This window comes from Agrobacterium tumefaciens (assembly GCF_017726655.1).
GTDB lineage: Bacteria > Pseudomonadota > Alphaproteobacteria > Rhizobiales > Rhizobiaceae > Agrobacterium > Agrobacterium tumefaciens_B.
This window is the reverse complement of the sequence record NZ_CP072308.1, coordinates 561,609-786,303: the sequence shown is the minus strand read 5'-3', so window position 1 is coordinate 786,303 and position 224,695 is coordinate 561,609. Positions and strand designations below refer to the sequence as shown.

The 224,695-nt window shown below is 59.3% G+C and carries 215 protein-coding genes, 3 tRNA genes, 3 pseudogenes and 1 riboswitch (1 of these 222 running past the window's edge); of the genes and pseudogenes, 120 read left to right on the top strand and 101 right to left on the bottom strand.

Annotated elements, in window-relative coordinates:
• The 3 genes from AT6N2_RS03950 to AT6N2_RS03940 form a co-directional block, all read left to right on the top strand.
• Positions 1–39, top strand: the 3' portion of a protein-coding gene (locus tag AT6N2_RS03950) for a GNAT family N-acetyltransferase (protein ID WP_063951158.1). The gene continues 435 nt to the left of window position 1, outside the view; only the last 39 of its 474 coding nucleotides appear in the window; its start codon lies beyond the left edge, outside the window; its stop codon occupies positions 37–39.
• A gap of 109 nt (positions 40–148) precedes the next feature.
• Entirely contained in the window at positions 149–547 is a 399-nt protein-coding gene (locus tag AT6N2_RS03945) for an NADH:ubiquinone oxidoreductase subunit NDUFA12 (RefSeq protein WP_209088648.1), read from the top strand.
• A gap of 131 nt (positions 548–678) precedes the next feature.
• The gene (locus tag AT6N2_RS03940) at positions 679–1,116 is read left to right on the top strand and encodes a DUF2155 domain-containing protein (RefSeq protein WP_063951157.1); all 438 of its coding nucleotides are present in this window, start codon (positions 679–681) and stop codon (positions 1,114–1,116) included.
• A gap of 15 nt (positions 1,117–1,131) precedes the next feature.
• Here AT6N2_RS03940 and aat read toward each other — a convergent pair whose 3' ends face one another.
• From aat to AT6N2_RS03915, 5 genes are all read right to left on the bottom strand, one after another.
• Positions 1,132–1,746, bottom strand: a complete 615-nt coding sequence (gene aat, locus AT6N2_RS03935; RefSeq protein WP_209088645.1) for a leucyl/phenylalanyl-tRNA--protein transferase — start codon at positions 1,744–1,746, stop codon at positions 1,132–1,134.
• Between the two features lie 6 nt (positions 1,747–1,752).
• The gene (accC, locus tag AT6N2_RS03930) at positions 1,753–3,099 is read right to left on the bottom strand and encodes an acetyl-CoA carboxylase biotin carboxylase subunit (RefSeq protein ID WP_004441425.1); all 1,347 of its coding nucleotides are present in this window, start codon (positions 3,097–3,099) and stop codon (positions 1,753–1,755) included.
• Between the two features lie 12 nt (positions 3,100–3,111).
• Positions 3,112–3,600 (bottom strand): acetyl-CoA carboxylase biotin carboxyl carrier protein, encoded by a 489-nt coding sequence (gene accB, locus AT6N2_RS03925; RefSeq protein ID WP_063951154.1) that lies wholly within the window; start codon positions 3,598–3,600, stop codon positions 3,112–3,114.
• 25 nt (positions 3,601–3,625) lie between these two features.
• Positions 3,626–4,063, bottom strand: a complete 438-nt coding sequence (aroQ, locus tag AT6N2_RS03920) for a type II 3-dehydroquinate dehydratase (protein ID WP_144574624.1) — start codon at positions 4,061–4,063, stop codon at positions 3,626–3,628.
• A gap of 126 nt (positions 4,064–4,189) precedes the next feature.
• The gene (locus tag AT6N2_RS03915; RefSeq protein WP_063951152.1) at positions 4,190–4,957 is read right to left on the bottom strand and encodes a DsbA family protein; all 768 of its coding nucleotides are present in this window, start codon (positions 4,955–4,957) and stop codon (positions 4,190–4,192) included.
• Positions 4,958–5,130: 173 nt separating this feature from the next.
• Between AT6N2_RS03915 and AT6N2_RS03910 the strand changes: the two genes are divergently transcribed.
• Positions 5,131–6,288, top strand: coding sequence for a pyridoxal phosphate-dependent aminotransferase (locus AT6N2_RS03910; RefSeq protein ID WP_063951387.1), 1,158 nt, complete (start codon positions 5,131–5,133; stop codon positions 6,286–6,288).
• Positions 6,289–6,314: 26 nt separating this feature from the next.
• On the opposite strand, the gene AT6N2_RS03905 is transcribed toward AT6N2_RS03910, so the two are convergent.
• Positions 6,315–6,998 carry an ArsR/SmtB family transcription factor gene (locus AT6N2_RS03905; protein WP_209088642.1) on the bottom strand — a complete coding sequence of 228 codons (684 nt, stop codon included), beginning with the start codon at positions 6,996–6,998 and terminating at the stop codon, positions 6,315–6,317.
• A 74-nt stretch (positions 6,999–7,072) separates the two neighbouring features.
• Between AT6N2_RS03905 and AT6N2_RS03900 the strand changes: the two genes are divergently transcribed.
• The 3 genes from AT6N2_RS03900 (at position 7,073) to AT6N2_RS03890 (ending at position 8,587) form a co-directional block, all read left to right on the top strand.
• Positions 7,073–7,399 (top strand): NIPSNAP family protein, encoded by a 327-nt coding sequence (locus AT6N2_RS03900; protein WP_209088638.1) that lies wholly within the window; start codon positions 7,073–7,075, stop codon positions 7,397–7,399.
• Positions 7,396–7,755 carry an antibiotic biosynthesis monooxygenase family protein gene (locus tag AT6N2_RS03895; RefSeq protein ID WP_209088635.1) on the top strand — a complete coding sequence of 120 codons (360 nt, stop codon included), beginning with the start codon at positions 7,396–7,398 and terminating at the stop codon, positions 7,753–7,755. The genes AT6N2_RS03900 and AT6N2_RS03895 overlap by 4 nt, the downstream gene beginning before the upstream one ends.
• A 127-nt stretch (positions 7,756–7,882) precedes the next feature.
• Positions 7,883–8,587, top strand: a complete 705-nt coding sequence (locus AT6N2_RS03890) for an SDR family oxidoreductase (protein WP_209088632.1) — start codon at positions 7,883–7,885, stop codon at positions 8,585–8,587.
• Between the two features lie 192 nt (positions 8,588–8,779).
• Here the strand turns inward: AT6N2_RS03890 and AT6N2_RS03885 are convergent, their stop codons facing one another.
• On the bottom strand, positions 8,780–11,674 hold the full coding sequence (locus tag AT6N2_RS03885; protein ID WP_209088629.1) for an Rne/Rng family ribonuclease: 2,895 nt from the start codon (positions 11,672–11,674) through the stop codon (positions 8,780–8,782).
• A gap of 645 nt (positions 11,675–12,319) precedes the next feature.
• Between AT6N2_RS03885 and AT6N2_RS03880 the strand changes: the two genes are divergently transcribed.
• From AT6N2_RS03880 to AT6N2_RS03865, 4 genes are all read left to right on the top strand, one after another.
• Entirely contained in the window at positions 12,320–13,579 is a 1,260-nt protein-coding gene (locus AT6N2_RS03880; protein ID WP_209088627.1) for an N-acetylmuramoyl-L-alanine amidase, read from the top strand.
• 325 nt (positions 13,580–13,904) lie between these two features.
• Positions 13,905–16,352, top strand: a complete 2,448-nt coding sequence (locus AT6N2_RS03875) for a penicillin-binding protein 1A (protein ID WP_063951145.1) — start codon at positions 13,905–13,907, stop codon at positions 16,350–16,352.
• Positions 16,353–16,451: 99 nt separating this feature from the next.
• A protein-coding gene (gene prfB / locus AT6N2_RS03870; protein ID WP_172801652.1) for a peptide chain release factor 2 occupies positions 16,452–17,583 on the top strand; the annotation gives its coding sequence in 2 pieces (ribosomal slippage) (positions 16,452–16,520 and positions 16,522–17,583; 1,131 coding nt in all).
• A 74-nt stretch (positions 17,584–17,657) separates the two neighbouring features.
• Complete coding sequence (locus AT6N2_RS03865) at positions 17,658–18,128, top strand: isochorismatase family protein (RefSeq protein WP_209088624.1); 471 nt, start codon at positions 17,658–17,660, stop codon at positions 18,126–18,128.
• Between the two features lie 25 nt (positions 18,129–18,153).
• Here AT6N2_RS03865 and AT6N2_RS03860 read toward each other — a convergent pair whose 3' ends face one another.
• Together AT6N2_RS03860 and AT6N2_RS03855 are read right to left on the bottom strand one after the other, a co-directional pair.
• Positions 18,154–18,654, bottom strand: a complete 501-nt coding sequence (locus tag AT6N2_RS03860) for a hypothetical protein (protein ID WP_144574599.1) — start codon at positions 18,652–18,654, stop codon at positions 18,154–18,156.
• A gap of 19 nt (positions 18,655–18,673) precedes the next feature.
• Positions 18,674–19,447, bottom strand: coding sequence for an NAD kinase (locus tag AT6N2_RS03855; protein WP_144574596.1), 774 nt, complete (start codon positions 19,445–19,447; stop codon positions 18,674–18,676).
• Positions 19,448–19,749: 302 nt separating this feature from the next.
• On the opposite strand from AT6N2_RS03855, the gene AT6N2_RS03850 reads away from it, so the two are divergent.
• Positions 19,750–20,667, top strand: a complete 918-nt coding sequence (locus AT6N2_RS03850; RefSeq protein WP_209088621.1) for a PhzF family phenazine biosynthesis protein — start codon at positions 19,750–19,752, stop codon at positions 20,665–20,667.
• Positions 20,668–20,774: 107 nt separating this feature from the next.
• On the opposite strand, the gene AT6N2_RS03845 is transcribed toward AT6N2_RS03850, so the two are convergent.
• Complete coding sequence (locus tag AT6N2_RS03845; RefSeq protein WP_209088618.1) at positions 20,775–27,338, bottom strand: hypothetical protein; 6,564 nt, start codon at positions 27,336–27,338, stop codon at positions 20,775–20,777.
• Between the two features lie 476 nt (positions 27,339–27,814).
• Here AT6N2_RS03845 and AT6N2_RS03840 point away from each other — a divergent pair, with 476 nt between their 5' ends.
• Together AT6N2_RS03840 and AT6N2_RS03835 are read left to right on the top strand one after the other, a co-directional pair.
• On the top strand, positions 27,815–28,183 hold the full coding sequence (locus tag AT6N2_RS03840; protein ID WP_209088615.1) for an Hpt domain-containing protein: 369 nt from the start codon (positions 27,815–27,817) through the stop codon (positions 28,181–28,183).
• Between the two features lie 129 nt (positions 28,184–28,312).
• Positions 28,313–28,633, top strand: a complete 321-nt coding sequence (locus AT6N2_RS03835; RefSeq protein WP_209088612.1) for a 2Fe-2S iron-sulfur cluster-binding protein — start codon at positions 28,313–28,315, stop codon at positions 28,631–28,633.
• A 301-nt stretch (positions 28,634–28,934) separates the two neighbouring features.
• Here AT6N2_RS03835 and AT6N2_RS03830 read toward each other — a convergent pair whose 3' ends face one another.
• Positions 28,935–29,561, bottom strand: a complete 627-nt coding sequence (locus tag AT6N2_RS03830; protein ID WP_209088609.1) for a DUF922 domain-containing Zn-dependent protease — start codon at positions 29,559–29,561, stop codon at positions 28,935–28,937.
• A gap of 179 nt (positions 29,562–29,740) precedes the next feature.
• Between AT6N2_RS03830 and folP the strand changes: the two genes are divergently transcribed.
• From folP to folK, 3 genes are all read left to right on the top strand, one after another.
• Positions 29,741–30,526, top strand: coding sequence for a dihydropteroate synthase (folP, locus tag AT6N2_RS03825; RefSeq protein ID WP_144576309.1), 786 nt, complete (start codon positions 29,741–29,743; stop codon positions 30,524–30,526).
• 78 nt (positions 30,527–30,604) lie between these two features.
• Complete coding sequence (gene folB, locus AT6N2_RS03820; protein ID WP_063951134.1) at positions 30,605–30,970, top strand: dihydroneopterin aldolase; 366 nt, start codon at positions 30,605–30,607, stop codon at positions 30,968–30,970.
• Positions 30,971–30,974: 4 nt separating this feature from the next.
• Entirely contained in the window at positions 30,975–31,490 is a 516-nt protein-coding gene (folK, locus tag AT6N2_RS03815) for a 2-amino-4-hydroxy-6-hydroxymethyldihydropteridine diphosphokinase (RefSeq protein ID WP_209089608.1), read from the top strand.
• Positions 31,491–31,504: 14 nt separating this feature from the next.
• Here folK and AT6N2_RS03810 read toward each other — a convergent pair whose 3' ends face one another.
• The 4 genes from AT6N2_RS03810 to AT6N2_RS03795 all read right to left on the bottom strand — a co-directional run bounded on the left by AT6N2_RS03810 (position 31,505) and on the right by AT6N2_RS03795 (position 35,388).
• Positions 31,505–32,065, bottom strand: coding sequence for a hypothetical protein (locus tag AT6N2_RS03810; protein ID WP_063951132.1), 561 nt, complete (start codon positions 32,063–32,065; stop codon positions 31,505–31,507).
• 130 nt (positions 32,066–32,195) lie between these two features.
• A complete protein-coding gene (locus AT6N2_RS03805; RefSeq protein ID WP_209088606.1) occupies positions 32,196–33,275 on the bottom strand; it encodes a YcjF family protein in 1,080 nt (359 codons plus the stop codon).
• A complete protein-coding gene (locus AT6N2_RS03800; protein ID WP_144574575.1) occupies positions 33,272–34,750 on the bottom strand; it encodes a YcjX family protein in 1,479 nt (492 codons plus the stop codon). Before AT6N2_RS03800 ends, AT6N2_RS03805 begins: the two co-directional genes overlap by 4 nt.
• Before the next feature lie 128 nt (positions 34,751–34,878).
• Complete coding sequence (locus AT6N2_RS03795) at positions 34,879–35,388, bottom strand: SixA phosphatase family protein (RefSeq protein WP_209088603.1); 510 nt, start codon at positions 35,386–35,388, stop codon at positions 34,879–34,881.
• 268 nt (positions 35,389–35,656) lie between these two features.
• Between AT6N2_RS03795 and dksA the strand changes: the two genes are divergently transcribed.
• Positions 35,657–36,076, top strand: a complete 420-nt coding sequence (dksA, locus tag AT6N2_RS03790) for an RNA polymerase-binding protein DksA (protein WP_063951129.1) — start codon at positions 35,657–35,659, stop codon at positions 36,074–36,076.
• Positions 36,077–36,181: 105 nt separating this feature from the next.
• Here dksA and AT6N2_RS03785 read toward each other — a convergent pair whose 3' ends face one another.
• Positions 36,182–37,453, bottom strand: a complete 1,272-nt coding sequence (locus AT6N2_RS03785) for a flagellar biosynthetic protein FliO (RefSeq protein ID WP_209088601.1) — start codon at positions 37,451–37,453, stop codon at positions 36,182–36,184.
• Between the two features lie 655 nt (positions 37,454–38,108).
• Between AT6N2_RS03785 and cckA the strand changes: the two genes are divergently transcribed.
• The 6 genes from cckA to AT6N2_RS03755 all read left to right on the top strand — a co-directional run bounded on the left by cckA (position 38,109) and on the right by AT6N2_RS03755 (position 46,135).
• A complete protein-coding gene (cckA, locus tag AT6N2_RS03780; protein ID WP_209088598.1) occupies positions 38,109–40,697 on the top strand; it encodes a cell cycle histidine kinase CckA in 2,589 nt (862 codons plus the stop codon).
• A 280-nt stretch (positions 40,698–40,977) separates the two neighbouring features.
• Positions 40,978–41,334, top strand: a complete 357-nt coding sequence (gene clpS / locus AT6N2_RS03775; protein ID WP_003502541.1) for an ATP-dependent Clp protease adapter ClpS — start codon at positions 40,978–40,980, stop codon at positions 41,332–41,334.
• A gap of 10 nt (positions 41,335–41,344) precedes the next feature.
• Positions 41,345–43,852: an ATP-dependent Clp protease ATP-binding subunit ClpA gene (gene clpA, locus AT6N2_RS03770; protein WP_209088595.1), complete on the top strand. Its 2,508-nt coding sequence runs from the start codon at positions 41,345–41,347 to the stop codon at positions 43,850–43,852.
• 165 nt (positions 43,853–44,017) lie between these two features.
• The gene (locus tag AT6N2_RS03765; protein ID WP_209088592.1) at positions 44,018–44,776 is read left to right on the top strand and encodes an AzlC family ABC transporter permease; all 759 of its coding nucleotides are present in this window, start codon (positions 44,018–44,020) and stop codon (positions 44,774–44,776) included.
• Positions 44,773–45,117 (top strand): AzlD domain-containing protein, encoded by a 345-nt coding sequence (locus AT6N2_RS03760; RefSeq protein ID WP_209088589.1) that lies wholly within the window; start codon positions 44,773–44,775, stop codon positions 45,115–45,117. The genes AT6N2_RS03765 and AT6N2_RS03760 overlap by 4 nt, the downstream gene beginning before the upstream one ends.
• 67 nt (positions 45,118–45,184) lie before the next feature.
• Positions 45,185–46,135 (top strand): phosphatase PAP2 family protein, encoded by a 951-nt coding sequence (locus AT6N2_RS03755; RefSeq protein ID WP_209088586.1) that lies wholly within the window; start codon positions 45,185–45,187, stop codon positions 46,133–46,135.
• Here AT6N2_RS03755 and AT6N2_RS03750 read toward each other — a convergent pair whose 3' ends face one another.
• Positions 46,136–46,999 carry a LysR family transcriptional regulator gene (locus AT6N2_RS03750; protein ID WP_209088582.1) on the bottom strand — a complete coding sequence of 288 codons (864 nt, stop codon included), beginning with the start codon at positions 46,997–46,999 and terminating at the stop codon, positions 46,136–46,138.
• Positions 47,000–47,109: 110 nt separating this feature from the next.
• Between AT6N2_RS03750 and AT6N2_RS03745 the strand changes: the two genes are divergently transcribed.
• Entirely contained in the window at positions 47,110–47,958 is an 849-nt protein-coding gene (locus AT6N2_RS03745) for an urea carboxylase-associated family protein (protein ID WP_209088578.1), read from the top strand.
• A 177-nt stretch (positions 47,959–48,135) separates the two neighbouring features.
• On the opposite strand, the gene AT6N2_RS03740 is transcribed toward AT6N2_RS03745, so the two are convergent.
• From AT6N2_RS03740 to AT6N2_RS03725, 4 genes are read right to left on the bottom strand one after another with little or no spacing between them, the layout of a single operon-like run.
• Complete coding sequence (locus AT6N2_RS03740) at positions 48,136–48,567, bottom strand: HIT family protein (RefSeq protein ID WP_063949071.1); 432 nt, start codon at positions 48,565–48,567, stop codon at positions 48,136–48,138.
• Positions 48,568–48,589: 22 nt separating this feature from the next.
• The gene (locus AT6N2_RS03735; protein ID WP_209088575.1) at positions 48,590–49,783 is read right to left on the bottom strand and encodes a GNAT family N-acetyltransferase; all 1,194 of its coding nucleotides are present in this window, start codon (positions 49,781–49,783) and stop codon (positions 48,590–48,592) included.
• The gene (locus AT6N2_RS03730) at positions 49,780–50,520 is read right to left on the bottom strand and encodes a glycerophosphodiester phosphodiesterase (RefSeq protein ID WP_209088572.1); all 741 of its coding nucleotides are present in this window, start codon (positions 50,518–50,520) and stop codon (positions 49,780–49,782) included. The genes AT6N2_RS03735 and AT6N2_RS03730 overlap by 4 nt, the downstream gene beginning before the upstream one ends.
• Complete coding sequence (locus tag AT6N2_RS03725; protein ID WP_209088569.1) at positions 50,517–50,987, bottom strand: RidA family protein; 471 nt, start codon at positions 50,985–50,987, stop codon at positions 50,517–50,519. The genes AT6N2_RS03730 and AT6N2_RS03725 overlap by 4 nt, the downstream gene beginning before the upstream one ends.
• A 116-nt stretch (positions 50,988–51,103) precedes the next feature.
• Between AT6N2_RS03725 and AT6N2_RS03720 the strand changes: the two genes are divergently transcribed.
• The 19 genes from AT6N2_RS03720 (at position 51,104) to AT6N2_RS03630 (ending at position 69,216) form a co-directional block, all read left to right on the top strand.
• Entirely contained in the window at positions 51,104–51,946 is an 843-nt protein-coding gene (locus tag AT6N2_RS03720; protein ID WP_209088566.1) for a cell envelope integrity EipB family protein, read from the top strand.
• Positions 51,947–52,138: 192 nt separating this feature from the next.
• Positions 52,139–52,906: a 30S ribosomal protein S2 gene (rpsB, locus tag AT6N2_RS03715; protein WP_063949066.1), complete on the top strand. Its 768-nt coding sequence runs from the start codon at positions 52,139–52,141 to the stop codon at positions 52,904–52,906.
• Between the two features lie 356 nt (positions 52,907–53,262).
• Complete coding sequence (gene tsf, locus AT6N2_RS03710) at positions 53,263–54,189, top strand: translation elongation factor Ts (protein WP_004441554.1); 927 nt, start codon at positions 53,263–53,265, stop codon at positions 54,187–54,189.
• Between the two features lie 97 nt (positions 54,190–54,286).
• On the top strand, positions 54,287–55,009 hold the full coding sequence (pyrH, locus tag AT6N2_RS03705) for a UMP kinase (protein WP_003502561.1): 723 nt from the start codon (positions 54,287–54,289) through the stop codon (positions 55,007–55,009).
• Positions 55,010–55,071: 62 nt separating this feature from the next.
• Positions 55,072–55,629 (top strand): ribosome recycling factor, encoded by a 558-nt coding sequence (frr, locus tag AT6N2_RS03700; protein ID WP_004441558.1) that lies wholly within the window; start codon positions 55,072–55,074, stop codon positions 55,627–55,629.
• A gap of 65 nt (positions 55,630–55,694) precedes the next feature.
• Positions 55,695–56,438 (top strand): isoprenyl transferase, encoded by a 744-nt coding sequence (locus AT6N2_RS03695; protein ID WP_063949143.1) that lies wholly within the window; start codon positions 55,695–55,697, stop codon positions 56,436–56,438.
• On the top strand, positions 56,438–57,271 hold the full coding sequence (locus tag AT6N2_RS03690) for a phosphatidate cytidylyltransferase (RefSeq protein WP_209088563.1): 834 nt from the start codon (positions 56,438–56,440) through the stop codon (positions 57,269–57,271). Before AT6N2_RS03695 ends, AT6N2_RS03690 begins: the two co-directional genes overlap by 1 nt.
• Positions 57,272–57,320: 49 nt before the next feature.
• Positions 57,321–58,442: an RIP metalloprotease RseP gene (rseP, locus tag AT6N2_RS03685; protein ID WP_209089606.1), complete on the top strand. Its 1,122-nt coding sequence runs from the start codon at positions 57,321–57,323 to the stop codon at positions 58,440–58,442.
• 199 nt (positions 58,443–58,641) lie between these two features.
• On the top strand, positions 58,642–60,966 hold the full coding sequence (gene bamA / locus AT6N2_RS03680; protein ID WP_209088560.1) for an outer membrane protein assembly factor BamA: 2,325 nt from the start codon (positions 58,642–58,644) through the stop codon (positions 60,964–60,966).
• Between the two features lie 49 nt (positions 60,967–61,015).
• Positions 61,016–62,083 (top strand): UDP-3-O-(3-hydroxymyristoyl)glucosamine N-acyltransferase, encoded by a 1,068-nt coding sequence (gene lpxD, locus AT6N2_RS03675; protein WP_209088557.1) that lies wholly within the window; start codon positions 61,016–61,018, stop codon positions 62,081–62,083.
• On the top strand, positions 62,076–62,543 hold the full coding sequence (gene fabZ / locus AT6N2_RS03670; RefSeq protein WP_063949060.1) for a 3-hydroxyacyl-ACP dehydratase FabZ: 468 nt from the start codon (positions 62,076–62,078) through the stop codon (positions 62,541–62,543). The genes lpxD and fabZ overlap by 8 nt, the downstream gene beginning before the upstream one ends.
• A complete protein-coding gene (gene lpxA / locus AT6N2_RS03665; protein WP_209088554.1) occupies positions 62,540–63,355 on the top strand; it encodes an acyl-ACP--UDP-N-acetylglucosamine O-acyltransferase in 816 nt (271 codons plus the stop codon). The genes fabZ and lpxA overlap by 4 nt, the downstream gene beginning before the upstream one ends.
• 3 nt (positions 63,356–63,358) lie before the next feature.
• On the top strand, positions 63,359–64,231 hold the full coding sequence (locus AT6N2_RS03660) for an LpxI family protein (RefSeq protein WP_209088551.1): 873 nt from the start codon (positions 63,359–63,361) through the stop codon (positions 64,229–64,231).
• Between the two features lie 4 nt (positions 64,232–64,235).
• Complete coding sequence (gene lpxB, locus AT6N2_RS03655) at positions 64,236–65,420, top strand: lipid-A-disaccharide synthase (RefSeq protein WP_209088548.1); 1,185 nt, start codon at positions 64,236–64,238, stop codon at positions 65,418–65,420.
• Positions 65,421–65,596: 176 nt separating this feature from the next.
• On the top strand, positions 65,597–66,307 hold the full coding sequence (locus AT6N2_RS03650; protein WP_144574536.1) for a GntR family transcriptional regulator: 711 nt from the start codon (positions 65,597–65,599) through the stop codon (positions 66,305–66,307).
• Positions 66,308–66,313: 6 nt separating this feature from the next.
• Positions 66,314–67,099, top strand: a complete 786-nt coding sequence (locus AT6N2_RS03645; RefSeq protein ID WP_063949055.1) for a transporter substrate-binding domain-containing protein — start codon at positions 66,314–66,316, stop codon at positions 67,097–67,099.
• 77 nt (positions 67,100–67,176) lie between these two features.
• Positions 67,177–67,848, top strand: a complete 672-nt coding sequence (locus AT6N2_RS03640; RefSeq protein ID WP_209088545.1) for an amino acid ABC transporter permease — start codon at positions 67,177–67,179, stop codon at positions 67,846–67,848.
• Positions 67,845–68,504, top strand: a complete 660-nt coding sequence (locus AT6N2_RS03635) for an amino acid ABC transporter permease (protein ID WP_144574530.1) — start codon at positions 67,845–67,847, stop codon at positions 68,502–68,504. The genes AT6N2_RS03640 and AT6N2_RS03635 overlap by 4 nt, the downstream gene beginning before the upstream one ends.
• Positions 68,482–69,216, top strand: coding sequence for an amino acid ABC transporter ATP-binding protein (locus AT6N2_RS03630; protein ID WP_144574525.1), 735 nt, complete (start codon positions 68,482–68,484; stop codon positions 69,214–69,216). The genes AT6N2_RS03635 and AT6N2_RS03630 overlap by 23 nt, the downstream gene beginning before the upstream one ends.
• A gap of 74 nt (positions 69,217–69,290) precedes the next feature.
• Here the strand turns inward: AT6N2_RS03630 and gltA are convergent, their stop codons facing one another.
• Positions 69,291–70,580, bottom strand: a complete 1,290-nt coding sequence (gene gltA / locus AT6N2_RS03625) for a citrate synthase (protein ID WP_063949051.1) — start codon at positions 70,578–70,580, stop codon at positions 69,291–69,293.
• Between the two features lie 262 nt (positions 70,581–70,842).
• Here gltA and AT6N2_RS03620 point away from each other — a divergent pair, with 262 nt between their 5' ends.
• On the top strand, positions 70,843–73,305 hold the full coding sequence (locus AT6N2_RS03620) for a ComEC/Rec2 family competence protein (protein ID WP_209088542.1): 2,463 nt from the start codon (positions 70,843–70,845) through the stop codon (positions 73,303–73,305).
• A gap of 19 nt (positions 73,306–73,324) precedes the next feature.
• On the opposite strand, the gene AT6N2_RS03615 is transcribed toward AT6N2_RS03620, so the two are convergent.
• The 10 genes and pseudogenes from AT6N2_RS03615 to AT6N2_RS03570 all read right to left on the bottom strand — a co-directional run bounded on the left by AT6N2_RS03615 (position 73,325) and on the right by AT6N2_RS03570 (position 85,242).
• Positions 73,325–74,002, bottom strand: coding sequence for a glutathione S-transferase family protein (locus AT6N2_RS03615; protein WP_209088539.1), 678 nt, complete (start codon positions 74,000–74,002; stop codon positions 73,325–73,327).
• 257 nt (positions 74,003–74,259) lie between these two features.
• Positions 74,260–74,982 (bottom strand): transcriptional repressor LexA, encoded by a 723-nt coding sequence (lexA, locus tag AT6N2_RS03610; protein WP_209088536.1) that lies wholly within the window; start codon positions 74,980–74,982, stop codon positions 74,260–74,262.
• Between the two features lie 224 nt (positions 74,983–75,206).
• Entirely contained in the window at positions 75,207–76,052 is an 846-nt protein-coding gene (purU, locus tag AT6N2_RS03605; protein WP_149741409.1) for a formyltetrahydrofolate deformylase, read from the bottom strand.
• 113 nt (positions 76,053–76,165) lie between these two features.
• Positions 76,166–76,810: an ABC transporter ATP-binding protein gene (locus AT6N2_RS03600; RefSeq protein WP_425292733.1), complete on the bottom strand. Its 645-nt coding sequence runs from the start codon at positions 76,808–76,810 to the stop codon at positions 76,166–76,168.
• A gap of 88 nt (positions 76,811–76,898) precedes the next feature.
• Positions 76,899–78,659, bottom strand: a pseudogene (locus AT6N2_RS03595) (ABC transporter permease subunit); the annotation flags it as partial.
• A gap of 1 nt (position 78,660) precedes the next feature.
• Positions 78,661–79,695 carry a branched-chain amino acid ABC transporter permease gene (locus AT6N2_RS03590; RefSeq protein ID WP_063949045.1) on the bottom strand — a complete coding sequence of 345 codons (1,035 nt, stop codon included), beginning with the start codon at positions 79,693–79,695 and terminating at the stop codon, positions 78,661–78,663.
• A 141-nt stretch (positions 79,696–79,836) separates the two neighbouring features.
• Positions 79,837–80,985 carry an ABC transporter substrate-binding protein gene (locus AT6N2_RS03585; RefSeq protein WP_144574509.1) on the bottom strand — a complete coding sequence of 383 codons (1,149 nt, stop codon included), beginning with the start codon at positions 80,983–80,985 and terminating at the stop codon, positions 79,837–79,839.
• A gap of 66 nt (positions 80,986–81,051) precedes the next feature.
• The gene (locus AT6N2_RS03580) at positions 81,052–82,644 is read right to left on the bottom strand and encodes an acyl-CoA dehydrogenase family protein (RefSeq protein ID WP_144574506.1); all 1,593 of its coding nucleotides are present in this window, start codon (positions 82,642–82,644) and stop codon (positions 81,052–81,054) included.
• Positions 82,645–82,648: 4 nt separating this feature from the next.
• Positions 82,649–83,410 carry an SDR family NAD(P)-dependent oxidoreductase gene (locus tag AT6N2_RS03575; protein WP_209088533.1) on the bottom strand — a complete coding sequence of 254 codons (762 nt, stop codon included), beginning with the start codon at positions 83,408–83,410 and terminating at the stop codon, positions 82,649–82,651.
• Positions 83,407–85,242, bottom strand: a complete 1,836-nt coding sequence (locus AT6N2_RS03570) for a feruloyl-CoA synthase (RefSeq protein WP_209088530.1) — start codon at positions 85,240–85,242, stop codon at positions 83,407–83,409. Before AT6N2_RS03570 ends, AT6N2_RS03575 begins: the two co-directional genes overlap by 4 nt.
• A gap of 144 nt (positions 85,243–85,386) precedes the next feature.
• Between AT6N2_RS03570 and AT6N2_RS03565 the strand changes: the two genes are divergently transcribed.
• Positions 85,387–86,184, top strand: a complete 798-nt coding sequence (locus AT6N2_RS03565) for a crotonase/enoyl-CoA hydratase family protein (RefSeq protein WP_063949040.1) — start codon at positions 85,387–85,389, stop codon at positions 86,182–86,184.
• 58 nt (positions 86,185–86,242) lie between these two features.
• Here AT6N2_RS03565 and AT6N2_RS03560 read toward each other — a convergent pair whose 3' ends face one another.
• Positions 86,243–87,163 (bottom strand): hypothetical protein, encoded by a 921-nt coding sequence (locus AT6N2_RS03560; RefSeq protein WP_063949039.1) that lies wholly within the window; start codon positions 87,161–87,163, stop codon positions 86,243–86,245.
• A gap of 283 nt (positions 87,164–87,446) precedes the next feature.
• Here AT6N2_RS03560 and AT6N2_RS03555 point away from each other — a divergent pair, with 283 nt between their 5' ends.
• Both AT6N2_RS03555 and ligM read left to right on the top strand, forming a co-directional pair.
• A complete protein-coding gene (locus tag AT6N2_RS03555; protein ID WP_063949038.1) occupies positions 87,447–88,178 on the top strand; it encodes a GntR family transcriptional regulator in 732 nt (243 codons plus the stop codon).
• A gap of 155 nt (positions 88,179–88,333) precedes the next feature.
• The gene (gene ligM, locus AT6N2_RS03550; protein ID WP_209089603.1) at positions 88,334–89,749 is read left to right on the top strand and encodes a vanillate/3-O-methylgallate O-demethylase; all 1,416 of its coding nucleotides are present in this window, start codon (positions 88,334–88,336) and stop codon (positions 89,747–89,749) included.
• A gap of 278 nt (positions 89,750–90,027) precedes the next feature.
• Here ligM and AT6N2_RS03545 read toward each other — a convergent pair whose 3' ends face one another.
• Positions 90,028–90,903 (bottom strand): amidohydrolase family protein, encoded by an 876-nt coding sequence (locus AT6N2_RS03545; RefSeq protein WP_144574489.1) that lies wholly within the window; start codon positions 90,901–90,903, stop codon positions 90,028–90,030.
• Positions 90,893–91,372, bottom strand: coding sequence for a MarR family winged helix-turn-helix transcriptional regulator (locus AT6N2_RS03540; protein ID WP_209088528.1), 480 nt, complete (start codon positions 91,370–91,372; stop codon positions 90,893–90,895). The genes AT6N2_RS03545 and AT6N2_RS03540 overlap by 11 nt, the downstream gene beginning before the upstream one ends.
• A 272-nt stretch (positions 91,373–91,644) precedes the next feature.
• On the opposite strand from AT6N2_RS03540, the gene AT6N2_RS03535 reads away from it, so the two are divergent.
• The 11 genes from AT6N2_RS03535 (at position 91,645) to lipA (ending at position 103,024) form a co-directional block, all read left to right on the top strand.
• The gene (locus AT6N2_RS03535) at positions 91,645–92,520 is read left to right on the top strand and encodes a VOC family protein (RefSeq protein ID WP_209088525.1); all 876 of its coding nucleotides are present in this window, start codon (positions 91,645–91,647) and stop codon (positions 92,518–92,520) included.
• The gene (gene kdsA / locus AT6N2_RS03530; protein WP_209088522.1) at positions 92,520–93,365 is read left to right on the top strand and encodes a 3-deoxy-8-phosphooctulonate synthase; all 846 of its coding nucleotides are present in this window, start codon (positions 92,520–92,522) and stop codon (positions 93,363–93,365) included. The genes AT6N2_RS03535 and kdsA overlap by 1 nt, the downstream gene beginning before the upstream one ends.
• A 135-nt stretch (positions 93,366–93,500) precedes the next feature.
• Entirely contained in the window at positions 93,501–94,775 is a 1,275-nt protein-coding gene (gene eno, locus AT6N2_RS03525) for a phosphopyruvate hydratase (RefSeq protein WP_209088519.1), read from the top strand.
• A 328-nt stretch (positions 94,776–95,103) separates the two neighbouring features.
• A complete protein-coding gene (locus tag AT6N2_RS03520) occupies positions 95,104–95,421 on the top strand; it encodes an FtsB family cell division protein (RefSeq protein WP_004441601.1) in 318 nt (105 codons plus the stop codon).
• A gap of 153 nt (positions 95,422–95,574) precedes the next feature.
• Entirely contained in the window at positions 95,575–96,618 is a 1,044-nt protein-coding gene (gene pdhA, locus AT6N2_RS03515) for a pyruvate dehydrogenase (acetyl-transferring) E1 component subunit alpha (protein WP_004441604.1), read from the top strand.
• Positions 96,619–96,635: 17 nt separating this feature from the next.
• Positions 96,636–98,057 carry a pyruvate dehydrogenase complex E1 component subunit beta gene (locus AT6N2_RS03510; protein ID WP_209088516.1) on the top strand — a complete coding sequence of 474 codons (1,422 nt, stop codon included), beginning with the start codon at positions 96,636–96,638 and terminating at the stop codon, positions 98,055–98,057.
• A 14-nt stretch (positions 98,058–98,071) separates the two neighbouring features.
• Positions 98,072–99,445, top strand: coding sequence for a pyruvate dehydrogenase complex dihydrolipoamide acetyltransferase (locus AT6N2_RS03505; RefSeq protein ID WP_209088514.1), 1,374 nt, complete (start codon positions 98,072–98,074; stop codon positions 99,443–99,445).
• A gap of 12 nt (positions 99,446–99,457) precedes the next feature.
• Positions 99,458–100,102, top strand: coding sequence for an SGNH/GDSL hydrolase family protein (locus tag AT6N2_RS03500; protein WP_209088511.1), 645 nt, complete (start codon positions 99,458–99,460; stop codon positions 100,100–100,102).
• 57 nt (positions 100,103–100,159) lie between these two features.
• On the top strand, positions 100,160–101,605 hold the full coding sequence (gene lpdA, locus AT6N2_RS03495; protein ID WP_209088508.1) for a dihydrolipoyl dehydrogenase: 1,446 nt from the start codon (positions 100,160–100,162) through the stop codon (positions 101,603–101,605).
• 96 nt (positions 101,606–101,701) lie between these two features.
• Positions 101,702–101,950 carry a GlsB/YeaQ/YmgE family stress response membrane protein gene (locus AT6N2_RS03490; protein WP_063949028.1) on the top strand — a complete coding sequence of 83 codons (249 nt, stop codon included), beginning with the start codon at positions 101,702–101,704 and terminating at the stop codon, positions 101,948–101,950.
• A 102-nt stretch (positions 101,951–102,052) separates the two neighbouring features.
• On the top strand, positions 102,053–103,024 hold the full coding sequence (gene lipA / locus AT6N2_RS03485; protein ID WP_063949027.1) for a lipoyl synthase: 972 nt from the start codon (positions 102,053–102,055) through the stop codon (positions 103,022–103,024).
• Positions 103,025–103,205: 181 nt separating this feature from the next.
• Here lipA and AT6N2_RS03480 read toward each other — a convergent pair whose 3' ends face one another.
• The 3 genes from AT6N2_RS03480 to AT6N2_RS03470 all read right to left on the bottom strand — a co-directional run bounded on the left by AT6N2_RS03480 (position 103,206) and on the right by AT6N2_RS03470 (position 105,265).
• Positions 103,206–104,135 (bottom strand): DMT family transporter, encoded by a 930-nt coding sequence (locus AT6N2_RS03480; protein WP_209088505.1) that lies wholly within the window; start codon positions 104,133–104,135, stop codon positions 103,206–103,208.
• Positions 104,136–104,228: 93 nt separating this feature from the next.
• Positions 104,229–104,963, bottom strand: coding sequence for a helix-turn-helix transcriptional regulator (locus tag AT6N2_RS03475; protein ID WP_209088502.1), 735 nt, complete (start codon positions 104,961–104,963; stop codon positions 104,229–104,231).
• Between the two features lie 125 nt (positions 104,964–105,088).
• The gene (locus AT6N2_RS03470) at positions 105,089–105,265 is read right to left on the bottom strand and encodes a hypothetical protein (protein ID WP_172801604.1); all 177 of its coding nucleotides are present in this window, start codon (positions 105,263–105,265) and stop codon (positions 105,089–105,091) included.
• A 238-nt stretch (positions 105,266–105,503) separates the two neighbouring features.
• Here AT6N2_RS03470 and AT6N2_RS03465 point away from each other — a divergent pair, with 238 nt between their 5' ends.
• Together AT6N2_RS03465 and AT6N2_RS03460 are read left to right on the top strand one after the other, a co-directional pair.
• Positions 105,504–106,073: an AAA family ATPase gene (locus tag AT6N2_RS03465; protein ID WP_209088499.1), complete on the top strand. Its 570-nt coding sequence runs from the start codon at positions 105,504–105,506 to the stop codon at positions 106,071–106,073.
• Between the two features lie 9 nt (positions 106,074–106,082).
• Complete coding sequence (locus AT6N2_RS03460; RefSeq protein ID WP_063949025.1) at positions 106,083–106,535, top strand: type II toxin-antitoxin system RatA family toxin; 453 nt, start codon at positions 106,083–106,085, stop codon at positions 106,533–106,535.
• Here AT6N2_RS03460 and AT6N2_RS03455 read toward each other — a convergent pair.
• Both AT6N2_RS03455 and AT6N2_RS03450 read right to left on the bottom strand, forming a co-directional pair.
• Positions 106,517–107,026: a CinA family protein gene (locus AT6N2_RS03455; protein ID WP_209088496.1), complete on the bottom strand. Its 510-nt coding sequence runs from the start codon at positions 107,024–107,026 to the stop codon at positions 106,517–106,519. The genes AT6N2_RS03460 and AT6N2_RS03455 overlap by 19 nt on opposite strands.
• Positions 107,023–108,210 (bottom strand): bifunctional 2-C-methyl-D-erythritol 4-phosphate cytidylyltransferase/2-C-methyl-D-erythritol 2,4-cyclodiphosphate synthase, encoded by a 1,188-nt coding sequence (locus AT6N2_RS03450; RefSeq protein WP_209088493.1) that lies wholly within the window; start codon positions 108,208–108,210, stop codon positions 107,023–107,025. The genes AT6N2_RS03455 and AT6N2_RS03450 overlap by 4 nt, the downstream gene beginning before the upstream one ends.
• Positions 108,211–108,485: 275 nt before the next feature.
• Here AT6N2_RS03450 and dusB point away from each other — a divergent pair, with 275 nt between their 5' ends.
• The 8 genes from dusB to hflX all read left to right on the top strand — a co-directional run bounded on the left by dusB (position 108,486) and on the right by hflX (position 119,232).
• A complete protein-coding gene (gene dusB, locus AT6N2_RS03445; RefSeq protein ID WP_209088490.1) occupies positions 108,486–109,502 on the top strand; it encodes a tRNA dihydrouridine synthase DusB in 1,017 nt (338 codons plus the stop codon).
• The gene (locus AT6N2_RS03440; protein ID WP_063949021.1) at positions 109,499–110,644 is read left to right on the top strand and encodes a two-component system sensor histidine kinase NtrB; all 1,146 of its coding nucleotides are present in this window, start codon (positions 109,499–109,501) and stop codon (positions 110,642–110,644) included. The genes dusB and AT6N2_RS03440 overlap by 4 nt, the downstream gene beginning before the upstream one ends.
• A complete protein-coding gene (ntrC, locus tag AT6N2_RS03435; RefSeq protein ID WP_063949020.1) occupies positions 110,641–112,092 on the top strand; it encodes a nitrogen regulation protein NR(I) in 1,452 nt (483 codons plus the stop codon). The genes AT6N2_RS03440 and ntrC overlap by 4 nt, the downstream gene beginning before the upstream one ends.
• A gap of 147 nt (positions 112,093–112,239) precedes the next feature.
• Entirely contained in the window at positions 112,240–114,501 is a 2,262-nt protein-coding gene (locus AT6N2_RS03430; protein WP_063949019.1) for a sensor histidine kinase NtrY-like, read from the top strand.
• Entirely contained in the window at positions 114,491–115,855 is a 1,365-nt protein-coding gene (locus tag AT6N2_RS03425) for a sigma-54-dependent transcriptional regulator (RefSeq protein ID WP_063949018.1), read from the top strand. The genes AT6N2_RS03430 and AT6N2_RS03425 overlap by 11 nt, the downstream gene beginning before the upstream one ends.
• Before the next feature lie 48 nt (positions 115,856–115,903).
• A complete protein-coding gene (trkA, locus tag AT6N2_RS03420; protein WP_209088487.1) occupies positions 115,904–117,280 on the top strand; it encodes a Trk system potassium transporter TrkA in 1,377 nt (458 codons plus the stop codon).
• A 184-nt stretch (positions 117,281–117,464) separates the two neighbouring features.
• Complete coding sequence (gene hfq / locus AT6N2_RS03415; RefSeq protein ID WP_003496145.1) at positions 117,465–117,707, top strand: RNA chaperone Hfq; 243 nt, start codon at positions 117,465–117,467, stop codon at positions 117,705–117,707.
• Between the two features lie 103 nt (positions 117,708–117,810).
• Entirely contained in the window at positions 117,811–119,232 is a 1,422-nt protein-coding gene (hflX, locus tag AT6N2_RS03410; protein WP_233282472.1) for a GTPase HflX, read from the top strand.
• 97 nt (positions 119,233–119,329) lie between these two features.
• Here hflX and mazG read toward each other — a convergent pair whose 3' ends face one another.
• The gene (gene mazG / locus AT6N2_RS03405; RefSeq protein WP_063949016.1) at positions 119,330–120,175 is read right to left on the bottom strand and encodes a nucleoside triphosphate pyrophosphohydrolase; all 846 of its coding nucleotides are present in this window, start codon (positions 120,173–120,175) and stop codon (positions 119,330–119,332) included.
• Positions 120,176–120,197: 22 nt separating this feature from the next.
• Positions 120,198–120,812: a deaminase gene (locus AT6N2_RS03400; protein ID WP_419188616.1), complete on the bottom strand. Its 615-nt coding sequence runs from the start codon at positions 120,810–120,812 to the stop codon at positions 120,198–120,200.
• Positions 120,813–121,048: 236 nt separating this feature from the next.
• On the opposite strand from AT6N2_RS03400, the gene cysG reads away from it, so the two are divergent.
• The 5 genes from cysG (at position 121,049) to AT6N2_RS03375 (ending at position 125,974) form a co-directional block, all read left to right on the top strand.
• Positions 121,049–122,512, top strand: coding sequence for a siroheme synthase CysG (cysG, locus tag AT6N2_RS03395; protein ID WP_209088484.1), 1,464 nt, complete (start codon positions 121,049–121,051; stop codon positions 122,510–122,512).
• Entirely contained in the window at positions 122,505–122,819 is a 315-nt protein-coding gene (locus AT6N2_RS03390; RefSeq protein ID WP_063949014.1) for a DUF2849 domain-containing protein, read from the top strand. The genes cysG and AT6N2_RS03390 overlap by 8 nt, the downstream gene beginning before the upstream one ends.
• Positions 122,820–122,827: 8 nt before the next feature.
• Positions 122,828–124,498 (top strand): nitrite/sulfite reductase, encoded by a 1,671-nt coding sequence (locus AT6N2_RS03385; RefSeq protein WP_209088481.1) that lies wholly within the window; start codon positions 122,828–122,830, stop codon positions 124,496–124,498.
• Positions 124,499–124,508: 10 nt separating this feature from the next.
• A complete protein-coding gene (locus AT6N2_RS03380) occupies positions 124,509–125,015 on the top strand; it encodes a DUF934 domain-containing protein (protein WP_209088478.1) in 507 nt (168 codons plus the stop codon).
• 146 nt (positions 125,016–125,161) lie between these two features.
• Positions 125,162–125,974, top strand: a complete 813-nt coding sequence (locus tag AT6N2_RS03375) for a ferredoxin--NADP reductase (protein ID WP_209088476.1) — start codon at positions 125,162–125,164, stop codon at positions 125,972–125,974.
• Positions 125,975–126,025: 51 nt separating this feature from the next.
• Here AT6N2_RS03375 and AT6N2_RS03370 read toward each other — a convergent pair whose 3' ends face one another.
• Positions 126,026–127,324 carry an MFS transporter gene (locus AT6N2_RS03370; RefSeq protein ID WP_209088472.1) on the bottom strand — a complete coding sequence of 433 codons (1,299 nt, stop codon included), beginning with the start codon at positions 127,322–127,324 and terminating at the stop codon, positions 126,026–126,028.
• Positions 127,325–127,515: 191 nt separating this feature from the next.
• Between AT6N2_RS03370 and AT6N2_RS03365 the strand changes: the two genes are divergently transcribed.
• Positions 127,516–128,019: a hypothetical protein gene (locus AT6N2_RS03365; protein ID WP_209088469.1), complete on the top strand. Its 504-nt coding sequence runs from the start codon at positions 127,516–127,518 to the stop codon at positions 128,017–128,019.
• Positions 128,020–128,043: 24 nt separating this feature from the next.
• Here the strand turns inward: AT6N2_RS03365 and AT6N2_RS03360 are convergent, their stop codons facing one another.
• The 5 genes from AT6N2_RS03360 to AT6N2_RS03340 form a co-directional block, all read right to left on the bottom strand.
• Positions 128,044–128,847 (bottom strand): endonuclease/exonuclease/phosphatase family protein, encoded by an 804-nt coding sequence (locus AT6N2_RS03360; RefSeq protein ID WP_209088466.1) that lies wholly within the window; start codon positions 128,845–128,847, stop codon positions 128,044–128,046.
• A gap of 152 nt (positions 128,848–128,999) precedes the next feature.
• Positions 129,000–131,864 (bottom strand): aminomethyl-transferring glycine dehydrogenase, encoded by a 2,865-nt coding sequence (gene gcvP, locus AT6N2_RS03355; RefSeq protein ID WP_209088463.1) that lies wholly within the window; start codon positions 131,862–131,864, stop codon positions 129,000–129,002.
• Positions 131,864–132,226 carry a glycine cleavage system protein GcvH gene (gcvH, locus tag AT6N2_RS03350; protein ID WP_209088460.1) on the bottom strand — a complete coding sequence of 121 codons (363 nt, stop codon included), beginning with the start codon at positions 132,224–132,226 and terminating at the stop codon, positions 131,864–131,866. Before gcvH ends, gcvP begins: the two co-directional genes overlap by 1 nt.
• Before the next feature lie 27 nt (positions 132,227–132,253).
• Positions 132,254–133,393, bottom strand: a complete 1,140-nt coding sequence (gcvT, locus tag AT6N2_RS03345; protein WP_209088458.1) for a glycine cleavage system aminomethyltransferase GcvT — start codon at positions 133,391–133,393, stop codon at positions 132,254–132,256.
• Between the two features lie 151 nt (positions 133,394–133,544).
• Positions 133,545–133,632: riboswitch (glycine riboswitch) on the bottom strand.
• Positions 133,633–133,793: 161 nt separating this feature from the next.
• Complete coding sequence (locus AT6N2_RS03340) at positions 133,794–133,979, bottom strand: DUF3008 family protein (protein ID WP_063949006.1); 186 nt, start codon at positions 133,977–133,979, stop codon at positions 133,794–133,796.
• 172 nt (positions 133,980–134,151) lie between these two features.
• On the opposite strand from AT6N2_RS03340, the gene AT6N2_RS03335 reads away from it, so the two are divergent.
• Positions 134,152–134,529, top strand: a complete 378-nt coding sequence (locus AT6N2_RS03335) for a hypothetical protein (protein WP_209088455.1) — start codon at positions 134,152–134,154, stop codon at positions 134,527–134,529.
• 84 nt (positions 134,530–134,613) lie between these two features.
• Positions 134,614–135,600 (top strand): copper chaperone PCu(A)C, encoded by a 987-nt coding sequence (locus AT6N2_RS03330; protein WP_209088452.1) that lies wholly within the window; start codon positions 134,614–134,616, stop codon positions 135,598–135,600.
• A 61-nt stretch (positions 135,601–135,661) separates the two neighbouring features.
• On the opposite strand, the gene AT6N2_RS03325 is transcribed toward AT6N2_RS03330, so the two are convergent.
• Together AT6N2_RS03325 and AT6N2_RS03320 are read right to left on the bottom strand one after the other, a co-directional pair.
• The gene (locus AT6N2_RS03325; protein WP_209088449.1) at positions 135,662–136,090 is read right to left on the bottom strand and encodes a plastocyanin/azurin family copper-binding protein; all 429 of its coding nucleotides are present in this window, start codon (positions 136,088–136,090) and stop codon (positions 135,662–135,664) included.
• Positions 136,091–136,209: 119 nt separating this feature from the next.
• Positions 136,210–136,500: a hypothetical protein gene (locus AT6N2_RS03320; protein ID WP_144574409.1), complete on the bottom strand. Its 291-nt coding sequence runs from the start codon at positions 136,498–136,500 to the stop codon at positions 136,210–136,212.
• Positions 136,501–136,698: 198 nt separating this feature from the next.
• Between AT6N2_RS03320 and crcB the strand changes: the two genes are divergently transcribed.
• From crcB to AT6N2_RS03290, 6 genes are all read left to right on the top strand, one after another.
• Complete coding sequence (gene crcB, locus AT6N2_RS03315; protein WP_209088446.1) at positions 136,699–137,076, top strand: fluoride efflux transporter CrcB; 378 nt, start codon at positions 136,699–136,701, stop codon at positions 137,074–137,076.
• A gap of 65 nt (positions 137,077–137,141) precedes the next feature.
• Entirely contained in the window at positions 137,142–138,131 is a 990-nt protein-coding gene (locus tag AT6N2_RS03310; RefSeq protein ID WP_209088443.1) for an RluA family pseudouridine synthase, read from the top strand.
• A 6-nt stretch (positions 138,132–138,137) separates the two neighbouring features.
• Complete coding sequence (locus tag AT6N2_RS03305; protein ID WP_063948999.1) at positions 138,138–138,806, top strand: HAD family hydrolase; 669 nt, start codon at positions 138,138–138,140, stop codon at positions 138,804–138,806.
• Positions 138,807–138,836: 30 nt separating this feature from the next.
• Positions 138,837–139,631, top strand: coding sequence for an ATP12 family chaperone protein (locus tag AT6N2_RS03300; protein ID WP_063948998.1), 795 nt, complete (start codon positions 138,837–138,839; stop codon positions 139,629–139,631).
• 163 nt (positions 139,632–139,794) lie between these two features.
• Positions 139,795–140,283 (top strand): hypothetical protein, encoded by a 489-nt coding sequence (locus AT6N2_RS03295; RefSeq protein WP_063948997.1) that lies wholly within the window; start codon positions 139,795–139,797, stop codon positions 140,281–140,283.
• Positions 140,284–140,434: 151 nt separating this feature from the next.
• Entirely contained in the window at positions 140,435–140,824 is a 390-nt protein-coding gene (locus tag AT6N2_RS03290) for a RidA family protein (RefSeq protein ID WP_063949134.1), read from the top strand.
• 57 nt (positions 140,825–140,881) lie between these two features.
• On the opposite strand, the gene fghA is transcribed toward AT6N2_RS03290, so the two are convergent.
• From fghA to AT6N2_RS03275, 3 genes are read right to left on the bottom strand one after another with little or no spacing between them, the layout of a single operon-like run.
• Positions 140,882–141,715 carry an S-formylglutathione hydrolase gene (gene fghA / locus AT6N2_RS03285; protein WP_063948996.1) on the bottom strand — a complete coding sequence of 278 codons (834 nt, stop codon included), beginning with the start codon at positions 141,713–141,715 and terminating at the stop codon, positions 140,882–140,884.
• Positions 141,716–141,745: 30 nt separating this feature from the next.
• Positions 141,746–142,405 (bottom strand): DUF1345 domain-containing protein, encoded by a 660-nt coding sequence (locus AT6N2_RS03280; RefSeq protein WP_063948995.1) that lies wholly within the window; start codon positions 142,403–142,405, stop codon positions 141,746–141,748.
• Between the two features lie 25 nt (positions 142,406–142,430).
• Positions 142,431–142,886, bottom strand: coding sequence for a YaiI/YqxD family protein (locus tag AT6N2_RS03275; RefSeq protein WP_063948994.1), 456 nt, complete (start codon positions 142,884–142,886; stop codon positions 142,431–142,433).
• 165 nt (positions 142,887–143,051) lie between these two features.
• On the opposite strand from AT6N2_RS03275, the gene AT6N2_RS03270 reads away from it, so the two are divergent.
• Positions 143,052–143,504: a DUF5680 domain-containing protein gene (locus AT6N2_RS03270; RefSeq protein ID WP_063948993.1), complete on the top strand. Its 453-nt coding sequence runs from the start codon at positions 143,052–143,054 to the stop codon at positions 143,502–143,504.
• Positions 143,505–143,555: 51 nt separating this feature from the next.
• Here AT6N2_RS03270 and AT6N2_RS03265 read toward each other — a convergent pair whose 3' ends face one another.
• The 11 genes and pseudogenes from AT6N2_RS03265 to AT6N2_RS03215 form a co-directional block, all read right to left on the bottom strand.
• Positions 143,556–144,212 carry a peroxiredoxin gene (locus AT6N2_RS03265; protein ID WP_063948992.1) on the bottom strand — a complete coding sequence of 219 codons (657 nt, stop codon included), beginning with the start codon at positions 144,210–144,212 and terminating at the stop codon, positions 143,556–143,558.
• A 380-nt stretch (positions 144,213–144,592) separates the two neighbouring features.
• The gene (locus tag AT6N2_RS03260) at positions 144,593–145,048 is read right to left on the bottom strand and encodes a Rid family hydrolase (protein ID WP_063948991.1); all 456 of its coding nucleotides are present in this window, start codon (positions 145,046–145,048) and stop codon (positions 144,593–144,595) included.
• 112 nt (positions 145,049–145,160) lie between these two features.
• Positions 145,161–145,531: pseudogene (locus AT6N2_RS03255) on the bottom strand (helix-turn-helix domain-containing protein); the annotation flags it as partial.
• Positions 145,532–145,806: 275 nt separating this feature from the next.
• A complete protein-coding gene (locus AT6N2_RS03250; protein ID WP_425292732.1) occupies positions 145,807–147,588 on the bottom strand; it encodes a chloride channel protein in 1,782 nt (593 codons plus the stop codon).
• A gap of 21 nt (positions 147,589–147,609) precedes the next feature.
• Positions 147,610–148,440, bottom strand: a complete 831-nt coding sequence (locus AT6N2_RS03245; RefSeq protein ID WP_209088437.1) for an MBL fold metallo-hydrolase — start codon at positions 148,438–148,440, stop codon at positions 147,610–147,612.
• A gap of 2 nt (positions 148,441–148,442) precedes the next feature.
• Positions 148,443–149,225: a TatD family hydrolase gene (locus AT6N2_RS03240; protein WP_209088434.1), complete on the bottom strand. Its 783-nt coding sequence runs from the start codon at positions 149,223–149,225 to the stop codon at positions 148,443–148,445.
• 11 nt (positions 149,226–149,236) lie between these two features.
• Positions 149,237–150,787 (bottom strand): methionine--tRNA ligase, encoded by a 1,551-nt coding sequence (gene metG / locus AT6N2_RS03235; protein ID WP_209088431.1) that lies wholly within the window; start codon positions 150,785–150,787, stop codon positions 149,237–149,239.
• 289 nt (positions 150,788–151,076) lie between these two features.
• Positions 151,077–152,102 (bottom strand): DNA polymerase III subunit delta', encoded by a 1,026-nt coding sequence (locus tag AT6N2_RS03230; protein WP_209088428.1) that lies wholly within the window; start codon positions 152,100–152,102, stop codon positions 151,077–151,079.
• A complete protein-coding gene (gene tmk / locus AT6N2_RS03225) occupies positions 152,095–152,769 on the bottom strand; it encodes a dTMP kinase (RefSeq protein WP_209088425.1) in 675 nt (224 codons plus the stop codon). The genes AT6N2_RS03230 and tmk overlap by 8 nt, the downstream gene beginning before the upstream one ends.
• Before the next feature lie 135 nt (positions 152,770–152,904).
• Positions 152,905–154,077, bottom strand: a complete 1,173-nt coding sequence (locus tag AT6N2_RS03220; RefSeq protein ID WP_209088422.1) for a D-alanyl-D-alanine carboxypeptidase family protein — start codon at positions 154,075–154,077, stop codon at positions 152,905–152,907.
• A 71-nt stretch (positions 154,078–154,148) separates the two neighbouring features.
• Positions 154,149–155,237, bottom strand: coding sequence for a septal ring lytic transglycosylase RlpA family protein (locus AT6N2_RS03215; RefSeq protein ID WP_209088419.1), 1,089 nt, complete (start codon positions 155,235–155,237; stop codon positions 154,149–154,151).
• Between the two features lie 315 nt (positions 155,238–155,552).
• On the opposite strand from AT6N2_RS03215, the gene AT6N2_RS03210 reads away from it, so the two are divergent.
• Complete coding sequence (locus tag AT6N2_RS03210; protein WP_063948985.1) at positions 155,553–155,891, top strand: hypothetical protein; 339 nt, start codon at positions 155,553–155,555, stop codon at positions 155,889–155,891.
• Positions 155,892–156,009: 118 nt separating this feature from the next.
• Here the strand turns inward: AT6N2_RS03210 and AT6N2_RS03205 are convergent.
• The 4 genes from AT6N2_RS03205 to AT6N2_RS24100 form a co-directional block, all read right to left on the bottom strand.
• Positions 156,010–156,099, bottom strand: a tRNA-Ser gene (locus AT6N2_RS03205).
• A gap of 87 nt (positions 156,100–156,186) precedes the next feature.
• Positions 156,187–156,339 carry a hypothetical protein gene (locus tag AT6N2_RS03200; RefSeq protein ID WP_209088416.1) on the bottom strand — a complete coding sequence of 51 codons (153 nt, stop codon included), beginning with the start codon at positions 156,337–156,339 and terminating at the stop codon, positions 156,187–156,189.
• A gap of 334 nt (positions 156,340–156,673) precedes the next feature.
• Positions 156,674–156,901 (bottom strand): hypothetical protein, encoded by a 228-nt coding sequence (locus tag AT6N2_RS03195; RefSeq protein WP_144574242.1) that lies wholly within the window; start codon positions 156,899–156,901, stop codon positions 156,674–156,676.
• Positions 156,902–156,916: 15 nt separating this feature from the next.
• Positions 156,917–157,180, bottom strand: a complete 264-nt coding sequence (locus AT6N2_RS24100; RefSeq protein WP_144574240.1) for a hypothetical protein — start codon at positions 157,178–157,180, stop codon at positions 156,917–156,919.
• Positions 157,181–157,327: 147 nt separating this feature from the next.
• Here AT6N2_RS24100 and AT6N2_RS03190 point away from each other — a divergent pair, with 147 nt between their 5' ends.
• The 3 genes from AT6N2_RS03190 to AT6N2_RS03180 all read left to right on the top strand — a co-directional run bounded on the left by AT6N2_RS03190 (position 157,328) and on the right by AT6N2_RS03180 (position 160,023).
• Entirely contained in the window at positions 157,328–158,047 is a 720-nt protein-coding gene (locus AT6N2_RS03190) for a hypothetical protein (protein ID WP_209088413.1), read from the top strand.
• 138 nt (positions 158,048–158,185) lie between these two features.
• Positions 158,186–159,679, top strand: coding sequence for a D-alanyl-D-alanine carboxypeptidase family protein (locus tag AT6N2_RS03185; protein ID WP_077224753.1), 1,494 nt, complete (start codon positions 158,186–158,188; stop codon positions 159,677–159,679).
• An 83-nt stretch (positions 159,680–159,762) separates the two neighbouring features.
• Positions 159,763–160,023 carry a hypothetical protein gene (locus AT6N2_RS03180; protein WP_003502750.1) on the top strand — a complete coding sequence of 87 codons (261 nt, stop codon included), beginning with the start codon at positions 159,763–159,765 and terminating at the stop codon, positions 160,021–160,023.
• Positions 160,024–160,116: 93 nt separating this feature from the next.
• On the opposite strand, the gene gyrA is transcribed toward AT6N2_RS03180, so the two are convergent.
• Positions 160,117–162,909: a DNA gyrase subunit A gene (gene gyrA / locus AT6N2_RS03175; protein ID WP_209088409.1), complete on the bottom strand. Its 2,793-nt coding sequence runs from the start codon at positions 162,907–162,909 to the stop codon at positions 160,117–160,119.
• A 215-nt stretch (positions 162,910–163,124) separates the two neighbouring features.
• Here gyrA and AT6N2_RS03170 point away from each other — a divergent pair, with 215 nt between their 5' ends.
• Positions 163,125–163,754 (top strand): MarC family protein, encoded by a 630-nt coding sequence (locus tag AT6N2_RS03170; RefSeq protein WP_063948979.1) that lies wholly within the window; start codon positions 163,125–163,127, stop codon positions 163,752–163,754.
• 129 nt (positions 163,755–163,883) lie between these two features.
• On the top strand, positions 163,884–165,032 hold the full coding sequence (locus AT6N2_RS03165) for a CBS domain-containing protein (protein WP_209088406.1): 1,149 nt from the start codon (positions 163,884–163,886) through the stop codon (positions 165,030–165,032).
• Between the two features lie 48 nt (positions 165,033–165,080).
• On the opposite strand, the gene AT6N2_RS03160 is transcribed toward AT6N2_RS03165, so the two are convergent.
• Both AT6N2_RS03160 and AT6N2_RS03155 read right to left on the bottom strand, forming a co-directional pair.
• Positions 165,081–165,338, bottom strand: a complete 258-nt coding sequence (locus tag AT6N2_RS03160; protein ID WP_209088403.1) for a hypothetical protein — start codon at positions 165,336–165,338, stop codon at positions 165,081–165,083.
• A 39-nt stretch (positions 165,339–165,377) separates the two neighbouring features.
• Positions 165,378–165,956, bottom strand: a complete 579-nt coding sequence (locus tag AT6N2_RS03155; RefSeq protein ID WP_209088400.1) for a single-stranded DNA-binding protein — start codon at positions 165,954–165,956, stop codon at positions 165,378–165,380.
• A 262-nt stretch (positions 165,957–166,218) separates the two neighbouring features.
• Here AT6N2_RS03155 and uvrA point away from each other — a divergent pair, with 262 nt between their 5' ends.
• The gene (uvrA, locus tag AT6N2_RS03150; RefSeq protein WP_209088397.1) at positions 166,219–169,140 is read left to right on the top strand and encodes an excinuclease ABC subunit UvrA; all 2,922 of its coding nucleotides are present in this window, start codon (positions 166,219–166,221) and stop codon (positions 169,138–169,140) included.
• A gap of 153 nt (positions 169,141–169,293) precedes the next feature.
• Positions 169,294–170,094: a DUF72 domain-containing protein gene (locus AT6N2_RS03145; RefSeq protein WP_209088394.1), complete on the top strand. Its 801-nt coding sequence runs from the start codon at positions 169,294–169,296 to the stop codon at positions 170,092–170,094.
• 6 nt (positions 170,095–170,100) lie between these two features.
• Here AT6N2_RS03145 and dusA read toward each other — a convergent pair whose 3' ends face one another.
• Complete coding sequence (gene dusA / locus AT6N2_RS03140) at positions 170,101–171,111, bottom strand: tRNA dihydrouridine(20/20a) synthase DusA (protein ID WP_209088392.1); 1,011 nt, start codon at positions 171,109–171,111, stop codon at positions 170,101–170,103.
• Between the two features lie 138 nt (positions 171,112–171,249).
• Here dusA and AT6N2_RS03135 point away from each other — a divergent pair, with 138 nt between their 5' ends.
• Entirely contained in the window at positions 171,250–171,939 is a 690-nt protein-coding gene (locus AT6N2_RS03135) for a fumarylacetoacetate hydrolase family protein (protein ID WP_209088389.1), read from the top strand.
• A gap of 36 nt (positions 171,940–171,975) precedes the next feature.
• Positions 171,976–172,509, top strand: a complete 534-nt coding sequence (locus tag AT6N2_RS03130) for a gamma carbonic anhydrase family protein (RefSeq protein WP_209088386.1) — start codon at positions 171,976–171,978, stop codon at positions 172,507–172,509.
• A gap of 37 nt (positions 172,510–172,546) precedes the next feature.
• Here the strand turns inward: AT6N2_RS03130 and zur are convergent, their stop codons facing one another.
• From zur to znuC, 3 genes are read right to left on the bottom strand one after another with little or no spacing between them, the layout of a single operon-like run.
• Positions 172,547–172,960: a zinc uptake transcriptional repressor Zur gene (gene zur / locus AT6N2_RS03125; protein WP_063948971.1), complete on the bottom strand. Its 414-nt coding sequence runs from the start codon at positions 172,958–172,960 to the stop codon at positions 172,547–172,549.
• On the bottom strand, positions 172,957–173,775 hold the full coding sequence (znuB, locus tag AT6N2_RS03120; protein ID WP_209088383.1) for a zinc ABC transporter permease subunit ZnuB: 819 nt from the start codon (positions 173,773–173,775) through the stop codon (positions 172,957–172,959). The genes zur and znuB overlap by 4 nt, the downstream gene beginning before the upstream one ends.
• Positions 173,768–174,715, bottom strand: coding sequence for a metal ABC transporter ATP-binding protein (znuC, locus tag AT6N2_RS03115; RefSeq protein WP_209088380.1), 948 nt, complete (start codon positions 174,713–174,715; stop codon positions 173,768–173,770). Before znuC ends, znuB begins: the two co-directional genes overlap by 8 nt.
• Before the next feature lie 104 nt (positions 174,716–174,819).
• Between znuC and znuA the strand changes: the two genes are divergently transcribed.
• Positions 174,820–175,812 carry a zinc ABC transporter substrate-binding protein ZnuA gene (gene znuA / locus AT6N2_RS03110; RefSeq protein ID WP_209088377.1) on the top strand — a complete coding sequence of 331 codons (993 nt, stop codon included), beginning with the start codon at positions 174,820–174,822 and terminating at the stop codon, positions 175,810–175,812.
• A gap of 52 nt (positions 175,813–175,864) precedes the next feature.
• On the opposite strand, the gene AT6N2_RS03105 is transcribed toward znuA, so the two are convergent.
• On the bottom strand, positions 175,865–176,917 hold the full coding sequence (locus AT6N2_RS03105; protein ID WP_144574220.1) for a LacI family transcriptional regulator: 1,053 nt from the start codon (positions 176,915–176,917) through the stop codon (positions 175,865–175,867).
• 482 nt (positions 176,918–177,399) lie between these two features.
• Between AT6N2_RS03105 and AT6N2_RS03100 the strand changes: the two genes are divergently transcribed.
• From AT6N2_RS03100 to AT6N2_RS03090, 3 genes are all read left to right on the top strand, one after another.
• The gene (locus tag AT6N2_RS03100; RefSeq protein ID WP_209088375.1) at positions 177,400–179,883 is read left to right on the top strand and encodes a beta-mannosidase; all 2,484 of its coding nucleotides are present in this window, start codon (positions 177,400–177,402) and stop codon (positions 179,881–179,883) included.
• A 103-nt stretch (positions 179,884–179,986) separates the two neighbouring features.
• On the top strand, positions 179,987–181,018 hold the full coding sequence (gene mgrA / locus AT6N2_RS03095) for an L-glyceraldehyde 3-phosphate reductase (RefSeq protein ID WP_063948965.1): 1,032 nt from the start codon (positions 179,987–179,989) through the stop codon (positions 181,016–181,018).
• Between the two features lie 189 nt (positions 181,019–181,207).
• Entirely contained in the window at positions 181,208–181,534 is a 327-nt protein-coding gene (locus AT6N2_RS03090; RefSeq protein WP_063948964.1) for an RcnB family protein, read from the top strand.
• A 68-nt stretch (positions 181,535–181,602) separates the two neighbouring features.
• Here the strand turns inward: AT6N2_RS03090 and gndA are convergent, their stop codons facing one another.
• The 5 genes from gndA to ccoG form a co-directional block, all read right to left on the bottom strand.
• Positions 181,603–183,033, bottom strand: a complete 1,431-nt coding sequence (gene gndA, locus AT6N2_RS03085) for an NADP-dependent phosphogluconate dehydrogenase (protein ID WP_063948963.1) — start codon at positions 183,031–183,033, stop codon at positions 181,603–181,605.
• 160 nt (positions 183,034–183,193) lie between these two features.
• Positions 183,194–183,355: a cbb3-type cytochrome oxidase assembly protein CcoS gene (gene ccoS, locus AT6N2_RS03080; protein ID WP_209088373.1), complete on the bottom strand. Its 162-nt coding sequence runs from the start codon at positions 183,353–183,355 to the stop codon at positions 183,194–183,196.
• The gene (locus AT6N2_RS03075; protein WP_209088371.1) at positions 183,352–185,643 is read right to left on the bottom strand and encodes a cation-translocating P-type ATPase; all 2,292 of its coding nucleotides are present in this window, start codon (positions 185,641–185,643) and stop codon (positions 183,352–183,354) included. Before AT6N2_RS03075 ends, ccoS begins: the two co-directional genes overlap by 4 nt.
• Positions 185,640–186,140, bottom strand: coding sequence for a FixH family protein (locus AT6N2_RS03070; protein ID WP_209088369.1), 501 nt, complete (start codon positions 186,138–186,140; stop codon positions 185,640–185,642). Before AT6N2_RS03070 ends, AT6N2_RS03075 begins: the two co-directional genes overlap by 4 nt.
• On the bottom strand, positions 186,137–187,720 hold the full coding sequence (gene ccoG, locus AT6N2_RS03065) for a cytochrome c oxidase accessory protein CcoG (RefSeq protein ID WP_209088366.1): 1,584 nt from the start codon (positions 187,718–187,720) through the stop codon (positions 186,137–186,139). The genes AT6N2_RS03070 and ccoG overlap by 4 nt, the downstream gene beginning before the upstream one ends.
• A 123-nt stretch (positions 187,721–187,843) precedes the next feature.
• Between ccoG and AT6N2_RS03060 the strand changes: the two genes are divergently transcribed.
• From AT6N2_RS03060 to AT6N2_RS03050, 3 genes are read left to right on the top strand one after another with little or no spacing between them, the layout of a single operon-like run.
• Entirely contained in the window at positions 187,844–188,248 is a 405-nt protein-coding gene (locus AT6N2_RS03060; protein WP_063948959.1) for a hypothetical protein, read from the top strand.
• An 11-nt stretch (positions 188,249–188,259) separates the two neighbouring features.
• Entirely contained in the window at positions 188,260–188,616 is a 357-nt protein-coding gene (locus tag AT6N2_RS03055) for a VOC family protein (RefSeq protein ID WP_209088364.1), read from the top strand.
• 16 nt (positions 188,617–188,632) lie between these two features.
• The gene (locus AT6N2_RS03050; protein ID WP_209088362.1) at positions 188,633–189,079 is read left to right on the top strand and encodes a VOC family protein; all 447 of its coding nucleotides are present in this window, start codon (positions 188,633–188,635) and stop codon (positions 189,077–189,079) included.
• Positions 189,080–189,132: 53 nt separating this feature from the next.
• Here the strand turns inward: AT6N2_RS03050 and ccoP are convergent, their stop codons facing one another.
• The 5 genes from ccoP to cobU form a co-directional block, all read right to left on the bottom strand.
• Complete coding sequence (ccoP, locus tag AT6N2_RS03045; RefSeq protein WP_209088359.1) at positions 189,133–189,996, bottom strand: cytochrome-c oxidase, cbb3-type subunit III; 864 nt, start codon at positions 189,994–189,996, stop codon at positions 189,133–189,135.
• 2 nt (positions 189,997–189,998) lie between these two features.
• Positions 189,999–190,151, bottom strand: coding sequence for a CcoQ/FixQ family Cbb3-type cytochrome c oxidase assembly chaperone (locus AT6N2_RS03040; RefSeq protein WP_004441852.1), 153 nt, complete (start codon positions 190,149–190,151; stop codon positions 189,999–190,001).
• Positions 190,152–190,163: 12 nt separating this feature from the next.
• Positions 190,164–190,895, bottom strand: coding sequence for a cytochrome-c oxidase, cbb3-type subunit II (ccoO, locus tag AT6N2_RS03035; protein WP_063948955.1), 732 nt, complete (start codon positions 190,893–190,895; stop codon positions 190,164–190,166).
• Positions 190,896–190,904: 9 nt separating this feature from the next.
• Entirely contained in the window at positions 190,905–192,527 is a 1,623-nt protein-coding gene (gene ccoN / locus AT6N2_RS03030) for a cytochrome-c oxidase, cbb3-type subunit I (protein ID WP_063948954.1), read from the bottom strand.
• A 220-nt stretch (positions 192,528–192,747) separates the two neighbouring features.
• Entirely contained in the window at positions 192,748–193,269 is a 522-nt protein-coding gene (gene cobU, locus AT6N2_RS03025; RefSeq protein WP_209088354.1) for a bifunctional adenosylcobinamide kinase/adenosylcobinamide-phosphate guanylyltransferase, read from the bottom strand.
• 495 nt (positions 193,270–193,764) lie between these two features.
• On the opposite strand from cobU, the gene AT6N2_RS03020 reads away from it, so the two are divergent.
• Positions 193,765–194,457 (top strand): DUF599 domain-containing protein, encoded by a 693-nt coding sequence (locus tag AT6N2_RS03020; RefSeq protein WP_209089597.1) that lies wholly within the window; start codon positions 193,765–193,767, stop codon positions 194,455–194,457.
• A gap of 68 nt (positions 194,458–194,525) precedes the next feature.
• On the top strand, positions 194,526–195,491 hold the full coding sequence (locus tag AT6N2_RS03015) for a heparan-alpha-glucosaminide N-acetyltransferase (RefSeq protein WP_209088351.1): 966 nt from the start codon (positions 194,526–194,528) through the stop codon (positions 195,489–195,491).
• Positions 195,492–195,633: 142 nt separating this feature from the next.
• Here AT6N2_RS03015 and AT6N2_RS03010 read toward each other — a convergent pair whose 3' ends face one another.
• Both AT6N2_RS03010 and mgtE read right to left on the bottom strand, forming a co-directional pair.
• Entirely contained in the window at positions 195,634–196,020 is a 387-nt protein-coding gene (locus AT6N2_RS03010) for a MerR family transcriptional regulator (protein ID WP_003524989.1), read from the bottom strand.
• Positions 196,021–196,089: 69 nt separating this feature from the next.
• A pseudogene (mgtE, locus tag AT6N2_RS03005) lies at positions 196,090–197,516 on the bottom strand (magnesium transporter).
• Between the two features lie 391 nt (positions 197,517–197,907).
• Here mgtE and AT6N2_RS03000 point away from each other — a divergent pair.
• From AT6N2_RS03000 to AT6N2_RS02990, 3 genes are read left to right on the top strand one after another with little or no spacing between them, the layout of a single operon-like run.
• Entirely contained in the window at positions 197,908–200,208 is a 2,301-nt protein-coding gene (locus tag AT6N2_RS03000) for an FdhF/YdeP family oxidoreductase (RefSeq protein ID WP_209088348.1), read from the top strand.
• The gene (locus AT6N2_RS02995; RefSeq protein ID WP_063948949.1) at positions 200,208–200,510 is read left to right on the top strand and encodes a hypothetical protein; all 303 of its coding nucleotides are present in this window, start codon (positions 200,208–200,210) and stop codon (positions 200,508–200,510) included. The genes AT6N2_RS03000 and AT6N2_RS02995 overlap by 1 nt, the downstream gene beginning before the upstream one ends.
• A gap of 18 nt (positions 200,511–200,528) precedes the next feature.
• Entirely contained in the window at positions 200,529–201,023 is a 495-nt protein-coding gene (locus AT6N2_RS02990) for a peptide deformylase (protein ID WP_063948948.1), read from the top strand.
• A gap of 3 nt (positions 201,024–201,026) precedes the next feature.
• Here AT6N2_RS02990 and AT6N2_RS02985 read toward each other — a convergent pair whose 3' ends face one another.
• A complete protein-coding gene (locus AT6N2_RS02985) occupies positions 201,027–201,455 on the bottom strand; it encodes an OsmC family protein (RefSeq protein ID WP_063948947.1) in 429 nt (142 codons plus the stop codon).
• A 121-nt stretch (positions 201,456–201,576) separates the two neighbouring features.
• On the opposite strand from AT6N2_RS02985, the gene AT6N2_RS02980 reads away from it, so the two are divergent.
• Positions 201,577–201,744, top strand: coding sequence for a Thivi_2564 family membrane protein (locus AT6N2_RS02980; protein ID WP_003502827.1), 168 nt, complete (start codon positions 201,577–201,579; stop codon positions 201,742–201,744).
• A 75-nt stretch (positions 201,745–201,819) separates the two neighbouring features.
• Here the strand turns inward: AT6N2_RS02980 and AT6N2_RS02975 are convergent, their stop codons facing one another.
• Positions 201,820–202,206 (bottom strand): PAS domain-containing protein, encoded by a 387-nt coding sequence (locus AT6N2_RS02975; RefSeq protein ID WP_063949127.1) that lies wholly within the window; start codon positions 202,204–202,206, stop codon positions 201,820–201,822.
• Between the two features lie 228 nt (positions 202,207–202,434).
• Here AT6N2_RS02975 and AT6N2_RS02970 point away from each other — a divergent pair, with 228 nt between their 5' ends.
• Positions 202,435–202,626 (top strand): hypothetical protein, encoded by a 192-nt coding sequence (locus AT6N2_RS02970; RefSeq protein WP_063948946.1) that lies wholly within the window; start codon positions 202,435–202,437, stop codon positions 202,624–202,626.
• Positions 202,627–202,784: 158 nt separating this feature from the next.
• Here the strand turns inward: AT6N2_RS02970 and AT6N2_RS02965 are convergent.
• Positions 202,785–202,869 (bottom strand) — tRNA-Leu (locus tag AT6N2_RS02965).
• A gap of 189 nt (positions 202,870–203,058) precedes the next feature.
• On the opposite strand from AT6N2_RS02965, the gene lipB reads away from it, so the two are divergent.
• Positions 203,059–203,802, top strand: coding sequence for a lipoyl(octanoyl) transferase LipB (gene lipB / locus AT6N2_RS02960; RefSeq protein ID WP_063949126.1), 744 nt, complete (start codon positions 203,059–203,061; stop codon positions 203,800–203,802).
• A gap of 189 nt (positions 203,803–203,991) precedes the next feature.
• The gene (locus tag AT6N2_RS02955; RefSeq protein WP_063949125.1) at positions 203,992–204,927 is read left to right on the top strand and encodes a DMT family transporter; all 936 of its coding nucleotides are present in this window, start codon (positions 203,992–203,994) and stop codon (positions 204,925–204,927) included.
• Between the two features lie 16 nt (positions 204,928–204,943).
• Here the strand turns inward: AT6N2_RS02955 and AT6N2_RS02950 are convergent, their stop codons facing one another.
• The 5 genes from AT6N2_RS02950 to yajC form a co-directional block, all read right to left on the bottom strand.
• The gene (locus tag AT6N2_RS02950) at positions 204,944–205,402 is read right to left on the bottom strand and encodes a hypothetical protein (protein WP_063948945.1); all 459 of its coding nucleotides are present in this window, start codon (positions 205,400–205,402) and stop codon (positions 204,944–204,946) included.
• A gap of 135 nt (positions 205,403–205,537) precedes the next feature.
• On the bottom strand, positions 205,538–206,383 hold the full coding sequence (locus tag AT6N2_RS02945; protein WP_209088345.1) for a phytoene/squalene synthase family protein: 846 nt from the start codon (positions 206,381–206,383) through the stop codon (positions 205,538–205,540).
• Between the two features lie 23 nt (positions 206,384–206,406).
• Positions 206,407–206,799, bottom strand: coding sequence for an Mth938-like domain-containing protein (locus AT6N2_RS02940; RefSeq protein WP_063948943.1), 393 nt, complete (start codon positions 206,797–206,799; stop codon positions 206,407–206,409).
• Complete coding sequence (gene secDF, locus AT6N2_RS02935) at positions 206,799–209,363, bottom strand: protein translocase subunit SecDF (protein WP_063948942.1); 2,565 nt, start codon at positions 209,361–209,363, stop codon at positions 206,799–206,801. Before secDF ends, AT6N2_RS02940 begins: the two co-directional genes overlap by 1 nt.
• Positions 209,364–209,443: 80 nt before the next feature.
• The gene (gene yajC / locus AT6N2_RS02930; RefSeq protein WP_063948941.1) at positions 209,444–209,791 is read right to left on the bottom strand and encodes a preprotein translocase subunit YajC; all 348 of its coding nucleotides are present in this window, start codon (positions 209,789–209,791) and stop codon (positions 209,444–209,446) included.
• Positions 209,792–209,998: 207 nt separating this feature from the next.
• Here yajC and AT6N2_RS02925 point away from each other — a divergent pair, with 207 nt between their 5' ends.
• On the top strand, positions 209,999–210,871 hold the full coding sequence (locus tag AT6N2_RS02925) for an ATP-binding protein (protein WP_209088342.1): 873 nt from the start codon (positions 209,999–210,001) through the stop codon (positions 210,869–210,871).
• A 159-nt stretch (positions 210,872–211,030) separates the two neighbouring features.
• On the top strand, positions 211,031–212,221 hold the full coding sequence (gene fdhA / locus AT6N2_RS02920; RefSeq protein ID WP_209088339.1) for a formaldehyde dehydrogenase, glutathione-independent: 1,191 nt from the start codon (positions 211,031–211,033) through the stop codon (positions 212,219–212,221).
• A gap of 94 nt (positions 212,222–212,315) precedes the next feature.
• Here the strand turns inward: fdhA and AT6N2_RS02915 are convergent, their stop codons facing one another.
• The gene (locus AT6N2_RS02915) at positions 212,316–212,981 is read right to left on the bottom strand and encodes a TetR/AcrR family transcriptional regulator (RefSeq protein ID WP_425292731.1); all 666 of its coding nucleotides are present in this window, start codon (positions 212,979–212,981) and stop codon (positions 212,316–212,318) included.
• 163 nt (positions 212,982–213,144) lie between these two features.
• On the opposite strand from AT6N2_RS02915, the gene AT6N2_RS02910 reads away from it, so the two are divergent.
• Complete coding sequence (locus tag AT6N2_RS02910; protein ID WP_209088333.1) at positions 213,145–214,485, top strand: cytochrome P450; 1,341 nt, start codon at positions 213,145–213,147, stop codon at positions 214,483–214,485.
• A 56-nt stretch (positions 214,486–214,541) separates the two neighbouring features.
• On the opposite strand, the gene AT6N2_RS02905 is transcribed toward AT6N2_RS02910, so the two are convergent.
• The 3 genes from AT6N2_RS02905 to AT6N2_RS02895 form a co-directional block, all read right to left on the bottom strand.
• Complete coding sequence (locus tag AT6N2_RS02905; RefSeq protein WP_063949122.1) at positions 214,542–214,745, bottom strand: DUF3126 family protein; 204 nt, start codon at positions 214,743–214,745, stop codon at positions 214,542–214,544.
• 120 nt (positions 214,746–214,865) lie between these two features.
• Positions 214,866–215,690 carry a serine O-acetyltransferase gene (gene cysE / locus AT6N2_RS02900; protein ID WP_063948938.1) on the bottom strand — a complete coding sequence of 275 codons (825 nt, stop codon included), beginning with the start codon at positions 215,688–215,690 and terminating at the stop codon, positions 214,866–214,868.
• Between the two features lie 200 nt (positions 215,691–215,890).
• On the bottom strand, positions 215,891–216,667 hold the full coding sequence (locus AT6N2_RS02895; RefSeq protein WP_209088331.1) for an alpha/beta fold hydrolase: 777 nt from the start codon (positions 216,665–216,667) through the stop codon (positions 215,891–215,893).
• A gap of 170 nt (positions 216,668–216,837) precedes the next feature.
• Between AT6N2_RS02895 and AT6N2_RS02890 the strand changes: the two genes are divergently transcribed.
• A complete protein-coding gene (locus tag AT6N2_RS02890; protein ID WP_035261222.1) occupies positions 216,838–217,083 on the top strand; it encodes a zinc-finger domain-containing protein in 246 nt (81 codons plus the stop codon).
• A 29-nt stretch (positions 217,084–217,112) separates the two neighbouring features.
• Entirely contained in the window at positions 217,113–218,294 is a 1,182-nt protein-coding gene (locus AT6N2_RS02885; protein ID WP_209088327.1) for an FAD-dependent monooxygenase, read from the top strand.
• Between the two features lie 16 nt (positions 218,295–218,310).
• Here AT6N2_RS02885 and AT6N2_RS02880 read toward each other — a convergent pair whose 3' ends face one another.
• Positions 218,311–219,498: a cystathionine beta-lyase gene (locus tag AT6N2_RS02880; RefSeq protein ID WP_209088326.1), complete on the bottom strand. Its 1,188-nt coding sequence runs from the start codon at positions 219,496–219,498 to the stop codon at positions 218,311–218,313.
• Between the two features lie 373 nt (positions 219,499–219,871).
• Between AT6N2_RS02880 and AT6N2_RS02875 the strand changes: the two genes are divergently transcribed.
• From AT6N2_RS02875 to AT6N2_RS02855, 5 genes are all read left to right on the top strand, one after another.
• Entirely contained in the window at positions 219,872–220,894 is a 1,023-nt protein-coding gene (locus AT6N2_RS02875; RefSeq protein ID WP_063948935.1) for an amino acid ABC transporter substrate-binding protein, read from the top strand.
• Between the two features lie 105 nt (positions 220,895–220,999).
• Positions 221,000–222,196 carry an amino acid ABC transporter permease gene (locus tag AT6N2_RS02870; RefSeq protein WP_063948934.1) on the top strand — a complete coding sequence of 399 codons (1,197 nt, stop codon included), beginning with the start codon at positions 221,000–221,002 and terminating at the stop codon, positions 222,194–222,196.
• Between the two features lie 2 nt (positions 222,197–222,198).
• Complete coding sequence (locus AT6N2_RS02865) at positions 222,199–223,356, top strand: amino acid ABC transporter permease (RefSeq protein WP_209088323.1); 1,158 nt, start codon at positions 222,199–222,201, stop codon at positions 223,354–223,356.
• A gap of 12 nt (positions 223,357–223,368) precedes the next feature.
• Positions 223,369–224,142 carry an amino acid ABC transporter ATP-binding protein gene (locus AT6N2_RS02860; RefSeq protein WP_004441935.1) on the top strand — a complete coding sequence of 258 codons (774 nt, stop codon included), beginning with the start codon at positions 223,369–223,371 and terminating at the stop codon, positions 224,140–224,142.
• 431 nt (positions 224,143–224,573) lie between these two features.
• Positions 224,574–224,648: transfer RNA gene (locus AT6N2_RS02855), tRNA-Glu, on the top strand.
• Positions 224,649–224,695: the final 47 nt, after the last annotated feature.

The window sequence follows — 224,695 nt, the reverse complement described above, 5'->3', positions numbered from 1 at the left end:
GAGAAGCGGCATCTTGGCTTCAGGATGACGCTGAAATAGCGCGGATATATCTCGAAATGCTGGACAATTGGCGTGAGGGGCGGCATAAGCATGTCTTGTGCCGTGCATGGAAAATCGCTGCGGTGCATTCAAGCCCGAGGAACGTAGAATGAAGACTCTCCTGACGCAAATCTTCACCTGGTGGAACGGCCAGACGATCGGAACGCGATTTCACACCTGGCGTTTCGGCAAGAAGGTCGGGCAGGACGAGTTTGGTAACACCTATTACGAAGGCGGCACCACCTCTTGGGGCATGCCGCGCCGCTGGGTGATCTACAACGGTTATGCCGAAGCCTCGGCCATTCCTCCCGGCTGGCACGGCTGGATGCATTACCGCACCGACGTGCCGCCGAGCCAGGAGAGCTACGCAGCACGCGACTGGCAGAAGCCGCACCAGCCGAACCTCACCGGTTCCTCCAAGGCCTATCGCCCTCAAGGCTCGCTGGCCGTTGCAGGCGAGCGCCCGCGCGTGACGGGCGACTACGACGCCTGGACACCCGGCAACTGAGTTATCGCGACGCGCGGTGTTGTGCAAAACGCCGCGCCTACTTCCGGCCTCACCGGTTTTTGCCACATTCCGCCCTTAGGCGTTGATCCGGTCGGCGGTTCGACACAGGCAAATATTTGGAGACATATCGTATGAGGAAATTCACGCGGGATCGTTCTTTGCGTGCGCTGACAGTCTCGCTGTTTGCAGCGGTCTCTGCTGTTCTCCTCGTATCACCCGTCTCCGCCGCCCGTCTGGAAAACCGCGTTGCCGTCTTTTCCGGCATCGACAAGATCACCGGCCGCATCACCTCCTTCGACGTCTATATCGATGAGACCGTGCAGTTCGGCGCGCTTCAGGTGACGCCGAAAGTCTGTTATTCCCGTGATCAGACGGAAACCCAAAAGATCGATGCTTTTGTCGAGGTTGATGAGATCACCCTCGACCGAAAGATCAAGCGGATTTTTACCGGCTGGATGTTCGCTGATAGCCCCGGCCTCAACGCTGTCGAGCACCCGATCTACGACGTGTGGCTGACAGGCTGCAAGCAGGATTCGGACGTTCCCGCTCCCTCAACGGCAAGCAAATAACCATACGTAAAGTTTTCAGAATCGCAGGCTTGGCCGGTTGACGGCGAGGTCTAGCATTTTCGCATATTCCAGCTTCGGCACGTCGATTGCACCGAATGTCTTCAGATGATCGGTCGTGAACTGCGTGTCCAGCAGCACGAAACCACCAGCTCTTAACCGTTCCACCAGATGCACGAGGCAAATCTTCGACGCATTGGTGCGGCGAGAAAACATGCTCTCGCCAAAGAAGGCAGCCCCCAGCGAGACACCGTAAAGCCCGCCGACAAGCTCATCGCCTTCCCAGGCCTCGACGCTGTGGGCGTGGCCGATCTGGTGCAGCTCGGTATAGAGTTTGCGGATGGTGGCGTTGATCCAGGTGCTCGGCCTATCCGGCGCTTCTGCGGCGCAGCCCGCCATGACAGCCTCGAAAGCGGTGTTGAAGCGTATGTCGAACGGCTTCTTTCGCATCGCCTTGGCGAGGCTTTTGGAAACGTGAAAATCGTTGAGGGGAATAATACCGCGGATTTCCGGCTCGACCCAGAACAGCTCGGGGTCATCGGCCGAGTCGGCCATGGGAAACAGGCCGGCGGCGTAGGCGCGCAGCAGAATGTCGACCGTTATGTCGTTATTTCTGCTGCGCCGCCCAGCCATATCGTCTTAGTGAGACGCGTCACCGGCCAGATATTTTTCCAGCCAGTGAATATCATAATCACCCTTCAGGATATCCTCGTTCTGGAGAAGATCCTGGAAAAGCGGCAGCGTGGTCTTGATGCCGTCGACGACGAACTCGTCGAGCGCCCGACGCAGACGGCGAATGCACTCGTCACGGTCGCGGCCGTGAACGATGAGCTTACCGATCATGCTGTCGTAATAGGGCGGAATCTTGTAGCCCTGATAGGCGCCCGAATCGACGCGCACACCAAGGCCGCCCGGCGTGTGGAAATAGGTCAGCGTGCCCGGAGAGGGAACGAAGGTGCGCGGGTCTTCGGCATTGATACGGCATTCGATGGCGTGGCCATGGAATTCGATATCCGCCTGCGTCACCGACAACCCCTGGCCAGAAGCGACCCTGATCTGTTCCTGCACGAGATCCATGCCGGTAATCGCTTCCGTCACCGGATGCTCCACCTGCAGACGCGTGTTCATTTCGATGAAGTAGAACTCGCCGTTTTCATACAGGAACTCGATGGTGCCGGCGCCGCGATATTTCAGCTTGCGCATGGCGCTCGCGCAAATCTCGCCGATCTTCATGCGCTGTTCGACCGTCAGAGCCGGAGAGTTGGCTTCTTCCAGCACCTTCTGGTGACGGCGCTGCAACGAGCAATCGCGCTCGCCGAGGTGAATGGCGTTGCCTTCACCGTCACCGAAAACCTGCACCTCGATATGGCGCGGCTTGCCGAGGTATTTTTCCATATAGACGGCGTCGTTGCCGAATGCTGCTGCCGCTTCGGAACGGGCAGTCGCAACGGCCTCTTCCAGATCGGCCTCGGTCTTCGCCACCTTCATGCCACGACCGCCGCCGCCCGCCGTCGCCTTGATGAGGACGGGGAAGCCGATCGTCCGGGCGATTTCGAGCGCGTTTTCAGGCTTCACTTCGCCATCGGAGCCGGGAACCACGGGAATGCCCAGTTCCTGCGCCGTCTGCTTGGCGGTGATCTTGTCGCCCATGATGCGGATATGTTCGGCGGTCGGTCCGATGAAGGTAATGCCGTGCGCGTCGAGAATATCGGCGAACTTGGCATTTTCCGACAGGAAGCCGTAACCGGGGTGAACGGCGTCCGCACCTGTTATCTCGCAGGCCGCAACGATCTGATGGATGTTGAGATAGCTGTCACGCGAAGGCGGCGGGCCGATGCAGACGCTCTCGTCGGCAAGGCGCACATGCATGGCATCCGCGTCGGCCGTGGAGTGTACGGCCACCGTAGGAATGCCAAGCTCCTTGGCGGCGCGCAGAACGCGCAGCGCGATCTCGCCGCGGTTGGCTATGAGGATCTTCGAAACCATGCTGAACCGCCTTTATTCGATGACCACGAGGGCTTCGCCATACTCCACGGGCTGAGCGTCGTTGACGATGATTTCCACGACCTTGCCGGACTTCGGGGCCGGGATCTGGTTCATGGTCTTCATGGCCTCAACGATGAGGATCGTCTGGCCTTCCTTCACGGTCGCACCCACTTCGATGAAGGGGCGGGCGCCGGGGGCGGGCGAGAGATAAACGGTGCCAACCATGGGCGAAGACACGGTGTTGGCCGGGTTGCGTGCCGGTGCTGCGGCGGCTGCCGGCGCAGCAGGGGCCGCGACTGCCGGTGCGGCAGGGGCTGCTGCCGGAGCGGGGGCGTAAGCGGGCGGTGCTGCGGCATAGACCGTCGCTGGGGGAGCGGCGCGGGAAACGCGGATGCGCAGGTCGTCCTGCTCCACTTCGATTTCCGAAAGGTCGGTATCGTTGAGGATATTCGCGAGTTCGCGGATCAGTTCCTTGTCGATACCCTGTTTCTTTTCAGACATGACAAACCCTATTCTTTGTTTCTTTTTATGCCGTGATGTTCTTCAGCGCATGAAGCGCCATGACGTATCCATATGGTCCGAAACCGCAGATCATGCCCTTGGCTGCGGGCGAGATCATCGATTTGTGACGGAATTCTTCCCGTGCATGGATGTTGGAGATATGCACCTCCACGACCGGAGCAGGAATTGCGCGGATGGCATCGTGCAACGCGATCGAGGTGTGGCTGTAAGCGCCGGGATTGATCACAACGCCCGCTGCCCGTTCGCCCGCCTCGTGCAGCCAGTCCACAAGCACACCTTCGTGGTTGGACTGGCGAAACTCCACCGAAAAGCCGAGTTCGGCACCGGCCTTCACACAATCGTTTTCTATGTCTTTCAGCGTTTTGCCACCGTAAATACCCGGTTCCCGTTTTCCCAGCAGATTGAGATTGGGGCCGTTGATGACGATGATGATGTTGCTCATTCGCGTTTCCATAAGAAAATCAGCGACACCTATAGACTGCGCAGCCTTTAAGGAAAAGCCCCTGCAAGCCTTAAAGCGCAGGGGGTGCTCCGTATCTCACAGGCAATGAACGCGGTTTAGTCTGAATCAGGAGCAGGTGGCTTTTCCGCAGCTGCGCATATTGGCAATTTTTTCCTTGAGCGGGTCCGCACCGACAGCGCCGAAGACAGCCTCGTCGCCAACGATGTAGGAGGGCGTTCCAGTAATGCCGAGGTTGTTTGCCAGCTTGTAGGTTTCCTGCACCTGCGCATCATTGGGGTTTTCCGCCATGGACTTGCGGATATCGGCTTCCTTCAGGCCAAGCGAAGTCGCGACTTCCATCGCGCTGTCCTCATTGGCGCGTCCACGACCGCCAAGCAGCGTGCGCTGGAATTCCGGATATTTTGCCGGCGCAAGCAGCTTCACGGCGTTCGACACGCGATGGGCAGCGACGGATTCCGGGCCGAGGATCGGAAATTCCTTCAGCACGACGCGTATTTTTTTGTCGCTCTTCAGGATGTTGTCCATGTCGCCCATGGCGCGTTTGCAGTAGCCGCAATTATAATCGAAGAACTCAACGAGTGTGACGTCGCCATCGGGATTGCCGAGCGCGAGGTCGTATTTCGATTCGAAGATCGCCTTTTTGTTCTCGGCAACGGCTTCCGCAGCCTTGGCGTTGCGCGACGCATATTGCTTGCGTTCAAGCGCGTCCTGAACCTCCAGCATGATTTCAGGGTTCTCGATCAGATACTGCTTGATGAACTCGCCCATTTCCTTCTTCTGCTGCTCATCGAGCGCATGGGCGGGCAGGGAGGCGAATACCGTCGAAAGGGCCGTCACGCTGGCAAGAAGGGTGGAACGGAGAAAATGCGCCATATCGGTCCTCATTCTATGCGGCCGGAGCCTCTTGGAATCTTATGAAGGCAATTACCTTACTTTAAGCCAAATGCCATACGGCAAAAATACTTGTCCGCATTATGGTCTCACGATTGTGAAGATTGTGATTCTGCTGCAAGTCTGCGAAATACGGTTCAGGAAAGAGCATGCCCTTGATTACGATATCGAAGCGGAGCGCAGTCGAACCCTTTCACGCCATGGATATTCTGGCGGAAGCGAACAGGCGCAGGCAGGCGGGACGTCCCGTCATCTCCATGGCGGTCGGCCAGCCTTCCCATCCGGCACCGAAGGCGTCGCTGGCAGCGGCTCAAGACGCGCTGAAACACGGGCGGATCGGTTACACCGACGCGCTCGGCCTGCGCGAGCTGCGTGAAGCGATCGCCGGCCACTACCGTCTGCGCCATCAGGTCGCGATCGATCCGGCGCGCATCGCCGTGACGACAGGGTCATCAGCCGCCTTCAACCTTGCCTTCCTCAGTTTGTTCGACGCTGGCGACTACGTCGCCATCGCACGGCCTGGTTATCCCGCCTATCGCAACATTCTGAAAGCGCTCGGCCTTAACGTGGTGGAAGTTCCGGTCACGGCAGAAACCGGCTACACGCTGACACCCGCAAGCCTCGAACGGGCGGAAACCCGGGCGGGCTGCAAACTGAAGGGCGTGCTTCTGGCAAGCCCGGCCAACCCGACCGGCACGGTCACCGGACGCGAAGCGTTGAAGCGGCTCGCCAGCTATTGCGACAGCCGCGACATGGCCTTCATTTCAGACGAAATATATCACGGCCTGACCTTTGTCGGAGAAGAGACAAGCGCGGTGGAGATCACCGACAAAGCCGTCATCATCAACTCCTTCTCCAAATATTATTGCATGACCGGCTGGCGCATCGGCTGGATGGTGCTGCCGGAGAATCTGGTTCGCCCTGTCGAATGTCTTGCCCAGAGCCTTTATATTTCGGCACCGGAACTCTCTCAGCTCGCGGCATGTGCCGCCTTTTCGGCCGCGGAGGAGCTTGATGTCTACAGGGAAAGCTATCGCACGAACCGCGATTTCCTGATGGCGCGGCTGCCGGAAATAGGCCTGCCGCTGGCGTCCCCGATGGATGGCGCGTTTTACGCCTATGTCGATACAAGCCGCTTCTCCAATGACAGCATGGATTTTGCCAAGCGCATGCTGGCGGAAATCGATGTGGCGGCGACGCCGGGAATGGATTTCGATCCCGAAGAGGGCCACAGGGCACTACGCATTTCCTATGCGGGTTCGGTATCTGACATTGCCGAGGCGGTGGGACGGATCGCTGGCTGGCTGAAATAGGCCGAAGCGCCTGGCTCGTCGGGACATCAGGCGGGCGTGCAGCCGAAGGTGCTGACAAAGGCCTTTTCGCCTTTTGCGGTGAAGGTCAGCACGCGACCGTTTCCGCGCCGCAGCCAGTCGCGCTGCTGCATGGCGTCGAGGAGAGAGGCACCCAGCCCGCCGCCGAGATGATGGCGGCGCTCGCTCCAATCAAGACAATGCAGGCACACTGGCCGGCGTGCCTTTTCGAGCGGCGAAAGGTCGATGCCGAAGCTGGAGAAGAAGTCACGCCCATCATCCGTCAGGGCAGGGTCAGCACTTGAGGTTACCAATCCTCTGGCGGTAATGGCCGCAAGCAGGGCCACGCCGCTTTCCCCGGCCAGATGATCGTAGCAGATGCGCGCTTCCCGCAGCGCCTTGTCCTTCGGTCCGGTGCGGATGCGAACCGCGCCTGTGCGTTGCGCAAGCCCCATCAAAGCTTCCAGCACATGCGCCACATCTTCGTCAGAGAGACGGAAGTAGCGATGACGCCCCTGTTTTTCCGCCTTCAGCAATTGCGCCTCTGAGAGCTTGGAAAGGTGCCCGCTGGCAGTTTGCAGGGTTACGCCGGCGGCTTCTGCAAGTTCACTTGCCGTGAGCGCGCGTCCATCCATCAGTGCCGTCAGGATGTTGGCACGGGCGGGGTCGCCTATAAGCGCAGCGACATTGGCGATAAGAGGTCCGTCTTTCATGCTTCGATGGTAGCCGAAGCATTGACGTGTCGCAACAGGGTAAACAGGTGGCGTATTACATCAGGAGAGAAATAATGCTGACCTGTTTCATTCGTTATGAGATCGACCCCTTCAAGGTCGATGCCTTCGACCTCTATGCCCGCAACTGGGGCGAGGCGATCCCGCGTTGCGGGGCCGATCTCATCGGTTATTTTGCGCCAAAGGAAGGATCGAGCACGATTGCCTATGGCGTCTACAATATTGAAGGCCTTGCCGCCTACGAAGCCTACAGGGCGCGGCTTGCTGCTGATCCCGTCGGGCGGGAGAATTACGAGTTCGCGCGCCGGGAACGGTTCATCCGACGCGAGGATCGCCTGTTTCTGCGCCTTGCCTCTGGCCCGCACGGCGGAGGCGGACAATGATCGCCGTCATCTTTGAGGTCTGGCCGGCCGACGGCGAAAAGCAGCACTATTTGGATATAGCAGCAGGCCTGCGCGCCGAGCTAGAAGACATCGATGGCTTCGTGTCAGTCGAACGATTTCAGAGCATCAGTAATCCCGAAAAGATGCTCTCCCTGTCATTTTTTCGGGACGAAACAGCGGTGATGGCCTGGCGCAACCGGCCTTCACACCGCCGGGCGCAGGTGCTCGGACGGTCCGGCACCTTTTCTGATTACCGGCTTCGTATCGCCCATGTGATCCGCGATTATGGTCTGGCGGAGCGACAGGAAGCGCCTGTCGACAGCCGCAAGGCCCATCCGGTGGGGAGTGCGGACTAGGGTTGGCCTTGCACGCATCAGTTTTTCTGCATGCCGCTGCAAGCCATTCTGGTTCGAACTCCTCGTTGAAACCCGTTATAGATGAGCCATGTGGTGCGGGGCACCCCGATCAAACGAGGAGATAGCAATGTCGGCAGAAAAAGTGGCTGTAGTAACCGCTGGAGGTAGCGGCATGGGAGCGGCTGTGGCGAAACGTCTGGCCGCGGATGGTTACAGGCTTGCGATCCTGTCTTCCTCCGGCAAAGGGGAGGCGCTCGCGAAGGAGCTGGGCGGTATCGGTGTCACAGGCTCCAACCAGTCCAATGACGATCTCCAGCGGCTGACGGATCAGACGCTCGAGAAATTCGGCCGCATCGACTTGCTGGTCAATAGTGCAGGGCACGGTCCGAGGGCCGCTATTCTCGACATCACCGACGAGCAATGGCACACGGGTCTCGACGTCTACCTGATGAACGTCATTCGCCCGACGCGGATAATCGCGCCCGTCATGGTGAAGCAGAAGGCGGGCGCGATCGTCAACATCTCGACGGCATGGGCTTTTGAACCCAGCAGCATGTTCCCGACCTCCGCCGTCTTCCGCGCGGGCCTCGCTTCCTACACCAAGATCTTTGCCGATACCTATGCGGCCGACAATGTCCGCATGAACAATGTTCTGCCGGGATGGATCGACAGCTTGCCGGCAACAGAGGAGCGCCGCGAATCTGTGCCGATGCAGCGCTACGGCAAGAGCGAGGAAATCGCTGCCACGGTGGCATTTCTCGCATCCGAAGGAGCAGGGTATATTACCGGCCAGAATATCCGGGTTGACGGAGGGCTGACACGCTCGGTTTAAGCGGCGCAGGCGTGCGTCCGCGAAATTCCGGCTCAAGCCCGGAGTGGCGGAAGAGATGGGCTCTTCTCATCCGCTTGCCGCCTCGTTCCAGTCTGAAAAGCATAGGAGCAGCGGCGACATCACACTCCGCTACCCGCAAAGCAAAACGCCCGCAACGATGTTGCGGGCGTCGTTTATGGAGTTTCTCTTCGCTTAGAAGAAGCCTTTGCGCTGCCACCAGCCGCCCTTGCGCGGCTTCGGCTCATCGCCCTCTGGCGCGGACGACGTGACGACCGGTTCGGAGCTCGAGACATTGTTGCCCCGGTTCGCGCGAACCTTCTCTTCACTTACCGGCGCTTCCGCTTCCGGTGCAACGTCGGCAGAGGCTTCGCCTGCTTCTTCGACGGCGACATCAACGACAGTCGTCTCAACGACGACCGGCTTCACCGTTTCGACAGCTTCGGCCTGCGGCGCTTCTTCGGTCTCCGTCTTGGCCTTGGCCTTGCGGGTGCGGCGTGGCTTTTTCGGCGCGGTCTCGTCAGCAACGACGGCTACATCAGCAACCGTGCCTTCCACGACCTCGGCCGCAGCCGGCTCTTCAGCGACGGCAGCCGCAGTAGCGACCTCTTCGCCTTCAGCTTCATCATCGGCAGAGTCAATTCCGTCAAGTGCCTCGTCCTCGGCGCGGTTGCGGCGGCCACCACGCTTGCCGCGACGGCGGCGCTTGCGCTTGCCGTCCTCATCGGAGCCTGCTGCTTCCGCCGTCCCGTTCTCGACATCAGCGCCGGTGTCATCCGCTTCGATACCGTCATCGTCACCCTCGGCATCATCGCCGTCCGCATCACCGGACTGGGCATCGACAGTGCCGTTCTGGTCACCCTGGCCACCCTTGCCACGACGGCGGCGACGACGCTTGCGCTTGCGCTTGCCTTCCTCGCCATTGTCGCCCTGCGGCTGCTGGCGCGGTTGGGCGCTTTCTGCCTTGACGATTTCTTCCTCGTCTTCGTCTTCTTCCACTTCAGCGACGAAATCGTCTTCTTCCTCGACGAAGTTCGGCAGCATCTGAATGAGGCTTTCGATCTTCACGGGATTTTCGACGGCATCACCGCGATCGATCGCGAAATGCTGGGCGCCGACGCCGGAGTCGGCGGCAATGATGATCGACACGCCGAAGCGGCCTTCATAATCGACGATCGTGCCACGCTTGTGGTTGAGCAGGTAGAGCGCCGTTTCCGGCGTGCACCGCACGGTGATATTGTGGGTGGTGTTGCGCAGCAGATATTCCTCGACGCCGCGCAGCACATGCAGGGCGATGGAGGATTCCGAGCGAACGTGGCCCGTGCCGCCGCAATGCTGGCAGACCTGCGTGGTCGATTCCAGCACCGAAGCGCGGATGCGCTGGCGAGACATTTCCAGAAGGCCGAAATGCGAGATGCGGCCGACCTGAATACGGGCGCGGTCGTTCTTCAGGCAATCCTTGAGCTTCTTCTCGACAGCGCGATTGTTGCGCTTTTCTTCCATGTCGATGAAGTCGATGACGACAAGACCAGCAAGGTCGCGCAGACGCAGCTGGCGCGCCACTTCTTCCGCGGCTTCGAGGTTGGTCGTCAGCGCGGTTTCCTCGATGGAATGCTCGCGTGTCGAACGGCCCGAGTTGACGTCGATCGAAACCAGCGCTTCCGTCTGGTTGATGATGAGGTAACCACCGGACTTCAGCGTGACCTGGGGCTGCAGCATGCGGTCGAGCTGCGCTTCGATGCCGGAGCGCGAGAAGATCGGGTGAATGTCGCGATAAGGCTGAACCACCTTGGCATGGCTCGGCATCAGCATCTTCATGAAGTCTTTTGCTTCACGGTAGCCTTCTTCGCCGGAAACGATGATCTCGCTGATATCCTTGTTGTAAAGGTCGCGGATCGAACGCTTTATCAGCGAGCCTTCCTCATAAACGAGGCAGGGAGCGGTGGAATTCAGCGTCAGCGTGCGGACGTTTTCCCACAGACGCATCAGATATTCGAAGTCGCGCTTGATTTCGACACGGGTGCGGTTGGCACCGGCGGTGCGCAGAATGACGCCCATGCCCTGCGGCACTTCCAGGTCGCGCGCGATTTCCTTGAGGCGCTTGCGGTCTGTCGGCTGGGTGATCTTGCGGGAAATACCGCCGCCCCGCGCCGTATTCGGCATCAGCACGGAGTATCGGCCAGCCAGCGACAGATAGGTGGTGAGTGCGGCACCCTTGTTGCCGCGTTCTTCCTTGGCGACCTGCACCAGAAGGATCTGGCGGCGCTTGATGACTTCCTGGATGCGATATTGTTTGCGCGGCTTACGGGCAACCCGGTCCGGAACCTCTTCCATGGCGTCTTCGGCGCCGACGGATTCAATGACTTCCTTTTCGTGATGATCGTCATCATCGTCGTCATCATCGTCATTGCCGCGGCGAAGGCCTTCGACTTCCTCGGAAATCGTATCGGCATCAACCATGGCGGCCATGTCGCCGCCGGTGCTGCCGTCGTCTTCGGGTGACGCTTCAGACGCGTCAACCGCTGCGGCCTCTTCTTCGGCGGTCTTCTTCTTGGCGCGGGGGCGGCGGACGCGCTTCTTCGGCTTTTCTTCCTCGGCGGGCGCTTCTTCGGCCACAACCTCGACGGCTGCTTCTTCAGAAACCGTTTCCGCAACGGGGGCTGCTTCTTCGGCTGCCACGGTTTCGACCACTTCGGGCGCCGAAACGATGCCGACGTCAGGCTGGTCCACCTGCGAAAGGTCGATCATGGGGGCGGCTGGCTCGGGAGCGTCGGCGGATTCGAAGTCGTCGCTACGGCGATGATCCTCGGCTTCTGCTTTCAGCAGTGCCTGTCGGTCAGCGAGCGGGATCTGGTAATAATCCGGGTGGATTTCCGCAAAAGCGAGAAAGCCGTGGCGATTTCCACCGTAGTCCACGAAAGCCGCCTGAAGCGAGGGCTCAACGCGGGTGACCTTGGCAAGATAGATATTGCCGCGGATTTGTTTTTTGTGCTCCGATTCAAAATCGAATTCTTCGATCCGGTTCCCACGGACAACGACTACGCGTGTCTCCTCTTCGTGGGAGGCGTCGATAAGCATTTTGTCTGCCATGTAAGCTGTGCTCCTCGGCGCAGCCTTGTTTTATACGAGAACAGGCCCGCCACACGGACGAGCCTTTCATATGAGTGCAAGGATGTGCCGGAAATGAAGTCTCCACCCGGGCCTCTGTAAACTGGCAGCATCCGGACCGACGGCGAGGCGCTTGGCCTGCTCCTGGTATCCGGTTCATGTGAAAACTGCTGCGACATCATTGGCCAGGCGGAACGACAATAATATATAGACCCCTTGGGGTCCGATGAATTTGCTCTCCTCAGAGCGGCGGTGGCATTGCCACCGGGTAGGTCTCCGGCCACGGCCGGAATTGATCGAGTTTCAGGATAAATGTAACGACGGCAGATGATTGCCCGATGTGCAGCGCCAGCGTCTTTTTCGATTGGCAGCCGGCGGGCATCTATCCCGTCAACACTTTTAACCCTCACATGCGTTGTATGTTTTCTCTGTCATAATAGCAATAGGCTGGCTAAATATGCCATATTGTTGGTGGAATTTCCGGGTTAACAATTGGTTCACCAACGCCTGCGATTGTGGGGCGCAAACGTGCAAACTATCGTACGGCGTGGTTGAAACGGCTCCGTTCGCGGCGTTTTTCATCGCTGTTTATCCAAAATGACTGAAATACGGAATTTCTCGAGGGCCATGAATTTTACGCGCAGCGCAGCGATATCAGGCGGGGCAGGGTGGCTTGGCGTGCGAATCGCGCGGGCTGCGGCTGTCCTGGCGCTTGGGGTCGCCGCCTCTTTTTCCCTTATCCCGGCAGCGCATGCGGTCGAGCCGCTCGTCGCCCATCAGGCGCGCATCATCGGCGACGAGGCTCGCACGCGTATCGTTCTCGATTTTGCGGAAGAGCCGGAGTTCGACGTTCATTACCTCGATTCGCCGGCACGAATCGTAGTCGACTTTCCGGCGGTCAATTTTAAATTCCCCGTCTCCGATCTCAAGCCAACGGGCCTTTTTTCCGATATCCGCTTTGGCACCATGGGCGAAAACAGCGCCCGCATCGTTCTGACGGCAAAAAAGCCGGTTCAGGTGGCGGTCGCAGAAACGAAGAAGGCAGATGACGGGCAGTCGTTCCGGTTTGTGCTGGACGCGGAAATCACCACCAGGGGCAAGTTTGCGGAACTGGTGAAAGACCAGCAATGGCGCGCGCCTGCGCCGGTGACGACATCGGCGATTACAGCCGACGACAAAACCTCGCGTCCCGCAGAATTCATCATCGCCGTCGATGCGGGCCACGGCGGCATCGATGCCGGCGCCACCGGTGGCACCACGGGCACGGAGGAAAAGGTCATTACCTTGACCTTTGCCAAGGAGCTTGCCGATCGTTTGAACCGGGAACCGGGCATCAAGGCCTTTCTCACGCGCGATTCCGATACCTTTCTCGCTCTGTCCGAACGGGTGACGATCGCCCGGCAGAACAATGCCAATCTCTTCATATCCCTGCATGCCGATACGCTGAAGCAGAAGGGCATCCGCGGCGCGACCGTCTATACATTGTCGGATCGTGCTTCTGACCGGCAGGCGCAGGAACTGGCGGAGCGCGAAAACAAGTCCGACCAGATTGCCGGTGTTGCCGCTTCCTCCGAACCGCCCGAGGTCGCCGACATTCTCCTCGACTTCACCCGCCGCGAGACCCAGGCCTTTTCGGTGACCCTTGCCGAAAACATCGTCTCATCCTTCGAGGGGCAGGTGGGTCTCATCAATAATCCGCATCGCTATGCCGGCTTCATGGTGCTACGCGCCCACGATGTGCCGTCGGTACTGCTGGAACTCGGTTTCCTCTCCAATCCGGAAGACGAAAAGCTGCTTCTCGATGACGCGTGGCGCAAAAAGGTTGCCGATACCTTGGCGACGGCCGTCGGGCGATACCGCGCAAAGGCCATGGCAAACGGTGGCTGACAGGCCGCCGACGGGCCAACCAAAAGTGTGGCTACGCCGCCAGAGACAGCCGAAAAGCTGTTCAATTCTTGACCCTTGGCAACGATTGCGACCGCTGAGCCCTATTTTACTCACATTCCCCGCGTTACTCGGGAAGCGGATTCGGTGGCAATCCGTAAGCTTCGATGCATGATTGCGGGCATTCGGCCCGGTAACATATCAGCGAATGCTGCCGTATCGGCTTGTCATCGAAGGTATGGTGTGCAAAACGGCACGCGATATGCAAGGATGCGCCCGTAAATCGTCGGGCGTTGATGGTTACGATTCGAATTATCGGTAGCTTGGTATGATCAGACTGATTGGATATTTTTTCGGCTTGGCCAGCGTGCTGTTTTTGTGCGCCGCCGTCGTCGGTGCGATTTATTTGCACGGCGTGACGAAGGACCTGCCGGATTACGCAGTTCTGAGCACCTATGAGCCGCCCGTAACAACCCGTGTACACGCTGGCAATGGTGAGCTCATGGCGGAATATGCGCATGAGAAGCGCCTGTTCCTGCCGATCCAGGCGATACCCGACCGCGTGAAGGCAGCCTTCCTGTCCGCTGAAGACAAGAATTTCTACAACCATCCGGGCGTCGATATCTGGGGCCTCGGTCGCGCCATCCTCGTCAATCTCCAGAATGTCGGCTCCGGCCGTCGTCCCGTCGGCGCATCGACGATCACCCAGCAGGTTGCGAAAAACTTTCTTCTGACCAACGACCAGACCATCGACCGCAAGCTCAAGGAAGCCATCCTCTCCTTCCGCATCGAGCAAACCTATTCAAAGGACAAGATCCTCGAGCTTTATCTCAACGAGATCTTTTTCGGCCTGAATTCCTACGGCATCGCCGGGGCGGCGCTGACCTATTTCAACAAATCCGTCACCGAACTGACGATTGCCGAGACGGCATATCTGGCGTCTCTGCCGAAGGGGCCGAACAATTACCATCCGATCCGCCGCGAGAAGGCTGCGCTCGAGCGTCGTGACTGGGTGATCGACCGCATGGCCGAGAATGGTTACATCACTGCCGATGACGCCGCAGACGCCAAGAAGCAGCCGCTCGGTGTCAATCTGCGTCGTGGTGGGGCGCATATTTTCGCCTCCGATTATTTCGCAGAGGAAGTTCGCCGCCAGATCGTCGAGAAATATGGCGAGGAAGCGCTGCTTGAAGGCGGGCTTTCCGTCCGCACATCGTTCGATCCGCAAATCCAGCGCGAAGCCCGCAAGGCGCTTCAGGACGGGCTTGTACAGTATGACGAGCGTCGCGGTTTCCGTGGCCCTGTCGAAAAGATCGAAACAGCTGGTGACTGGACGGCGGCATTGGCGAAGGTCAAGGGTCTGCGCGACGTTCCCGAGTGGAAGGTGGCAGTGGTACTCGCTGTTGCTGCCGATGGCGTCGATATCGGCCTTCAGGCCGATCCCGACGCGGAAGATGGCGACAAGCGCACGCGCGGGCATATCTCGGCAGAAAACATGCGCTGGGCATTTCGCGATGCAGCCGGCAAGCGCGCGACCGCCAAGTCGCCAGTTGGCGTGCTTTCCGTCGGCGACGTCGTCTATGCGCAGCCGCTCTCCGGCTCCGGCAATGAATATCGCCTGCGCCAGCCGCCGAAAGTGCAGGGCGGCATGGTAGTGATGGATCCGCATACGGGCCGTGTTCTGGCCATGGTCGGCGGATTCTCCTATGCGCAGTCAGAATTCAATCGCTCGACGCAGGCCATGCGTCAGCCCGGCTCCTCTTTCAAACCGTTCATCTACGCAGCCGCGCTCGACAATGGCTATACGCCGGCCTCGGTCATCCTCGACGCCCCGATCGAGGTCGTCTCCGGCAACCAGGTCTGGAAACCGCAGAATTACGGCGGCGGTTCGGCTGGCCCTTCGACCTTGCGTCTCGGTATCGAAAAGTCCCGTAACCTCATGACCGTGCGTCTGGCACAGGACATGGGTATGAACCTCGTGGCGGAATATGCCGAACGCTTCGGCATCTACGACAAGATGCCGCCGCTTCTGTCGATGTCCCTCGGTTCGGGTGAAACCACCGTCATGCGCATGGTCTCGGCCTATTCGGTTCTTGCCAATGGCGGCAAGCAGATCAAGCCGACGCTGATCGACCGCATCCAGGATCGCTACGGCAAGACGATCTTCCGGCACGAAGAGCGTGGATGCGAAGGCTGCAATGCGACGAGCTGGCAAAACCAGGACGAGCCCGTCATCGTCGATAATCGCGAGCAGGTCCTCGACCCGATGACCGCTTACCAGACAACCTCCATGCTGGAAGGCGTGGTGCAGCGCGGCACGGCAGCGGGCAAGATCAAGGTCGATCTACCGGTTGCCGGCAAAACGGGCACCACCAACGATGAAAAGGACGCCTGGTTCGTCGGTTACACGCCGGACATGGTGGCCGGTCTCTATATCGGCTTTGATTCTCCCGCTCCCCTCGGTCGCGGCGGCACCGGTGGCTCGCTTTCGGCACCGATTTTCGGTGAGTTCATCGCCGATGCGGCCAAGCATCTGGAGCCATCGAAGTTCATCGTTCCCGATGGCATGAAGTTCATTGCCGTCAATCGCAAGACCGGTATGGCGGCAGTAGAGGGCGAACCTGACACCATCATGGAGGCATTCAAGCCCGGCACCGGCCCGGCCGACAGCTTCTCGGTGATCGGCGCGGAGAACTACATGTCGCAGGAAGACATCCTCAAAACGTCGCCGCAAGCGCAGCAGGCCATCACTGGCGGCGGCGGCGGGCTTTATTGAGCTGAAGTTCCGGGATCATCGGGGGGCGCGGGTCTTTACATCCGCGCCCCCCGCATTTATTTGAGCAACGAGTTTTAATGAAGGTGAAGAACCAGCGAAATGCGCAATGAAATCGTGAATGTCGTCGACGAAATCAAGCAGGCCATAAGCCTGCTGAGGAGGCATCTTTGACTGGGACCAGGCGATAAGACGACTGGACTGGTTGAATAACAAGGCAGAGGATCCGACCCTCTGGAACGATGCCGCAGAGGCCCAGAAGCTGATGCGTGAGCGCCAGCAGCTGGATGACAGCATCAATGGCGTCAAGGCGCTGGAGCAGCAGCTCCGGGATAACATCGAGCTGATCGAACTCGGCGAAATGGAAGGCGATGACGAAATCGTCAAGGAAGCCGAAGACGCACTGAAGGCGCTGAAGAGCGAGGCCAACCGCCGTCAGGTGGAAGCCATGCTATCGGGCGAGGCCGACGGCAATGATACCTATCTCGAAGTGCACTCAGGTGCGGGCGGCACGGAAAGCCAGGATTGGGCGAACATGCTGCTGCGCATGTACACCCGCTGGGCGGATCGTGAAGGATTCAAGGTCGAGGTTCTGGAAGTTCACGATGGTGAAGAAGCCGGCATCAAGTCCGCGACGATCCTCGTGAAGGGTCATAATGCGTTTGGCTGGCTGAAGACGGAATCGGGGGTGCATCGTCTCGTCCGAATTTCTCCCTATGACAGCAATGCGCGCCGCCACACGTCGTTCTCTTCCGTCTGGGTCTACCCGGTCGTTGACGATTCGATCCAGATCGACATCAACGAAAGCGACTGCCGCATCGATACCTATCGTTCGTCAGGCGCGGGCGGCCAGCACGTCAACACCACGGACTCGGCCGTACGCATCACGCATATTCCGACCGGTATCGCCGTTGCCTGCCAGCAGGAGCGGTCCCAGCACAAGAACCGCGCCAAGGCGTGGGACATGCTGCGCGCCCGCCTTTATGAGGTGGAGCTGCAGAAGCGGGAAGAGGCTGCGAATGCGCAGGCCGCATCCAAGACCGATATCGGCTGGGGCCACCAGATCCGTTCCTACGTTCTGCAGCCCTATCAGCTGGTCAAGGATCTGCGCACCGGCGTCGAAAGCACGGCCCCTGGCAACGTGCTCGACGGTGACCTGAACGAGTTCATGGAAGCCGCACTCGCCCACCGGATCAGCGGCGGCGCGGATGTCGAAGTCTCGGATATCGACTGAGACTGTTGCGGAACATGGAATGAAACATCGCCCCTCGCATCCCATTGCGAGGGGCTTTTCGTTGGAGAACAGGTGTGAAACAGGCGCTCTACATCGTTGACGTCCAGCCAAGCTTTCATCCTCCGGCAGCCCTGGTGGCGGAGATTACAGCGCTTGCCGCGACCATGCCCAGCATCGCGACCGTCGAGCGTCATGATGAAAGCGTAACACCCTTCGAGCGTCAGCTCGGCTGGAAACCAAGTGCGGACGACCCGTCGCTTGTCCCCGCCGATCGCATCTTCATCAAACACGGCTATGGCCCGCCGCGGGACGTTATAGAGTACCTGCTGTCGCTGAAACTCGACAGGGTTCTCGTGTGCGGCATCCAGGCGGATACGTGCGTGCTCGCGGCCGGTTTCGCCCTTTTCGATGCGGGGTTGCACCCAACGCTTTTGCCGTGGCTAACGGTCGGCTCCAGCCTCGATCGCAGCGGCAAGCTTGGTGCGAGATTGTGGAAGCATCATTTTGGAGCGGTTCTTGCTGGGCCAGAGGCGCTGCGCGCATAAGCGTGTTCGGCCATGTGTCCGAGGATCAGTTGGACGCTTTTTCCACCTTCATCTCACCTAGCTCGTCGATGAGAATCGTCCAGCTCTCTGCCTCCTTGGCCATCGGGTCCGTCTTCAGATAGACGGTGACGAAGAGGCCGGGCGAGGTGGGGGCACCGTTCGAGCTTTCCGGGCGGATATCCGTGACGTAGGACTTCATCTGATTGAACTCGTCGAGTTCGATGTTTTCGAGAAGCTTCGGGCCTTCGGCGGTGAAGACGATACGTTGAAGATAAACCTTTGCCGTCCCATCGGTCTGGCGGATGGCGATGACCTTGTAATAGCCGCGTGTGGGCGAGGCGGGTGGCGGGTGCAATTGCCCGTCGGGACCCTTTACCGGTTCGAGATTCCTGTCCTCCCACAGGCCGCTGCTGACGACGAATATGGCCGAAACGGGCAGCGTATCGATTGCCGCCGTCTGCGCTGATACCGGGAAGGCAGCCGAGGCAAGCAAGAGAGCAGCAAGGAGGTATGTCTTGGTGTGCATGGCAATCGTGGTCACTGGCTTAGTTATTGAACTGTTCGGCTAGAACCCGGTCAGACCATGAACGATCCGGATCAGACAGAATTCTTGCCGTCCTGTCCTGTGATTGTGCAATCCTGACATGACGAACGGATTTCACCTCCGTGTGGTCGGCAACCGCGTTCACAGGCCGTTTGTCGCGCTCCAGCACATGAATATCGACGGTTACCTTATTCGGTAATAAGGCACCGCGCCATCGCCGCGGTCGGAAAGCGCTGACCGGGGTGAGCGCCAGAAGTGGCGATTCCAGCGGCAGGATGGGGCCATGGGCGGAAAAATTATAGGCTGTCGACCCTGCCGGTGTTGCCACCATCATGCCGTCGCAGATCAACTCTTCCAGTCTCACCTTGCCGTCCACTTCAACGCGAAGTTTGGCAGCCTGATGCGACTGACGAAACAGGCTCACCTCGTTCATGGCAAGGGCGGTGAATTCGTCGCCATCGGCGTCCGTCGTCGTCATGCGCAGCGGGTGAAAATCATTGCCGCTTGCCACGGCGATACGCTCCAGCAGGCCGTCCACCCGATAGTCATTCATCAGGAAGCCGACGGAGCCGCGGTTCATGCCATAGACGCGCTTTCCGGAATTCATCGTCTCGTTGAGAATTTGCAGCATGAAGCCGTCGCCGCCGAGCGCAACAATAACCTCCGCCTCCTCAAACGGCGTGTCGCCGTAAACGGCCTTCAGCTCCGTCAGCGCCGACTGCGCGTCCTCGGCTGGCGAAGCAACGAAGGAGAGTGAGTAGGTAGAATGCGACATCCGCTTCCCTCGACAGCGGGACAGAACCCGAATGGTCTGCCAGACGCTGCAACCTCTTGAAGCGGCTGGAAACCCAAGAAACCTCAGAGCGAGGTGGAGATCTAGCCGCAAGATGCACCCTTGGTACATGAAGTCTGCTGCCTGCGACAAGGTCTTTCGCTGACGCAACCGTTCGCCGAGCGCCGTACGTGTAGCTCCGGTCCACAGCTTCTTGATTTCTGCCCTTCAACAAGGGTTGCGGTGCGGGGCCGGCTGATGCAGTTTGCGATGGCTAATGACATGGCGAGTGGCAGGAGACGGACGTGGCGCTGAAATACGATATCTACGATGTCTTTACCGAGACGAAGATGGCGGGAAACCCACTCGCGGTGATGTATGACGCCGATGATCTTTCTCAGGCCACGATGCAGTCGATTGCCCGGGAAATGAACCTTTCCGAAACGGTTTTCATCAATCGCTCCACCAACCCGGCACATGCCGCGTCGCTGCGCATCTTCACGCCGTCAGGCGAGTTGCCCTTCGCCGGCCACCCGACCGTTGGTGCGGCCGTCGCCATCGCCGAGCGTAACCGCAGTAAGAGCGATGACGACATCGATATGGTTTGCGTGCTCGAGGAAAAAGTGGGTCCGGTGCGATGCGCCGTGAAGATGCGCTCAGGCGCTATCAGCTTTGCGGAATTCGATCTGCCGCGCAAATCCTCCCGCGTTGATCTGCCGCTCGATCACGCAGCGCTTGCCGACGCCTTGGGCGTGAGCGAAGGGCATCTGGGCTTCGAGAACCACGTCCCATCGATCTGGACGGCAGGCGTGCCGTTCCTGCTGGTGCCGATGCACAATATCGCCGCGATCAGGGAGATGGATTTTGACGCCAATCTGTGGCTGCGCACAGCCCCGCTGGTCGAAGGCCGGCTGACGGCCGCCTACATCTATTGTCGCGGCGGGGTCAATCATGCGGCAAAGTTCCACGCCCGCATGTTCTCCCCCGAAATGGGAATTGCCGAAGACCCGGCTACCGGCTCGGCCGCCGCCGCCCTCTCTGGCGCGATCCACCATTTCGATGGCCTGACGGATGGCCACTACCCACTGCTGATAGAGCAGGGCGTGGAGATGGAAAGACCATCCCACATCCATCTGCGCATGGACATCAAGGACAACGAAATCGCCCGGGCCCGCATCGGCGGTCACGCGATTCGTGTGGCGTCTGGCACGTTTGAGATTTAACGCCGCCATTCCCTGACATTAGGTTGTTGCAAACAACGAAGCATAGCGACGACAAATGAAAACCCCGGCCTTTCAACCGGGGTTTTCTTGTATCTGCGCTGCTGGTGTCAGTTGAACCGACCCGCGGCATGGGCGAGCATCGTATAGACCTTGCCGGTATCGGAGGTGAGGTAAGACTGGGTGACGGTCCGGTCGCGGTCGGTGCGGGCGACATCAGCAAGCAGCTTCTCGAAATCATTGATGTAGCGGTCCACGGCGGTGCGGAATTCAGCTTCCCGCTCATATTTGCGCTTGATCTCGTCAAAGGTCGTCTGCCCCTTCAGCGTGTAGAGACGACGGGTGAAGACGTCGCGCTCGCCACGCTGGTAACGGCGCCACAGTTCCACGGAGGCATCATGGTCGATGGCCCGGGCGATATCGACCGAGAGCGAGTTCAGCGATTCCACCATATGGCGCGGATTACGGGTATCGGCCGCGCGGGTCGGCTGCTGCTCGGCCGTGGCGCGCGGTGTCGAGGCGGCAGGCGTTTCCTGCGATGCGCCACGCAACAGATCGCTGATCCAGCCGCCGCCTTCTTCGCGACGTCCAGCCTGGCTGGGTGAAACCGGCTGCGACGGAGCGGGTGCCTGACGATTCTCAACTTGCCGGTTTTCGACCTGACGGTTCTCGAGTGGCAGCGTGCCGCGCAGGGCAGGTGCTGGCTGCTGCTGTACCGGGCGCTGCTGTTGAACCGCCGCCGGGGCTGCAGGCTGCGGACGCGGCTCAACGCGGCGTTCTGCGGCGGGCTGGGTTGCGGCAATGGCGCGGGCGACAGGTTCGGACACTTCCATCTGATGGGCCGAGCGGCCGACGAGCTGGGAAATATCCTGAAGCGCCTTGATCTGCTCGGAAACGGCGCGGCGCATGGCGGCCGCGCTTTCCTTGGCTTCCTCCGGCAGGTCGAACGCACCGCGTTTCAATTCCGCGCGTGTTGCATCCAGCTCGCGACGGATATCGTGGCTTGAGCGGCGGATTTCGTCCGTGGCGCCGGCGAAGCGGCTGACAGCTTCCTCGACGGCCTGACGCAACGTTTCTTTGAGGTTGGCCGCCGCGGCATTGGATTTCTCCGACGCACTGCCGAGAAGGTTGTCGACTTCCGAAAGCGAGGATTCGACGCCGCCGCGCAGGCGGTTGACCAACTCGTCGGAATATTTCTGCGCGTCCGTTAGCGTGCTTTCGATCGAACGGCTCGCATCCTGACCTGCAGCCAGCAGGGCACCGCGCATGGTCTGCGCTGCCGAGCGGGCGCGCTGCTCCGTCTCTTCGAGCGAACGGCCGATATCCGAGAAGGACGCCTGCAGATTGTCACGCAGGTTGCCGGCAACGTTCTGCGAGCGCTCCTCGGCTTCGTTGAGCGTGGTTTCAACGACGCCAACGACGTTGCGCATCGCATTTTCGATTTCTTCAGACCGCTTGACGAGACCGACAGACAGGCTGCGAAGCGCTTCCTGACGTTCTTCCAGCGTGCCGACGAGGCTCGACTGCGCTGCGTTGAGCAGTTCGGATGCCTGGCTCAGCACCTTCGAGTGTTCCTCGAAGCGACCGACGATACCGGCGACCTGGGCCAGCGTCTGGCCGGAAATGTTCGACAGGCGGTCGATCTTCCCTTCGAGCAGGCGGCTGGAACTGGAGACCATGTCGGCGGCCTGCGATGCAGACTCGGAGAAGCGTGTCGCAGAGGCATTCAATGCGGCATCAGCCGAGCCGAATTCCTGTGCAGCGCGCTCGACAGCCGAGTTGAAGTTGGTCGCCGACTGCTCGACGATTTCGGCCATGCTGTTATGGGTCTGCGACAGCATATCGGTGCTCTGGCGGGTGGCCGCGACGAGCTTGTTTGCCGCATCGCTGCCAGCGCGGGCATATTTGTCGATACCCTGTTCGACGGCGTCTGCCATGGCCGTGTGGGTTTCCGACAGCATGTCGGTGCTCTGGCGGGTGGCGGCAACGAGCTTGCTCGCCGCATCCGTTCCGGCAGCTGCGTAATCGCTGATGACCTGTTCCACCATCCCGACCATGCCGCTGTTGCTCTGGGTCAGAAGCTCGGCACTCTGCTGGGCGGCGGAAACGATCTTCTCTGCGGCCTCACGGCCAATGGTGGCGTATTCATCAACGACCGGCTTCGCTTTCTCTTCGATGAGGCGCGAGAGTTCGGCAGACCGGCTGGCCAGCATCGAGTTGAGTTCGCGGGTGCGATTATCAAGCGCCGAGCGGATCGATTCGCCGCGCGCGTCGAGGGCGGATTCCACCCCGGTCAGCGTCTCCGAGATGACGCCCACCTGCGAGCGAACGACCGCTTCGGCTTCGGCAACCTTGTTGACGATGATGTTGCCGGCTTCCGAGAAGGTCTGGGCGACGGCAGCCGCCTGCCCGGAAAGGCGCGTCTGCGCATCCGAGATGCGGTTGACGATCTCGCCGGACTTTTCTTCGATTGCCTTCGTGAAAGCTTCGTTCTGCGCCTGCACCTGTTCTGCGAATTCCGAACCGGATTTCGAAAGCAGGGCAGAGGAGCGGGCGGCTTCGTCGCCGATGCTCTGGGTGGCGGACGTCACCGCGCCGCGCAGGCTGACGGCGAGATCTGTCGCCTTGCCTTCGATCGTGCGGTTGACGTTTTCGAGGCCGATGGTGAGAGCTCGGTCCATGGTCCCGAGACGCTCGTCGATGCGGGCCGCGCCGGCATCAAATGTCTCGGCAAGACGGCTCGTGCGGCTTTCGAACGTGTCTGCAACCCGTGTGGTCTGTTCGTCCAGAATGCCGGTGATGCGCTCGGCTGCTTCGTCGCTGGTGCGGGCGAAAACGGCTGTCTTGTCTTCAAGCGCTTCAGCAAAGCGGCGGCCAGCGTCGTCGATCGAACTGTTGACGTTGGCAAGGTCGCCGCCGACTCTGGTCTGGAGAGCGTCGAGCGAGGTCTCGATGCGGGCGCCGGTCTCGTCCAGACGGGTGGTGACATTGCCGATCGAGGTCTCGATTCGCGTGGAGAGGGCATCTGTCGCCCCGCCGATCTCGCGTGCGGCTTCGCCGATCTTCACGGCTATATCGCCGGCGCTGTTACGAAGGCGCTCTTCCAGCGTCTGAGCACTACCGTCAATCGCCTTTTGCAGGGTTTCCTGCTGGGTTTCGAGCGACAGTTCGAGCATGCTGGCGCTGGAAGCAACCGTTGTGCCGATCATCATCGCCTGCTCGGAGAGCATGTCGCCCATCTGGGTCGTCGCGGAGTTAAGGGTCGCGGCGATCTCCGCCTGACGCTGCTCGAGCGTCGTGCGGATTTCATCATGTGACTGCGAGAGATTGCTTTCGAGGCGGGTCACACCCGCTTCGACTGTCTGGGCAAAGCGGCTGCTGCCGTCTTCAACGACGCTTTCGATGCGGTTGGCGGCGCCCGATACGCTCTGTTCGATGAGGCCGCTGTTGCGTTCCAGCGAACCGGCGATGCGTTCCGCCTGGGAACCGAGCATGGTTTCGAGCCGCTCATGGCCACTGGCAAGCGCGTTTTCGAGCGTGAAGGCCGTCGCTTCCAGACGCTGACCGACACCGGCAGCGGCGAGCGAAAGCGACGAGGCTCTCGCATCCATGGCCTCGGCGATCCGCTCCTCGACACCCGAAATCGTCATGTCGAGCGCCATGGTGCGGCTGTCAAGCGCCTCCGCAATGCGCTCTTCGGCGCCAGAAACGATGCCCGATAGGGCAGCGGTACGGGTGTCGAGAGCGCTCGCGATGCGGTCTTCAACGCCGGCAACGGCGCTGTTGATGGCGGCGGTGCGGCCATCGAGAATATCGGTGATCTTCTCCTCAACGCCGGAGAAGCTCATGTCGAGCGCCATGGTGCGGCTGTCGAGCACATCTGTGATCCGCTCTTCCGCACCCGAAACGATGGTCTTCAGCGAGTCCGTACGGCTGTCCAGCGCGCCGGCGATGCGGTTCTCGGCGCTGGCCACCAGATCGCCAAGGGCGGCGGTACGCGTGTCGAGCGCCTGGGCGATTTTTTCTTCCGCGCCGGAGAAGGTCATGTCGAGAGCCACGGTGCGGCTATCGAGCGCGTCGGTGATACGCTCTTCGGCACCGGAAACAACGTTCTTCAGCGAATCCGTGCGGCTGTCGAGCGCGCCGGCAATACGCGTCTCGGCGCTTGCAACCAGATCGCCGAGGGCCGCGGTGCGGGTGTCGAGGGCTTCGGCGATTTTTTCCTCTGCGCCGGAGAAGGTCATGTCGAGCGCCATGGTGCGACTGTCCAGCGCATCGGCGATGCGTTCTTCAGCGCCCGAGACAACGGCGTTGAGCGCGGCGGTGCGGCCGTCCAGCGTTTCGGCGATACGGTGCTCCGCACCGGCAACGACGTCGCCGAACAGGGCTGTCCGGCTGTCGAGCGCGCCGGCGATTTTTTCTTCGGCGGTTGCCACGATGCCTGTCAGGGCCGACGTCCGGTGGTCGAGGGTTTCGGAAAGGCGTTCCTCGACATTGGCGAAGGTCATGTCGAGCGACAGGGTACGGCTGTCCATGGCGTCTGCGATGCGTTCTTCGACGCCGGAAATCGCGCTCGTGAGGGCGGCGGTGCGGCCGTCAAGTGTATCGGCGATGCGGTTTTCCGCACCGGAGACGACATCGTGCAGCGCCGCGGTGCGGCTTTCCAGCGTGTCTGAGATGCGGTCTTCGATGCCGGAGACAGCGCCCGTGATGGCGGCGGCACGGGTTTCAAGCGTTTCGGCAAGCCGACGCTCAACATCGGCGACAACATTATTGATGGCGGCAGCGCGCTCGTCGAGCATGGCGGCAAGGCGTTCCGCCGTACCGGAGACGGAGCCAGTGATGGCCAACGAACGGCTGGCGAGGGCCTCGTCGAAGCGGTCCTGGCTGGCCGAAAGCGCGCCGAACAGGGCATTGCTGCGGTCCGCCAGCACGGCGTCGATCTTCTCATGCGAATTGGCGAAAGCATCGGTAATTTCGGCGGTGCGCTGGCCGATTGCCTCGTTGAAAGCCTGTGTGCGGCTTTCAAGGGCACTTTCCAGCATTTCTTGACCCGTGCCGAGCGCGGTGGCAAGCGCCAATGACTGATCGGTCATGGTGGCGCCGATGCGCTCGAGGCCGGAATTCAGCATCGTATCGAGGGCTTCAGAGCCACCGGCGACGGTTTCATTGATGCGGGCAAGGCTTTCCATAAGCTTGCTGTCGAGGCTGCCGGCGCGCTGATCGAAGGCGCTGGCAAATTGCGACACATGCTCGTCGAATGCGGAATTGACCTGACCGACGGTCGCCTGCAACCGCTCTTCATAGAGGCCCGAGCGAAGATCGAGGTCCATGATGGCGTCGTCAGCGGTGCTCTGCAAGCTCTGACGGAAGGAGAGACCTTTTTCTTCGAGCGTGGTGGAGAGCTTGTCGAGAACCGTATCCAGTGAGCCGCCGATGACCTGCTGGCCGCGCTCGATATTGCGGTTGAGCTCCAGCGTGCGCGTCGAGAGCGTCTCGTTAAGCTGGCGGGTGCGTTCTTCAAGAGCGCTGTTGAGGCTCTCGACACCGCTATCCAGCGTCGACGCATGGATTGCGAAACGCTCCAGCAACACTTCACCGCGCTCGTCGAGGGTCGAGGTGAGGTTATGCAGACGCATGTCGAATTCGTTCGAAATCGTCGAACCGGAGGAATTCAGCGCCTGAAGCAGGTTTTCGGTCTTGGCGGCAATCAGGCTGCCCATCGCTTCGGTCGAAGCGCGGGATTTTTCGAGGAGAGCGGCGGAACGCGTATCGATCATCGAAGCGAAAGCTTCGCCGGTCGTCGCAATCCGCATCGAAAGCTCTTCGCCGACGATGGACAGTTCTTCCTTGATCTGTTCCTGGGCGCCGACAATGGACGAGCGGATGCGCTCGGCATGGTTGACGATCGCGTCGCGTTCGGCGGTCAGCTCCTGCACGAGGCTGCGCACGCGCAGTTCATTGTCCGCATAGCTGCGCTCGAGCGCGTTGACCTCGGAATGAACAAGCGTTTCGAGCTCGGTGGCACGGGCAATCGTGCGCTCGATGCCGTCATTCATGGCCGAAACTTCGCGGCGCACCGCCTGACCGACGGACATAATGCGGTCGGAGGCGACAGTTTCCGGCTCGGCAAGACGAAGCGCGACTTCCGCCATCGAGCGGGCGGCGTTGCGCAGGTCGCGCGCGCGCGCCATCATGATCGCGAAGGCAAAGAACAGCATGATCGGCACAAGTATGCCGACGACGATGGCCATCAGGCCCGGAATTGCTGTGAGATCAGCCAGCGAGCCGATGTTCCAAAGGGCGTTGCCATAAAGAAGGTGGGCGACGCCGAGGCCGCCGAGCGCCCAGATGATTGACATGATCGTGGCGTTGCGAAGCGCGCCGCCGATCGATCCGCCCTCCAGCGATTTCAGGATCATGGCCGGGCTGCGCTTGGATCCGTCATTGGCGGCTTCGAGATTGGGCGAGCGGGGTGTCTGTTCGACAGGCGCGCGTGCGGCCTCGGGAGCAGGGGACGGTCTGCTTGCTTCCTTCACTCTGGCCTCCGGCTGCTTCGGCGCTGCAGGTTTCCGCGTCTCCGGCTTCTCTTCGAAAGCGCCAAGCTGCAGGGCATCTTCCAACGCCTGAAAAGCAGTCTCGTCGACAGAGTCGCTGATCTTGTTATTCGCCATGCGGTTACGCCTCGTTACACTTACGCCCGGCTTCATGCCGTTGACCCACCTGCGATACGCAAGCAGACTGCCGCCATCATGCCAGCGGAACTCGACCCTCAAGAGAGAACAGTCCCGCCATTTACCAAATCCCGACTGCTGGTGACCCAGCTTTCGGGCGAAATTACATCACCATGCCGCAATAACAAAGCTTGAGCTTAAGCCCTGAGAGAACGGCAGTACCGTAGTGACACATTTAGGTGTTCGAAACAATTAATGCGGATTTGCGGCAGGGGCGAAGTGTCGGCTTTTTAACAGTTTTTAAACCGGAGTTTCGCGCTGAACGCCTTGTTTCGCCTAAGTTTAACATAAATTAACCATAGCAGAAGATTTTCGCCAGCGTCACGCCGTAATTTAAGCCGATAGCAGCTGCCACAATGCGTGAATACGACACAGATGTGACACGAAACAGGAAATGGTGAGACAGGATTCCAGCCATGGCAGCGGTCAGTATTGTTTTCGAAGCGCCCGATAATTACGGCGGCATGCCTGCCGCCAGTCAAAAGCCGATCGATTTCGATCATCTTTCCAGACAGACAATGGGCGACAAGGATTTGGAAATCGAGGTGTTGCAGCTCTTCAGCCGCAACGCGCGTGCCGCCCTGCACGAGATGATTGGAGCGGATGACAAGTCGGTTATTGCGACGGCGCACCGGCTGAAGGGTTCGGCTCAGTCGGTCGGCGCATCCGCAGTTTCGGCTGCCGCGACTTCGGTAGAAGAAAAGGGCAATGACACCGCGGCAATCGCGAAACTCGCAGCTGCCATTGTCGAGGCCGAAAATTTCATTTTGAAACTTTGCCGATAAGGCGGTTCTTATACAATTGCCGTTTCGCCCAAGCCGGTCATGCCTGAAGCTCGTGAAGCGGGTTGCCAAGGCGGGCCGGCCTTTCTATGTGTTTAGAACAGTTCTCAGACCAGATTTTGGATTTCCAGCATGACAAAACTCACCATCGTTGCCTTTGACGGCACGCCTCATGAACTCGACGTCAGCAATGGCTCCACCGTCATGGAGAACGCGGTTCGCAACTCCATCCCCGGCATCGATGCGGAGTGCGGTGGCGCCTGTGCCTGTGCGACCTGTCATGTCTACGTCGATGACGCCTGGGCCGAGCGTGTCGGCGGACCGGAACCGATGGAAGAGGATATGCTCGACTTCGCTTTCGACGTTCGGCCGACATCCCGGCTTTCCTGTCAGATCAAGATGAATGACGACCTTGATGGTCTCGTCGTTCACGTTCCCGAACGCCAGGGCTGAAGCCGTCAAGCGCTGGTTCCCGACAGAAAAAGCCCCGCTCACCTGGTAGCGGGGAGCGGGGCGAGGCGGGTACGCAGCATGCAGGCGAGGGAGGAAACACCTGCGAGCCCTCAAGTGCGTACCGGGAGAACCGGAGGCGGCATGTCCCCGAGGCCGCCTGGCTGCAAGGTCCTATACCGTACGAAGAACGTACAATGAGTCTTGGCGCCCGCACCATGGCGAGAATTCACGGGTGAGATAGGACATGACGTAACGTCATGCCCCATCACTCAGGGTGATAAATGGGACTGCCTGGGGCTGTTCAGCGGCGCGTCTGACCCTGGGCCAACCGGTTCTTCAGAAGCCGGGTCATGCGCGCATCGAAGTTCTTCGACTCCACCATGTCGAACCGCATCTGGTCCTTGTCATGCTCGTCCATGACGGTCTGGGTGATCTTGCCGACCATGCCCTGCAGAGTTTCGCAGCTCTTTTGCGGCCGGAGCGACGTCAGCTGCCGTTCGAGAGAGCGGGCATAGTAGCGGGCAATTTCCGCGTGACGCTCCTCGTGGCGCTTGATGTCTGCAAGCAGCGTATCCCAGATGAAGGCGAGTTCCGCCGTGGTGCGGCGGCGGTTCTTCCACTGCGGCAGCAGAATGCGCGTGTTCAGGAGAACCTTCGCCGTGCCGACGCTGCAAAGGCCGTTCTTCTCGACATAGGTCAGTTCGCCACCGAATTTGATTTCCGTCGCGCCGGGATGACGTGCGCCGGTATTGCGGGTCAGCGGACCGTGTTTGGATAGCTGTTGATCGAGATCGGCCGCCGTCTTGCCGCCGATCGAGAAATAGGAATAGGTCTTGCGGACGATGGTATCGGAAAAAGCCGGTCCGGGGAGGGAAAGCGCTGCTACGACCGCCATTGCGGCGCAAAGAGCACGTGATGATTTGGTCATGACCCGGCCTTCCGGTTGAACTTGAAAAAGGTTTGCTGCATAGGCGGAGTGGAACTTATAAGAATTGGCATAACACTCCGTTATTCCCGAAAGGCGCGTGTTACGTGATAACAGTCGGCAGCAACGCCTGGCAAGCGGCCCATGGCCGCTCCCTGAAACTTGATGGGCGTGGCCGTATTATGGCCATCGTGAACGCCACCCCTGATTCCTTTTCCGATGGCGGCCGTTATCTCGCCATCGATGCGGCCTTTTCCCATGCGCTGACCTGCGTGGAGGAGGGCGCTGACATCATCGATATCGGCGGCGAATCAACCCGTCCGGGTGCAGCGGCGGTGACGGAAGCCGAAGAGCAGGACCGCGTCCTGCCCGTCATCGAAAAATTGCGTCGCGAGACGGATGCGCTGATTTCCATCGACACGTATCGCGCCTCAACGGCAAGGCTGGCGATCGCAGCGGGCGCGCATATCGTCAACGATGTCTTCGGGCTGCAGAAAGATCCTGACATGGCCGGCGTTGTTGCCGCGTTTCGCGCCGGCGTCTGCATCATGCATACCGGCCGCGACAGGCAGAAGCTTGCCGACGTCATCAAGGATCAGTTCGAATTTCTCGACCGATCGCTTGAGATCGCTGATAATGCCGGCATCAGCCGCGAGGCCGTCGTGCTTGATCCGGGATTTGGCTTCGCGAAGGACGAGGAAGAGAATGTCGCACTGATGGCGCGCTTCGGTGAACTCTCGGCGTTCGGGCTGCCGGTTCTGGCCGGCACGTCGCGGAAGCGTTTCATCGGGTCGCTGACGGGCCGGGATTCCGCTGCGGATCGCGATATCGGAACGGCAGCGACAACGGTCGTGCTAAGGCTGGCCGGCGCTGCCGTTTTCCGCGTGCACAATGTCGCCGCGACGCGTGATGCCCTGGCAATTGCCGATGCGGTCCTTGCCAAAACCACTGCAAAGGCCGATGCCTAGTTTAACGAGTGCGGGAATGCCGTCCCCCGAAGATGGGACGATGTTGCTGCAAAACAGTCCTGCCATGGAGGCGATGCGATGAGCCGCTATACCATCATCCTGAAAAACTGTTCCTTTTTCGCCCGTCATGGTCTCCTCGAGCAGGAAGAGGTGCTGGGCCAGCGCTTTTTCGTGGATGCCGAGATGGAAGTCGAAGCGGGCGATGCGCTGGAAACGGACGATATCGAAAACACTGTCGATTACGGCGTGGCTTTCGCCGTCATCGAAAAGATTGTCGTGGGACAGCGCCGTTACCTGATCGAGGCCTTGGCGAACGATATCGCCAAGGCGCTGCGCGCGCGCTACCCGCAGATCGTCTGGCTCAAGATCACCGTGCGTAAACCCTCTGCGCCCGTTCCCGGCATTCTCGATTACGCCCAGGTGAGCGTTGAACATCGTGCCTGAGACGATGACGGTGGCCGCACTGGGTCTTGGCGGCAATATCGGCGATCCAGCCGCCGCGATGGCGAGAGCACTGCGCGAACTCGATGCGCATGCCGATTGCCATTTGCTTGCCGTTTCCGACCTCTACCGTACCCCGCCATGGGGCAAGACGGATCAGGCGGACTTTTTCAATTGCTGCGCTTTGGTCGAGACCGGGTTGACGCCGCCCGCGCTTTTGCAACTCTGCCTCGATATCGAAAAGGGCATGAAGCGGGTGCGGACGGAGCGCTGGGGACCGCGCACCATCGACATCGACGTGCTCACCTACGGTAATGAGTCTGTCGTTACGGAAAGCCTTGAAGTGCCGCATCCGCGCATGACTGACCGCGCTTTCGTGCTGCTGCCGCTCGCCGACATCGCGCCTGATCTCAGCGTCAAGGGAAAGCCTGTCAGCGAATGGCTGCAGCAAGCAGATGTAAATGGCATTGTCCGCGCAAACAAAAAACGGGAGTGGTGGACACTCCCGTTTGGCGACAGCTGAGAAAATGATGGCTTTTACGGCTTGATAGAGCCGACGGCGATCTGATCGATATCACGCGCCAGCGTCACGCCGATGACGGGGATCATCTGGTCTGCGACCTTGACCGAAATGGTGATATTCATCGAATTGTCGTTCGACACGCGTGCAACCATCGCGCCGTTCAGCTTGGCGCGGTTGATGCCGACGACGACCTTGTCACCGCTCACCTGACCAGAGGTGATGTCGAGCCCCTTGCCGCCAGCGCCATCGAGAAACTTGCCCTCGTAGCTGTTGCCCTTCTGGCTGATGACGGCAGACATGGGCTGGCTGAAAACGCCGACGCGGCAGGTGCCGCCGAGTTTGATGCCGGTCTGCTTGTCGTCGAGTGGCTCGCCCGTCAGGTCGCAGGTGAACTTGGTGCCCTTGTACTTGCCGGCAACGATTTCGCCCGGGCCTTTCCAGACGCCAGCCACCGAGCGAAAGAACACGTCGTCACGATCGCGCGGTGCGGCATGGACGTCAGACAGACCGAAGCCGCCACTGACGGACAATATGGCGGCAAGTCCGCCCATAAGCGAAAAGAAGCGCGAATACATGATACTTTCCCCGGCGAAGAAGCCTGTGCGATAGGCTTCAATCTAGCGGCGGAATGGTTAATGCTTGGTTTATTTCGAGCTAATTTGCGGATTTGTCCGTAACCTTTTTGGGAGATCAAAGGCCCGAAAATCAGGCTTTATCACCGCTTTTTCCGCCGCTTAAATCGGGTGTGAGGTCAGACATGAAATCGCCGATCCCTGGCCGCTTCACCGCCCGGAATGGCAGGGGTCGGCAAAGATCCATGGCGGCAATACCGATTCGTGCCGTCATCAGCCCGTTGATGACGCCTTCACCCAGACGGGCGGAGAGTTTCGTGGCGAGACCATGGCCGAGAACCTGCTGGGCGAGCCCGTCGCCGACGGCAATGGAGCCCGTAACGGCAAGATGCGCAACGACATCCCGAAGCAGCCTCAGCATTCCAAGCGTTCCCGGCCGTCCGCCATAGAGCTCCGCCATGGCGCGGACGAGGCGTGTGACTTCGAACAATACATAAGCAAGATCGACAACCGCTCGCGGGCTGACCGCTGTGACGACGGACACGCGTTTGGATGAATTGAGAATAAGGGCCCGTGCCTGACGGTCGAGCGGAACGAGCAATTCCCGTTCGGCAAGTTCGATCAGATGCGGGCCATCGATGACGTCATTTTCCGTGTCCTTCAGCGCTGCACGCCCCTTGGAGGTTTCCGCACGGTGCGAAAGCACAGCATTGAGCCGTGTGACGATGGCGCGCGCGGGCTTGGCGCTTTTCTCAAGGCTGGCTGTCTCGGCATCTGCCTTAAGGGATTGCACCGCATTGAGCCGCATGATGCCAAAGACTTCGCGCCCGACGAGGGCGAGAATCGCAGCAAGCGCAACGAGAAGCGACACCGTCGCCGTATAACCCAGCCAGTCGGACCGCGAAAACAGATTGCGAATAAGCTGATCCGCCCATAGTCCGAAGGCGAGCGAGAAAAGCACCCCCAATGCGCCGAGCGCCACTTTGCCGAAGGAAAAGCGGCTTTTCTTCGGAGTCGCGACCGGAAGCGCGGCGGCGTCGATATCCTCGGGCGCCAGAAACGGATCGTCCTCGTCCCGTGTCAGGGAAACCTCGGCGTCGAAGCTTCGCGGCGAACGTTTTTGCGCAGCGGGCTTGCTCGCCGTGTCCTCTGTCTCGAGCGTGAAAGCAGCCGGGCGGCGTGTCTGCGGATCGTTTTGAGTGGGAGCCTTCATGCGAGCTTGTCTCCGAACAGGAACTGCATGGCGCGGTCGAGCCTGATATGGGGAACGGAAAGCCGGATGCCGCCGCTGCCCGGCTCGTCAATGTTGGGCGGCCGGAAGCGCACGACATTCACGTCCGGCAGCGAGGCCTTGTCTCCATCCCGGTCGATGCTGCGGAACAGCGGTTCCGGATCGTCGGGCAGGTCGCCGGGAAAGATCGCCGTTTTGCGATTGCCGTCGAACGTTTCGCCATTGATGGTTTCGCCGGCCATCGGCGTGCCGACGATGACGGGAAGTTCGTGGCCGTCCTGCCGTACGCTCGCCTCTCTGGTGGCGCGCACGGAGGCGAGCGCCATGACCTCGATACCGGCGCCGTTCATGCCGATGGTGGTGATGGCGCGATCCACCAGGCGGCGGGTCAGGCGCTCCAGCCGGTCGTGGCTTTCATGGTGCAGATGGTCGGCCTTGGTGGCTGCAATCAGCACCTTGTCGATACGCCTGCCGATCAGGGAGGAGAGCAGGCTGTTGGTGCCGGGGCGGAAACAGGCAAGCACGTCGCCCAGCGCCCGTTCCAGATCCTGTACGGCCTCCGGGCCGCGATTGACGGCCTGCAACGTGTCGATCAGAACGATTTGCCGGTCGAGGCGGGCGAAATGTTCGCGGAAGAAGGGTTTGACGACGATCGATTTGTAAGCGTCGTAGCGCCGCTCCATCATCGCACGCAGCGAGCCCTTCGGTGCTTTTTCGTCAGTGAGGCCCGGCAGGGGTGCAAATGTTAGCGCTGGCGATCCCTCGAGATCGCCCGGCATCAGAAAGCGCCCGGGCGGCAGCGTGGAAAGCGATCTTTCGTCGGATTTACAGGCCTTCAAATAGGCTGCGAAACTTTCCGCCAGCCGCCTGGCCGTCATTTCATCAGCAGGTGCATTGATATCCAGCGAGGAAGCGATTGCCAGCCATTCCTGCGCCAGTTCGGCGCGGATGCCACTTTGCGCAAGGGCAACGGTCGCATCGCTGAACTGCTTGTAATCCTGGGAAAGCAGCGGCAGGTCAAGCAGCCATTCGCCGGGGTAATCGACGATATCGATGGACAGCTTTCCGGCGGAAAACCAGCGACCCCAGCCACTGGCGCTCTGGTAATCGAGCGTGATCCGTAATTCCGATATAGCGCGGGTCGAATCCGGCCACAGCCTGTCGCGGACGAGCGCCTGAATGTGATCTTCATATTGAAAGCGCGGGATTGCGTCGTCCGGCTGCGGTTCAAGCCGCACATTCGACACGCGTCCAGAGCGGATGGCCTCGAACAGCGGCAGCCGACCGCCATTCAGGAGATTATGGACGAGGGACGAGATGAAAACCGTCTTTCCCGCGCGCGAAAGGCCGGTGACGCCAAGCCGCAATGTGGGATGGGTGAGGTTGCTTGCACGGTCGGCCAGATTATCGAAAGCGATCAGCGCGCTGTCTGTCAGGGACGTAAAGGAAGGCGACAATGGCAATTTCCTGGCTGTGTTTATCGGTCACGGCTGCAATATAGGGAGGTGCGCCTGCCCAAAAAAGAAGCGTCCCAACCGATTTTCAGCGGGCGGCTTGGTGGAATTCCTCCAAAAATCTTTGAAGATTATTTTCCTGGAGCGAGAAAATCGACGAGCCACCAGCGATCTCTACCGTTCGCAAGGCTGTCATCATGGTCGAGAACTGCAAGACCCGATGTTGGAAAGCCCGAGGGCAGGGCGGCGTGCAGCAGGTCCTCGCCGATCATCGCTTCCAGCGTCGCCTCCATGGTCGGATTGTGGCCCACCAGCATCACTGATCGGGCTTCCGCCTGCGCGGCTATCAGCGACAGATAGGTTTCGCTGTGCGCGTTATACATCTCATCGATGTAGGAAATATCGATGCCCTCATTGAAGGCCCGTTGCCATGCCTGCGTCGTCTGCCGGCAGCGCGTGGCGGTGGAGGAGAGGAGGAGATCGGGGCGGTAATGCCTGTCGGCAGCAAGGTCCGCAATGACCTCCGCCTCGGCAAAACCGGCATCGTTCAATCCCCGGTCGAAATCCCGCTCCCCCGGGGCGGCCCAGGCGGCCTTGGCGTGGCGCAGAAGATAAACGCGGCTCGGGGAAGATGCTGTCAAGGGCGGGACCGGCTTTCGAGTGGCAGGGTGGTGACTGAATGCTACAGGATAGGGTTGCCGGACCGCAAGTCCCCTTTCCTGCTGGTAAGTCGCGCTGAAGTGATTGAAGAAGAGATCGCTTCAATACGAATAAAGGATAAAAATTAGTCATTTAGATGATTTTTGTGTCAGTTTTAAAAATGCCCGAAAACTGATCTGTACACTTGAACCGGCCACTATCATTGGAGTATACACCGCCGCATTGAGATGTTCTTCGAGGAGAATCGCGTTGAGTGAGAAGATCGATCTTAGCAAATATGTGCTCTCGGAAGACGAAGAGTTCATGAATGCCAGCCAGCGCGCCTACTTCCGCGCGAAGCTCATAGCCTGGAAAAACGATATCCTGAGAGAAGCGCGCGAGACGCTCGGACATCTCGCCGAAGAAAGCGCCAACCATCCCGATCTCGCCGATCGGGCCTCTTCCGAGACAGACCGGGCGATCGAGCTTCGCGCCCGTGATCGTCAGCGCAAGCTGATCTCCAAGATCGATGCAGCCCTTCAGCGGATCGAAGACGGCACCTACGGCTACTGTGAGGAAACGGGCGAGCCTATCGGCCTCAAACGTCTGGATGCGCGTCCGATTGCCACGCTTTCCATCGAAGCGCAGGAACGTCACGAGCGCCGCGAAAAGGTTTATCGCGACGAATAAGGCGACGCCTTGTTGCCTTGGTGAATAAGAAGACAGACAAAAGGGCACGGAACTCGCTTCCGTGCCCTTTCTCGTTTTCGTGTCTGAGTGATAGACCCGCTGTCGTCACCGGTCGCGCGTGACGGAGAGCTCTCCGAAGATACGCGCCATTTCCTTCTGCATGTCGCCTTCAGCAACTGCACCCGTAACGGGCGCTGGCGCGGGCTGGTTCTTGACCGGCTTCTCCGCGGCGAGGGAAGCGGAGGGTTCGTTTTCCGCCTCCTTACTTTTGGCGATCTCAGCCTCGAGGAAGCTTTCGAAATCGCTGGCGAGCTCGTCGGAAAATTTAGGCTCCGGGCCGCTCGGAGCCACAGCCGGGGTCTCGGGTTTGGGCGGGAAAGGCGCCGGGGATGGCGGTTGGGCAGACTTCAGGTCTGGCAGAACCCGATCCCGGGCCGCATCGAGGAAATCGGCAGCGATGGACTGATCGACCACCGGTTCACGCGCTGCGAACACGGGTGGCGCGGGTTCAGCTGTCGGTTGATCCAGCTTCGGCTCAACTTTGGGGGAGGCCGCGACTGGCGGCGCAATGGGGGCCGGGGTCGATACAAAAGGATCGACGCGGGCGGGTTCGGTCCTCGCCGCTGGCGTTTCCACGGGTGCGGCTGCCATCGGCAGGATCGCGGCGGTCGGCGCGACGACCGGGATTGGCGGCGGCGTGGGCCGCGGGGCCTCCCGTTCTGGGGATGCCTGCTTTACTGGCGGGGCCGGTTGACGCGCTGTCACGGACGGAATTGACTGAGGCTGAAGTTGCGGCTGCGGCTGAGGCGGCGTCGAGGGCCGTGGCGACGCGGGCGCAGGTGTTGCCACGACCGGTGCGGGGCGCGGCGCAGGCGCGGGGGGAGCGGAAGGCGCGATAGGCTCCGGCCGCTGTGTCTGCCTTGCGGGTTCTTCCGGGATCGAGACGGAAGCGGTCGCCGCCTGCTGCGGCAGAGATGCCCGGCGCTCCTGCTGGATAATGGCTTCGCCCTTCTTTGCTTCGCTCTCCTGGCGCGGCAGCGCCTTCAATTCCGGCTCCTGCACATCCCTGACAATAGGAATGGCGCCAATGCCGCTCTCGATCACGATGTCCGTCGGGCCGCCGATCATCACCAGATGTTCCACATTGTCGCGCCGCACCAGAACCAGGCGGCGTCGCGCATCGACGGCCGTTGCGTCGAGAACCTGGAGGCGCGGCTGACGGTTGCGGCCGCCCCGGATGAACGGGGCCGAACCGCTGCGGCGCCGAATGAGCCACAGCACGATCGCCAGAATGAGCAGCGCCACGCCAACACCGACCACGGCGACAATGAGATTGTTTCCATAGGTGCCGATAAAATCATCCATCATGGACATCATCCCTTCAGACTTTTTTCGAGCAATTAATATTGCCGCGGTTCTCATAATGTGAACGTCGAGCAGGAAAAGACGATTTTTTAAGGGAAGATACAAGCTTTCTTCCCGCCGCCCCACAGTTTAGTCAATCCAGCCGAATACCCGCCACGAAAGCGCCACATCCTGGCTTTCAATGCTCAGCGACACCGAAGGTTGCAATTTCAAGCCCAAGGGTCTGCCAATTGTTTGCTGTGTTGCTCTATAATCGATTTTCTAGGATTTATTCGACACTCGCCCTGGCCTTCGTTCTCGTAGGGCCATCGACTGTGAGGGCAGAGGACGATAGTGCCCAAACGTCAAAGACGATGAAGCAATTCGTACAGGAAAACCCCTCCTGTATCGATTTCACCGATGGTTGCTCCGTCTGCACTGTCTCGCAGGGAGAAATTTCCTGCTCTGCGCCGCGGATTCAGTGCCAGATCAAGCCGCTCGTGTGTACGAAGCCGTAAATTCACCGGTTTTTCAGGCGGATCAGGTGTTTTCGCTGTGCGTTTTTAGGCCTTTGTGTCTTGGCGGAGCTTTTTGCAGGTCAAGCGAGTTGCTACAAGAAATTCTGCTGCCCGATTCCGTCGAGGAATAAGGCCGACCGAATGACGACCTGCACGACTGCGAGGCCAAGATGACACGGGTGCGCGAGACAAGCGACAACGACCTTCCGCTGGTGGACAGGCGCGCCCGTTCCGGCACGGTGCTGCGTATTCTGCTTCTCGCTGTCGTCCTGATCGCTGCTGCGGCCGCTTTCGTCTACTTCAAGGATTCGCTGGAAAACGAAATCGTGCTCGGCATTCTTGGTGTGCTGGCCATGATGGGCATTTTCTTTCTGGTGTCGTCGATCATCGGCTTCATCGAAGTCATGCCGCAGTCGCAGTCAGATGGCCTTGCGCGCCGGTTCCTCTCCGCCCACCCCGAAGGCACGCTGATCACCGATGCCAAGGGGCATATGGTCTACGCCAATGCAACCTATTGCCGGATGAGCGGCACCACCAAGGCAAGCGACATACAGAGCCTCGAGACACTGTTGTCGCGCAGTCGCGAATCGACGGAGGCCCTTTACCGGCTGATCAACGTTCTGCGCGAAGGCCGCGACGGCTACGAAGAGTTCCGATTGCTGAAGCCGCTGGGGGAGGATTCCAATCAGGGTCCACATTGGTACCGGTTGAAGGGCCGCGTGCTGAAAGATGCGGGCGGCGAGGGGCTGCACGTTTTCCAGATCGCCGATATTACCCCTGAGCGCGAGGATCAGGAGCGCTTTTTCCGCGAGTTGCAGAACGCCATCGATTATCTCGACCACGCACCGGCTGGGTTCTTTTCCGCGGGACGCAAGGGCGAGATCGTTTATCTCAATGCCACGCTCTCGGAATGGCTGGGCATTGATCTTGCACAGTTTTCGCCGGGCTCGATGACGATCTCCGACATCGTGGCCGGCGAAGGCATGGCCCTCATCGAATCCGTTCATCCGCAGGGTGCTGCCAAGCGCACCGAAATTCTCGACCTCGACATGCGTCGCGTCAATGGCCAGAGCATGCCCGCGCGCCTCGTGCATCAGGTCACCGCCAAGGATGGAGCCCCGGGCGAGAGCCGGACGATCGTGCTGATGCGGCCCAAGGGACAGGAGGATACCGAATCCTCGTCCGCCATGCGCTTCACACGCTTTTTCAACAATACACCGATGGCAATCGCCTCACTCGATGGGGAAGGCCGAATCCTGCGCATCAATGCGCCTTTCCTCAAGCTGTTTTCCGGCGTCGTCGGGCGTGACGATATCGACCGCGGCGTCGCGCTTGAAACTGTTCTACATGACAATGAGAAGCCGCGGCTGGAGCAGGCGCTCGCCGAAGCCAAGGATCGCCAGGGCGATATCGCGCCCTTCGATTCCCGCCATCCAAGCGATGAGACGAGGCATTTCCGATTCTACGTCAACGCCGTCATCGATCAGGACGACGAGGCGCCGGAAGAGGTGGCAATCGTCTACGCCATTGAGGTGACTGAGCAGAAGGCGCTCGAAACCCAGATGGCGCAGACGCAGAAGATGAATGCGGTGGGCACGCTCGCGGGCGGCATCGCCCACGACTTCAACAACGTGCTGACCGCGATCCTGCTGTCGTCGGACCATCTGCTGCTGCAGGCGCGTCCGGCCGATCCGAGCTTTGCCGATCTCATGGAGATCAAGCGCAATGCCAACCGCGCCGCCGTGCTGGTACGCCAGCTTCTGGCATTCTCGCGCAAGCAGACCATGCGCCCGGCAATCCTCAACCTGACCGACGTCATCGGCGATTTGCGGATGCTGGTCGACCGTTTGATTTCGGGCACCAATGTCAAGCTGGAGGTCGATTACGGCCGGGATCTGTGGCCGGTGAAGACAGACCTGTCGCAATTCGAGCAGGTGCTCATCAATCTCTGTGTCAATGCGCGCGACGCCATGCCCGATGGCGGCAAGATCACCATCAGGACGCGCAATGTCGACGCAAAAGAGATCGGTGCGCTCGGCCGTCCCGAATTCCCGGCCGAAGACATGGTGATGGTGGAAGTTGCCGATAACGGGACGGGCATCCCGCCGGAGATCATGGACAAGATCTTCGAACCCTTCTTCACCACCAAGGAAGTGGGCAAGGGCACGGGCCTCGGCTTGTCGATGGTCTATGGCATTGTCAAGCAGTCGGGCGGCTACATCTATCCCGAATCGGAAGTTGGCAAGGGAACGGCCTTCCGCATCTACCTGCCACGCCATGTTGTCGAGGCCGTTCAGGTGAGCGGCCAGCAAGTGGGTGAGGCCGCACTCGCGCCTGTCGTGGCGGCGGAACCCGCAAAGGAAGAACCGCTCGACCTCACCGGCAAATCCGCCGTCGTGCTTCTCGTCGAAGACGAGGAGGCGGTGCGGCGCGGCGGCAAGCGCATGCTGGAAACGCGCGGCTACACCGTGCACGAGGCAGGCTCCGGCACAGAGGCGCTGGAGGTGATGGAGGAACTGGAAGGCAAGGTTGATATTGTCGTCTCAGACGTTGTCATGCCGGAAATGGATGGCCCGTCGCTTCTGAGAGAGCTGCGCAAGTCCTACCCGGATCTGAAATTCATCTTCGTATCCGGTTACGCCGAAGATGCTTTTGCCAAAAACCTGCCGGCAGACGCCAAGTTCGGTTTCCTGCCGAAACCCTTCTCGCTGAAGCAACTCGCCATCGCCGTTCGCGAGATGCTGGACGACAAGGAGTAGGGAGCACGGGCGGCGCAGATTCGTCTGTCCTGTCGTCGCTCTACCGCGTCAACCCACTGCAGAAATGCCTGCCGACACCAAGGCTGGGCGTCGTGCCTTGCCCGGGCTGGGCTCTATCCGCACTTTTCATGATGTTTCGCCGCTTCGCAAACGCAATAGTGATTGCACGCTAGCGCAAGGGGCTTAAAATCGCATTTTAACGACCTAGATATGGAGAGGCGAAGTTCTCCCTCCTGGCAATCAGCTGTCGGTTTGAGAACAGTTTGGAGAATGATGAAAGATGATCGCTAAGCCGATCTACATGCAGGGCGAGGGCGAAGGGGAAGACGGGGGCGGTACCAACCGCGGAACGTCTGTTATCACCCGCGTTAAGCCGAAGACGAAAAGACCGAATTTGTACCGTGTTCTTTTACTGAATGACGACTACACTCCCATGGAATTCGTTATTCATATTCTGGAGCGTTTCTTCCAGAAGGATCGCGAAGCGGCGACGCGCATCATGCTGCACGTGCACCAGCACGGCGTCGGCGAATGCGGGGTGTTTACATATGAGGTCGCAGAGACGAAAGTAAGCCAGGTCATGGATTTCGCCCGACAGCACCAGCATCCGCTGCAGTGCGTCATGGAAAAGAAATGAGGATCGCAACGTGCCAACTTTTTCCCCGAGTCTCGAGAAGGCGCTGCACCAGGCACTGACCTTTGCAAATGAGCGTCACCACGAATATGCGACGCTCGAACATCTCCTTCTGGCGCTGATCGACGACGCGGATGCCGCAGCCGTCATGGGCGCCTGCAATGTCGATCTCGATGCGCTTCGCAAGACTGTCAACGATTATGTTGACAATGAACTGACCAACCTTGTCACCGGTTACGACGAGGATTCCAAACCCACATCCGGCTTCCAGCGCGTCATTCAGCGCGCCGTGATCCATGTTCAGTCGTCGGGTCGTGAGGAAGTGACCGGCGCAAACGTGCTTGTGGCAATCTTTGCCGAGCGCGAGAGCCATGCCGCCTATTTCCTGCAGGAGCAGGAAATGACCCGTTACGACGCGGTCAACTACATCTCCCACGGCATTGGCAAGCGCCCCGGCACGTCTCAGACGCGCACGCCGCGCGGCGCTGACGAACCGGAAAGCGAGAACAAGCCGAACCGGAGTAATCCGGAAGAGGACGGATCGTCCGCCAAGAAGCAGCAGGATGCGCTGAAGGCTTATTGCGTCAACCTCAACGAGAAAGCCAAGAACGGCAAGATCGATCCCTTGATCGGTCGTCACGACGAGGTCAACCGCACCATCCAGATCCTCTGCCGCCGCTCCAAGAACAATCCGCTTTATGTGGGTGATCCGGGTGTCGGCAAGACAGCGATCGCCGAGGGTCTCGCCAAGCGCATCGTCGAAGGCAAGGTGCCGGAGGCGCTCGCCAACGACACGATCTTCTCTCTCGACATGGGCACGCTGCTGGCCGGCACCCGTTATCGTGGTGATTTCGAGGAGCGTCTGAAGCAGGTCGTCAAGGAACTCGAAGAGTTTCCGGGCGCGGTTCTGTTTATCGATGAAATCCACACCGTCATCGGTGCGGGCGCGACTTCCGGCGGCGCGATGGATGCGTCTAACCTGCTGAAGCCTGCGCTTTCGTCGGGTGCAATCCGTTGCATCGGCTCGACCACCTATAAGGAGTATCGCCAGTTCTTCGAAAAGGATCGCGCACTCGTGCGTCGCTTCCAGAAGATCGACGTCAACGAGCCGTCGATCGATGATGCGATCGCGATCATGAAGGGCCTGAAGCCCTATTTCGAAGATTACCATCACCTCAGATATTCCAATGAGGCGATCAAGGCTGCCGTCGAGCTGTCGGCCCGCTATATTTCCGACCGCAAGCTGCCGGACAAGGCGATTGACGTGATCGATGAAACCGGTGCGGCGCAGATGCTGCTGCCGGCGTCCAAGCGCCGCAAGCTGATCACCGAACGGGAAATCGAGGCTACCATCGCGACGATGGCCCGTATTCCCGCGAAGACGGTTTCCAAGGATGACGAGATGGTTCTCGCCAACCTCGAAAAGGAACTGCGCTCGGTCGTTTACGGGCAGGACATCGCCATCGAGGCATTGGCTACGGCCATCAAGCTAGCCCGTGCGGGCTTGCGCGAACCGAACAAGCCGATCGGCTCCTATGTCTTCTCCGGCCCGACGGGCGTGGGCAAGACGGAAGTGGCCAAGCAGCTTGCCGCTTCGCTCGGCGTCGAGATGCTGCGCTTCGACATGTCGGAGTACATGGAGCGTCATACCGTGTCGCGCCTGCTTGGCGCACCTCCCGGCTATGTCGGCTTCGATCAGGGCGGTCTCCTGACCGATGGCGTCGATCAGCATCCGCATTCCGTGGTGCTGCTGGACGAAATCGAAAAGGCGCATCCCGACATCTACAACATTCTGTTGCAGGTGATGGACCACGGCTCGCTGACCGACCATAACGGCAAGAAGATCGACTTCCGCAACGTCATCCTCATCATGACGACGAATGCCGGTGCCTCCGAAATGGCGAAGTCCGCCATCGGTTTCGGTTCTTCGCGCCGCACCGGTGAAGATGAAGAGGCGATCAACCGCCTGTTCACACCGGAGTTCCGCAACCGTCTGGATGCGATCATTCCGTTCTCGCCGCTGCCGACCGCCGTTATCCACAAGGTCGTGCAGAAGTTCGTCATGCAGCTGGAAACCCAGCTCTCCGAGCGCAACGTCACCTTCGATCTGCATGAAGATGCGATCTCCTGGCTGGCGGAGAAGGGTTACGACGAAAAGATGGGCGCTCGCCCGCTGTCTCGCGTGATCCAGGAGAACATCAAGAAGCCGCTCGCCAATGAAATCCTCTTTGGCAAGCTGAAGAAGGGCGGCGTCGTCAGCGTCACCGTCGGCAAGAAGGATGACGGTGCCGATGGCCTCATACTCGAGGTTCTGCCGGAGACCGCACCTGTCAAGCCGCAGCCGGAAGCCGAGCTGAAGGCGGCGAAGTCCCCCGGCAAGGCAAAGTCGAAAACCTCCTCCAAGGCAGCCAAAGCCAAGGAAGAGGCGGATGTTCTCGTCGCCGAAGCCGATAAGTCCGACGACGCCGACAAGCCGCGGCGCAAGACCAATGCGGTACCCAAGGTGCCGAAGAAGAAGTAATCACGGTCTTTGATCGATGAGGAGATGCCGGGCGAAAGCCCGGCATTTTTATGCATGAAGCGTGCCGCTCTTTCTGGCATTGAGGGCATAGTTTCATATTTCATCCAGTATGACGTCGCCCCGACGCCACGGCGTTTTCAGACGACATGCACGAGTGGGTTCGCAATGCAAAATGCCGACAGCCAAACCATCCCATTGCGCGGCTGGTTTTTCAGGGGAATGCGGGGCATCTTCTCGCTGCCCTCCCTTATTCTCATGACATCCTTCGTCGGTTTCAGCGCTTTTGCAATGGAATCGGGCGTGGCCCGCGGCGAGGCCGTCTTCATGACGCTGTTCATCTGGGCATTGCCCGCCAAGATGATCCTGATCGGCTCCATGGTTGGCGGCGCCAATCTCGCTGCGTGCTTTCTGGCGGTGACTTTGTCATCTGTCCGCATGATGCCGATGGTTGCCTCCATCGTTCCCGAGATGCGCGGCGCAAAGACGCCGACCTGGATCTTGCTGTTTCTCTCCCACTTCGTTGCGATCACAGCCTGGGTCTTCGCGACGCAGAACCTCTCGAAGGTGCCCCGTGAGGGCCGCGCTGCTTGGTTTGCCGGTTTCGGTATCACGCTCACCGTGGTCAACGCGATTATCGTAGGCCTTTGCTACGGTGTCGTCGCCGCATTTCCGCCGCTGGTTGCTGGGGTCCTGTTCTTCCTGACGCCCGTCTATTTTATCGCGTCCATCTGGGCCTCGGCGCGTCACTCGGTCGTCAAGGTCGCCTTTGTCATCGGCGTTATCGCCGGTCCCGCCTTTGCTGTGATCGCCCCGGAATTCGACATTCTCTATGCCGGCATCGGCGGCGGAACATTGGCCTATGTGATCGACCGTCTGGTTTTCCGCCGCAAGATCAAACCGACGTCGCCGGAAGGGGAACCATGATGACTGACCATTGGTGGGCACCCTATCTTTTCATCGCCATCGCAGGCTGGCTCGCGACCGATATCTGGCGCTGGCTCGGCGTGCTTGCAGGCAATCGGCTGAAGGAAGATTCCGAGGCGCTTTATTGGGTGAGGGCGGTCGCAACCGCCCTCGTCATGGCCGTCACCGCCAAACTGATCGTTTTTCCGACGGGAACGCTTGAGTCCTCGCCGATGTGGCTGCGCATCGGTGCTGCAGTACTCGGCTTTATTGCCTTTCTGGCTGCCGGCCAACGCGTCATCGTCGGCGTCGCGGTCCCGATCGTGCTGTTGGCGGGTGGTTTGTTCGTGCTTGGATTCTAACGCGCTTATCCGAATATTAAAGCCGTTCCCTTAGCTTGTCGAAAGTTGGAACAGGAACGGCAATTCGATGCGACTCTTTGCGGCAGAGCGTTTTATAGTTGGCTTCATCATCTTATTATTTCTCATTGATGCAGCGTTGATTGCAGCCAAAGGTATTCGCGTCGACTATGCCGGGTATCTCGTATGCGTTCTCGCCGGTGCGGGGGTTTTTGTCCTTGGCCAATTCTACCGCATAAGCGCGCGCGATCTGCGTATTGCATCTGCCCTCATTGCAGGCGGATTGTTCATCTTGTTCACGCTCGCCGCCTCGGTTTTCAATTATGCCATCCTCCCACTCTCGTTCCCGGCCATCGATCAGGCGCTTATCGGCGCGGACGCAATGTTGGGATACAATTGGGCGGGATTCGTCGAGTGGGCTGCGACATATCGAGGGATTGGAGGGGCCCTGTTCGCCGTCTACGCGACGTCCCTACCTCAGATTCTGGTAATCATCATTGTCCTCGGGTTCAGCGGTAAGGATCATCAACTGCAGCATTTTCTGCTGACCGGCGTCATGGGAGCATCCGCCAGCATTGTGTTCTGGATGTTTTTCCCTACCTTTGGAGCGCCTGCCTATCAGGATTTGCCAGCTTGGATTGCCGGGACGATACCGATTGCATTGGATATGACATATGCGCGTGAGGTCGCCCGGTTGGCAACGGAGGGCGTCGAATTCATCTCGCCACGGAACGTCCTTGGCCTGATCAGTTTTCCATCGTTCCACACCTTCATTGCTGCGATGTGCGTCTGGTTTGTACCGCGGCACGCTGTGATGATAGCGGTGATTCTGGTTCTGAATATCTTGATGCTACCGGCCGTTCTGGTGCAGGGCGGACATCATCTTTCAGACATCTTCGGCGGCCTTATCGCCTTTGCGATTATATGTCCCACGTCGGGAAAGCTGCTGGCTTGGTTGTCGGCGCGAGAGCGCAATGGCGCTTTGGAAGCCGCGCCAACAGAGGTTGTTGCGGCGGAGTAGTCACGCTGGGCTGTCAAGCGCTTCCGCAACAAGCCAGTCCGCGAGAATTTTTGCCGGCGCAGCCAGATCGTCTGCACGGCTGAGCCAATAATGCCTATCCTCGCCGGCAGCTCTATCGAAAAGCACCGTCAGTTCCCCGCTCGCGATTTCGTCGTGGAGAAGGGCGGTTGGACAAAGGCCAATTCCCTGTCCGGCTTTGAGGGCGGTCACAAGCAGATTGAAATCCGCGAAAACGGGACCGGCATTGGCGGGCAGGGGTATGCCGTCGAGAGCAAGCCATGTCTGCCAAGCGGCCTCAGACTCGTCGTGCAGCAATTCCGCTCCCCCCAGGTCGGAAACGGCATTGAAGGGACCAAACCGTGCGACGTAGCTTGGAGCACCTGTGGGCCGGGTTTCCGCGCTGAACAGAGCGACGGCGTTTTTTTGGGGAGCCGGTCCATGAACAATGGTGAGGTCGGGTTCTATCGCGTGCTGGGCTCCAGAATAACTGATCGACACCTGGATGTCTGGAAAAAGTGCCCGGAAGCGCGGTAGCCGCGGGGTCAGAAAATGCGCGACAACGGAGGGCAGGCTCGCCAAGCGAACCGTTTTGTAGTCCTGGCCTTGGCGCAGCCGGGCGGCACCAGCCGCGATTTGCCTCAATCCGCTCGAAACCGTCGCGCCGAACTCCTGACCGGCCTGCGTAAGTCTCACGCCCCTGGCATGCCGCTCAAACAGCGCCACGCCAAGCCAGGCCTCCAGATTGCGCACATGCTGGCTGACAGCAGTCGCCGTCATGCCAAGCTCCTGGCCGGCCAGAGAAAAACTCGTTCTTCTGGCCGCTGCTTCGAAAGCGCGGAGGGTGGAAATCGGCGGCAGCTTCATAACGGTCGAGGCTAAGCCAGACTTGGCCTGAGCGCAAGAAAAACCCGTCTTGTCATGCCGCTGTTCCTGACGCAATTTCGTGTCCAACTTTTTATCGCTCAGAGGATTTCATGACCACCCTGCCTGCCGAACCCGCCGACGCCGCCACGCGCCGGGCTGTCCGTCCCGTTGTCGTCTATCCCAACGGCACGCTTGAGGTGCCTGACCTTGCGCGTCTTGCGCAGGCAAAGCAGGGCATGGAGAAGGTGGATGAAGTCATCGTGCCGCCGCGTGACGGCCGCACCTTTACTGTCCCGAGAGGGCATTTTTTTCGTATCGTCAGCGTCGAAGGCCCGCAGGTCGGTGATTTGAACCTGTGGAATGCGAATGACCTCAATGAGCGTTTTTTCAGCGGCAAAACGCGCGCGCTGCATGCCACCCATCTTTCCGTTGGCAACCGGCTGTGGAGCAACCTGCCGTCGCTACGGCCAATGGCGACCATCACCCATGATACGCTGTCATGGTATGGCTTCGACGAGGATGGCGGCGGTGTGCATGACGTGATCGGCACCCGCTGCGATCCCTATACCAACAAGTTGTTGAGCGGGGGCGATTATCACCATTGCTGCCATTCGAACCTGACGAACGCGCTTGCTTCCGCCAAAGGCCTTTCCTTCCGGCAGGCGGAGCCGCATGTTCATGACGTGTTAAATGTCTTCATGTGCACCGGTTTCACCCGTGATACCCACCAGTATTTCATGAAAGCGAGCCCGGTACGTCCGGGTGACTATCTCGAGTTCTTCGCGGAAATCGACCTCATCGGCGCGCTTTCCGCGTGTCCCGGCGGCGACTGCAGCACCACGCATTCAAGCGACACGGCGGCCTGTTATCCGCTGAAGGTGGAAATATTCCGGCCGGATATGGCGGTGCTTGAAGGCTGGCCCTGGCCGGAGCGAAATGCCTATGGTCCTGTGGAATGAGGAAAAACACCTCTCTCGTCATGCCCGACTAAATCCGGCATCCGGCCACGGCGCGTCTGCGCCGTGAACGAGTTATTCCGCGATCAGGAACTTGATCGCACTGGACCCGGATCAGATCCGGGGTGAGGGCGTGCGGATGCCGCTGTTCTGCCAGACGCTGAGGCGTCTCATCACCCGTCACAAAGCAAGCGCCGCCTTTATCTTCTCCGCATGGGCCTTCAGCACCTCCCCATCGGCCATCACGCCGGAATGCGGCTTCAGTGGCTCGCCTTCCTTGCGCGGAATGACGTGGAAATGCAGGTGGAACACAGTCTGGCCAGCGGCCGGTTCGTTGAACTGAGCGACGAAGACACCATCTGCATCGAAGGCTTCCTTCGCCGCGACGGCGAGTTTCTGCACGACGGGAATGGTTCTTGCGAGCACGTCGGGGTCGGCGTCGAGCAGGTTGCGGGAGCCGACCTTGGGTATAACGAGGAGGTGTCCGGGAGCCTGTGGCATCACATCCATGAAGGCCAGGGTATGCTCGTCCTCGTAAAGCTTATGGCTCGGAATCTCGCCACGCAGGATTTTTGCGAAGATATTGTTGTCGTCGTAAGCGCTGGCCGCCATTCTGGTCCCTCCTGATGTCGGACTATGTGTCCGGTTCCTGTCTTTCGCCCTTGCGGAAGGGCGTGTGCTCATCGAGATAATCGTTGATGTGCTCGACCTCTTCGCGCTCGCGCTGAAGATAATCGGCAATGGCTCGACGCAGGCCCGGATGGGCGATGAAATGCGCCGAGTGGGTGGTGACCGGTACATAACCGCGCGCCAGCTTGTGTTCGCCCTGGGCGCCGGCCTCTACCCGTTTCAATCCCTTCGCGAGCGCAAAATCGATGGCCTGATGGTAACAGACCTCGAAATGCAAGAAGGGGTGGTCCTCGATGCAGCCCCAATGCCGACCGTAGAGCGCGTCCGACCCGATGAAATTGATCGCACCGGCGATGTAACGCCCCTCGCGTTTCGCCATGACAAGCAACACATCATCAGCCATGCGCTCGCCGATCAGCGAATAAAACTTCCGCGTCAGATAAGGCCTGCCCCATTTGCGGCTGCCGGTATCCATGTAGAAGGCAAAAAATTGGTCCCAGATCTCCTCCGTCAGGTCAGAGCCTGTCAGCCAATCGATCTCGATCCCGTTTTCCAGCGCGGCCCGGCGCTCCTTCTTGAGCCCCTTGCGCTTGCGTGATGATAGCGCTTCGAGGAAGTCATTGTGGTCGCGATAACCGTCATTGATGAAATGGAATTGCTGGTCGGTGCGGTGCAGAAAATCGCTCGGCAAAAGTGCCGAGAGGTCATCCTCTTCCAGAAAGGTGACGTGCGCCGAAGAGACGCCGATCTTGTCAGTCACTTGCGCGAGACCGGAAGCGAGGAGCGGCTTGAATTGTCCGGCATCTTGGCCAGTGGCGACCAGCAGGCGTGGGCCCGTCGCAGGAGTGAAGGGCACCGAGCATTGCAGTTTGGGATAATAATGCCCGCCAGCCCGCTCGAAGGCATCCGCCCAGCCGTGATCGAAGACGTATTCGCCCTTGCTGTGGTTTTTCAGATAGGCAGGAACGGCGCCGATGAGGGCCCCTGCCGCGTTTTCCAGCAGCAGGTGGTGTCCTAGCCAGCCGGTCTTGGCGGTGGCCGAACCGGAGTCTTCCATGGAAGACAGGAATTCATGCGATATGAAGGGGTTGTAAGCATTTCCTGATGCGTTGCGCGACGTTCCGGAAAGCCGTTTCCAGCTTTCCGGATCGATATCCTCGAAGGATTGCGCAATGCGGATGGAGTAATCTTTTGTCATGCCGTGGCGGACGGTCTCTCTCTCGGGTCGAAACCCTCGAATGTCATCTGGTCCGCATATTTATAGGTCGTCTCGCGCGCATTTTCATCCCTGACCGTCCAGGTAATGACCGGAAGCCCGAGTTTTCTTTGCGCTTCGATGAAGCTGTTGGGCAGGTGACCCCAATGATAGGAGATGAAATCGAGCCCCAGCTGCATGGCGTCGTCATGTTGGAAGAAGTCCTCCGGCTTGTCGCCTTCTGCCGTCAGCCCGAGCGGCCAGGGCGAGCCCGCTGCTTTCAGGTCCTTCAGCAGATGGTGATCGAAGCTCATCAGCGCCACATGGCCGTTATAGCCCTCGAGGTCTTCCAGCACCGCTTCGGCAAAGCCGTCATCGACGCCTTCGCCGTCACGGCCTTTCAGTTCAATAACCAGCGGCACCTTGCCAGCCACCAGAGCCAAAAGCTGCTTGAGGCTCGGAACGCGATCCGTGGTTTGGCCGACGGAGAGCATTGCCAGTTCCGCCGAGGTGCGTTCACGCACATCGCCCTTGATTCCAGTCAGTCTTTCCAGGTCGTGGTCGTGGAAAACCACCGGCACACTGTCGGCCGCCAGCTGAACGTCGCATTCGATCGCAAAACCGGCATCGACGGCGCGGGAGAAGGCGGAAAGCGTGTTTTCCCAGACCGCCTTGTTGAGATCGTGGTAACCGCGATGGGCAACGGGCTGGGCCGTCAGCCAGGAAAGTTTCAGCGTCATACGTCGATTTCCACAATGGCGTCGATTTCGACCGAGGCATTGAAGGGCAGGGCGGCCATGCCGACGGCGGCGCGGGCATGTTTACCGGCCTCGCCCAGAACATTGGCGATGAGGTTGGACGCACCGTTGATGACGAGATGCTGCTCGACGAACTCAGGCACAGAGGCGACAAAGCCGTTCAGCTTGATGACACGGCGCACTTTTGAAAGATCGCCATTCAATGCGGCCTTGACCTGTGCGAGAATGTTGACGGCGCAAAGTTCGGCTGCGCGCTGGGCGGCTGGAACGTCGACATCGCGACCAACGAGGCCCGTCACCGCAATCTTGCCCGATTCCATCGGCAGTTGACCCGATACGTAAAGCAGATTGGCGCTGATGGTGAATGGAACGTAGTTTGCAGCTGGTGCTGCGGCGACGGGAAGCGTAAAGCCAAGTTCCTTGAGGCGGCCTTCGATGACTTCGGACATTTTCGTCTCCGGTTTTGTTGTAAATCCTTCAAGAATCCGGCATTCAGAAGATGTTGATCCAAAAGCCGGGCGGTTGCTTGTACAATATGAGCGGCGAGTCCAACAGGAGATATTGCATGTTTGTCAGGACGCTTGGTTTCGTTGCCGCAACAGGGCTGATGACCGGCCTGTCGAACGCCGCCAGCGCCTTGCCCGTCGCAGTTCCGGATCTCATTGCCCATCGCGCCGTCTATGATCTGGAATTGAAGGACGCGTCCGATCGCTCCGGCATCGAAGGCATGACAGGCCGCATGGTGTATGAGTTCACGGGTTCGGCCTGCCAGGGTTACAAGACGGATTTCCGTTTCGTCACGCAGATAAACACCGGCGATGCCGTGCGCATGACCGACCAGCAGACCAAAACCTTCGAGGACCTCGCGGCGAAAAAATTCACCTTCGAGACCAAGTCCTACACCGACGACAAGCTGGACAAGGAAGTGCAGGGTGCCGCGACCGATGATAAGGATGGCGTGAAGGTCGATCTGAAACGTCCGGATGCGCGACAGGTCAATCTCGTCGCCAGCGAGTTTCCGACGCAGCACATGTTCCAGGTCATCGAAAATGCCCGTCAGGGAAAACGCATCTTCGAATCGCGCATTTTCGATGGGTCTGACGATGGCGATGAAAGCCTGATCACGTCGACGCTGGTCGGCAAGTCGCAGATGCCGAAGGATGGCGACGTGGACGCCGGCAAGGCAGGCGAATTTGCCAAGACCGCCTACTGGCCTGTTACGATCGCCTATTACAACGACAAGACGGGTACGGACGCTTTGCCGATCTATCGCATGTCGTTCAAGCTCTACGAAAACGGAATCACCCGCGATCTGACGATGGATTACGGTGATTTTGTTCTGACTGGAAAGCTTGCGAAGCTTGATATTCTCAAGCCCGAAACCTGTGAAAACAAGCCCGTGCGCTGAAACAGGGCAATTTGCGCGGTTTTTTCGCATAATCGCTTGCATTTTAACGCGGGCGACTGTATGCGGCTCACCATTCCACACGCGAAGCTTGGGATGTTCCGGGAGAAATCCGGTTCGTTCCGCCCGGTGGTATCGATGAAAGTCGGTGCTGTTCGCTTCGCGGGGGTTAAACCGGAAAAGGAGTAACAAGGCATGGCATTGCCCGATTTTTCTATGCGCCAGCTTCTGGAAGCTGGTGTTCACTTCGGCCACCAGACGCACCGCTGGAACCCGAAGATGAAGCCGTACATCTTCGGCGACCGTAACAACATCCACATCATCGACCTGGCTCAGACCGTTCCGATGCTGTCGCGCGCCCTTCAGGTCGTGTCCGACACCGTTGCCCGTGGCGGCCGCGTCCTGTTCGTTGGCACCAAGCGCCAGGCGTCGGAAATCATCGCCGACAGCGCAAAGCGTTCGGCCCAGTACTACGTCAACTCCCGCTGGCTCGGCGGCATGATGACCAACTGGAAGACCATTTCGAACTCGATCCAGCGTCTGCGCAAGGTTGACGAGATCCTGAACTCGGAAGGCTCCGGCTACTCCAAGAAGGAACGCCTGAACCTCGAGCGCGAACGCGAGAAGCTTGAAAAGGCTCTCGGCGGTATCCGCGATATGGGCGGCGTTCCGGACCTGATGTTCATCATCGACACCAACAAGGAAAAGATCGCGATCGAAGAAGCCAAGCGTCTTGGCATCCCGGTCGTTGCTATCATCGACAGCAACTGCGATCCGGACCTCATCGACTACCCGATCCCGGGTAACGACGACGCGTCGCGCGCCATCTCGCTTTACTGCGACCTGATCGCCCGCGCTGCCATCGACGGCATTGCCCGTCAGCAGGGCGCTTCCGGCCGCGACATCGGCGCTTCTGAAGAAGCTCCGATCGAGCCCGCTCTCGAAGACGAGGCTGGCGCCTGATTTAGGCCCTGTCTGGCGGCGATCCGTTTCGCCGTCTCCTCGACCAGGATATGACAAGGCCGTCAAAGACCTTCAATGGGTTGACGGCCTTGTTCGTTTCTAACCGCTCCGCCGTGGTTTTCGGAAACCGCAGGCGTTCGAGGTGGTTGGAACGGCAGGCAGTCTTCATAACGCTGTCACACTAGAGCGGCACCCATCATTTCGATGTTTGGCGACGCCGCAGCACTTGGGAATGCGCATGCCCCTTGCCGGAACCTCAGGGTTTCGAAGGGTGTGCGGCCGGGTACAGTCATCACCCAGAACTTCGGCACGGCAAAATCCGCCGGCTGACCGATCGAACCGATAAGAGGCACACAATGACCGAAATCACAGCCGCAATGGTGAAGGAACTGCGCGAAAAGTCTGGCGCAGGCATGATGGACTGCAAGAAGGCTCTTGCTGAAACCAATGGCGACATGGAAGCGGCGATCGACTGGCTGCGCGCCAAGGGCATCGCAAAGGCCGACAAGAAGTCCGGCCGCACGGCTGCCGAAGGTCTGGTCGGCGTTGCCACCATGGGTCATAAGGCTGTTGTTGTCGAGTTGAACTCGGAAACCGACTTCGTTGCCCGTAACGACGCTTTCCAGGACCTCATCCGCGGCATCGCCCAGGTTGCTCTCTCCACCGATGGCACCGTCGACGCTGTTTCCGCTGCCACCTATCCGGCAACCGGCAAGTCCGTTTCCGACAGCATCAAGGACGCGATCGCGACGATCGGCGAGAACATGACGCTGCGTCGTTCCGCTGCGCTTGAAGTGCCGCACGGTGTTGTTGCGACCTACATCCACAACGCTGCCGGCGACGGCATCGGCAAGCTCGGCGTTCTCGTTGCCCTGAAGTCGGAAGGCGACAAGGCAGTTCTCAATTCCATCGGCCGCCAGGTTGCCATGCACATTGCTGCGACCAACCCGCTTGCCATCCGCGCTGAAGAAGTCGACGCCGCGGTTGCAGAGCGCGAGCGCAACGTCTTCATCGAACAGGCCCGCGAATCCGGCAAGCCGGAAGCCATCATCGAAAAGATGGTTGATGGCCGCATGCGCAAGTTCTTCGAAGAAGTCGCCCTCCTGTCGCAGGCTTTCGTCATCAACCCCGACCTGACGGTCGGCGCTGCCGTCAAGGAAGCCGAGAAGGAAGCTGGCGCTTCCATCGAAGTCACCGGCATGGTTCGCCTGCTGCTCGGCGAAGGCGTCGAGAAGGAAGAAAGCGATTTCGCAGCTGAAGTTGCTGCAGTCGCCAAGGGCTGATTATATTTACCCAATCTTGGGAAAACGGGAGGGCATCGCGTGACAACGCGGTGCCCTTCGTGTATCCGCGTTTCGGTTACATTTCCGAGGAGTCATGATGTCTTCCAAGCCGATCTACAAACGCGTTCTTCTCAAGGCTTCCGGCGAAGCCCTCATGGGTGATCAGGGTTTCGGTATCGATGTGGCGGTGGCCGACCGTATTGCCTCCGATATCGCCGAGGCGAGGGCGATGGGCGTTGAAGTCGGCGTGGTCGTCGGCGGCGGTAATATTTTCCGCGGCGTTGCCGTGGCATCCAAGGGGGGCGACCGCGTCACCGGCGACCATATGGGCATGCTGGCAACCGTGATCAATGCACTGGCGCTCGCAACCTCGCTGCGAAAGCTGAGCATCGATACCGTGGTTCTCTCGGCAATCGCCATGCCTGAGATCTGTGAGAGTTTCTCCCAACGTGCTGCCCTCCATCACCTGGCCCAGGGCCGCGTGGTGATCTTTGCCGGCGGCACGGGGAACCCGTTCTTCACCACCGATTCTGCTGCTGCGCTGCGCGCGGCCGAAATGGGCGCCGAGGCGATCTTCAAGGGCACCCAGGTGGATGGCATCTATTCCGCCGATCCGAAGAAGGACCCGACAGCGACCCGTTTCGACGAGCTGACCCATAGCGAAGTGCTCGGCAAAGGGCTCGCCGTCATGGATATCGCCGCGGTGGCGCTTGCCCGCGAAAACCACATCCCGATCATTGTTTTCTCGATCCATGAGAAGGGCGGTTTTGCACAGATATTGACCGGCGGCGGCCGCAAGACCATCGTGCACGACAAGTAATCCAAAACGATGCCGCCCTTGAGGGCGAATACGGCCGCTGGCCGACAAGATGGAGTATCAAGATGAGTGGTGTTGACCTCAACGATATCAAGCGCCGTATGGATGGCGCCATCAATGCATTCAAGAGCGATATCGCGTCGCTGCGCACCGGCCGCGCGTCGGCCAATATTCTGGACCCGGTCACCGTTGATGCCTACGGCTCGCGCGTGCCGCTCAACCAGGTGGCCAACATCACCGTTCCCGAGCCGCGCATGCTCGGCGTCAATATCTGGGACAAGTCGATGGTCAATGCCGTGGACCGCGCCATCCGCGAATCCAACCTCGGCCTCAACCCCATCGTTGACGGCCAGAACCTCCGTATTCCGCTGCCTGAACTCAACGAAGAGCGCCGCAAATCCCTCGTCAAGGTCGCTCACGACTACGCCGAAAAGTCGAAGGTCGCTATTCGCCATGTGCGTCGTGATGGCATGGACGGTCTGAAAAAAGCCGAAAAGGATGGTGACATCGGTCAGGACGAAAGCCGTGGCCAGTCGGAAAAAGTGCAGAAAATGACCGACGACACGATTTCGGAAATTGACCGCTTGCTTGCCGAGAAGGAAAAGGAAATCATGCAGGTCTGATATCGCTTGCGATAGACGTCTGCTTTTTCCGTTTGAATTCCGCGCCGCCCTATTACTGGATCGATATGCCGACGACGACACGTTCCTCCATACCCGAGCACGTCGCCATCATCATGGATGGCAATGGCCGCTGGGCAAAGCAGCGCGGTCTTCCGCGCGTGATGGGGCATCGCCGCGGTGTGGAGGCCGTGCGCGAGACCGTGCGCGCGGCCGGCGATTGCGGCATACGTTATCTCACCCTGTTTGCCTTCTCTTCGGAAAACTGGCGCAGGCCGGAATCCGAAGTCAGTGATCTGATGGGGCTGCTGAAGGCCTTCATCCGGCGCGACCTTGCCGAGCTGCACCGCGAGAATGTGCGCGTGCGGATCATCGGTGACCGGCAGGGGCTGAAGAACGATATCCGCGCGCTTCTGGAAGAGGCGGAGCAGATGACGGCCGAAAATACCAAGCTGACGCTGGTGATCGCCTTCAACTATGGCAGCCGTGACGAGATCGCTCGCGCAACGGCGTCAATCGCGCTTGATGTTGCCGCAGGCAGGCTCGACGCCGCCTCCATCACGCCGGAAATGATTTCGTCCCGGCTCGACACATCGGGGATTCCCGATCCGGATCTGATTATCCGCACCAGTGGCGAAGAGCGTCTGTCCAACTTCCTCCTCTGGCAGGCAGCCTATTCGGAATTCCTCTTCGTGCCGGAATATTGGCCCGACTTCGACCGCCAGCGATTCTTCTCTGCAATTGAGCAATATGCAACGCGTGACCGCCGTTTCGGTGCGCTCACCGAGCAGGTTGCCGTGGCAGGTGCCTGATGAGCCGTGAACTCAGGCTCCGGATCGTTTCCGCGATCGTCATGGCCGCGGTCATCCTGGCCGCGACGTGGTATGGCGGCATCCTGTTCCGCATCGTTGCTGGTCTTCTCGCGATTCTCATCTATTACGAGTGGTCGACGATTACCCGGATGTCGGAGAGCAACCCCACCGGAAATGCCTGGGGCTGGTTTTCTGTCGCCGTCATTGCCGGCAATACGATTTTCGGTGAAGCTTCGCTGGACCTGCCGCTCTTATCCGGCTTCACGCTGACAGCGGCGTTGTTTCCGGTGCTGCGCGGCCGGAACTGGTGGCTGGTGGGCGGCATATTTTACGCGGGCCTGAGCGGCATATCGCTCGCAGCCATTCGTGGTGACGAACTGACGGGCCTCGCGTCCATCCTGTTCATCTTTGCGGTTGTCTGGTCGACGGACATTCTTGCTTACTTCGTTGGTCGCGCCATCGGCGGGCCAAAACTCGCGCCTGCCATCTCTCCGGGTAAGACATGGTCGGGCGCGATCGGCGGGGCGGTTGCGGCCATCATCGGCGGTGCATTGGTCTCCATGGCCTATCATGGTCGCATCAGCCTGCTGGTGCTGGGACTGGCGCTGATCCTTTCGATCTTCAGCCAGATTGGCGATCTCTTCGAATCCTTCGTGAAACGACGGTTTCAGGTCAAGGATTCAAGCCATCTCATTCCTGGTCATGGCGGCTTCATGGACCGTGTTGACGGTCTTGTTTTCGCCTGCTTTACGGTATTCCTCATAGCTTTCGTGCATGCGGCGGCAACCGGCGACGTGCCCGGATCGAGCGGCGGGCTGTTGCCGGGCTTCTAGGCGGCGCAAAAGGTCACGATATAAAGGGCAGATTGTCATGAACACAGTAATGGCGGCGACTGGTTTTCTGACCGGCTATATCGTGCCCTTCATCCTGGTCCTGTCCCTGCTCGTTTTTGTACATGAGATGGGCCATTATCTTGTCGGTCGGTGGTGTGGCATCCGCTCCACCGCATTCTCGGTCGGTTTTGGCCCGGAACTGGTCGGATTTACCGACAAGCGCGGCACGCGCTGGAAGATTTCCGCGATTCCGCTTGGCGGCTACGTCAAATTTTTTGGCGATGAGGATGCCGCAAGCAAGCCTGACAGTTCCGGCCTTTCTTACATGTCGCTGGAGGAGAGGGCGCAAACGCTTTCCGGCGCAAAGCTGTGGAAAAGGGCAGCGACGGTCGCTGCAGGCCCGATCGCGAATTTCATCCTCGCGATTCTCATTTTTGCAGTGCTCTTCGGCATCTATGGTCGGATGATTGCCGATCCGGTCGTTGCGGAAGTTCGTGAAAACAGTGCGGCGGCGGTTGCCGGCGTCAAGGCGGGCGACCGTCTGATTGCCATCGATGGCGAAAAGGTACTGACATTCGAGGATGTTCGCCGTTATGTCGGCATTCGTCCCGGCACGCCGATTACGGTGACTGTGGAGAGGGCAGGCGAGGAACTGACGCTGCCGATGGTTCCGACCCGCACCGAGACGACCGACCAGTTCGGTAACAAGCTCGAAATGGGCATCATCGGCATCGTCACCGACCAGACCAGCGGCAATTTCCGCCACATCGAATATTCGCCGGTCCAGGCGCTCGCCGAGGGTGTGCGTGAAACAGGTCATGTCATCACCGGCACGTTCAACTATATCGGAAACCTCGTCACCGGCCGCATGAATGCCGATCAGCTGGGTGGTCCCGTGCGGGTGGCGCAGGCATCCGGACAGATGGCGACACTCGGAATTTCCGCCGTTATCCAGCTCGCCGCGGTTCTTTCGGTATCGATCGGTCTCCTGAATTTGATGCCCGTCCCGGTTCTGGACGGCGGCCATCTCGTGTTCTACGCCATCGAGGCAATTAGAGGCCGGCCGCTCGGCGCCGGCGCGCAGGAAGTGGCGTTCCGTATCGGAATGATGATGATTTTGGGCCTTATGGTTTTTGCAACATGGAATGATATCAGCAGCTTGATTGGCTGAGGATTGTGTTTTAACGGTTTTGTTAGTCGGTTGTTTACCTTGTTTTTATGCCAAAGTGGCGAATGAGCCACTCTGGAGCACGAAGTAAACAGAATTTAACGTTCACGCTTGCTTGTAGGGGAAAAGCAGGTAAAACGACGCACATGGCCGGAGTCGGGTTCCGCCCGCTGAGGGACAACGTAAAAGGGTAAGAATTGAAATGAAGGCTGGTTCAAGATTTTTGAACGCTGTGTCGGCGGTTGCTCTGTCTGCCGGTGTTTCTTCGGTTGCGGGCCTTGGTGTGCTTGCCTCTGCTGGCGTTGCACAGGCAGCCGTCATCAGCAGAATTGACGTTCGCGGGGCCGAAAGGTCTGGTGCGGATTCGGTTCGTTCCAACATCACCATTGCGCCAGGCAAGAACTTTTCCAATTCGGACATCGATGAGTCGGTGAAGCGTCTTTACGCCACCGGTTACTTCTCGAATGTCGCCATGCGCGTTTCCGGCAGCACGCTGGTCGTGACGGTCAACGAGAACCAGCTTGTCAACCAGGTGGTGTTCAACGGCAACCGCAAGATCAAGGACGACAAGCTCGCCGGCGTCGTGCAGACCCAGCCGATGGGCCCGTTCAATCAGGCCATCGTGACGGCTGACATCGCCCGCATCAAGGACGCCTATGCTGCCATCGGTCGTAGCGATGTCGAAATCACCACGCAGACCGTGTCTGTCGGTCAGGGCCGTGTAAACATTGCTTTCGTCATCAACGAAGGTGAGCGTACGAAGATCGGCCGCATCGATTTTATTGGCAACAATGCCTACAGCGATGGTCGTCTCGCCGCCGTCATCAATACCAAGAAGTCCAACATGCTGTCGTTCCTGACGCGTAAGGACGTCTACAATGAGGACAAGCTGCGCGCCGATGAAGAGGCGCTGCGCCAGTTCTACTACAACCACGGTTATGCCGACTTCCGCGTCGTCTCTTCCGAGGCGGTCCTGGACGAGGCAAAGAACGAATACACCATCTCCATCACCGTTGACGAAGGCAAGAAGTACAACTTCGGCAACGTCGCGGTCGAATCGACCGTTCCGGGCGTCGATGGTTCCGAGCTTCAGGGTCTTGTTGAAACCCGTCAGGGTGGAAGCTACAGCGCCAAGGAAGTTCAGCAGAGCATGGAAGCGATTTCCAAGCGCGTTGCCGGTGAAGGTTATCCTTTCGCTCGTGTTACGCCGCGCGGCGACCGCGACATGTCTGGCAACACCATTGGCGTGACCTATATCGTCGATCAGGGCGAGCGCGCTTACGTCGAGCGTATCGAAATCCGCGGTAACACCCGCACGCGTGACTATGTCATCCGTCGCGAATTCGATATTTCCGAAGGCGATGCGTTCAACCAGACGGTCATTACCGCTGCAAAGCGTCGTCTCGAAGCGCTGGGTTACTTCTCGAAGGTCAATATCTCGACCGCCGGCGGCAGCGCGCCTGACCGCGTCGTGATCGTGGTTGACGTTGAAGATCAGTCGACGGGTTCGTTCGGTATCGGTGCGGGCTACTCGCAGAACGATGGCGTGCTGCTCGAAGCATCGGTCGAAGAAAAGAACTTCCTCGGTCGCGGTCAGTATATCCGTGTCGCCGCTGGTGCTGGTGAAGACGATGCGCGTACGTACTCGCTGTCCTTCACGGAGCCCTATTTCCTCGGCTACCGTCTGGCTGCCGGCTTCGACCTCTTCAAGAACCAGAGCAAGAGCGAAGACTTCTATAACTACGACGAACAGGGCTTTGCACTGCGCGTCACCGCTCCGATCACGGAAGATCTGTCGACGACATTCAAATACACCTACAAGCAGATCAATTATGACGGTAAGGGCGACTGGCAGAACAACGCCAATCTCGCAGAACCTTATCAGGCTCTGATCCGCGGTGGTGACTGGACCCAGTCGATCATTTCGAACACCTTGAACTACAACACGCTCGATGACCGCAACATGCCGCGCGAAGGCTGGCAGGCTGCGTTGACGAACGAATTTGCGGGTCTCGGTGGCGACTCCGAATACTACAAGATCTATGCCAAGGCGCGGTACTACCACACGCTGTCCGACGAGTATGACATCATCGGATCGCTGACCGGTCAGGCTGGTCATGTCATGCCGACGAATGACAATCTTCTGGTCTTCGATCAATTCAAGTTCGGCGGTCGTCAGGTTCGCGGCTTCAAGAACGATGGTATCGGTCCGCGTATCGGTTATGACTCCATCGGCGGCACGACCTATTTTGCGGCTTCTGCTGAAGTGACGGCGCCAATGCCTGGCGTTCCGGAAGACTTCGGCCTGCGTCTTGCCGGCTTCGTCGATGCCGGCACGATGTATGGCAACAAGGTCTCCACATCGCAGACCGTCAAGGACGACAACTCCATCCGCGCATCTGCCGGTATCGGTGTGATGTGGGCATCGCCTTTCGGTCCGATCCGCGTCGATTACGCCGTTCCTTTCGCCAAGGAAGACTACGACGAGGAACAGCGTTTCCGGTTTGGCATGTCCAACACTTTCTGATATCGGCAGTCCAGAACTGCAAGTTTGAACGTTCTGGAGTTTCCGGCTGATGGAATACAACGCATTTTTTCCGCCCCACGAGGGACTGCGATTGATAGACATCGCAGACCGTTTTGGGACGGAACTGTCTGATGAGGCGGCAGGTGAACGGATGATCCGATCCGTTTCGCCCGTCTATCGGGCAAAGCCCGATCAGCTCTGCTATATACTGTCGCGCAAGAATCGCGATGAATTGCAGACCTGCGAAGCAGGCGCCGTCATTTGTGACGCAGCGCTTGTCGATATGCTTCCGTCCAATATCCCCGCGCTGATATCAAAAAATCCGCACACGCTGTTTGCGCAGGTGGGTGCTCTGCTGCATCCTTCGGCGATGCGTCCGGGACCAGTCGCGCGCATGGAAGCAGAAGTTTCCCATGCCGCGCATGTCGATCCATCCGCAAAATTGGAAGAAGGCGTCATCGTCGAGGCACTTGCCGTCATCGGAGCGGGTGCCCATATCGGCGCGGGCACGCGCATCGGCCCCGGCGTGATCATTGGACAGGATGTGCGGATTGGCCGCGATTGCACCATCGCCGGTGGCGCCAGCGTGCTTGCGGCGCTCATCGGCAACAATGTGATTATCCACAACGGCGCCCGTATCGGTCAGGATGGGTTTGGTTACGCTCCCGGTCCGCGTGGCATGCTGAAGATCGTGCAGGTTGGCCGTGTCATCATTCAGGACAATGTCGAGATTGGCGCCAATACCACGATCGATCGCGGCACCATGGATGATACGGTCATCGGTGAAGGCACCAAGATCGATAATCAGGTTCAGGTCGGTCATAATGTGCGCATTGGCCGCCATTGTGGCATCGTCAGCAAGGTCGGCATTGCAGGCAGCACCCGCATCGGCGACGGTGTGATGATTGGTGGCGCGGCCGGCATCAACGGCCATATCACCATTGGCGATGGCGCGCAGATCGCCGCGATGAGCGGTGTTGTGGCCGATGTGCCGGCAGGCGCGCGTTACGGCGGAACGCCGGCGCGGCCGATGAAATATTTCCTGCGCGACATGGCCGAGATTCTGGCCCGCGCTGAAGGGCGTGATAAAAAAACAGGAGAGAAAAACAATGACTGAAGAAACGAAGACGACGCTTGGCGCGGCTGACATTCTGGAAGTCATGAAGCTTCTGCCGCATCGTTACCCATTTCTGCTGATCGACAAGATCATCGAAATCGACGGCAACAATTCGGCAATCGGCATCAAGAACGTCACGGTCAATGAACCGCATTTTACCGGTCACTTCCCAGACCGTCCGATCATGCCGGGCGTTTTGATCGTCGAAGCCATGGCCCAGACGGCCGGCGCCATTTGCGCGCGCAGCCAGGGTGAGGGCGGCTATCTGGTCTACTTCATGACGATCGACAATGCGCGTTTCCGCAAGCCAGTGGTTCCCGGCGACCGCCTCGAAATCCACGTCACCAAGCAGCGTCAGCGCGGCAATGTATTTAAATTCCATTGTGAGGCGAAGGTGGACGGCGCGCTGGTGGCGGAGGCCGATGTGGGCGCCATGATGATCCCCGAGGACCAGCAATGAGCACGATTGCGGCTTCGGCCAGGATTCACCCGAGCGCGGTCGTTGAGGACGGCGCGGTGATCGGTGAAAGCGTTGTCATCGGCCCGCTTGCCTATGTCGGTCCGAAGGTGACGCTGCATGACGGTGTGAGGCTGCACAACCATGCCGTGGTGTCCGGTCTGACGGTGATCGGCCGCGATTCGGTCATTCATCCTATGGCGGTTATTGGCGGAACGCCGCAGGCGGTTCGTCATGATGGTTCTGAGACGACGCTGGAGATCGGCGAGCGGTGCATCATGCGCGAAGGCGTGACGATGAACGCCGGAAGCTCCGACGGCAGCAGCAAGACCATCATCGGTGACGACAACCTGTTCCTCGCCAATTCGCATGTGGCGCATGATTGCCGCCTGGGCAGCCACATCATCCTGTCCAACAATGTCATGCTGGCGGGACATGTGACGATTGAAGATCGCGCGATTCTGGGCGGTGGTTGCGCCGTGCACCAGTTCACGCGTATCGGCCGGCAGGCCTTTATCGGCGGGCTCTCCGCTGTCAATTACGACGTGATTCCCTATGGCATGCTGAACGGGAATCCGGGGATTCTTGGTGGCCTCAACGTCGTCGGCATGACACGCGCCGGCATCGAGCGCGCCGACATCCATAAGGTCCGGCGCGTTTACAAGGCCATTTTCGAAGCGGATGGCCCCATCCGCGCCAATGCGGCAGCCATTGACCGTAACGATTATCTGGATTGCCCGCAGGCGCTTGAAGTCATCGATTTCATTGGCGCAGGCACCGATCGCGCGATTTCGTCGCCCAACCGGGGCAAGTGAGCCGTGACAGGCGGCGGGCGTCTTGCCATCGTGGCAGGCAGCGGCCAGTTGCCGCTTTATGTGGCAACTGCCGCCCGTGAGATGGGGGAAAATCCCTTCATCGTCCGCCTGCGCGATGATTCCAGTTTCGACTGGAGTGGCTTCGATAATGCCGTGATCAGCGTCGGCGATGTCGCGGGACTTGGCCGCCTTCTGAAAGAAAATCGGGTCGACCGCGTGGTGCTGTCGGGCGGCGTTGCCCGGCGTCCCGAATGGCGGGAAATCCGGCCGACGGTCGGCATTCTGCTCAAATTGCCCTCGATCGTGAAAACGCTTCTATCCGGCGGTGACGATGCCGTCCTGCAGATGGTCATCAAGATCATCGGTACGCTCGGTGCAGACGTCATCGGCGCCCATGAGATAGCACCGGGCCTTTTGGCCTCCCTGGGTCCTTTGGCGGCGCAGGAGCCTACCGGGGATGATCTGCGGGATATTCGCAAGGCGGCCGAGGCGGCACTTGCGCTCGGCAAGCTCGATGTGGGGCAGGGTGCGGTCTCCGTTGGTGGCCGCATTGTTGCACTCGAAGGCGTTGAGGGCACCGATGCCATGCTGTCGCGCGTTGCGGACCTGCGCGCCGAAGGCCGAATATCCCCACGCCGCAGAGGCGTGCTCGTAAAACTCTGCAAACCGCAGCAGGATGTGCGCGCCGATCTTCCCACCATCGGCATCGAGACGGTGGAAAATGCCCGAAAAGCCGGATTGGCCGGGATCGCCGTCGAAGCCGGACGCGCGCTCGTGCTGGATCGCGAAGCGATGTTGAAAGCAGCCGACGAGGCAGGCATATTCGTCTGCGGTATCGATACGTCACTCGGCGGAGACATGATGGGGAAGGCCTGATCGGATGACGGCAGTGTTGAAAGTGGCAGTCGTTGCCGGTGAGGTGTCTGGCGATCTCCTTGGTGCCGATCTTATCCGGGCGCTCAAGATGCAATATAACGGGCCTGTCGAGCTGGTCGGGGTTGGCGGTGAGGCTCTGGAGGCGCAGGGCCTGGTTTCCCTGTTCGACTACTCCGAGCTTTCCATCATGGGTTTCACCCAGGTTCTGAAAAAGCTGCCGAAGCTGATCGCCCGCATCAACCAGACCGCCGCGGCGATTGCCGCCGCGAAACCGGATGTGCTGCTGATCATTGACAGCCCGGATTTCACGCACCGCGTTGCCAAGAAGGTGCGCAAGCAGCTGCCCGATCTTCCGGTGGTGAATTACGTCTGTCCCAGCGTCTGGGCATGGAAGGAATATCGCGCCACGGCGATGCTGTCTTATGTGGATCACGTGCTCGCGCTGCTGCCCTTCGAGCCGGAGGCGATGCGACGTCTTGGCGGGCCGCCAACCACCTTTGTCGGCCATCGCCTGAGCGTCGATTCCGATGTCCTGGCGGTGCGTCAGAAGCGGGCGGGGCGCGCTCTTCCGGAGGCGGGCCAGCCGAAGACCATTCTTCTCCTCCCGGGATCTCGGTCTACGGAGACGACGCGGCTGATGGAGCCGTTTCTGGAGGCAGCGAAAGCCTTTGTGAAACGCAATGGCCCGGCGCGTTTCCTGCTGCCGACCGTGCCGCGGCAGGAACAGCGCATCCGCGATATGGCGGCGACATGGCCAGAGGATATCAGGCCGCAGATCGGCGTCGACTCCGCATTTAAATGGAATGCCTTTGCTGAAGCCGATGCGGCCATCGCCGCGTCAGGCACGGTTATCCTGGAATTGGCGCTTGCGGGGGTGCCAACCATTTCGGTCTACAAGACAGACTGGATTTTCACCATGCTGAGCAAGCGGGTGAAGACCTGGACGGGCGCCCTGCCGAATCTGATTGCTGACTACGCCATCGTGCCTGAGTATTTCAACGAGGTCGTCAGGGCTGGGTCCATGCTGCGCTGGGCCGAACGTCTGTCGTCGAATACAATCGAACGGCAGGCGATGCTTGAAGGTTATGCGCTGGTACAACAGCGTTTGCACACCGAGGTCCCACCGGGAGAAACCAGCGCGCGCATCGTTCTTGATGTTTTGAAAAGCAAGACCGGCCGCCAAGCCTGATCCATTCAGGAGCGAATTCCCGCCAGCGAGAATTAGAGCTTGCTACAATGCTAACGATCAAGGCAGATGTGGATACCGCCGTGGCGCATCTGATCACGAGCGCAGCAGTCGAGCGTTCCGTCAAGTCTAAAAAGGGTTAGATCCACGTCTGGCACACCTCTTGCATTCAATCTTGTATGCAAGATAGCCATACATCCGAAAGCGCCCAGAGCGCGGTAGAAGACGCCATCATCTCGGGCATTCTTTCGGCGCGCATCCGTCCGGGCACCCGCCTCAGCGAGAACCAGCTCGCAAGCCTCTTTAGCGTCTCGCGCACCCGTATTCGTGAGGCGATGATGCGGCTGGAAACCCGCGGCATCGTCACTGTCAGCCCGCGCCGTGGCTGGTTTGTCGTGGAGCCTTCTGCCGAAGAATCCATCAAAGTCTATGAAGCGCGGCGGGTCATCGAATATGGCCTGTTACGCAATCTTTCGGGCATCAGCGGCGAAGGTCTCAAAATCCTCGCCGATCATCTGGATGAGGAGAAAGCAGCGATCGCCAAGGGTGATCGCCAGCGACTGACCTGCCTGATGGGCGATTTCCACATTCGCATTGCGGAAATCGCGGGCAATGAGATCATCATCGACGTGCTGCGTGACCTCACGGCTAGGACCATTCTCATCTCCATGCTCTACCAGTCCGATTTCCATGCGCAGCAATCGCATGACGGGCACTGCCGCATTTTCGAGGCACTGAAGGCGGCTGATTTCCACGCCGCCGCCGAACTCGCCATCCGCCATCTCGATGAAGTTGAAACGGGTCTCGATCTCACCCGCAGGCCGGACCCGCTCTACGAGCTGCGCAATTCCCTTTCACTGCAACCGCTTTCCCCAAGCCCCAAGGAGTAACCTCCCATGTTTTCAAGACGTTCATTGCTTGCCATTGCCGCGATCTCGGCAACGATCGGTTTTGGGCCCGTAGCCTTTGCCGATGCACTCAGTGACATCACCTCCCGCGGCACGATCCGTGTCGCCGTCCCGCAGGACTTTCCGCCCTTCGGCAGCGTCGGCACGGACATGGCGCCCCAGGGCTACGATATCGACGTTGCCAATCTGATCGGCGAGAAGCTCGGCGTAAAGGTCGAACTCGTGCCGGTCACCAGCGCCAACCGCGTTCCCTATCTGCAGACCAACAAGGTCGACCTCGTCATTTCGAGCCTCGGCAAGAACCCGGACCGTGAAAAGGTCATCGACTTCTCCACCGCCTATGCGCCCTTTTATAATGGCGTCTTTGCGCCGGACTCTGTCGCCGTTACCAAGGCGGAAGATTTGGCCGGCAAGACCGTCGGTGTCACCCGCGGCGCTGTCGAGGATCTGGAACTGACCAAGATTGCACCCGCCGATACGACCATCAAGCGCTACGAAGACAACAACGGCACGATCTCCGCTTTCCTTGCCGGGCAGGTTGAAGCAGTCGCCACCGGCAACGTCGTCGCCGCCGCCATTCTCGCAAAGAACCCGCCGAAGCGGCCCGAACTGAAGTTCCTGATCAAGAATTCGCCCTGCTTTATCGGCCTCAACAAGGAACAGCCGGCCCTTCTTGAAAAGGTGAACAGCATCATCGCCACCGCAAAGACCGATGGGTCGCTGAACACCATCGCCCAGAAGTGGCTGAAAACCGATCTTCCGAAGGATCTCTGACCAACCGTGACAAAGCTGCGCCGGTCGGGCCGATCCTGCCTGGCGCACGCCTTGTCTTCCCCGAAAGGATACATCGGGTGAAATACACGTTCGATTTTGGATGGCTCCTCGACTATTATCCCCAGATCGCCAAGGGTATCGGCGTCACGCTGGAATTGATCGCCGTCGGCGGCGTTCTTGGCATCGCTCTTGGCATATTCTGCGCCTGGGTGCGTGCGCTTGGGCCAAAATGGCTGCGGCCGCCGGTCGCGACCTATGTGGAGCTCATTCGCAATACGCCGTTTCTCATACAATTGTTTTTCATCTTTTTCGGCCTGCCATCGCTTGGCCTGCAATTGTCGGAGCTGAGCGCTGCCAATATCGCCATGGTCGTCAATCTCGGGGCCTATAGCTGCGAGATCATACGCGCGGGCATTCAGGCGACGCCCAAGGGCCAGTTCGAGGCCGGCGCGAGCCTTGCCATGACCCGTTTCGAAACTTTCCGGCATGTGGTGCTGGTGCCGTCGTTGCAACGCATCTGGCCGGCGCTTTCCTCGCAGGTGGTGATCGTCATGCTCGGATCGTCGGTCGTCTCGCAGATCGCTGCCGAGGACCTGACCTTCGCGGCCAACTTCATCCAGTCGCGTACCTTCCGCGCCTTCGAGGCCTACATGGTTTCCACCCTCATCTATCTCGTGCTCGCCATTCTTCTCCGGCAGGTGCTGGTCATCGGCGGCAACGTCATCTTTCCGCGCAGGAGTGTCCGATGATCGAATTCTCCACCTGGGATATTCTCAGAAATCTGCTCCTTGCCACGCGCTGGACCGTGCTTCTCTCGCTCGTCTCCTTCGTCGGCGGTGGTCTGGTGGCGCTCCTTCTGCTCTTCATGCGTATTTCCCGAAAAAAATCGATGCGGGCCTTCGCTCGTTATTACGTCGAGCTTTTTCAGGGCACGCCGCTTCTGATGCAGCTGTTCATCGCCTTTTTTGGCCTCGGCCTGTTCGGCATCGATGTGCCCGCCTGGCTCGCGGCAGGCCTCACTCTGATCCTGTGGGCGGCGGCCTTCCTCACGGAAATCTGGCGCGGCTGCGTCGAATCCGTTGCCAAAGGACAGTGGGAGGCCTCGGCAAGCCTAGCCATGGGGCGTCTGCAACAGATGCGTTATGTCATCCTGCCCCAGGCCATGCGGGTCGCCATTCCGCCAACCGTCGGTTTCTTCGTGCAGGTCATCAAGGGAACGGCCGTGACCTCGATCATCGGTTTTGTCGAACTGTCCAAGGCGGGCACCGTGGTCACCAACGCCACCTTCCAGCCCTTCACCGTTTATGGCCTCGTCGCCCTCATCTATTTCGCGCTGTGCTGGCCTCTGTCGAAGAGCAGCCAGATCCTGGAAAGGAAGCTCAATGTCGCTCATCGAAATCACTGAAGTCCGTAAAAGCTATGGAAGCAACGAGGTTCTGAAGGGCATCAATCTCGATGTGGAGCCGGGTGAAGTCATCGCCATCATCGGCAAGAGCGGTTCTGGAAAGTCGACCCTGCTTCGCTGCATCAACGGGCTGGAGACGATTTCGGCTGGTTCCATATCGGTCGCCGGCGCGCAGCTTCTCGATGATGATCTGCATCTGAAAGCCCTGCGGCTGAAGGTCGGCATGATCTTCCAGCAGTTCAACCTTTTTCCGCACCAGACCGTTGGCGGCAACGTCATGCTGTCGCAGACCGTAGTGAAGAAGACACCCAAACCGGAAGCGGAAGCCGTCGCCCGCAAGATGCTGGAACGGGTGGGTCTGGCTCATAAATTCGATGCCTATCCCGATGAACTATCAGGCGGTCAGCAGCAGCGCGTCGCCATTGCCCGCGCGCTCGCCATGCAGCCGATCGCCCTGCTATGCGACGAGATCACCTCGGCACTCGATCCCGAGTTGGTCTCGGAGGTGCTGGCGGTGGTGCGTGAATTGGCCAGTGAAGGCATGACGTTGTTGATGGTAACACATGAAATGAAATTCGCGCGCGACGTCTGCTCCCGCGTCGTCTTCATGCACGAGGGCAGGGTCCATGAAATCGGCCCACCGGAAGAGGTGTTCTCCAATCCCGCGACCCCTGAACTCAAGCAGTTTCTCGGTGTCGCCGCACGCCACTGAGAACCATCAGGACGAACAAGAAAAAGGCCGGAGGTGAAAACCTGCCGGCCTTTGCTGTTGGTTGGTTTCGCTGCTTAGCGCTTGGAAACCGGAACGTAATCGCGCTTGCCGGCGCCCGTGTAGAGCTGGCGCGGACGACCGATACGCTGCTGCGGATCTTCGATCATTTCGTTCCACTGCGCGATCCAGCCAACGGTGCGGGCAAGGGCGAAGAGAACGGTAAACATGGTCGTGGGGAAGCCGAGCGCCTTCAGCGTGATGCCGGAATAGAAGTCGACATTCGGGTAAAGCTTCTTCTCGACGAAGTAAGGGTCGGAAAGGGCAATCTTTTCCAGTTCCAGCGCGACCTGCATGATCGGATCGTCGGAGTTGCCGGTAGCTTCCAGCACCTCATACATCGTCTTCTGCATGATCTTGGCGCGCGGGTCGTAGTTCTTGTAGACGCGGTGGCCAAAGCCCATCAGGCGGAACGGGTCGTTCTTGTCCTTGGCGCGGGCGATATATTCCGGAATACGGTCAACCGTGCCGATTTCGTTGAGCATGTTGAGCGCCGCTTCATTGGCGCCGCCGTGAGCCGGACCCCAGAGGCAGGCGATGCCAGCCGCGATACAGGCGAACGGGTTTGCACCCGAAGAACCGGCAAGACGCACCGTGGAGGTGGAGGCGTTCTGCTCGTGATCGGCATGCAGGATGAAGATGCGGTCCATGGCACGTGCCAGAACCGGATCGACCTTGTAGTCCTCGCACGGTACGGCAAAGCACATGTGCAGGAAGTTGGAGGCGTAATCCAGATCGTTCTTCGGGTAAACGAAGGGCTGGCCGATATGATACTTGTAGGCCATGGCGGCGATCGTCGGCATCTTGGCGATCATGCGCAGGGAAGCGACCATGCGCTGGTGCGGATCGGTGATGTCGGTCGAGTCGTGGTAGAAAGCCGAGAGAGCGCCGACCGTGCCGCACATGACGGCCATCGGATGCGCATCGCGACGGTAGCCGGTGAAAAAGCGGCTCATCTGCTCGTGCACCATGGTGTGGCGCGTGACGCGGGTGTCGAAGTCCTTCTTCTGCGCAGCCGTCGGCAGTTCGCCGTACAGCAGCAGATAGCAGGTTTCCAGGAAGTCGCCCTGTTCGGCCAGCTGCTCGATCGGGAAGCCGCGATGCAGCAGCACGCCCTCGTCACCATCGATATAGGTGATCTTGGATTCGCAGGAGGCTGTCGACGTGAAACCCGGGTCGTAGGTGAAGGAGCCGGTGTTCTTATACAGCGTGGCGATATCGACGACGCTCGGCCCGATCGTGCCTTCCCTGACAGGGAGTTCGACCTGTTTGTCGCCAAGTGTCACTGTAGCGCTTTTTTCCGTCATACTGATCCTCCGAAAACATGCGGGTGGGGGCGTTTGGATGCGCCCCGCGGTTAAGCGTCTACCGATTAGCTATATGATCCTGTCGCAGATGCCAAGCTATCCAAAGGTCAAATTGTGCATTGCGGCAAAGGTGAACGCCTTGCTTTTGGCCTTGTGATTGGCAGCAATTCAATCTCGGTCAACGCAGAGTTAAAGGAAAGCATTGCAATACCGGCAGTCCATCTGCAAACCTGTCTTCAGTGCGGCAGGGGCGCGGCCCAGAATGCTTGGTCAAGGTGAAAAAGAGCATTTCGGATATGTCAAAACGCTGCAGGGAGATACCCCCGGCACGGTGGATATCCTGGCGCCGCTGCGGCGCTCAGGCGCCGTTCCGACCGCTGTTGTGCCGGCCTTGGTTGACGTGGCGGCGCGGAACATTTCCGTTTCTCAAAAACTTGCCGCATGGCTGACGGAAGAACGCGCATTCGGTCACGATTTCCTCTTTGTACCCGTCTTCATCGGCTGCGGGGCAATCCTGTGGTTTTCTCTTGGGACCACGCCTTCCTTGCCGCTTCTGATCGTCGCGATTTTGGTCGCGGCCCCCTTGGCGCTGCTAACCAGATATCGCCTTGATGCCGGGTCAAGGGTTTGCAGCGTTGTCGCGCTGATGTTGCTCGGCATGCTTTTTGCGGAACTGGAAACCCGCCGCGCCGCGACTGTCCTTCTGGACACGCCGGTGACCACGACGGTTACCGGGAAGGTCGTCCGGCGTGAGGTGGATGCGCGGGGTGACTGGCGATATCTCGTCGAGCTCCACTCCACTGAAGCACCATCACTTACGCGTTCGCCGGGGAGGGTGTCGCTTCTCGCGCGTGGTGGCGGCGAACCCATGCCGATAGGCGCGATCATTCGCGGCAAGGCGCGGCTCTCTCCGCCGTCCGGACCGGCTCTGCCGGGATTGAACGATTTCGCCTTTTCATCCTATTTCCGCGGTATCGGAGCGACAGGCTTCTTTTACCAGCCGCCCCAGCCGTTGGCGATGGCGAACCTTGGGGCTGAGGGTTGGCTGGAGATGGCCGACATGTGGCTCTATCGCCTGCGCGCCGCCATCGCCGAGCGCATTCGCACGACGATCGGAGGCGACGCGGGTGCCTTCGCCGCCTCCATCGTCACCGATGAGCGACAGGCCATATCGCCGGAGACAATGGAGGCGTTGCGGGTGTCGGGGCTTGCCCATATCGTCGCCATATCCGGGCTCAACATGGCCCTGGCGTCAGGCATCTTCTTTGTGGGCATGAGGATGGGGTTCAGCCTGTTTCCGGCCTTTGCCCAGCGATGGCCAGTCAAGAAGATATCCGCCTTCGCAGCGCTCGTCATGACGCTATGCTACTATCTGATCTCCGGCTTTGCGGTTTCAGCAGAACGGGCCTGGCTGATGATGTCGATCATGCTGGTCGCGGTGCTCTTTGACCAGCCGTCGCTCAGCCTCAGAAACGTCGCGCTTTCCGCTCTCATTGTTCTCGCGCTCTCGCCCTCCGAAGTGATGGGGCCAAGCTTTCAGATGTCTTTTGCGGCGACAATCGCGCTTGTTTCCGCCTACGCCGCCTGGAGCCGCCGGCGTAGTGGTCGCGAGCGTCTTTATATGGGAAGAAAGCCCAGCTGGATCACGGTCGCGCAGATGGCAGGCGCTGTGATGGCGGGCGTCATCACGACGTCGCTGATTGGCGGGCTTTCGACGGCAATCTATTCCGCCGAACATTTCCAACGTGTCACCACCTATGGACTTTTCGCCAATCTTGCCGCGACGCCGCTGATGTCGCTGATTGTGATGCCCTTCGGTCTGATCGCCATGCTGCTGATGCCGTTCGGGCTCGACGCGCCATTTCTGAAGGTGATGGGCTATGGCATGGCGATGGTCATCGAGGTCGCGGACGAAGTTGCGTCCTGGGGCGGAAGCGCAGCGACCGGACGCCCGCATGGCTGGTTCATCGGTATCGCCTCGGCCGGCTTTCTGCTGCTCACCCTGTTGCGCAGCCGCCTGGCGCTCTTGGGCATCCCGCCTCTGCTGCTTGCCTTCGGGCTCTCGGCAACGACATTTCAACGCGATCTGCCGGATCTCCTCGTTCATGAAGATGGCTCGCTGGTGGCGCTTCTTGCCGATGAGAAGGTTTACACGACGAGAACCCGACCCCATGGCTTTATTTATGACCAGTGGCAGAGGGCGCTGCTGCTTGCCAAGACACCGCAGGCGCCGGTTATTCTGCAGCGGGACCGGCCAGAGACGTTTACCAAAAAAGCAAAGCTGTCGCAGGAGGAGTTGAGATCCGCCGCACGCGAGATGGCGGTTGCGCTGAAAGCGGGAACGCCGGGCGTTTTCACCTGCAAGCGGGGTCGCTGGTGCGTGGCGCAGGCACAGAGCGGCGAATGGATCATCGTGCTGGAGGAAGGGCGTCTGGCTGGAAAGGCATGTGACATCGCCGACGTCGTCATTGTTTCCCAGAGAACCTCGTTTTCACACTGCCGCTCAGGCGCGCTGCTTCTCAATCGAGACATCTTGCGGCGCATTGGTTCGGTGGAGATCAAGTTCGCGTCAGCCAATCAGCCGGGCGTCGTCGAGAAACTGCGCGCTTCGACCGCAGGCATGAACCGGCCTTGGAGCGAACATCGATATTACGATTGGAAATCTGGTCGCTACGAGCATGAGCTACCGGAAACGATCACGCGTCTGCTGGCGGCGTCGCAATGATTGCCGCCGGCAAAGCGTCTCAAGCCTTCGCGCGCAGATCCGCAGTCAACTTACCGATGCTGGCGATTTCGTCTTCATGCGCCGGGTCCCGCCACATTTCTTTCAGGCCTGCCTCATACCACTCGCGCATGGCGGGCAGGGCGAGCAGGCGCTCGCAATAGGCCTTTGCTGCGGGGGAAAGATCCGCACCGTAAGTCTGGAAACGGAATGCCACGGGGCAGAAGAAGGCGTCCACTGCCGTGAACTTCTGGCCGGCGAGATAAGGACCACCGAAGGTCGAAAGGCCTTCGCTCCACAAAACATCGATACGCTTGATATCAGCTGCCAGCCCGGCATCACCACCCTTTGGCGTGACACGAATGCCGACCGACATGGGGTAGAGATTGCGCAGCGACGAAAATCCAGCATGCATTTCGCTTGCCGCCGAACGCGACCAGGCTCTGGCCTGCTTGTCGCTTGCCCAGACCCCTTGATGACGCTCGGCGAGATATTCCGCGATCGACAGCGATTCCCAGACCGTCACACCCTCATCGACGAGGCAGGGGACCTTGCCGGTGGGAGAAAAAGTGGAAAATGAGACGCCTTCGCCAAAGGGAACGAGTTTCTCTTCAAAGGCAATACCGAGCGTGCGCATCAACACCCATGGCCGCAGCGACCAGGAGGAGTAGTTCTTGTTTGCGATATAAAGATCGTACATGGCGTGTCTCCTGACTATGTCGCGGTTTTTATACCAGCGACGTTGCGGCGAATATCGCAAAGAATCCATCGCACTCATAAAGCCCGTTGATGGGTGAACGACATCCAGGCCGAATTCGTGCCTTGACCCTTTCAAAAGCACCTTCATCGCTTCAAAAGAAAAAAAGCGCATCAATCCACCGGAATGACGCGCCATTCATCTTGAAGGCTAGATATGTCTTGCCAATCGATCCGGTTTTATCCGGACCGGCGGCGGCATCAATGATAGCGCCGGATAAGCCCCACCAGCTTGCCCTGAATTTTCACCCGATCAGGCCCAAAAATGCGGGTCTCGTAGGCCGGGTTTGCAGCCTCCAGCGCGATGGACGCGCCCTTGCGGCGGAACCGCTTCAGCGTCGCCTCCTCATCGTCCACCAGCGCCACAACGATATCGCCCGGATTGGCCGTATTGCCATTGCGGATGATGACCGTATCGCCATCGAAAATGCCGGCCTCGATCATCGAATCGCCCTTGACCTCAAGCGCGTAATGTTCGCCTGAGCCTAGCATGTCCATTGGAACGGCCACGTCATGTGTATTGTTCTGAATGGCCGAGATCGGCACACCGGCAGCGATCCGGCCCATGACAGGTACGGTCGCCGCACCTGCAATGTCGTTTGCGGGTGCCTTGGGAGCAGGGGGCGGCTCCGGCGTTTTCGGTTTGCCGAGACTGCCTTCGATAACGCTCGGTGAGAAGCCGCGCTGCGGCCTTGCGCCCGGCGTATAGGCCTCCGGAAGCTTGATGACCTCGAGCGCTCGCGCCCTGTTGGGTAGCCGGCGAATAAAGCCGCGCTCTTCGAGCGCCGTGATCAGCCGGTGGATGCCGGATTTGGAAGCAAGATCGAGTGCATCCTTCATTTCATCGAAGGAGGGCGGCACGCCGGACTCTTTCATTCGCTCATGAATGAAGAGAAGCAATTCCTGCTGTTTGCGCGTGAGCATGAGGAAAACACCCTTGAGAATCGTCGTTGGAGTCGCGAAACAAATACAGAACGAACACTATATGTTCCATATGTGTTCCGCAATCCCCTAAAATCTGGTTAAGCTCCGCTCGGATTTACATTTTGCAAATTGGAGGTAACCAAAGCTCCAGAAGTCGTTCCCAGGCGAGGCCCCGACGCGTCCCATTCGTTCGGCGTTTCAGGCAAGGGGTAGATCGGGCTGTGCTATCGCGCGAAAACGACCGTCTTGTTCTTGTTGAGAAGCACCCGGTCCTCAAGGTGCCATGAGACCGCCCGGGCCAACACGCGTCGCTCGATGTCGCGTCCCTTGCGGACCAGCTCATCCGGTGTATCGGCGTGGCTGACCGGCTCGACGTCCTGGCAGATGATCGGCCCTTCATCGAGATCGCGGGTGACGTAATGGGCCGTTGCACCGATCATTTTGACGCCCCTCTCATGGGCTTGGTGATAGGGCTTTGCGCCTTTGAAACCAGGCAGAAAGGAGTGATGAATGTTGATGCAGCGCCCGGATAAGTATTCGGAGAAGTTGTCCGACAGGATCTGCATGTAGCGGGCAAGAACGACGAGTTCGGTGCCCGTTTCTTCGATGATGTCCTTGATGCGTGTTTCCTGTTCGGCCTTGTTGTCTTTTGTCACCGGCAGGTGATGGTACTTTATACCGCCCATCAGCGTGAGGTTCAGGGCCTCGCGGGGGTGGTTGCCGACGATGCCGACGATCTCGGCATTCAATTCGCCGATGCGGTGGCGATAGAGAAGATCGCCGAGGCAGTGGTCGAAGCGGGAAACGAGCAGCAGCAGCTTGCGCGGCGCACCTGCTGGACGCAGCGTGGCGTCGAGAGCGAAGCGATCGATCTCCTCGGCAAGTCCATTGCGAAAGCCTGCCTCGTCGCCGGCCATGGAGAAGGCGACACGCATGAAAAACATGCCCGTTTCATGGTCGTCGAATTGTTGAGCTTCATAAATATCGCCGCCATGCTGTGCGATGCGGCCCGAGACCGCAGCGACAATTCCGCTTCTGTTGGGGCAGCGTAGCGTCAGGACGTAATTCATCTAAAGCCTCCTGGAAGATGGAGTTGCGGTTGGACTGCTGTCATAGCGGCGCCCACGCGGAGCCACGCCCCGTTTCCACGGGGCCGAGCGTCAGCACGAAGCGGTCGCGGATTTCACTGGATGGCGTGTTCGCCCGGCCCGAGATAACTCGCCATCAGAGCGGGATCGACGGCGAGTTCGGAAGCTGGGCCTGAGCGGCGCACTTCACCAAGTTCGACGAGATAAGCTTCGTCGGCAATTTCGAGCGCGGCGCGGGCATTCTGCTCGACCAACAGGATGGAGACACCGGTTTGACGCAGGTCGGCGACGATACGCAGGATTTCGGCGACAATCAGCGGTGCAAGTCCAAGGCTCGGCTCATCGAGAAGCAGCAGTCTCGGCCGGCTCATCAACGCCCGCGCGAGCGCCAGCATCTGCCTTTCGCCGCCGGACAGTGTTCCGGCGAGCTGCTTGCGGCGTTCGCGAAGGCGCGGGAAGAGTGTGTAAACAGCATCGCGTGTCTCGTCGCGCTCCTGACGGGAACGCAGGAAACCGCCAAGTTCGATATTGTCCTCAACCGTCATCGAGCCGAATAATTCTCGCCTTTCCGGCACGAGGCAAAGGCCGGCGGCAACGCGGCCCTCGATTGTCTCGGGCACCGGCGCGCCGTCGTAAAGAATGGTCCCGCGCGAAGGCACGACACCCATGATGGCGTTCAGCAGCGTGGTTTTGCCCGCTCCGTTCGCCCCGATGACCGTGACGATGCTGCCCGATGTCATGGATAGCGAGATGCCATGCACCACTTCCGCCCGGCCATAGGCAACGTGGATGTCTTTGATGTCGAGTAGATGTCCGCTCACGCTGCCCCCCAAGATAAGCCGCGATCACGGCCGGATGTTGCCGGATTTCAGCCGGCTTGCCTTCGGCGATCAGGGTACCGAAATCGAGCACGACGATGTGGTCGACCAGCCCCATGACGAAACCCATGTCATGTTCGACAAGCAGGACGCTGACGCCCTCGGTCCGCAGTTTTTTCAGCAGCGTCGCGAGCTCCTGCTTTTCCCCGTGGCGCAGACCGGCCGCCGGTTCGTCGAGCAGCAGCAGGGTTGGGTTGAGGCAAAGCGCGCGGGCGATTTCCAGAATTCGGATCTGCCCGAGAGCGAGGTCGCCGGCGGGGCGGTCGCGATGGGCACCGAGACCGACGCGATCGAGCTGATGCGCGGCTTCCGCAAGCAGAGCTTGCTCCTGTTGTCGCTCCAATCGCAAGAAGCTTCGGAAGACGCCGGCATTGCCGCGCAGATGCGCGCCGAGAGCGACGTTTTCGAGGACCGACATGGTCGGAAGGACCTTGGCGTGCTGAAAGGTTCTGGCGATGCCGCGTTTGGCGATGAGCCGCGGATTGAGGCCCGAAAGCGTCTGTCCCTGATAGGTGACGTCACCGCCCGAAAGGTCGAGGATTCCGGTGATGAGATTGAAAGTCGTGCTCTTGCCGGCGCCGTTCGGACCGATCAGGCCGACGATCTGCCCGGCCTTGATGTCAAAGCTGACATCGTTGACCGCCGTCAGCCCGCCGAATGTCTTGCGCACCCGATCGACCCGGACCAGCGGACTGCCGGTTGCAGGCATGTCCCGCATTTCGAGACCGGGGCCTGCCCGGCGGATGGCGCGAGGCGGCCGGGCCGGCAGGTATTTTTCCAGAAGCGGCCAGAGACCGTCGCGCGAGAGCTGCAGGATCAGCACGAGCAGCACGCCAAACACGATCATTTCTACATTCACCGAGGTGCCGACAAGGCCGGGCAGGACCCGTTGCAGCACCTCTTTCAGCACCAGCACCACGGCTGCGCCGAAGATGGCGCCGACGACCCGTCCCGAACCGCCGACGACGGCCATCAGCATATAGGTGATGCCCATGTCGAGCCCGAAAGGCGTCGGGTTGATCGAGCGCTGCATATGGGCGTAAAGCCAGCCTGACAGCGCTGCTACAACGGCTGCGAAGACGAAAACGGTCAGTTTGGCCTGCTCGATATTCACGCCGAAGGCCTCCGCTGCCTGCGAGCCGCCACGCAGGGCGCGAATGCCGCGCCCGACACGGCTGTCGAGCAGGTTCTGCGCGCCGATCGCCACGGCAATGACGAATATCCAGATCACGTAATAGACCGAGCTGCTGCTCATCAGCGGTTCGTTGCCGATGGACAGCGGTGGAATGCCCGAGATTCCGTCGTACCGGCCGAGGAGCTCGACGCGACCGAAAAGGTAATAGATCGCCAGCCCCCAGGCGATGGTGCCGAGCGGCAGGTAGTGGCCGGAAAGCCTGACCGTCATCAACCCCAGCGGCAGCGCGACGATGACGCCGACGAGGAGCGCCAGTGGCAATGTGAGCCAGGGTGAAAAGCCATAGGCCGTGGTGAGGACCGCTGTCGTATAGGCACCGAAACCGCAGAAGGCCGCCTGGCCGAAAGAAGTCATGCCACCAACGCCGGTCAACAGCACGAGCCCGATGGCAACCAGAGACGCAAGCCCGATATTGTTCGCGAGCGTCACCCAGAATGGCGGGATCGGCATGAGCGGGAAGAGAGCGACGACAAGTAGCGCGGCAATGGCGGGATAAAGATGTCTGCCGAGGGTCATATCACTCTTCCTCATGATGGCTGGCACCGAAGGAAAGCCAGATCAGCACAGGCACGATCAGGCCGAACACGATGATTTCCTTGAAATCGCTGGCGAAGAAGGAGGCGAAAGCCTCGATCAGCCCGACGCCGATCGCGGCAATGGCCGTGACGGGGAAGCTTGCCATGCCGCCGAGAATGGCGGCAACGAAGCCCTTGAGGCCGATCAGGAAGCCCGTATCGTAGAAGATGGTGGTGATTGGACCAATCAGTACACCCGATACCGCCGCGATTGCAGCGGCGAGCACAAAGGCGGTGACACCGGTCAGTTCCGTTCGAACGCCGACGAGGCGTGCTCCGAGCCGGTTGATGGCCGTTGCCTTCAGGGCTTTGCCGAGCAGCGTCTTTTCGAAGAAGAAGTAAAGGCCGACCATCACCAGAATTGTCGCGAGATAGATGAAGATGCTTTGCGCGCTGACGAGCATCGGCCCGAGCGTGAAGCCGGCGTCGCTCAACGGCGCTGCACGCAGGCCCTCCGGGCCGAAAAAGGCAAGCCCGAGCCCCATCAGTGCCAGATGCACGCCAACGGAAGCAATGAGAAGCACGAGCACGGAGGCGTCGGCAAGCGGACGGTAGGCGATACGGTAAACGTAATATCCCATCGGCGCGATGATCGCGATCGTAATGAGCGCGCGCAGGAACGATGGCAGTTGCATGGGCGCCAGAATGGCGACCAGCCCGTAAATGAGGCCCGGCAGCGCAAGGTTGATGGCCATCGCGCGCAGCAGCGCCGAGAGGCGCAGGCCCCGACGCATTCCCCAGAGGTCGAGCAGGAGGGCCACGGCGCCCATGCATAACAGCAGCTTCAGCGTGCCAGGTACGCGCCCGGCATCGAGTAGCGCGAGCGTCAGCGCACCATGGGCGACAAACTCACCTTGTGGAATGAAGATCACCCGGGTGACGGCGAAGACCAGAACGAGGGCAAGCCCCAGCAGCGCGTAGATCGCACCATTGGTGACGCCGTCCTGGATCAGGAATGTGGCAATTGTCGCGTCCAAAATGCACCCTTTGGTTTGGCTCTCGGTAAGGCGTGACGGATATTTTGAATGGCAGGCGATCCGCGGCGGGTATCGCTGACGCCAAGGGCTTGCGGCAGGGCCGGGGAGGCAGGCTCCCCGGTCGATGTTAAGTGCCGGCGATTATTTATCGTCGGGCAGTAGTACGAACTTTCCGTCTTTCGCCGTCAGAAGCACGACGCCGCGCTGGTCGAGGCCATAATGATCGTCTGCCTTGAACTCATAGACACCGTGCGTGGCGTTATAGGGCCCGCTTGTCTCGATGGCATCGCGCAGTGCGACACGGAACTCGGGCGTGCCGGGCTTTGCCTTTTTGAGCGCAACCGGAACGGCTTTCTTCAGGATCACCATCACATCCCAGACATGCGAGCCGAACTGGGTTCGGGCGTTCGCGCCGAACTTGGCTTCGAGAGCCTTGAGATAGGCAAGGCCCTGTTCCTTGGTCGGAGAGCTGTCCGGTTGATCTTCCGCGACCATGACCGGGCCGGAGGAAAACACGGTGTTCTCAACAGCCTTGCCGGCAATCCGCAGGAAATCGAAGGTGACCGCACCCGAGACGACATAGATCTTGCCCTTGAAGCCACGCTCGCGCACGCCGATCTGGGGCAGGGCGGCACCCGTGCCGGATGCGCCGATGAACACGGCATCCGGACGCGCGGCAAGCGACTTCAGCACCTGGCCGGAAACAGAGGTATCGGCGCGGGCATAACGCTCCTCCGCAACCAGTTCGAGACCATAATCCTTGCCCGTGGTCTTCAGCGCATCGACCCACTGCTGGCCGTAGGAATCGGCAAAACCGATAAAGGCGACGCGTTTGATACCGTCCTTCTGCATGCGGGCGAACATGCTCTTCACCAGGACGGTGGAGAACTGCGGCATGACGAAGTTCCATTTCTTTGCGGCCGTCGGCGGAATTGGCGAGAGCGCGAAATGCGGCACTTCCGTCTCGTTCGCCACACCTGCGACAGCAATCGCAGCCGGCGTGAGGGCAGAACCGACGATCACATCCACCTTATCGTCATTGGCGAAGCGGCGCGCGTTGGTGGTGGCAACCGAGGGGTCACCGGCATCGTCAAGCAGGATGACCTTCAGCTTTTCACCGTCGATCTCGGACGGCCATAATTCGATCGATTGCTTGAGCGGTATGCCGAGTGCAGCGCCCGGGCCGGTCGTCGGAATGGTCACGCCAATGGTGATATCGGCGAAAGCCGAGCCGGCCGTCATCGTCAGGGCAACAGCCGTTGCCATCCATGTCATCATACGCTTTTTCATTGTCTCTCCTCCCAATGATCGGACGTTCACGAGCGCCCGGAAATGCATTTCAGTATCTCGTCGACATCAGGCAGCTTCCCCCGCCGTCGAATGTTGCAGTGCTGAAAGGGCTTCGACCCGAACAGCCATCCAGGCGGCGAAAGCATCCCAGGCGGCATTTAGATAGGCGTTGGCCTGCCAGAGGCCCGTCTCAGGCTGATCTACGAGTGCGGCCATGCGCCGGCTCTCGGCCTCGAAAGCTTCAAGCGTAGCCTTCGCCGCTCCTGCTTTTGCCGTCGGACAATCGGCGAGGTCCTCGCGGGCGCGTTCCAGAAAAACCTCGAGGCCCCTTCCGCCATCGCGCCAAAGCCGGCGGGTCAGAAGGTCGATTGCCTGCATGCCAGTGGTGCCTTCGTAAATGGTCATCACGCGCGCATCGCGCAGATATTGCTCCAGCGGCCATTCCCGCGTGTAACCCGCCCCGCCCAAGATCTGTATGGCCTGATTGGCGACGGTAAATCCGGCATCCGCACCAAAATTCTTGACGAGCGGCAACAGCCAGCCCGACAGCGCCCGCAAATCGGCCCGCAAATTCTCATTCTGCTCGAGCCGGGCAAGGTCCATGACGGTGGCAAGTTCGAGTGTTGCGGCCCGCAGCGTTTCCGTGCGCAGCCGCGCCTCTTCGAGCTGGCGGCGTATATCAGGGTGGCGCGCGATCGGGATGGCGGGTTTTGCCGGATCGCCACCCTGGAGACGCTCCTGCGCATAGCTCTCCGCAATGTCGATGGCGGCCGAGGCGAGCCCCAGTCCCTGACAGCCGGTTTGCAGGCGCATCAACTCGATCATGGCAAATAGCTGGGCAAGACCGCGTCCTTCTTCGCCGAGCAAGATGCCGCGTGCAGCTTCAAAACGCAGGGCGCAGGTGGGCGAGCCGTGCAGGCCCATCTTTTCCTCGATGCGGTCCAAGCTGACGCCATTGCGGTGGCCGTCGATTTCATCCGGCACAAGAAACAGGCTGAGGCCGCGTGTCCCGATCTCCTCACCGGTACGGGCAAGCAGACAGTGGCCGATGCGGCCCGCCATGTCGTGATCGCCGAAAGATATCCAGAATTTCGAGCCGGTGATGCGCCACGCACCGTCTCTCAAGACAGCGCGGCTGCGCAGCCGCGCAAGATCAGAACCGGCATCCGGCTCCGAGATGCAGATGGTCGCCGCCCATTCTCCGCGCGCAAGACGCGGAACCCATTCCTTCGCAACGGCATCGTCCGCCACCTCGGCGATCAGATGGCAGGCCGCTCGGGTAGACCCGGAGGCCATCATCAACGCGACACAGGCGCGTTCGAAAAGCGGTGCGCAAGCGGTCTGGATCGATAGCGGCAGGCCTTGGCCACCGAAGCGTTCCGGCACGTCCATGGCGAGCCAGCCATCGGCCCCATGCTGGCTGAAAGCATCACCGAAACCGTCGGGAACAAGAACGCGGCCATCGACGACAGTGCAGCCCTGACGATCGGCCGCTGTGTTCAGCGGCGCAAGAACGGTTTCGGCAAAACGTGCCGCTTCGTGGAGAACGGCCTCGGCGAGAGCATCGTCACAATCGCCGCGAACCGACTGGATACGACGCCAGCCCGGCGTTGCTTTCAGAAGCTCTAATGTGCTTGTGGCCTGCCTTGAAAAACTCATCGTATCACCGCGGCTGCATGCGGATCGCGCCATCCAGCCGGATGACGTCGCCGTTCATGTAATCGTTCTCGATGAGGAACCGGACCGCATCGGCGAATTCGGCGGGATCGCCGAGCCGGGACGGATGGGGTATCTGGCTCGCAAGGCTTTCCTGAACCTCCTGTGGCAAACCCTGGAGCAAGGGCGTCATAAAGATGCCCGGCGCGACGGTGTTGACCCGAATGCGGAAGCGGGCAAGCTCACGCGCCGCGGGCAGGGCCAGCGAAACGATACCGCCTTTTGACGCGGCATAGGCTGCCTGTCCCACCTGACCTTCAAAGGCGGCAACCGAGGCCGTATTGACGATCACGCCGTTGTCTGCGCCGTCGATCGGCTCCACCTCAGCCATACGGGCGGCTGCAAGGCGCATCATGTTGAAGGTACCGAGCAAGTTGACGCGGATAACCTTTTCGAAATCACCAAGCGGCTGAGGGCCTTCGCGCCCGAGAATGCGGCCAGCCGTGCCGACCCCGGCGCAATTGACGAGAATGCGAAGCCCGCCCCTGGCGGAGGCTGCCGCGTTGACTGCGAGTTGCGCATCGGCATCGCTTGCCACGTCACCCTCGATGGCTGTAGCGCCGATTTCCGTCGCCAGTTTCTGGCCGGCTTCACCATTCCGGTCAAAAATCGTGACCGCAGCCCCGCGGGCCGCGAGCATGCGGGCCACTGCCGCGCCGAGGCCGGATGCCGCACCTGTTACAAGAGCGCCTGCGCCTTCGATTTTCATGCTGCCACCTCCTTGTTGACCGTGATGACCTGGGGCGCATCGCCGTAGAGTGTGTCGACCAGTTCCTTGCGATGCAGAAGGACTGCACGCTGATTGATCGATCCCTTGTCCGTGACCTCACCCTTTTCGAAGCGAAGGGGCTCTTCGATGACCATAAGGCGCATGACGCGGCTTGCAGAACCGCTTGCCTGTTTCTGATGCGCGGAAAGCTTTGCAGCAATTTGCGCCCTCACAATGGGATGCCGGATGATCTCTGCATCGGACAACTGGTGTGAGCCCGGAACAAGCTCGCGCAGGGCGGGCATGAAGGGAACCACTAGCGCTCCGAGTTCGGCGCGGTTCTCGCCGGTGATGACAGCATCGCGGATGAGGCCCGAGAACATGTTGACGAATTGAGCGCGCAGCGGCCCGACAGCAACCCAGGTGCCTGTCTGTAGCTTGAAATTCTCGGCAATGCGGCCATCGAAATAAAAGCCCTGGCGAGGATCCTCAGGAACTGCGAACTTCACCGTATCGCCGATGCGATAGAAGCCTTCCTCATCAAAAGCGGCCGCGGTCAGCTCTGCGTTACGCCAGTAACCCGGCGTGATGTTCGGGCCTTTCAGCCTCAGCTCAAATCGATCATCGACCGGCACGAGCTTCATCGTTACGCCCTGCGCGGGGATGCCGATATTGCCTGGCTTCTCCTGCGGTTCGGTGCAGAACAGCGAGAAGGGGGCAGTCTCCGTCGAGCCGAGGCCGGCACCCATCGGGACCGCATGGCCAACCGTCGCAACCGAAAGCTCGATCAGCGCATCCCAGGTGTGCTGGGCCATGCCCGCGCCGGCATACATCAGCAATTTCAGGTCACGAAAGAAGGTGCGGCACAGCGCCTCGTCCTTGCGCATCGCCTGAACCAGCATCTCGTGGCCAGCGGGAACGTTAAAATACCAGGTAGGAGAAACGTCACGCAGATTATCGATGGTCTGGCCGATCAGCGCCGGGCTCGGCTTGCCCCGATCAATATAATAGGTGCCGCCATTATAGATGACGAGGTTGAAAACCTTGTTGCCGGCTGCCGTATGGTTCCACGGCGCCCAGTCAACGACCACGGGCGGTTCATCGCGAAAATAGGCATAACAGTCGGCAATCATCTCCTGATTGGAGCACAGCATCCGCTGTGTCTGAATGACGGCCTTGGGCGAGCCGGTCGTGCCTGACGTGAAAAGGAATTTGGCAACGGTATCAGCGCCAACCGAATCGAAGGCGCGATCCACCGCTTGCGTAGGCACGGTCTCGAGCAACGTGTCGAACCGGAATGTGTTGGGACGATCCTGCGGCAGATTGCTGAGGCCGACGAGCGGCGTGCCGTCACCAAACACCTCTTCCAGGGCGCGCCGGAACGGTGCCGCGTCCTCGGCAAATACCATGCCGGGTGTGATCTGCCTGCGGATATCGTGAAGCTTGCCGAGATCGGACGCGGTTGCATAGGCCGGGGTGATCGCTGCCGAGGCAATACCGACATGCTGGGCCGCAAGCACCATCAGCGCATGTTCGATGGAGTTTTCCGAAAGGACCAGAAGCGGCGTTTCGACCGAGAGATCCTTGTCAAGCAGGAACTGGGCGATACGGCGGACCTTATCGAGGGCCTGCCCATAGCTGACTTCACGCCACGGTTCACGCCCCTGTCGATCCGCCATCCAGGTGCGATCGGGCGTTGTCACCGCCCAGTGAACGAGGCGTTCATTGAGTTTGTGCGGGTAGGGGCCAAGCGGATCGTTCCGCCAGACCATGATCTCGCCGTTCGGCCGCTTCTCCCATGCGACATCGGGCGACCAAAGCTTCACCTTCATCGTCACGACCTCCTCCCAGACGTCATTCACGTGACCGTGCAAATAATCTTTTGTCAAAAAAATGATTACAAGAAAATAATATCCTTGTAAACAAAATGCGGAAAGCTAATTGTGTATTTGCCTTGGACTATTGGAGACGTCGGCATGAACGAAAAAACGACAGACGAATTCGTCACCTATGAACTGCGCGGCGACGTCGCCCTTGTGGGGCTGAACCGGCCGCAAAAACGCAACGCCATTAGCGACCGTTTCGTGGAAGCCATTGCCGGTGCCGCGGCGAGGGCGGAAAGTGAAGCGCGCGCCGCCGTCATCTTCGGGCACGGCGACCATTTCTGCGCCGGTCTCGATCTCGGCGAGCATATTTCCAAGACCCCGATCGAAGGCGTGCGTGGCTCCCGCCGCTGGCATGCCGTCTTCTCGCAGATCGAACACGGCACCATTCCCTGGGTGTCGGCGCTGCACGGCGCCGTGGTCGGCGGCGGACTGGAGCTTGCCGCCTCCACCCATCTGCGCGTTGCCGATGAGAGCGCCTTTTTTGCGCTCCCAGAGGGCCAGCGCGGCATCTTCGTCGGAGGCGGCGGGTCTGTACGCATCGCCCGGCTGATGGGCGTTGCCCGCATGAGCGACATGATGCTGACCGGCCGTGTTGCCTCGCCGGACGAAGCCGAGCGATGGAACCTCGTACAATATGTGGTGCCGCGCGGTGAGGCGCTCGCCAAGGCGCATCAGCTCGCCACCGCGGCCGCGTCCAATGCGCCGCTGTCGAACTACGCGGTCATCAATGCGCTTCCCCGCATTCAGGACATGGCCAAGGACGACGGCTTGTTCGTCGAATCCTTCATTTCCTCTTTCACTGCAGCCAGCCCCGAAGCCGAGGAGCGTCTGCGAGCCTTCCTTGAAAAGCGTGCCGCGAGGCTGAAAGCGCCGGATGCGACGGCCTGATCCGTCGATAAATGCGGTCACCTCGCAATAGGGCGATGCCGCCTGGGAAAAGGTTTTCTCAGGCGACATTGGCGAAAGCCGCTGATGATGCATGTTTTTTCATCCATTCAGCGGCTGGCGTAATGCCGCCCAGCGGAAAGATATGAACCTGCTCGATCAGGCTATCGGGATGAGCCGCCTTATGGGCAACGAGCCCCGCGATGACATCGGTCGGCTCATAGGGAACGAAAAGCCTCGAAAGATCGAGCGCGCGCTTCTGCAGCACCTTCAGGGACGGCCCGACACCGCAGGCAATGGCAAATTTTATCAGCGTCTGCAGCTTTGTCGGTCCGGCAACGCCGACGTGGATCGGGATCGTGACGCCCATCGCGCGGATCCGCGTCGCCCATTCCGTGACGACATCAGCATCGAAGGCGAACTGCGTGGTCAAAGCGAGCCGGGCGTCTGTCCGGTCAGCAAAATTCTGCTTCCACAACAGGGCTTGATCGACCCCGCGCGATGAGCCGTCGCGATCAATGTCGCGATTGCCCTCGGGATGACCGGCCAGATGAAGATGCGTGAAGCCCATCTGGTCAAAAAGACCCGTCTCGATCATGTCGATCGAGCTCGAGAAGGCACCGACCGCTTCTTTCTGGCCGCCGCCGAGCAAGAGCGCCTGCGTCACGCCAGCCTCTCCCCTATAGCGCTTCAGCCAGTCCTCAAGCTCGCTTTTACCTCCGATGCCCCGGGCCGGAATGTGTGGCATCACTGGAAAGCCTTCATCGTTCAGGCGTTTCGCGGTCGATACCATGTCGGCAATCGGCGTGCCCTCTATGTGGGCGATATAGACCCGCGTGCCCTCAGGCAGGATATCCTTGAATTTGGTTATCTTCGCCGCCGTGCGCGGCATGACCTCGATTGACCATCCACGAACGATGTCGCCGGCCGCAACCGCGGGTTCCACCGGAGCCGAATTCTCCCAGAAACTTGACCATCCCATCGCTTTCTCCCTTAGCGAGGCTCGATTATGTATACATAATGCTCGGCGTTTCAATCGAAAAGTCGCAAAAAATCTGAAATATTGACATTTTTGCTTGGCTTATTTAGTTTCGGTGAATACATCGTTCGAATTTTTCGGGGTATTCCAATCTCTTACGTCGAGCTCACGCTATCCTTGACTGGTCACAAACCACGGGGAGGATTATATCTCGTAACGGGCGAGTGGCGGTGTATACACTGTGGAACATGTGCCGCGACGTAATGGCGGTAGGTCGGAGGGTGGTATGAAGGGCGATGCGGCAACACATGGCGGCCGGGCGGTGATCGAACTCAGGGAAAAAATCCTGAGTGGCGAGCTCCCCGGCGGTATGCGGCTCTTTGAGGTGCCGACAGCCGAACTTCTGGATATCTCCCGAACCCCCGTGCGCGAGGCGCTTTCCCGCCTGACGGAGGAGGGGTTGCTCAACCGCCTGCCTGGCGGCGGGTTTGTCGTGCGTCGGTTCGGTTACGCCGATGTCGTGGATGCCATTGAAATTCGCGGCGTCATGGAGGGAACGGCAGCCAGGCTAGCGGCGGAACGCGGCGCTTCAAGGGGTGCGCTCGAGGAGATTGGGCGCACGATACACGAGCTGGATCTGTGCTTTGGCGACCGTGTCGATGACGTCGATTTTGATCGTTACTCCGCGCTCAATCAGGTGTTTCACCATCAGCTTGCGGCGCTCTGCGGCAGCGAGATGATCCGCCGTGAGGTGGAGCGCGCAAGTTCACTGCCGTTCGCGTCACCTTCCGCTTTCCTTCCCGACAAGGCAAATATCGGCGCGTTTCGCCGGTCGCTAAGGGGTGCGCAGGAGCAGCACAAGGCAATCGTGGCGGCCATTGCTGCGCGGGAGGGCGCACGTGCGGAGGCAATCGCGCGGGAGCATTCGCGCACGGCGCGCACCAATCTTGAATACATGATCCGCGAAGCGCCGGAATTGATCGCGCAGATGCCGGGTCTGGCGCTGATCAGCGACTAAGCCCCGGAAACCTCAGGAAATATACTGGCGGCCCCTTTGGGAGCCGCCTTTGTTTTTGCCGATGCGCTCTTGAAAGGCGAAATTTTCCGCTTGCAATTTATCGTTGCCCGGCGTTTCATGTATACATAGACGCGATTGCCAGGGAGGAGATAATGATGGCGAATTCCAGTCTGACCGAGGTTTTGAAGCAATATCCGAACCCGGTTGAAATGCTTCGCAACTCGAAAATCGGTATGTATGTATACCCGGTTGTCGCCGGGGAGTTTAGCAATTGGCGCTCCGAGCAGGCTGCCTGGCGCGATGGCGCGGTCCTGTTTGACCAGTCCCATCATATGGATGAGCTGATCGTCGAAGGCCCCGACGCCGAAAAATTTCTTGCCCATCACGGCATCAACTCTTTCTCGAATTTCGACCTCAATCGCGCGAAGCACTTTGTGCCGGTCACGCCGAACGGGCACGTCATCGGGGACCACATCATTTTCCGTGAACGGCAGGACAAGTTCATCCTCGTCGGCCGTGCACCGACCTCCAGCTGGCTGATGTTCTGCGCGGCCTATGGGAAGTGGAACGTCCGCATCAAGCACGATCCGCGGTCCCCGTCGCGGCCGGAAGGCGAGCGCGTGCTGCGCACCCATTACCGCTATCAAATCCAAGGCCCCGATGCGCCGAAGATCTTCGAGAAATTGAACCGCGGCCCAATACCTGACATCAAGTTCTTCCATGTCGACTGGATCAATATCGGCTCGAAGAAGGTCCAGGCGCTCCGCCACGGCATGTCTGGCGCGCCGGGCCTCGAGGTCTGGGGGCCCTATGAAGACAAGAGCTACATCCTCTCCTGCATTCTGGAAGCAGCCAAGGAGGCCGGCGTCAATCTCGTGCGTTGCGGCAGCCGCGCCTATTCCACCAACACGCTTGAATCGGGCTGGATCCCGTCGCCACTGCCGGGCATCTACACCGGCGACGGCATGTTGAAGGACTATCGCGACTGGCTGGGCGCCGACAGCTATGAGGCGACGGGTGCGATCGGCGGCAGCTTCGTTTCCGATAATATCGAGGACTATTACGTCAACCCGTTCGAGCTGGGCTACGACTTCTATATCGGCTGGAAAAAGGATGACTTCATCGGCAAGTCGGCTCTGGAGGCCATGAAAGGCAAGACGCAGCGCAAGAAGGTCACCTTCGAGTGGAATGCCGATGATGTGGTGGATGTCATCGCATCCGCGTTCCGTCCGGGCGAAGACCATTACAAATGGATCGACTTCCCGCAGGCCAACTACGCTTCCACCGGCGCGGATCTGATCTTGAAGGGTGGCAAGCAGGTCGGCATGTCAATGTTCACCGGCTATTCCTACAATGAACGCTGCATGCTTTCGCTTGGCATCGTTGAACACGATATCAACGTCGGCGACGTTCTCACCCTCGTCTGGGGAGAGCCGAATGGCGGGTCTGGCAAGACCTCGACGGAGCGCCACAAGCAGAAAGAAATCCGTGTCCGCGTCTCGCCGACGCCCTATGCAGCCGAAGCCCGTGACAATTACGCAGACAGCTGGCGCACCAAAAAAGCCTTCTGACAGGGTTGAGGTTGCGCCGTGCAGATGACACGGCGCGACCCCGCGCAGGCCCGGCAAAGGCGCGTCAGTGAGTTTTGCGGCCCTGAAGACCTGAACAATGCAATGAACTGAGTGGCGTCCAGATTTCACTGGAACCGCGTGAACGAATAAAGAGGCCTGCCGTCAACGGTGGGCCTTTGCCTTTTTGCGACGATTGCCGACCCTTCAGGCGCTCATTCGTACAAACAAAAGGCCCCGGTTCCACACCGGGGCCCATGGAATGACAGGTGCCTCTGTTCTCAGAGCTTCAGCAGCCTTTTTGCGTTTTCCTTGAGGATCAGCGGACGAACCTCGTCCTTGATCGGAATATTGGCGAAATCGTTGAGCCAGCGCTCCGGTGTCATCGCCGGCCAGTCCGATCCGAACAGCATCTTATGTTTCAGCAGCGAATTGGCATATTGCACGAGGATCGGCGGAAAATACTTTGGCGACCACCCCGACATGTCGATGTACACATTCGGCTTGTGGGTGGCGACGGAGAGCGCCTCTTCCTGCCACGGGAAGGAGGGGTGCGCGAGAATGATCGGCATGTCGGGGAAATCGACCGCGACGTCATCGAGGTGGATGGGATTTGAGAACTTCAGCCGCATTGCCATGCCGCCGCGCAGGCCAGCGCCAACCCCGGTCTGACCAGTGTGGAAAAGTGTGATTGCACCTTCCTCGGCGATTGCTTCGTAAAGCGGGTACGCCATGCGGTCATTGGGGTAAAAGCCTTGCATCGTCGGGTGAAACTTGAAACCTTTCACCCCGAACTCACGCACCAGACGCCTCGCTTCGCGAGCGCCGGCCTTGCCCTTGGCGGGGTCGATCGACGCAAAAGGGATCATGATGTCGCTGTTCTCGGCAGCGATCTTCGCCACCTCTTCATTTTCATAGCGGCGAAAACCGGTTTCCCGTTCCGCATCGACCGGAAAAATCACGCAGCCGATTTTGCGCTCGCGATAATAGGCGGCGGTTTCCTGCACCGTGGGCAACATGCCCTTGTGACCGGCGGGGTTCTTGAAATATTTCGCCATGCCGGCCTGAAATTCATCATAACCATCATCGCGCGGGCCGCAGCACGGCTCCTCGGCATGGGTATGCACATCTATGGCGACGAGTTCATCAATATTCACGGCCTGTTTCTCCCAAATTCATGCCTAGAAATTTATGTAGCAGGGCGATGAACTGATCGCGCTCGACCGTGGTCAGGCCCGCGCCGAGCGTTGCCTCGTGCGAAAAGAACCACTCGCTTTCCTTGCGCACATGCGCGACGCCTTCCGCGGAAAGCGTCAGTTCGATGGCGCGGCGATCGTCATCGGGAACACGGCGGGTCACCAGGCCCCTGTCTTCGAAAGCACGGATCAGTTTCGTCATATGCGCGCGCTTGATCATCAGCCGCTGGCCGAGCGCTGTCTGACGAATGCCGGGATTGTGCATGATGACGAAAAGCACGGAGAACTCCCCCGGCCGCATGCCCGAATCCCCGAGTGCCGTGAAAAAATCGTCATAGGTCTTGAGCTGGGCGAGGCGGATGAGGAAACCGAGCGCTGTCTCCAGCCGGTCGAGATTGACGTCGGTCATCCTGCGAGGGAGTTGGTCCATGCTATTTCCGTTTCATGCTTTGCGAGGCGCGAACCGCGTCTCTCGAACGGAGCGCGGCCAGCATCATCATACCCTTCACAGGAAGCCACATCAAACCCGGCCAATCCTCTATAACTCTACGAATGGATTGTTTACAAGTCAACAATTATGGGCGTTTCAGAATTGAAACACCGCGGACACGAGCCTGCGTTTCCAAACTCTGACCGTTTGCCTCTTGATCATCGGCGTGCTTTTGTGGCCGGACCGATTTTGTGTCCGCGGAGGCCGTTCAGTTGAAACCTTATCCTGTCGATCATCTCGTCCTGCCCGTTGCGCATGTCGATGTCGCCACGGCGCGATTGTCCAACCTGGGTTTCACGGTGGCGCCTGAGGCGATCCATCCCTTCGGCACGATGAACGCTTGTGTCTTCATCGCAGACGGCACCTATCTGGAGCCACTTGCAGTTCATGATCCGGCTAAATACCGTCAATCTGTTGCGAAGTCCGATGTATTCACCGGCAGGGATTGCGACTTCCGGGCGCGGCACGGAGAAGGTTTCTCCGCCCTTGTCGCAGCAACAAAAGACGCCCTTGCCGATCATCAGCGGTTTATCTCATCGGAGTTAACCGCCGGCGATATTTTCGAATTTTCGCGACCGGTGCAGATGCCAGATGGATCGAGAAGCGAAGCGTCATTTCGATTGGCGTTTGCCGCAAGCGGATCGGCTGCAGATTTTTTCCTGTTCAGCTGCCAGCGTGTCAAAGCCTTGCCGGGTGACCGGTCCGCGCTGGAGCGCCATGCGAACGGCGTCACCGGGCTCGCTGAAATCGTCCTGAGCCCGGGCGCGGATCAGAGGGCGGGGGAGTTGGTCGAGGCGGTGTTCGGCGTTTCCTCCACTCTGTCTCCCGATGGTGACACCATATTTGCGACGGCAAATGCGGCGATCAGAGTGACGGAAAAGCCTGCCTTCGGCGACGCGGCGATAGATGCATCCAGCGAAACCGCAGGCGGTCTGCGCGGAACGGGTATCGTCTTTTTCGTTCGCGATCTTGCCGTGACAGCGGCGGTGCTTGCTGCTAATGGCGTGTCCTCAGCAGAAGTGGGTGGCCGTCTGGTGGTCCCCGCCGCACCCGGTCAAGGTGTTGCCTTCGCCTTCGAGGAAAAATGATGAGCGTTACGAACAATCTCAAAGTCACCGCCGGCGATGGCGCCAGCAAGGTTTCCTTTTCCAATAGCGAGCGCATCTCGCTGATCGCCGGCCCATGCCAGATGGAGAGCCGCGAGCATGCCTTCATGATCGCCGGGGTTTTGAAAGAACTCTGCGACAAGCTCGGCATCGGTCTTGTTTACAAGTCGTCCTTCGATAAGGCCAACCGCACCTCGCTCTCCGGCAAGCGCGGCATCGGTCTTGATAGCGCTATGGAGATTTTCGCCGATCTCAAGAAGGAATTCGGCTTTCCGGTTTTGACCGACATTCACACCGAAGAACAATGCGCCATCGTTTCCGAGGTGGTGGATGTCTTGCAAATTCCAGCCTTCCTCAGCCGTCAGACCGATCTTCTCGTCGCGGCTGCAAAAACCGGTCGCGTCATCAATGTCAAAAAGGGTCAGTTCCTGGCGCCCTGGGACATGAAGAACGTTCTGGCCAAGCTGAATGAAAGCGGCAATCCGAACGTGCTTCTATGCGAGCGTGGCGCATCCTTCGGCTACAACACGCTGGTGTCCGATATGCGCTCGCTGCCGATCATGGCGTCGCTTGGCGCGCCGGTCGTGTTTGACGCCACCCATTCCGTGCAGCAGCCTGGCGGGCAGGGCGGTTCCACCGGCGGTCAGCGCGAATTTGTCGAGACTCTGTCTCGCGCAGCAGTTGCCGTTGGCGTTGCAGGTCTCTTCATCGAGACCCACGAGGACCCGGACAATGCGCCTTCCGATGGCCCGAACATGGTGCATCTGAAGGACATGCCGAAACTGCTTGAAAAGCTGCTTGCCTTTGACGCGGTGGCTAAAGGCTGATTGTACGACGCGGCTCGTGCCAATCGATTTTAATTGCGGGCGCCCCGTTTCTGCCGCCCGCCGTCATTGTAATTTCTTCGCCATCGTCTAAGACAGGCGACGGAAAATATCTGTTCCATTCCCAAGGGAGAGACCATGACTGCCATTACCGATATCATCGCGCGCGAAATCCTCGACAGCCGCGGCAACCCGACCGTTGAAGTCGATGTGTACCTCGAAGACGGCTCCATGGGCCGTGCCGCCGTTCCGTCGGGCGCTTCCACCGGCGCGCATGAAGCGGTTGAGCTGCGCGATGGCGGCAAGCGTTATCTCGGCAAGGGCGTGGAAAAGGCTGTTGAAGCCGTCAACATGGAAATCTTCGACGCCATCGGCGGCTTCGATGCTGAAAACCAGATCCAGATCGACCAGATGATGATCGCGCTGGACGGTACGCCGAACAAGTCGCGCATTGGCGCCAACGCCATCCTCGGCGTTTCGCTCGCCATCGCCAAGGCTGCAGCCGAAGCCTCGGGTCTGCCGCTCTACCGTTATGTCGGTGGCCCGAACGCGCATCTGCTGCCGGTTCCGATGATGAACATCATCAACGGCGGCGCGCATGCCGACAACCCGATCGACTTCCAGGAATTCATGATCCTGCCGGTTGGCGCGGAAAACATTCGCGAAGCCGTTCGCATGGGTTCGGAAGTGTTCCACACGCTGAAGAAAGAACTGTCTGCGCAGGGCCACAACACCAATGTCGGTGATGAAGGCGGTTTCGCCCCCGGCCTCGAAAGCGCGCCCGCAGCGCTCGATTTCATCATGAAGTCGATCGAAAAGGCCGGTTACCGTCCGGGCGAAGACATGTATGTCGGCCTCGACTGTGCATCGACCGAGTTCTTCAAGAACGGTAAATACGTTCTCGAGGGCGAAGGCCGCACGCTGGAATCGGGCGCGATGGCTGAATATCTCGCAGACCTGGTTGCCAAGTACCCGATCATCTCCATCGAAGACGGCATGGCTGAAGACGATTGGGATGGCTGGAAGGCGCTGACCGATCTCATCGGTAACAAGTGCCAGCTGGTCGGCGACGATCTCTTCGTCACCAACTCCGCACGTCTGCGCGACGGCATCAAGATGGGTGTCGCCAACTCCATCCTCGTCAAGGTCAACCAGATCGGCTCGCTTTCCGAGACGCTGGACGCGGTCGAAACCGCCCACAAGGCCGGCTACACCGCCGTCATGTCGCATCGCTCGGGCGAAACGGAAGATTCCACCATTGCCGATCTCGCAGTCGCCACGAACTGCGGTCAGATCAAGACCGGCTCGCTCGCCCGTTCCGACCGGCTCGCAAAGTACAACCAGCTGATCCGCATTGAAGAAATGCTCGGTCCCCAGGCTGCTTACGCCGGCCGTTCGATCCTTCGCGGTTAATTCGCGTTCGGAGTTCATGATATGGCCCGCTGCCTGGCGGGCTCGTTTCAGGGGCGAGCGGTATAGTCCGCACGGACTTGATGCGGGGTCCAGCGCGATCAAGTCTTTGATCGCGAAAGACACTTCTCACAGCACAGACGCGCTGTGGCTTGATGCCGGATCAAGTCCGGCATGACGAGCGTTCTCTTAACGTCGTTGCCATTACAGCCCGCCTTCCGGCGGGCTTTTTTCATGTCCAATTGCTGCTCATAATTTAAGGTCAACGGATAGTTAAACAATCCGCTCTAGTCTCAGACTCACGTTACGCGTTTTGAGGCATCTCTCCGGCATGTGGACCAGGCATCATAAAAAGAGACGATTCGGTCGGCTGATCGTTCCAGCCATTACCATCGCTTTTCTTTCCTATTTCGGCTATCATTCGATCCATGGCGATTTCGGCCTTCAGGCAACCGAGCGGCTGGAGCGGCAGCGTATCACCCGGACGGCGGAGCTTGCAAAGCTGACGCAGGCGCGCGTGGCGCTGGAGCGTCAAGTGGAGCTGTTGAGTGACGGTTCGCTCGAACGGGACATGATCGACGAGATTTCCCGGTACCAGCTGAACATGTCCCGAACGGACGAAATCGTCATCATGAACACATATTTCTGATTAACCGAAATTCGGTTAATTCAACATTTTTGATTTATTCACAGCATCTTAGCGTGAATATGTGCCATGCGTTTATAGCATTGCTGCATGGCGCTTTCTTGCATATGGTACGCGCCACTCTATCCATTCAAACGGCAACTCAGGGAGGGATGAATGGCGCCGCGAAAATCAGCGACCGTATCCGGCCGGAAGACAACGGCAAAGTCCGCAACCGAATTCACCGGCAAGAACAGCCCGGACTTCTCGAAGGAAGAAGAGCTTCACGCCTATCGTGAAATGCTGCTGATCCGCCGTTTCGAAGAAAAGGCCGGCCAGCTCTATGGCATGGGCTTCATCGGTGGTTTCTGTCACCTCTACATCGGTCAGGAAGCTGTCGTCGTCGGCATGCAGATGGCGCAGAAGGAAGGTGATCAGGTCATCACCGCCTATCGCGACCACGGTCACATGCTCGCCTGCGGCATGAGCGCCCGTGGCGTCATGGCCGAACTGACCGGCCGCAAGGGCGGCCTGTCGAAAGGCAAGGGCGGCTCCATGCACATGTTCTCGAAAGAGAAGCATTTTTATGGCGGTCACGGCATCGTCGGCGCACAGGTCTCGCTCGGGACCGGCCTCGCATTCGCCAACCGCTATCGCGGTAACGACAACGTCTCCGTAACCTACTTCGGTGACGGCGCGGCGAACCAGGGTCAGGTCTACGAGAGCTTCAACATGGCAGCTCTCTGGAAGTTGCCGATCATCTATATCGTCGAAAACAACCGTTACGCCATGGGCACCTCGACCGCCCGCGCAACCGCACAATCGAACTATTCGCTGCGCGGCCAGTCCTTCGGCATTCCCGGTATCCAGGTGGATGGCATGGATGTCCGCGCCGTCAAGGCCGCAGCCGATCAGGCGCTGGAACATTGCCGTTCCGGCAAGGGCCCGATCATTCTTGAAATGCTGACCTACCGTTACCGCGGTCACTCCATGTCCGACCCGGCGAAGTACCGTTCCAAGGATGAAGTGCAGAAGATGCGTTCGGAACATGATCCGATCGAGCAGGTGAAGGCACGCCTTCTGGAGCAGGGCTGGGCCAGCGAAGACGAATTGAAGGCCATCGACAAGGATGTCCGTGATATCGTTGCCGACAGCGCCGACTTCGCCCAGAACGACCCCGAGCCGGATGCATCCGAGCTCTACACCGACATTCTGCTCTGATCGGGAAAGGGAAACCCATGCCTGTAGAAATTCTTATGCCCGCCCTTTCCCCGACCATGGAGGAAGGTACGCTTTCCAAATGGCTTAAAAAGGAAGGCGACAAGGTCACCTCCGGCGACGTTATCGCGGAGATCGAAACCGACAAGGCGACCATGGAAGTGGAAGCCGTGGATGAAGGCGTCATCGGCAAACTGCTGATCGATGCCGGCACCGAAGGCGTCAAGGTCAACACCCCGATCGCCGTGCTCATCCAGGAAGGCGAAAGCGCCGACGACATCTCGTCCGCTGCCAAGAAGGAAGAGCCGAAGGCCGAAGCAGCCAACTCGGGTTCTGATGCCGCCGGCGGCAAAACCCGCGAAGCCACCGAAGAGCCGAGCGCTTCCAAGGAAGCCGCGAAGGTTCCGGCAGCACCCAAGATCGACGTCGCCGCCGACCCGGACATTCCGGAGGGCACCGAAATGGTTATGACGACGGTGCGTGAAGCGCTGCGTGACGCCATGGCTGAAGAAATGCGCGCCGATGAAAAAGTCTTCATCATGGGTGAAGAGGTCGCCGAATATCAGGGCGCTTACAAGATTACCCAGGGCCTGCTGCAGGAATTCGGCGAGCGCCGCGTCATCGACACCCCGATCACCGAACACGGCTTTGCCGGCATCGGCGTCGGTGCAGCCATGACCGGCCTGAAGCCGATCGTCGAATTCATGACCTTCAACTTCGCCATGCAGGCGATCGACCAGATCGTCAACTCGGCGGCCAAGACCCTTTACATGTCGGGCGGCCAGATGGGCGCGCCGATGGTGTTCCGTGGTCCTTCGGGTGCTGCTGCCCGCGTTGCGGCCCAGCACTCCCAATGTTACGCCGCATGGTACAGCCATATTCCGGGCCTCAAGGTCGTCATGCCCTATACGGCTGCCGATGCGAAGGGTCTTTTGAAGGCCGCCATCCGCGATCCTAACCCCGTCATCTTCCTCGAGAACGAAATTCTCTACGGCCAGAGCTTCGAAGTGCCGAAGCTGGATGATTTCGTGCTGCCGATCGGCAAGGCGCGCATTCATCGCAAGGGCAAGGATGCAACCATCGTTTCCTTCGGTATCGGCATGACCTATGCGGTCAAGGCTGTTGCGGAACTCGAAAAACTCGGCATCGACGTCGAATTGATCGACCTGCGCACCATCCGTCCGATGGACCTGCCGACCGTTATCGAATCGGTGAAGAAGACCGGCCGTCTCGTTACTGTCGAAGAAGGTTTCCCGCAGTCATCGGTCGGTGACTTCATCTCCAACCAGGTCCAGCGCGCTGCTTTCGATTATCTCGACGCGCCGATCCTGACGATTGCCGGCAAGGACGTTCCGATGCCTTACGCGGCCAATCTGGAGAAGCTGGCGCTTCCGAATGTCGATGAAGTCGTCCAGGCCGTAAAAACCGTCTGCTACAAGTAAGGGGAGGCGTTTCGATGCCTATCAATATCACCATGCCTGCCCTTTCTCCGACGATGGAAGAGGGCAATCTGGCCAAGTGGCTGGTCAAGGAAGGCGACAAGGTCGCTCCCGGTGACGTGATCGCCGAGATCGAGACCGACAAGGCGACCATGGAAGTGGAAGCCGTGGACGAAGGCACTGTTGCCAAGCTGGTCGTTCCGGCCGGCACAGAAGCCGTGAAGGTCAACGCCCTCATCGCAATCCTCGCCGCCGATGGCGAGGATGTGGCCGAGGCGGCAAAGGGCGGCGATGCGGCTCCTGCCAAGGCTGAGGCAAAGGCGGAAACGCCCAAGCAGGACGCCGTCAAGGCGGAAGCGCCGAAGGAAGAGGCTGCCCCGGCAAAGGCTGAAAAGCCGGTTGCCGACCAGCCTGCTGCTTCGTCTACGCCAGCGCCGGTTTCCAAGTCTGGCGAGCGCATCTTCGCGTCGCCGCTTGCGCGCCGTCTTGCCAAGGAAGCCGGTCTCGACCTCTCGAGCGTTTCCGGTTCCGGCCCGCATGGCCGTATTGTCAAGACCGACGTCGAAAAGGCTGCCGCCTCCGGCGGTGCGAAGGCTGCGCCAAGCGCCGCTGCTGCATCCGCAGGCACACCGGCTCCGGCGCTTGCCAAGGGCCAGTCGGACGAAGCCGTTCTCAAGCTGTTCGAAGAAGGCTCCTACGAGCTCGTGCCGCATGACGGCATGCGCAAGGTCATCGCCAAGCGTCTGGTCGAATCCAAGCAGACGGTTCCGCATTTCTACGTTTCCGTGGATTGCGAGCTGGATACGCTTCTGGCGCTGCGCGCCCAGCTCAACGCCGCTGCCCCCGAAAAGGACGGCAAGCCGGCCTACAAGCTGTCGGTCAACGACATGGTCATCAAGGCGCTGGCGCTGGCGCTTCGTGACGTGCCTGACGCCAACGTCTCCTGGACGGAAAGCGCCATGGTCAAGCACAAGCATTCGGATGTCGGCGTTGCCGTGTCCATTCCCGGTGGCCTGATCACGCCGATCATCCGCAAGGCTGAGCAGAAGTCGCTCTCCACCATCTCCAACGAGATGAAGGACTACGGCAAGCGCGCGAAAGAACGCAAGCTGAAGCCTGAGGAATATCAGGGCGGCACGACCGCCGTGTCCAACATGGGCATGATGGGCGTAAAAAGCTTCTCGGCTGTCATCAACCCGCCACATGCCACCATCCTGGCCGTCGGCGCGGGTGAAGAACGCGCTGTCGTCAAGAATGGCGAGATCAAGATCGCCAATGTCATGACGGTCACGCTCTCCACCGACCACCGCTGTGTCGATGGCGCGCTCGGAGCCGAACTGATCGGCGCTTTCAAGCGCTACATCGAAAACCCGATGGGCATGCTGGTTTGATCGGAGAGTGAGATGGTGAAGTCGGTCCTCTGCTTTGGCGATTCTCTTACCTGGGGATCAAATGCGGAAACGGGTGGCCGGCACAGCCATGACGATCTTTGGCCGAGCGTCTTGCAGAAGGCGCTCGGTCCTGATGTGCATGTGATCCACGAAGGGCTGGGCGGTCGCACTACCGCTTATGACGATAACACCGCCGATTGCGACCGCAACGGCGCGCGGATTCTTCCTACGTTGCTGCACAGCCATGCGCCGCTTGATCTGGTGATTATCATGCTCGGCACCAACGACCTGAAACCATCGATCCATGGATCGGCAATTGTCGCCATGAAGGGTGTCGAACGGCTGGTGAAACTCACGCGCAACCATATCTGGCAGGTCCCGGACTGGGAGGCGCCCGACGTGCTGATCGTCGCGCCGCCGCCGCTGTGCGAGACGGCCAACCCGTTTATGGGCGCGATCTTTCGCGATGCGATCGATGAATCGGCGATGCTGGCCTCCGTTTACCGGGATCTGGCCGACGAGCTCGATTGCGGCTTTTTCGATGCGGGTTCCGTGGCGCGCACGACGCCGGTGGATGGCGTTCATCTCGATGCTGAAAATACGCGGGCCATTGGACGAGGGCTGGAGCCCGTCGTCCGCATGATGCTCGGACTTTAAGAACAATTCCCGGTCGTGGCGCTGCTCGCGACCCGATAGGACAAGGCAGGATTTCCAATGGCTCAATCATATGACGTCATCATCATCGGTTCGGGACCGGGCGGCTACATTGCCGCGATCCGCGCAGCCCAGCTCGGCATGAAGGTTGCCGTCGTGGAGCGTGAGCATCTGGCCGGCATCTGCTCCAACTGGGGCTGCATTCCCACCAAGGCCTTGCTGCGCACCGCCGATGTCATGCACACCGCCACCCACGCCAAGGATTATGGCCTGACGCTGGAAGGCTCGATCAAGCCGGACGTCAAGGCAATCGTGGCGCGCTCGCGCGGCATTGCAGCCCGCATGAACAATGGCGTCGGTTTCCTGTTCAAGAAGAACAAGGTCGATATCATCTGGGGTGAAGCCAAGATCACCAAGCCGGGCGAGATCGTCGTCGGCAAATCCACCAAGCCGGTGGTTCAGCCGCAGGGGCCCGTGCCGAAAAACACGCTGGGCGAGGGCACTTACACTGCCAAGCACATTATCGTCGCAACGGGCGCCCGCCCGCGCGCGCTGCCCGGCATCGAGCCGGATGGCAAGCTGATCTGGACCTATTTCGAGGCGATGAAGCCGGAAGAAATGCCCAAGTCGCTGCTCGTCATGGGCTCTGGCGCCATCGGCATCGAATTCGCCAGCTTCTACCGCACCATGGGCGTCGACGTGACCGTGGTTGAAATCATGAGTCAGGTCATGCCGGTCGAAGACGCCGAAATCTCTGCCTTCGCCAAAAAGCAGCTCGAGAAGCAGGGCATGAAGATCCATCTGGAAACCAAGGTTTCCAAGGTGGAGAAGGGCGCGAACTCCATCACCGCGACGCTGGAGAAGAAGGACGGTTCTTCTGAAAAGATTACGGCCGATCGGATGATCTCCGCCGTCGGCGTCGTTGCCAACATCGAGGGCATCGGCCTTGAGACTGCTGGCGTGAAGACCGATCGCGGCTTCATCGTCATCGACGGTTACGGCAAGACCAACGTGCCCGGTATCTACGCCATCGGTGACGTCGCGGGTCCGCCACTGCTCGCCCACAAGGCTGAGCACGAGGCTGTCATCTGCGTCGAAAAGATCGCCGGTCTGCCGAATGTGCATCCCATGGACAAGCTCAAGATTCCGGGCTGCACCTATTGCAATCCTCAGGTCGCTTCTGTCGGTCTCACCGAAGCCAAGGCCAAGGAACAGGGCCGCGACATCCGCGTTGGCCGCTTCTCCTTTGCGGCAAACGGCAAGGCGGTTGCGCTCGGCGAAGACCAGGGTATGGTCAAGACCATCTTCGACAAGAAGACCGGCGAGCTGCTCGGCGCACATATGGTGGGCGCGGAAGTCACCGAACTCATCCAGGGCTTCGTGGTCGCCATGAATCTGGAGACGACCGAAGAAGACCTGATGCACACGATCTTCCCGCATCCGACCATTTCCGAGTCGATGAAGGAAAGCGTGCTCGACGCCTATGGCCGTGTGCTGAACGCATAAGTGCCGCGTGATGCCCGGCATTGTCTAACCATGCCGGGTGTCCCATATGTCTCGATGAAGCCTTAAGGCGGGGCTGTTGTTTCAGGGAGCGTGGGAATGGAAAGTGTAGGCTGGATTGCAGCAATCATCATCGGCGGTCTCGCCGGCTGGCTTGCGGGCAAGCTCATGGATATGCGCTTCGGCATTTTTATGAACATCGTGCTTGGCATTGTCGGTTCGGTGGTGGCTGTTGCAGTGCTGCGAACCTTCGATGTCTTCGTACAGGATAGCAGGCTCGGTTATTTCGTCACCTCGTTTCTCGGCGCAAGCCTGTTGCTGTTCATGGCAAAGCTCGTGCGGCGCTGACAAGGCTTCGTGACCGGAAGGGGCTTACGCTTTTTCTGGAATTGTTCTAAAGCATCGCACCAAAGATGTCTGGATCGCCAAGGGCGATGGAAGCAGGTTTTTATGGTCACTATTCTCGACAGGACGTCATCCGACGAAAAGCGTATCCGCCACCCGGAAAAGGCGCACAAGCCCGATACCGAGGTGATGCGCAAGCCCGAATGGATCCGCGTCAAGGCGCCGACCTCCAAAGGCTATCACGAGACGCGCGAGCTGGTGCGCAGCCACAAGCTGGTGACCGTGTGCGAGGAAGCCGGCTGTCCAAATATCGGCGAATGCTGGGACAAGAAACACGCGACCTTCATGATCATGGGTGAAATCTGCACCCGTGCCTGCGCCTTCTGCAATGTCGCGACCGGCAAGCCCAATCCCCTCGATATGAACGAGCCTGAGAACGTCGCCAAGGCCGTCAAGCAGATGGGCCTTTCCCACGTCGTCATCACCTCTGTCGACCGTGATGATCTTGCGGATGGCGGCGCTGAACATTTCGAAAAGGTGATCTGGGCGATCCGCGCCGCGTCTCCGACGACGACCATCGAAATCCTGACGCCAGACTTCCTGAAGAAGCCTGGCGCTCTGGAGCGTGTCGTCGCCGCCAAGCCTGATGTCTTCAACCACAACATGGAAACCGTTCCGGGCAATTACCTCACGGTTCGTCCGGGCGCGCGGTACTTCCACTCCGTGCGCCTGTTGCAACGGGTAAAGGAACTCGATCCCACCATGTTCACCAAGTCTGGTATCATGGTTGGCCTCGGTGAAGAGCGCAATGAAGTGCTGCAGCTGATGGATGATCTGCGCAGCGCGGACGTGGACTTCCTGACCATCGGCCAATATCTGCAGCCGACCCGCAAACACCACAAGGTCGAGGCTTACGTCACGCCTGAGGAATTCAAGTCCTACGAGACGGTGGCCTATACCAAGGGCTTCCTCATGGTCTCCTCCAGCCCGCTGACCCGTTCCTCCCACCACGCCGGTGACGATTTCGAGCGCCTGCGCGCGGCCCGCGAAAAGAAGCTGCTGGTGGCTGCGGAGTAAGCAAGCTCAGGCAGGGCAGTTTCGCGTCCATGGTGCGTCTGTCACTCTATCATTCCGGCCTTAAGACGGAATTTCGCCGACGCGCGTCGGAGCGGCGGCAAGGCTTTTGAGCCCATAGACTTGGGCTTGCTGGATAATGGCTGAAGGCCGTTAAGGCGGAAATTGAAGCTATCCTGATCACTCACGCCATGAGCTTTTCCGGCCGATGCGCGCGCATGCACAGGGCAACGCTCAGCACGACGGCGCAGATTGCGATGGCCTCGATCGATGTCGGCCCGCGCCCTTCCCACAGAAACCCATAGAGCAGCGCAAACAGGGTTTCGAACAGGATCATCTGCCCGACCATGGTCAGCGGGAGCATGCGGCTCATGCGGTTCCAAAAGGCGTTACCGAGGATGGAAGCCGTGAAACCCAGCCCGGCGGCGATGGCTGCGAAATGAAGCCATTCTGCTGCGTCGTGGGTTCCTGACTCGAATGCAAAGGCAGGAATGGCAAGGGCCAGCGCCAGTGCGCCAGTCACAACACCGGTCATCATGTTCCAGTCGTCGGCGCTGACGTCCTTCAGTCTCGAAAGCCAACGCGCGTTGCCGACGGCAAAGGCTGTCCAGGAGGCCAGCGCGCCGAGCGCGCAGATGAGGCCGACGACACGGGAGACGTCCAAACCACCGTCGCTCTGCATGAGCGATTGCCACGAAATGCCGACAATGCCGATCGCGCCAAATAGAAGCGACGGCCAGAGCCGGCGTAGCGAAACGGCGCCATGGTCGCGACTGCCGATGATGGTCACGGCAACAGGCAGGAAGCCGATGATGATGGAGGTAAAGGCAACGCCGCTCAGTTTAACGGCAGTCGAGATGAAGACGTAGTAGACGATATTGCCGATCATGCTCAGCCAGGCGAGCGCTATCCACTCCTGTTTGCCGAAGCTGGCTGAAACCTGCTTCATGCGCGGCCCGATAATGGCAAGCGAAATCAGCCCGTAGGTCAGGTATCGCGCCGTTGACAGTTGCAGGGCTGAAAAATCGGGCACGAGTTTGGGGGCGAGAAAGATGCCGCCCCACATAGCCCCTGCCAGCATGCCGTAAAAAACACCGAGACCTGTCCTGTTCATGTCCTGCCACATCCGCATTGCCATCAGCCTGCGGTGTGCCACAGCCGTCACAGGCTGTCTTGACAAAAACTCCTGATGCCTACGGCCGCCGGTTCACTGGATACCGCGGCTGCGACGATAGGCAGCCGGTGTTTCGCCAACGATATGGCGCATCGCGCGGGTCAAAGCCGTCTGGTCTGAAAACCCGGCGCGGAGCGCAATTTCAGCGATTGGAAGGCTCGGGTTTTGCAACAGGGCGCAAACTTTGCGCATGCGAAGCCCGGCCAGCCAGCGGTGAGGCGACAGCCCAAACTCCTCTATAAACAAGGCATGAAGGCGACTTTCGCTGATCGATACGCAGGTCGCCAATCGATCGATCGTCCATGGAGAGAAAGGTTCTGCTTCCACCAGCGCAGCCAAGCTGTTCAAGCGCGCGCGTATCCCGGGTTTTTCTCCGGCAAGACTGTCGATGAGCAGGGGCGCCCAAAGCCCCACGACGTCGTCGCGACATCCGTCTAAGCCGATGACCCCGCGCATAAAGTCGATCAAGTGCCGTGTATCCGAGGCAACATGGAGGAATGGATTGTGGGATAGCTTTTCGAGGGCCCGTTCGGAAATCCTATGTTCATCGAGCTCGACCACCAGCGAACGGTTGCCCGCCGTCTCACGTTGCGCATGGGACGTTCCGGAGTGAATGAAGACCCCGCGTGCGCAAGACAGTTCCTCCTGCCGGCCAGCGACATCGATCCACAGACGGCCGCGAACCGGAAGAACGATCTGCACGAAGGCGTGTCGCTCGTCGGGCCTTTCCTGCCGGTAACTTCTGATGTGGGCCGATGCGCCTGTCATCACACGATATTCCATGGTGCAAAGAAATGGCCGCCTCGGAAAGCGGCCCTTCAGCATCTGATTATGACATCGCCTTGAAGTTAGTGCCAGCCGCCTTTGTCAGTCGGCCATAACGGCCCTAACGATCAAACATCTTCCTTGGCGGTCGACTCGCCACGCTTGCGCTTGCGCAGAACCGGCTTGTTTTCTCTCGCCTCGCATTTTGCGACGTCGATCAGATAGGCAAGCATGGGCATTTCGTTCATCGATGCCAGTTGTTTGGCGGATTCGAGAAGGTTGATGATACTGGAAAAATCGTCCATCGGCTCACTCAGTGGCTCAAAGCGTTGTTTGTGGGTCTGTACCCAGAGATGAAGAGGCGCGGGGAAATTGGGAGGGCCCGGCACGTTTGCATCCAATGGGTGTAATATTAGTCGCAATTAAATAGCAATCCCAGGCGAGGGGTTGCAATAGTCAATTTTCCGTAACCGCCATGCGCCGCCGTCATGATACCGGATTGCGCGGCAGTAAATGTTGAACACGCGGATGAGGTCACGCACAATGCCGAACTACCTTGATGCTGTCGAAGAAGCCGCCGGAATCATCGCCAAGGCGCAGCGCATCATGGTCGTCGGCTGTCCTGGCGGCGGCAAATCAACGCTTTCGCGCAAGCTTGTACAGCGTTTTGGCTTGGAATACATATCGATGGACCGGGAGATTTTCTGGCTTCCCGGGTGGCAAGCCCGCCCTCGGCCCGAACAGCGTCAGATCATAGCCCGCATCGTTTCCCGCGAACGATGGCTGATGGACGGAAGCAATCCCTCGTCTTTTGATCTGCGCTTGCCCCGAACAGATATCGTCATCTGGATCCGTATGCCGCGCTGGCTTTGCCTCTGGGGCGCAATCACTCGAATCATTAAGGGATTTGGCAAAGCCAGACCCGAGATGGCCGACGGTTGCCCGGAAAGGCTCGACGGCGCATTTCTCCGCTACATCTGGAATTTCGAGAGGCGTCACGCACCGATCTTTGAGAGAAACTTCGATCTCTATGGGCCTGATGTGCCGATCTGGCAGGTGAAAAGCAGAAAACAGACGCGTCGCCTCCTTGATCTTCTGCATATCGAGGATTAACTGCCGCTCATGCCCAAGTTTGAAACGCATCGTTTTGTCAAACATTCTCCAGACCGCATGTACGACCTCGTGGCGGATGTGGAGAAATACCCGCAATTCCTGCCCCTATGCGAGGCTCTCACCGTCCGCTCCCGCAAGGAGAGGGATGGCAAGGAGCTACTGGTGGCCGATATGACGGTCGGGTACAAGGCGTTTCGCGAGACCTTTACCACACAGGTTCTGCTGAACCCCGCAGAACGCGCGATCGACGTGAAATATATCGACGGCCCGTTCCGGTACCTCGACAATCGCTGGCGATTCGAGGCGACGGAAAACGGCTCGACGGTGCATTTCTTCATCGATTACGAATTCAAGAACCGGCTGCTCGGCGCGGTCATGGGGTCCATGTTCGACCGCGCCTTCCGTATGTTTGCCGAAGCCTTCGAAGCACGTGCCGATAAGATTTATGCTGACCCGGCCTGATTGATCTCTGTCAGCATTTCAAGCGCGGTTCTGACCGTTGCAAGCCTGACAGCCGTCCGGCCGATGTCGCCGTACCGCATCTCACGGTGCAGGATCGTCCCGCGGCGGGACTGTGCGGCAAGGTGAACCAGACCAACGGGCTTATCGAGGGATCCGCCGCCTGGACCGGCGATACCAGTGACAGCCACCGCAAAATCGGCCCGCGACCGAAACAGTGCGCCCTGGACCATCTGCAGCGCGGTCTCTCGCGACACCGCACCGAAAACCCTCAGTGTTTCAGGAAGCACACCGAGCATGTCCATCTTCGCCTCGTTGGTATAGGTGACGAACCCACGATCAACGACGGCGGAAGAACCGGCAATGTCCGTCAGAGCACCGGCGATCAAGCCGCCCGTGCAGCTTTCCGCCGTCGCTACCATGAAGCCGCTGGCACTGAAGTCCGCGATGATCCGCTGCGCGATGTACTCAATCTCTGCCGGAAAGAGGCTCATAACGGTCTGCCTTTGTACACGACCGTGGCCGTGGCGATCGCTGCGATGCCCTCGCGGCGGCCAACGAAGCCGATCGTCTCATTGGTTGTCGCTTTTACCGAGCAGCGCTCCAGCGCGATGCCGAGCATGTCGGAAAGCGCTTCCCGCATGGCCTGCCGATGCGGCCCGATCCGCGGTGCTTCAGCGATCAGTGAGACATCGGCATTCATGATCGTGCCGCCATTGTCCCGCACCACCTTGGCCGCATGTTCGAGGAAAATGCGCGAGGCGGCCCCCTTCCATTGCGGATCGGAGGGCGGGAAGTGATCGCCGATGTCGCCGGCGCCGCAGGTGGCAAGCAGTGCATCCGTCAACGCATGCAGCGCCACGTCGGCATCGGAATGGCCTTTCAGTCTCTGATTATGTTCGATGAAGACGCCGCATAGGGTCACGCCATCTCCGGCCTCCAGCTGGTGCACGTCGTAGCCATTGCCGGTGCGAACGTCCGGCAATCCGAGAGAAAGCTTTTCATCGGCCATGGTGATATCCCGCTTGAGTGTAAGTTTGACATTGTCGACCGACCCGTCGGTCAACATCACAGGGATGCCAGCCCATTCGGCAATCGATGCATCGTCGGTGAAGTCCGTTTTGCCGGAAGCAGCAGCGGCGCGATGGGCGGCCAGGATGTCGCGATAAGCGAAACTCTGCGGTGTCTGCGCCGCATAAAGCCCCTGCCGGGACACCGTCTCCACGGCGTGTCCGTCATCGCCCCGTTTTAGCGTGTCGGTAACGGCAAGGGCCGGCAGCACAGCGTCCGCTCCGGCCGCGTGCAACGCAACGATGCGGTCCAGCATGTCGGCGTCAACGAAGGGCCGCACGCCGTCGTGGATCATCACATGGGTTGGTTCTTCCGGCGCAAGCGCTTCCAGGCCGGCCAACACCGATTGCTGGCGCGACGCGCCGCCCGTGACCGTGAGGATACGCTCATCCGCGCTTAGTCGTTGAAGGATCGGCGAAAGAAGTGCTGCGTCGTCGGCATGGCTGACGACAACGATAGGCGAGGTGTCGTTCCAACTGAGAAATCTCGCCAACGTGTGCTCGATCACGGCCCGACCGCCGATCGAGCGATATTGCTTGGGACCTTCCTCGGGAGAGCCTGCCCTTTCACCGCGTCCGGCGGCGACGATGACGATGCCGAGTTTCATAGTGCTTTCCTGCATTGGTCATATGCTTTGTGCGCAACCCTTAGCGGTTGACAGTCCTGCTCTAGCGTTTCAAAACCCGAATGGCCAGCCCGATAAGACGCACAGTCGCGCCTCGATGTCGCGGGATAGACTGCGATCGTGCTTTAAACCTGCACAAATTGCTGCCGACAGCAAAACAGGCAGGCAGCTGCCCCGCAAATAAAAGGGGCAAGCACCTAAAAGTGCTTGGCAACCGCACAAACACTGTCTAAAAATAATGCAAATAAACCTTCTGCATGAAAGATCATCAATTGCATCTTCCGGAGTTGTCAGAACCGTTCAGCATCGGCTCAGTCACGATACGTAATCGTGCCGTGCTGGCGCCCATGTCGGGCGTGACGGATCTACCGTTCCGGCAGCTTGCCTGGCGTTATGGCGCGGGTCTCGTCGTAACCGAAATGGTTGCCAGCCGCGAGCTCGTCGCCAACCGGGGCGAATCCTGGGCGCGTCTGAAAAATGCCGGCATGGTTCCGCACATGGTTCAGCTTGCCGGGCGCGAGGCGCACTACATGGCCGAGGCGGCAAAAATTTCCGCGCACAACGGCGCCGGCATTATCGATATCAACATGGGCTGTCCGGCCAAGAAGGTGACGGGCGGTTATTCCGGCTCGGCGCTGATGCGGGACCCCGATCATGCCCTCACGCTCATCGAGGCAACAGTCAATGCCGTCGACGTCCCCGTGACGCTGAAAATGCGTCTTGGCTGGGACGAAAATTCCATCAATGCGCCCGAGATTGCCCGCCGCGCCGAAGCGGCTGGTGTTCAGCTCATTACCATCCACGGGCGCACTCGCATGCAGTTTTACGAAGGGCGTGCGGACTGGGATGCCATTCGCGCCGTTCGCGAGGTCGTTGCCGTACCGCTGGTAGCCAATGGCGATGTTGAAACGCCTGAAGATGCGCGCGAAATCCTGCGTCGTTCCGGCGCGGATGCGGTCATGGTCGGCCGCGGTGCGCAGGGCCAGCCGTGGCTGCCGGCGGTCCTTGCAGGCCATGCGCCGCCGGATCGCGCCGATATTCCTGCAATCGCCGTCGAACATTACGAGATGATGCTGGACTTTTACGGACGGGAAGCGGGCCTGCGGCATGCGCGCAAACATCTGGGCTGGTATCTCGAGCGATTTGCACCTGACCTCGCCACGCCCGAGAAGGCCGAAATCATGACATCGCGTGACACGGGCGAGGTGGCGGACCGGTTACGCCGCGCCCTTTCCGCAACTACGGGCGAAGACGCCCCAAGGAAGGCCGCATGAGCGCTGACAAACACAGCCCGGCAGATACGAACCCACTCGCCATGGCGGTGCTGAACGCGGTTCAGAACCCGGTCATTCTGGTCGATGCCGAAGGTTTCATTGCCTTCGCCAATTGGGAGGCAGAAGCTTTTTTCGGCGCCAGCGCTTCGCACCTTGCGCGCTACCGCGTCTCCACCTTTATTCCCTTCGGCAGCCCGCTCCTGGCGCTCATCGATCAGGTGCGGGAACGCCGCGCGCCGGTGAACGAGTACCGCGTTGACCTGAGTTCGCCGCGCCTTGGTCAGGACAAGCTGGTGGATCTTTATGTCGCGCCTGTCGTGAGCGAGCCCGGCTCCGTCGTGGTCGTCTTTCAGGAACGGTCGATGGCCGACAAGATCGACCGGCAATTGACGCACCGCGCCGCCGCCCGTTCGGTCACCGGCCTTGCCTCCATGCTTGCGCATGAGATCAAGAACCCCCTGTCCGGCATTCGCGGCGCGGCACAGCTGCTGGAGACATCGGTTGCCGATGAGGATCGGGCACTGACGCGGCTGATCTGCGATGAAACGGACCGTATCGTCTCTCTGGTCGATCGCATGGAAGTGTTTTCCGACGAGCGGCCGGTGGACCGGATGCCGGTCAACATCCACTCCGTGCTCGACCACGTCAAGGCGATTGCCAAGGCCGGTTTTGCCCGAAACATCAAGATTTCGGAGAACTACGACCCCTCGCTGCCGCCGGTTTATGCCAATCGTGACCAGCTTGTGCAGGTGTTTCTCAATTTGGTGAAGAACGCCGCGGAAGCCGTAGCCAACCAGCCGGATGGCGAGATCGTGCTAACGACCGCCTACCGGCCAGGCATCCGTCTCTCGGTTGCCGGCAGCCGCGAACGCATCTCGCTGCCGCTGGAATTCTGCGTGCACGACAACGGCCCGGGCGTCCCGGCCGACCTGCTGCCGCATCTCTTCGATCCGTTCATCACCACCAAGACAAATGGTTCGGGCCTGGGTCTCGCGCTGGTCGCCAAGCTCATCGGCGCCCATGGCGGCATCGTCGAATGCGACAGCCAGAACCACCGCACGACATTCCGCGTATTGATGCCCGTCTCGCCGGAAGTGGCGCTTGACGACAGCTTGCCGAACCCGACAGGAAATGACAGATGACAGCTACGATCCTCGTCGCCGATGATGATGCCGCGATCCGCACCGTTCTGAACCAGGCGCTGAGCCGCGCCGGTTATGATGTGCGAATCACCTCCAATGCCGCGACGCTCTGGCGCTGGGTATCGGCAGGCGAGGGCGATCTCGTCGTGACCGATGTCGTGATGCCGGATGAAAACGCCTTCGACCTTTTGCCGCGCATCAAGAAGGCGCGCCCGGACTTACCGGTTCTGGTCATGAGCGCGCAAAACACCTTCATGACGGCGATCAAGGCCTCGGAAAAGGGCGCTTACGACTACCTGCCAAAGCCCTTTGATCTGACGGAGCTGATCGCCATCATCGGCCGTGCCTTGTCTGAGCCGAAGCGCAAGCCGGCAAAACTCGATGACGACATGCAGGACGGGATGCCGCTCGTGGGCCGCTCCGCCGCGATGCAGGAAATCTACCGCGTTCTTGCCCGTCTGATGCAGACCGATCTGACGCTGATGATCACGGGCGAATCCGGTACGGGCAAGGAGTTGGTGGCGCGCGCGCTGCATGACTACGGCAAGCGCCGCAACGGCCCCTTCGTCGCCATCAACATGGCGGCAATCCCTAGGGACCTCATCGAATCGGAACTGTTCGGTCACGAAAAGGGTGCATTCACCGGCGCCCAGAACCGCTCCACCGGTCGTTTCGAACAGGCCGAGGGCGGCACGCTGTTCCTCGATGAAATCGGCGATATGCCGATGGATGCCCAGACACGTCTGCTCCGTGTTCTGCAACAGGGCGAATATACGACAGTTGGCGGCCGTACACCGATCCGCACCGACGTGCGCATCGTCGCCGCAACCAACAAGGATCTGAAACAATCGATCAATCAGGGCCTTTTCCGCGAAGACCTCTATTATCGCCTGAACGTCGTCCCGCTACGCCTTCCGCCGCTACGTGACCGCGCCGAGGATATTCCTGATCTGGTGCGCCATTTCATCCAGACAGGCGAGAAGGAAGGGCTGGAGGGCAAGCGTTTCGAGAATGAGGCGCTGGAAGTCATGAAGGCCTATGCCTGGCCCGGAAACGTGCGCGAACTCGAAAACCTGATCCGCCGCCTGATGGCGCTTTATCCGCAGGAAGTCATCACCCGCGAGATCATAGAGCAGGAATTGCAGTCGGATGTGCCGGACAGCCCGCTCGACAAGATGGCTGTCCGCACGGGCTCGCTGACGATCTCGCAGGCGGTCGAAGAAAACATGCGCGACTATTTCGCGAGCTTCGGCGATGGCCTGCCGCCGCCCGGCCTCTATGACCGGGTGCTGCGCGAACTCGAATATCCGCTGATCCTCGCAGCATTGACGGCGACACGCGGCAACCAGATCAAGGCCGCCGATTTGCTTGGCCTCAACCGCAATACGCTGCGCAAAAAAATCCGCGAGCTCGGCGTTTCCGTCTATCGCAGCTCCCGCCCAACCTGACGATGTTGACAAGTCCGTCGTTGTCGTTGCATTTTCGCCACATTGTGTTGCTTGGACAACACTAGGACGCTCAAGATTCGCTAAGCAGCGGATTCGGTCCGACTTTCGTGAATGTGACGCTGGTAGGCCAGCGATTGGGAGTAGTGCATGCGGAAACCCGCCGCCGAAAACGCCGTTGCCGATGAAGCAGCGGGCATGGTGGTTGCCGATCGCCGGATGTCTTTCGCTTTGCCGGGGCTTGTGCTCGCGGGGGTCGCGCTCGTCTGCGCCATCATCACCCTTTTCGTCCTCCTTGGCGTCACACCGATCGCCCCGACCTCGAACGTCGTCATCGCATCGGTCATCATCAATTCGATCTTCGTCATTGGTCTGATCTTCCTGATCGGTCGCGAAATCAATCGGCTGCTCAAGGCCCGGAAAAAGGGAAGGGCGGCCGCACGGCTTCACGTGCGCATTGTCGTCCTTTTCTCCATCGTGGCGATCACGCCCGCCGTCCTCGTCGCCATCTTCGCCAGCCTGACGCTGAATGTCGGTCTCGACCGCTGGTTTTCGCTGCGCACGCAGTCGATCGTCGATTCATCCAGCAACATCGCCCAGGCCTATATGATGGAGAATGCCGGCTATCTTCAGGGCCAGACCCTGTCGATGGCGACCGATCTCGATCGCAATCGTGCGCTGTTTTACCTCGACCGTACCGGCTTTATCGATCTGATGACTCGCCAGGCCAAGGGACGCGGCCTGCTTGGCGCGTTTTTGGTGCAGGAAGACGGTGATGCGGTTGCGCAGGCCGATATCAAGACCGAAAAGCCGCTTCCCGCCATTCCGCATGACGCGCTCGAAAAGGCGGCTGCGGGGCAGCCGACGCTGATACCGCCCGGTATCACCAATCTCGTTGGCGCCATCATCAAACTCGAAGGCATCAGCGGCACCTTCCTATACACGGTCCGGGCCGTCGACCCCAAGGTCATGGGCGCGATGCGGCTGATGGAGGAGAACCGCGCGGAATACAAGGCCATGGAAGCAGGTCGCGCGCCGCTGCAGATCGCCTTTGCCATTCTGTATCTCGGTTTTGCGCTGATTGTGTTGCTCGCCGCTATCTGGACGGCGATTGCGGTCGCGGACCGGATCGTGCGGCCGATCCGCCTTCTCATCGGCGCCGCGGACAGCGTGGCAACCGGCAACATGCATGTGCTGGTGCCGGTGCGCGCCGTGGATGGCGACGTTGGGCGTCTGTCGCGCACCTTTAATAAAATGGTGTCGGAACTGCGCAGCCAGCAGGAGCAGATCATCGAGGCCAAGGACGACATTGACGATCGTCGCCGCTTCATCGAAGCCGTGCTATCAGGCGTTACCGCCGCCGTCATCGGTGTTGACGAGAACCGCAGGATCACCATCGTCAATCCATCCGGCGAGGAGTTTCTGGCGCAGACATCGGATCAGCTCATTGGCGCACAACTGTCTGATATCGCGCCCGAGATCGAGCAGGTGGTCACGGAGGCCAATACCTGGGCGCGCGGGAACTTCCGAAAGCAGATCAACATCATGCGACGCGGCAAGGAGCGTACCCTGAATGTGCAGGTGACGCGCGAGGATGCCCGCGACAGCCGCGATAGCTACGTCATTACCCTTGACGACATCACCGATCTCGTGATCGCGCAGCGCTCCACCGCATGGTCGGATGTGGCCCGGCGCATCGCGCATGAAATCAAAAATCCGCTGACGCCGATCCAGCTGTCTGCCGAGCGCATCAAACGCCGCTTCGGCAAGCAGATCGATGAAAACGACCGGGCCATCTTCGATCAGTGTACCGATACGATCGTCCGGCAGGTGGGTGACATTGGGCGCATGGTCGATGAATTCTCCGCCTTCGCGCGCATGCCAAAGCCGACGAAGGAAAAATCGGACCTGCGGGCTATTTTGAAGGATGCGGCTTTCCTGCGCGAAATCAGCGCCGCCGACACGAAATTTTCCACCGAGCTTGGCGATGTCCCGCTGGAGGGCATGTTCGATGCCCGCATGTTGGGTCAGGCCTTCGGCAATCTCATCAAGAATGCTACGGAAGCCATCGAAGCGGTGGAAGGCGAAAAGCGGCCGGGAAAAATCCTGGTGCGCGCGTCGTTCGACGAGGCCAACTCCCGTTTTGTGGCTGATATCATCGACAATGGCCGCGGCCTTCCCGTCGAGAACCGGCATCGCATTCTCGAACCCTATATGACCATGCGCGACAAGGGCACCGGCCTTGGTCTCGCGATCGTCAAGAAAATCATCGAAGAGCATGGCGGGTATCTGGAACTCCATGATGCCCCAGCCGAATTCGACCATGGCCATGGTGCCATGATCCGAGTGCTGCTGCCCTATATCGAGGCGGTCGGCAGCGAAAATAACAAGGAAGCAGCATATGGCGTCTGATATTCTGGTCGTGGATGACGAGGCGGACATTCGCGAAATCGTAGCAGGCATTCTTTCCGATGAGGGCCACGAGACACGAATGGCCTTTGACAGTGACAGCGCGCTCGCCGCCATTTCAGAGCGGGTACCACGCCTGATCTTTCTCGACATCTGGATGCAGGGTTCGAAGCTCGATGGTCTGGCGCTGCTTGACGAAATCAAGAGCCGCCACCCTGAAATCCCGGTCGTGATGATTTCCGGCCACGGCAACATCGAGACAGCCGTTAACGCCATCAAGCGGGGAGCCTTCGACTTCATCGAGAAGCCGTTCAAGGCCGACCGCCTGATCCTGATCGCCGAGCGGGCGCTTGAGAATTCCAAGCTGAAGCGTGAGGTTCAGGAGCTGAAGAAGCGCACCGGCGACGCAGTTGAACTCGTCGGCGCGTCGCTTGCAGTGTCGCAACTACGTCAAACCATCGACCGTGTGGCGCCAACCAACAGCCGCATCATGATCCTGGGTCCGTCCGGTTCCGGCAAGGAACTCGTGGCGCGCATGATTCACAAGAAATCGTCCCGGGCAACCGGTCCTTTCGTGGCGCTGAACGCGGCGACGATCACGCCTGATCGCATGGAGATCGCACTCTTCGGCACGGAGGGGTTGCCGGGCCAGCCGCGCAAGGTGGGCGCTCTGGAAGAAGCCCATCGGGGCGTTCTTTATCTCGATGAAGTCGGTGAAATGCCGCGCGAGACGCAGAACAAGATCCTGCGCGTTCTTGTCGATCAGCAGTTCGAACGTGTCGGCGGCGGCAAGCGGGTGAAGGTGGATGTGCGCATCATTTCCTCGACCGCACACCATCTTGAAAGCCTGATCGCGGAAGGGGCGTTCCGTGAAGACCTCTATCATCGCCTTGCCGTCGTGCCGGTGAAGGTGCCGGCGCTTTCCGAAAGGCGCGAGGATATTCCTTTCCTCGTCGATATGTTCATGCGGCAGATTTCCGAACAGGCGGGCATTCGTCCCCGCAAGATCGGCGACGACGCCATGGCTGTTCTCCAGACGCATGACTGGCCGGGTAACATCCGTCAGCTGCGTAACAATATCGAGCGCCTGATGATACTCGCCCGCCCTGAAGGCGGTGACGCGCCGATCTCGGCCGACATGCTGCCATCTGACATTGGCGACATGCTGCCCAAGATCGCGGCGCAGGGCGATCAGCACATCATGACCCTGCCGCTGCGCGAAGCCCGCGAGATGTTCGAGCGGGACTATCTCGTGGCCCAGATCAACCGGTTCGGCGGCAATATTTCCCGCACGGCGGAATTTGTCGGCATGGAACGCTCGGCACTGCATCGCAAACTGAAATCTCTCGGCGTATAAGAAAGTCGGGCGCTTCGCCGCATCGGATTATTCTGGCAGAGAGACAGCATGAAAGTCATCATTTGCGGTGCAGGGCAGGTGGGTTACGGCATCGCCGAACAGTTGTCGCGTGAAGATAACGACGTTTCCGTTATCGACACGGCAGCATCGCTCATCACTGCGATCACCGAAACGCTTGATGTGCGCGGCTATGTCGGCCACGGCGCGCATCCGGACATGCTGGCCAAGGCGGGCGCCGATCAGGCCGACATGATCATCGCGGTGACGCTGCATGATGAGATCAACATCGTCGCCTGCGAAGTGGCGCACGCGCTCTTCAGCGTGCCGACCAAGATCGCCCGAATCCGCGACCAGAGTTATCTGAAGCCGGAATATGCCGATCTCTTCAGCCGTGAGAACATGTCCATCGACGTGACGATTTCCCCGGAGGTTGAGGTTGGCAAGATGGTGCTGCGGCGCATCGCGTTCCCCGGCGCAACCGACGTCGTGCGCTTTGCGGATGACACCGTTTACATGCTCGCCATCGAGTGCATGGAAGACTGCCCTGTCATCAACACGCCGCTGCAGCAGCTTTCCAGCCTCTTTCCCGACCTCGTCGCTACGGTCGTCGGCATCTACCGCGATGGTATCCTTAAGGTCGCCAATTCGGCGGAACAGTTGCGAGTAGGTGACCTCGCCTATGTAATATGCCAGCGCCAGCACGCCCGTCGCACCTTGAGCCTCTTCGGCCATGACGAGCAGGAAGCGCAACGCATCGTGATTGCAGGTGCCGGCAATATCGGCCATTTCGTCGCCAGCAAGATCGAGGAGATGCAGCCGAAGACGCGGGTGAAAATCATTGAGGCAGACCGTGACAAGGCCGTGGCAGCGTCCGAACACCTCAGCCAGACGATTGTCATGCATGGCTCGGCGCTCGACCAGAAAATCCTCCTGCAGGCAGATATCCAGGACGCGGACCTGATCGTCACGCTCACCAACAATGACCAGACCAATATTCTGGCCGCTGTCATGGCAAAGCAGCTTGGCTGCAAGTCGAACCTTGCGCTCCTGAACAGTACGTCGTTCCACGATGTCGCAGATTCGCTTGGTCTCGATGCCTACATCAATCCCCGGGCCGTGACGATATCGCGCGTACTCCAGCACGTTCGAAAGGGTCGTATCCGTTCGGTCTATGCGGTCCAGCGCGGCTCGGCCGAGGTCATCGAGGCGGAGGCGCTGGAAACCTCGCCGCTTGTGGGACAGGCGTTCCGCGACATCGATATGCCCGAGGGGGTACGCATCGGCGCGATCTATCGCGACGGTATCGTCATACGTCCCGACGGCAGCACCAAGATCAAGGCGAAGGATCGCGTCGTGCTTTTTGCATCCGCCGATGCGGTGCGGGACGTGGAACAACTTTTCCGGGTTTCGATACAATATTTTTGACTGTTCCGAATTGAAAATGCGGGTCAATACTCGTAGCCGTCACACTGTTTTGACCGTTGCGGAACGGAACATGATTTGATACCAGAGTTTGAGGTCGGCCAAGCGGGGGACATGACTCGGCCGGCTTATTATTGATTGATTATTTTCCGGTATCCCTGCCGGCAAAAAAGAAAGAAGCGGCGCCATGGCGGAACGTTCTCAAAACCTTCAGGATCTCTTCCTCAACACCGTTCGTAAGCAGAAGATCTCGCTCACGATTTTCCTCATCAACGGCGTCAAGCTGACGGGCGTTGTGACCTCCTTCGACAATTTCTGCGTGCTTTTGCGCCGTGACGGTCATTCGCAGCTGGTTTACAAGCATGCGATTTCGACCATCATGCCCGGTCAGCCGATGCAGATGTTCGAAAGCGAAGAAGGCGCGGCCTGATAGCCTCCCTCGACGCCTATTCGCTTTAGATTGACCCGAAGCGGGAACATTTCCCGTTTCGCGAGGTTCTTTCCAATGGCCGTTCCCGCGGATGCGGTCGGCCATGAACCCATTAAATAAGGCCGAGCCCATTTCCACACGCGACACCTCGAACGAATCGATCATCCCGGAGCAGGAAAAACGCCGCGACGACATGCGCGCCGTCGTTCTCGTTCCGGTCCTCAAACAGCAGCGTGACAATCGCGATCCGGCCGCACCTGTGGCACCCGGTCGCTCGGTTGAAGCCAAGCTTGAGGAAGCGAAGGGGCTTGCGCTTGCCATCGATCTCGACGTGACACAGGGCCTTATCGTTCCGGTCAACCAGCCACGCCCGGCGACATTGTTCGGAACCGGCAAAATTGAGGAAATCGGTCATCTGCTTGATGAAACCGATTCCGGCCTCGTCATCGTCGATCATCCGCTGACGCCGGTCCAGCAGCGCAACCTCGAAAAACAGTGGAACGCCAAGGTCATCGACCGCACGGGTCTCATCCTTGAAATCTTTGGCCGCCGGGCCTCCACCAAGGAAGGCACGCTGCAGGTCGATCTCGCGCATCTGAACTACCAGAAGGGTCGCCTTGTCAGAAGCTGGACCCACCTTGAGCGCCAGCGCGGCGGCGCAGGCTTCATGGGTGGTCCGGGTGAAACACAGATCGAAGCCGACCGCCGGCTGCTGCAGGATCGTATCGTCAAGCTCGAAAAAGAGCTCGAGCAGGTGGTTCGCACGCGCCAGCTGCACCGCGCCAAGCGCCGCAAGGTGCCGCATCCGATCGTGGCTCTTGTTGGTTACACCAATGCTGGCAAGTCAACGCTTTTCAATCGCATCACCGGTGCTGGCGTTCTGGCCGAAGACATGCTGTTCGCGACGCTCGACCCGACCCTGCGACGCATGAAGCTGCCGCACGGCCGCACAGTTATCCTGTCGGACACGGTCGGCTTTATCTCGGATCTGCCGACCCACCTCGTTGCGGCCTTCCGTGCCACGCTGGAAGAGGTACTCGAAGCCGATCTGATCCTGCATGTCCGCGACATGTCCGACCCTGACAATGCGGCGCAATCGGCAGACGTGCTGCGTATCCTCAGCGATCTCGGCATCGATGAGAAGGAAGCCGAGCAGCGCATCATCGAAGTCTGGAACAAGGTCGACCGTCTTGATCCGGAAGCGCATGACGCCATCATGCACCGTGCCGAGGGGCGATCGGATATCCGTGCGGTGTCGGCGATAACGGGCGAGGGCGTCGATGCCCTCATGGATGAGATTTCCAAGCGCCTGTCCGGTGTGCTGACGGAGACGACCGTTCTGCTTTCGGTGGAGCAGCTCCCGCTGATTTCCTGGGTCTACAGCAATTCCATCGTCGATAGCCGTGAAGACCATGAGGACGGATCGGTTTCTCTCGATGTGCGCCTATCGGAAGCGCAGGCTGCGGAGCTGGAGCGCAAGCTCGGCAAGACGACCATCAGCGAGCGGGAAGACTGGGAACGCTGAGCGCTCCGAAAAGGATGCAAGGATGACGTCGGTGTGATTGGCGGGACGCACAGTTCCTCTGGCGGCGCCAGCCGGAGCACCCGCCGCACCTGCACGATCAGAGTGAAAGCGAATCCAGCGAACGCTCGATCCGTTTCGCTGCCTGCCACAGCTCTTCCATTCTCTCGAGGCTCGCGCCTTGCAGCGTCTCGCCATTGTCGCTGAGCGATGTCTCGATGTGATTGAAACGCCTGCGGAATTTTGTATTCGTGCCGCGCAGCGCATCTTCCGGATCGGCTTTGACATGTCGGCCGATATTGACGAGGGCAAAGATCAGGTCGCCCAATTCGTCGGAGACCTGTTCCGGCCGTCCCTGCGCCAGCGCCTCGCGCAACTCGGCGATTTCTTCCTCGATCTTGTCGAGGATGGGAGCAGGGTCGGACCAGTCAAAGCCGACACGCGCGGCCTGCTCCTGTAACTTCAAGGCTTCCGTCAGCGCCGGCTGGCTGCGCTGGACGCCGCCAAGAAATCCGGCGTTGAAATCTTCGGTGATGCCACGGCGCGCGCGTCGCTCCGCACGTTCGCGCTTTTCTTCGGCCTTTATCACATCCCATTGCAGCTTCACGCGGTCGGCGGTGTCCGCATCGGAAACAGCAAAAACATGCGGGTGGCGGCGGATCATCTTTGAGGTCACCGCCTTCACCACGTCCCCGAAAGCAAACTCGCCCCGTTCCTCGGCGATGCGCGCATGGAACACAACCTGAAGCAGAAGGTCGCCCAGCTCTTCGCAGAGGTCGTCCATATCATTGCGCTCGATTGCGTCGGCCACTTCATAGGCCTCCTCGATCGTATAGGGCTTGATCGTCTCGAAGGTCTGGACGATGTCCCAGGGGCAACCGGTTTCCGGCTGGCGAAGCGCTTCCATGATCTCGATCAGGCGGGAAATATCCTTCGAGGCTTCCATGTGTCTCACACCTTCATGCTTATCAGTTCAGCGGAATATCATTGCCGCTTTTTGAGGACTGGTAGCTGTTCGACAGGTCGTCGTAAGCAGCCTTGATGCGGGCAGTCTGCGCCTTCAGCGTTGTGCGCAGCGGGTCTTCCTCACCCTCCACCAGATCGGCGATGAAAAACGAATTCCAGAAAGCATTGGCTCGGCGATATCCACCCGGCTCCAGCCCGAAGACCTCCTTCAGGATTTTAAGATCATGCGGAATCGCGAAGGCGTCGCGGGAATCCTCATGGCTGAAGAAAGAATAAAAGTTATCGAATCCGGCCCAGGTGATGGCGGACATGCACATGGTGCAGGGTTCATGCGTCGACAGGAAGATAAGGTCCCTGGTGTTGAGCTTTTCGCCCAACTCGTAGAACCGTTTCAGCGTGTGGACCTCGCCGTGCCAAAGCGGGTTTTCAAGCTCGTTATTGGTCTCGGCGACCACCAGTGAAAGGTCCGATTTGCGCAGGATCGCCGCACCGAAGACCTTGTTTCCTAGGCTGACGCCGCGTGCCGTCAAGGGCAGAATATCGTGTTCGATGACATCGAGAAGGCGGGCCGCGAGTGGCTGGTTGGTCAAGGGTCTGATCCTTCGTTCCGCCTTCATTAAAAGGCGGTGTCTGCTTGGGAGACGTCTGGTGCTTGCTGCTGCCCCTTGTTCGGCGCATCCGCGTTTTTGTCAAGGGATTCCCGACTTCCGTGGCACGAGCCAATAGGGCGAAAACGCAACGCCGGTTGGTTTTCCTCCAAAACTGGGGTGTTCGAGAAATAAAAATCCAGCCACCGGAAGGGCTTGAATTTCTGTTTCTTCACCAATGCGCGCCGATGCGGGATATATGTCCAATGCATACAGAACATGTTTTCTCCGCTGCTGGCGACCGCCTTTCGACCTTCCCCGCATTTTTCCGGGTTGAGGGACGGCGGGTCGCCGTTTTCGGCAATGGTGACGAGGCTTTCGCGAAGGTCAGACTTCTTTCGAACACCAATGCCCATATCATTGCCTACGCCGACGAACCGGATGACAATTTCGCCCGATATCTCGCTGACAACAGTATCGACCATCGGGCCCTCGCATTTGCCGAAAAGCTGCTCGACGGCGCAACGCTCGTTTTTGCTGCAACCGGTGACGAGCGCCTGGATCGCGACATCGTTGTGGCGGCGCGCGCGCGCAAAATACCCGCCAATGCCGTGGACCAGCCTGAGTTCTGCGATTTCTTCACGCCGGCCCTCGTGACGCGCGCACCGGTCGCTGTCGCCATCGGGACGGAAGGCGCCGGACCTGTTCTCGCTCAGATGATCCGCGCCCGTGTCGACCAGATGTTGTCTCCGTCGCTCGGCAAACTCGCGCGACTTGCGGTGCATTACCGTGATGCCGCGGAAAACAATGTGCCGAAGGGCGCGTTGCGCCGTAATTTCTGGCGGCGGTTTTTCTCGGGCGCTGTCGCAGATGCGATGGCGAATGGCGACACGCTTACCGCGCATCAAGCGGTCGAGCAGCTTCTCGATGCGCCGGAAAAGGCGGAGGGACGTGTCTGGCTTGTCGGTGCTGGACCGGGCGCGGAAGATTTGCTGACATTGCGCGCGCAGCGGGTTCTGATGGAAGCCGATGTGATTGTTTATGATGCCCTGGTCCCGCAGGCGATTGTCGATATGGGCCGCCGCGATGCCGAGCGGCTTTCCGTCGGCAAGCGAAAAGGCTGTCACAGCAAGTCGCAGGACGACATCAACCGCCTGCTGGTCCGTCTCGGCAGGCAAGGCATGCGCGTTGTGCGTCTGAAATCCGGCGATCCGCTCGTCTATGGCAGGGCGGGTGAGGAAATGGCGGCGCTTCGCGACGCGGGCATCGCTTATGAGATCGTCCCCGGCATCACATCGGCATTTGCCGCGGCTGCGGACTTTGAGTTGCCGCTGACCTTGCGCGGCGTTGCATCGTCACTCATCTTTACCACAGGCCATGATCTGGCGGGCGACGTTCTGCCGGACTGGGCGCGTCTTGCGGTCTCCGGCGCGACGATCGCCGTCTACATGGGCCGCAGCGTCGCCGCCTCGGTGGCCAAGCGGTTGATTGACGCAGGTCTCGCCGTTGAAACGACTGTTGCCGTCATCGAAAATGCCAGCCGCGCGGACCGCCGCCTGCTGCACGGCACGTTGAACGATCTGCCCGACCTTGAACATCGCGATGAAATGACCGGCCCTGTCATGGTCATTATTGGCGATGCGGTTGCTGGCGCAAATTTTGAGAAGTCCGAATCGCTTGCTCTTTCAGGAGCGCCGGGGGACTTGAAACGGGAGTATGTGAATGGCTGACAAGGTTTTGACCGCCAACCGCCTGAGCGATGGCATCGCTGTCTGGCTGGATGCCAATGGCGAATGGACCGAGAAGCTGCAGGACGCGCTGGTTGCGCGCCATGCCGAAGCCGTTGCTTCGCTCGAGGAGATCGGCAAACGCGACTTTTCTGCCAACAAGGTCGTTGACGTCAATATCATCGATGTTGTCGAGGAGAAGGGACAGCTGTGGCCGACGCGTCTTCGTGAGCGTATTCGCGCCGCTGGCCCGACCATGCACTATGCTGCCGGTTACAAGCCGGCCGATGCAGCCTTTATCGCAGTCTGAGGAAGAATATGTACCGTTACGACGAGTTCGATCACGCATTTGTTGAAGGCCGCGTGGCACAGTTTCGCGATCAGGTCGAGCGCCGCCTTTCCGGCGAGCTGGCCGAGGACGCATTCAAGCCGCTGCGCCTGATGAACGGTGTCTACCTTCAGTTGCATGCTTATATGCTGCGCGTCGCCATCCCATACGGAACGCTGAATTCGAAGCAGATGCGGATGCTGGCCCATATCGCCCGCAAATACGACCGGGGATACGGCCATTTCACCACGCGTCAGAACATCCAGTATAACTGGCCCCGCCTTTCGGACACGCCCGACATTCTGTCCGAGCTCGCAAGCGTTGAAATGCACGCGCTCCAGACATCAGGCAACTGCATTCGCAACGTGACTGCCGATCATTTCGCCGGTGCTGCGGCAGATGAGGTGGCTGACCCGCGGCCCTATGCCGAAATTCTCAGGCAATGGTCCTCCGTACACCCGGAGTTCTCATTCCTGCCGCGCAAGTTCAAGATCGCTGTCACGGGCGCTGAGCGCGACCGTGCCGCCATTCAGGTTCACGATATCGGCCTTCACCTGAAAAAGAACGACAAGGGCGAGATCGGTTTTGCCGTTTATGTCGGCGGCGGGCAGGGCCGCACGCCGATGATCGCCAAGAAAATTCGTGATTTCCTGCCGGAAGAGGACCTCCTGTCCTACACCACGGCGATCATGCGCGTTTACAACCTCCACGGCCGTCGCGACAATAAGTATAAGGCGCGCATCAAGATTCTCGTGCATGAGACAGGCGTAGAGGAACTTTCGCGGCAGGTCGAAGTCGAATTTGCTGAGCTGAAAAACTCGGAACTGAAACTCCCTGATGCCGATATCGCGGCGATCACCGCCTATTTTGCGCCGCCGGCGCTCAAGGACCGGCCCGAGGGCTGGGAAAGCCTGGCGCGCTGGAAGCGTGCTGATGAGGGGTTCGCCCGGTTCGTCGAGCAGAACGTCGCGCCGCACAAGCATCCCGACTACGGCATGGTGACGATTTCGCTGAAGCCGATCGGCGGCATTCCGGGCGATGCAACGGACGAGCAGATGGAATTGGTCGCCGATATTGCCGCCGAATATGCCTTTGATGAAATCCGCATCAGCCATGAGCAGAATATCATCCTGCCGCATGTTGCGCTGGCCGATCTTGAGCCGGTCTATCGCGCGCTTGTGGGTGCAGGGCTTGCAACAGCCAATGCCGGGCTCATCACCGATATCATTGCCTGTCCCGGGCTGGACTATTGCGCACTTGCCAATGCGCGCTCCATTCCGGTGGCGCAGGAAATTTCCACCCGCTTTGGTGCACCCGAGCGTCAGGCGGAAATCGGCGAGCTGAAGATCAAGATTTCCGGCTGCATCAATGCCTGTGGCCACCACCACGTCGGTCATATCGGCCTCCTGGGTGTGGAGAAAAAGGGTGCGGAGCTATACCAGATCACGCTTGGCGGATCGGGCGACGAAAACACCTCGATCGGTGAGATCATCGGCCGTGGTTTCGAACCGGAAAAGGTGACAGACGCGGTGGAAACCATCGTCGATACCTATCTGGGCCTGCGCCTTTCGAGGGAAGAGAGCTTCCTCGAAGCCTATCGCCGTGTCGGACCCCAGCCGTTCAAGGACGCGCTCTACGGTTCCGCTGCCGAAGCCGCCTGAGGAGAACTTTATGACGAAAATCTGGAACCGCGACGGCTTCGTGGAAAATGATCCGTGGGTAATCGAAACGGAAGAAGTGAAGGCGACAGCCGAGCAGAAGCCGGTGCTGCCGCTTGCCGATTTTCTGGTTCGGGCGGCTGAAAGCAATGACATTGGCCTCGGCGTGCTCATCACGCCCGCCGACGATGTTCTCAAGCTAGCGCCCTATCTCGACCGTCTCGACCTGGTTGCCATCAGCTTTCCCGCCTTCAATGACGGCCGTGGTTTCAGCCACGCTTCGTTGCTGCGCAGTCGCCTCGGTTTTGCAGGCGAGGTGAGGGCGGTTGGCGACGTGCTGATCGATCAGGTGCCGTTGATGCTGCGCACCGGCTTTACCAGCTTCGCAGTCACGAACGGCACGGCGCTTCGCCGTCTGTCCGAAAACCGCCTGCCGGAAATACCGGTCTATTACCAGCCGACGGCCAAGCCTGCTGCGGGTGGTGAGACCTATAGCTGGAGACGCCGTGCGTCTTCATGACACGGCGCCTGGAAATATGAGTGCGTGATACATATTTCCTACAGACATGGCAGTATTGATATTCTCATGCCTTCAAACCGAGGCGGAAATGGTATAATTGCCCGGTCGGAGAATGTCGCATCGAATAGGAACGGACGGAACCTGAAATGAACGCGCCAGCCAAGACGGAAGATTTCGCGATCAAGATACCTGACGGTGTTTACGCCGAGACGGTTTTGTCGGTTGAGCACTATACCGACCACCTGTTCCGCTTCCGCATGACGCGCCCTGCCGGTTTTCGTTTCCGTTCCGGTGAGTTTGCGATGATCGGCCTGATGGTTGGCGACAAGCCGATTTATCGCGCCTATTCGATTGCAAGCCCTGCCTGGGATGAGGAACTCGAGTTTTTCTCGATCAAGGTTCCCGATGGTCCGCTGACGTCGCATCTGCAGGCGATCAAGCCGGGTGACACGGTCTTGATGCGCAAGAAGCCCACAGGCACGCTGGTTCTGGATGCGCTGACACCAGGCAGACGGCTTTACATGTTCTCGACCGGTACGGGCATCGCGCCTTTTGCCAGCCTTATCCGTGATCCGGAAACCTACGAGAAGTTCGAAGAAGTCATTCTCACACACACCTGCCGCGATGTTGCTGAACTTAAATACGGCTTCGATCTCGTTGAGGAAATCCGCAACCACGAATTCCTGAACGATATCGTTGGCGACAAGCTGAAGCACTATGCGACCGTTACCCGCGAAGAATACCCGTTCAAGGGCCGCATCACGACGCTGATCGAGAATGGCAAGCTGTTTGCCGATCTCGGCGTACCCGCCCTCGACCCCGCGATTGACCGTGGCATGATCTGCGGGTCGTCCGCCATGCTGAAGGACACCAAGGAACTGCTTGAAAAAGCCGGTCTGACCGAAGGCGCCAATAACAAGCCTGCCGAATTCGTCATCGAACGTGCGTTTGTCGGCTGATCGCAGGCACATCGAAAATTTCAGGAGGCCGTCAGGCCTCTTTTTTGTTTCTTAAGCCTTGTCCGGCTCATGGGACGGGGTATCGTCATTTTGTTTCGGCGCTATGTCGTGGCGATAGACTAGGAAGAGACCAATGGCGATCGCGGCAATGCCGCCACCGACCAAGTGAGACAACGAATAGCCGCCCTTCGTGACCAACCATCCCGCAACGACATTGCTGAATGATGCGCCGACGCCCTGAACCATCATGACGCTGGCGAGACCAACGTTGAAGCGGCCGGTCCCTTTAAGGATCCTTTCCACCGCAACGGGCGTGACGATACCGAGAAGCCCGGCGCCCACACCATCAAGAAACTGCACCGGAAAGATGACCCAGAAATCCGTAAAGGCAGCGGCAAGGACGCCGCGCACGGGCAGGGCAGCGAGCGCAATAAGGAAGACGGTCGAAAGGCCGAAGCGCCGGATCAGCCATGGCGCCATGGCGGCGACAAAGATCATCGCGAACTGCGCGACACCGGTAATGATGGCGGTGGTGCGGAAGGGCGTCTGCAGCTCGATGGCGAAATCCTGCGCAATCAAACGGCCCATCGGTGCGTTGCCGAAGTGGAAGACGAGAAGGATGATGGCAAGGAAGATCAGCCCGCGTTCGTGCAACAACACGTTGATACCGGAAGGCCCGGGTTCGCCCTTGTCCTCGCCAAGGCCGCGCGCCACCTTGTGGTCTATCCGGGCGGGGTCGATCGCGGCCGTTGCGACCAGCGCACCGGCTGCGGTCAACAGCATCAGTCCGATGATGCCGTTCAAACCGAAAAAGGTGACGACGACATAGGTCGCGAAAAGCGAAGCGAAATTGCCGCCATGGTTCCAGAACTCATTTCTTGAAATCTGGTGAGAGAAAAGCCGTTCGCCGACGAGCCCCAGGGTGAGGCCGGCGAGCGCCGGACCGACAACCGCTCCGACGACGGCAGTCATGATTTGCCCCGTCCAGACAATCCACACATCCGGAAAGATCAGCGTAACCAGGGCGCCGATGGTCACCAGAACGACAGGGATTGCGATCAGCGTGCGTTTCCATGTCGTGCCGTCCACCAATGCGCCGCAGAGTGGCGTGGCGAGCAGGCCAACGAGGCCACCCACGGTGGCGATCAATCCGAGCGACAGGGAAGACCAGCCTTTGGTTGCCAGGAACGCGTCCAGAAACGGTCCAAGACCATCCCGGGCGTCGGCAAGAAAGAAATTGAGCGCGGCGAGCGCAAACAGCGTCTTGTCCGATATTCCGCCGCTCCTTGGCCTATCACCCGAAGGCAGGCCCGACGAAGTCTGCGGAGCGGTAACACCGATGGCCGTCATGATAATCGCTCCGAAGGTATGATGTGTTGAAGGCGTGTTTGGTAAGGTTCGCGTGAAACATCTCTCTTCGGAAATAGTTGCGCTTGCAAACAAAAAAATGTCCGTCCACTTCTTTTTTAAAACAAGCATTTCCTCAGGAACATTTCCGTTGCTCTGCGAGTTGGCATTCGTCAACAATATGGATGGTTGCCATGAAAGCTTCGCTTGCATTTCTAATGTCGCTGACCGGCATGCTTGCAGTACAACCGGCTTACGCTGACGAAAGCGCATTCCTTTCCTCCCTCAAAGGCACCTGGAAGGGGAAAGGGACGATTATTACTCGGATCGGTGCGCCCGCCATTAACGTCGACTGCACATTGAACTCCAACGCCCAACGTTCTGCGTTGCAGATGGCCGGAACGTGTCGCGGTCTTCTGGTTGTGAAACGTGCAATCGCCGCCAACCTCACCGCCAGTGGCGCGAGCTATAGCGGAAGCTACACGGGCCCCTCCGGTCGTCCCTCCGCCCTCTCTGGAAACCGGCGTGGCAATGCCATCAATCTCACCGTACGCTGGAACCGCGACATCAACGGCGACCGCGTTGCCGCCATGACAATAGAAAAAGTCGGCGCGAACGGGTTGAGGCTGCGCACGACCGACAAGGACGGCAAGACCGGGAAGACCGTGGTGACGAGTGACATCAGACTGGTAAGGTGATTGGAGCTACCCCAGCAACCGCGCTTAGCTGAACTCGAGCACTAAGGGGCAGTGGTCGGAGACCTCCGGCTCTCTCACCACGTCGAAACGATCGACTGTCACAGCCGGATTGACCAGAAGATAGTCCGCATATCTGTTCGGCTTGGGATACAGCGACGTTCTCGTATCGGTGAACCCTCTACCGGTCACGAGCTCGACCAGATCAAGGTCGCTTAGCACTTCGAACGTCTCGCTGTCAGGAAGCACATTGAAGTCGCCGCAAACGATTATCCGATCGCCTTCTTCCGCAACATTCCTGACGAGCTTAACGAGATTTTTAGCCTGCTCCAGCCGAGCGGGAGTGTCATGTTTTCCGGCGAGGTCACGCAGCCCATGCATGTGGGCGATGACGGCAGGCTGACCCGTTGCAAAATCGAAAATCCTGACGGCGTGGCCTGTTCGCGAGCGTGGGTGCTCACCATAGCCGTTCGCCGAAAAGGCTCCGTGAACGAAACCCTGCGACTGTGCGACGACCGCGAAGGATCTGCGCACAAAAGTCGCCAGCCCCCATTGGGAATCATACCGCGTATCACCATCCCAGAGGTCTCCCCGCGCGGCCGGGCAGAATATCGCCACATGGTCGGGCAGGGCGTCCATGACGTCCCGGAAGAAATTTGCCCTTTGTGGCAGCTCGGTGCCATGGTCGCGGTAGCTCAACCATTCGCGCTTGGCTTCCGGCGTGTGCACAACCTCTTGCAGGCAAAGGATATCAGGGTCGTATGACGTGATGTAGGAAATGAGCTCATCGTGAAGCTTGCCGCCCCAACCATTCAGGCAAATCAGACGCATTCCCCCTCCGTCCCGGCTCGAATACCCGTTCTGTTTAGCACGGGCCGAGCCATGATCAATCGCGAGAAAGCTGGAACACCCATGCGAATCCTGAGCGCAAAAAAAGAGGCCCGGATCGCTCCGGGCCTTTGCATGTTGTTTGCACCTATCTCCTATTCGGCCGCTTCAGCATATGCCTCCATCGGCGGGCAGGTGCAGATGAGGTTTCGGTCACCATAGACATTGTCGATGCGGTTAACCGGTGACCAGTATTTGTCGATGCGGAATGCGCCGGGCGGGAAGCAGCCCTTTTCACGGCTGTAGGGACGATCCCACTCGCCAACGAGGTCTTCCACCGTGTGCGGTGCATTCTTCAGCGGATTGTTGGTCTTGTCCGCGCGCCCTTCCTCGATGTCGCGGGCTTCCTCACGGATTGCCAGCATCGCATCGCAGAAACGGTCGATTTCCGCCTTGGTCTCGGATTCCGTCGGCTCGATCATCAGGGTGCCAGCAACCGGCCAGCTCATGGTCGGTGCATGGAAACCGCAGTCGATCAGGCGCTTGGCAACATCATCGACGGTTACGCCGCAGCTGTCTGCGAGCGGTCGCGTGTCGATGATGCACTCATGCGCCACACGTCCCGTTTCGGACTTGTAGAGTACGTCGTAAGCGCCCTTCAGCCTCTCGGCGATGTAATTGGCGTTGAGGATCGCGACTTTGGTTGCCTGCGTCAGCCCTTCGCCGCCCATCATCAGGCAGTAGCTCCATGAGATCGGCAGGATCGATGGCGAACCGAACGGGGCGGCAGACACCGCACCCTCGCGACCATCCGTCGCTGGATGGCCGGGCAGGTAAGGAGCAAGATGAGCCTTGACGCCGATCGGCCCCATGCCCGGACCACCGCCGCCATGCGGGATGCAGAAGGTCTTGTGCAGGTTAAGGTGGGAAACGTCGGAGCCGATATCGCCAGGGCGGGCGAGACCGACCATGGCGTTCATGTTGGCGCCATCGAGATAAACCTGACCGCCGTGCTCATGGGTGATCTCGCAGATCTCGCGAACCGTTTCCTCGAACACGCCGTGCGTGGACGGATAGGTGATCATGCAGCACGCGAGGTTTTCGGCGTACTGCCTTGCTTTTCCACGGAAATCATCGATATCGATGTCCCCGTTATCTCGCACCTTCACTGGCACCACTTTCATGCCGACCATCTGCGCCGAGGCAGGGTTGGTGCCATGCGCGGACGTCGGGATGAGGCAGACATCACGATGAGTATCGCCATTGGCGAGGTGATAGTTCCGGATCGTTAGAAGACCCGCATATTCGCCCTGCGCGCCGGAATTCGGCTGCATGGAGAAGGCGTCGTAACCGGTGACCGAGCACAGTTTTTCCGAGAGATCATCGATCATCTCCTTGTAACCGAGCGCCTGATTGGCGGGCGCGAAGGGATGAATGTCGGAAAATTCCGGCCAGGTGATCGGCAGCATTTCAGCCGTGGCGTTCAGTTTCATGGTGCAGGAACCGAGCGGGATCATCGAGCGGTCGAGCGCCAGATCACGGTCCGAAAGACGGCGGATGTAACGGGTCATCTCGCTTTCGGCACGGTTCATATGGAAGATCGGATGCGTCATGTACTCGCTGGTGCGCAGCAGGTCCTTCGGCAACCGATAGTCCGGCGTAAAGTCCGAGATCGAGAAATTACCGCCGAAAGCGCGCCACACGGCTTCCAGCGTTGCCGGGCGCGTGCGCTCGTCAAGGCTCATGCCGATCTTGGTCGCGCCCACCTTGCGCAGGTTCACGCCTTCCGCGACGGCAGAACGCAGGATGACGCCCTGCATATGGCCGACTTCGACGGTGATCGTGTCGAAGAAAGTCTCCGGCTCAATGGTATAGCCGAGCTTTTCCAGGCCCTTGGCCATGAGAACGGCCTTCTGGTGGGTCTGCTGGGCAATCGCCTTGATGCCCTGCGGGCCGTGGAAGACGCCGTACATCGAGGCCATGACGGCGAGCAGGACCTGCGCCGTGCAGATGTTCGACGTCGCCTTTTCGCGGCGGATATGCTGCTCGCGGGTCTGTAGCGACAGGCGATAGGCGCGGTTGCCGCGCGCATCGACGGACACGCCGACCAGGCGGCCGGGCATGGAGCGCTTATGCGCATCCTTGACGGCCATGTAAGCCGCGTGCGGTCCACCGTAGCCGACCGGAACGCCAAAACGTTGCGAGGTGCCGATGGCGATGTCAGCGCCCATTTCGCCAGGAGATTTCAGCAGCGTCAGCGCCAGGAGATCGGCGGCGACGGCCGCAATCGCGCCCGTCTGGTGCAGGCGGGAAATCAGGCCGGAGAAATCGCTGACATGGCCGTGGGTGCCCGGGTACTGGAAGATCGCGCCAAAGACGTCGACCGGATCGAGATCGGTGAAGGGGTTGCCGACGATCACCTTCCAGCCGAGCGGGGCCGCACGGGTCTCGATCAGCGCGACGGTCTGTGGGTGGCAATTGGCATCAACGAAAAAGGCGGTCGCCTTGGATTTCGCGACGCGCTGGCACATGGCCATGGCTTCGGCGGCAGCAGTGGCTTCATCCAGAAGCGATGCGTTGGCGACGTCGAGGCCGGTCAGATCGCAAACCATGGTCTGGTAGTTCAGCAGCGCCTCAAGCCGGCCCTGGCTGATTTCCGGCTGGTAGGGCGTATAAGCCGTGTACCAAGCCGGGTTTTCCAAAATGTTGCGCTGGATGACCGGCGGCGTGATGGTGCCGTAATAGCCTTGGCCGATCAGCGAGGTCAGGACCTGGTTCTTGTTGGCCGTTTCGCGAAGACGGTCCAGCGCCTCGCGTTCGGTCAGCGCAGCACCCCAGGTGAGCGGCACCTTCTGGCGGATGGAGGAGGGGACGGTGGCGTCGATAAGGTCATCAAGGCTCTTATAGCCAACGACCTTCAGCATCTCGGCCATTTCCGAGGGCGACGGCCCTATGTGCCGCCGGTTGGCGAAGTCATAGGGCTGATAATCGGTAAAATGAAACTCGGTGGGCGTCGTCATTACGCGATCAGCTCCTTGTAGGCTGCTTCATCGAGCAGCGTCTCGGCGTCGGCCGGATTGGAGAGCTTCAGCTTGAAGAACCAGCCAGCGCCCTGCGGGTCGGAATTGACCAATGACGGATCATCAACGATCGCCTGGTTGATTTCGACCACTTCTCCATCCAGCGGACAATAAACGTCCGACGCTGCCTTGACGGATTCGACGGTCGCGGCGTCACCATCCTTGGCAAAGGTTGCGCCCACTTCCGGCAATTCGACAAAAACGAGATCGCCGAGCTGTTCAGCGGCGTGGCTGGTAATGCCAATGGTGGCGACATCGCCTTCAAACTTCAGCCATTCGTGTTCTGCGGTAAATTTCAGCATCGTGTTCTCTCCGGAAATGTGATGAAATTAGCGTTTATAGGTGGGCGTGATGAAGGGCAGGGCAGCGACGGTGACGGGCAGATACTTGCCGCGCACTTCCGCGAAGATCACCGTTCCGGCAGCAGCGTGGGAAACGGGCACATAGCCCACGGCCACGGGACCTTCGACCGAAGGACCGAAGCCGCCCGACGTTACTTCACCGATTTCAGTCTTGCCGTCTGCATCCGCAAAAAGCTTCGAATGGCCGCGAACCGGCGCCTTGCCTTCGGGCTTCAGACCGACGCGGCGGCGCGATGTGCCGTCTTTGAGCTCGCCGAGAATGCGTTCCGCGCCCGGGAAACCGCCTTCACGCTCGCCACCGGCGCGGCGCGCCTTCTGGATCGCCCACTCCAGCGAGGCTTCGATGGGGGAGGTGGTCGTGTCGATATCGTTACCGTAGAGACAAAGGCCGGCTTCCAGACGCAGGCTGTCGCGCGCGCCAAGCCCGATGGCTTCGCAATCGGGATGTTCGAGCAGTGCCCTGGCGATCTCTTCGGCCTTATCTGATGGTACGGAGATTTCAAAGCCATCCTCACCGGAATAACCCGAGCGCGAGACGATGCAGGGAATATCGTGCAGAGGCACTTCCTGCACATCCATGAACTTCATGGCGGAAACGCCAGCCCACAATTCGGCCAGCACGGCCTCAGCACGCGGGCCTTGCAGCGCGATCAGGGCGCGGTCTTCCAGCAGCGTGATCTCGCACGCATCGGAAAGATGCGCCTTCATATGGGCGAGATCGGCATCCTTGCAGGCGGCGTTGACGACGACGAAAAGATGATCACCGCGATTGGTGATCATCAGATCGTCCAGAATGCAGCCGTTGTCGTCTGTGAAGAAGCCATAGCGCTGGCGCCCTTCCTTGAGGCCCAGGATATCGACCGGCACCAGCTTTTCCAGCGCGAGGGCAGCATCCGAATTGTTGCCGGACTTCGCCTTAACGATGACCTGTCCCATGTGAGACACATCAAAGAGACCGGCCGAAGTGCGTGTCTGATGATGCTCCTTCATCACGCCTGAAGGATATTGGACGGGCATGTCGTAACCGGCGAACGGCACCATGCGGGCGCCCAGCGAAATGTGAAGCGAGTGGAGCGGCGTGGTTTTCAGCGCGGCGGTATCGTCCAAGGACGCCTCCAGGGGTAGCGCGGCTTAACGCGCGGGCTCAGGTCATGGCGCGATGCGCCGGTTCAAGAGCCCCCTCTGTCCTTGTCGCCTGAGATTGTTATCCCTTCGGCGAGCCGTCCTTAGATCAAGGTGGCTTCTCTCCAGAGTTCCGTCGTCAACGTTGGTCCTTTTGCCTGAGAGTTTCCGGGGCGGTTGCTCCTTCGGCACCGCATTGAAGCGGTTTCTCCCAACGGTGATGCGACGCTCATTATCTTCGAAGCCCGCATATTGGCAAGGACCAAATGACGCATCTGAACAGATTTTTGCTCCATCTGCGCCATCACCATCGGCCGCGCAGCGACTGGCTCTGCTTATGGCGTTCTCTGAGCGGGCCTTACAAGCCCGATGTGGAGATGGTTCCCTAGTCGGATTTCTTCGATGGCAACCCCTTGCGTTTCGTCGAAGCGAAATCCTCAAGTTCCTTTTCCGTCATAGACTTCTCCATGCTTTTTGAAGCACCTTTTAAGCTGGATTTCTTTGTTTCACCCCGCTTGGCAGAAAGAGCTGCACCGGCGGCTTTCTGCTGGGCTTTCGATTTGGCTGGCATGGCGGATCTCCCTTAAGCAGTGGTTAAGCAAAGAAAATGTCGCCTCGGGTCGATTGTTCCCAATCTGCTTCTGTCCCTGCGTCAAAATTCCCCTTTGATATCGTCGGCAAAGCGAGCTATCGCATTGAGCATGGGTGCAGATCGAACACGACAGCTGAGGGGACAGGGGAAGATGCTTCGCATTTTCTGCGCGATGCTGATGCTGTCGCTCGGTTTTGCCCATAAACCGGCGCTCGCCGGGACGCCCGCGGTCGTTCTTGATGAGAGCTACAGACTGCCGGATGGTACGTTCGCGGAAATTTGCCTCGGCCACGCCGATGGTTTGAACAGTTCCCACAAGAATGATGGCCCACACTCGGGTGATGCCATCCTCTTCTGCGAAGCCTGCCTGCTTGCATCATCAATTCTTCTGCCTGTGCCGCAAACGGATGGCTGGCTGAAGACCGAATTCGCCTGGCTCGACAATCGCCTGTCGGCGGAGTGGCATTTCCATCCTGTCCTGACGATCCAGAGACCGTCTGCGCGCGGCCCACCAGCGCTGTCAGCCTGATTTTCGTTTTCGGATCATCGCCGCTTCTGCGGCAAGCACGCGGCTGCGTGGACCCGGAGGGGTCGCAGTCGCAGGGACAAGCAAATGAACAGCACCAAAATTATCGCCTGCGGCGTCGTCGTCGCATCAATTTCGGCGTCGCAGGCTTTTGCGCACGCCACCTTCGTCGACGGCTCGGCTGAGCAGGATAGTACCATCGTAGCCGCCCTTCAGGTGCCGCATGGATGCGATGGCGGCCTCGCCACCACCGAGGTTCAGATCAAACTGCCTGAGGGCTTTATTTCCGCCAAGCCGCAGCCCAAGGCAGGCTGGCAGCTGGAGGTCATCAAGGGCGACTATCAGAAGACCTATGCGAACCACGGCAAGGAGATCAAAAGCGGCCCGATTGAAATCCGCTGGAAGGGTGGCGATCTGCCGGATGAGTTCTACGACACCTTCGCCGTGCAGGGTAAGATTTCCGGCATCGAAGCAGGGCAGGACCTGGCGTTCAAAGTGACCCAGCTTTGCGGCGACAAGGGCAAGGTCTCGTGGGATGAGGTCGCAGCCGCTGGCGTTGATCCGCATTCCCTGAAAAGCCCGGCGCCGACCATCAAGGTCACCGCAAAGTCCGATCATGCAGGCGGCCACGACCACGCCGCCATGGCGATGGACACGGATGTCGTGAAGGCGGGTAGCCTCGAAGTGTCTGGGGGCGCGACAAAAGCCATGCTGCCGGGACAGCCGGTGGGTGGCGGTTACGTGACGATCAAGAACACCGGCGATGCCGACGACAGGCTGATCGGCATCGAATCGTCTACGGCCGGCCGCGCGGAAATCCATGAGATGGCCATGGTCAACGACGTCATGAAAATGCGCAAGCTGGAAGAGGGTATCGTCATTCCCGCAGGAAAAACCGTCGAGCTGACGCCCGGCGGCCTGCATATGATGTTCTTCAACGTCAAAAAACCGTTCGCGGAAGGTGACAAGGTGCCTGTGACCCTTGTCTTTGAAAAGGCCGGAAAGGTCGACGTGGTGTTGGCGACCGGCTCTGCAAAGGGCGGTGACGACAAGGGCGGGCACCAGCACAACTGACAATAAAATGGGCTGCCGGAACGCTGTAACCATCCGGCAGCCCAAATTTGTTTGGCCATTCTTATTTTGTAACGGTCAGCCTGGCCTGCATGCCTGCTTCGTAGTGACCCTTGATATTGCAGAAGAGAAGGTAACTGCCAGGCGTCAGCTTTGCTTTCAGCTGCCCATCACCACCCGGCTTGAGGTCGGCAACCTCTCCGAGGCTCTTCAACTGTTTTTCATTAACGCGATGTTTGGCGGTGTTGAGCGGAATTTTCTGGTCGGCCGACTTGAGCTTCACGAGGATCATTTCGTGCTCTTCGCTCATCGCATCGTTGTGCACATGGAAAACCGCATCGCCGGCCTTGACGGTGGTCTGGTCAAGCACGAGCGTCATCGGCCCGCCGCCTTCACCACCCTCTGTCACTTTGATTGTCGTGGCTGCGAAAGCGGGCACTGACATTGTCAGAACTGCTGCGAGGGCAGTTGCATAGCGGATCATTGATGTCATGACGGTCCTCCAATTGACGCTGGAGAACTAGGATTTCCAACTGACAGCAACCTGAACGCGTGAAATCGAAATGACATATATCAGGAAAAACATGCAGTCATTAAGGTAAACTATTGAATTTAAATTGATTTATTTCCATTATTATCGTCATATGCCTGCTGGGCCTGTTCCAGCGTCGCCTGCCGTTCCTGGCGCTGGCTGGCAACCGTCAGAAAATAGAGCGTCAGGGCCGGCGGTTTGATCACAGTCATCAGACCGCGCAATTGAAAATCGTCTCCACTCTCCGCCTTGCGCGCCAAGTCGTGAATGGCTTCTTCCACTTCACTTTTGCGCGGGGCGCGCTGAGACGGTTTTACGGCCTCCAGTGCATAGGCGGCCGTATTGGCAGAAACGGAAAAGACCTGTGTCATGCAACCCCCGGCAATCGCGGCCGACCCTTAAAAAACCAAACATTAGCATCTGCTTCTTGTTGGAAGACTAAACCGGAGGCGGAGAATTTAATCGTATTTTAACGGAAGGGCCGGGCACCGAGGGGTTTCGCATTCTTTCCCCATGATCTAGAAATTGCGCCGGACGAAACGGTCCGCAAATCCGGAGACACGATACCAATGCTCAACATCGCCCTCGTCGCGACAGGCGGCGCAATCGGTTCCGTCTTCCGTTATCTCGTCGGCGTCTGGAGCGTGCGACTGGCCGGGCCGAATTTTCCCTGGGGCACGCTCGCGGTCAATGTGGTGGGTTCGTTCATGATCGGCCTGTTGGTCGAGCTCGTGGCACGACGACTGAACGCTTCAATGGAGATGCGGCTGTTTCTCGTGACCGGTGTCCTTGGCGGGTTCACGACATTTTCGTCCTTTACGCTTGACGCTGCCTCGCTCCTCGAGCGTGGTGCGACGGGCCTTTCGATCGTTTACGTGCTGGCGAGCCTCATCGTTTCCATCGCCGCGGTTTTCGCCGGGCTGGCCTTGGGCCGCAACTTGTTCTAAAGGCTTGATCCAAACAGCGCGCCGAACAGCGGGCGCGCGATAAAGACAGAGAGACTGGAATTTTCATGGCAGGTATCGAGCATATCAAGGTCGGGGCCGACGAGGCCGGTATGCGCCTCGATCGCTGGTTCAAGATTCATTATCCGGGACTTGGGTTCGGGCAGTTGCAGAAGCTGCTGCGCTCCGGTCAGGTACGTGTGGATGGCGGCCGGGTGAAAACGGATGCACGCGTGCAGCCGGGTCAGATGGTGCGTGTGCCGCCGGTTGATTCCGATCTGAAGGTAAAAAGCGGGCCGATCGGCTCGCGAGATCTCAAACATTCAGAAGATTCCGAACTTCTGGCGCGCATGCTGCTGCACGAAGATGGCAAGGTCTTCGTCTTCAACAAGCCGGCCGGCATTGCCGTGCAGGGAGGCTCCGGCGTCAATCGCCATATCGATGGGCTCTTGGAAGCCTGGACAAGCCAGAAAGGCGAGAAGCCGCGTCTGGTGCATCGCCTCGACCGTGACACGTCAGGCGTGCTGGTTGTTGCCCGAACACGCGGCGCAGCACAGAAACTGACCGCCGCCTTCCGAGAGCGCGACACCAAAAAGACCTACTGGGCGCTGGTCAAGGGCGTGCCTCGCAAGCATCAGGACAAGATCTCCACCTGGCTCGTCAAGGAACAGACGATGGATGGCGACCGTATGCGCATCGCCAAACATGGTGAGGATGGCGCCGATCACGCAGTTTCCTATTACCGCGTCATCGATACGGCTGCCCAGAACCTCGCTTGGCTGGAGATGGAGCCCTATACCGGCCGCACGCATCAGCTGCGCGTTCACGCGCTCCATATGGGCCATCCGATCATCGGCGATCCCAAATATTATATCGACGATCCGAACTGGGATTTTCCGGGTGGCATCCAGAAGCGCCTGCATCTCCATGCGCGTCATATCGATATTCCCCATCCGAATGGCGGCCGGCTTCGGGTCAGCGCGCCTTTGCCGCCGCATATGGTGCAAACGTGGAACCTGCTCGGTCTCGATGTGGCCGACGGCGACAGGGAAGACTGATATCAGATGAAACTGGTTCTCTTCGATTGCGACGGTACGCTCGTGGACAGCGCCGGTCTCATCCATGCGGTTATGGCTCAAACCTTCGCCGACTTCGGCAAGCCGCGGCCTGATATGTCGCAGACGAAGGCGATCATCGGCCTGACGCTGGACATCGCGATCGCGCGCATGCTTGGCAGGGCCCACGTCGATGACGAGGCGTCGGCCATGGCGCTGCGGTACAAAGAGAACTACCTTCCACTGAAGGAACGGGCCGAAAATCCAACGCCGCTTTTTGAGGGCATTGCACCTTTGATAGAAATGCTGGCGAAACGGGACGACGTGCTGATTGGCGCAGTCACCGGCAAGGGCCGGCGCGGCCTTCTCCAGGTTCTTGAAAGCCACGGCTTTACCGAACACTTCATCGTCTCGCGCACGGCGGATGACTGTCCGTCAAAACCGCACCCGGCCATGGTTATGGAATGCTGCCATGAAACCGGCATGGTTCCGGCCGATACTGTCGTGATCGGCGATGCAATCTACGATATGCAGATGGCGAAAGCCGCGGGCGCAAAGGCGATCGGTGTCTCTTGGGGGTATGCCTCCGTCGACGATCTCTGGAAAGCGGGCGCCGATGCGGTTGTCAGCCACCCGCGTGAAATTCCGGCCTTTGTTCCGGCCGATACTTTCGAATGATCTTCTCTATCCGACTGATGAGGACGTGCCATGCGTGATCTCCTGAACGACCTTACGGAGGGCTTGAGCCATCCCGACCCGATCCTGCGTGCGCAAATTCAGATGCAGAAGCCCCTGCCGAAACGGTTCTACAAGGACGTGACGGTTGGAGAGGCAGAGGAGGGCGGCTTCACCATTCTCCTCGATGGAAAGCCGCTGCGCACCCCTGCCAAAAAAGCCCTCACCATGCCGACGCGCGCGCTTGCGCAACTGCTGCGCGACGAGTGGGACGCTCAGAAAGACGTCGTCAATCCTGTGGTCATGCCCGTCTCACGACATGTCAACACGGCCATCGACGGTGTTGCCAATGACACGCAGGCGGTTTTCGAAGATATTCTGAGGTTCTCCTCCTCCGATCTCCTCTGCTACCGCGCCGCCGACCCGGAAGCGCTTGTCCAGCGGCAGACGGATCATTGGGATCCGGTGCTAGACTGGGCCGCCAATGTGCTCGGTGCGCGGTTCATTCTCGTCGAAGGCGTCATGCATCAGGACCAGCCGCGCGAGGCTATTTCAGCTTTTGCCGTGACGCTGAAAAAATACGACACACCGATTGCGCTCGCGGCTCTTCACACCATGACGTCGCTGACCGGCTCCGCCATTCTGGCGCTGGCTGTGGCCGAGGGCCAAGTCTCGCTGGAAGAGGCGTGGGCGCTTGCGCATCTCGATGAAGACTGGACCTCAGAACAATGGGGCGAGGACGAGGAAGCACTGGAGCGCCGCGCTGTCAGGCTCGTTGACATGCGCGCGGCATGCAACGTCCTGGAGTCCCTGAAGGGCGCCGCTTAACGCTTTTCTAACCCTGATCAACGATCATGCGGTTATCTCACACCAAAGTCCCGCTCACCCGACGAAGGGGCCGAAAGGGCACTCTGGACGCGTGAGTTTGTGCATCGTTTCCGTCGAAATTCGTTCTGATTTTCGAGCCGGTGTACGAGGGGAGCCGCTGAAGATGATCACCACGCTGAAGCGCTTTGGCATAGTTTTGCTGGCGTGTTTCACGCTCATGTCTTTCAGGCTGGAACCGGAAGCAACCAATGGCGACCGGCTCCTTTACGATGTGCGGGGCGCCTTTGTCGCCGCACGACCAGATGTCGCACCGGCGCTGATGCAATCCATCCATGCACAGGTGCAAAATGCGATCAAGACCACGGCACGGGGAGAAATTCGCCCGCGCGTCGTTCTGACCATCCGCCTTGCGTCTGTAACGCGCGCTCCTTTTTTCTTCGGAGAAAGGGCGTCAGCCAAGGTCATCGTTCGCGCCGCCGCGGTTGCGACAGGGGAGGTGATCGCGGAAGCGCGGTTCACGGCGACCGTCGTCAGTCTCGATGACAGCGCTATAGAGCAGGAGCTCGCTTACGGCGTAGCCGAGCGCGTGATCCGCGAATTCCGGCTAAATCGGCCGGGACCGACGACGCTTGCAACAGCGCTCTTCCCCTGACACCAGTCAGTCTCAGGTGCACGCTCAGATACTTTCGGTCTGTTATTTGACATACGCGATGTATGTTCCTATCTCACATACGTAACGTATGTAAAATTGACCTTGATGGTTTCAAACATCGAGACGTCACGAAGCGGAAAGTGAGATGGAAATGGGTAAACGCGACGCAGTTTTTCCGGCAAGCAGACACGCGCTATATGAGGAGCATGGCTATTCGGCAGCCATCCGCTCGGGCGACCTTTTATTCGTTTCGGGCCAGGTCGGCAGCCGCGCTGATGGAACGGCTGAGCCTGATTTCGAACAGCAGGTTCGCCTGGCTTTCGAGAACCTGAAGGCCACGCTCAATGCCGGCGGTTGCGATTTTGACGACATCGTGGATGTGACGACGTTTCACACCGATCCCGAAAACCAGTTCGGAACGATCATGACCGTGAAGAACGAAATCTTCAGCCAGAAACCTTACCCGAACTGGACCGCGATCGGCGTCAACTGGCTCGCAGGCTTTGACTTTGAGATCAAGGTTATTGCCCGCATACCGTGATGCGGGCAGGGCTGTAACGGCGGCTCATGCGCAGTACCGCCGTTACGATCCATATGCTTAGCCAAGCCGCTCCGCGTGCCACTTCAGATGATCATCCATGAAGGTGGAGATAAAATAATAGGAATGGTCGTAACGCTCGTGCATGCGCAGGGTCAGGCCAATATCCGTGCCCTTGATTGCCTCTTCAAACAACCAGGGCCGCAAGCCATTTTCAAGGAAACTATCGGCCTTTCCCTGATCGATCAAAAACGCGGGAAAGCGCGCGCCGTCTTCGACCAACGCGCAGGCATCATACTGCCGCCAGGCGGCCCTGTCGGCGCCAAGATATTTTTCCAGCGCCGGCTCTGACCAGTCAGCGGAGGAGGGTGCCACGATCGGCGCAAAAGCGGAGCAACTCTTGAAGCGCTCCGGGTTCTTCAGTGCGATGGTCATCGCGCCATGGCCACCCATCGAATGGCCGAAAATGCTCTGCCGGCTCATGTCGGCCCGGAAATGCTGGCCGATCAAGGCCGGCAGTTCTTCCGTGACATAGCTGTACATCTGGTAATGCTCGGACCACGGCTCCTGCGTGGCGTCGAGATAAAAACCAGCGCCCTTGCCCATTTGCCAGTTGGTCAGTTCGTCCGGCACGTCATTACCACGCGGGCTTGTATCCGGGCAGACGATGATCAGTCCGAGTTCCGACGCCATGCGGCGATATTCACCTTTTTCCATGACGTTGGCGTGGGTGCAGGTAAGGCCTGAGAGATACCAGACAACGGGGCAGGGCTCATGGATCGCCTTCGGCGGCACATAAACCGCAAAGGTCATCTCACATTTCAGGGTCTCCGACTGGTGGGAAAATACGCCCTGCATGCCGCCAAAGGCCGTATTTTGCGAGATAATGTTCATGAAGACAGTCCTCTTGAAAAGAAAATTGGTTCAGCCCGCAAGCGAGACGGCGGCATTCACAGCCGCCGCTACCAGAACCGTATTGAAAAAGAAAGAAACGACCGAGTGGAGCAACGTGACCTTGCGCATGGCGGTCGTCGTCACGCCCACATCCGACGTCTGCGCCGTCATGCCGATCACGACGGCGAAATAAAGAAAATCATATCCGCACGGCTCCTTCGTCGCCGGAAAATCCATGCCGCCGCGAGGCTGCTTTTTCCCATCCACCGTAGCTGGCCGCCAGTAGAGATGGGCGTAGTGCAGGGCGGTCATGGTATGGATCGTCATCCACCCAAAGATCACCGAAGCGAAAGCGATGAGCAGCGTCCAGACGGTTTCGCCTTTGTGATTCAGCGCCTGGAACAGCGAGACAACCGCAACAGCAACGGCCAGCAGCGTGACGGCGATGATGGCAACCGCTGGCAGATCGTCGCTATCGGCGTGGGCCTTCAAATGCTGCGCCGTGAGGCTCGACAGCCGAAAGGCAATCAAGGTGAGATAGGTCAGGAAAAACAGCACCGCCGCAAACTCGATTGCCTCGGACGGAGCGAAAGCCAGCGCGCCGCCGAGGCCAATGACGCCAGCAAGGAAAGCGATGACGAAGGGTTGATGGCGGCGATAGCTGTTGCTTTTCGGACTGGCCGAGGTCATGGGCGGCACCTTTCTGTTGGCACCCTCACTTTTTGACACGGCGGCAGAAACGGTCAAGCGTCTCCAGAAAAGCCGAACGGTCGCGCGGCGAAAAAGCGGCGTTATAGCCTTTGCTTTCGCCGGTTTCGCGCAAATGCGCACCGAGGTCACGCATCGCCGTCGCCATGCCAATATTCGATGGATCGAACACGCGCCCCGTCGGCCCGGTCACCAGCGCGCCCTTTGCAACACAGCGGCCCGCGAGCGGCACATCGGCGGTTATGACGATATCGTTCTCACCGGCATGGTCGGCGATCCAATTATCCGCGGCGTCGAAACCAGCCGACACGATCACATTTTTTACCATCGGGTCGCGCGATGGGCGCAGACCGGAATTGGCAACGAAGGTCACCTCCAGGCCATGCCGTTCCGCCACCTTGAGAACTTCCGGCTTCACGGGGCAGGCATCGGCATCGACATAGATTTGCGGCTTTTGTGACATGGACACTCTTGATGGCTATTTCCCGCCACGCTTCTAAGGCTAAACGCCACGATTACCAAGCCCATCAAAGCCGAAATAGCGATGAGGCGTCGCGTGAAAAATCCTTGTCGCGAGAGCAAAAGGTGGCTATGTTCACGTTACGTTCCATTCGGGCAGGTTGATCAAATGCTGGAAGAGTTCATCGTGCAGGCCAAGTCCAATACCTATGTCGGTGGCGGCGATCAATCCGCAGCGCCAACGCGTCCGGGGTCGCACGATCTCAGCTACCGCGAAGGCGACTGGCACTATATCGACAGTTATTTCGGAGGAACCGACTTCATCGGCCAAGAGGTCGTCTGGCATCTGGGCGTGCCGGTGTGGGCAATGAGTTATTATGGTCGAATTCTCCGGCCCGACATGATCGACGGAACCACGGCCGGCGAGGTCATACAGCGCTCGCTTTCCATGCTCTATCGGGAGGGCCGGTTTCTCGGCGGCTTCACCCATCCGGTCGACGACCTGACCTATGTCGACACCAATACTGGAGACTTCAACTCCTTTACCGGCCTCGAACGGATTTACCGCGGACATGTCGAGACATACCGCCTTGACTATCACGGCGGGATCATAAAGCCATGAGAGAAAAGCGGATGGAGCGATGGTACTGCCATGCCCCATCCGATTATGAGATCAGCCGGGCTGCTTGGTCTTGCGCAGATAGGGAAGAACGGTGTCGTAGGACCCGAACCGGGCAATTGCATCCTCGTTGGAAACAGCGGCGGTGATGATGACATCCTCACCCTGTTTCCAGTTCGCTGGCGTCGCCACCTGGTGTTTGGACGTCAGCTGGATGGAATCGATCGCGCGAAGAATTTCCTCGAAGTTCCGCCCTGTGGTCATTGGGTAGGTGAGGATCAGCTTGATCTTCTTGTCGGGACCCACGACGAAGACGGAGCGCACGGTGGCGTTATCCGCCGGCGTTCGGCCTTCGGAACTGTCGCCAGCGCCCGCCGGCAACATATCATAGAGCTTTGCGACCTTCAGATCCTTGTCGCCGATCAGCGGATAGTCGACATTGAAGCCTGTTGCCGTGCGGATATCGTTTTTCCATTTCTCATGGCTCTCGACCGGATCAACCGAGATGCCAATGATCTTGACGCCACGCTTCTCAAATTCCGGCTGCAGTCCGCCCATCGCGCCAAGTTCCGTCGTGCAAACAGGCGTGAAATTCTTCGGATGCGAAAACAGCACCGCCCAGCCGTCACCGATCCAGTCGTGAAAGCTCACCGGACCATGTGTGGTCTCGGCCGTGAAGTCGGGTGCTATATCGTTGATACGCAAGCTCATCTGATGCTTTCTCCCTGATGCTTGTTCCGAAAAAAAACGGGGGTTTTCGAAATCCATGTCTGGCGCAGGAGCTTAGAGTTTTTGCGTCAAATGGCCAGCCTTTTCGTTGGTCACCCGGTAACGTCTGCTTAAGCCTCCGCTGTGAAACAGCCGGGTTGACCAACCCGGCTACCCTGGCATCGACGACCCGCCCCGACCGGACCGGCTGCGCCGGGTTGCAAGGGCGGGGAGGGGCGGGTGATAAGCTCACCTGGCTTTAGCTTCCTCGGTCGTCACGCAAAGAGAGACCATCGAGGAAGTAACCAGCCTGTCGCATGAGGCATAGACCTGCGCGATTTTTTGCACACCATGCTTTTCTATCTGAGGATCATCGCAGCCATTTAACGGTCCACGACCGCCCGGAATGTGATCTCAACGAGCTGTTGGGGAAAGGCGAGGCGCGTAACACCAATAATGTTGCTAGCCAGCTGAGGGAGATCGGAACCGTAAACGCTCTTTCGGATTTCCGCTGCAGGGCCGAATGCTGCGTCGACGTCCAGCACGTAGAGCGTCTCTTCAACAACATCATCCAAGGTCGCGCCAAACTGCTGCAAAATGGTACGTGCGTTCTCATAAGTTTGGCGAATCTGAGCTGCCATCGCCTCGAACGAAACCGGCTTTCCAGTGGCATCGACTTTGGCAGGTGCGACCAAACTCCCTTGACTATCGTGGCTGAGCTGACCGGAAATATAGATCGTATCCTTGACCTTGACCGCTTGTGCGTAGCCAAATGCTTTTTCCCAGGCAACGCCGTGGTTTGCAGATTCAACGCGTGGTGTGTTTGCTTCGTTCGTCATCGTTGGCTCTATCGAGAAATATCCAGAACCCAAGACTGAACGAGTTTGACTGTGCCGTGAATTGCAATAAATATGACTAATGTATTGTGGTTTTCGCAATAAACAAACTCTTCCTGTTGGCCGCCGCTCTCGGCCAGAAGCTCGCTTCATTCATCCGCATCCGCGAGATTGCGACGCCATGCTCTTCCTGAAGCTTCTAGGCCGCAAGCGTTGGCCCGAAATCAAGGAAGCGGCGTTTGCGCACCAGCAACCAAACGTAATCGCGGACGCCGGTGGCGATTAAATTGTTTGACGGGCGACTAATTGCCTTGTGTCTGATCGAGCAGCGCCGGTAGCCTCTTTACGACAAATCAGTCTCTGAACATGCCGGGCGCAGATTGCCAGTACATGTGCCGCTGCGACAACGGTCATGTGGCCATCAACGACTTTCGACAAAACCTCAATTCGCTGCAAATCGCGCTCGCTCATCGTAATCAGTCCCATCTGCAATCTCCCTGAGGTCAATCTGACCCGGGGAGTGTGACATTCCAACTTCGCAGAAACAGGACACTTTAACTTTGCGGCCACAAACGCTAATCGCATAAGATAGATTATGGAACTTATGCAGATGGATGGCGCAGTGCGGGTCTCTTTACTCACCACCTCGGACACAGTCTTCACATCATCAACAATCGACGAAACCATCCGTCCATATGCCATATAAAGCTCTCAATTGATCTTGAAAATTCAGAGCGATAAAGCAGCTTCCTAATCTTGTGTCACAGCTCGCCTGAGGCTTCCCGGCGTCTCTGGTCGAGCTCTTCGCTATAGCGCCGCAGCGTATGGCTCTCCGTCAACAGGCCGACGGGTCGGTTTTCGATTTTGTCGTTGACCACCACGAGCGCTTCGCTTTCCGCGGCATCGAAGGCTGCGGCTGCCTGGCGGGCGTTCATGGTTGGTAGCAGCACGTCGTTCTTGTAGTGCAAATAGGTTTCCATGCTGATCTTGCTCGGATCCCGGTCCATTGGATCGGCGTAGATTTCTGGCACGAGCACGATACCGGCGTATCGTCCGTCGTCATGGGTCATGATCACGCGCTGGGTCGAACCGAGCGGAAATTTTTCCTTGAAGGCTGGCAGTCCCATGCTGACATTGGCCTTGCGGATATCGGCGCGCATCATCTTGCCGACCGTCAGGTCACGGATCCAGCCAATGTCATGAGCGCTGCGAATGCTTTCGCCGCGCAGGTGAAAGCGCCAGGTGGCGAAGGAGTAACCGAAGGTCGTGCGCACCACAAGCGACGTGGTGATGACGGCCGCAAGAACCAGCGCGGTGATCTGGAAGTCGCCCGTCAGTTCCAGCGCGAGAAATGTCATTGTCAGCGGACCGCCGATGATGGCGGCGGCAAAGGCGCTCATACCGATTACGGCGTAAACGATGGGCGCTGTCGAGCCATAGCCGATATAGGGTGCGCAGAGGGCGAAAATCTTGCCGAGCAGCGAGCCCATGAAGAGAGACGCAAAGAACAGACCACCGCGGAAGTTCGAGCCTATCGAGATCGCGCTGGCTGCAGCCTTCAGCAGGAACAAGCCCGCAAGCCCGTAGATCGTCAAGTCGGCATCCATGTTGAGATGCAAGGCCCCATGGCCGCTCGAGAGAACCTGCGGTGAAATCAACGCCAGCCCACCGACAACGATGCCGCCGAGCGTCGGACGCAGCCAGCTAGGAATAGCACTTTTGCGGGCCGTCTCCTCAATGAAGGATACCGCCTGCATGAGCACGATACCGATGGCCGCGCACACAACCCCAAGGAAAATAGCCGGCACATAATCGGCAGGCGTCACGCGGCTGGCGTCGACGATATCGATGGAGAGGCCATGGCCGCCAATCAGGCCGATAACCGTTGTCGCCACCAGCGCTGAAACGATCAGCGGTGCTAGCGTCACGACAGTGTAGGTACCGATGATGAGTTCGATGGCGTAAAATGCGCCAGTCAGAGGTGCGTTGAACGCCGCTGCGATGGCGCCTGCGGCGCCGCAGCCGACGAGGATGCGCATGTCCCCTCGCCTCAGTTTCAGCTTGATGCCGATCTTCGATGCGACGCCGCTGGCGATCTGTGTGTAACCCGCCTCAAGCCCGACGGAGGCGCCAAAACCGTTGGAAACGATGTTCTGAACGCAGACGATGATGCTGTCCGTGAGCGACAGGCGCCCACCATGCAGCGCATTTGCCTCGATGGGGTCGACCATCGGCTTTTTGCGCGTTATGGAGAGGATGAAGATGATCAGGCCAAGCAGGACACCGCCCATGATCGGCCCCAGCAGCACGATCTGACCAGAGAGATCGCTGCTGCTCAGACGTTCGACGCCAAAGACCAGCACGTGCAATGCCGTGCTCAAAGCACCGATCAAGGCTACCAAAAGGCCGGCTGCGATGCCGATGAGCACGGCAAGCGCGACAAGGCCAAGTTCGCCGCGCCGGAACATGGCGCGCAGGCGGCTGGCGCGCAGATTGTCGAAGAAGCTCGCCATACTCGGTGCACGGAAAGGCTTGGTCGACATGCTGTTCCTTTTCAGGCGGCGTCAGGCGGCTTCTAAATCGATCTCAATTTCGAAACGCATCTGATCATAAGCCGGTTCAACATGATCAGGCGTTTCATGCATCACCGTCTCATAATCGAGCGGAATATGCATGTGGGTCAAGATCGCCCTTGTAGGTGCCAGTTTTTCGATCCAGCCAAGCGCCTGTTCGAGTGAAAGATGGCTGGGGTGATAGCGATATTGCAGGGCGTCGATGATGAGCACCTCAAGCCCGGCGAGTTTCGGCAGGCTCTCGGCCGGAAAATCGCTGATATCGGTGCAATAGGCCACATCACCAATGCGGAAACCCAGGGAATGGACGTCGCCATGCTGCTGCATATGTACCTGGAAGGCGATTGGCCCTCCGGCTCCATCAATTACGACTGGCTCGTTGATATCGGCGATCAGATGGGGTCGCGCAATCGGCGGATAATTGCTGCCCGCCGGCGTCTCGAGACAATAGGCAAAACCATCGCGGATGCGCGCCATGGTAACAGGATCGGCATAGATCGGGACGCGGCTTTTCTGGAGCGCGAAATAGATGCGCAGATCGTCAATGCCATGCAGATGGTCGGCATGAGCATGAGTGTAGAGAACGGCATCGATAGCCTCCACCTTCGCGGCGATCATCTGCTCGCGAAAATCCGGGCCGGTATCGATGACAACGGTGGTCTTGCCGCCATCCGGGCTGATCTGCTCCACCATGAAGGCCGCACGCGTGCGTCGGTTCTTCGGGTTGTCAGGGTCGCAGGCTCCCCAGTCGCCGTTAATGCGCGGGACGCCGGGTGAGGAGGCGCATCCGAGAACCGTGAAGCGGCGACGGTAGATTGCCACGCCTACACCCTTGTCATCTTGGAAAAGCAGCGGAAGGCGTTTTCGGTGGTGATTTCGGCCATCCTTTCAAAGGAAACGCCATGTACCTCGGCCAGAACTTCCGCGGTATTGACCACATAGGACGGCTCGTTGCGTTTGCCGCGCCAGCGCTTCGGCGCGAGATAGGGTGCGTCCGTTTCGACGAGCAGGCGATCGAGCGGCACGGTGGCGGCGATATCGCGGATATCCTGCGATTTCGGGAAGGTCAGAATGCCCGAAAAAGACACGTATCCACCCAATTCCACACCGGTTTTTGCGAGCTCGGGACCAGCGGAAAAGCAGTGTAGAATGAAAGGAAATGCACCCTTCCCGCTTTCGGCGCGCAGGATGGCGGCCATGTCGTCATCGGCGCTGCGGCTGTGGATGACAAGCGGCAGCTTCGTTCTTCTTGCGGCCTCTATGTGGCGGAGAAGGCCGGTCTTCTGGTCTTCCGGCTTCTGCGTGTCGTAGAAATAATCCAGACCCGCCTCGCCGATCGCCACGATCTTCTCATGGCTCTCGGCAAGCTCTACCAGCTCATCGGCGGAGATATCCAGCTCCTCGTCGGCATTGTTCGGATGGGTGCCCACCGAGCAAAAGACGGACGGGTATTTTTCCGTGATCTTCAACAGTTCGGGCAGACGACGCACCCGGGTCGAGATCGTCACCATCTGGCTGACGCCGGAGGCATGGGCGCGCGCGATGATGTCGTCGCGCTCAGCCTCGAAATCGGGAAAATCCAGATGGCAATGGGTATCGATCAGCATCGTGGTGGCCTTCACGCTTCCGGCGCGACGTAACGCGGGAAGACGGGCTTCGGAGCTTCCAGTGGTGTGCCCGGCACCAGACGACCGGCTTCGCCCAACGCCGCGAAGTCGCGCTTGTCGGCGGGCGCCGCAACGAGATCGAGAAGCTTTTCACAGGAACCCGGCATGATGGGCTGTAAGAGAATACCGATCTGGCGCACCACTTCCGCCGTGACGTAAAGCACGGTGCCCATCCGCTCAGGGTCCGTCTTCTTCAGCGCCCACGGTTCCTGCGATGCGAAATAGCGGTCGGTCTCGGAAACGACCGCGATGATGGCGGCTACCGCGCGGTGAATGAGCTGCTTGCCCATCTCCTCACGGCAAATGGCGAGCAGACCGTCTGCAGACGCCAGCATCGCCTTGTCTTCGTCGGTCAAAGGACCGGGCGTCGGGATCTTGCCATCGCAATTCTTGACGATCATCGACAGCGAACGGCTGGCGAGATTGCCGATGCCATTGGCAAGGTCGGCGTTGACGCGGGTGGTGATCAGGGCATCGTTGCAGTTTCCATCCTGCCCGAACGCAATTTCGCGGCAAAGGAAATAGCGGACATAGTCGATGCCGAATGTCTCGATGATGTCGAATGGATCAACGACATTGCCGAGCGATTTCGACATTTTCTCGCCGTTATTCAGCACGAACCCATGGGCGAAAACCCGCTTTGGCAGCGGCAGGTTCGCCGACATCAGGAAGGCCGGCCAATAGACCGCGTGAAAGCGGATGATGTCCTTGCCGATGATATGCAGATCGGCCGGCCAGTATTTGGCGCGGGGACCGTTCCTGTCTTCGAGGTAACCCGTTGCGGTAATGTAGTTGGTCAGCGCATCGACCCAGACATACATGACGTGCTTCGGATCATTGGGAACCTTGATGCCCCAATCGAAGGTGGTGCGGGAAATTGACAGGTCCTTCAGACCGGATTTCACGAAGGAGATGATTTCGTTACGGCGTTCTGCCGGACCGATGAAGTCAGGGTTCTCCTCGTAGAGCTTCAGCAGCTTGTCCTGGTACTCGGAGAGCTTGAAGAAGTAGCTTTCCTCCTCAACCCATTCCACCGGCGTGCCCTGCGGGCCGTAACGGACGCCATCGGCGCGCACTTCGGTCTCGTCCTCGGCGTAATACGCCTCGTCACGAACGGAATACCAGCCGGCATAGCTGTCCTTGTAGATGTCGCCGCTTTCGGCCATCAGGTTCCAGATATTGCGCGAGGTCTCGTGATGACGTTCTTCCGTCGTGCGGATGAAATCGTCGTTGGACGCGTTGAGCAGCTTGCCCATTTCGAGAAACTGATTGGAATTTCGCTCCGCCAGTTCTTCCGGCGAAATGCCTTCCGCACGTGCCGTCTGCTGCATCTTCTGGCCGTGCTCGTCCGTCCCGGTCAGGAAGAACACATCCATTCCATCCAGGCGCTGAAAGCGCGCCATGGCGTCCGTCGCAATCAACTCATAGGCGTGGCCGATATGCGGCTTGCCATTGGGATAGGAGATCGCGGTGGTGATGTAGAATGGTGTTTTGTCTGTCATGACGGTCTATCGACTTTACAGGCTGTTTTTTGGATAGACCGCTCATAAACCATTGTTCGCAGCAGCGAAAGAAAAAGAGTACATTTTGTACGAGGGCTTGCGGACAAAGTGGGGTTTTGGCGGAGGATTGATTCCGCACTCCTTCACCCCGGACGAAATCCGGGTTCAGCGCGATCAAGTCCTTGATCGCAAAAGGCTCCTCTCGCCCGCCGGCGCGCCTTGGCTGGATACCGACTCGAGGCCGGCATGAAGGAAGAGGAAATCGTACGTTCCGTGCGATCCCTCGCCTTCAGACGCCCCGAATATCTTCCAGAATGGAAAGCACCATTTGCTTCTTGTCGAGATTATAGGCCTGCGCGACGCTGATACGTTCGGCAAGCGCCGAAGAAAGCCTTGCATTTTTTTCCGCCGCGGCAATGTCGCCAGCCATTGCGAATGCCCGCGCCAAGGCCATCAGCTCTTCGGTCACATGCTCCATGAAGAAACCAAGGACGATGTCGCCGTCCTTCTGCGCCAGAACCTCTGCCAGCTTGTGCATGCGCTTGCGCGCCGCTGGCCCTTCGGCCGACATGACCTCGGCAAAGGCCTCGACAATGTCGGAGCCGCCGTAATTCATCAGCTTCAGCGCCTGCGCAACGCTGCCCTTCGAGGCCTCAAGCAGGGCGTCGCGTTTTTCGCCCTCAGGACTGATGCCGAGATGATCGAGCGATTGCACCATGGCTTCGTCGGAAAGCGGCAGCAGTCTCAGAGGCATGCAGCGCGATCGGATGGTTGGAAGCAGTTTACCCGGCGCGTGCGACAGCACGAGGAACATGGCCCGCTTCGGCGGCTCTTCCAGTATTTTAAGAATGGCATTGGCGGCATTGCGGTTGAGATCGTCGGCCGGATCGATGATGACGATCCGCCAGTTTCCTGTGCCCGATGTCTGCGAAAAGAAGTGCCCTGCCCGCCGCACCTCATCCACGGTGATCGCGGATTTGACGCGCCCGCTCTTCTCATCGACCGGGCGCGTGAGATGCAGGAGGTTATGCGAGGCGCCGGCAGTAATCTGGCGGCTGACGAGCGACTCCGGATCGGGGTCGGCGAGATAATCCGGCGCCTGGGTCGGATCAGGATAGCTCAAGACATGATTGGCAAAACGAAAGGCAAGCGTCGCCTTGCCGATACCCTCCGGCCCTTCGATCAGGATCGCGTGGTGGCCCTTGCCGGAACGATAGGATTGCGCAAGAAACGCTTCCGCTTCTTCATGGCCGAAAAGCTTCGTGTTCTGCTGCGGCGCGATGGCGCCGTCGAGAACGCCCGGAACGTCACTCATGCGCCGCGTCCGAAGCGTTTCCGACACGCGAAAGCAATGGCTCAACGAATGACATGACGTCTTCCGTCACCTTGTCTTCCGGCTGATCTGCATTCACGATCCTGCAACGACGCGGTTCGCCAAGCGCAATATCCAGATAGGCCTCGCGCCGCTTCTCGTGGGTGTCGATTTCTTCTTTTTCGAATCTGTCAGGGGCCGCCCCCTCGTCCGCGCGCTTTCTGGCACGCGCAAGTCCCTTTTCAGCGGCAATATCGAAGATAAGCGTCAGTTCCGGCAAAACGCCATCAATCGCGATGCGTTGCAGCGTCTCCACGAAGTCGGGCTCCAGATTGCCGGTCGTGCCCTGATAGACACGCGAGGAATCAAGAAAGCGGTCGCAAAGCACGATCTCGCCGCGCGCGAGCGCTGGCCGAATAACCTCTTCGACGTGATCGTTGCGCGCAGCGGCAAACAGGATCGCTTCCATGCGCACACCGAAGGATTCCGCTGCCCCTGAGAGAATGACGTGGCGTACGGCCTCAGCCCCCGCCGAACCGCCCGGCTCACGGGTCACCACGACCTCAAAACCACGGCCGCGAAGCGCCTGTGCAAGGGTGCGAATCTGCGTCGACTTGCCAGCGCCCTCGCCGCCTTCGAAGCTGATGAACAATCCGGTCTTTTCGGCCAATGTCACGTCCTGCGCGGGTTTCCCTGAATTCGAAATGCCTGTTTACAGCATCGAACCGAAATCTGTGAAGCGCTTTTCAGAAAATCCGGTTCCCAAACAATAGCATGGGATAAATGCCGACCAATCGATGGGCTTTTAGAGCCAGAACAGCAGCAGTTCCTTCAGCGCACCCGCTGCATTCTGGGTGAGTGACCCCTTGCCTACCGCCGCCTTTGTGTAAAGCGGAACCTCGCGCAGCAGTCGCTCGCCCGAGAATATCCTGAGCGTACCCGCATTCGCGCCAGCATCGAGAGGCGCATTGAGGGGCCAGCGATAGACGATGCGGCCGGAAATTCTCTCGGGGTTGTTGACCGGTACGAGAACGCTCACGTCCTCCTTCGGCGAAAGATCGACGGAAGATGCCGCGCCACCGTAGACGCTGACCGAGCCGACAACCTCGTCCTTGCTGAAGAGGTGGCGTTTTTCAAACGCGGTCAGGCCCCAATCGACGACGCGGCGGGTTTCTTCCTGCCGCGTCTTGTCGTCTGCGATGCCCGCAAGCGCCAGATACACACGCCGGCCTTCGCGTTCCGCCGAAACCACGGCTGCAAAGCCCTGCCCCTCTGCAAATCCCAGCCCAAGCCCATCAATGCCGCTCCCCGGCGTCAACAGCGTATTCTTGTTGCGCTGAAAAATCCGGTTCCACTCAAAATCAGGCTTGGTGAAAAGCCCGTAACGTTCCGGGTACCTGTCATGGAGATGCTGGGCAAGACGCACCATATCCTTGGCCGTCGTCTGGTTGCCGGGGTCTGGCAGCCCCGTCGAGTTTTTAAACGTGCTTTGACCCATGCCAAGTTCGCCTGCCCGCGCCGTCATCCGCTTGGCGAAAGCAGCATCCGACCCTGCCATGCCTTCGGCGACGATGATGCAGCCATCATTGGCGTTCTGGACGATGATCCCCGTTAGAAGATCGTTGATGCTGATCGACGATTTCAGAGCCGCAAACATTGTCGAGGTGCGGGACGGCGCGCCGCCGGTCCGCCACGCATATTCCGAGACAGGATAAACTGTCTCGGCGGTGACCTGCCCCTTGGAAAGCGCATCCATCACCACTTCCACCGTCATCAGCTTGGCAAGCGACGCCGGAGCAAAAGGCTGGTTTTCGTTTTGCGACAGAAGAACGGTGCCGGTTTCGGCATCGATCATATAGGCCTGTTCCGCCTTGGCGATAAAAGGTCCAGTCTGTGCCTGTGCGGTGACGGCGTTCAGCAATGAGAAAGCGGCCGCCGCAATGGCTGACCGATAGGAGCGATAAATGGCCTTGCGCATGAAACCGCCCAATCCTGCCTGCAGCAACCGGCTGCCAGCCGTCAACGCAACAGGCAGCCTCTTTTTATCCGTCAGCGTGCTTTGGCCTGCTGACGCTTTACATGGGCGAGTATCGATTGCTCGTTGAGCGCGCCACGATCGACGAGCACGCTGTCGAACACACGCGCTGTCTTCGTAACACTAGCCGATTCTTCGGAGTAAGCCGCCGCATATTTGGAGGAAGGCGTGGGCACGCGTAGATAATTGCCGCCCGGTGCTGCCGGCGCACGCATGAAGTTGCCTTCCGGCCGTTCCGCGAGGAAGGGGCCGATTTCCGGCAGAATTGCAAATTGTTCGAAGCTCGGCGCGGGACCATTAACAAGCGGCATGGCCTGAAGCGCCGCATTTTTCTTGGTCCCAACGAGCGCCGTCTGCGTGGACGCGCCGTAATTGGGGTTGGAGGTCGGTGCAGGAACGAAGTTCGGCGAGGCCGAAGCAACCATCACACCCGTTGCGATCTGTCCTTCAGGTGCGACGCCCGGCGAACGCGAACCCTTCGGGATATAGGAGGCCATCAGATACGGCATATCATGACCGTCCAGGGGGGCACGGCCGGCATATTGAACACGCACATTGGCGGTCCCCGTGCCCTTCATGTCCAGAAGGTCGGCAGTCTTGCTGGATACGTCGATCAGGCGACCTTCGTGGAACGGGCCACGATCATTGACGCGCACGAGAACAGAGGCGCCATTATCCATATTGGTGATGCGCGCATAGCTCGGCAGGGGAAATGTCGGATGTGCGGCAGAAAGATGTTCTTTGTCGTAAACTTCGCCGTTGGCGGTCAGACGCCCGTGGAACGCGGAGCCATACCAGGAGGCAAGGCCGACCTTGTTGTAACCGGGCTCTTCTTTGGGGAAATAACGGCGACCCTTGACGGTGTAGGCATTGCCCAGCAACTCGCGTCCGCCACCCTTGGGTATGTTCTTGCCATCGGCAACGCGCGGGCTGGCCTTCACGCCATACTCGGATTCGGAAAAATATTCCTTGCTGCGCTTGGATTTAGGCTTGGTCTCCGACGTGGTGGAACACGATGCGGTGGCTGCGCAAAGCACGGAAATTGCAAGCCACTTCACGCCCGACCTGGCGTTGATGCCGAGTTTATTGACCGTAGATTTCAAATCGTCTGCCCCACGCTACTATTGGCTCGGAGAACCGCACCCTCACTTGCCTCGATAATTGCCCCTGCCATCGAAGCACCTAACAGTCGCTTAATCTTGTGCATAACGTGGCGAAAATGCGAACGACATCTGCAAATTCGATAAAATTGTAATGAACGTGGTTAATGATTTCTTTCCATTCTGCCCGCCTCCTAAAGCGGATCTTCCGTAAAACGTGTCTCCCTAAGAGAGCCAGAACGGAACAAATTAAAGGCAACCACGTTCTTTCCCCGCACAGAAACAAGCTTTCCGCCGGTGTCGGCTGAGGGAGGAAACATGATAAAGCTTATTCAGACAGCAAGTCTCGCGATCGGTGTCGCACTCGTATCCTTCGCCGCGCCGATCACGGCAAGCGCTCAGGACATGGAGCTGCGGATCGGACCCGACGGTGTTCGCCCGGTCATCCGCGACCGTGACCGAGACATGGACCGCCGCGGCCCACCCCGCATGCGCGGCTGCAGCGAGCGCGAGGCCCGCGCCGCCGCCCGCGAAGCAGGTCTGCGCGATCCCGAAGTCGTCCGAGTAACCCCGCGTCGCGTCGTCGTTGAAGGCTACACCCGCCGGGGCCAGGATACGATTACATTCGCGAACGAACGCGGCTGTCCAGAAATCTGATCAGAGCACAATAACGCAACCCGCCGAAAGGCGGGTTTCTTTTTGCCACCGACCGACGAAAACAACTCACACGGCGCGGGAAGAAGCGGCCAGACGTTATGAATATGATTGTCGCTGATGGCAGATGGGGTGGGATTCGAACCCACGGTACGCTCTCACGCACGCCGGTTTTCAAGACCGGTTCCTTAAACCACTCGGACACCCATCCATCGGTGGTGAGGCTTTATAGCGTTTTGGAAATGGCCGTCAATCCCGCCACGCAGACGAAGCAGCTCATCTTTTGAAGCACAGACGATCATTGCCCAGGCGTCGTTGCAGGCGGCAGGAGCGAACCGTCGCCCGACGGGATAGACGGAACCTGCTGCGCCGTGTCGAATAAGGTGAGGCTTAACACGATTGCCACAAGCACCAGCAAAAGTGCCACGAAGAAGATACCGGATTTGTCCATGCGTCTGCTCATGTCACGATATGTTAAAGCCGAATATGTGCAATTCGAGGCAGCACGAAGAATAAATCGAAGTCTGTCAAGTTGTCTTACAGATTGACAGAGTTCATCGTCTGAAAAGATACGAATTGTCCGAAATTTCTTTCGAGGCGTACTGTTTGGGATGGAAGTGACCTATCGCGTCAGCCTCAATGTCACTTATATCACGCCATCGCTCCCGGGCATTGCCCAACTTTCCCCGAGCGATCAACCTGCCCCGCTTATCCGCGGGGCTTTTTTCTTTCACGGCATCACTAAACAGACGGCAACCGGAGCCTGGGCATTCGTACATTGCATATCACACGCCGATGCTGGGCCTGCCATGGCCGGCACCCCCCTCACCGCGCAGGATATCATAAAACAAGTCCAGCAAAGCAGGCGGCAAAGTGTCTGACAACTCAGCGATGATTTCGCCGGCGCGATTGTAGGAATAGATGGCGCACAGCGTCAGAACAAGCAGTAGGATCCAGGGCCAAAGCGGCTTGCGTCTCTGCGGTGCTCCATTGGGTGGTTGCGGTAAACTCATGCCGATACCTTCCGCTCAGGCCTTCACGCGCGGCTCACCCCCGGGCGCATAGGCGGTTTTCTGCAGGAAACGGAATATATTGCCGCACTGCGCGCAACGGATCATGAAATCGGTCGGATCGCCGGAGGGCCGTTCGACACGAAAACCTATCGGCATCTCATCGATGCGAAAATCGACGTCACGGCGGCTCTTATCGTCCGATTCAGAAGCTTCGGCAAAGCCTTGATGTCCACATTTCGAACATTCGAGCTTCCGGGAATATCTGTCGCGCGCTGCCATATGCCGTCCTTTGTTCAATGGTTATCAGGTAGCAGCGGCAAAACACCATTTCAATGGCAGCCACGGCAGGTTAAGACCGTCACGGCTATTTCCACACTGTAAACCCTGCCGAAGCGAAAACCGACCGGAAGCCGTTGACCATCACCGATGACCGACCATAAGCGCCTGTTTTCACCTTCCTTCATGTTTCGTGCCGCCCTCGTCGGTGTAAGCCTGCTGGTCACCCTTGCTGCGATGAATGTCGGAATAAAATGGTATGGGGCGCGGATTAGCCAGGCAGGCTATACAACCGAAACCGACGCGGTAGAGATCGTTATCGGTAATGATCGGCTAAGGCTCGCCAAGAATACCCTCCGCGCACCTGCCGAGCGTTTCGGCGGAGAGCGCGACCGCGTCGATCTTTTCCTGACCTGGCCCGATCTGAGGGGGTACGAGCAAGCGAATCGATCCCTGTTTGATGATCCCGCGCAGGCGCCAAGGCTGATATTCATCCAGCTTTCGCGGAGCACCATGTCGGAGGATATGTCGGGTCGTTTCGGGCCGATTTACTCACGGCTGACGGAAGGCGAGCCGGTGCCGCTAAAGCACGGTCTTCTGCTTCACCGGCTGCGCACCGATTCCGGCTACGGTAAGGAGGTCATATTGACGGGCGAACGAAACGGTCAAAGCGCCTATGTGGTGCGCTGCCTTATGCCAGAGCCGCCGCAGCAGCCTACGGGCAGCGATTGCCAGCGCGATATTCGCGTCGGGCAGGACTTGAGCCTCTTCTATCGCTTCTCGTCTCTCCTGCTGCCGCAGTGGGACAATGTGGATGCGTCCGTGAAAAACTATATCGAGCACCGCCTCGTAAAAGACGGAAATCCATGACACGGCACAGCACGGGCAACATGCGAAAAGTCGCATTTTATGGAAGTCGGATACCTTTCATAAACCACTTGGTAACGCCATCCCGATAAAGTTTCGTCTCGGAGCATCGGGCGGGGCGTGTCCGAGCGGAACATAAATATGCGATTGAAGAGTTCAGCAGTGTTGAAAAGTCTATCTGGAGCACATTCGCGCAGAGCGGGTGCAACGTCTTTCGTGAGGTTTATTGCGCTAACCCTTGCTGCGGCGTTCATAACCGCAACATCCGTTCAGACTGCAAAGGCCGATCCGAAATATGCGGGCATCGTGATCGACGCCAAGACCGGCAAGGTTCTCTACGGTGAGGATCCGGATGGTCTGCGTTATCCGGCGTCGCTGACCAAGATGATGACGCTTTACCTTACGTTCGAAGCGCTCAGCGCCGGGCGTATCTCCCTTGATTCGAAGGTTCCGGTGTCGGCCAATGCTGCCAAGGAACCTCCATCCAAGCTCGGCGTGCGCGCCGGCGGCAGCATCACCGTGGAGCAGGCCATCCTCGCACTCGTCACCCGCTCCGCCAACGACATGGCGACCGCGCTTGGCGAATACCTCGGCGGTTCCGAGGATCGTTTTGCCCGGATGATGACCGCAAAGGCCCGTGCACTCGGCATGACCCGCACGACCTATCGCAACGCCAACGGCCTGCCAAATACGGCGCAGATGACGACGGCGCGCGACCAGGCCCGTCTCGGCATCGCTCTTCGCCAGCACTTCCCGCAATATTACGGCTATTTCTCCACCCGTACCTTCAACTTCGGCAAGCAGGTTATCGGCAATCATAACCGCCTCGTCGGAACCGTGAAGGGCGTGGACGGCATCAAGACAGGTTACACCCGCGCAGCCGGCAGCAATCTTGCCACATCCGCACAGCTCGATGGCCGGTCGATTGTGGCTGTTGTGCTTGGTGGACGGTCCAGTGCCGCCCGTGATGCCACGATGCGCAAGCTTGTGGCCACCTATCTGCCGCAGGCATCGCGCGGCGGCAACAGCAACCTCATTGCGCAGACCCGCTCCGCACCGGTCGAAGAGCCTGTTGCAGTTGCAGCAGCCGTTCCTTCCGTGGCCGTTGCTGCAACGGATGCCGGCCTGCCGCATGCGGGCCCGGTTCCGCAGACCCGTTACGAAGAAGCGCCCGTTAGCGCCTTTGCTGGTTCCGCTTCCAACCCGGCGGTCAAGGCCATGGAAGCCGCCACCTGGCAGAAGGGCAAGGACCCGATCGTTCGCGCACCGGCTGCTCCCGACCGCAATCTGATCACCAATTCGACCAAGGTCGACAATATCGTCACCGCATCGACGGCAGCATCTGCTTCCACAGCCCCTTCCGTCTCACCACGGGCAGAGGCGCCCCAGGGTGGCTGGGTGATCCAGATCGGCGCATCGCCGGACGAGAGCTCTGCACGCGGCCTGTTGCAGAACGCACAGGAAAAAGGCGGCGCGGCTCTTCGCTCCGCAAAACCCTTCACGGTCGCCTATAGCAAGGACGGCTCCCAGATCTACCGCGCCCGTTTCGGCGGCTTCGACGGCCAGAACGCCGCGGTAAATGCATGCAATGCATTGAAAAAGAAAGGCGTCAGCTGCTGGGCGTCACTCCAGTAACAGACGTTTCCGCAGGCGGTGCTTCATTGTCGAGACATCGCCTGTCTCCTCGAATTGTGTAATGAGTAGCGAGGCTTTCCAAGATGGCAGTCAACGAGAATTATTCGGACATTGCGTCTGGCAACGGGCATGGCAGCCTTTCGGTTCTGCATCCCATTCACGAAGCGGCAATGCGTATCGCCGATCTCGGTCTTAATCGTTCCAAGGCGAAAACGCGCGATCTCGTGGCGCTGCTTCTGTCGCATGGCGCCCGTGCGTGGCGCTCGAACCAGCCGGAAGCAAACATCCACCTTCATGTCGCAAGCCGTTCGGGCCGTGCTCCAGTCCATATCCGGATCCGCTGAGAAAGATCGCGTCTAATCCATGCAACAAAAACCCCGCGGAGCCTGAGCGCCGCGGGGTTTTTCTTGACCGGTTACAGGGGATGGCGAGGCGGCTTACGCCTCGCTCTCCGGTGCCTCAGGTGCATCCGGCGGCGTGTCGGCAACATCGTCGCCATTACCGCTTTCCACCTCATCGTCGCCCTCGGGCTCGTTGATGCGCTCTACCGAAACCACCTTCTCATCCTTGGCGGTCGAGAAGATCGTCACGCCCTTGGTGGCGCGGCTGGCAATGCGGATGCCGTTGACCGGCACGCGGATCAGCTGACCGCCATCCGAGACCAGCATGATCTGGTCGCCCTCTTCCACCGGGAAGGCGGCAACGAGTTCGCCGATTTCGTTGGTCTTTGCGGTATCGGTGGCGCGGATGCCCTTGCCGCCTCGGCCCGAGGTGCGGAAATCATACGAAGAAGACCGCTTGCCGAAGCCCTTCACGGAAACCGTCAGCACGAATTCTTCACGTGCCTTCAGTTCCTGATAGCGCTCTTCGCTGAGTTCGCCCTCTTCCGTTACGTCCTCGCCAACAAGCGCGATGTCTTCTTCATCGACACCGGCAGCGCGCCGCTCGGCGGCCGAGCGCTTGAGGTAGGCCGCACGCTCCCACGGTTCAGCTTCAACGTGCCCGACGATGGTCATGGAGATGATGCGGTCGCCTTCAGCCATGTTGATGCCGCGCACGCCGACCGAGTTGCGGCCGGCAAAGACGCGCACATCGTCCACGGGGAAGCGGATGCACTGGCCAAGCGCAGTCGTCAGCAACACGTCGTCACGGTCGGTACAGGTTTCGACGGAGAGGATTTCATCGCCCTCCTCGTCCAGCTTCATGGCGATCTTGCCGTTGCGGTTGACCTGTACGAAATCACCGAGCTTGTTACGGCGAACAGTGCCGCGCGTCGTCGAGAACATCACGTCGAGCGTTTCCCAGGTCGTTTCGTCCTCGGGCAACGGCATGATGGTGGTGATGCGCTCGCCAGGTTCCAGTGGCAGCATGTTGATAAGGGCCTTGCCCTTCGACTGCGGTGTGCCGATCGGCAGACGCCAGACCTTTTCCTTGTAGACGATACCACGCGAGGAGAAGAAAAGGACAGGCGTATGGGTATTGGCAACGAACAGACGGTTGACGAAATCTTCGTCGCGCGTTGCCATGCCGGAGCGCCCTTTGCCGCCGCGACGCTGTGCACGATAGGTCGTCAGCGGCACGCGCTTGATGTAACCGAGATGCGAAACGGTGACGACCATGTCTTCGCGGGCGATGAGGTCTTCATCGTCCATATCAGGACCGCCTTCGACGATCTCGGAGCGACGCGGCGTACCGAACTCGTCGCGAACGGCGGTCAGCTCATCCTTGACGATCTGCATGATGCGCAGGCGCGATGACAGGATTTCCAGATACTCGCTGATCTCAGCGCCGATCTTGTTCAGCTCGTCGCCAATTTCATCGCGGCCGAGCGCCGTAAGACGTGCGAGGCGCAATTCGAGAATGGCGCGCGCCTGTTCCTCTGAAAGGTTGTAAGTCCCGTCTTCGTTGATGCGGTGGCGCGGGTCATCGATCAGGCGGATCAGGCTTTCCACATCCTGTGCAGGCCAGCGACGCGTCATCAGTTCCTCTCGGGCCGACGCCGGATCGGGAGCATGGCGGATGACGCGGATGACCTCATCGATATTGGCGACTGAAATCGCCAGACCGACCAACACATGCGCGCGCTCACGCGCCTTGCGCAGCAGGTATTTCGTGCGACGGCTGACGACGTCTTCGCGGAAGGAGACAAAAGCACGCAACATGTCGAGCAGCGTCATCTGCTCGGGCTTGCCGCCGTTCAGTGCCACCATGTTGCAGCCAAACGAGGTCTGCAGCGGCGTGTAGCGGTAAAGCTGGTTCAGGATGACATCCGCATTGGCGTCGCGCTTCAGTTCGATGACGACGCGGTAACCCTGGCGGTCGGATTCGTCGCGCAGGTCGGAAATGCCCTCGATCCGCTTTTCCTTGACCAGCTCAGCCATTTTTTCGATCATCGACGCCTTGTTCACCTGATAGGGAACTTCGGTGATGATGATCTGCTCGCGGTCGCCACGCATCGGCTCGATCGTGGCGCGGCCACGCATGATGACAGAGCCGCGGCCCGTCTCGTAGGCCGAGCGGATGCCGGAACGGCCCATGATCAGCGCACCGGTCGGAAAATCCGGGCCAGGAATGATCTGCATCAGTTCCGGCAACTCGATCGCCGGATTGTCGATCAGGGCGATACAGCCGTCGATAACTTCGGACAGGTTGTGCGGCGGGATGTTCGTCGCCATACCGACCGCGATGCCGCCTGCCCCGTTGACCAGCAGGTTCGGGAACTTGGCCGGAATGACCACGGGCTCCTGCAGCGTGCCGTCATAGTTGTCGCGGAAATCGACCGTCTCCTTGTCGAGATCATCAAGCAGCGCATGCGCGGCCTTATCGAGACGGCATTCGGTATAACGTTCGGCCGCCGGCGGATCGCCGTCGATGGAGCCGAAGTTGCCCTGCCCGTCGATCAGCGGCAGGCGCAGCGACCAATCCTGCGCCATACGCGCCAGCGCATCATAAATCGCCGAATTGCCGTGCGGATGGAATTTACCCATCACGTCACCGGTGACGCGGGCGCATTTGACGTATTTCTTGTTCCAGTCGATGCCGAGTTCGGACATGCCGTAAAGGATACGGCGATGAACCGGCTTCAGGCCGTCTCGCACATCGGGAAGCGCGCGGGAAACGATGACGCTCATGGCGTAATCGAGATACGACCGCTGCATTTCCTCCATGATGGAAATCGGTTCAATGCCTGGCGGAAGCTTTCCGCCGCCGGGGGGGCTCTGGTCAGTCAAAACGGATCACATTCTCTGTTAAGAATCGGATGGATTTTTATAGCGGAAACAGGAAGGTTAAGCCAATTTCCCGGCAAGTTTTGAACAGGCTTTTGCGTCATTTGCAAGACAAACGCCGGTTTTCACGATTTCACCGCCCAAATGCGCGACCGTCCCTTTTAAACTGCGGGCGAGTTGCGTAGGGTCCGGCATAAAAACAAGACAGCGGGGAAAAAATGGCCAGCAGCGAAACCCTCATCAATGCGCTCACCACACTTCTGGTGACGCTCGATCCGCCGGGCCTCGCCCCCGTTTTCCTGGCGCTTACGACAGGCATGAACCGCAGCCAGCGTAGCCAGGTAGCGTTGCGCGGTTCCATCATCGCTTTCGGCATCCTTGCGGTCTTCGCTGTCTTCGGGCTTGCGATCCTCAACCTGCTTGGCATTTCGCTCGGCTCCTTCCGCATCGCCGGCGGCCTTCTGCTGTTCTGGATCGCCTTCGAGATGATTTTTGAAAAGCGTCAGGAAAGGAAGGAAAAGACGTCCGAAATAGCCATCACCAAGGATCATCTGCATAATCTTGCGGTCTTTCCGCTGGCACTCCCGTTAATCGCCGGACCGGGCGCCATCTCCGCGACGGTGCTGCTTGCGGGCTCGATGAACACGACCTTTGAGATGGTGGTACTCATCCTGATCCTCGCCTTCGCCATGGGCCTCGTTTACGCCGCACTGATCGTGGCGGAACGCATGGACCGGTTTCTCGGCAATACGGGCCGCGCGATCCTCACGCGACTTCTTGGCGTGCTGCTGGCGGCGCTGTCGGTGCAATTCGTGGTCGACGGGATCAAATCCGCCTTTGCTTTCTGATTTGTCGCCCACTGGGATGGACGCATCATAATTCCCATCGATATCAGGGAGAGGAAAAATCCTGCCTTTAAATCCGGCCGTCGCTTCGTTTAAAGACAGGTAACGTTTCCGGATTCGAAAGTTCTTCTCATGCGTTCAATGCTGCGCCGCCTCATCCCGGATGCCGCACCTGTCAGCAACAGGGAAAGGCTACGCTCTGCAATAGGCGCCTTCGTCGGCATTCTCCTCACCGGCCTTCTGGGAAGTCTCGCCCTGCGTTTCGATCCTACCTTGCCCGCCATGATCGCACCGATGGGCGCGTCTGCCGTGCTTCTGTTCGCGGTGCCCTCGAGCCCGCTGGCGCAGCCCTGGTCGATCCTCTGCGGTAACCTCGTTTCGGCGTTTGTCGGTGTGAGCGTGGCCCTGCTCGTTCCGGATCCATTTCCTGCCAGCGCGCTCGCAATCAGCCTTGCGATCGCTGCCATGATGGCGCTGCGGTGCCTGCATCCGCCAAGCGGTGCCGTCGCTCTCACCGCCGTTCTCGGCGGCCCTGCCGTCCACAGTCTCGGTTATGGTTTTCTGCTCTGGCCGGTGGCCGGAAACTCGCTCATCCTTCTCGTTTTGGCGCTCGTCTATAACAATGCGACCGGCCGCGCCTATCCCCATGGTCTCAAGCTTGGCAAAGCGGCGCACGGCACCACAGATCCCACGCCCATTCAGAAAATCGGCTTTTCCTCAACCGATCTTGATGAGGTGCTGAAAGAATATGACGAGGTCCTCGATATCGACCGCGATGCGCTGGAGACCATCCTGCGCAAGACTGAACTGCGCTCCTACCGCCGCCGCGCGCTGCATCTCGATTGTGCGAGCGTCATGTCACGGGATGTCATCGGCGTCGCACCCGATGACAGCCTTCGCCACGCCCAGGGACTGATGCACAGCCACCACTTCAAGGCGCTGCCGGTCACCAACGACAAAGCAGAAATCGTCGGTATCGTCACCCAGACGGACTTCCTGGAAAAGGCCAGCTGGAGAAATGGCCGTCCCGCCATCGGCTTCCTCCAGCGCCTGCGCCTCATCCTGTCAGGCGCAAGCGCGCCGAACGACACGGTGAAGGACATCATGACCTCGCCTGTGAAAACGGTTTCGCCGGAAACGCCCATCGAGGAAGCCATCATCCGTTTCGCGGAAGAAGGGTTGCACTATCTGCCCGTGGCGGACGCCCGCGGCAAGATGGTCGGCATCGTGTCGCAATCCGATGTCATGGTCGCGATGTTGGCGGACAAGGTGGCGGCTTAGTTTGGCCTCACCAGGCACTTACGCCGAAAAAGAGACCGACAATGGATGTCAGCGTCTTGCTTTCAGGAGCCGCTGCCACAACGTGCCACCAAAGAACCGTCCCAGCACAACGAAATAGGCTATCATCAGGCCAAAGGCGACAAGAGCAGGCGTACCGTTCAGGGAAAACCCCTCCGGTGTTCGCCCGCCCGCAACGGTTGCGACAAGAAATCCCGCCGCAAAAAACACCGTCCAGAAATCAAGGAAAAACGCAAGAATAATGCGCCAGGTGGCGGGCTGTTTCGGTTGCACCGTGTCGTCACTCAAGCTCGCCTCCTGTCATGCACATATTCATCCGGCGTCAGATCAAAACGGGATGTCGTCGTCCATATCGTTGGAGAAGCCGCCCGAAGGCTGGCTGCTGCCGCGGGAAGAACCGCCGCGAGAAGAGGACTGCTGGTCGTAACCGCCGCCATAACCCGAGCCGCCGCCACTGCCGTAATCGTTGCCGCCGCCGAAGTCGCCGCCGCCACTGCGGCCGCTGCCTTCGCCGCGACCATCGAGCATGGTCAGCGTCGAGTTGAAGCCCTGAAGAACCACTTCCGTCGAATAACGGTCGTTACCGGTCTGGTCCTGCCACTTACGGGTTTGCAACTGACCTTCGATGTAGAGCTTTGCGCCCTTCTTGACGTATTGCTCGACCACTTTGCACAGGCCTTCGTTGAACACCACGACCGTGTGCCACTCGGTCTTTTCCTTGCGCTCACCGCTGTTGCGGTCGCGCCAGGTTTCCGACGTAGCAATACGCAGATTGGCGATTGGGCGGCCATCCTGCGTGCGGCGGATTTCGGGATCGGCGCCCACGTTTCCGATCAGAATTACCTTGTTTACGCTACCAGCCATCTCGTCATCCTGTCCGCCGGCCTTCATGACCGGCAATCGCATTTCAAAAAATTCGCCACACAATAGCCGCCACGGCCCGCAAAGGGCACCGCAAGCATGGAACTATCCACAACGAATAATCTTAAGCTGCGGTGGCGGAGATTGTCGCTTGCAATTCGTTCCTTTTTTGTTCTATTGAATCGCAGATTTCGAGTCAAGCTTTCCGAAAAGCTTCGGCCGATTGGGATTAGACCTCGACACATCCGGCTGCGTCACTACATAAGGACACGCCGCCCTCAAGCCTTCTATTTGTCCGAGCCTTGTCATGAGTGAACTGAAGACGATTTCCATCCGTGGCGCCCGCGAGCATAACCTCAAGGGCATCGATCTGGATTTGCCACGCAACAAGCTGATCGTCATGACCGGCCTCTCCGGCTCGGGCAAGTCGTCGCTTGCTTTCGATACCATCTATGCCGAGGGCCAGCGCCGTTATGTCGAGAGCCTTTCGGCCTATGCGCGCCAGTTCCTGGAGATGATGCAGAAGCCCGACGTGGACCAGATTGACGGTCTGTCACCGGCGATCTCCATCGAGCAGAAGACCACCTCGCGTAACCCGCGCTCGACGGTGGGTACGGTCACCGAGATTTACGACTACATGCGCCTGCTCTTTGCGCGCGTCGGTGTGCCCTATTCGCCGGCGACAGGCCTGCCGATCGAAAGCCAGACGGTCAGCCAGATGGTGGATCGCATCCTCGCTTTCGACGAAGGCACGCGTCTTTATATCCTCGCCCCGATCGTGCGCGGCCGCAAGGGCGAGTACAAGAAGGAACTTGCCGAGCTGATGAAGAAGGGCTTCCAGCGCGTCAAGGTGGACGGCCAGTTCTACGAGATCGCCGACGTTCCAGCCCTCGACAAGAAATACAAGCACGACATCGACGTGGTGGTTGACCGTGCTGTTGTGCGCCCGGATATGGCCGCACGTCTTGCCGACAGTCTTGAGACCTGCTTGAAGCTCGCGGACGGTCTGGCGATCGCCGAATTCGCCGACAAACCGCTGCCTGCAGAAGAAACCGCGGCCGGTGGTTCCGCCAATAAATCTCTCAATGAGACCCACGAGCGCGTGCTGTTTTCGGAAAAATTCGCATGCCCCGTTTCCGGCTTCACCATTCCGGAAATCGAACCGCGGCTGTTTTCCTTCAACAATCCCTTCGGCGCCTGCCCCAGCTGCGATGGCCTCGGCTCGCAGCAGAAGGTGGATGAAAACCTGATCGTGCCGGAGCCAGCCCGCACGCTGCGCGACGGCGCCATTGCACCATGGGCGAAGTCTTCCTCGCCCTATTATAACCAGACGCTGGAAGCACTCGGTAAAGCTTTCGGTTTCAAGCTGTCGAGCAAGTGGTCCGATCTTTCGAAGGACGCGCAGCACGCCATCCTGCAGGGCACGGATGACAAGATCGAGTTCAATTATCAGGACGGCGCCCGCTCCTACAAGACGGTGAAGAACTTTGAAGGCATCGTGCCTAATCTGGAGCGTCGCTGGAAAGAGACCGACAGCGCCTGGGCGCGCGAGGAAATTGAGCGTTACATGTCGGCAGCCCCCTGCCCGGCCTGCGCGGGGTACCGCCTCAAACCGGAAGCGCTCGCCGTTAAGATCAACAAGCTGCATATCGGTGAAGTCACCGAAATGTCGATCCGCACCGCGCGCGACTGGTTCGAGGTGCTGCCGGAAAGCCTGAACGCCAAGCAGAATGAAATCGCCGTCCGTATCCTCAAGGAAATCCGCGAGCGCCTGCGCTTCCTCAACGATGTCGGGCTGGATTATCTCAGCCTGTCGCGCAATTCCGGCACGCTCTCTGGCGGCGAGAGCCAGCGCATCCGTCTTGCATCGCAGATCGGCTCGGGCCTCACCGGCGTTCTCTATGTCCTTGACGAGCCCTCGATCGGTCTCCATCAGCGCGACAATGCCCGCTTGCTTGATACGCTCAAACATCTGCGCGATATCGGCAATACGGTGATTGTGGTCGAACATGACGAGGATGCCATTTTGACGGCGGACTATGTGGTCGATATCGGCCCGGCCGCCGGCATCCACGGCGGTCAGGTCATCGCCGAAGGTACGCCGCAGGAGGTGATGGCCAACCCGAAATCACTGACCGGCAAATATCTCTCCGGCGAACTCGGCGTCGCGGTTCCCGCGCAGCGCCGCAAACCCAAGAAGGGTCGCGAGATCAAGGTTGTCGGCGCACGCGGCAATAATCTGAAGAATGTCACTGCTGCGGTGCCTTTGGGTGTCTTTACCGCCGTAACCGGCGTTTCCGGCGGCGGCAAATCCACCTTCCTGATCGAAACGCTCTATAAATCGGCGGCACGGCGGGTCATGGGTGCGCGCGAAATCCCGGCGGAACATGACCGTATCGATGGTTTCGAATTCATCGACAAGGTGATCGATATCGATCAGTCACCCATTGGCCGGACCCCACGCTCGAACCCCGCCACCTATACCGGCGCTTTTACGCCGATCCGGGACTGGTTTGCGGGCCTGCCGGAAGCGAAGGCGCGTGGTTACGCACCCGGCCGCTTCTCCTTCAACGTCAAGGGTGGCCGATGCGAAGCCTGCCAGGGCGACGGTGTCATCAAGATCGAAATGCACTTCCTGCCTGATGTCTATGTCACCTGCGATGTCTGCCACGGCAAGCGCTATAACCGCGAAACGCTTGACGTCACCTTCAAGGGCAAATCCATCGCGGACGTGCTGGATATGACGGTTGAAGAAGGCGTGGAATTCTTCGCCGCCGTGCCGGCCGTCCGCGACAAGCTGCAATCGCTCTTCGATGTTGGTCTTGGTTACATCAAGGTCGGCCAGCAGGCCAATACGCTTTCCGGCGGCGAAGCGCAGCGCGTCAAGCTTGCCAAGGAACTGTCGAAGCGCTCCACGGGCCGCACGCTCTACATACTCGACGAGCCGACGACCGGCCTGCACTTCCACGACGTCAACAAGCTGCTCGAGATGCTGCATGCGCTGGTGGAACAGGGCAATTCCGTGGTCGTGATCGAACACAATCTCGAAGTCATCAAGACGGCCGACTGGATCATCGATATCGGCCCCGAAGGCGGCACGGGCGGCGGCGAAGTGGTGGCAACCGGCACGCCGGAAGACATCGTCAAGGTCGAGCGCTCCTATACCGGTCACTTCCTGAAAGAGCTTCTGGAGAGGCGACCGGCTGGAAAACAGCAAGCCGCGGAGTAGTTTCAGAGATTAACGACAGGTGTGCCCGGGCGGCGCCCCGTTATCCTCGCCGTCGAGGTGGGATCCATTGGTCAAGACACCGCCGTCGCCGCAGGCCTGTGAATGACTTGGGCAAAGGCGCGAAAGCGGCACGGAATTTGGGAGGAACAACAGATGTCGACGTCAGGGACTATCCGCACCGGTATCGGCGGCTGGACCTTCGAGCCGTGGGAAGGAACTTTCTACCCGGAAAAACTGCCGAAGAAGCGCCAGTTGGAGCACGCAAGCCGGCAGTTGACGGCGATTGAAGTCAACGGCACCTATTACAGCAGCCAGAAGCCGGAGACCTTCGCCAAATGGGCATCCGAGGTGCCGGAGGATTTCGTCTTTTCACTGAAAGCAAGCCGTTACGTCACCAACCGCAAGGTTCTGGCCGAAGCGGGCGAGTCCATGACGAAGTTCCTGACGCAGGGTCTGACGGAACTTGGATCGCATCTCGGCCCGATCCTCTGGCAATTCGCGCCGACGAAGAAATTCGACGCCGACGATTTCGGCGCATTCCTGGCGCTATTGCCGGAAAAGCAGGACGGGATTCGTTTGCGCCACGTCGTGGAGGTGCGCAATGAGACGTTCCAGGTGCCGGAATTCATCGAGCTTCTCGCCAGACACAAGGTCGCGGTCGTCTGCGCCGATCATCACGAGTATCCGATGCTGCCTGACGTCACGGCCGATTTCGTCTATTGCCGCCTGCAGAAGGGCGAGGACGATATCAAGACCTGCTATCCGAAAGCCGGGATCAAGGATTGGGCAAAACGCGTCAAGACCTACGCGGCAGGCGGCGTTCCTGACGATTTGCCGCTGATAGCGCCGGACCGGAGGGTCGAAAAGACGCCGCGCGACGTCTTCGCTTTCTTCATTACCGGCGGCAAGGTCAATGCGCCCACTGGTGCGCAGGAACTGCAAAAAGCCGTCTGAGCCCTCTCAGCCCGCCAGTTCTTTCATCGGGTTAAAATCGATGGCGGCAAAAGCTGCCTCGATCACCTCAGGCCCGGCTCCCGGTCGGGTGGCGTCGCTGGAGAGGATTTGCCGAAACCGGCGCGCGCCCGGCATGCCCTGAAACAGGCCGACCATGTGGCGGGTGACGTGATTGAGACGTCCACCTGCGGCGACGTAATCAGCAGCGTAAGCCATCATCGCGTCCCGGAGCGCCATCCAGTCATAGGGGTGGGCTTGCCCGCCATAGATGCGGTGATCGACATCGGCAAGGATCGAGGTGTTGTGATAGGCGGCGCGGCCGAGCATCACGCCGTCCATGTATTTCAGGTGCTCGCCCGCCTGATCGAGATCGGCAATGCCGCCATTGATGCCGATGAAGACTCCTGGATTTTCCCGTTTCATGCGATAGACGAGTTCATAGTCGAGCGGCGGAACCTCGCGGTTCTCCTTTGGCGACAGACCCTGTAGCCAGGCTTTCCGGGCATGGACCCACACGGCATCCGCGCCAGCCGCAACCGCCCGCGCCAGAAAATCAGGCAACACCCTTTCAGGCTCCTGATCGTCAACGCCGATGCGGCATTTGACTGTGACTGGCACCTCAGCGACCGCCTTCATGGCGGAGACACATTTTGCAACGAGGTCGGGCTCGCGCATCAGGCAGGCGCCAAAGGTACCCGATTGCACGCGGTCCGAAGGGCAGCCGACATTGAGATTGATTTCATCGTAACCATAGTCGCTGGCGATCCGCACCGCCTGGGAAAGCTTGACGGGGTCAGACCCGCCGAGCTGAAGGGCCACGGGATGTTCCTGCGGGTGATAACCGAGCAACCGCTCGCGCTGGCCGTGGATAATGGCATCGGCGACGATCATTTCGGTGAACAGCAGGGCGCGCTTCGACAATTGCCGGTGCAGAAACCTGCACCTCGTATCGGTCCAATCGATCATGGGTGCAACGGCAAAGATTTTTTCGCCGCTGGCAAGCGCTTTTCTGTACATGGGTAAACCTCTTTGCGCCGGCTTCTACAACAAAGGACCGTAAAAAGCCAGTTTTGCAGGCGAGGTCATTTTGAACTGGAAATCGCCCCGGAATCGCGGGACAAGACTTGCAGCTTCAAGAGACGACAGGAAATCCCCATGGCCGCCACCGTCATCCCCGCCCCGAAACCCGTTCTGCTACCAGTCGAAGGCACGCAAGAGCTCTTCCCCGTGCGGCGGGTCTATTGCGTTGGCCGCAACTACGCCGACCACGCCATCGAAATGGGACATGACCCGTCGCGCGAGCCCCCCTTTTATTTCCAAAAGAACCCGGACAATCTGCTTCCCGCTGGCAATGACTTCCCCTACCCTCCGCTGTCCTCCAATGTCCATTACGAGGTGGAGTGTGTCGTGGTTCTGAAGAGCGGCGGCGCGGATATCCCGGCGTCCGAGGCGTTGGATCATGTGTGGGGCTATGCCGTCGGCATCGACATGACACGCCGCGACCTTCAGGACGGGCTGAAGAAGATGGGCCGCTCCTGGGAGGGCGCGAAGGCTTTTGAATATTCCGCTCCGATCTCGGCCATCGTTCCGGCAGAAAAAATCGGCCATCCCTCAACCGGCGCGATCTGGCTCGATGTCAACGGCGAACGTAAGCAGACGGGCGATCTCGCGCAGATGATCTGGAAAGTGCCGGAAGTGATTGCCGAGCTTTCCAAGCTGTTCACCCTTGCTGCCGGCGACGTAATCATGACCGGAACGCCAGCTGGCGTCGGCCCGATCGTGCGCGGTGACAGGATAGAGTGTGGCGTCGATGGCGTCGGCAGGCTCTCGGTCAAAATCGCCTGATTGTATCGGCAGGAAACGCAACGGAAGGACACCGCCATGCCGCTCTACCGCCTCGCCGACCGGGTACCGCAGACCCCTGCCCCGGATCGTTACTGGGTCGCACCCGATGCCAATGTCATCGGCGCCGTCACACTCGGTGAGGATGTCGGCATCTGGTTTGGTGCAACGCTGCGCGGCGATAACGAGCCGATCAGCGTCGGGCGCGGCACCAACGTCCAGGAAGGCGTTATGTTGCATAGCGATCCCGGCTATGCCGCCACCATCGGCGACATGTGCACCATCGGTCATCACGCCATCGTCCATGGCTGTACCATCGGCGATAATTCGTTGATCGGCATGGGCGCGACGATCCTGAACGGCGCAAAAATTGGCCGCAATTGTCTCGTCGGCGCCAATGCACTGGTGACCGAAGGCAAGGAGTTTCCGGATAACTCCCTGATCGTCGGCTCACCCGCGCGCGCTATCCGCACGCTGGATGACGACGCCGTGGCGAGCCTTCGTCGTTCGGCTGAAAAATATATCGAAAACTGGAAGCGTTTTTCGAGGGATCTGGCGATCATCGAAAAATGATCGACGGCGGGCAACATGCCCGCCCCTAGAATTGCCGTTATGCCGCGCAGGCAGCACAGAGGCCGCGGATTTCGATCGTGGTTTTTTCCGCCTTGAACTTGCTATCCTTCACCCAGCGCTCGAGGCGATGGTCGATCTCGTGATCGTGGAATTCCGTCACCTGCCCGCAGGATTCGCAGATTGCGAAGGCCACCGTTCCATGGTGTTGCGAGCAGCACTCCGCCTGCGTGTGAGTGCAGGCGACAAAAGCGTTGAGGCTTTCCAGCCGGTGGACGAGACCGAACTCCACCAGTTTTTCCAGCGCCCGGTAGACCTGGAGCGGCGCGCGGAAACCGTCATCCCGCAGCTTGTCGAGGATCATGTAGGCGCTGAGCGGCTGTTGCGCATTTGAAAGCGCGTTCATGACCAGCGACTGGTTCTTGGTGAGATTCTGCTGGGTCTGCGCATTCATGGCTTGCCTCCTTCATCTGCGGAGCGGGAAAAACCCGGCGCCGGCAACAGGCTTATAACGAACAGGATCACCGCGGCAACCACGATGGATGGCCCGGATGGCGTGTCATAGGTCAGCGAGCCGAACAGGCCGCCGACAACCGCCACCGCACCGATCAGCGAGGCCACCACCGCCATCACCTCCGGCGTGCTGGAAAAACGCCGCGCCGTCGCGGCCGGAATGATCAGCAGCGAGGTGATGAGCATGATGCCGACCACCTTCATGGCGATCGCAATCACCAGCGCCATCAGCAGCGTGAAGATCAGTTTCGACCGTTCCGGGTTCAGCCCCTCGGCTTCCGCCAGCTCCGTATTAACGGTAGAGGCAAGCAGCGACCGCCACAGGAAGACCATGGAGACAATGACAATCAGTCCGCCGCCCCAGATCAGTGCGATATCACTGCGGGTGACGGCGAGAATATCGCCGAACAGGAACGAGACGAGATCGATGCGGACCCAGCTCATGAAGGCGACGATGACAAGACCGATCGCCAAGGCGGAGTGGGACAGGATGCCCAGCAGCGCGTCGGCGGAAAGAGCCTGCCGTCTTTGCAGAAAAATCAAAAGAAGCGACACGGCCGACGCGACCAGAAACACGCTGACAATGAGATTGAGCTGCAGCAGCAGAGACAGGGCAACGCCCAGAAGTGCCGAATGGGCCATGGTATCCCCGAAATAGGCCATACGCCGCCAGACGACGAAGCAGCCAAGCGGACCGGCGGTCAACGCAACACCGATGCCGGCGACCATGGCGCGCACGAAAAAATCGTCAAACATGGCGCTCTCCCTGGCGCGAGTTCTCGCGGGCGTCGTCGCCATGTTCATGGCCGCAGCCACATTCGTCATGGTCATCGTGGTGGTGCCGTTGGTCATGACGATCATGCGCGTGGTCATGATGTGGATCATGCGCGTGATGATGCCCGTCCTCAGGGTGGCAATGGTCCGTCACCGTGCCATCCGCATGTTGCACCCGCCCGTCGGGCAAATGGGTGTGATCATGATGGTGGCTGTAGATGGCAAGCCCTTTCGCAGCCGCGCCGCCGAAGAGGCGCATATATTCCGGGCTCTGGCTTACCGCCTGTGGCGTGCCACGGCAGCAGACATGGCCGTTGAGGCAGATGACCGTATCGGTTTCCGCCATCACCACATGCAGATCATGCGAGATTAACAGAATTCCGCAATTACTTGAATTTCTGATATTTTTTATCAGATCATAAAGCGCGATCTCGCCGGAGAAATCGACGCCTTGAACGGGTTCGTCAAGAACAAGGAGGTCGGGCTTGCGGGCAATGGCGCGCGCTAGAAGCGCCCGCTGGAACTCCCCACCGGACAGATGCTGCACCTCGGCATTGGCAAGATGCGCGATGCCGGTCGCATTCAGGGCGGCATCGATGTCGCGGGCGGCGAGCGGCCCTGTCAGTGTCATCAGTCGGCGCACTGAAAGCGGCATTGTCCAGTCGACCGAAAGCTTCTGCGGCACATATCCCACTTTAAGACCAGCCTTGCGGGCAACCACCCCCTCGGTTGGTTTGACGACACCGATCGCCATTTTTGCGCTCGTGGATTTGCCGGATCCGTTCGGCCCGATCAGCGTGACGATCTCGCCTTTGCTGACGGAAAACTCCACGCCGCGTACCAGCCAGCGGCCGCTGCGCTGCACGCCGGCATTGGCAAGGGAAACCAGAATGTCGTTGCCCATAGAGGCGGAATGAAGCATGGGATTGTCCGTTCGACGATATTGCCTACCGCTATCGCATACGTTATAGAGTTACGCAATAAATGTAATAACATAACTATACTGGTTCAAGTGGAGTGCATCGCATGAAATCGTTCCTGATCCCGCTCATGGCATCCGTGGCCATTGCAGCCGCGGCCTCCGGCGCCACTGCCGCACCCGATGTCGTGGTCTCGATCAAGCCGATCCACTCCCTCGTTGCGGCCATCATGAAAGGTGTCGGGGAGCCACAGCTGATCGTTGATGGGGCGGCCTCTCCCCATACCTATAATCTGCGGCCGTCCAATGCACGCAAGCTTGAAAAAGCGGATGTGGTCTTCTGGATCGGGCCCGGGCTGGAGGCATTCCTCGAAAAGCCGCTGGAGGCGCTTGCCAGCAAAGCGACCGTGGTGGAACTGGAAGATGCCAAAGGATTGGAGAAATTGCCTTTCCGCGTGGGCGGCCCCTTCGAAGCCCATGACGATGGCGACGAAGCCCACGATGCGCACGACGCACACGCCGAAGCAGGCGGTGCGCACGATCATGGGCACGACCATGGCGACGGCCATGAAGATCATGACCACGGCGCGTACGACACGCATCTCTGGCTGGACACCGCCAATGCCAAGGCCATGGCGCAGGAAATCGAAACCGCGCTGATCGCTTCCGACGCCGGCAATGCCGCGACCTATCAGGCCAATACGAAAAAGCTGATTGATGATCTCGATGCACTTGACGCCGAACTCAAGGAAACCGTTCAGCCGGTGAAGGACAAGCCGTTCATTGTCTTCCACGACGCCTACCAATATTTTGAGCACCGCTACGGCGTAAAAACGGTCGGATCGATCACTGTCAGCCCGGAAACCCTGCCCGGCGCTGACCGTGTGAAGCAGATGCAGGAGAAAGTCCGTCAGCTCGGCGCAACCTGCGTTTTTGCCGAACCGCAATTCGAGCCGAAGCTGATTTCAGTCATCACTGAGGGCACTGCGGCAAAATCAGGAACGCTCGATCCAGAGGCGGCGACGCTGGAGCCTGGCCCCGACCTCTACTTCAAACTGATGCGTGGCATCGCCGCATCACTGAAGGCGTGCCTGTCCTGACAGGCATTCCCGACGCCTCTGGAGCAAGTAGGTGAGCGGAGCGCTTCAAGCCCTATGGCTTTGGCGCCATCGAAGACCATTCCGGCCGGGCAACGCTCTGAAGCGTTTCCGGCATTGCGCCATTGATGCGGGCGAGCAGGGCTTTTGCAAGCTCCCTGCCCGCCAGCTTGATGTCTTCATTGACAGTGTGGATCTGCGGCTTGATCCAGTTCAGGAATTCGGCCGACTGTTTGGAGACGATATCAACGTCCTCGCCGATCTTCACACCCGCGGCCTCGAAACCGGCCACCAGCGCGAAGGTGCTGCTTCCGCTGATCGAGACGATACCATCCGGACGGTCGTCGGATAACATCAGCTTCTGGCCAAAATCGCGGATTTTCTCCAGCGGCGTTTCGCTGGTGATGGCATCGAAAGAAAACTCGGTCAGACCGAAATCCCTGATGGCGCGATTGAAGCCCCTGCGGGCATGGTCATGGAACGAAAAGCGCGACGGCGGAACGATCACCGCAAGCCTTTTGCGGCCGCATTGCGCCAGCCGCTCAACCGCCTCATAGGCGTAGGTCTCGTTGTCGAAATCGTGAAAGGCGTGGTCGATGCCCATATCCGACCGACCATGCGTCACGAATGGCATATTACGCTCGGTCATGAGCCGGACGCGCGGATCGTTCGGCTCGATCTTCGAGATGATCACCCCATCCGCCGAGCCAGTATCAAGGATGTAGCGGATCGGCGCCATGGAATCCTTGGCATGGATGTGGGGTGTAACGACGAGATGATATTGCGTCGAGGAAAGAACCTCTGTGATGCCGAACACCATCTGGCTGGTGAACCCCATCAGCTCTTCGTCGACGCTAAGAACAAGGGCGATCACATTGGTCTTGCCCGTGCGCAGGCGCACACCGGCGCGGTTTGGCTGGTATCCGATCTGGCGGGCGATGAGCCGGACGCGCTCTTTGGTTTCAGCGCCAATGTCGGGCGCATCCTTCAGCGCGCGGGAGACCGTGGTGATGCCGAGACCGGTCATATAGGCGATCGTTTTCAAGGTTGGACGCTCGCCCGTCGTCGCGGATGTATCGTCCCTGCCGGATTTGCCAGTATCGTTCATGTCATGTCGCCGCGCTTTAGAGAACAGTAATCATAGATAGGTTTTGCGCGGTTGCAAAGGCAAAGCTCCGCGCTCGAAGTCTCGCCGAACCCATTGCACCCACCGAACTGTCTAAAACGATGCAGTCATGGGGAAAATTCTCGCATTTCCTGCTCATAGACGGCCTTACATCCGAGGAATGGCGGACACGCTCTTTGAGAATATAGATAAGAAAAATATGCTATCGTATTGATTTAAAACCTTACGAGGAGAAACAGTTCAAAACGAGAGCCTGAAACTTTGGGCACATTAAGGTGTTTTTGATGCGTTGAGAGGAATGACGGGGCGATTGTTTTACGGTAACGTTACCGATGGGAGGAAATCGCAAAGCCGGATTAACGTTCTGCGACCGAGTTGCGAACAGTTGTTCCCCCAGATTCTGACACAAGCCTGCACCATAATGCCGGCCATTCTTCGTTGAGTGATGCAACCAGGGTTCGATCATGTTTTCTTCTTCCTCGCCTGAAACCGTCATCGATCTGGCCGGGCTCTGGCGCCTCACCTCTGCGGAAGGAGATCATGCCGCTGAGCTTTCCGTTCCCGGAGATGTCCACACCGCACTGAAGAACGCAGGCATCATCCCCGACCCCTATCACGGCGCCAACGAAAAGCTCGTGCAATGGGTGGCCGAGAGAGACTGGATGATCGAGCGTACGTTCATTCTCGATGAGGCGGATGCAAGCTGGTATCTGGATATCGAGTACCTGGACACGGTCGCCATCGTCTTCGTCAATGATGTACCCGTGTTGACGGCGGATAATTGCTTCCGCCGCTACAGGCCGGATGTCTCGCGCGCGCTCCGGCCGGGCGAGAACACCATCCGCGTCCATTTCCATTCCAATATCGCCGCCGGCAGAGAGCGGCAGGCGCGGCAACCATTTTACATTCCCTATCATCCGGGAAATTCGCCGATCGCCAATGGGAACATGCTGCGCAAGCCGCAATGCCATTTCGGCTGGGACTGGAATATCGCCATCGCCCCCTTCGGCCTCTACGGCAAAATCCGGCTGAAGCGGCTCGACACGGCACGGGTCGAACATATCGTGACGTCGCAGCACCATGTAGAAGGCGGCGTCGAGCTGCATGTGGCCGTGACACTCTTTGCCGATGGACCGGCAAGCCTGCCAGTCTACCTGTCCCTCAATGACGAAAGGCTGAGGCTTGATTGCGGCGTTGGCGCCGGCGAAACGGTGGTGCGGCACGTCTTCTTTGTCGAGAACCCCGAACTCTGGTGGCCGGCAGGCAGTGGCGAGCAGACGCTCTACCGGCTGACGGTAGAATTGCCCGACGAGACCGTCACCCGTCAGATCGGCTTCAGAACCATCGAGCTTCTGACCGATAAGGATGAGGCCGGCAGCCGCTTCGCCTTCCGTATCAACGGCCGGGAAATCTTCTGCCGCGGCGCCAACTGGATTCCGGCAGATGCGCTCTATTCGCTGACAAGCCGGGAAAAGACCGAAGACCTCCTTTGCTCAGCAGTCGAGGCCAACATGAACATGATCCGTGTCTGGGGCGGCGGGTTCTATGAAGAGAACTGGTTCTACGATCTCTGCGATCGCCTTGGCCTGCTGGTCTGGCAGGACTTCATGTTCGCTTGCAATCTCTATCCCTGCAGCGATGACTTCCTCGATAATGTCGAGCACGAGGTCGATTATCAGGTGAAACGCCTGTCCTCGCACCCCTCCATTGCGCTCTGGTGTGGCGATAACGAGCTGGTGGGAGCGCTGACGTGGTTCGATGAATCCCGAAACAATCGCGACCGCTATCTCGTGGCCTATGACCGTCTGAACCGCACAATCGAAAAAGCTTTGAAGAAGGCTGCCCCGGAAGCGCTCTGGTGGCCATCGAGCCCAGCCTCGGGTTACCTCGATTATGGCGATGCCTGGCACGCGGATGGATCAGGTGACATGCATTACTGGTCCGTCTGGCATGAGAATAAATCGTTCGATAATTATCGTGCGGTCAAGCCGCGCTTCTGCTCGGAATTCGGTTTCCAGTCCTACACCTCGATGCCGGTCATCCGGACCTATGCGGAAGACAAGGACATGAACATCGCGTCGCCGGTCATCGAGCTTCACCAGAAGAACGCCGGCGGCAATGAGCGGATCGCCGGCACCATGTTTCGCTACTTCCGCTTCCCCAGGGATTTCGAGAACTTCGTGTATCTGAGCCAGGTGCAGCAGGCGCTGGCAATCCGAACGGCCGTGGATTACTGGCGCTCCCTGAAGCCCCATTGCATGGGCACGCTTTACTGGCAGCTCAACGATACATGGCCGGTCGCTTCATGGTCGAGCCTCGATTACGGCGGCGGCTGGAAGGCGCTGCATTACGCTGCTCGCCGTTTCTTCCAGCCGGTCGCGGTGTCTGCCATTCCCTCCGAAGATGGACGTAGGGTCAGCTTCTCGATGGTCAACGACACGGCGGAAGATGTCGAAATCGACATGAACGTCGTGGCGCTCACTATGGACGGCAACCGGGTGCCGTTGAAGTCCGCCAATGGCACATGCACGAGCGACAAAGCGGCAATACTGACCGATATCGATCTGGAGAGCCTTCCAGAAGGTGCCATCCTTGCCTGGAGCTTTATCGCTTCCAACGGCATGACAGGTGAAGGCCACCATGTGCGCGATACCTACAAGGCGCTAGAGCTTCAACCCGCCGGGCTCGAATTTTCCGTCAGCCCACTGAAAAACGGCCAGTACGAAATCGATGTCACTGCTGCCGGCCTCGCCCTCTTCGTCATGCTGGAGACAGATCAGCCGGGCCGCTACTCCGACAATCTCTTCGACCTCGCCGCCGGCGAAACCCGGCGTATCATCTTCACGCCGAAGGCGGCCGGCGGAGAGCCGCATTTCCGCATTTTCGATCTTCATACCTGCCAATCCTCGCCCAATCCTGGCATTGAAACCATGCGGCGAAAGGCATAACCATCCCTCTTGGGAATGACAGGTGCACCCGCGCCTGTCATCAACAGTTCAAAGGGTTGCCGGCCTCTCCGGCAGCCAGTCATCAGCAAGTGGAGGAAGACCCATGGTTTGGCAACCGGCCGAAAACCGTTACGCGTCCATGAAATACAATCATTGCGGCAAGACCGGCCTGAAGCTGCCGGCGATCTCGCTCGGGCTCTGGCACAATTTCGGCAACGACACGCCGCACCAGACGAAACAGGCCATCTGCCGCCGCGCCTTTGATCTCGGCATTACCCATTTCGATCTCGCCAACAATTACGGCCCGCCGCCCGGCAGCGCCGAAACCGCTTTCGGCGAAATCCTGAGGACGGATTTCCGGGGTTATCGCGACGAGATGATCATCTCCTCCAAGGCCGGTTACAACATGTGGCCCGGTCCCTATGGCGAATGGGGCAGCCGCAAGTATCTGATATCGTCATGCGACCAGAGCCTTAAACGCATGGGGCTGGACTACGTCGATATTTTCTATTCCCACCGTTTCGATCCCGATACTCCGCTTGAGGAAACCTGCGGCGCGCTGGATCAGATCGTACGCTCGGGCAAGGCGCTTTATGTCGGCATCTCCTCCTACAACTCGAAGCGCACCCGTGAGGCCGCAGCGATCCTGAAGGACCTCGGCACGCCCTGCATCATCCACCAGCCGAGCTATTCGATGATCAATCGCTGGATCGAGGAAGACGGTCTCGTCGACACACTGGAAGAACTGGGCATCGGCTCCATCGTCTTCTCGCCGCTGGCTCAGGGCATGCTGACGACGAAATATCTCGGCGGCGTGCCTGATGGCAGCCGCGCTTCGCAGAGCAAGTCGCTGAACCCAGCTTTCCTCAACGAGCGCAATGTCGAGAACATCCGCGCGCTGAACGGCATTGCCGAACGTCGCGGCCAAACGCTGGCGCAGATGGCGATTGCCTGGGTCCTGCGCGGCGGCCGCATTACCTCGGCGTTGATCGGCGCGAGCCGTGTCGAACAGGTCGAGGATTGCGTGAAGGCGCTGGATAAACCCGACTTCACGCCGGAGGAACTGGCGGAAATCGACCGTTACGCCAGGGATGCGGATATCAACCTCTGGGCAAAATCCGCCGAGCGGGCCTGATACCATGAGCGGGCCGCCCGACACCGTTGGGCGGTCTAACCTCGGAAAAGGAGACATAAATCTGCATCTGAAAGATTAACGTCTTCACCTAACCATTAACAACCATTACACAATTGTAATCTTAAATTCAGTTTCCGTTCATTCGTTTGTTCGTAAGTTCCTCTCATCGAAACACGAGAGGAAACTTCCATGAAAAAGTTCGTCACCATTCTTCTGGCAGCCACCGTTCTTGCAGCACCGATGGCGCAGGCCCAGAGCCGCCACGATGATCGCCACCGCGGAGTCCAGGTCGAGCGTCACATCACCACCAAGAAAGTCATCGTCAAGAAGCATCGCTGGGATCGCGGCCAGCGCCTGTCTGCCCGTGATCGCCGCCATGTCGTAGACCGCCGCGACTACCGCCGTTACCACCTCGCAGAACCGCGCCGCGACCAGCGTTGGGTGCGCGTCGACAACCAGTTTCTGCTCATCAACGCCGTCAGCGGCCTCATCGTCGGCCTCGCCGCCGCCCGCTAACTCAAGTCTGGCGATGAAACGCAAAAGGCCCGCTTGCGCGGGCCTTTTGTCATTATCGTTTCAGCCGATCAGAAGCTGTCTGCACCGCTGCCCCAGGGGCCGTGCGGCTTGTCCACACCGTCGGTGCGTTCGAAGCCGTGGGCGCCGAAGAAGTCGCGCTGCGCCTGGATGAGGTTCGCGCTGCCGCGGCCGCGGCGATAGGCGTCGAAATAGCCGAGTGCGGAAGCGAGCGCCGAAACCGGCAGGCCGGAGAGCACGGCGTAGGAAACCACCCTGCGCAGCGGCGCGTCGGTGTCCTTGACGATGGCGGAGAACGCCGGCGTCACGATGAGGTTCGCCACATGCGGATCCTTGGTGAAGGCCGAGGTGATCTCATCGAGGAATTCCGAACGGATGATGCAGCCTGCGCGCCAGATGCGGGCAATCGTGGGCATCGGCAGGTTCCAGTTGAACTCCTTGGAGGCGGCCGACATGATGGCGAAGCCCTGCGCGTAGGCACCGACCTTGGCGGCCAGAAGCGCGTTTTCCAGATCGGCGATGAAGGCCTTCTTGTCAGCCGGTGCAGGCGCAACGCTCGGCAGGCCAAAAATCTTCTCGGCAGCTTCGCGCTCGTCCTTCTGCGACGACAGGATACGGGCAGCCACGGCCGCCTCGATGGCGGTTGCGGCGACGCCCATGTTCTGGGCTTCGATGACCGACCACTTGCCGGTGCCCTTCTGGCCGGCCTTGTCGAGGATCAGATCGACCATCGGCTTACCGGTGATCGGATCGGCGGCGCGCAGAACCTTCTCGGTGATTTCGATCAGGTAGGAATTCAGACGGCCCTTGTTCCACTCGCCAAAGACATCAGCGATTTCGGCGGCACTCATCTTCAGACCGTCACGCAGGATGCCATAGATTTCGGCGATCATCTGCATGTCGGCATATTCGATGCCGTTATGGATCGTCTTGACGAAGTGGCCAGCGCCGTCATTGCCGAGCCATGCCACGCACGGATCGTCATTATACTTGGCGGAGATGGACGTCAGAACCTTCTCGACGCGCTTCCAGCTCTCCTCGGTGCCGCCGACCATGATCGACGGGCCGTGGCGCGCACCTTCTTCACCACCGGAAACGCCCATGCCGATGAAGGTCAAGCCGCTATCCTTCAGATTGTCGAAGCGGCGGATCGTATCGCGGAAGTTCGCATTACCGGCGTCGATCATGATATCGCCGTTGGCCAGATGCGGCTTCAGGATTTCCATCTGCTGGTCAACAGGGTCGCCGGCCTTGATCATGATGATGATCGGGCGCGGAGGACGAATGGCGGCAACGAATTCCTCGATGGTTTCGCAAGGGATCAGCTGTCCCTGCAATGCCCCGGCTTCAGCGTAGAATTTTTTCGTCGCTTCAGGGGTTCGGTTGAATACGGCGATCTTGTTGCCTTTTTCGGCGATGTTGAGCGCCAGGTTCGAGCCCATGACGCCGAGACCGATCAAACCGATTTCTGCCTGTTCCACGGATGTGCCTCCATCTTGCTTTTAGGTGGTCGTGTTGTGGCACCGTAATCACCAAACGGCAAGGCTGAGGGCGACTGAAACGATTAAATTTTGATGATGCAAATCAGCTTTGCATATTTGCGACAGTATGAGCTGTACCGGGATCGTGCTGCACGCCGCTTCAGGACGAAGGCCGAGGGTGGTCGTCACCATCCTCGATTACCCGCCAGGCCGCGCCGTCCATATCCTCGTACTGGCCTGACCTTACCGACCAGAGAAAGGCGAAAAGCCCAAGCGCGCCCAGGAACAGCGCGACCGGAATGAGATAGATGAGCATGTTCATGCCAGTTGCGCTCCCTCGCCCGCAAAGTCTGTTTTCACGTCCTCCCGGAGACGGACGGTTTCAGCCGCACCGGCAAGGCGCAACGCATTGGCGACGACGATCAGCGACGATGTCGACATGGCAATCGCCGCGATCATGGGCGTTGCGTAACCAGCGATCGCGATTGGCACGGCGATGATGTTGTAGCCTATGGCCAGCGCAAAGTTCTGCCTGATGAGCCGGCCGGCCTGCTGTGATGTCGCGAGCGCGAAAGGCACGGCGTCGAGGTTCTCCTGCATGAACACGAAATCAGCAGCCTGCCGGCCGATATCGGCGGCAGTGGCAGGCGCCATCGATACGTGGGCGGCAGCAAGCGCCGGCGCATCGTTGATGCCGTCGCCGACCATCAGCACCCGGCGGCCCTCGCCTGCAAGCCGGGCGCAGCGCGCCGCCTTGTCTTTGGGCGAAAGGTCCGCGCGCCAGTTGCCGATGCCCAGCCGCTGCGCCATGGCACTGACGGCGGCGGCCCGGTCACCCGAGACGATCTCCAGCGCAAGGCCGCGCCGCGACAGGTTGCGCAATGCCACAATAGCACCCGCGCGCGGATTGTCCTCGAAGCCGAAGCTCGCAAGCTGACGGCCGTCAAGCGATAGCACCACTTCCGACCGCGCATCGCCCCCGTCTATCGACATATCATCCGGGAAGGCAAAACGACGATTGCCGAGCCGGTAGATGCCCGCCTCCGTTTCGGCCTCGACGCCCGACCCCGGAATTTCGCGCACGACATCAAATGCCGGCATGGCTCCGCGATAGGCGGCGTGCAGCGCCTTGGAGAGCGGATGGCGCGAATGGGCTGAAAGCCCCGCAGCAATTGCCATGGTCTCAGGCTTCACATTCCTGGTCTCGACCAGTTTGGGCTTGCCCACCGTCAACGTACCGGTTTTGTCGAACAGCACGGTGTCTATTTCGGCCAAGCGCTCCATGGCTGAGCCTTCCTTGACCATGATGCCGTGCCGGAAGAGCCTTCCTGCGGCAACCACCTGCACGACGGGAACGGCAAGGCCGAGCGCGCAAGGGCAGGTGATGATGAGAACCGCTATGGCGATCAGCATTGCCTGTTTCCAGTCGCCGCCAAGGAAACCCCAGCCGAGAAATGTCACCAGCGCGAGAAGATGCACGACGGGCGAATAATAGCTCGCGGCACGGTCGGCGATACGACGATAACGCGCGCGCCCGCCTTCGGCCGCCTCCATCAGGCCGATGACCTCCGACAGGAAAGAGTCTCTGGCAGTGGCCGTCACCCGCGCCACAAGCGAACCGGTGAGATTGAGTGTCCCCGCCTGCAGGCTGTCGCCCGCGGCAACGCGGCGCGGCGCGCTTTCGCCGTTGACGATGGACATGTCGAGATCACTACTGCCGCTTTCAACCACGGCGTCCACCGCCACCCGGTCCCCTGCCGCAATCGAAATCGACATTCCCGGCTGGATATCCGAGAGCGGGCGATATTCTCGTATGCCGCTCTCACCCAGCACGGTCGCACCGCGCGGCGAAAGGCGGGCGAGCCCGGCGATGGCCGAGCGCGCCTTGTCGCGCATGATATGGTCCAGCGTGCGTCCGATCAGCAGGAAGAACAGCAGCGACACGGTCGCATCGAACCACGCATGTTCGCCGTGATGAATCGTTTCCCACAGAGAAACGGCGTAGGACAGCGTGATGGCGAGCGCTATCGGCACATCCATATTGGTGCGGCCATGTTTCAGCGCATTCCACGCCGATTGATAAAAGAAACGACCGCCATAGATCAGCGCCGGTGCGGCAATCATCGCCGAAATCCAGTGGAACATGTCACGCGTCGCCGCATCCGCCCCCGACCAGACGGAGACCGAGAGCAGCATGATATTGGCGGAGGCAAAGCCGCAAAGCGCCACGGCCCTGATCAGCTGCGAGCGCAAGGCGTCCGAAGCATCCTGCCCACTGGCGAAAAGATGCGTACGATATCCCGTCGCAAGGATGGCGCGCGCAATCTCGGCGGGATCGGTCCTGACGCCATTGATCTCTTCTCTCCAGACGACCGCCACCCGTTTCAATGACAGGTTCACCCGCGCCCGCTCGACTTGCGGCAGGTGGCGAAGCGCGGTCTCGATGGTGGTGATGCAGGCGCCACAATAGAGATCCGGCACGCTGAGGTCAGTCTGGCGTAGTCCCTGCCCCAGATCGCGGCTCGCCAGCAACAGCTCCTCCGACGATGGCGGATTGACGGGCTCGCCCAGCTGCAACGACCCTTCCGTTCCCGGTGCGCAACAGCTCATTTGCGCCCCCTGACGACGGCGATCCGCGTACCCTCATGCACGATGATCCGGCCATCCTTGACGGCTGTCACTTCCACGATCCACTGGCCCGGCAGCATGTCGTGGGCGGCCGTGAAGACACCCGTCGAAACCGGGGTGAGTTCCATGTCGAAATTCTGGCTCTCGCCCACGGGCCGGCGGAAATGTGCCGTCACCGTATCCGTGTCGACCGGCCCCGTATCGGGATGGAAGACCTCGTAACGCACGGTGTTTTCGTCAACGATGAGCTTGCCCCTGATGCCGGTCGCGGCCCTTGCCTTGGCGGCCTCCGCCTTGGCGTTGAACTGCTGGCTGGCGACATAGGTGTTGGGCACGACAAGCCCGCTCCAGCTGTGAACCGCGTTCCAGGCCATGATCATGTTGACGGTGATGACCGTGCCGAAGAACAACACCATGACGCCGAGCATGTGCCAGCCGGTGAATGTGAAACCGGAGGCGCGTTGATTGTTCACTGTCATTTTTTCACTCCGGGAGAATTAAAAACCGCATCGTATCTGGCCGTTTCGTGGCCAGCCGTATCGCTGACGATAAATTCGAAATTCTCCGCCGTCCGCGAAACATCCTCGCCCGGAAGGGTGACGAAGACCTTGAGTGTTGTCGCCTCGTCCGGTTCCACCGTCACCTCGAAGGCACGGGCGGCATTATTGGCCATGCCATTGATCTTCATCACCGCATTCGGAAGACCACCGATGGTCAGGCTCATTACGCGCGGCTGCGGCACCATGTTGAGAATGCGCACGGTATAGCCGTTGCGGATCGAGCCGTTCGATTCCAGGACATATTGAGGATTGCGGTCATGCAGGACGTTGAGCGCCAGCCGCTCGCGCGTCACCAGCGCAAACAGCATACCGATGCCAACGGCAGCCCAGATAGCCGTATAGAGCAGCGTACGTGGCCGGAAGATGATACGCCAGTTAAAGTGGCGCACACGATTGCTGAAGCTGCCATCCTCCTTGCGCACCTTGTCGGGACGGATCGCGTGCTGGCCATTGCCGGTCGCCAGCGCCATGTTGGATTGATATTCAGCAAGCGTCGCATAAGCGATCAGCCCACGCGGCTTGCCGATCTTGTCCATCACGCCGTCACAGGCATCGATACAGAGGGCGCAGGTGATGCATTCCAGCTGCTGTCCGTCCCTGATGTCGATGCCCATGGGACAGACCGCCACACAGGCATTGCAATCGACGCAATCGCCAACGCTCTCCCCCGCGGCCGCGGCCTTTTTAGCGTGCCGCGAGCGCGGCTCGCCCCGCCAGTCATTGTACGTGACGACAAGCGAATTCTCATCCAGCATCGCCGCCTGAATACGCGGCCAGGGACACATATAGGTGCAGACCTGCTCCCGCATCAGCCCGCCAAACACATAGGTGGTGGCGGTCAGGATCGCGACGGTGGTGTAAGCGATCACAGGCGCTTCACCGGTCAGGAACTCTCTCGCCAGAGTCGGCGCATCGGCAAAATAGAAAATCCAGGCACCACCCGTCAGAACGCCGATCACCAGCCAGATCGAATGCTTCAGCACCCGCTTGCGCAATTTGGCAAACGTATAGGGCGCCGCATCCAGTTTCATGCGCGCATTTCTGTCGCCCTCGACCGCCCTTTCGACGACCAGAAACAGATCCACCCAGACGGTCTGCGGACAGGTATAACCGCACCAGGCACGCCCGACCGCTGATGTGACGAGGAACAGCCCCAGCCCCGCCATCACCAGCAGGCCCGCCACGAAGAAGAACTCCTGCGGCCAGATCTCGATGAAGAAGAAATAAAAGCGTCGGTTGGCGATATCGATCAACACCGCCTGATCGGGTGCATAGGGTCCACGATCCCAGCGCAGGAACGGCGTCAGATAATAAATGCCAAGCGTGATCAGCATCACCAGCCATTTGAACCGCCGGAACCGGCCCTCGGCGCGCTTGGGAAAAATCTTCTTGCGCGCTTCATAGAGCGGTTTGCGCGTTTTCGCGGAATTGACGGCTTCCGCCTCCAGCCTTTCAACCGGCTGTTGCGGGCGATCCTGTCCGGCGCGATAGATGTTCATGATAGGAGTCCATTTTTATCTCCTTGCTTTCTCCCATCTCCGCGGTGAAACATCCTTGACTTACATCAAGTGAAGACAAAGTGGCGCAGTCAGAGGAACCAGCACCACCCGGGGGAGGACAAGATGCCTGTCATGCAATCGAGAATCATTCATCTGTCTGTCGAAAGACCGTGGGCGGAGGTCTACGACTTCGCCGCCGCTCCGGAGCACATGCCCCGCTGGGCTGCCGGACTTGCGGGCGGCCTCAAGCCCGATGGTGAAGACTGGATCGCCGAAGGCGGGCCGCTGGGTGAAGTGCGCGTCAATTTTGCGCCCCGCAACGAATTTGGCGTCATCGACCATGTCGTGACATTGCCCGACGGCCTGAAGGTCTATAACGCGCTCAGGGTCACCCCGAATGGCAGCGGCACGGAAGTCAGCTTCACATTGCTTCGTCTTGAGGGCATGACGGATGAGGACTTCGAGCAGGACGCCAAGGCCGTCACGGCCGATCTGCAAACCCTGAAACAACTGCTCGAAGCGAACTGAGGGAGTGAGTGATGACGGAAAATATCAATGACAGACGGATCGACTATGTCGAATTCAACGTCGTTGACATCGAGCGTAGCAAAGAATTCTACGGGGGCGCGTTCGGTTGGACCTTCAAGGACTACGGTCCGCAATATTGCGAGTTTTCCGACGGCCGCCTGACGGGCGGCTTCACAACCACGGCGCCGGTTTCGGCCAAGGGCGGACCGCTCGTCATTCTCTATGCCGCCGATATCGAGGATGTGCAGCGGCGTGTCGAAGCCGCGGGCGGCCAGATCAGCGTCGCGATTTTCGCCTTTCCTGGCGGTCGACGTTTTCATTTCGCCGATCCGGATGGATACGAACTGGCCGTCTGGTCGAAAAACTGATCGGCAGGAATGCGCCATGAATTTGAGAACGCCGCCTTTTTCGTTGATCGGGATCGATCATATCGTCTTCATCGTCGACGACATGGTGCGGGCACTCGATTTTTACCGGAACGTGCTGGGCTGTACTGATGGTTACTCTTACCCTGCTCTCGGGATGGAACAGGTCTGGTGCGGCAATGCCCTGATCGTGCTTTGGGATGTCACGCACCCCGGTGGCACAAAGGCTGCTCCGCCCGTCGCCGGTGGACGTAATGTCGATCACATCTGCATCGCGACCGGCCCCTTGAACCACGATGCGCTTCGCGCCCATCTGGCGAAATTCAACGTCACCATCGAACAGGAAGCCTTTCACGGCGGCGCGCGGGGGATGGGACACTCGTTCTATTTCCGTGATCCCTTCGGCAACAAGATCGAGTTGAAGGGACCCGCCGAATATCCGGATGGACGGGCCGAAAACGCCTGATCCGAACGAAAAAAGGGCGCCACAGCGGCGCCCTTCCTTGCATTCCGAGTGCTTCACTCGCCGCCACCCAGCGAGTGAACGAAGATGGCCAGCTGCTTGACCGTCGTGTCGCCAAGACGTTCGCCCCAGGCGGGCATCACACCGTGTTTCGGCGAGCGTATCTGCGCAACAATCCCTTCTTCGCCATGGGCCTTCAGCCAGATCGCATCGGCAAGATTGGGCGCGCCGAACTCGCGGTTGCCCTTGGCGTCTTCGCCGTGGCACGAGGCACAATTGTCGGCAAAGAGCTGTTTGCCGGGTTCGACAAGCGCCGGATTGGAGGGCGTTCCCGTCAGGCTCACGACATAGGCCGCAACCTCGCGGATTTCATCCGACTTCAGAATGTCGCCGAAAGCCGGCATTTCCGACAGACGCGTGTCAGGATCATCGGCAAAACGGATGCCGTGCTTTACCGTTGTATAGATATCGTCGACGCTGCCGCCCCACATCCAGTCGTCATCATTGAGGTTGGGATATCCCTGCGCGCCCTCGGCACCCGAACCGTGGCACTGGATGCAATTGACCTTGAATGCGGCCGCGCCGCCGGAAAGGGCAAATTGCCTCAGCGTCGGGTCTGCCTGGATGTCCGCAAGCGACGAACTGGCGATCTTGTCGACGAAAACGCTCTGCGACTGTTTTGCAACAGCAAGATCGGCAGCGATCTCGCCGCGGCTGTTCCAGCCGAGGACGCCCTGCGTCGCGCCTGAGATCAGCGGCCATGCCGGATAGGCGATGGTGTAGCCGATAGCCCAGAGGATCGTGAAGTAGAAGGTCCATACCCACCAGCGCGGCATGGGGTTGTTCAGCTCGCGGATACCGTCCCACTCATGGCCGGTGGTTTCAACGCCGCTGATTTTATCGATGTGTTTTTCGGACATGTTCAGTCCTCCCTGAGCGGAATGCTGGCCGCATCGTCCGCGGCCCTTTTCGAGCCGGGGCGAAGCGTGAAGATGACGACGCCGGCAAAAAACAGGGTCATGGCAAGCAGGCCCCAGCTGTCGGCGAAATGGCGCATGGCCGTGTAGGTTTCCATCGTTTCGCCTCCTCACCGATATCCGGCGGCATCGTCATAGGTCGAGAAATCGACCAGCGTGCCGAGCATCTGCAGATAGGCGACCAGCGCATCCATTTCGGTAAGCTTTGCCGGATCGCCATCGAAATCTCCGACCTTCGCCTTCGGGTAACGCGCCAGAAGCTCGCTCGTATCGGCATTCGGATCAGCCTGCGCCTTCATGTCGGCGCCCGCCTTTTCGATCATCTCGTCGCTATAGGGAACGCCGACCGCGCGGTTTGCCTTCAGCTCCATGTCGACATCCGTCACCTTCAGTGCCGTCGTCTTAAGGAACGCGTAGGACGGCATGATCGATTCCGGCACCACCGAGCGCGGATCGGCGAGGTGCTGCACATGCCATTCGTTCGAATAGCGATCACCAACGCGCGCAAGGTCTGGCCCTGTGCGCTTGGAACCCCACTGGAACGGATGGTCGTACATGGATTCTGCCGCCAGGCTGTAGTGCCCGTAACGCTCCACCTCGTCGCGGAACGGACGGATCATCTGGCTGTGGCAGACGTAACATCCTTCGCGGATGTAGATGTTGCGGCCGGCCAGCTCCAGCGGCGTGTAAGGCCGCATGCCTTCCACCTTCTCGATGGTGTTTTCCAGGTAGAAGAGCGGCGCGATTTCCACGATGCCGCCGATGGAAACGACCAGCAACGAGCCGACCAGAAGCAAGGTGGCGTTACGTTCGATGACGCCGTGTTTGTCGAGTATGGACATCGGCCCCTCCTATTCAGCTGGCTGCAGCGAAGGAGCCGCGCCCTTGCTGGCGCCCTCCTCGCGTTGATGACCGAGGATGGTCATGGTGACGTTGTAGGCCATGATCAGCGCGCCGCTGAGGAACATCAGGCCGCCGAGTGCACGCATTACGTAGTAAGGGAATAGCGCTGCGACCGATTCCGCGAAGGAATAGACGAGGAAGCCCTGGGTATCGTATTCGCGCCACATCAGCGCCTGCTGGATACCGGCAACCCACATAACGGCGGCGTAGATCACGATGCCGATCGTGGCCAGCCAGAAGTGCCAGTTGACCAGTTGCAGGCTGTAGAGACGCTCCCTGCCCCAAAGTTTTGGCGTCAGGTAATAGATCGCACCGAAGGTGATCATGCCGTTCCAGCCGAGTGCGCCTGAATGCACATGGCCGATGGTCCAGTCGGTATAATGGCTGAGCGAGTTGACGGCCTTAATCGACATCATCGGCCCTTCGAAGGTGGCCATGCCGTAGAAGGCAACAGCCATCACCATCATACGAACGATGGGGTCTGTACGGATCTTGTCCCATGCGCCCGAAAGCGTCATCAGGCCATTGATCATGCCGCCCCATGAGGGCATCCACAACATGATCGAGAACACCATGCCCAGCGTCTGCGCCCAGTCCGGCAGAGCCGTATAATGCAGGTGGTGCGGGCCGGCCCAGATATACATGAAGATCAGCGCCCAGAAGTGGATGATCGACAGGCGGTAGGAATAGACCGGGCGGTTCACCTGCTTTGGGATGAAATAATACATCATGCCGAGGAAGCCGGCAGTCAGGAAGAAGCCGACGGCGTTATGGCCGTACCACCATTGCGTCAGCGCATCCTGCACACCCGAAAAAGCCGAGTAGCTCTTGACGCCAAGAAACGAGACGGGAATGGCGAGGTTATTGACGATATGCAGCATGGCAATCGTCACGATGAAGCTCAGGTAGAACCAGTTGGCGACATAGATATGCGGCTCCCTGCGCTTCAGAATGGTGCCGAGGAATGCCAGGAGATAGGCGACCCAGACGATGGTCAGCCAGATATCGACGTACCATTCCGGCTCCGCATATTCGCGCCCCTGCGTAATGCCGAGCAGATAGCCCGTGGCGGCCATGACGATGAAGAGGTTATAGCCCCAGAACACGAACCAGCCGAGATTGCCGCCGAACAGACGCGCACGACAGGTTCTCTGCACGACATAAAAGGAGGTCGCGATCAGCGCATTTCCCCCGAAAGCGAAGATCACCGCCGAGGTGTGCAGCGGCCGCATGCGGCCGAAATTAAAATAGGGTGCGATGTTGAGATCGGGGAATGCAAGCTGCAACGCGACGACCACCCCCACCAGAAAGCCGACGACACCCCAGAACACGGTGGCAACCACACCGTATTTCACAACCTCGTCGAAATATTCGGCATTGCGACGGGCGCGCACGGCCGGATCGACAGGCGCAAAGGAGACACGGCGCAAAAGAAGCACCGTGCTGACCAGCAGTGTAAAGAACAGCACCCACATATGGGCGGCGAAAAGACTGTCATGGGCAAAGGCTGCCCCGAGCAACGCGAGAAAGGCCCCGAGGGCCACGATCGCGGTTTCTAACGTGTAATTCATTGTTGGTTTCCCCCAACGTGCAAGCCGACCGACGAAAGGCACGGCATGCGCCTGGGAGAGCGAACGTGTACCTATGCGTCGGTTGGAGCATTGCCACCGGGAGTGGAACGCCACCTTGATCCAGATCAAGAACGCAGGGTATTGCAGCTGCGGCGCTCAGGGTCGAAGGCAGGGTCTGGCAGATCTATAGGGAAGTGCTGCGGCTCGTCTCCGACGGCCATCAGCCCTTCATCTTGAGGGGCAACCCGGCCGCGACGAAATAGACCTCGCCTGCAACGGCAGCCACTCGTTGATGAAGCCTGCCGGCATGATCCCGGAATTCCCGGGCCATTCGATTTTCCGGAACGATGCCGAGTCCGACCTCGTTGGAAACGAGGATCAGCTTTGCCTGCGCTGCCGCAAGGGCAGCTTCGAGATGCGCAAAGGCCATCTCGATATCGGCCTGCTCCATCATCAGATTCGTCAGCCACAATGTCAGGCAATCGATGAGGATGACGTTTTCCGGATCGTCCAGCTTTTGCAACACGCCGACAATGTCGACCGGGGCTTCATGGGTCGTCCATTCCGCACCGCGCTGTTCCTGGTGGCAGGTGATACGGTCCCGCATCTCGTCGTCCCATGCACGGCCGGTCGCCAGATAGTGCAGCCGTCCGCCAGACTGGCCGGCAAGCTCTTCGGCAAAACGCGACTTGCCGGAGCGCGCGCCGCCAAGAATGAAAACGGAGCGGTTTATATCAGCCATGGAAAACCTGAACGGAGAAAATGGGGGACCGGTGCCAATGTGTTGCCGCAAGCCAGAAACGAACGGACATGAAGGGAACGATTCGTAGAAAAGGCGTCCCCCGGTTGTTCATGCCGCGCGGTCGCTGATACCGGACCGGAGATGCAAAACCTGCCAGCAGGATGCTGGACATTGAAGCACTGCACTTCCGGATGCCGGCAACACCGGTCCACATAAAAAGCTAGGTGCGAAAGACGGTCCTGTCAATCGGCTGCCATCGACGGCGGATTTACACGGAACCGGTACGCAAACACCTGACCCGGAACCGGCAGACCTGTCGTCCGCAACGGGATTGATAATGCGACTTGGTTACCGGACCGTTAGCAAAAACCAGATGATGGGACCGCGATGCCGGTGGAGAAAACCCCGTAGTGGCGAGCGCCGCCATTGCCTTGCCATCGCCTTCAAATCAATATGCTTTCGAAGATTCGCAAACAGCAAGGTGCCCTGCCCGTGATGACCGTCATGGACTACATCTCTATCATCGTTTTCATCCTGCTATGGGCGGTCTACACCCATGTGACGACGGGAACACGGCTGTTTTCACGCGCCAGCCTGAACCAGGCCATGGCTGAGCGGCGGCGAAACTGGATCATGAATTCGCTGAAGCGTGATCTCAAGATGATCGACACGCAGATCATGGCGGGTTTGCAGAACGGAACCGCCTTTTTCGCCTCCACCTCGATTTTCGCCATCGGTGGATGTTTCGCCCTTCTGGGGGCAACCGATCAGGTCGAATCGGTGTTTCGCGACATGCCTTTCGTCCATTATGCGGGGCGCACAGCCTTCGAACTGAAGGTTATCGGACTTACCTGTCTTTTCGGATATTCCTTCTTCAAGTTCGGGTGGTCCTACCGACTGTTCAATTATTGCACGATCCTGTTCGGCGCTATTCCCATGGTCCACGATGTCGGGGCCGACCGCGAAGCGGCGGAACGCGCGGCCGAAAATGTCATAAAAATGAACATTATTGCTGCCAAGAACTTCAATGACGGCCTGCGGACTATCTTTCTGTCCATTGGCTATCTCGGCTGGTTCATCAGCCCTTATGTTTTCATCGCGAGCACTGTCATCATCATCGTCGCCCTGTTGCGACGCCAGTTCTTCTCCGAGGCACGGCGCGCCATCATGGATGAAAACGGGCCTTGAAATAGCCGCACTTCAGGGGCCAAGCCCAGTCTGATACCGGCCTCTCCAAAAGCTGAAAAACGGAAATCATGGACACAGACGCAGCCACCAACGAACCACGCCGCAAAGGCCGCATCGGCGGGCTGGACACACTGCGCGGCATCGCACTCCTTGCGATGGCATCCTACCATTTCACCTGGAATCTCGAATATTTCGGCTATATCGAGCCTGGAACTGCGACGACCGGCCTATGGAAGCTCTATGCACGCGGCATCGCCACCTCGTTCCTGTTCCTTGCCGGTTTCAGCCTGTTTCTCGCGCACGGAAGGGGCATAAACTGGCCTTCCTTCGGCAAGAGGTTCGCAATGGTGGCGGGGTCGGCGCTGCTCATTACCGTCGCGACTTATGTCGCGTTTCCCGACAGTTTCATTTTCTTCGGCATATTGCATAACATCGCCGCAGCAAGTCTCGTCGGCCTGCTGTTCCTGCGGGCCCCGGCCGCCGTGACGTTACTCGCCGCGGCTGCCGCTTTCATTCTGCCGCAATATGTCCAATCCGAACTGTTCAACGTCAAATGGCTGGCATGGATAGGATTTTCGACCTTTCCGCCGCGCTCCAACGATTATGTGCCGCTGCTGCCGTGGCTTGCGCCCTTTCTTGGCGGTCTTGCCGTCTCCCAGTTCGTCACGCCGCGCGGCTGGCTGGACCGTTTTCGTGAGCCCAGTTCGCCACGCAATATCGTCGCCAGCGCTGGGCGGCATAGCCTTGCCTTCTACCTCATCCACCAGCCGGTGCTGATCGGTATCGTTTACGTCCTGTCCCTCATCGCGCCGCCGCCGCCCGTCGATCAGGTGGAGCTTTACAAATCGAGCTGCGAGAAAAGCTGCGTCGAGCAGGCCTACGGCTTGGAACTCTGCCAGCGTTTCTGCGGCTGCACGCTCGAAAAGATTCAGGCGGAAAGCCTGTTCGACATCATGATGGAAGGCAAACTCAACCCCGATCAGCAGACGAAGGTCAGCGAGGTAGAGCAACAGTGCACGGTTGAGGCGCAGTAGGGAAAAAGCACTCGACGCCATCCTCGGGCTTGGACCCGAGGATATAAGACGTCGCTGTTGGCCCTCGGGTCCAGACCGAGGGTGACGAAGGAAAGGTCTTGACTCTAAAAGTGCGCGTCAGCGCGACAGGCAGGGTCCTCGTTCAAGTCCCTACGCCGATCTCGGCAAGACGTGTCAGACAGGCTTCTTCGACATTGTCGAGCTCCGCCAGCGTCTCTTCGATGTCCTTGCGCTTCTGCCGCAATTCGGCGCGCTTTTCATCGACCTTCTTCATCAGCAGCACGAGCTGACCCGACTCGCCCGGCGGTTCTTTATAAACATGGATGATTTCGCGGATTTCGGAGATGGTAAAACCGATACGGCGACCGCGAAGGATTTCCTGAATGAGGCGACGGTCAGCAGCCCTGAAAAGCCGGGTGCGCCCGCGACGCTCCGGGTGAATCAGCCCCTCATCCTCGTAAAATCTTAAGGTACGGGTCGATACACCGAATTCGCGTGTCAGTTCGGTTATGCTATAATACTTGTCCAAGGGCCTATCCGATTCATCACCGGACGATATTATTTGACCTTAACGTAAAAGTCAATTTTTGCCCGCTCGTCAGCCCGAGATTCCGTACCACCACGTTGCGATGCCGAGGAATGCAAAAAAGCCGACAATATCGGTGACGGCAGTGACAAACACGGCGGACGAGACAGCTGGGTCCGCCCCGCACTTGTCGAGCACAAGCGGGATCAGAATGCCTGCCAGCGCTGCTGCCAGCATGTTCAGACACATGGCTGTGGCGATAATGCCGCCTATATGGATATCCTGAAACCAGATGCCGGCAACGATGCCGATGGCGCAGCCAAACAGCATGCCGTTCAAGATGCCCACGCCGGCCTCACGCCTGATGATGCGGGCGGCGTTGTGGATATCGAGGCTTTTGGTGGCAAGCGCGCGGACCGAAACGGTCATGGTCTGGGAACCAGCATTACCGCCCATGCCGGCGACTGCGGCATGAGGATCGCCAGTGCAACGATCTGCTGGATCGTCGCATCGAAAAGGCTGATGACGGATGCGGAGAGAAACGCAGTGATGAGGTTGACGGCGAGCCACGGCACACGCGAGCGCGATGTGCTGGCGATCGAGTCCGAGAGTTCTTCATCACCCACGCCGCCAAGGCGCAGCAGGTCTTCTTCGGCCTCTTCCTGAATGACGTCGACCACGTCATCGATGGTAAGAACGCCGACCAGCCGGCCGTTATTGTCCACCACGGCGGCGGAGAGCAAGTCGTACTGCTCGAAAAGCTGCGCCGCCTCTTCCTGGTCCATCTCGGCTGGAATGGAGTGGTTGGTCTCGTGCATGATCGTTTCGATCTTCACCTGACGTTTGGCGCGCAGCACGCGGTCAAGATCGAGCGCCCCGACAAGCTTGAATGTCGGATCGATCACGAAAATCTGGGAAAAGGATTCCGGCAGCTCCTCCTCTTCCCGCAGGTAATCGATGGTCTGCCCCACCGTCCAGAAGGGCGGTACAGCCACGAATTCGGTCTGCATGCGGCGACCGGCAGAGCTCTCCGGGTAATCCAGCGCGCGCATCAGTCGGACGCGCTCGGTGAACGGCAGTTGCGAAAGGATATCCTCGCGATCTTCGTCGTCGAGGTCCTCGAGAATGTAGACCGCGTCGTCCGAATCGAGCTCGCCGATACCGGCGGCAATCTGCTCGTTCGACATCTGGTCGACGATATCGAGACGGATGCCCTCATCCACCTCGGTCAGTGCCGTCATGTCGAAATCTGAACCCAGCAGCCTGACCAGCGCGTGGCGCTGCTCCGGCAGGATCGATTCGAGCACGTCGCCGAGTTCAGATTCATGCAGCCGCGCAACATTCTTGCGCAGGAACAGCAGGTCCCGGTCGGCAATCGCCGCACCAACCATCGCCAGGAAATCAGAACGGACGGAGCCATCCTCGGCGTAGATATCGGAGAGCGCTTCTGCCGGCTTTACATCCTCGGGCGCGACAGGATCGTCGTCACGGTCTGTCATATGGCGTCCCCTCGTACTCAAATGCCGCAGTGCACGGATGCCGAGGCAGAATGGCGTTTAAAAGCATATTGTCAACAACCGGATAGGCGCAAAAACAAAGCTCGCGCCAGCGCGGCAAAACATTCATACTTCAAACCTCTTCCCGCCGTCGAGCGCGCAGTCGCGGCCGACGGCTTATACACAATCCCAGGTATTTACACCGGTTAATTTACGACAACGCCGGCCACCTTTACGTCGTTCCACCGTCCTCTGGAGACCCCGATTTAAGGGCGTGGGTGCATTGCACAATTATGCATTGACACAGCGCCGGGTTGAGCGCTTCTGGACACGCTTTTGACAAATGGCAAACCGCGCGGCAGGCGCGTCAAGATTGGTCCGGGACAGCAGAATCATGAGCAAGAAGGGTTTCATCGGCAAGGCATCGAATGCTGCAGGCGGTTGGGGTGCTTTGAAAAGTGTAGGCAAACGCCTGCTCGAATCCGGAGCACCGATGTCCGGCGCACGAACGCTGTTGAAAACCAACCAGCCGGATGGGTTTGACTGCCCGGGCTGCGCCTGGGGTGACCCGGAGCATGGATCGTCTTTCGAGTTCTGCGAAAACGGTGTCAAAGCCGTTTCCTGGGAGGCGACGGAAGCGCGGGTACCCCCGGACTTCTTCGCCAGCCACACCGTGTCGGCGCTGCGCGGCTGGTCGGACTACGATCTGGAAAAGCAGGGCCGCCTCACCCATCCCATGCGCTTTGACCGGGCAAGCGACAGATACCTGCCCGTGTCATGGGAGGAGGCCTTCACCAAAATCGGCGGCATCCTCAAGGGTCTCGACAGCCCGGACCGCGCTGAGTTCTATACGTCAGGCCGCGCCTCCAACGAGGCGGCATTTCTCTATCAGTTGATGGTGCGTCTTTACGGGACCAATAATTTTCCCGACTGCTCGAACATGTGTCACGAAGCCAGCGGCGTCGGCCTGAAAGACGCAATCGGTGTCGGCAAGGGCACGGTGCTGCTTGAGGATTTCGAAAAGACAGATGCCATTTTTGTCATCGGCCAAAATCCGGGCACGAACCATCCCCGTATGCTGGGTGACCTGCGGCGCGCAGCCCTTCGCGGCGCCCGCATCGCCGTCTTCAACCCTATCCGGGAAAAGGGGCTGGAGCGCTTTGCCGACCCGCAGGACAAGATCGAGATGATCACCGGCGGCAGCACCAAAATCGCGACCAATTATTATCAGCCGCGCCAGGGAGGCGACATGGCTGCGGTGCGCGGCATGAGCAAGGCGGTCTTTGCTGCCGACGAAGCTGCAAGGGCGGCCGGCAAGCCTGCGATCATCGATTATGCCTTCCTTGCCGAACACACGGCGCAATTTGAAGATTATCGCGCTGCCGTCGAAGCGACGAACTGGGAGAGCATCCTAGACCAGTCCGGGCTGACGCGCGAGCAGATCGAGGAGGCCGCCTCCATCTACATGGAAGCCGGTTCCGTCATCGCCACCTGGGCCATGGGGGTTACCCAACACCGCCACTCGGTTCTCATCGTGCGAGAAATCGCCAACTTCATGTTGCTGCGCGGCAATGTCGGACGCCCAGGCGCCGGTCTTTGCCCCGTGCGCGGCCACTCCAACGTACAGGGCGACCGCACGGTCGGCATCGATGAGAAAGCGCCGCTGGCCCTCCTCGACGCGCTTGAGAAGGAACTCGGCGTGCCCATGCCACGTCGGCGGGGCCACAATACCGTCGAGTCCGTCGCGGCAATGCTGGATGGCAAGGCTCAGGCCTTTATCGCGCTCGGTGGAAATTTCATGCGGGCGACCCCTGATAGTCCGCTGATCGTCAAGGCCTTCGAAAATCAGAAGCTCACGGTCAACATCGCCACCAAGCTTAACCATTCACATCTGGTTCCGGGCGAAACCTCATTCATTCTGCCCTGCCTCGGACGGACGGAAATCGACCGCAACTCGTCAGGACGAGCGCAGATCGTCACGGTCGAGGATTCCATGAGTATGGTTCACGGTTCCGGCGGCATCAACTCACCCGCCTCCGAGGCACTCCGGTCGGAAGTCGCCATCATCGCGGGTATTGCCGAGGCGACGCTCGGCAATACGGCAGTCGACTGGAAGGCGCTTGCCGATGACTACGACCTCATTCGCGACATGATCGAGCGGGTCATTCCCGGCTTTGAAAATTTCAATGAACGCGTCCGCGTGCCGCGCGGCTTCCACCTGCGTAACGCGGCGGCGGAGCGCGAATGGAACACACCAGCGAACAAGGCCACCTTCTATAGCGGCCCTCTGCCCGAACAGACAGAACATCAAAAGGCGCTCAAGCGCGACAATCTCTTTGTGCTGCAGACCTTGCGTAGCCATGATCAATATAACACCACGATCTATGGCATGGATGACCGTTATCGCGGCGTCTACGGCGATCGCCAGGTCCTCTTCATGAACCCGGCTGATATGGAAGCGCTCGGCGCCCATTCGCGCCAGCGCGTCGACGTGATCGGTGAATATGGCGATGGCATGGAGCGAATTGCGCGGAATTTCCGGTTGGTGCCCTATAACATCCCGAAGGGCAGCATTGGCGGATACTATCCGGAACTGAATGTGCTGGTGCCGTTGTCGAGCTATGGCGAAGGCAGTTTCACGCCGACATCGAAATCGGTGCTGGTCTCGGTTCGCCTGCGGCCGGACGCTAAATAATGGATGGACCGCAATCCGCCGCCGCATTTATGGCGGCAGTGGAACGGGTCCAGGAATGCTCGCCACAGCCGCTCTCGGCGACGGGTGCAGCAATCCTTCTGGCGGTTCATCTGAACATTGCCGCGGACAGCCGCAGCATTGCTAGGCAGTTTGGTCTTGCGCATGCGATTGTTCTGCGCGAAATCACGGTCCTGTCGCCGCGTTTCGTGCACGTGACAAAGCGCGACGCGCGAACGCAGCGCAGCTTTCTGGAGACAACGGCGGAAGGACAGGCGCTCGCCGCCTCATCTGCAAGCCTGTGACCTGAACGGAGTACCCCTTTGGCACCAAGGCCTATCCTTGCCTATCCCCATGCGGGCCTGTCCCACATCTGCGCGCCGGTCACATCGTTTGATGAGCACTTGCAGGCGCTTGTAACGGACTTAGTCGACACGATGCGAGCAGCGCCCGGTGTTGGCATCACCGCCGCCCACATCGGGGTCAAGCAGCGCGTTTTCGTGCTGGAACTGACACCGGGAACGGTGCTCACCTACATCAACGCCGAAATCCTCAGCCGCTCGCCGCAGACCATAAGGCACGTAGAGGGAAGCGTTTCCATGCCGGGCTTTACGGAAGAGGTGGAGCGACCGGGCGAAATCGAGGTGCTGTTTCAGGACATTTCGGGCGCGGAACACCGGCAGGCCGCCACTGGCTTTCACGCCGTCTGCATCCAGCACGAGATCGACCAACTCGATGGCATTTTTTGGCTGAAACGCCTCTCTAAACTCAAGCGCGATCGGCTCGTGAAGAAATGGGAAAAATCGAGAAAGGCCTGATCGTCAGCCCGTTACGGACACTGCGAATTCCGTATCGCCCTTCAGCGTGTTGCTGACGGTGCAGATCTCCTCGGCCAGATGAGCAATGGCGTTGCGTTTTTCCGTATCGAGGTCACCGTGGACCTTGATGCCGATGTCGAAACGGATGATGCGATACGGCTCCTCGGCCGATTTTTCGCCGGTGACTTCAACGACAACCCCCTTAAAGCGCTCCAGAAAACCCAGCCGGCTAGCGGCGATCCGGGCGCTCAGCGCAAGACACGCGGCAAGTGATGAATAAAGAAGGTCGATCGGATTGAAGCCGGGCTCGGACACCCCGGTCACTATATCGATGCGGCCGCCCGTGACAGTGGAAACGGACGGGCGGCCTAGCCGCGCCACCTCCGCTCTCGCCCCAACGGGCCGCAACTTTACCTTCCCACCATCCGCCATTCAGCAAGTCCTAATTTAATCGCGCGCAATCGAACACGTGGAACAAAAACCTATCTCGCGCTTTTTATCCGCACAACGGTAGTGAACGTTGAAACCTTTATTTTACAGGGAGCTGGGACATATGGTTACATCTACGCTCGTCAGCATTCTGATCACCTTCCTGGTGATCGTGCTCGTCTTGTGGCTTATCGCGCGCCTGCCGGTCGGCGGTGGAGCGAAACAGATCGCACAGGTGATCGTCATCATCATCGGCATTATTTCACTGCTGAAATATCTCGCCGTCTTTTGATGTCCCGGCGCATTGCAGACGAAGAAAGGCGGCGAAAGCCGCCTCTTTTTATGGGCTGAATTCAGGAGCTACGTCCTACTGTCGAGGCTCAAAATGAAAGTCCTTTCGCAGCGAAATATCCCTGACGCTGCCAATGCCCAGAAAAGGCGTGTTTTCGGCGTCGAAAATCGCCCTGCCCTTTGCGACGACCCAACGCTTGGAACCATCCGGCAGATTGACCTTGTAGCGCTGGTCGAAAAAAACGCCGGTCGTGATGCTATCGAATATGGCTTTCGCCACCGCATCGCGCATCTCGATGTCGATCCTTTCGAGGATCGCTTCGATCGTTACCCCGCGTGAGGCAACCGGCTCGGCAAAACCGTGACATTCCGCGGTGATCTTATCCATGATCAGCCTGTTGTCGGTAATGCTCCACATGAAATAACCAAGCGCATCGTCTGAATCCGCTTTATCCCCTGGCACGAAAACCCCCAAGCCACATTCCCCGAGCAAAAGCTAACATTAGACCTCTGATATTCCACCCCTCGCTTTTTAGGGGAGACTGACGATCCACCGGTGAGACACTACATATCCACCGCATTTACTGAATGACGTCACTCTAGTTCCGGGGGAGCAAATTGCAGAAACATATCGCAAAGCGATTGCCCCGCTCCTACATAGCGTCATGACGAAGGATCAAAGGAGGTCAAAATGCTACGAACCGCGCTCACTTTCGGACTGCTGACGGCAACCATCGCCCTTGCCGGGTGCCAGACATGGGAAAGCCCCTATCGCGGATCTCAATGGCGAATGGACCAGGTCATGGATGGCGACCCTTACAGGGCCGGCGACGGGAACCACGGCGGCAATGATTCCTACTCCAACGTCGTTATCCGTCGATAAAAGCGGCGAATGTGCAAGAGAGGGGCAGCGGTGAAAAAGCGCTGCTCAGCTTCCCCTAAGACATCACTCGTCTGACCGACCCGGACTTCAGAGATGACAGGAAGAAACCCAGCCAAGATTTTGGCACAAAAGAAAAAACCCGCCGAAGCGGGTTTCTTTGGTGCGGTCGAGAAGACTCGAACTTCCACGGGTTGCCCCACAGCGACCTCAACGCTGCGCGTCTACCAATTCCGCCACGACCGCATCGTGGTAGGCGTCGACTTGCGCCGACGGGGGTGCATGTAGCAAAAGGATTTTCGGTGCACAAGAGCGTCGTGACAGTTTTTTGAAATTAAAAATCGCACTGCACCATCCTATATGCAGGAAGCCCGGAAATGCTGGGGTTGCGGCCATGTCGCCATTTTGCGAGAAGGCTGTGGAAAGGACTTTTTCATGCTCACACGCACTGATATCGAGACAAATATGCTGCCTGCTGACGGGTCGCCCCCGGTTCGCTGGCGAATCTCCGATGGTCTCATCCCTTACGAGGCGGCGATCGTAGAGATGGAGCGTGAGGTTGCCGCGATCGCTAGCGGCGAGGCCGACGAACTCGTCTGGCTTCTGGAACACCCGCCACTCTACACCGCCGGCACCAGCGCTGACGAATCCGACCTCATCGAGCCGAACCGCTTCCCCGTCTTTGCGGCGGGCCGTGGCGGTGAATATACCTATCATGGGCCGGGGCAACGTGTGGTCTACGTGATGCTCGACCTCAAACGCCGGCGGCAGGACGTCCGCGCCTATGTGGCTGCGCTCGAGGATGTTATCATCCGCACGCTGGACAAGATGAATGTACGCGGCGAGCGCCGCGAGGATCGCGTCGGCGTCTGGGTCCGACGCCCCGAAAAACCATTGCTTGCCGATGGCGGCATGGCGGAGGACAAGATCGCAGCGCTCGGCATACGCCTGCGTAAATGGGTGAGCTTTCACGGCCTGTCGATCAACGTCGATCCGGACCTCTCGCATTTCTCCGGAATCGTACCCTGCGGCATCAGCGCCTATGGCGTCACCAGCCTCGTTGATCTTGGATTGCCGGTTACGGTTGGCGATGTCGATGTGTTCCTGCGTGAGGCCTTTGAAGAAGTCTTCGGCCCCGCCACGTCAGATGTGGTGACGGTGCCCGAAACCGTCGTTTAACGACGTCACGGGCCTAAAAGCCCGAATGGATCAGCGGCGCTGATAAGACGCATGATAAAAAGCAATGTGCGTTATCGTTTCGGCATTGCTATGAAGGGCCTGCCGCGCCGGGAATGCCAGACACTGAATAAACGGGGCGGCTGTCCCGTCCCCTCTGTTCCGGCCCGCCGGCCGAAAGTGCAGCATCACATGACAAGCCACACCGGTTTAAGCGACGTCGCCAAGGGCATGGCCATCATGGCGACCTGCATGCTGGTGCTGCCCATCATGGATGCGATCGCCAAATACATGGCTATCGTCGGCGGCATGTCGCCGGCGCAGGTGACGTTCTACCGCTTCTTTTTCCAGCTGGTCTGCACGCTGCCTTTGTTGCTGGTGGTATCGCCCCGCGCATTGTTCAGCGCCAAACGGCCCTGGATGAACTGCCTGCGTGGTGTGCTGCATGCTTCCGCCAGCCTGCTGTTCTTTGCTGCCGTCAAATACATGCCGCTCGCAGATGTTTTTGCGATCTATTTTGTCGAACCCTTCATGCTGACAATGATGTCGGCTCTTTTCCTCGGCGACAAAGTGGGCTGGAAGCGCTGGACCGCGATTGTCGTCGGTTTCGGCGGCGCCATGATCGTCATTCAGCCGAGCTTTGAAATCTTCGGCTGGACTTCGCTCCTGCCTGTCGCCTGCGCTTTCCTCTATACGCTCTATCTCTTCCTGAACCGGGCCATCGGCGATGCGGATAGCCCGCTCGTGATGCAGACCATGTCCGGTATGGCAGGGACCGTCTTCATGGGCGCTGCGCTTCTCATCGGCCACTCGCTCGGTGACACGGACTTTGCCGTCTCGCTGCCGCAGTCCGGCCATGCGCTCGCACTGCTCGTCTTGCTGGGATCGATATCCGGCTACATGCACCTGCTGATCGTCAGGGCCTTCCGGCTGGCGCCGCTCTCTCTGCTCGCGCCATTCCAGTATTTCGAAATCATCTCAGCGACGATTCTCGGTTATGCGCTGTTTTCAGATTTCCCGACGCCATCCAAATGGCTCGGCATTCTCATTATCGTCGCATCCGGCCTGTTCATCATCTGGCGCGAGCGGAAACAAGCTGCCGCGCTGACGCCGCTCGACGCGCAATAGCCGCGTTAGCGCACCTTCAGGTGCCCGAGGGCAGCGGGTCTTCGCCGTGATGGTCCTGCGCCTCGACAAGGCTGCCGAGCAGCCAGAGAGATACCTCAGCCGCCTCCCCCGCCGACTTGAAACGATATGAGCCGCTATATTTGGACATGTCGAAGAAGGTAACGACAAAACCGTCGCCGCTCTCCAGACTTTCGACCCGAATACGCTCGGGATCGATCATGACGCAGACATAGTGGGATCCCATGTTGCGCATGAAGCCGGCCTTGTTGTCGTGCAGCCGCACGAATGCCGCACCGCCATCCACCGTCATATGCAGGCTTCTGATCGCCTCGTTCGGAAAGGCGCGGGCGAAATCCATGATCGCCTGCCCCACGTCATGGCTGTTGTCCTCATCCGTGGCCCGTGACATGCGCCAGGCGTAAACGGCAAAGACCGATAGCAGCACGAACACGATAATCCAGATCGCCATATTCATCGGGGCGCTCCCTCACCATCGAAACATCACGATTCGCGAATCGAAACGATGCGAACCCGGCTCAGGTTCATATCGGCCGAGGCTTGTGCGAAGTTTGGTATCCAAATCGTGCACGGCCGCAGGGCGGCCGGTGAATCAGAAGCGCTTCAGAAACGACGCCTTTGCCAGCAGCCATTGCCGGCGAAGCTGCGACAGCTGCAGGTCGCCGTCAAAAACGCCGCTCCCGGCCTTCCGTGCCGCGGCGATGACGGGACCGGCGAGCGAAACAGGAAGATAGGCGGCAAAGATGTTTTTCGGGACCCTCGCGCGTCGTGCCTTTTCCAGGTGATCGAGCGCATGGGTTGCAAAAATCTCGATGGCGATGCCGATACGCTGCCTGTCTTCGCCCTCAAGGAAGGTCTCGCGGTCCAGCCCGGCCGCAGCCAGCATGTCGGCGGGGATGTAGACCTGCCCGCGACGGCGGTGAAGCGGTGTCAGCAGCAGCATTCCGGCCATGGCCTGTGCGACGCCCGCATGACCGGCCGCCTCCGCACTGGAGGCAGCATCTTCGGCAGAAAGCACCAGGCTAGAGAGCTGGATCAAGGCTGATGCGGTTTCTCCGGCGTAACCTTCCAGCGCATTGCGATCTTCGAACAGGTCGTCATAAAGATCGAAGATACGCGCCTCGATCATATTGGCGAGCACCGGGCGCGGCAGTCGATAGGTCTCGATTGTGGTCAGAAGTGCTGCTGCGACAGGATGAGACTGGCTGTCGCCATGCGGATTGCCTTCGAGCAGATCGCGCCACCATTGCATGCGCACTTCGCCGGGCAGCGCCTCGCGCACGGAATCGCGGATACGGGCGATTTCAGCATTGAAAGCATAAAGCGCCGCCAGAGCATTGCGCTTGTCGGCGGGTGACAGAAGGCAGGCGAGATAGCGGTCACGGTCTGTGTCGCGCAACGTCGCAAGGCAAACATCGATATTTTCTGTGGGTGCCATGGTTCCCCGCGCGCGAAACGCCCTCAGCCTTCGACGGCGATCAACGCGGCAGCGACGGCGCGCGATTCCGAAAGCATGATATTATAGGTGCGCACCGCAGCGCCCGTACTCATCGGGTCAATGGAGATGCCGGCCTCCTTGAAGGCGGCGCGCAACTCTTTCGGCAGAACCCGCATGCCGTCCCCCGTGCCGATCAACAGCACTTCGATATCCTGCGCTTCGGCAAGAATTTTCTCGAAGTGGTCAAGAGCGAACTCCGTCGGGTCGGCGGGCTCCCACCCGTAAATGCCTGAAGGCAGGAGGAGAAGAGAGCCGCGATGCGACATATCGGCGAAGCGAAATCCGCCATTGCCATAGGCATCGATGGGCGCCCGGCCAGGAAAATGGGCCGGGCGTATTTCGATCCCGCCGGCCATCAGACGGCAGGCTTGCCGCCGATGGCGTTACCGGGCTTTTCGTCCTTCTCGTCCTCCGCATCCTTGCTATCGGGGCGCAGCTTGAAGGCGATTAGCACCGGAGCAGCGATATAGACCGAGGAGAACACGCCGATACCAACGCCGAACAGCATGGCGAAGGTGAAGGAACGGATGACCTCGCCACCGAAGAGGTAGAGCGCCAGAAGCGCCAGAAGGACCGTCAGACCCGTCAGGATCGTGCGCGACAGTGTCTGGTTCAGAGACGCGTCGATGATCATCGACAGGGGCATCTTCTTATATCGCCTGAGGTTTTCACGGACACGGTCATAGATAACGACGGTGTCGTTCAGCGAATAACCGATGATCGTCAGGATCGCCGCAATACTGGTCAAGTTGAACTCTATATCAAGGAAGACAAAGAGACCGATCGTGAAAACCACGTCATGCACCATCGAGATGACAGCGCCGAGTGCAAACTGCCACTCGAACCGAACCCAGATGTAGATCATGATCGCAGCCATGGCGAGCACAACCCCAATCGTGGAAGTGACGGTCAGATCGCCAGACACGGCAGGACCGACGACTTCCACGCGGCGGAAGTCGTATTTGTCCTCAAGCTCGCCACGCACCATGGTGATGGCGGATTGCTCGGCATTTTCGCCGCCTTCCTGCGCCTGAATACGGATGAGAACATCCTGCGGCGAGCCGAAGTTCTGCGCCTGGATTTCGCCGAGGTTCAGCTGGTTCAGACGATCGCGAATATCGGCAATGTCGGCATCGCCCTGCTTGGCGCGGACCTCAATGACCGAGCCGCCCTGGAAGTCGATGCCGAGGTTCAGACCCTTGGCTACGAAACCACCGACGCAGGCCAGCATGATCGCACCCGTTATCATGAAGACGACACGGCGATACCGCATGAAGGGAATGTCGCGGCCATCGAACATGGCGGTGCGAACGCCCTTCGGCAGGTGCTTCGGACGGCTGCGGCGAACCCAGTAGCCGAACATCCACGCCGTCAGCGTATAGGCGGTGAAGACGGTGGTGATGATACCAACGGCAAGCGTGACGGCGAAGCCCTTGACTGGACCGGTGCCCATGTAAAACAGCACACTGGCGACGATCAGCGTCGTCAGGTTGGCGTCGATAATGGTCGCAAAAGCGCGCGTGAAGCCGTTATCCAGTGACTGGATCAGCGGTTTGCCGCTCTTCACCTCCTCGCGTATGCGCTCATAGATAAGAACGTTGGAGTCTACAGCCATGCCGATTGTCAGCACGATACCGGCGATACCCGGTAGCGTCAGCGTCGACCCGATCACACTGAGCACGGCCAGCAGCATGACCACGTTGACCACAAGAGCGATATTCGCGAGCAGGCCGAAGAAGCCGTAGAAGACGAACATGAAGATGAGGACGCCGACAGCACCGATGGCACTCGCCGTCAAGCCGGCGGTGATGGAGTCGTTACCGAGGCTCGGGCCGACGGTGCGTTCTTCAACAACGGTCAGCGTCGCCGGCAGCGCGCCGGCGCGCAGCAACACGGCAAGGTCATTGGCGCCCTGCACCGAGAAATTACCGGAGATTTGTCCCGAACCGCCGATGATCGGCTCACGGATGACAGGTGCGGAGATCACCTGATTATCGAGCACGATGGCAAAGGGTTTGCCGACATTCTGCTGCGTCGCCTGCGCAAAGCGCTGCGCGCCGCGGCTGTCGAAGCGAAACGTCACGACGGGTTCGTTGGTTTGCTGGTTGAAGCTTGCCTGCGCGTCGACGAGATTGTCGCCGGATACGAGTGCACGACGCTCGACGAGATAAGGAACCGGCGGATCGTCCTGCGAATAGAGAACTTCCGACGTCGCCGGCGGACGGCCGTTCATGGCTTCCTGTACCGGCATGGAAGTATCGACCATGCGGAAGGAGAGCTTTGCCGTCTGGTTGAGGAGGGACTTCAGGCGCTGCGGGTCCTGAAGGCCCGGCACCTGCACGATGATGCGGTCGGAGCCCTGGCGCTGGATGAGCGGCTCGGTGGTGCCGACTTCGTCAACGCGACGACGCACGACTTCGATGGATTGCGAAACCGCTGATGACAGACGGTAATCGATGCCCTCATCCGTCAGATTGAGACGCAGCAGATTGTCGCCGCCGTCGTTCATCGTGACTTCGGTGATGGAACCACCGACCAGTGTGCCGGCGGAGACAGGCTGGGTCAGGTCACGCAGCGCGTTCTTGGCAGCTTCAACCTGGGCCGGATCGCTGATGCGAACCTGAATCTGCTGGCCATTGCCGGTCAGCCCGGAATATTTGATGTTGGCATCGCGCAGCTGGGTGCGGACATCGCCGACGATCGTTTCAAGCCGTTCCTTGACGATGTCGGAACGCTCGATCTTGAGCATGATGTGCGAACCGCCCTGAAGGTCGAGACCGAGCGTTACCTTGTTGTCCTTGTACCAGGCAGGCATGCCCTCCAGCTGCTTGTCCGTAAACAGGTTGGGAGAGGCGATGACGACGCTTGCCAGCACAAGCAGCCAGATGAAGACTGTTTTCCATCGGGAAAAATGAAGCATTTCGATCTCGGTCAGGGTTGGGGTCGCGCCTGGCGCAACCCGTCAAAATTCGCAATCGGGCATTCGGTTGTCCGGCAGGATCAGGAAGCGGCTTCCGTCTTGACGACTTCGCCCTTCACGCGCACTTCGGCAATATACGCCCGTGCCGCGCGGATTTTCACGCCATCGGCGATTTCGACTTCCAGTTCACTGTCATCGATGACCTTGGTTACCTTGCCAACGATGCCACCGCCCAGAACGACCTGATCGCCACGACGAATGTTGGTCAGCGTCTCCTGACGCTTCTTCATCTGCGCGCGCTGCGGACGGATCAGGAAAAAGTACCAGACCACCATGAGCGGCGCAAACAGGAACAGCATCTCAAGGCCGGAACCGAAGGCCGATGCGCCGCCCGCTGCATCCTGGGCAAAAGCTTGACTAATGAACATATAAAACTCCTCGCAATTGCGGCACGACCCCGCGTGCCGCCCCGGCTTTTCAAGCCGCCGGAATATAGTTGGGAACGCCGGGATTGCAACAGATGCAGGGCCCTCGCCGTACCGATTCCGGACCTCTTAACCTTTATGCGTCCGAAACACCATGCTAGGCCGGTCGCAAATCAGCGTTTTGAACATCAGACAAGCGGAATAAACACCATGATTCGCGAAGAAACGGCTTCCCTGCTCCTTTCAGAACTGCGCCGGCTCACCCTCGCGGTGGAGAGGCTGGCTGGCCCGGCGCCGGCCGTAAATGACTGGAATGCGGCCGATTGTTTCGTTTGGGTACCCACGAACGCATTCCTGCAGCCCGTTCCCCGCCCCAACCGCATCGCGCTGAAGCTCATCCGCGGCGTCGATCACGTTCGCGACATCCTGCATGAAAACACGCTGCGTTTTGCGGAGGGATTTGCGGCCAACAATGTGCTGCTGTGGGGCGCGCGGGGCATGGGCAAGTCTTCGCTTGTGAAGGCCGTTCACGAAGATGTGCGCGCAGCGAGCGGTGTTTCGCTGAAGCTGGTGGAAGTCCACCGCGAGGATATCCATACCCTGCCCATCCTGCTCGATATCCTCAAGGCTTCGGGCGAGCGGGTTATCGTTTTCTGCGACGACCTTTCCTTCGACCATGACGACACTGCCTATAAATCGCTGAAGGCAGCGCTCGATGGCGGTATCGAAGGACGGCCCGACAATGTCCTTTTCTATGCGACCTCCAACCGCCGCCATCTCCTGCCCCGCCACATGATGGAGAACGAGCAGTCCACCGCCATCAATCCTTCGGAAGCAGTCGAGGAAAAAGTCTCTCTGTCCGATCGCTTCGGCCTCTGGCTCGGCTTCCATAAATGCGGCCAGGAAGACTATCTGACGATGATTGACAGCTATGCCGCCCATTTCGATCTGGGTCTCGACCGCGAAACGCTGCATCACGAGGCTCTGGAATGGGCGACGACCCGAGGCGGACGCTCGGGCCGCGTCGCGTGGCAATATATCCAGGACGCCGCCGGTCGCCTTAGGAAGCCTCTCGACAGATAACGCCGCTGCGACGTCTCCCACACGCGGTGTCGTTACGACCACACCGCGTGTCGTATTCCCGAAGGCCACATTTCCCCTCTCATGGTTTGCTGCACCCATGAAGTGACCTGCCCGCGGAGGAGCGGAAAGGCACGGCGTTCAACCATGGAGGAGATGGATATGAGCAGGAACAGAGGCGTCGTCTACATGCGGCCGGGTCAGGTCGAGGTCCGCGACATCGACGACCCGAAGCTTGAGGCGCCGGATGGCCGCCGGATCGAGCACGGCGTCATTCTCAAGGTTATTTCCACCAATATCTGCGGCTCCGACCAGCACATGGTGCGCGGCCGCACCACGGCAATGCCGGGCCTCGTTCTTGGTCACGAAATCACCGGCGAAGTCATCGAGAAGGGCATCGACGTCGAGATGCTGCAGGTTGGCGACATCGTTTCCGTGCCGTTCAACGTGGCCTGCGGCCGTTGCCGCTGCTGCAAGGCGCAGGATACCGGCGTCTGCCTGACGGTGAACCCCTCCCGTGCCGGTGGCGCTTACGGTTATGTCGATATGGGCGGCTGGATCGGTGGCCAGGCGAAATATGTGACGATCCCCTATGCCGACTTCAACCTGCTGAAATTCCCGGATCGCGACCGGGCGATGTCGAAGATCCGCGACCTGACCATGCTCTCGGATATTCTGCCGACCGGCTTCCACGGCGCGGTCAAGGCGGGCGTCGGTGTTGGCTCCACCGTGTATGTTGCCGGTGCAGGCCCGGTCGGTCTTGCTGCGGCCGCTTCCGCCCGTATTCTCGGCGCAGCGGTCGTCATGATCGGCGATTTCAACAAGGATCGTCTTGCCCATGCTGCGAAAGTCGGTTTCGAGCCCGTTGATCTGTCCAAAGGTGACCGCCTCGGCGATATGATCGCCGAGATTGTCGGCACCAACGAGGTGGACAGCGCCATCGACGCGGTCGGCTTTGAAGCACGCGGCCATGCAGGCGGTGAACAGCCGGCCCTCGTTCTCAACCAGATGATGGAAATTACCCGCGCCGCCGGTTCCATCGGCATTCCCGGCCTTTATGTAACGGAGGATCCCGGCGCGGTGGACGATGCCGCCAAGCAGGGCAGCCTGTCGCTACGCTTCGGCCTCGGCTGGGCAAAGGCGCAATCCTTCCACACCGGCCAGACACCGGTGCTGAAATACAATCGCCAGCTCATGCAGGCAATCCTGCACGACCGCTTGCCGATTGCAGACATCGTCAACGCCAAGATCATTGCGCTTGATGATGCCGTTCAGGGGTATGAAAGCTTTGACCAGGGCGCTGCCACCAAGTTTGTGCTTGATCCACATGGCGATCTGCTGAAGGCGGCATGATGACTTTGCCCGCAAACGGGTGACGGGTAGAAGCGCCCGCGACGGATATCGTCGCGGGCGTTTTATTTTCAGGCTATTTGACTGTCGGGTGAAACTATGGCTCCCCCACCAGCAGTGCCTCCAACTCGTTTTTCGCCTCCACGGAGAGATAGGGTCTGAACAGGCTTGAAACCTGCTGCAATCCCCAGTCCAACTGCTGCGGTCCAAACTCGACAACACCTTCCTGAAGGTTGAGATAGGCCGCCCAATAGGTCGAGACGATCCAGAGATTTGTCAGAACGGCTGGCCTTTCTTCTTGTGGAATTGCGGCCAGACCCGCTTTTTCCATACGCGAGACGATATCGCCAACGGCAAGGCGCATGGTCGCGCTGATCGCTCGCACGGGCTCGACAAGCGCCGGAGCCAAAGAGACGAGGCCGACAAGGTCGCGAAAAAGGAAACGATAATCCCATACGAGCGAAAACCAGAGCCGCAGAAAACCGGCATAGGTCGCCGCCGCCTTCTCATTCGCGCTGTCAACATCCGCGACCACAGCCACGGCATCGGCCTCGAACCGCGAGAAGAGCGCAAGGACAAGCGCTTCCTTGGTGCGGAAATGGTAATAGAGATTGCCTTCATTGATGCCGACCGCGCCTGCAATGTCTGCCGTCGTGACGTGATCGGGCCCACGCTCATTGAACAAAGCGAGCGCGGCTGTAAGAATCCGTTCGCGCGTTGGTATTGGACGGTCCGTTGATTGCCTGCTGATGTTTTTTTTCACGACTGAAAACTCGACCATTGAAAAATAAGGCGTACACCTTAAATCACTAAAATAAGGTATACACCTTAAAAACCATTTTTGCCGTCATCGCGATATGGAGGGCCGAAACGTGCCTGAGAAAGACCTTCGCCAAAATAAGCCGCAAGCCAGCGAAACCTCTTCTATGTCCAACATCGCCGTTGCTCGCCTGGCGCTGTCGCTCATACAAAATCCGTTAAAGGCATTGCCGCCCGAGATTTTCACGGAGCCCGCGGTGTTCAATCGGATTGCGGGCCGGATACGGGTCCATCTTGCAGATCCCGCCCTTGTCCACGAAGCCCTGGTTAAAAATGCCCATTTGCTCTCCAAGGGCGATGATGTGCGTCGAGCTCTGGGCCCGGCTCTTGGGCAAGGTCTGTTAACTGCTGACGGCGATCACTGGAAGTGGCAGCGGCAGTCCGTCGCCGCGGCCTTCCGCCACGACAAACTCCAGCAACTCCTGCCCTTGATGGTGGACGCGGCTCGCCGCACGCAGAAGCGCTGGAACACTGCGCCGGGCGGCCATATCGATATCGCCCATGAAATGATGATGACCACGTTTGACGTCATCGTCGAGACCATGATGTCCGGCGGGCATGACGTCGATATCCACCGCGTCGAACAAAGCATCACCGACTATCTGAAGCCAACGGGCTGGACGATCGCGCTCGCCATGCTGGGTGTGCCGGAGTGGCTGCCGCATCCCGGTCGCCGCAAGGCGCGGCTGGCAGTCGACTATCTCCGCTCGAGCCTCGTGAAGGTAATTATCGAGCGGCGACGACATCCCGGCGACAGGGCGGATCTCGTTTCGATGCTTCTGGAGGCGAAAGACCCTGAGACCGGTCGGATGATGACCGATACGGAAATCGTCGACAATCTGCTGACGTTCATCACCGCCGGTCACGAGACGACGGCGCTTGGCCTTGTCTGGACCTTCTACCTTCTGTCGCGACATCCGGAGATCGAAGCGAAGGTGATCGCGGAGATTGACGCCGTCACCGACGGCCAGCCGGTGACGGCAGACCATGTCGCCGGACTCACCTACACGCGGCAGGTATTTTCAGAGGCGATGCGACTTTATCCCCCCGCTCCCATCATTACACGCACGGCATTGCAGGACTTCCGCCTCGGCGAACATGATATTGCGGCCGGAACCGTTCTTTATGTGCCGATATACGCCATCCACAGGCACGCCTCGCTGTGGGAGGAGCCTGACCGCTTCGATCCGTCGCGCTTCGAGCCGGAAAAAGTCAAGCAACGCCACCGCTATGCCTACATGCCCTTCGGCGCCGGTCCGCGCGTTTGCATCGGCAATGCCTTTGCGATGATGGAAGCTGTCGCCATCCTCGCGGTCCTTTTGCAGGGCGCCCACGTCAGGAACAAGACGCCAGCAACCATGGAGCCGCTGATGCGGGTCACCCTGCGGCCAGAAGACCGGCTGATGATGCAAGTCGTGCCAAGACAAAACAAATCGCCCGCGGCGTGAACGACCGCGGGCGACAGGATCAGTGCAAATCTTCACCCGTCACCGGATGGTGACGATCAGAGGTCGACGTCGAGGATCGCCATGGAAAAGTTATAGGAGCGGTCGCCGTCTTCGTCGTCGATATAGACAACGCCGAGAAACTCTTCGCCCATATACACTTCAGCCGAATCGTCCTTGCGGGGACGTGCTTTGACAATCATCTTTTCGTTGAAGGTGCGCTTGAAATAGGCGTCGAGTTTTTTGAGTTCGTCGGCTTTCACCAGTTTTCTCCTGTGCGGTTCGCGTTGGCCCGCTTTTGGCATGGGACAAAGGCGAAAGTAAAGTGAAAGCGGCACGTCGCCCATGTCTTTCCCATGGACGAGCGCAATATGTACCACCTCTCAGATATCGGCCCCGATGACCTGGTCCATCAGACGCGAGGGTTCGGAACACCCTGCTTCTCCCACCACCCGCGCCGGCACACCGGCAACCGTGGTCTTCGGCGGAACAGGCTTCAGCACGACAGAACCCGCCGCAATGCGCGAGCAATTGCCGATCTCGATATTGCCGAGAATTTTTGCCCCTGCCCCGATCATCACGCCATTTCCGATCTTGGGATGCCGGTCCGCCCCTTCCTTGCCGGTGCCACCCAGCGTCACGCCATGCAAGATGGAGACGTTGTCGCCGATGACGGCGGTTTCACCGACCACAAGGCCGGTAGCGTGATCGAGGAAGATGCCCTTGCCGATGCGCGCGGCCGGGTTGATATCCGTCTGGAAGATGCTGGATGACCGGCTTTGCAGATAAAGGGCCAAATCCCTGCGCCCCTTCTGCAGCAGCCAGTGGGCAAGCCGATGGGTCTGGATCGCCTGAAAACCCTTGAAATAGAGGAGCGGCTCCATGAAGCGCGTGCAGGCCGGGTCGCGGTCGTAAACGGCCTGAATGTCGACGCGCAGCACACTGCCCCATTCCGGCCAGTCGTCCAGCATATCCTGGAAGGTCTGGCGCAGAAGCACGGCCTGCATATCGGGATGATCGAGGAGTTCGCAGATACGGTAGATCACACACTCCTCGAGCGAGCGGTGATTGAGGATCGTCGAATAGAGAAAAGCGGAAAGCAGCGGGTCCTGCGCAGCGGCGCTGCGCGCTTCATTGAGCAGGCTGCCCCAGATCGGATCGACTATCGCCAGCTGTTCAGGCTGACGGGCCTCGGTACGTGCGACCATGAATGGTCTCCTCGTTTGCAGTGGTCGTTCTTTATACAGAAAAAGGCGTGCGTTAGAAATGGGATTCGAACGACGACTTTAAAGGCGGCAAGGCTTCAGTTTTTCTTCATGCAGCTTGAAAAACCATTTCTTGCCGGTGCGAACAATCCAGGAACTCCTGACGGAGAGCCGGGCTCACTTCTTCTGCAAGATCACCCGGGTCAAAGCCCGCGATAAAATTCCAAAACCGCGGCCTTGAACACCCGGTCGCCGACGGCCAGCATGTGGTCGCGGCCGGGAATGTCGATTGCGCGTGCGTGCGGCATGACGGCGGCCAGTTCCTGACCGGACCCGGCAATATCGTCCTTCGTTCCGACCGCAATCAGCGTCGGCGCGTCGATCTTTGCCGCCTGCTCGCGCGTGACGAGAACGCGCGACGTCTCGATACAGGCGGCAAGCGCCAGACGGTCGCTTTTCGTCTGGTCGGCGAAGGCGCGGAACATGCGGCCGCGCTCATGGGTCACCACATCGAGAGATGGAGCCAGCAGGGCCTCCGCAATCGGGTCCCAGTCGCCCACGCCTTCCACCATGCCGATGCCGAGGCCACCAAACACCAGGGAGCGAACACGCTCTGGATGCGCCATGGCCAGAAACGCGGAAATACGCGCGCCCATGGAATAGCCCATCACATGGGCTTCCGCGATGCCCAGATGATTGAGCAGCGCCACCGCGTCGTCGGCCATGACCGCGGGATAATAAGCCTCGGAATCATGTGGCTTGTCGCTTGCGCCATGGCCGCGATTGTCGATGGCAATCACCCGGTAGCCGGCGTCACCCAGCGTCTTCAGCCAGCCGGGATGCACCCAGTTGACATTGGCGCTGGACGCAAAGCCGTGGATCAGCAGAACCGGGTCACCCGCCGGATCACCCTCGTCAAAATAGGCAAGGCGAAGACCGTCATGGGAAAAATCGGAAAACTGCGGCGTGTTGAGATTCATCAAGGACATCCTTTTTGCCGGACCATATGGCAGGAATTAGCAATGTTGAACATGTTTCGCTGACGATTTTTATGGAGATGCAATGCGTTTGAGGCTACATATCCGCAACGAAGAGCCGATGCGAGAAGACGCATTGCGGCTCTATAACGATATTGCATTTGGAGACGAACATGGCCGGCCATTCCATTCCCCACTTCCAGAACGATGGCGGACACCGCATGATCGAGATCGGCGTCAAGGAATTCATGTGCACCGGCGCATCCGTGCCTTACGATCACCCGCATATCTTCATCGATATGGGCGACGACAATGAGAAGGTCTGCTCCTACTGCTCGACCCTTTATCGCTACAATCCGTCGCTGAAGGCCGAGCAGACCAATCCTCCGGGCTGCGTTTTCCACGTGAAGGCCGCCTGACCTTCCCCTCTTCCTGATCGGGGCGCAGCATGCCCATAAAATCCGTAGCCATTGTCGGTGCCGGCATTGCCGGTCTCACCGCGGCCCTTTCTTTTGCCCGGTACGGGATTGCTTGTGACATCATCGAACAGGCCGGTGAACTGACCGAAGTCGGCGCCGGTCTGCAACTGTCCCCCAACGCATCGCGCATCCTGGCCACGCTTGGCGTTTTGCCTAATATCGAGGCCCGCTGGACCGAACCGGTCACCGTCGAACTCGCTTCCGGAAAAACCCTTTCCCCCCTGCTCTCGCTGTCCATGGGTGCCGTGGCGCGCAAACGCTGGGGCGCACCCTATGGCGTGTTGCATCGCTCAACCCTGCAAGGCGCGCTTCTCCAGGCGGTGACACAGAACCCACTCTGTCGCCTGCACCTGGGAAAGCGCATTGAAAACGCCACCTTGGATGTGATTGCCGCAACGACTTTCCGCGACCATGATCTGATCGTCGGTGCGGATGGTGTCTGGTCCGCGGCCCGTTTCGCCGTGCCTTCCGCACCCACCGCCACCTTCTCCGGCAATGTCGCCTGGCGGTTCACTGTTGCCGACAGCGATGCACCATCCGCTATCAACAAGAGCGCCGTCACGGCCTATCTCAGTTCGGGCGGCCATATCGTCGCTTATCCGCTGAAGGAAGTCGGCGGCTTCAACATTGTCGCGATCGCACTTGGCGCGGACCCCGGCGCGACGTGGCGGGCGGAATCGAGCGGGCAGCAGAAAGCGCTGATGCTCGAGCAGTTTCGACGGTTTAGCCCGCAGATCGTCCGCCTGCTCGCCTCGTCTGAGAATCCGACCTTCTGGCCCCTCTATCAGGCTGGCCCCGGCCGCTGGCATAATGGACGTGACACCGTGCTGATCGGCGACGCGGCGCATGCCATGATGCCCTTCGCCGCCCAGGGTGCGGCCATGGCGATAGAGGATGCGTTTGAACTTGCGGGCGCAGTGGCCGGCAGCAATGGCGAAAAGCCCCTGCCTGTGCCGCAGGCCCTTGCCGCTTTCGAGACCTTGCGCCTCCCCCGCATCGAAAAGGCCCGCAAGCGGGCCTCTCTCAATCGTTTTGCCTATCATGCCAAAGGTCCGGTCCGAATTGCCCGGAACCTGGTATTTTCCACCCGTCCCACAGAAGCGTTCCTGAAGGACTTCGACTGGCTCTACGGCTACCGCGCGAAGGGCTGAGGGGCTGAGGGCTGGGTCAGATGCCGGCCGCGGCCTTGAACCCGGCCTCCAGATCCATCTTGAGATCGGCGACATCCTCGAGCCCGATCTGCAACCGGATAACCGGGCCACCCGAAGGACCCTTGGCGATGGTCCGATCGACCAGCGAGACGGCGACCGCAAGCGATTCGTAGCCACCCCAGGAATAGCCGAGCCCGAAGAAGGTCAGCGCATCGAGGAAGGCGGCTGCAGCCTGCTTGTGCCTGCCCTCTTCCGCCTTCAAGACGAAGGAGAAGACACCGCTCGCGCCCTTGAAATCACGCTTCCACAGTTCGTGTCCGGGAAAGCTCGGCAAGGCCGGATGCAGAACACGCACGACATCGTCGCGGCTTTCCAGCCATGTGGCAATATCAAGCGCGCTTTTCTGATGATGCGCCAGCCGGATGCCCATAGTGCGGATGCCGCGCAGGATTTGGTACGCGTCGTCAGATGTGACGCAGATGCCGAGATTGGCATTGGCCTGATAAAGCGCCTTCCAGTGCTTTTCATTGGCCGAGACGAAGCCCATCAGGACATCCGAATGACCCGAGGGATATTTGGTGGCGGCATGGATGGAGACATCGACGCCGAAATCCAGGGGCTTGAAATAAAGCGGCGTCGCCCAGGTATTGTCCATCGTCACGACGCAATCATGCCTGTGCGCGATATCGGTGATCAGCCGCACATCCTGAATTTCGAAGGTGTTGGAGCCAGGCGCTTCCAGATGCACCAGCTTCGTGTTCGGGCGGATCAAGGCCTCGATGCCTTCCCCGATCGCCGGATCGTAATATTCCACCTCGACGCCCAGCTTTTTCAGCATCGTGTTGCAGAAGCGGCGGGTGGGGAAATAGACGGAATCAACGATCAAGGCATGATCGCCCGCACCGAGATAGGCGAGGAACGGCACGGTGATGGCGGCAAGGCCCGACGGGACGAGAATGGTCCCGGCCGAACCCTCAAGCGCGTTGACCATGTTGCACAGCGCGTCGGTCGTCGGCGTGCCATGCGTGCCATAGGTATATTTCTGGTTTTCGGTCGAAAGCGTCTCGGCATCCGGGAAAAGCACGGTCGAGCCACGCACGATGGGCGGGTTGACGAAACCGAAACAATCGGCGGGATCGTTACCGCCATGGGTCAGGCGCGTATTTATACCTGCGGCGGAAAGCAGGTCATTTCTCTTGGTCATTTCAGATCAGCTTTCGAAGGAATATTGACGGGGCGACAATGCGGAGACCAGGAGGTTAGGTCAAGTCCCGAAGGCGCGCGTCCGGTTCATCAACATATCTGTAAAAAATCAGCATACAATAAGTATACAAAATTCAGGCAAGCGTAAATTTACGCAAAAATATGCTCATATTTTCACCCTTTGCATAGTTACCGACCAAAATTTGGAAAATTCCCTTTAATAGGCACAATTATCGCCCGAACACCTTGACCCTTTCGAAGATTCGAATCTTATAAAGCATGCGGATCGAGGAGATCTCGCTGAAGGGGGAGCTGGGGAAAATAAAGAAGCCGGTCCCCTTCCAATGGATGATAACAAACAAAGGTTGGGAAAAATGAAAAAGGCAATTCTGTCGGCCGCTATCGGCGCAGCAGTTTTGGGAGGAGCCTCGGTCGCTTCGGCGGCAACCCTTCAGGACGTGAAGGCAAAGGGCTTCGTGACCTGCGGCGTGAGCGCTGGCATTCCGGGATTCTCCAATCCCGACGACAAGGGCGAATGGTCGGGTATCGATGTGGACTATTGCCGCGGTATTGCCACTGCGGTTTTTGGTGACCCTTCGAAGGCCAAGTTTGTTGCCCTGTCGAGCAAGGATCGTTTTCCGGCTCTCCAGTCCGGCGAAGTCGATGTTCTGACCCGTAACACCACCTGGACCATCAGCCGCGACACGTCGCTCGGCTTCAACTTCCGTACCGTCAACTACTACGACGGCCAGGGCTTCATCGCCAAGAAGAGCCTCAACGTAAAGTCCGCTCTCGAGCTTTCCGGCGCTGCCGTCTGCGTTCAGACCGGTACGACCACCGAGCTCAACCTCGCCGACTACTTCAAGACCAACAATCTGCAGTACAACCCGGTCGTTTTCGAAAAGGAATCCGACGCGACGTCTGCCTATGATTCCGGTCGTTGCGATGTCTACACCACCGACCAGTCGGGCCTTTATGCAATCCGTCTGAAGCTGAAGAACCCGGAAGAAAACGTCGTTCTGCCTGAGATCATCTCCAAGGAGCCGCTTGGCCCGGCCGTTCGCCAGGGTGACGACCAGTGGTTCGACATCGTCACCTGGGTTCACTACGCGATGGTCAACGCCGAAGAACTGGGCGTCACCTCCAAGAACGTCGATGAGCAGAAGAACAGCGCCAACCCGGACATCAAGCGTTTGCTCGGTACGGAAGAAGGCACCAAGATCGGTACCGATCTCGGCGTTGGCAATGACTGGGCTTACAACATCGTCAAGCTGGTCGGCAATTACGGCGAAGTCTTCGACCGCAACGTCGGCGCCGGCTCTCCGCTCAAGATCGAGCGCGGCCTGAACAGCCTCTGGACCAAGGGCGGCCTGCAATACGCACCGCCGGTCCGTTGATCGGTCCCATCACCGGCTAAACGATAAGGAGGCTGGGCAACACCCGGCCTCCAATTAAAATTTATAAATAAGCTCGCAAAGAGCACATAAAAGGGAAAGGTGCCTATGGCAGGCAACGCGGTCAGTTCGCAACGATCGCGCGCGCAAAGCGCGTCGTCACTTATCTACGATCCACGGATACGCGGCATTTTCTATCAGGTCCTGACAGTCGTCATCCTGACCGCCTTCGTTTGGGTCATCGTGACGAATACGATCCACAATCTTCAACGAGCAAACATTTCATCCGGCTTCGGCTTCCTCGACGGAAGAGCCGGTTTTGATATCGGTCAGTCGCTGATCGCTTATACCAGCGACGCGACCTATGGCCGGGCATTGGTCGTTGGCATTCTCAACACGATCCAGGTCGCATTTTTCGGCATCATCGCCGCCTCGATCATCGGTTTCATCGTCGGTATTGCGAGGCTTTCCAATAACTGGCTGATCTCGAAACTCGCGCAGGCCTATGTGGAAATCTTCCGCAACATCCCGCCGCTGCTCGTCATCTTCTTCTGGTACAAGGGCGTCATCTCCGTCCTGCCGCAGGCGCGCGAGTCGCTTGAGCTGCCGCTTGGAAGCTACCTCAACAACCGCGGTTTCTTTTTTCCGAAGCCGCTCTGGGGTGACGGCATCTGGCTCGTTCCAGCAGCCCTCCTGGTTGCCATCGTCATCAGCGTTTTCATTTATCGCTGGGCAAAGGCGAGACAGGAGCGAACCGGCCAGCAGTTCCGCACCGGCATCACGCTCACGCTTCTCATCATCGGCCTGCCGCTCGCCACGTTCCTGGCCATCGGTGCGCCGCTGACTTTCGACTATCCGATTGCCGGACGCTTTAACCTTTCCGGTGGCGCCGTCGTCGCCCCTGAATTCATGTCGCTGTTTCTGGCGCTGTCCTTCTATACCGCCTCCTTCATCGCCGAAATCGTTCGCGGCGGCATCAAGGCCGTGGCGAAAGGGCAAACGGAAGCTGCGGATGCACTCGGGCTTCGTTCCAGCACCACGACACGTCTGATCGTCGTGCCGCAGGCGATGCGCATCATCATTCCGCCGCTGACAAGTCAGTTCCTCAACCTCACCAAGAACTCGTCGCTTGCTGTCGCCGTCGGCTTCGCCGACATCGTTTCGGTCGGCGGTACGATCCTGAACCAGACGGGCCAGGCGGTTGAAGTCGTTGCCATCTGGCTGGTCATCTATCTCTCGCTATCCCTGTTCACGGCCCTGGTCATGAACTGGTTCAACGCGAAAATGGCTCTGGTGGAGAGATGACGATGACGATCAGCAACCATGCCTTCGTGCGCCAGACCATTGAAGAGGCCCGCCCCGCGCCATCGAGCGCGGTGGGCGTCACCCACTGGCTGCGCACCAAACTCTTCGCCACGCCCAAGGATGCGGTACTCACCGCCCTTGCCATCGCCCTGCTCGTCTATATTTTGCCGCCGATTATCGATTGGCTGTTTATCGACGCGGTATGGACCGGCAGCGACCGTCTCGCATGCCTCACCGCTTCACAGGGCGGCGCGCTGGCGGATGGACAGTCCGGCGCCTGCTGGGCTTTCGTTTCGGCCAAGCTCGGCCAGTTCGTCTTTGGCCGCTACCCCATCGATGAACGCTGGCGTCCGATCCTCGTCATGGTGATGTTCACCATCCTGTTGATCCCGATGCTCATTCCGAAGGCGCCGTTCAAGCGTCTCAATGCGCTGGCGCTCTTCATCATCCTGCCCTTCATTGCGTTTTTCCTGCTTATCGGCGGCGTCTTCGGCCTGCCGAAGGTGGAAACGCAGCTCTGGGGCGGCCTGATGGTCACGCTCATCCTGTCCTTCTTCGGGATCACGGTGTCGTTGCCCTTCGGCATTCTTCTGGCGCTTGGCAGACGTTCGAACCTGCCGGTCATCAAGATGCTCTGCGTCCTCTTCATCGAGGTCATCAGAGGCATCCCGCTGATCACGGTGCTGTTCTTCGCCAGCATCATGCTGCCGCTGTTCCTGCCCGACGGCTGGACCTTCGACAAGTTCCTGCGCGCGCTGGTCGGCGTGTCGCTGTTCTCCTCCGCCTATATGGCGGAAGTGATCCGCGGCGGCCTGCAGGCCATTCCGAAGGGACAATATGAAGGAGCGGATTCGCTCGGCCTGAACTACTGGCAGAAGACGAGGCTGATCGTACTGCCACAGGCGCTGAAGCTCGTCATTCCGGGCATCGTCAACACCTTCATCGGGCTGTTCAAGGACACGTCGCTGGTCTCGATCATCGGCATGTTCGACCTGCTCGGTATCGTCACACTCAACCAATCGGATGCGAACTGGGCGACCCCCGTTACCGCCATGACGGGCTATATCTTCGCAGGCTTCGTATTCTGGATCTTCTGCTTCGGCATGTCGCGTTATTCGCTGTTCATGGAACGGCACCTCGACACCGGGCATAAACGATAAGGGACGCTCAAAATGGCAGAAACCCAGGCAAAAAAACTGACCGTCTCGGCGACGGACGTCGCAATCGAAATCACCGGCATGAACAAATGGTACGGCGATTTCCACGTGCTGCGTGATATCAACCTGAAGGTCATGAAGGGCGAGCGCATTGTCATCGCCGGTCCTTCCGGCTCGGGCAAGTCGACCATGATCCGCTGCATCAACCGTCTGGAAGAGCACCAGTCGGGCAGCATCGTCGTTGACGGCATCGAACTCACCAACGACCTCAAGAAGATCGACGAAGTCCGTCGCGAAGTCGGCATGGTGTTCCAGCACTTCAACCTCTTCCCGCATCTGACGATCCTTGAGAACTGCACGCTGGCGCCAATCTGGGTTCGCAAGATGCCTAAAAAGGAAGCCGAAGAAGTGGCGATGCACTATCTGAAGCGCGTGAAGATTCCCGAGCAGGCACATAAGTATCCGGGCCAGCTTTCGGGCGGTCAGCAGCAGCGTGTGGCGATCGCCCGCTCGCTCTGCATGAAGCCGAAGATCATGCTGTTCGATGAGCCGACCTCGGCGCTTGACCCGGAAATGGTCAAGGAAGTGCTCGACACCATGGTCAGCCTCGCCGAAGACGGCATGACGATGCTGTGCGTCACCCACGAAATGGGCTTTGCCCGCCAGGTCGCAAACCGCGTCATCTTCATGGACCAGGGCCAAATCGTCGAACAGAATTCGCCCGCCGAATTCTTCGACAATCCCCAGCACGAGCGCACCCGGCTGTTCCTCAGCCAGATCCTGCACTGAGATCAGTCACCATCAACACATCATTCAACGGGGCCGTTTCGGCCCCGTTTCTTATGACGCCAGACAGTTCTCCGCACCCGACGTCGTCCTCGCCGTCAAGGCGTTGATCCACTGACTCCCCGCTCATGGATCCTCGCCTCAAGGGCGAGGATGACAGCCGAGCGGCTCGGCGCAGCTTGTTTTCATTTGCTCCGGCTTCTTACTTCAGCAGCAAAGCGACAATCCGCCGAGTCGTCGTCCCCTGTATTTTTTCCTTTCATCAGAACGGTGAAACGATCAACTTCGCCGTGCTTTAACCATTTGTTACGAAACGGAAATCCTTGTTTTGCAGGGCTTCTGGCCGCCCATGACATTTTTTTGTCAAATCGTGCATTTTTCCGCTTGCGGAGCAACGGGAGCCTGACTATAAGGGCGCCACACCACAAGCGCACGCGCCCTTCGTCTATCGGTTAGGACGTCAGATTTTCATTCTGAAAAGAGGGGTTCGACTCCCCTAGGGCGTGCCACTTGGCTTGATGGTTACCTCCCAAACGACTCCGGCATCGAATAAAAT

What these genes read in the sequence shown, in the direction of transcription:
- crcB (WP_209088446.1), top strand. Translation starts at nt 136,699, where the DNA reads ATGCTCAACATCGCCCTCGTCGCGACAGGCGGCGCAATCGGTTCCGTC.
- AT6N2_RS02995 (WP_063948949.1), top strand. Translation starts at nt 200,208, where the DNA reads ATGGATGGACCGCAATCCGCCGCCGCATTTATGGCGGCAGTGGAACGG.
- AT6N2_RS03070 (WP_209088369.1), bottom strand. Translation starts at nt 186,140, where the DNA reads ATGACAGTGAACAATCAACGCGCCTCCGGTTTCACATTCACCGGCTGG.
- AT6N2_RS03855 (WP_144574596.1), bottom strand. Translation starts at nt 19,447, where the DNA reads ATGTCGCATTCTACCTACTCACTCTCCTTCGTTGCTTCGCCAGCCGAG.
- AT6N2_RS03805 (WP_209088606.1), bottom strand. Translation starts at nt 33,275, where the DNA reads ATGAAGGCTCCCACTCAAAACGATCCGCAGACACGCCGCCCGGCTGCT.
- AT6N2_RS03555 (WP_063949038.1), top strand. Translation starts at nt 87,447, where the DNA reads ATGAAGGGCGATGCGGCAACACATGGCGGCCGGGCGGTGATCGAACTC.
- AT6N2_RS03620 (WP_209088542.1), top strand. Translation starts at nt 70,843, where the DNA reads ATGCTTGGTCAAGGTGAAAAAGAGCATTTCGGATATGTCAAAACGCTG.
- AT6N2_RS03615 (WP_209088539.1), bottom strand. Translation starts at nt 74,002, where the DNA reads ATGTACGATCTTTATATCGCAAACAAGAACTACTCCTCCTGGTCGCTG.
- AT6N2_RS02870 (WP_063948934.1), top strand. Translation starts at nt 221,000, where the DNA reads ATGGCAGGCAACGCGGTCAGTTCGCAACGATCGCGCGCGCAAAGCGCG.
- accC (WP_004441425.1), bottom strand. Translation starts at nt 3,099, where the DNA reads ATGGTTTCGAAGATCCTCATAGCCAACCGCGGCGAGATCGCGCTGCGC.
- folK (WP_209089608.1), top strand. Translation starts at nt 30,975, where the DNA reads ATGACGGTGGCCGCACTGGGTCTTGGCGGCAATATCGGCGATCCAGCC.
- AT6N2_RS03365 (WP_209088469.1), top strand. Translation starts at nt 127,516, where the DNA reads ATGAAAGCTTCGCTTGCATTTCTAATGTCGCTGACCGGCATGCTTGCA.
- AT6N2_RS03425 (WP_063949018.1), top strand. Translation starts at nt 114,491, where the DNA reads ATGGCGTCTGATATTCTGGTCGTGGATGACGAGGCGGACATTCGCGAA.
- AT6N2_RS03860 (WP_144574599.1), bottom strand. Translation starts at nt 18,654, where the DNA reads ATGCACACCAAGACATACCTCCTTGCTGCTCTCTTGCTTGCCTCGGCT.
- ccoP (WP_209088359.1), bottom strand. Translation starts at nt 189,996, where the DNA reads ATGTCCGAAAAACACATCGATAAAATCAGCGGCGTTGAAACCACCGGC.
- ntrC (WP_063949020.1), top strand. Translation starts at nt 110,641, where the DNA reads ATGACAGCTACGATCCTCGTCGCCGATGATGATGCCGCGATCCGCACC.
- AT6N2_RS02970 (WP_063948946.1), top strand. Translation starts at nt 202,435, where the DNA reads ATGCTACGAACCGCGCTCACTTTCGGACTGCTGACGGCAACCATCGCC.
- AT6N2_RS03460 (WP_063949025.1), top strand. Translation starts at nt 106,083, where the DNA reads ATGCCCAAGTTTGAAACGCATCGTTTTGTCAAACATTCTCCAGACCGC.
- tsf (WP_004441554.1), top strand. Translation starts at nt 53,263, where the DNA reads ATGACCGAAATCACAGCCGCAATGGTGAAGGAACTGCGCGAAAAGTCT.
- cysE (WP_063948938.1), bottom strand. Translation starts at nt 215,690, where the DNA reads ATGGTCGCACGTACCGAGGCCCGTCAGCCTGAACAGCTGGCGATAGTC.
- lpxA (WP_209088554.1), top strand. Translation starts at nt 62,540, where the DNA reads ATGAGCACGATTGCGGCTTCGGCCAGGATTCACCCGAGCGCGGTCGTT.
- lpxD (WP_209088557.1), top strand. Translation starts at nt 61,016, where the DNA reads ATGGAATACAACGCATTTTTTCCGCCCCACGAGGGACTGCGATTGATA.
- AT6N2_RS03340 (WP_063949006.1), bottom strand. Translation starts at nt 133,979, where the DNA reads ATGCCAGCCAAATCGAAAGCCCAGCAGAAAGCCGCCGGTGCAGCTCTT.
- AT6N2_RS03075 (WP_209088371.1), bottom strand. Translation starts at nt 185,643, where the DNA reads ATGAGCTGTTGCGCACCGGGAACGGAAGGGTCGTTGCAGCTGGGCGAG.
- AT6N2_RS03195 (WP_144574242.1), bottom strand. Translation starts at nt 156,901, where the DNA reads ATGAGTTTACCGCAACCACCCAATGGAGCACCGCAGAGACGCAAGCCG.
- AT6N2_RS03290 (WP_063949134.1), top strand. Translation starts at nt 140,435, where the DNA reads ATGGGTAAACGCGACGCAGTTTTTCCGGCAAGCAGACACGCGCTATAT.
- AT6N2_RS03390 (WP_063949014.1), top strand. Translation starts at nt 122,505, where the DNA reads ATGGCTGACAAGGTTTTGACCGCCAACCGCCTGAGCGATGGCATCGCT.
- fabZ (WP_063949060.1), top strand. Translation starts at nt 62,076, where the DNA reads ATGACTGAAGAAACGAAGACGACGCTTGGCGCGGCTGACATTCTGGAA.
- AT6N2_RS03735 (WP_209088575.1), bottom strand. Translation starts at nt 49,783, where the DNA reads ATGACAAAAGATTACTCCATCCGCATTGCGCAATCCTTCGAGGATATC.
- AT6N2_RS03915 (WP_063951152.1), bottom strand. Translation starts at nt 4,957, where the DNA reads ATGGCGCATTTTCTCCGTTCCACCCTTCTTGCCAGCGTGACGGCCCTT.
- AT6N2_RS03755 (WP_209088586.1), top strand. Translation starts at nt 45,185, where the DNA reads ATGCGACTCTTTGCGGCAGAGCGTTTTATAGTTGGCTTCATCATCTTA.
- znuA (WP_209088377.1), top strand. Translation starts at nt 174,820, where the DNA reads ATGAAATCGTTCCTGATCCCGCTCATGGCATCCGTGGCCATTGCAGCC.
- AT6N2_RS03720 (WP_209088566.1), top strand. Translation starts at nt 51,104, where the DNA reads ATGTTTGTCAGGACGCTTGGTTTCGTTGCCGCAACAGGGCTGATGACC.
- AT6N2_RS03380 (WP_209088478.1), top strand. Translation starts at nt 124,509, where the DNA reads ATGACGAAAATCTGGAACCGCGACGGCTTCGTGGAAAATGATCCGTGG.
- AT6N2_RS02910 (WP_209088333.1), top strand. Translation starts at nt 213,145, where the DNA reads ATGTCCAACATCGCCGTTGCTCGCCTGGCGCTGTCGCTCATACAAAAT.
- lexA (WP_209088536.1), bottom strand. Translation starts at nt 74,982, where the DNA reads ATGCTCACGCGCAAACAGCAGGAATTGCTTCTCTTCATTCATGAGCGA.
- AT6N2_RS03170 (WP_063948979.1), top strand. Translation starts at nt 163,125, where the DNA reads ATGGCCAGCAGCGAAACCCTCATCAATGCGCTCACCACACTTCTGGTG.
- ccoN (WP_063948954.1), bottom strand. Translation starts at nt 192,527, where the DNA reads ATGAATTACACGTTAGAAACCGCGATCGTGGCCCTCGGGGCCTTTCTC.
- lpxB (WP_209088548.1), top strand. Translation starts at nt 64,236, where the DNA reads ATGACGGCAGTGTTGAAAGTGGCAGTCGTTGCCGGTGAGGTGTCTGGC.
- AT6N2_RS03275 (WP_063948994.1), bottom strand. Translation starts at nt 142,886, where the DNA reads ATGTCACAAAAGCCGCAAATCTATGTCGATGCCGATGCCTGCCCCGTG.
- rseP (WP_209089606.1), top strand. Translation starts at nt 57,321, where the DNA reads ATGGCGGCGACTGGTTTTCTGACCGGCTATATCGTGCCCTTCATCCTG.
- fghA (WP_063948996.1), bottom strand. Translation starts at nt 141,715, where the DNA reads ATGAACATTATCTCGCAAAATACGGCCTTTGGCGGCATGCAGGGCGTA.
- lpdA (WP_209088508.1), top strand. Translation starts at nt 100,160, where the DNA reads ATGGCTCAATCATATGACGTCATCATCATCGGTTCGGGACCGGGCGGC.
- kdsA (WP_209088522.1), top strand. Translation starts at nt 92,520, where the DNA reads ATGAGCGTTACGAACAATCTCAAAGTCACCGCCGGCGATGGCGCCAGC.
- clpS (WP_003502541.1), top strand. Translation starts at nt 40,978, where the DNA reads ATGATCGCTAAGCCGATCTACATGCAGGGCGAGGGCGAAGGGGAAGAC.
- fdhA (WP_209088339.1), top strand. Translation starts at nt 211,031, where the DNA reads ATGAGCAGGAACAGAGGCGTCGTCTACATGCGGCCGGGTCAGGTCGAG.
- AT6N2_RS03305 (WP_063948999.1), top strand. Translation starts at nt 138,138, where the DNA reads ATGAAACTGGTTCTCTTCGATTGCGACGGTACGCTCGTGGACAGCGCC.
- AT6N2_RS03520 (WP_004441601.1), top strand. Translation starts at nt 95,104, where the DNA reads ATGTGGACCAGGCATCATAAAAAGAGACGATTCGGTCGGCTGATCGTT.
- AT6N2_RS03540 (WP_209088528.1), bottom strand. Translation starts at nt 91,372, where the DNA reads ATGGACCAACTCCCTCGCAGGATGACCGACGTCAATCTCGACCGGCTG.
- gcvH (WP_209088460.1), bottom strand. Translation starts at nt 132,226, where the DNA reads ATGCTGAAATTTACCGCAGAACACGAATGGCTGAAGTTTGAAGGCGAT.
- AT6N2_RS03265 (WP_063948992.1), bottom strand. Translation starts at nt 144,212, where the DNA reads ATGAGCTTGCGTATCAACGATATAGCACCCGACTTCACGGCCGAGACC.
- AT6N2_RS03455 (WP_209088496.1), bottom strand. Translation starts at nt 107,026, where the DNA reads ATGAGCCTCTTTCCGGCAGAGATTGAGTACATCGCGCAGCGGATCATC.
- hfq (WP_003496145.1), top strand. Translation starts at nt 117,465, where the DNA reads ATGGCGGAACGTTCTCAAAACCTTCAGGATCTCTTCCTCAACACCGTT.
- AT6N2_RS03250 (WP_425292732.1), bottom strand. Translation starts at nt 147,588, where the DNA reads ATGTCGACCAAGCCTTTCCGTGCACCGAGTATGGCGAGCTTCTTCGAC.
- metG (WP_209088431.1), bottom strand. Translation starts at nt 150,787, where the DNA reads ATGACAGACAAAACACCATTCTACATCACCACCGCGATCTCCTATCCC.
- mgrA (WP_063948965.1), top strand. Translation starts at nt 179,987, where the DNA reads ATGGTTTGGCAACCGGCCGAAAACCGTTACGCGTCCATGAAATACAAT.
- AT6N2_RS03385 (WP_209088481.1), top strand. Translation starts at nt 122,828, where the DNA reads ATGTACCGTTACGACGAGTTCGATCACGCATTTGTTGAAGGCCGCGTG.
- AT6N2_RS03510 (WP_209088516.1), top strand. Translation starts at nt 96,636, where the DNA reads ATGCCTGTAGAAATTCTTATGCCCGCCCTTTCCCCGACCATGGAGGAA.
- AT6N2_RS03810 (WP_063951132.1), bottom strand. Translation starts at nt 32,065, where the DNA reads ATGTATTCGCGCTTCTTTTCGCTTATGGGCGGACTTGCCGCCATATTG.
- AT6N2_RS03880 (WP_209088627.1), top strand. Translation starts at nt 12,320, where the DNA reads ATGAATTTTACGCGCAGCGCAGCGATATCAGGCGGGGCAGGGTGGCTT.
- cckA (WP_209088598.1), top strand. Translation starts at nt 38,109, where the DNA reads ATGACACGGGTGCGCGAGACAAGCGACAACGACCTTCCGCTGGTGGAC.
- AT6N2_RS03635 (WP_144574530.1), top strand. Translation starts at nt 67,845, where the DNA reads ATGATCGAATTCTCCACCTGGGATATTCTCAGAAATCTGCTCCTTGCC.
- AT6N2_RS03480 (WP_209088505.1), bottom strand. Translation starts at nt 104,135, where the DNA reads ATGAACAGGACAGGTCTCGGTGTTTTTTACGGCATGCTGGCAGGGGCT.
- frr (WP_004441558.1), top strand. Translation starts at nt 55,072, where the DNA reads ATGAGTGGTGTTGACCTCAACGATATCAAGCGCCGTATGGATGGCGCC.
- AT6N2_RS03335 (WP_209088455.1), top strand. Translation starts at nt 134,152, where the DNA reads ATGCTTCGCATTTTCTGCGCGATGCTGATGCTGTCGCTCGGTTTTGCC.
- dusB (WP_209088490.1), top strand. Translation starts at nt 108,486, where the DNA reads ATGAAAGATCATCAATTGCATCTTCCGGAGTTGTCAGAACCGTTCAGC.
- pyrH (WP_003502561.1), top strand. Translation starts at nt 54,287, where the DNA reads ATGTCTTCCAAGCCGATCTACAAACGCGTTCTTCTCAAGGCTTCCGGC.
- AT6N2_RS03475 (WP_209088502.1), bottom strand. Translation starts at nt 104,963, where the DNA reads ATGACAGGCGCATCGGCCCACATCAGAAGTTACCGGCAGGAAAGGCCC.
- AT6N2_RS03155 (WP_209088400.1), bottom strand. Translation starts at nt 165,956, where the DNA reads ATGCGATTGCCGGTCATGAAGGCCGGCGGACAGGATGACGAGATGGCT.
- mazG (WP_063949016.1), bottom strand. Translation starts at nt 120,175, where the DNA reads ATGGAAGCCTCGAAGGATATTTCCCGCCTGATCGAGATCATGGAAGCG.
- AT6N2_RS03020 (WP_209089597.1), top strand. Translation starts at nt 193,765, where the DNA reads ATGACCGTCATGGACTACATCTCTATCATCGTTTTCATCCTGCTATGG.
- AT6N2_RS03750 (WP_209088582.1), bottom strand. Translation starts at nt 46,999, where the DNA reads ATGAAGCTGCCGCCGATTTCCACCCTCCGCGCTTTCGAAGCAGCGGCC.
- AT6N2_RS03740 (WP_063949071.1), bottom strand. Translation starts at nt 48,567, where the DNA reads ATGGCGGCCAGCGCTTACGACGACAACAATATCTTCGCAAAAATCCTG.
- cysG (WP_209088484.1), top strand. Translation starts at nt 121,049, where the DNA reads ATGCATACAGAACATGTTTTCTCCGCTGCTGGCGACCGCCTTTCGACC.
- AT6N2_RS02875 (WP_063948935.1), top strand. Translation starts at nt 219,872, where the DNA reads ATGAAAAAGGCAATTCTGTCGGCCGCTATCGGCGCAGCAGTTTTGGGA.
- AT6N2_RS03840 (WP_209088615.1), top strand. Translation starts at nt 27,815, where the DNA reads ATGGCAGCGGTCAGTATTGTTTTCGAAGCGCCCGATAATTACGGCGGC.
- folP (WP_144576309.1), top strand. Translation starts at nt 29,741, where the DNA reads ATGGCCATCGTGAACGCCACCCCTGATTCCTTTTCCGATGGCGGCCGT.
- gcvP (WP_209088463.1), bottom strand. Translation starts at nt 131,864, where the DNA reads ATGACGACGCCCACCGAGTTTCATTTTACCGATTATCAGCCCTATGAC.
- AT6N2_RS03310 (WP_209088443.1), top strand. Translation starts at nt 137,142, where the DNA reads ATGGCAGGTATCGAGCATATCAAGGTCGGGGCCGACGAGGCCGGTATG.
- AT6N2_RS02945 (WP_209088345.1), bottom strand. Translation starts at nt 206,383, where the DNA reads ATGGCACCCACAGAAAATATCGATGTTTGCCTTGCGACGTTGCGCGAC.
- AT6N2_RS03200 (WP_209088416.1), bottom strand. Translation starts at nt 156,339, where the DNA reads ATGGACAAATCCGGTATCTTCTTCGTGGCACTTTTGCTGGTGCTTGTG.
- dusA (WP_209088392.1), bottom strand. Translation starts at nt 171,111, where the DNA reads ATGTACAGAAAAGCGCTTGCCAGCGGCGAAAAAATCTTTGCCGTTGCA.
- AT6N2_RS03330 (WP_209088452.1), top strand. Translation starts at nt 134,614, where the DNA reads ATGAACAGCACCAAAATTATCGCCTGCGGCGTCGTCGTCGCATCAATT.
- AT6N2_RS03905 (WP_209088642.1), bottom strand. Translation starts at nt 6,998, where the DNA reads ATGAAAGACGGACCTCTTATCGCCAATGTCGCTGCGCTTATAGGCGAC.
- lipA (WP_063949027.1), top strand. Translation starts at nt 102,053, where the DNA reads ATGGTCACTATTCTCGACAGGACGTCATCCGACGAAAAGCGTATCCGC.
- AT6N2_RS03185 (WP_077224753.1), top strand. Translation starts at nt 158,186, where the DNA reads ATGCGATTGAAGAGTTCAGCAGTGTTGAAAAGTCTATCTGGAGCACAT.
- yajC (WP_063948941.1), bottom strand. Translation starts at nt 209,791, where the DNA reads ATGTTCATTAGTCAAGCTTTTGCCCAGGATGCAGCGGGCGGCGCATCG.
- AT6N2_RS03430 (WP_063949019.1), top strand. Translation starts at nt 112,240, where the DNA reads ATGCGGAAACCCGCCGCCGAAAACGCCGTTGCCGATGAAGCAGCGGGC.
- AT6N2_RS03280 (WP_063948995.1), bottom strand. Translation starts at nt 142,405, where the DNA reads ATGACCTCGGCCAGTCCGAAAAGCAACAGCTATCGCCGCCATCAACCC.
- AT6N2_RS03300 (WP_063948998.1), top strand. Translation starts at nt 138,837, where the DNA reads ATGCGTGATCTCCTGAACGACCTTACGGAGGGCTTGAGCCATCCCGAC.
- AT6N2_RS03375 (WP_209088476.1), top strand. Translation starts at nt 125,162, where the DNA reads ATGAACGCGCCAGCCAAGACGGAAGATTTCGCGATCAAGATACCTGAC.
- AT6N2_RS03050 (WP_209088362.1), top strand. Translation starts at nt 188,633, where the DNA reads ATGAATTTGAGAACGCCGCCTTTTTCGTTGATCGGGATCGATCATATC.
- AT6N2_RS03360 (WP_209088466.1), bottom strand. Translation starts at nt 128,847, where the DNA reads ATGCGTCTGATTTGCCTGAATGGTTGGGGCGGCAAGCTTCACGATGAG.
- AT6N2_RS03370 (WP_209088472.1), bottom strand. Translation starts at nt 127,324, where the DNA reads ATGACGGCCATCGGTGTTACCGCTCCGCAGACTTCGTCGGGCCTGCCT.
- ccoG (WP_209088366.1), bottom strand. Translation starts at nt 187,720, where the DNA reads ATGAACATCTATCGCGCCGGACAGGATCGCCCGCAACAGCCGGTTGAA.
- AT6N2_RS03885 (WP_209088629.1), bottom strand. Translation starts at nt 11,674, where the DNA reads ATGGCAGACAAAATGCTTATCGACGCCTCCCACGAAGAGGAGACACGC.
- AT6N2_RS03690 (WP_209088563.1), top strand. Translation starts at nt 56,438, where the DNA reads ATGAGCCGTGAACTCAGGCTCCGGATCGTTTCCGCGATCGTCATGGCC.
- AT6N2_RS03730 (WP_209088572.1), bottom strand. Translation starts at nt 50,520, where the DNA reads ATGACGCTGAAACTTTCCTGGCTGACGGCCCAGCCCGTTGCCCATCGC.
- AT6N2_RS03015 (WP_209088351.1), top strand. Translation starts at nt 194,526, where the DNA reads ATGGACACAGACGCAGCCACCAACGAACCACGCCGCAAAGGCCGCATC.
- AT6N2_RS03890 (WP_209088632.1), top strand. Translation starts at nt 7,883, where the DNA reads ATGTCGGCAGAAAAAGTGGCTGTAGTAACCGCTGGAGGTAGCGGCATG.
- AT6N2_RS03585 (WP_144574509.1), bottom strand. Translation starts at nt 80,985, where the DNA reads ATGAAAAAGCGTATGATGACATGGATGGCAACGGCTGTTGCCCTGACG.
- hflX (WP_233282472.1), top strand. Translation starts at nt 117,811, where the DNA reads ATGAACCCATTAAATAAGGCCGAGCCCATTTCCACACGCGACACCTCG.
- AT6N2_RS03145 (WP_209088394.1), top strand. Translation starts at nt 169,294, where the DNA reads ATGTCGACGTCAGGGACTATCCGCACCGGTATCGGCGGCTGGACCTTC.
- AT6N2_RS03060 (WP_063948959.1), top strand. Translation starts at nt 187,844, where the DNA reads ATGCCTGTCATGCAATCGAGAATCATTCATCTGTCTGTCGAAAGACCG.
- AT6N2_RS02925 (WP_209088342.1), top strand. Translation starts at nt 209,999, where the DNA reads ATGATTCGCGAAGAAACGGCTTCCCTGCTCCTTTCAGAACTGCGCCGG.
- AT6N2_RS03500 (WP_209088511.1), top strand. Translation starts at nt 99,458, where the DNA reads ATGGTGAAGTCGGTCCTCTGCTTTGGCGATTCTCTTACCTGGGGATCA.
- AT6N2_RS03845 (WP_209088618.1), bottom strand. Translation starts at nt 27,338, where the DNA reads ATGGCGAATAACAAGATCAGCGACTCTGTCGACGAGACTGCTTTTCAG.
- AT6N2_RS03695 (WP_063949143.1), top strand. Translation starts at nt 55,695, where the DNA reads ATGCCGACGACGACACGTTCCTCCATACCCGAGCACGTCGCCATCATC.
- pdhA (WP_004441604.1), top strand. Translation starts at nt 95,575, where the DNA reads ATGGCGCCGCGAAAATCAGCGACCGTATCCGGCCGGAAGACAACGGCA.
- AT6N2_RS03560 (WP_063949039.1), bottom strand. Translation starts at nt 87,163, where the DNA reads ATGGGATGGTCAAGTTTCTGGGAGAATTCGGCTCCGGTGGAACCCGCG.
- AT6N2_RS03470 (WP_172801604.1), bottom strand. Translation starts at nt 105,265, where the DNA reads ATGGACGATTTTTCCAGTATCATCAACCTTCTCGAATCCGCCAAACAA.
- AT6N2_RS03450 (WP_209088493.1), bottom strand. Translation starts at nt 108,210, where the DNA reads ATGAAACTCGGCATCGTCATCGTCGCCGCCGGACGCGGTGAAAGGGCA.
- AT6N2_RS03830 (WP_209088609.1), bottom strand. Translation starts at nt 29,561, where the DNA reads ATGACCAAATCATCACGTGCTCTTTGCGCCGCAATGGCGGTCGTAGCA.
- AT6N2_RS03465 (WP_209088499.1), top strand. Translation starts at nt 105,504, where the DNA reads ATGCCGAACTACCTTGATGCTGTCGAAGAAGCCGCCGGAATCATCGCC.
- AT6N2_RS03230 (WP_209088428.1), bottom strand. Translation starts at nt 152,102, where the DNA reads ATGAGTGACGTTCCGGGCGTTCTCGACGGCGCCATCGCGCCGCAGCAG.
- AT6N2_RS02980 (WP_003502827.1), top strand. Translation starts at nt 201,577, where the DNA reads ATGGTTACATCTACGCTCGTCAGCATTCTGATCACCTTCCTGGTGATC.
- aat (WP_209088645.1), bottom strand. Translation starts at nt 1,746, where the DNA reads ATGGCTGGGCGGCGCAGCAGAAATAACGACATAACGGTCGACATTCTG.
- zur (WP_063948971.1), bottom strand. Translation starts at nt 172,960, where the DNA reads ATGAATGCGCAGACCCAGCAGAATCTCACCAAGAACCAGTCGCTGGTC.
- AT6N2_RS03130 (WP_209088386.1), top strand. Translation starts at nt 171,976, where the DNA reads ATGCCGCTCTACCGCCTCGCCGACCGGGTACCGCAGACCCCTGCCCCG.
- AT6N2_RS03565 (WP_063949040.1), top strand. Translation starts at nt 85,387, where the DNA reads ATGAACGAAAAAACGACAGACGAATTCGTCACCTATGAACTGCGCGGC.
- AT6N2_RS03135 (WP_209088389.1), top strand. Translation starts at nt 171,250, where the DNA reads ATGGCCGCCACCGTCATCCCCGCCCCGAAACCCGTTCTGCTACCAGTC.
- AT6N2_RS03900 (WP_209088638.1), top strand. Translation starts at nt 7,073, where the DNA reads ATGCTGACCTGTTTCATTCGTTATGAGATCGACCCCTTCAAGGTCGAT.
- accB (WP_063951154.1), bottom strand. Translation starts at nt 3,600, where the DNA reads ATGTCTGAAAAGAAACAGGGTATCGACAAGGAACTGATCCGCGAACTC.
- AT6N2_RS02860 (WP_004441935.1), top strand. Translation starts at nt 223,369, where the DNA reads ATGGCAGAAACCCAGGCAAAAAAACTGACCGTCTCGGCGACGGACGTC.
- AT6N2_RS03570 (WP_209088530.1), bottom strand. Translation starts at nt 85,242, where the DNA reads ATGAAGGTGAAGCTTTGGTCGCCCGATGTCGCATGGGAGAAGCGGCCG.
- znuC (WP_209088380.1), bottom strand. Translation starts at nt 174,715, where the DNA reads ATGCTTCATTCCGCCTCTATGGGCAACGACATTCTGGTTTCCCTTGCC.
- AT6N2_RS03180 (WP_003502750.1), top strand. Translation starts at nt 159,763, where the DNA reads ATGGCAGTCAACGAGAATTATTCGGACATTGCGTCTGGCAACGGGCAT.
- AT6N2_RS03765 (WP_209088592.1), top strand. Translation starts at nt 44,018, where the DNA reads ATGCAAAATGCCGACAGCCAAACCATCCCATTGCGCGGCTGGTTTTTC.
- AT6N2_RS03745 (WP_209088578.1), top strand. Translation starts at nt 47,110, where the DNA reads ATGACCACCCTGCCTGCCGAACCCGCCGACGCCGCCACGCGCCGGGCT.
- AT6N2_RS03505 (WP_209088514.1), top strand. Translation starts at nt 98,072, where the DNA reads ATGCCTATCAATATCACCATGCCTGCCCTTTCTCCGACGATGGAAGAG.
- uvrA (WP_209088397.1), top strand. Translation starts at nt 166,219, where the DNA reads ATGAGTGAACTGAAGACGATTTCCATCCGTGGCGCCCGCGAGCATAAC.
- AT6N2_RS03105 (WP_144574220.1), bottom strand. Translation starts at nt 176,917, where the DNA reads ATGAACGATACTGGCAAATCCGGCAGGGACGATACATCCGCGACGACG.
- AT6N2_RS02950 (WP_063948945.1), bottom strand. Translation starts at nt 205,402, where the DNA reads ATGAATATGGCGATCTGGATTATCGTGTTCGTGCTGCTATCGGTCTTT.
- AT6N2_RS03895 (WP_209088635.1), top strand. Translation starts at nt 7,396, where the DNA reads ATGATCGCCGTCATCTTTGAGGTCTGGCCGGCCGACGGCGAAAAGCAG.
- AT6N2_RS03165 (WP_209088406.1), top strand. Translation starts at nt 163,884, where the DNA reads ATGCGTTCAATGCTGCGCCGCCTCATCCCGGATGCCGCACCTGTCAGC.
- AT6N2_RS03760 (WP_209088589.1), top strand. Translation starts at nt 44,773, where the DNA reads ATGATGACTGACCATTGGTGGGCACCCTATCTTTTCATCGCCATCGCA.
- AT6N2_RS03875 (WP_063951145.1), top strand. Translation starts at nt 13,905, where the DNA reads ATGATCAGACTGATTGGATATTTTTTCGGCTTGGCCAGCGTGCTGTTT.
- AT6N2_RS02880 (WP_209088326.1), bottom strand. Translation starts at nt 219,498, where the DNA reads ATGACCAAGAGAAATGACCTGCTTTCCGCCGCAGGTATAAATACGCGC.
- AT6N2_RS02940 (WP_063948943.1), bottom strand. Translation starts at nt 206,799, where the DNA reads ATGGCCGGCGGGATCGAAATACGCCCGGCCCATTTTCCTGGCCGGGCG.
- ccoO (WP_063948955.1), bottom strand. Translation starts at nt 190,895, where the DNA reads ATGTCCATACTCGACAAACACGGCGTCATCGAACGTAACGCCACCTTG.
- trkA (WP_209088487.1), top strand. Translation starts at nt 115,904, where the DNA reads ATGAAAGTCATCATTTGCGGTGCAGGGCAGGTGGGTTACGGCATCGCC.
- AT6N2_RS03040 (WP_004441852.1), bottom strand. Translation starts at nt 190,151, where the DNA reads ATGGAAACCTACACGGCCATGCGCCATTTCGCCGACAGCTGGGGCCTG.
- rpsB (WP_063949066.1), top strand. Translation starts at nt 52,139, where the DNA reads ATGGCATTGCCCGATTTTTCTATGCGCCAGCTTCTGGAAGCTGGTGTT.
- purU (WP_149741409.1), bottom strand. Translation starts at nt 76,052, where the DNA reads ATGAATTACGTCCTGACGCTACGCTGCCCCAACAGAAGCGGAATTGTC.
- AT6N2_RS03630 (WP_144574525.1), top strand. Translation starts at nt 68,482, where the DNA reads ATGTCGCTCATCGAAATCACTGAAGTCCGTAAAAGCTATGGAAGCAAC.
- AT6N2_RS02890 (WP_035261222.1), top strand. Translation starts at nt 216,838, where the DNA reads ATGGCCGGCCATTCCATTCCCCACTTCCAGAACGATGGCGGACACCGC.
- ccoS (WP_209088373.1), bottom strand. Translation starts at nt 183,355, where the DNA reads ATGAACATGCTCATCTATCTCATTCCGGTCGCGCTGTTCCTGGGCGCG.
- gltA (WP_063949051.1), bottom strand. Translation starts at nt 70,580, where the DNA reads ATGACGGAAAAAAGCGCTACAGTGACACTTGGCGACAAACAGGTCGAA.
- AT6N2_RS03055 (WP_209088364.1), top strand. Translation starts at nt 188,260, where the DNA reads ATGACGGAAAATATCAATGACAGACGGATCGACTATGTCGAATTCAAC.
- AT6N2_RS03945 (WP_209088648.1), top strand. Translation starts at nt 149, where the DNA reads ATGAAGACTCTCCTGACGCAAATCTTCACCTGGTGGAACGGCCAGACG.
- AT6N2_RS03295 (WP_063948997.1), top strand. Translation starts at nt 139,795, where the DNA reads ATGATCACCACGCTGAAGCGCTTTGGCATAGTTTTGCTGGCGTGTTTC.
- AT6N2_RS02895 (WP_209088331.1), bottom strand. Translation starts at nt 216,667, where the DNA reads ATGAATCTCAACACGCCGCAGTTTTCCGATTTTTCCCATGACGGTCTT.
- AT6N2_RS03650 (WP_144574536.1), top strand. Translation starts at nt 65,597, where the DNA reads ATGCAAGATAGCCATACATCCGAAAGCGCCCAGAGCGCGGTAGAAGAC.
- AT6N2_RS03440 (WP_063949021.1), top strand. Translation starts at nt 109,499, where the DNA reads ATGAGCGCTGACAAACACAGCCCGGCAGATACGAACCCACTCGCCATG.
- AT6N2_RS03490 (WP_063949028.1), top strand. Translation starts at nt 101,702, where the DNA reads ATGGAAAGTGTAGGCTGGATTGCAGCAATCATCATCGGCGGTCTCGCC.
- AT6N2_RS03600 (WP_425292733.1), bottom strand. Translation starts at nt 76,810, where the DNA reads ATGACATCGGGCAGCATCGTCACGGTCATCGGGGCGAACGGAGCGGGC.
- eno (WP_209088519.1), top strand. Translation starts at nt 93,501, where the DNA reads ATGACTGCCATTACCGATATCATCGCGCGCGAAATCCTCGACAGCCGC.
- folB (WP_063951134.1), top strand. Translation starts at nt 30,605, where the DNA reads ATGAGCCGCTATACCATCATCCTGAAAAACTGTTCCTTTTTCGCCCGT.
- AT6N2_RS24100 (WP_144574240.1), bottom strand. Translation starts at nt 157,180, where the DNA reads ATGGCAGCGCGCGACAGATATTCCCGGAAGCTCGAATGTTCGAAATGT.
- AT6N2_RS03575 (WP_209088533.1), bottom strand. Translation starts at nt 83,410, where the DNA reads ATGAAAATCGAAGGCGCAGGCGCTCTTGTAACAGGTGCGGCATCCGGC.
- AT6N2_RS03260 (WP_063948991.1), bottom strand. Translation starts at nt 145,048, where the DNA reads ATGACGAACGAAGCAAACACACCACGCGTTGAATCTGCAAACCACGGC.
- AT6N2_RS03940 (WP_063951157.1), top strand. Translation starts at nt 679, where the DNA reads ATGAGGAAATTCACGCGGGATCGTTCTTTGCGTGCGCTGACAGTCTCG.
- AT6N2_RS03240 (WP_209088434.1), bottom strand. Translation starts at nt 149,225, where the DNA reads ATGCTGATCGATACCCATTGCCATCTGGATTTTCCCGATTTCGAGGCT.
- lipB (WP_063949126.1), top strand. Translation starts at nt 203,059, where the DNA reads ATGCTCACACGCACTGATATCGAGACAAATATGCTGCCTGCTGACGGG.
- ligM (WP_209089603.1), top strand. Translation starts at nt 88,334, where the DNA reads ATGGCGAATTCCAGTCTGACCGAGGTTTTGAAGCAATATCCGAACCCG.
- AT6N2_RS03400 (WP_419188616.1), bottom strand. Translation starts at nt 120,812, where the DNA reads ATGAAGGCGGAACGAAGGATCAGACCCTTGACCAACCAGCCACTCGCG.
- AT6N2_RS03100 (WP_209088375.1), top strand. Translation starts at nt 177,400, where the DNA reads ATGTTTTCTTCTTCCTCGCCTGAAACCGTCATCGATCTGGCCGGGCTC.
- AT6N2_RS02955 (WP_063949125.1), top strand. Translation starts at nt 203,992, where the DNA reads ATGACAAGCCACACCGGTTTAAGCGACGTCGCCAAGGGCATGGCCATC.
- AT6N2_RS03270 (WP_063948993.1), top strand. Translation starts at nt 143,052, where the DNA reads ATGCTGGAAGAGTTCATCGTGCAGGCCAAGTCCAATACCTATGTCGGT.
- AT6N2_RS02885 (WP_209088327.1), top strand. Translation starts at nt 217,113, where the DNA reads ATGCCCATAAAATCCGTAGCCATTGTCGGTGCCGGCATTGCCGGTCTC.
- AT6N2_RS03835 (WP_209088612.1), top strand. Translation starts at nt 28,313, where the DNA reads ATGACAAAACTCACCATCGTTGCCTTTGACGGCACGCCTCATGAACTC.
- AT6N2_RS03190 (WP_209088413.1), top strand. Translation starts at nt 157,328, where the DNA reads ATGACCGACCATAAGCGCCTGTTTTCACCTTCCTTCATGTTTCGTGCC.
- AT6N2_RS03785 (WP_209088601.1), bottom strand. Translation starts at nt 37,453, where the DNA reads ATGATGTCCATGATGGATGATTTTATCGGCACCTATGGAAACAATCTC.
- bamA (WP_209088560.1), top strand. Translation starts at nt 58,642, where the DNA reads ATGAAGGCTGGTTCAAGATTTTTGAACGCTGTGTCGGCGGTTGCTCTG.
- aroQ (WP_144574624.1), bottom strand. Translation starts at nt 4,063, where the DNA reads ATGAGCAACATCATCATCGTCATCAACGGCCCCAATCTCAATCTGCTG.
- AT6N2_RS02865 (WP_209088323.1), top strand. Translation starts at nt 222,199, where the DNA reads ATGACGATCAGCAACCATGCCTTCGTGCGCCAGACCATTGAAGAGGCC.
- AT6N2_RS03325 (WP_209088449.1), bottom strand. Translation starts at nt 136,090, where the DNA reads ATGACATCAATGATCCGCTATGCAACTGCCCTCGCAGCAGTTCTGACA.
- AT6N2_RS03090 (WP_063948964.1), top strand. Translation starts at nt 181,208, where the DNA reads ATGAAAAAGTTCGTCACCATTCTTCTGGCAGCCACCGTTCTTGCAGCA.
- znuB (WP_209088383.1), bottom strand. Translation starts at nt 173,775, where the DNA reads ATGTTTGACGATTTTTTCGTGCGCGCCATGGTCGCCGGCATCGGTGTT.
- cobU (WP_209088354.1), bottom strand. Translation starts at nt 193,269, where the DNA reads ATGGCTGATATAAACCGCTCCGTTTTCATTCTTGGCGGCGCGCGCTCC.
- AT6N2_RS03210 (WP_063948985.1), top strand. Translation starts at nt 155,553, where the DNA reads ATGATAAAGCTTATTCAGACAGCAAGTCTCGCGATCGGTGTCGCACTC.
- AT6N2_RS03220 (WP_209088422.1), bottom strand. Translation starts at nt 154,077, where the DNA reads ATGCGCAAGGCCATTTATCGCTCCTATCGGTCAGCCATTGCGGCGGCC.
- AT6N2_RS03645 (WP_063949055.1), top strand. Translation starts at nt 66,314, where the DNA reads ATGTTTTCAAGACGTTCATTGCTTGCCATTGCCGCGATCTCGGCAACG.
- AT6N2_RS03725 (WP_209088569.1), bottom strand. Translation starts at nt 50,987, where the DNA reads ATGTCCGAAGTCATCGAAGGCCGCCTCAAGGAACTTGGCTTTACGCTT.
- AT6N2_RS03320 (WP_144574409.1), bottom strand. Translation starts at nt 136,500, where the DNA reads ATGACACAGGTCTTTTCCGTTTCTGCCAATACGGCCGCCTATGCACTG.
- secDF (WP_063948942.1), bottom strand. Translation starts at nt 209,363, where the DNA reads ATGCTTCATTTTTCCCGATGGAAAACAGTCTTCATCTGGCTGCTTGTG.
- AT6N2_RS03580 (WP_144574506.1), bottom strand. Translation starts at nt 82,644, where the DNA reads ATGAGTTTTTCAAGGCAGGCCACAAGCACATTAGAGCTTCTGAAAGCA.
- AT6N2_RS02985 (WP_063948947.1), bottom strand. Translation starts at nt 201,455, where the DNA reads ATGGCGGATGGTGGGAAGGTAAAGTTGCGGCCCGTTGGGGCGAGAGCG.
- AT6N2_RS03000 (WP_209088348.1), top strand. Translation starts at nt 197,908, where the DNA reads ATGAGCAAGAAGGGTTTCATCGGCAAGGCATCGAATGCTGCAGGCGGT.